Annotated in this window: 200 protein-coding genes, 2 tRNA genes and 3 pseudogenes (2 of these 205 only partly in view); 106 read left to right on the forward strand and 99 right to left on the reverse strand. The window is 66.7% G+C overall.

Going from position 1 to position 230,095, the window contains the following annotated elements; all coding sequences use genetic code 11:
* From ASD67_RS06300 to ASD67_RS22960, 5 genes are all read right to left on the reverse strand, one after another.
* A protein-coding gene (locus ASD67_RS06300; RefSeq protein WP_056344862.1) for a DSD1 family PLP-dependent enzyme crosses the window boundary here: on the reverse strand, nt 1–403 show its 5' portion. 734 nt of this gene lie to the left of the window's left edge; the window shows 403 of its 1,137 coding nt (coding positions 1–403); its start codon is at nt 401–403; its stop codon lies beyond the left edge, outside the window.
* Nucleotides 400–906: a D-arabinono-1,4-lactone oxidase gene (locus ASD67_RS23910; protein WP_327197003.1), complete on the reverse strand. Its 507-nt coding sequence runs from the start codon at nt 904–906 to the stop codon at nt 400–402. The genes ASD67_RS06300 and ASD67_RS23910 overlap by 4 nt, the downstream gene beginning before the upstream one ends.
* Complete coding sequence (locus ASD67_RS23915; RefSeq protein ID WP_327197004.1) at nt 870–1,652, reverse strand: FAD-binding protein; 783 nt, start codon at nt 1,650–1,652, stop codon at nt 870–872. Before ASD67_RS23915 ends, ASD67_RS23910 begins: the two co-directional genes overlap by 37 nt.
* Before the next feature lie 61 nt (nt 1,653–1,713).
* Nucleotides 1,714–2,928 (reverse strand): N-acetylmuramoyl-L-alanine amidase, encoded by a 1,215-nt coding sequence (locus tag ASD67_RS06310; protein WP_235535585.1) that lies wholly within the window; start codon nt 2,926–2,928, stop codon nt 1,714–1,716.
* A 313-nt stretch (nt 2,929–3,241) separates the two neighbouring features.
* Nucleotides 3,242–3,613 (reverse strand): hypothetical protein, encoded by a 372-nt coding sequence (locus ASD67_RS22960; RefSeq protein WP_156377594.1) that lies wholly within the window; start codon nt 3,611–3,613, stop codon nt 3,242–3,244.
* On the opposite strand from ASD67_RS22960, the gene ASD67_RS06315 reads away from it, so the two are divergent.
* The 7 genes from ASD67_RS06315 (at nt 3,606) to ASD67_RS06345 (ending at nt 17,313) form a co-directional block, all read left to right on the forward strand.
* The gene (locus tag ASD67_RS06315) at nt 3,606–6,263 is read left to right on the forward strand and encodes an Rne/Rng family ribonuclease (protein WP_200937988.1); all 2,658 of its coding nucleotides are present in this window, start codon (nt 3,606–3,608) and stop codon (nt 6,261–6,263) included. The two genes, ASD67_RS22960 and ASD67_RS06315, sit on opposite strands and share 8 nt — an antisense overlap.
* A gap of 130 nt (nt 6,264–6,393) precedes the next feature.
* Nucleotides 6,394–7,797: a M48 family metalloprotease gene (locus ASD67_RS06320; RefSeq protein ID WP_056344868.1), complete on the forward strand. Its 1,404-nt coding sequence runs from the start codon at nt 6,394–6,396 to the stop codon at nt 7,795–7,797.
* A gap of 55 nt (nt 7,798–7,852) precedes the next feature.
* Nucleotides 7,853–9,463 carry a DsbA family protein gene (locus tag ASD67_RS06325; RefSeq protein WP_056344870.1) on the forward strand — a complete coding sequence of 537 codons (1,611 nt, stop codon included), beginning with the start codon at nt 7,853–7,855 and terminating at the stop codon, nt 9,461–9,463.
* A 4-nt stretch (nt 9,464–9,467) separates the two neighbouring features.
* Nucleotides 9,468–11,063 (forward strand): tetratricopeptide repeat-containing sulfotransferase family protein, encoded by a 1,596-nt coding sequence (locus ASD67_RS06330; RefSeq protein ID WP_235535586.1) that lies wholly within the window; start codon nt 9,468–9,470, stop codon nt 11,061–11,063.
* Nucleotides 11,064–11,211: 148 nt separating this feature from the next.
* Entirely contained in the window at nt 11,212–13,749 is a 2,538-nt protein-coding gene (locus tag ASD67_RS06335; protein WP_056344872.1) for a TonB-dependent receptor, read from the forward strand.
* A 58-nt stretch (nt 13,750–13,807) separates the two neighbouring features.
* Nucleotides 13,808–15,082, forward strand: a complete 1,275-nt coding sequence (locus tag ASD67_RS06340; RefSeq protein ID WP_056344875.1) for an APC family permease — start codon at nt 13,808–13,810, stop codon at nt 15,080–15,082.
* 242 nt (nt 15,083–15,324) lie between these two features.
* Nucleotides 15,325–17,313, forward strand: a complete 1,989-nt coding sequence (locus ASD67_RS06345; RefSeq protein WP_056344878.1) for an AAA family ATPase — start codon at nt 15,325–15,327, stop codon at nt 17,311–17,313.
* Here the strand turns inward: ASD67_RS06345 and ASD67_RS06350 are convergent.
* Genes ASD67_RS06350 through ASD67_RS06360 form a run of 3 tightly spaced genes read right to left on the reverse strand, consistent with a single transcriptional unit; the run spans nt 17,272 to nt 21,259 of the window.
* Nucleotides 17,272–18,879 (reverse strand): phytoene desaturase family protein, encoded by a 1,608-nt coding sequence (locus tag ASD67_RS06350; protein ID WP_056344881.1) that lies wholly within the window; start codon nt 18,877–18,879, stop codon nt 17,272–17,274. The genes ASD67_RS06345 and ASD67_RS06350 overlap by 42 nt on opposite strands.
* The gene (locus ASD67_RS06355) at nt 18,876–20,096 is read right to left on the reverse strand and encodes an FAD-dependent oxidoreductase (RefSeq protein ID WP_235535587.1); all 1,221 of its coding nucleotides are present in this window, start codon (nt 20,094–20,096) and stop codon (nt 18,876–18,878) included. Before ASD67_RS06355 ends, ASD67_RS06350 begins: the two co-directional genes overlap by 4 nt.
* Before the next feature lie 2 nt (nt 20,097–20,098).
* Entirely contained in the window at nt 20,099–21,259 is a 1,161-nt protein-coding gene (locus tag ASD67_RS06360; protein WP_056344884.1) for an aromatic ring-hydroxylating oxygenase subunit alpha, read from the reverse strand.
* Between the two features lie 33 nt (nt 21,260–21,292).
* On the opposite strand from ASD67_RS06360, the gene ASD67_RS06365 reads away from it, so the two are divergent.
* Nucleotides 21,293–21,889, forward strand: coding sequence for a TetR/AcrR family transcriptional regulator (locus tag ASD67_RS06365; protein WP_235535588.1), 597 nt, complete (start codon nt 21,293–21,295; stop codon nt 21,887–21,889).
* Between the two features lie 3 nt (nt 21,890–21,892).
* Here ASD67_RS06365 and ASD67_RS06370 read toward each other — a convergent pair whose 3' ends face one another.
* The 6 genes from ASD67_RS06370 to dapB form a co-directional block, all read right to left on the reverse strand.
* Entirely contained in the window at nt 21,893–23,266 is a 1,374-nt protein-coding gene (locus tag ASD67_RS06370) for a M20/M25/M40 family metallo-hydrolase (protein ID WP_056344890.1), read from the reverse strand.
* Nucleotides 23,267–23,413: 147 nt separating this feature from the next.
* Nucleotides 23,414–24,073: an endonuclease III gene (gene nth, locus ASD67_RS06375; protein WP_056344893.1), complete on the reverse strand. Its 660-nt coding sequence runs from the start codon at nt 24,071–24,073 to the stop codon at nt 23,414–23,416.
* Nucleotides 24,070–25,236: a M48 family metalloprotease gene (locus ASD67_RS06380; protein ID WP_056344895.1), complete on the reverse strand. Its 1,167-nt coding sequence runs from the start codon at nt 25,234–25,236 to the stop codon at nt 24,070–24,072. The genes nth and ASD67_RS06380 overlap by 4 nt, the downstream gene beginning before the upstream one ends.
* 23 nt (nt 25,237–25,259) lie before the next feature.
* The gene (locus ASD67_RS06385; protein WP_156377596.1) at nt 25,260–25,784 is read right to left on the reverse strand and encodes a hypothetical protein; all 525 of its coding nucleotides are present in this window, start codon (nt 25,782–25,784) and stop codon (nt 25,260–25,262) included.
* 10 nt (nt 25,785–25,794) lie between these two features.
* Nucleotides 25,795–26,733 carry a YwqG family protein gene (locus ASD67_RS06390; protein ID WP_056344897.1) on the reverse strand — a complete coding sequence of 313 codons (939 nt, stop codon included), beginning with the start codon at nt 26,731–26,733 and terminating at the stop codon, nt 25,795–25,797.
* Complete coding sequence (gene dapB, locus ASD67_RS06395) at nt 26,730–27,458, reverse strand: 4-hydroxy-tetrahydrodipicolinate reductase (protein WP_056344900.1); 729 nt, start codon at nt 27,456–27,458, stop codon at nt 26,730–26,732. Before dapB ends, ASD67_RS06390 begins: the two co-directional genes overlap by 4 nt.
* Nucleotides 27,459–27,626: 168 nt before the next feature.
* Between dapB and ASD67_RS06400 the strand changes: the two genes are divergently transcribed.
* Nucleotides 27,627–28,331, forward strand: coding sequence for an NAD-dependent deacylase (locus ASD67_RS06400; RefSeq protein ID WP_056344903.1), 705 nt, complete (start codon nt 27,627–27,629; stop codon nt 28,329–28,331).
* On the opposite strand, the gene tadA is transcribed toward ASD67_RS06400, so the two are convergent.
* Entirely contained in the window at nt 28,328–28,783 is a 456-nt protein-coding gene (gene tadA, locus ASD67_RS06405) for a tRNA adenosine(34) deaminase TadA (protein WP_056344905.1), read from the reverse strand. The two genes, ASD67_RS06400 and tadA, sit on opposite strands and share 4 nt — an antisense overlap.
* A gap of 143 nt (nt 28,784–28,926) precedes the next feature.
* Here tadA and rpmB point away from each other — a divergent pair, with 143 nt between their 5' ends.
* A complete protein-coding gene (gene rpmB, locus ASD67_RS06410) occupies nt 28,927–29,220 on the forward strand; it encodes a 50S ribosomal protein L28 (RefSeq protein WP_056344908.1) in 294 nt (97 codons plus the stop codon).
* Between the two features lie 37 nt (nt 29,221–29,257).
* Here rpmB and ASD67_RS06415 read toward each other — a convergent pair whose 3' ends face one another.
* Nucleotides 29,258–30,244: an esterase-like activity of phytase family protein gene (locus tag ASD67_RS06415; protein WP_056344911.1), complete on the reverse strand. Its 987-nt coding sequence runs from the start codon at nt 30,242–30,244 to the stop codon at nt 29,258–29,260.
* Nucleotides 30,245–30,433: 189 nt separating this feature from the next.
* On the opposite strand from ASD67_RS06415, the gene ASD67_RS06420 reads away from it, so the two are divergent.
* The 8 genes from ASD67_RS06420 to paoC all read left to right on the forward strand — a co-directional run bounded on the left by ASD67_RS06420 (nt 30,434) and on the right by paoC (nt 39,425).
* On the forward strand, nt 30,434–30,844 hold the full coding sequence (locus tag ASD67_RS06420) for a glycine zipper 2TM domain-containing protein (protein WP_056344913.1): 411 nt from the start codon (nt 30,434–30,436) through the stop codon (nt 30,842–30,844).
* 364 nt (nt 30,845–31,208) lie between these two features.
* Nucleotides 31,209–32,318 carry a Ppx/GppA phosphatase family protein gene (locus ASD67_RS06425; RefSeq protein ID WP_056344916.1) on the forward strand — a complete coding sequence of 370 codons (1,110 nt, stop codon included), beginning with the start codon at nt 31,209–31,211 and terminating at the stop codon, nt 32,316–32,318.
* Nucleotides 32,315–33,034 carry an RlmE family RNA methyltransferase gene (locus tag ASD67_RS06430; protein ID WP_056344919.1) on the forward strand — a complete coding sequence of 240 codons (720 nt, stop codon included), beginning with the start codon at nt 32,315–32,317 and terminating at the stop codon, nt 33,032–33,034. The genes ASD67_RS06425 and ASD67_RS06430 overlap by 4 nt, the downstream gene beginning before the upstream one ends.
* Before the next feature lie 132 nt (nt 33,035–33,166).
* Entirely contained in the window at nt 33,167–33,751 is a 585-nt protein-coding gene (locus ASD67_RS22585) for a histidine phosphatase family protein (protein ID WP_082544881.1), read from the forward strand.
* Between the two features lie 237 nt (nt 33,752–33,988).
* The gene (locus ASD67_RS06435; protein ID WP_235535651.1) at nt 33,989–35,416 is read left to right on the forward strand and encodes a S41 family peptidase; all 1,428 of its coding nucleotides are present in this window, start codon (nt 33,989–33,991) and stop codon (nt 35,414–35,416) included.
* Nucleotides 35,417–35,622: 206 nt separating this feature from the next.
* A complete protein-coding gene (gene paoA, locus ASD67_RS06440; RefSeq protein WP_056344925.1) occupies nt 35,623–36,267 on the forward strand; it encodes an aldehyde dehydrogenase iron-sulfur subunit PaoA in 645 nt (214 codons plus the stop codon).
* Nucleotides 36,264–37,214 (forward strand): FAD binding domain-containing protein, encoded by a 951-nt coding sequence (locus ASD67_RS06445; RefSeq protein WP_056344928.1) that lies wholly within the window; start codon nt 36,264–36,266, stop codon nt 37,212–37,214. The genes paoA and ASD67_RS06445 overlap by 4 nt, the downstream gene beginning before the upstream one ends.
* A 3-nt stretch (nt 37,215–37,217) precedes the next feature.
* Entirely contained in the window at nt 37,218–39,425 is a 2,208-nt protein-coding gene (paoC, locus tag ASD67_RS06450; RefSeq protein ID WP_056344931.1) for an aldehyde oxidoreductase molybdenum-binding subunit PaoC, read from the forward strand.
* Between the two features lie 16 nt (nt 39,426–39,441).
* Here paoC and ASD67_RS06455 read toward each other — a convergent pair whose 3' ends face one another.
* A complete protein-coding gene (locus ASD67_RS06455) occupies nt 39,442–40,020 on the reverse strand; it encodes a nucleotidyltransferase family protein (RefSeq protein ID WP_056344934.1) in 579 nt (192 codons plus the stop codon).
* Nucleotides 40,021–40,062: 42 nt separating this feature from the next.
* Between ASD67_RS06455 and ASD67_RS06460 the strand changes: the two genes are divergently transcribed.
* The 3 genes from ASD67_RS06460 to ASD67_RS06470 all read left to right on the forward strand — a co-directional run bounded on the left by ASD67_RS06460 (nt 40,063) and on the right by ASD67_RS06470 (nt 43,300).
* Nucleotides 40,063–41,016, forward strand: coding sequence for an XdhC family protein (locus ASD67_RS06460; RefSeq protein ID WP_056344938.1), 954 nt, complete (start codon nt 40,063–40,065; stop codon nt 41,014–41,016).
* A gap of 160 nt (nt 41,017–41,176) precedes the next feature.
* Nucleotides 41,177–42,406 carry an FAD-dependent oxidoreductase gene (locus ASD67_RS06465; RefSeq protein ID WP_056344941.1) on the forward strand — a complete coding sequence of 410 codons (1,230 nt, stop codon included), beginning with the start codon at nt 41,177–41,179 and terminating at the stop codon, nt 42,404–42,406.
* Between the two features lie 15 nt (nt 42,407–42,421).
* Nucleotides 42,422–43,300 (forward strand): alpha/beta hydrolase, encoded by an 879-nt coding sequence (locus ASD67_RS06470; RefSeq protein ID WP_056344945.1) that lies wholly within the window; start codon nt 42,422–42,424, stop codon nt 43,298–43,300.
* Between the two features lie 12 nt (nt 43,301–43,312).
* Here the strand turns inward: ASD67_RS06470 and ASD67_RS06475 are convergent, their stop codons facing one another.
* Together ASD67_RS06475 and ASD67_RS06480 are read right to left on the reverse strand one after the other, a co-directional pair.
* Entirely contained in the window at nt 43,313–44,653 is a 1,341-nt protein-coding gene (locus ASD67_RS06475; RefSeq protein WP_082544883.1) for a metal-dependent hydrolase family protein, read from the reverse strand.
* Nucleotides 44,654–44,732: 79 nt separating this feature from the next.
* Nucleotides 44,733–45,200: a hypothetical protein gene (locus ASD67_RS06480; RefSeq protein ID WP_056344948.1), complete on the reverse strand. Its 468-nt coding sequence runs from the start codon at nt 45,198–45,200 to the stop codon at nt 44,733–44,735.
* A 359-nt stretch (nt 45,201–45,559) separates the two neighbouring features.
* Here ASD67_RS06480 and ASD67_RS23985 point away from each other — a divergent pair, with 359 nt between their 5' ends.
* The gene (locus ASD67_RS23985) at nt 45,560–45,814 is read left to right on the forward strand and encodes a cupin domain-containing protein (protein ID WP_443028028.1); all 255 of its coding nucleotides are present in this window, start codon (nt 45,560–45,562) and stop codon (nt 45,812–45,814) included.
* On the opposite strand, the gene ASD67_RS06490 is transcribed toward ASD67_RS23985, so the two are convergent.
* The 6 genes from ASD67_RS06490 to ASD67_RS06515 form a co-directional block, all read right to left on the reverse strand.
* The gene (locus ASD67_RS06490; RefSeq protein ID WP_056344952.1) at nt 45,811–48,009 is read right to left on the reverse strand and encodes a M20/M25/M40 family metallo-hydrolase; all 2,199 of its coding nucleotides are present in this window, start codon (nt 48,007–48,009) and stop codon (nt 45,811–45,813) included. The genes ASD67_RS23985 and ASD67_RS06490 overlap by 4 nt on opposite strands.
* Nucleotides 48,010–48,030: 21 nt before the next feature.
* Nucleotides 48,031–49,344: an MFS transporter gene (locus tag ASD67_RS06495; RefSeq protein ID WP_056347106.1), complete on the reverse strand. Its 1,314-nt coding sequence runs from the start codon at nt 49,342–49,344 to the stop codon at nt 48,031–48,033.
* A 67-nt stretch (nt 49,345–49,411) separates the two neighbouring features.
* Nucleotides 49,412–50,137 (reverse strand): IclR family transcriptional regulator, encoded by a 726-nt coding sequence (locus ASD67_RS06500; protein WP_056347108.1) that lies wholly within the window; start codon nt 50,135–50,137, stop codon nt 49,412–49,414.
* Nucleotides 50,138–50,230: 93 nt separating this feature from the next.
* On the reverse strand, nt 50,231–50,995 hold the full coding sequence (locus tag ASD67_RS06505; RefSeq protein WP_056344955.1) for an SDR family NAD(P)-dependent oxidoreductase: 765 nt from the start codon (nt 50,993–50,995) through the stop codon (nt 50,231–50,233).
* A 10-nt stretch (nt 50,996–51,005) separates the two neighbouring features.
* Nucleotides 51,006–52,484 carry an aldehyde dehydrogenase gene (locus tag ASD67_RS06510; protein ID WP_056344958.1) on the reverse strand — a complete coding sequence of 493 codons (1,479 nt, stop codon included), beginning with the start codon at nt 52,482–52,484 and terminating at the stop codon, nt 51,006–51,008.
* Nucleotides 52,485–52,617: 133 nt separating this feature from the next.
* Complete coding sequence (locus tag ASD67_RS06515; protein ID WP_056344961.1) at nt 52,618–55,299, reverse strand: helix-turn-helix transcriptional regulator; 2,682 nt, start codon at nt 55,297–55,299, stop codon at nt 52,618–52,620.
* A 206-nt stretch (nt 55,300–55,505) separates the two neighbouring features.
* Here ASD67_RS06515 and ASD67_RS06520 point away from each other — a divergent pair, with 206 nt between their 5' ends.
* From ASD67_RS06520 to ASD67_RS06535, 4 genes are read left to right on the forward strand one after another with little or no spacing between them, the layout of a single operon-like run.
* Complete coding sequence (locus tag ASD67_RS06520; RefSeq protein WP_056344963.1) at nt 55,506–57,113, forward strand: hydantoinase/oxoprolinase N-terminal domain-containing protein; 1,608 nt, start codon at nt 55,506–55,508, stop codon at nt 57,111–57,113.
* A complete protein-coding gene (locus tag ASD67_RS06525; protein ID WP_056344966.1) occupies nt 57,103–58,209 on the forward strand; it encodes a DUF917 domain-containing protein in 1,107 nt (368 codons plus the stop codon). The genes ASD67_RS06520 and ASD67_RS06525 overlap by 11 nt, the downstream gene beginning before the upstream one ends.
* The gene (locus tag ASD67_RS06530; protein ID WP_056344970.1) at nt 58,206–59,465 is read left to right on the forward strand and encodes a purine-cytosine permease family protein; all 1,260 of its coding nucleotides are present in this window, start codon (nt 58,206–58,208) and stop codon (nt 59,463–59,465) included. Before ASD67_RS06525 ends, ASD67_RS06530 begins: the two co-directional genes overlap by 4 nt.
* A 29-nt stretch (nt 59,466–59,494) precedes the next feature.
* A complete protein-coding gene (locus ASD67_RS06535; RefSeq protein ID WP_056344973.1) occupies nt 59,495–60,358 on the forward strand; it encodes an alpha/beta hydrolase in 864 nt (287 codons plus the stop codon).
* 17 nt (nt 60,359–60,375) lie between these two features.
* Here the strand turns inward: ASD67_RS06535 and ASD67_RS06540 are convergent, their stop codons facing one another.
* Nucleotides 60,376–62,115, reverse strand: a complete 1,740-nt coding sequence (locus ASD67_RS06540) for an amidohydrolase (protein WP_056344979.1) — start codon at nt 62,113–62,115, stop codon at nt 60,376–60,378.
* A 278-nt stretch (nt 62,116–62,393) separates the two neighbouring features.
* Between ASD67_RS06540 and ASD67_RS06545 the strand changes: the two genes are divergently transcribed.
* The 4 genes from ASD67_RS06545 (at nt 62,394) to ASD67_RS06560 (ending at nt 65,329) form a co-directional block, all read left to right on the forward strand.
* Nucleotides 62,394–62,810 carry a GntR family transcriptional regulator gene (locus ASD67_RS06545; RefSeq protein ID WP_056344981.1) on the forward strand — a complete coding sequence of 139 codons (417 nt, stop codon included), beginning with the start codon at nt 62,394–62,396 and terminating at the stop codon, nt 62,808–62,810.
* Nucleotides 62,807–63,889, forward strand: coding sequence for a PepSY-associated TM helix domain-containing protein (locus ASD67_RS06550; RefSeq protein ID WP_056344984.1), 1,083 nt, complete (start codon nt 62,807–62,809; stop codon nt 63,887–63,889). Before ASD67_RS06545 ends, ASD67_RS06550 begins: the two co-directional genes overlap by 4 nt.
* Before the next feature lie 130 nt (nt 63,890–64,019).
* Nucleotides 64,020–64,646 carry a hypothetical protein gene (locus tag ASD67_RS06555; RefSeq protein ID WP_056344987.1) on the forward strand — a complete coding sequence of 209 codons (627 nt, stop codon included), beginning with the start codon at nt 64,020–64,022 and terminating at the stop codon, nt 64,644–64,646.
* An 11-nt stretch (nt 64,647–64,657) separates the two neighbouring features.
* Nucleotides 64,658–65,329, forward strand: a complete 672-nt coding sequence (locus ASD67_RS06560) for a Fe2+-dependent dioxygenase (protein ID WP_056344990.1) — start codon at nt 64,658–64,660, stop codon at nt 65,327–65,329.
* A gap of 3 nt (nt 65,330–65,332) precedes the next feature.
* On the opposite strand, the gene ASD67_RS06565 is transcribed toward ASD67_RS06560, so the two are convergent.
* Both ASD67_RS06565 and ASD67_RS06570 read right to left on the reverse strand, forming a co-directional pair.
* Nucleotides 65,333–67,270: an NAD(P)-binding protein gene (locus tag ASD67_RS06565; RefSeq protein ID WP_056344993.1), complete on the reverse strand. Its 1,938-nt coding sequence runs from the start codon at nt 67,268–67,270 to the stop codon at nt 65,333–65,335.
* 96 nt (nt 67,271–67,366) lie between these two features.
* Nucleotides 67,367–69,424, reverse strand: coding sequence for a TonB-dependent siderophore receptor (locus ASD67_RS06570; protein ID WP_056344995.1), 2,058 nt, complete (start codon nt 69,422–69,424; stop codon nt 67,367–67,369).
* A gap of 326 nt (nt 69,425–69,750) precedes the next feature.
* Here ASD67_RS06570 and ASD67_RS06575 point away from each other — a divergent pair, with 326 nt between their 5' ends.
* On the forward strand, nt 69,751–70,941 hold the full coding sequence (locus tag ASD67_RS06575; RefSeq protein ID WP_056344998.1) for a CaiB/BaiF CoA transferase family protein: 1,191 nt from the start codon (nt 69,751–69,753) through the stop codon (nt 70,939–70,941).
* Here ASD67_RS06575 and ASD67_RS06580 read toward each other — a convergent pair whose 3' ends face one another.
* From ASD67_RS06580 to ASD67_RS06615, 9 genes and pseudogenes are all read right to left on the reverse strand, one after another.
* On the reverse strand, nt 70,942–71,904 hold the full coding sequence (locus ASD67_RS06580; RefSeq protein ID WP_082544887.1) for an alpha/beta hydrolase fold domain-containing protein: 963 nt from the start codon (nt 71,902–71,904) through the stop codon (nt 70,942–70,944).
* On the reverse strand, nt 71,886–73,112 hold a 1,227-nt coding region (locus tag ASD67_RS23650; RefSeq protein WP_235535589.1), incomplete at its 5' end, for an amidohydrolase family protein. The genes ASD67_RS06580 and ASD67_RS23650, both read right to left, overlap by 19 nt.
* Nucleotides 73,113–73,114: 2 nt before the next feature.
* A pseudogene (locus ASD67_RS23655) lies at nt 73,115–75,033 on the reverse strand (amidohydrolase family protein); the annotation flags it as partial.
* A 13-nt stretch (nt 75,034–75,046) separates the two neighbouring features.
* Entirely contained in the window at nt 75,047–76,096 is a 1,050-nt protein-coding gene (locus ASD67_RS06590; RefSeq protein WP_056345004.1) for a YncE family protein, read from the reverse strand.
* Nucleotides 76,097–76,124: 28 nt separating this feature from the next.
* Nucleotides 76,125–77,462, reverse strand: coding sequence for an MFS transporter (locus tag ASD67_RS06595; protein ID WP_082544990.1), 1,338 nt, complete (start codon nt 77,460–77,462; stop codon nt 76,125–76,127).
* Nucleotides 77,463–77,501: 39 nt separating this feature from the next.
* Nucleotides 77,502–78,278, reverse strand: a complete 777-nt coding sequence (proC, locus tag ASD67_RS06600; RefSeq protein ID WP_056345007.1) for a pyrroline-5-carboxylate reductase — start codon at nt 78,276–78,278, stop codon at nt 77,502–77,504.
* Nucleotides 78,278–79,546: an amidohydrolase family protein gene (locus ASD67_RS06605; protein ID WP_056345010.1), complete on the reverse strand. Its 1,269-nt coding sequence runs from the start codon at nt 79,544–79,546 to the stop codon at nt 78,278–78,280. The genes proC and ASD67_RS06605 overlap by 1 nt, the downstream gene beginning before the upstream one ends.
* Complete coding sequence (locus tag ASD67_RS06610) at nt 79,543–80,931, reverse strand: amidohydrolase family protein (RefSeq protein WP_235535590.1); 1,389 nt, start codon at nt 80,929–80,931, stop codon at nt 79,543–79,545. The genes ASD67_RS06605 and ASD67_RS06610 overlap by 4 nt, the downstream gene beginning before the upstream one ends.
* Nucleotides 80,928–81,527, reverse strand: a complete 600-nt coding sequence (locus ASD67_RS06615; protein WP_235535591.1) for an FMN-binding negative transcriptional regulator — start codon at nt 81,525–81,527, stop codon at nt 80,928–80,930. Before ASD67_RS06615 ends, ASD67_RS06610 begins: the two co-directional genes overlap by 4 nt.
* A 214-nt stretch (nt 81,528–81,741) precedes the next feature.
* Between ASD67_RS06615 and pdxR the strand changes: the two genes are divergently transcribed.
* The 7 genes from pdxR (at nt 81,742) to ASD67_RS06650 (ending at nt 91,608) form a co-directional block, all read left to right on the forward strand.
* Nucleotides 81,742–83,208, forward strand: coding sequence for a MocR-like pyridoxine biosynthesis transcription factor PdxR (gene pdxR / locus ASD67_RS06620; RefSeq protein ID WP_056345019.1), 1,467 nt, complete (start codon nt 81,742–81,744; stop codon nt 83,206–83,208).
* An 87-nt stretch (nt 83,209–83,295) separates the two neighbouring features.
* Nucleotides 83,296–83,793 (forward strand): hypothetical protein, encoded by a 498-nt coding sequence (locus ASD67_RS06625; RefSeq protein ID WP_056345022.1) that lies wholly within the window; start codon nt 83,296–83,298, stop codon nt 83,791–83,793.
* Nucleotides 83,793–85,460, forward strand: coding sequence for an amidohydrolase (locus tag ASD67_RS06630; protein ID WP_235535652.1), 1,668 nt, complete (start codon nt 83,793–83,795; stop codon nt 85,458–85,460). Before ASD67_RS06625 ends, ASD67_RS06630 begins: the two co-directional genes overlap by 1 nt.
* A 220-nt stretch (nt 85,461–85,680) precedes the next feature.
* Nucleotides 85,681–87,807, forward strand: a complete 2,127-nt coding sequence (locus tag ASD67_RS06635) for a TonB-dependent receptor (RefSeq protein WP_235535592.1) — start codon at nt 85,681–85,683, stop codon at nt 87,805–87,807.
* 152 nt (nt 87,808–87,959) lie between these two features.
* Entirely contained in the window at nt 87,960–89,063 is a 1,104-nt protein-coding gene (locus ASD67_RS06640; RefSeq protein ID WP_056345030.1) for a PepSY-associated TM helix domain-containing protein, read from the forward strand.
* 65 nt (nt 89,064–89,128) lie between these two features.
* Nucleotides 89,129–90,403, forward strand: a complete 1,275-nt coding sequence (locus tag ASD67_RS06645; RefSeq protein ID WP_056345033.1) for a putative porin — start codon at nt 89,129–89,131, stop codon at nt 90,401–90,403.
* Nucleotides 90,403–91,608 (forward strand): carbohydrate porin, encoded by a 1,206-nt coding sequence (locus ASD67_RS06650; protein ID WP_056345038.1) that lies wholly within the window; start codon nt 90,403–90,405, stop codon nt 91,606–91,608. Before ASD67_RS06645 ends, ASD67_RS06650 begins: the two co-directional genes overlap by 1 nt.
* Before the next feature lie 93 nt (nt 91,609–91,701).
* Here the strand turns inward: ASD67_RS06650 and ASD67_RS06655 are convergent.
* Nucleotides 91,702–91,775, reverse strand: a tRNA-Gly gene (locus ASD67_RS06655).
* Between the two features lie 147 nt (nt 91,776–91,922).
* Here ASD67_RS06655 and ASD67_RS06660 point away from each other — a divergent pair.
* Together ASD67_RS06660 and ASD67_RS06665 are read left to right on the forward strand one after the other, a co-directional pair.
* Nucleotides 91,923–93,080 (forward strand): acyl-CoA dehydrogenase family protein, encoded by a 1,158-nt coding sequence (locus ASD67_RS06660; protein WP_056345042.1) that lies wholly within the window; start codon nt 91,923–91,925, stop codon nt 93,078–93,080.
* Complete coding sequence (locus ASD67_RS06665; protein WP_056345045.1) at nt 93,080–94,024, forward strand: acyl-CoA dehydrogenase family protein; 945 nt, start codon at nt 93,080–93,082, stop codon at nt 94,022–94,024. Before ASD67_RS06660 ends, ASD67_RS06665 begins: the two co-directional genes overlap by 1 nt.
* On the opposite strand, the gene ASD67_RS06670 is transcribed toward ASD67_RS06665, so the two are convergent.
* Nucleotides 94,021–94,491 (reverse strand): Lrp/AsnC family transcriptional regulator, encoded by a 471-nt coding sequence (locus ASD67_RS06670; RefSeq protein ID WP_056345048.1) that lies wholly within the window; start codon nt 94,489–94,491, stop codon nt 94,021–94,023. The genes ASD67_RS06665 and ASD67_RS06670 overlap by 4 nt on opposite strands.
* 98 nt (nt 94,492–94,589) lie before the next feature.
* On the opposite strand from ASD67_RS06670, the gene putA reads away from it, so the two are divergent.
* Entirely contained in the window at nt 94,590–97,679 is a 3,090-nt protein-coding gene (gene putA / locus ASD67_RS06675; protein WP_056345050.1) for a bifunctional proline dehydrogenase/L-glutamate gamma-semialdehyde dehydrogenase PutA, read from the forward strand.
* On the opposite strand, the gene ASD67_RS06680 is transcribed toward putA, so the two are convergent.
* Complete coding sequence (locus ASD67_RS06680; protein ID WP_235535593.1) at nt 97,676–98,329, reverse strand: hypothetical protein; 654 nt, start codon at nt 98,327–98,329, stop codon at nt 97,676–97,678. The two genes, putA and ASD67_RS06680, sit on opposite strands and share 4 nt — an antisense overlap.
* Before the next feature lie 17 nt (nt 98,330–98,346).
* Nucleotides 98,347–99,285: a tetratricopeptide repeat protein gene (locus tag ASD67_RS06685; protein WP_056345056.1), complete on the reverse strand. Its 939-nt coding sequence runs from the start codon at nt 99,283–99,285 to the stop codon at nt 98,347–98,349.
* Nucleotides 99,286–99,442: 157 nt separating this feature from the next.
* On the opposite strand from ASD67_RS06685, the gene gdhA reads away from it, so the two are divergent.
* From gdhA to ASD67_RS06715, 6 genes are all read left to right on the forward strand, one after another.
* Nucleotides 99,443–100,798 (forward strand): NADP-specific glutamate dehydrogenase, encoded by a 1,356-nt coding sequence (gene gdhA / locus ASD67_RS06690; RefSeq protein WP_056345060.1) that lies wholly within the window; start codon nt 99,443–99,445, stop codon nt 100,796–100,798.
* A gap of 50 nt (nt 100,799–100,848) precedes the next feature.
* Nucleotides 100,849–102,336 carry a multiheme c-type cytochrome gene (locus ASD67_RS06695; RefSeq protein ID WP_056345063.1) on the forward strand — a complete coding sequence of 496 codons (1,488 nt, stop codon included), beginning with the start codon at nt 100,849–100,851 and terminating at the stop codon, nt 102,334–102,336.
* Between the two features lie 50 nt (nt 102,337–102,386).
* The gene (locus ASD67_RS06700) at nt 102,387–104,324 is read left to right on the forward strand and encodes a heme-binding protein (protein WP_235535594.1); all 1,938 of its coding nucleotides are present in this window, start codon (nt 102,387–102,389) and stop codon (nt 104,322–104,324) included.
* A gap of 3 nt (nt 104,325–104,327) precedes the next feature.
* Nucleotides 104,328–106,307, forward strand: coding sequence for a hypothetical protein (locus ASD67_RS06705; protein ID WP_156377598.1), 1,980 nt, complete (start codon nt 104,328–104,330; stop codon nt 106,305–106,307).
* A 3-nt stretch (nt 106,308–106,310) separates the two neighbouring features.
* Nucleotides 106,311–110,666 (forward strand): hypothetical protein, encoded by a 4,356-nt coding sequence (locus ASD67_RS06710; RefSeq protein WP_056345072.1) that lies wholly within the window; start codon nt 106,311–106,313, stop codon nt 110,664–110,666.
* Between the two features lie 88 nt (nt 110,667–110,754).
* Nucleotides 110,755–111,309 (forward strand): putative colanic acid biosynthesis acetyltransferase, encoded by a 555-nt coding sequence (locus ASD67_RS06715; RefSeq protein WP_162248550.1) that lies wholly within the window; start codon nt 110,755–110,757, stop codon nt 111,307–111,309.
* Here ASD67_RS06715 and ASD67_RS06720 read toward each other — a convergent pair.
* Nucleotides 111,306–113,399 (reverse strand): RelA/SpoT family protein, encoded by a 2,094-nt coding sequence (locus ASD67_RS06720; RefSeq protein WP_056345084.1) that lies wholly within the window; start codon nt 113,397–113,399, stop codon nt 111,306–111,308. The two genes, ASD67_RS06715 and ASD67_RS06720, sit on opposite strands and share 4 nt — an antisense overlap.
* A gap of 127 nt (nt 113,400–113,526) precedes the next feature.
* On the opposite strand from ASD67_RS06720, the gene ASD67_RS06725 reads away from it, so the two are divergent.
* A complete protein-coding gene (locus tag ASD67_RS06725; protein ID WP_056345086.1) occupies nt 113,527–114,417 on the forward strand; it encodes a glycosyltransferase family 2 protein in 891 nt (296 codons plus the stop codon).
* Between the two features lie 118 nt (nt 114,418–114,535).
* On the opposite strand, the gene ASD67_RS06730 is transcribed toward ASD67_RS06725, so the two are convergent.
* On the reverse strand, nt 114,536–114,865 hold the full coding sequence (locus tag ASD67_RS06730; RefSeq protein ID WP_056345090.1) for a CC_3452 family protein: 330 nt from the start codon (nt 114,863–114,865) through the stop codon (nt 114,536–114,538).
* Nucleotides 114,866–114,992: 127 nt separating this feature from the next.
* Here ASD67_RS06730 and ASD67_RS06735 point away from each other — a divergent pair, with 127 nt between their 5' ends.
* The 3 genes from ASD67_RS06735 to ASD67_RS06745 are packed head-to-tail and all read left to right on the forward strand — an operon-like array spanning nt 114,993 to nt 117,500.
* A complete protein-coding gene (locus ASD67_RS06735; RefSeq protein WP_056345093.1) occupies nt 114,993–115,514 on the forward strand; it encodes a winged helix-turn-helix transcriptional regulator in 522 nt (173 codons plus the stop codon).
* Between the two features lie 55 nt (nt 115,515–115,569).
* Nucleotides 115,570–116,697, forward strand: coding sequence for a sensor histidine kinase (locus tag ASD67_RS06740; RefSeq protein WP_056347115.1), 1,128 nt, complete (start codon nt 115,570–115,572; stop codon nt 116,695–116,697).
* Nucleotides 116,694–117,500 (forward strand): LytR/AlgR family response regulator transcription factor, encoded by an 807-nt coding sequence (locus ASD67_RS06745; protein ID WP_056345097.1) that lies wholly within the window; start codon nt 116,694–116,696, stop codon nt 117,498–117,500. The genes ASD67_RS06740 and ASD67_RS06745 overlap by 4 nt, the downstream gene beginning before the upstream one ends.
* 109 nt (nt 117,501–117,609) lie before the next feature.
* Here the strand turns inward: ASD67_RS06745 and ribA are convergent, their stop codons facing one another.
* The 4 genes from ribA to ASD67_RS06765 form a co-directional block, all read right to left on the reverse strand.
* Nucleotides 117,610–118,668 carry a GTP cyclohydrolase II gene (ribA, locus tag ASD67_RS06750; RefSeq protein ID WP_056345100.1) on the reverse strand — a complete coding sequence of 353 codons (1,059 nt, stop codon included), beginning with the start codon at nt 118,666–118,668 and terminating at the stop codon, nt 117,610–117,612.
* A 14-nt stretch (nt 118,669–118,682) separates the two neighbouring features.
* On the reverse strand, nt 118,683–119,471 hold the full coding sequence (locus tag ASD67_RS06755; RefSeq protein WP_056345102.1) for an exodeoxyribonuclease III: 789 nt from the start codon (nt 119,469–119,471) through the stop codon (nt 118,683–118,685).
* Nucleotides 119,472–119,849: 378 nt separating this feature from the next.
* A complete protein-coding gene (locus ASD67_RS06760; RefSeq protein ID WP_056345105.1) occupies nt 119,850–120,509 on the reverse strand; it encodes a LolA family protein in 660 nt (219 codons plus the stop codon).
* A gap of 118 nt (nt 120,510–120,627) precedes the next feature.
* Entirely contained in the window at nt 120,628–122,940 is a 2,313-nt protein-coding gene (locus ASD67_RS06765; RefSeq protein ID WP_056345107.1) for a DNA translocase FtsK, read from the reverse strand.
* Here ASD67_RS06765 and ASD67_RS22965 point away from each other — a divergent pair.
* From ASD67_RS22965 to ASD67_RS06775, 3 genes are all read left to right on the forward strand, one after another.
* Nucleotides 122,939–123,250: a hypothetical protein gene (locus tag ASD67_RS22965; RefSeq protein ID WP_156377599.1), complete on the forward strand. Its 312-nt coding sequence runs from the start codon at nt 122,939–122,941 to the stop codon at nt 123,248–123,250. The two genes, ASD67_RS06765 and ASD67_RS22965, sit on opposite strands and share 2 nt — an antisense overlap.
* Before the next feature lie 9 nt (nt 123,251–123,259).
* The gene (locus ASD67_RS06770) at nt 123,260–124,504 is read left to right on the forward strand and encodes an FAD-dependent monooxygenase (protein ID WP_056345110.1); all 1,245 of its coding nucleotides are present in this window, start codon (nt 123,260–123,262) and stop codon (nt 124,502–124,504) included.
* Between the two features lie 209 nt (nt 124,505–124,713).
* Nucleotides 124,714–125,382: an RNA polymerase subunit sigma-70 gene (locus ASD67_RS06775; protein ID WP_056345113.1), complete on the forward strand. Its 669-nt coding sequence runs from the start codon at nt 124,714–124,716 to the stop codon at nt 125,380–125,382.
* 2 nt (nt 125,383–125,384) lie between these two features.
* On the opposite strand, the gene ASD67_RS06780 is transcribed toward ASD67_RS06775, so the two are convergent.
* Both ASD67_RS06780 and ASD67_RS06785 read right to left on the reverse strand, forming a co-directional pair.
* Nucleotides 125,385–126,035 (reverse strand): LON peptidase substrate-binding domain-containing protein, encoded by a 651-nt coding sequence (locus tag ASD67_RS06780; protein WP_056345121.1) that lies wholly within the window; start codon nt 126,033–126,035, stop codon nt 125,385–125,387.
* Nucleotides 126,035–126,946: a tetratricopeptide repeat protein gene (locus ASD67_RS06785; protein WP_056345124.1), complete on the reverse strand. Its 912-nt coding sequence runs from the start codon at nt 126,944–126,946 to the stop codon at nt 126,035–126,037. The genes ASD67_RS06780 and ASD67_RS06785 overlap by 1 nt, the downstream gene beginning before the upstream one ends.
* 172 nt (nt 126,947–127,118) lie before the next feature.
* On the opposite strand from ASD67_RS06785, the gene ASD67_RS06790 reads away from it, so the two are divergent.
* Nucleotides 127,119–127,193 (forward strand) — tRNA-Gly (locus ASD67_RS06790).
* Nucleotides 127,194–127,222: 29 nt separating this feature from the next.
* On the opposite strand, the gene ASD67_RS06795 is transcribed toward ASD67_RS06790, so the two are convergent.
* A complete protein-coding gene (locus ASD67_RS06795) occupies nt 127,223–128,002 on the reverse strand; it encodes a transglutaminase-like domain-containing protein (protein ID WP_056345126.1) in 780 nt (259 codons plus the stop codon).
* A 96-nt stretch (nt 128,003–128,098) separates the two neighbouring features.
* Here ASD67_RS06795 and ASD67_RS06800 point away from each other — a divergent pair, with 96 nt between their 5' ends.
* Nucleotides 128,099–129,352: an MFS transporter gene (locus ASD67_RS06800; protein WP_056345130.1), complete on the forward strand. Its 1,254-nt coding sequence runs from the start codon at nt 128,099–128,101 to the stop codon at nt 129,350–129,352.
* On the opposite strand, the gene ASD67_RS06805 is transcribed toward ASD67_RS06800, so the two are convergent.
* Entirely contained in the window at nt 129,325–130,086 is a 762-nt protein-coding gene (locus ASD67_RS06805; RefSeq protein ID WP_056345133.1) for a competence/damage-inducible protein A, read from the reverse strand. The two genes, ASD67_RS06800 and ASD67_RS06805, sit on opposite strands and share 28 nt — an antisense overlap.
* A gap of 103 nt (nt 130,087–130,189) precedes the next feature.
* Between ASD67_RS06805 and ASD67_RS06810 the strand changes: the two genes are divergently transcribed.
* A complete protein-coding gene (locus tag ASD67_RS06810; protein WP_056345136.1) occupies nt 130,190–130,825 on the forward strand; it encodes a glutathione S-transferase family protein in 636 nt (211 codons plus the stop codon).
* Here ASD67_RS06810 and ASD67_RS06815 read toward each other — a convergent pair.
* Together ASD67_RS06815 and ASD67_RS06820 are read right to left on the reverse strand one after the other, a co-directional pair.
* Nucleotides 130,822–131,718, reverse strand: a complete 897-nt coding sequence (locus ASD67_RS06815; protein ID WP_056345144.1) for a DUF2785 domain-containing protein — start codon at nt 131,716–131,718, stop codon at nt 130,822–130,824. The genes ASD67_RS06810 and ASD67_RS06815 overlap by 4 nt on opposite strands.
* Before the next feature lie 79 nt (nt 131,719–131,797).
* A complete protein-coding gene (locus ASD67_RS06820; protein ID WP_056345147.1) occupies nt 131,798–132,529 on the reverse strand; it encodes a Bax inhibitor-1/YccA family protein in 732 nt (243 codons plus the stop codon).
* 131 nt (nt 132,530–132,660) lie between these two features.
* Between ASD67_RS06820 and thpR the strand changes: the two genes are divergently transcribed.
* Nucleotides 132,661–133,278, forward strand: a complete 618-nt coding sequence (gene thpR / locus ASD67_RS06825; protein ID WP_056345151.1) for an RNA 2',3'-cyclic phosphodiesterase — start codon at nt 132,661–132,663, stop codon at nt 133,276–133,278.
* On the opposite strand, the gene ASD67_RS06830 is transcribed toward thpR, so the two are convergent.
* The gene (locus ASD67_RS06830) at nt 133,185–133,676 is read right to left on the reverse strand and encodes a low molecular weight protein-tyrosine-phosphatase (RefSeq protein ID WP_056345154.1); all 492 of its coding nucleotides are present in this window, start codon (nt 133,674–133,676) and stop codon (nt 133,185–133,187) included. The two genes, thpR and ASD67_RS06830, sit on opposite strands and share 94 nt — an antisense overlap.
* A gap of 107 nt (nt 133,677–133,783) precedes the next feature.
* Here ASD67_RS06830 and ASD67_RS06835 point away from each other — a divergent pair, with 107 nt between their 5' ends.
* The 11 genes and pseudogenes from ASD67_RS06835 to ASD67_RS06885 all read left to right on the forward strand — a co-directional run bounded on the left by ASD67_RS06835 (nt 133,784) and on the right by ASD67_RS06885 (nt 147,205).
* Nucleotides 133,784–135,340 (forward strand): MFS transporter, encoded by a 1,557-nt coding sequence (locus ASD67_RS06835; protein ID WP_056345157.1) that lies wholly within the window; start codon nt 133,784–133,786, stop codon nt 135,338–135,340.
* A gap of 394 nt (nt 135,341–135,734) precedes the next feature.
* Complete coding sequence (locus ASD67_RS06840) at nt 135,735–136,628, forward strand: TauD/TfdA dioxygenase family protein (RefSeq protein WP_056345159.1); 894 nt, start codon at nt 135,735–135,737, stop codon at nt 136,626–136,628.
* The gene (locus tag ASD67_RS06845; protein WP_235535595.1) at nt 136,625–138,028 is read left to right on the forward strand and encodes an FAD/NAD(P)-binding protein; all 1,404 of its coding nucleotides are present in this window, start codon (nt 136,625–136,627) and stop codon (nt 138,026–138,028) included. Before ASD67_RS06840 ends, ASD67_RS06845 begins: the two co-directional genes overlap by 4 nt.
* Nucleotides 138,029–138,074: 46 nt before the next feature.
* Complete coding sequence (locus ASD67_RS06850; RefSeq protein WP_056345161.1) at nt 138,075–138,686, forward strand: TetR/AcrR family transcriptional regulator; 612 nt, start codon at nt 138,075–138,077, stop codon at nt 138,684–138,686.
* A 344-nt stretch (nt 138,687–139,030) separates the two neighbouring features.
* Nucleotides 139,031–139,432, forward strand: a complete 402-nt coding sequence (locus ASD67_RS06855; protein WP_056345165.1) for a hypothetical protein — start codon at nt 139,031–139,033, stop codon at nt 139,430–139,432.
* A gap of 40 nt (nt 139,433–139,472) precedes the next feature.
* Nucleotides 139,473–140,718, forward strand: a pseudogene (locus ASD67_RS06860) (efflux RND transporter periplasmic adaptor subunit); the annotation flags it as partial.
* 91 nt (nt 140,719–140,809) lie between these two features.
* Complete coding sequence (locus ASD67_RS06865) at nt 140,810–143,986, forward strand: efflux RND transporter permease subunit (RefSeq protein ID WP_056345171.1); 3,177 nt, start codon at nt 140,810–140,812, stop codon at nt 143,984–143,986.
* A gap of 11 nt (nt 143,987–143,997) precedes the next feature.
* Nucleotides 143,998–145,401 (forward strand): efflux transporter outer membrane subunit, encoded by a 1,404-nt coding sequence (locus ASD67_RS06870; protein WP_056345173.1) that lies wholly within the window; start codon nt 143,998–144,000, stop codon nt 145,399–145,401.
* 319 nt (nt 145,402–145,720) lie between these two features.
* Nucleotides 145,721–146,341, forward strand: coding sequence for a hypothetical protein (locus ASD67_RS06875; protein ID WP_056345176.1), 621 nt, complete (start codon nt 145,721–145,723; stop codon nt 146,339–146,341).
* Nucleotides 146,271–146,876: an RNA polymerase sigma factor gene (locus tag ASD67_RS06880; protein ID WP_056345178.1), complete on the forward strand. Its 606-nt coding sequence runs from the start codon at nt 146,271–146,273 to the stop codon at nt 146,874–146,876. The genes ASD67_RS06875 and ASD67_RS06880 overlap by 71 nt, the downstream gene beginning before the upstream one ends.
* Entirely contained in the window at nt 146,873–147,205 is a 333-nt protein-coding gene (locus tag ASD67_RS06885) for a hypothetical protein (protein WP_056345181.1), read from the forward strand. The genes ASD67_RS06880 and ASD67_RS06885 overlap by 4 nt, the downstream gene beginning before the upstream one ends.
* Nucleotides 147,206–147,323: 118 nt before the next feature.
* Here ASD67_RS06885 and ASD67_RS06890 read toward each other — a convergent pair whose 3' ends face one another.
* From ASD67_RS06890 to ASD67_RS06915, 6 genes are all read right to left on the reverse strand, one after another.
* Nucleotides 147,324–149,051, reverse strand: coding sequence for a flotillin family protein (locus ASD67_RS06890; RefSeq protein WP_156377600.1), 1,728 nt, complete (start codon nt 149,049–149,051; stop codon nt 147,324–147,326).
* Between the two features lie 69 nt (nt 149,052–149,120).
* Nucleotides 149,121–149,747: an OB-fold-containig protein gene (locus ASD67_RS06895; protein WP_056345183.1), complete on the reverse strand. Its 627-nt coding sequence runs from the start codon at nt 149,745–149,747 to the stop codon at nt 149,121–149,123.
* A 60-nt stretch (nt 149,748–149,807) separates the two neighbouring features.
* Nucleotides 149,808–151,241, reverse strand: coding sequence for a GGDEF domain-containing protein (locus ASD67_RS06900; protein ID WP_056345185.1), 1,434 nt, complete (start codon nt 151,239–151,241; stop codon nt 149,808–149,810).
* A 79-nt stretch (nt 151,242–151,320) separates the two neighbouring features.
* Nucleotides 151,321–152,064 carry a hypothetical protein gene (locus ASD67_RS06905; RefSeq protein ID WP_235535596.1) on the reverse strand — a complete coding sequence of 248 codons (744 nt, stop codon included), beginning with the start codon at nt 152,062–152,064 and terminating at the stop codon, nt 151,321–151,323.
* Nucleotides 152,061–153,272, reverse strand: coding sequence for a toxic anion resistance protein (locus ASD67_RS06910; protein ID WP_056345190.1), 1,212 nt, complete (start codon nt 153,270–153,272; stop codon nt 152,061–152,063). Before ASD67_RS06910 ends, ASD67_RS06905 begins: the two co-directional genes overlap by 4 nt.
* A gap of 65 nt (nt 153,273–153,337) precedes the next feature.
* Nucleotides 153,338–154,297, reverse strand: a complete 960-nt coding sequence (locus tag ASD67_RS06915; RefSeq protein ID WP_056345192.1) for a bile acid:sodium symporter family protein — start codon at nt 154,295–154,297, stop codon at nt 153,338–153,340.
* Between the two features lie 218 nt (nt 154,298–154,515).
* Here ASD67_RS06915 and ASD67_RS06920 point away from each other — a divergent pair, with 218 nt between their 5' ends.
* The 3 genes from ASD67_RS06920 to ASD67_RS06930 all read left to right on the forward strand — a co-directional run bounded on the left by ASD67_RS06920 (nt 154,516) and on the right by ASD67_RS06930 (nt 156,579).
* Entirely contained in the window at nt 154,516–155,169 is a 654-nt protein-coding gene (locus tag ASD67_RS06920; protein ID WP_056345194.1) for a 5'-methylthioadenosine/S-adenosylhomocysteine nucleosidase family protein, read from the forward strand.
* Nucleotides 155,166–155,834 carry a D-Ala-D-Ala carboxypeptidase family metallohydrolase gene (locus tag ASD67_RS06925; RefSeq protein WP_056345197.1) on the forward strand — a complete coding sequence of 223 codons (669 nt, stop codon included), beginning with the start codon at nt 155,166–155,168 and terminating at the stop codon, nt 155,832–155,834. Before ASD67_RS06920 ends, ASD67_RS06925 begins: the two co-directional genes overlap by 4 nt.
* Nucleotides 155,835–155,922: 88 nt before the next feature.
* Entirely contained in the window at nt 155,923–156,579 is a 657-nt protein-coding gene (locus ASD67_RS06930; RefSeq protein ID WP_056345200.1) for a hypothetical protein, read from the forward strand.
* Between the two features lie 62 nt (nt 156,580–156,641).
* Here the strand turns inward: ASD67_RS06930 and ASD67_RS06935 are convergent, their stop codons facing one another.
* From ASD67_RS06935 to ASD67_RS06945, 3 genes are read right to left on the reverse strand one after another with little or no spacing between them, the layout of a single operon-like run.
* Nucleotides 156,642–157,649, reverse strand: a complete 1,008-nt coding sequence (locus ASD67_RS06935; protein ID WP_056345202.1) for a cytochrome d ubiquinol oxidase subunit II — start codon at nt 157,647–157,649, stop codon at nt 156,642–156,644.
* Nucleotides 157,646–159,037, reverse strand: a complete 1,392-nt coding sequence (locus tag ASD67_RS06940) for a cytochrome ubiquinol oxidase subunit I (protein ID WP_056345204.1) — start codon at nt 159,035–159,037, stop codon at nt 157,646–157,648. The genes ASD67_RS06935 and ASD67_RS06940 overlap by 4 nt, the downstream gene beginning before the upstream one ends.
* Before the next feature lie 9 nt (nt 159,038–159,046).
* Nucleotides 159,047–159,580, reverse strand: a complete 534-nt coding sequence (locus ASD67_RS06945; RefSeq protein WP_056345207.1) for a GbsR/MarR family transcriptional regulator — start codon at nt 159,578–159,580, stop codon at nt 159,047–159,049.
* Nucleotides 159,581–159,848: 268 nt separating this feature from the next.
* Here ASD67_RS06945 and typA point away from each other — a divergent pair, with 268 nt between their 5' ends.
* The 7 genes from typA (at nt 159,849) to ASD67_RS06980 (ending at nt 166,018) form a co-directional block, all read left to right on the forward strand.
* A complete protein-coding gene (typA, locus tag ASD67_RS06950; protein ID WP_056345210.1) occupies nt 159,849–161,681 on the forward strand; it encodes a translational GTPase TypA in 1,833 nt (610 codons plus the stop codon).
* A 110-nt stretch (nt 161,682–161,791) separates the two neighbouring features.
* The gene (rutB, locus tag ASD67_RS06955; protein ID WP_056345213.1) at nt 161,792–162,520 is read left to right on the forward strand and encodes a pyrimidine utilization protein B; all 729 of its coding nucleotides are present in this window, start codon (nt 161,792–161,794) and stop codon (nt 162,518–162,520) included.
* Entirely contained in the window at nt 162,520–162,903 is a 384-nt protein-coding gene (locus tag ASD67_RS06960) for a Rid family hydrolase (RefSeq protein WP_056345218.1), read from the forward strand. The genes rutB and ASD67_RS06960 overlap by 1 nt, the downstream gene beginning before the upstream one ends.
* The gene (gene rutD, locus ASD67_RS06965; RefSeq protein WP_056345221.1) at nt 162,896–163,678 is read left to right on the forward strand and encodes a pyrimidine utilization protein D; all 783 of its coding nucleotides are present in this window, start codon (nt 162,896–162,898) and stop codon (nt 163,676–163,678) included. Before ASD67_RS06960 ends, rutD begins: the two co-directional genes overlap by 8 nt.
* Before the next feature lie 3 nt (nt 163,679–163,681).
* Complete coding sequence (rutA, locus tag ASD67_RS06970; protein WP_056345225.1) at nt 163,682–164,743, forward strand: pyrimidine utilization protein A; 1,062 nt, start codon at nt 163,682–163,684, stop codon at nt 164,741–164,743.
* Nucleotides 164,744–164,797: 54 nt separating this feature from the next.
* Nucleotides 164,798–165,298: a hypothetical protein gene (locus ASD67_RS06975; RefSeq protein ID WP_056345227.1), complete on the forward strand. Its 501-nt coding sequence runs from the start codon at nt 164,798–164,800 to the stop codon at nt 165,296–165,298.
* A 288-nt stretch (nt 165,299–165,586) separates the two neighbouring features.
* Nucleotides 165,587–166,018 (forward strand): hemerythrin domain-containing protein, encoded by a 432-nt coding sequence (locus tag ASD67_RS06980; protein ID WP_162248552.1) that lies wholly within the window; start codon nt 165,587–165,589, stop codon nt 166,016–166,018.
* Nucleotides 166,019–166,033: 15 nt separating this feature from the next.
* On the opposite strand, the gene ASD67_RS06985 is transcribed toward ASD67_RS06980, so the two are convergent.
* Entirely contained in the window at nt 166,034–168,967 is a 2,934-nt protein-coding gene (locus ASD67_RS06985; RefSeq protein WP_056345233.1) for a CHAT domain-containing protein, read from the reverse strand.
* A 198-nt stretch (nt 168,968–169,165) separates the two neighbouring features.
* Here ASD67_RS06985 and ASD67_RS06990 point away from each other — a divergent pair, with 198 nt between their 5' ends.
* Nucleotides 169,166–171,505: a TonB-dependent receptor gene (locus tag ASD67_RS06990; protein ID WP_235535597.1), complete on the forward strand. Its 2,340-nt coding sequence runs from the start codon at nt 169,166–169,168 to the stop codon at nt 171,503–171,505.
* Between the two features lie 82 nt (nt 171,506–171,587).
* Entirely contained in the window at nt 171,588–171,863 is a 276-nt protein-coding gene (locus ASD67_RS06995; protein WP_056345235.1) for a DUF3297 family protein, read from the forward strand.
* Between the two features lie 85 nt (nt 171,864–171,948).
* Here the strand turns inward: ASD67_RS06995 and ASD67_RS07000 are convergent, their stop codons facing one another.
* The 3 genes from ASD67_RS07000 to ASD67_RS07010 all read right to left on the reverse strand — a co-directional run bounded on the left by ASD67_RS07000 (nt 171,949) and on the right by ASD67_RS07010 (nt 176,888).
* The gene (locus tag ASD67_RS07000) at nt 171,949–172,485 is read right to left on the reverse strand and encodes a CHAP domain-containing protein (protein WP_082544993.1); all 537 of its coding nucleotides are present in this window, start codon (nt 172,483–172,485) and stop codon (nt 171,949–171,951) included.
* 210 nt (nt 172,486–172,695) lie between these two features.
* Nucleotides 172,696–175,041 (reverse strand): putative bifunctional diguanylate cyclase/phosphodiesterase, encoded by a 2,346-nt coding sequence (locus ASD67_RS07005; protein WP_235535599.1) that lies wholly within the window; start codon nt 175,039–175,041, stop codon nt 172,696–172,698.
* A 95-nt stretch (nt 175,042–175,136) separates the two neighbouring features.
* The gene (locus tag ASD67_RS07010) at nt 175,137–176,888 is read right to left on the reverse strand and encodes a fatty acyl-AMP ligase (protein ID WP_056345243.1); all 1,752 of its coding nucleotides are present in this window, start codon (nt 176,886–176,888) and stop codon (nt 175,137–175,139) included.
* A gap of 179 nt (nt 176,889–177,067) precedes the next feature.
* On the opposite strand from ASD67_RS07010, the gene ASD67_RS07015 reads away from it, so the two are divergent.
* The 4 genes and pseudogenes from ASD67_RS07015 to ASD67_RS23920 all read left to right on the forward strand — a co-directional run.
* Entirely contained in the window at nt 177,068–177,631 is a 564-nt protein-coding gene (locus ASD67_RS07015) for a RecX family transcriptional regulator (protein WP_056345246.1), read from the forward strand.
* Between the two features lie 37 nt (nt 177,632–177,668).
* Nucleotides 177,669–178,124: a DUF192 domain-containing protein gene (locus ASD67_RS07020; protein WP_056345249.1), complete on the forward strand. Its 456-nt coding sequence runs from the start codon at nt 177,669–177,671 to the stop codon at nt 178,122–178,124.
* A 63-nt stretch (nt 178,125–178,187) separates the two neighbouring features.
* Entirely contained in the window at nt 178,188–178,574 is a 387-nt protein-coding gene (locus ASD67_RS07025; protein ID WP_056345252.1) for an NADH:ubiquinone oxidoreductase subunit NDUFA12, read from the forward strand.
* 239 nt (nt 178,575–178,813) lie between these two features.
* Nucleotides 178,814–178,984 (forward strand): annotated as a pseudogene (locus ASD67_RS23920) (DUF2155 domain-containing protein); the annotation flags it as partial.
* A gap of 35 nt (nt 178,985–179,019) precedes the next feature.
* Here the strand turns inward: ASD67_RS23920 and aat are convergent.
* Both aat and ASD67_RS07035 read right to left on the reverse strand, forming a co-directional pair.
* Nucleotides 179,020–179,787, reverse strand: a complete 768-nt coding sequence (aat, locus tag ASD67_RS07030) for a leucyl/phenylalanyl-tRNA--protein transferase (RefSeq protein WP_056347122.1) — start codon at nt 179,785–179,787, stop codon at nt 179,020–179,022.
* Between the two features lie 5 nt (nt 179,788–179,792).
* Nucleotides 179,793–180,623, reverse strand: coding sequence for a class I SAM-dependent methyltransferase (locus tag ASD67_RS07035; protein ID WP_056345256.1), 831 nt, complete (start codon nt 180,621–180,623; stop codon nt 179,793–179,795).
* 80 nt (nt 180,624–180,703) lie between these two features.
* On the opposite strand from ASD67_RS07035, the gene ASD67_RS07040 reads away from it, so the two are divergent.
* Both ASD67_RS07040 and ASD67_RS07045 read left to right on the forward strand, forming a co-directional pair.
* Complete coding sequence (locus ASD67_RS07040; protein WP_056345261.1) at nt 180,704–180,892, forward strand: hypothetical protein; 189 nt, start codon at nt 180,704–180,706, stop codon at nt 180,890–180,892.
* The gene (locus tag ASD67_RS07045) at nt 180,889–181,881 is read left to right on the forward strand and encodes an isopenicillin N synthase family dioxygenase (RefSeq protein ID WP_056345263.1); all 993 of its coding nucleotides are present in this window, start codon (nt 180,889–180,891) and stop codon (nt 181,879–181,881) included. The genes ASD67_RS07040 and ASD67_RS07045 overlap by 4 nt, the downstream gene beginning before the upstream one ends.
* Here the strand turns inward: ASD67_RS07045 and ASD67_RS07050 are convergent.
* The 6 genes from ASD67_RS07050 to ASD67_RS07075 form a co-directional block, all read right to left on the reverse strand.
* Nucleotides 181,878–183,368 carry a CpaF family protein gene (locus tag ASD67_RS07050; protein ID WP_056345267.1) on the reverse strand — a complete coding sequence of 497 codons (1,491 nt, stop codon included), beginning with the start codon at nt 183,366–183,368 and terminating at the stop codon, nt 181,878–181,880. The two genes, ASD67_RS07045 and ASD67_RS07050, sit on opposite strands and share 4 nt — an antisense overlap.
* 196 nt (nt 183,369–183,564) lie before the next feature.
* Nucleotides 183,565–183,825 (reverse strand): ATP synthase F1 subunit epsilon, encoded by a 261-nt coding sequence (locus tag ASD67_RS07055; RefSeq protein ID WP_056345270.1) that lies wholly within the window; start codon nt 183,823–183,825, stop codon nt 183,565–183,567.
* Nucleotides 183,826–183,871: 46 nt separating this feature from the next.
* Nucleotides 183,872–185,407 carry a F0F1 ATP synthase subunit beta gene (gene atpD, locus ASD67_RS07060; protein ID WP_235535600.1) on the reverse strand — a complete coding sequence of 512 codons (1,536 nt, stop codon included), beginning with the start codon at nt 185,405–185,407 and terminating at the stop codon, nt 183,872–183,874.
* A 24-nt stretch (nt 185,408–185,431) separates the two neighbouring features.
* Nucleotides 185,432–186,307, reverse strand: coding sequence for a F0F1 ATP synthase subunit gamma (locus ASD67_RS07065; RefSeq protein WP_056345273.1), 876 nt, complete (start codon nt 186,305–186,307; stop codon nt 185,432–185,434).
* Nucleotides 186,308–186,359: 52 nt separating this feature from the next.
* A complete protein-coding gene (gene atpA, locus ASD67_RS07070) occupies nt 186,360–187,889 on the reverse strand; it encodes a F0F1 ATP synthase subunit alpha (protein ID WP_056345276.1) in 1,530 nt (509 codons plus the stop codon).
* Between the two features lie 3 nt (nt 187,890–187,892).
* Nucleotides 187,893–188,459 carry a F0F1 ATP synthase subunit delta gene (locus tag ASD67_RS07075; RefSeq protein WP_056345278.1) on the reverse strand — a complete coding sequence of 189 codons (567 nt, stop codon included), beginning with the start codon at nt 188,457–188,459 and terminating at the stop codon, nt 187,893–187,895.
* Between the two features lie 260 nt (nt 188,460–188,719).
* Between ASD67_RS07075 and ASD67_RS07080 the strand changes: the two genes are divergently transcribed.
* Genes ASD67_RS07080 through ASD67_RS07095 form a run of 4 tightly spaced genes read left to right on the forward strand, consistent with a single transcriptional unit; the run spans nt 188,720 to nt 191,331 of the window.
* Nucleotides 188,720–189,397 (forward strand): dienelactone hydrolase family protein, encoded by a 678-nt coding sequence (locus tag ASD67_RS07080; protein WP_056345281.1) that lies wholly within the window; start codon nt 188,720–188,722, stop codon nt 189,395–189,397.
* Nucleotides 189,394–189,936, forward strand: a complete 543-nt coding sequence (locus tag ASD67_RS07085; protein ID WP_056347126.1) for a shikimate kinase — start codon at nt 189,394–189,396, stop codon at nt 189,934–189,936. Before ASD67_RS07080 ends, ASD67_RS07085 begins: the two co-directional genes overlap by 4 nt.
* Entirely contained in the window at nt 189,933–190,721 is a 789-nt protein-coding gene (locus ASD67_RS07090; RefSeq protein WP_056345284.1) for an alpha/beta hydrolase, read from the forward strand. Before ASD67_RS07085 ends, ASD67_RS07090 begins: the two co-directional genes overlap by 4 nt.
* Before the next feature lie 58 nt (nt 190,722–190,779).
* Entirely contained in the window at nt 190,780–191,331 is a 552-nt protein-coding gene (locus ASD67_RS07095) for a hypothetical protein (protein WP_156377601.1), read from the forward strand.
* On the opposite strand, the gene ASD67_RS07100 is transcribed toward ASD67_RS07095, so the two are convergent.
* Nucleotides 191,315–192,853, reverse strand: a complete 1,539-nt coding sequence (locus tag ASD67_RS07100) for a S1C family serine protease (protein ID WP_056345290.1) — start codon at nt 192,851–192,853, stop codon at nt 191,315–191,317. The two genes, ASD67_RS07095 and ASD67_RS07100, sit on opposite strands and share 17 nt — an antisense overlap.
* 41 nt (nt 192,854–192,894) lie before the next feature.
* Entirely contained in the window at nt 192,895–193,716 is an 822-nt protein-coding gene (locus tag ASD67_RS07105) for a DUF2306 domain-containing protein (protein ID WP_056345293.1), read from the reverse strand.
* 355 nt (nt 193,717–194,071) lie between these two features.
* Here ASD67_RS07105 and ASD67_RS07110 point away from each other — a divergent pair, with 355 nt between their 5' ends.
* The 3 genes from ASD67_RS07110 to ASD67_RS07120 are packed head-to-tail and all read left to right on the forward strand — an operon-like array spanning nt 194,072 to nt 196,331.
* The gene (locus ASD67_RS07110; protein WP_056345296.1) at nt 194,072–194,536 is read left to right on the forward strand and encodes a DUF1203 domain-containing protein; all 465 of its coding nucleotides are present in this window, start codon (nt 194,072–194,074) and stop codon (nt 194,534–194,536) included.
* 2 nt (nt 194,537–194,538) lie between these two features.
* Complete coding sequence (gene ada / locus ASD67_RS07115; protein ID WP_200937989.1) at nt 194,539–195,573, forward strand: bifunctional DNA-binding transcriptional regulator/O6-methylguanine-DNA methyltransferase Ada; 1,035 nt, start codon at nt 194,539–194,541, stop codon at nt 195,571–195,573.
* On the forward strand, nt 195,573–196,331 hold the full coding sequence (locus ASD67_RS07120) for an isocitrate lyase/PEP mutase family protein (protein ID WP_056345302.1): 759 nt from the start codon (nt 195,573–195,575) through the stop codon (nt 196,329–196,331). Before ada ends, ASD67_RS07120 begins: the two co-directional genes overlap by 1 nt.
* On the opposite strand, the gene ASD67_RS07125 is transcribed toward ASD67_RS07120, so the two are convergent.
* The 4 genes from ASD67_RS07125 to ASD67_RS07140 form a co-directional block, all read right to left on the reverse strand.
* Nucleotides 196,325–197,884 carry a hypothetical protein gene (locus ASD67_RS07125; RefSeq protein ID WP_156377602.1) on the reverse strand — a complete coding sequence of 520 codons (1,560 nt, stop codon included), beginning with the start codon at nt 197,882–197,884 and terminating at the stop codon, nt 196,325–196,327. The genes ASD67_RS07120 and ASD67_RS07125 overlap by 7 nt on opposite strands.
* 73 nt (nt 197,885–197,957) lie before the next feature.
* Complete coding sequence (locus ASD67_RS07130; RefSeq protein WP_056347128.1) at nt 197,958–200,126, reverse strand: primosomal protein N'; 2,169 nt, start codon at nt 200,124–200,126, stop codon at nt 197,958–197,960.
* 136 nt (nt 200,127–200,262) lie between these two features.
* The gene (locus tag ASD67_RS07135; protein ID WP_056347129.1) at nt 200,263–201,348 is read right to left on the reverse strand and encodes a PepSY-associated TM helix domain-containing protein; all 1,086 of its coding nucleotides are present in this window, start codon (nt 201,346–201,348) and stop codon (nt 200,263–200,265) included.
* Nucleotides 201,349–201,352: 4 nt separating this feature from the next.
* Complete coding sequence (locus ASD67_RS07140; RefSeq protein WP_056345308.1) at nt 201,353–203,560, reverse strand: TonB-dependent receptor; 2,208 nt, start codon at nt 203,558–203,560, stop codon at nt 201,353–201,355.
* 143 nt (nt 203,561–203,703) lie between these two features.
* On the opposite strand from ASD67_RS07140, the gene ASD67_RS07145 reads away from it, so the two are divergent.
* Nucleotides 203,704–206,016: a patatin-like protein gene (locus tag ASD67_RS07145; RefSeq protein ID WP_056345310.1), complete on the forward strand. Its 2,313-nt coding sequence runs from the start codon at nt 203,704–203,706 to the stop codon at nt 206,014–206,016.
* A 119-nt stretch (nt 206,017–206,135) separates the two neighbouring features.
* Here ASD67_RS07145 and dnaJ read toward each other — a convergent pair whose 3' ends face one another.
* Both dnaJ and dnaK read right to left on the reverse strand, forming a co-directional pair.
* Nucleotides 206,136–207,248, reverse strand: a complete 1,113-nt coding sequence (gene dnaJ, locus ASD67_RS07150) for a molecular chaperone DnaJ (RefSeq protein WP_056345313.1) — start codon at nt 207,246–207,248, stop codon at nt 206,136–206,138.
* A gap of 59 nt (nt 207,249–207,307) precedes the next feature.
* A complete protein-coding gene (gene dnaK / locus ASD67_RS07155; protein WP_056345316.1) occupies nt 207,308–209,212 on the reverse strand; it encodes a molecular chaperone DnaK in 1,905 nt (634 codons plus the stop codon).
* Between the two features lie 151 nt (nt 209,213–209,363).
* Here dnaK and ASD67_RS07160 point away from each other — a divergent pair, with 151 nt between their 5' ends.
* From ASD67_RS07160 to ASD67_RS07185, 6 genes are read left to right on the forward strand one after another with little or no spacing between them, the layout of a single operon-like run.
* Nucleotides 209,364–209,924 (forward strand): copper chaperone PCu(A)C, encoded by a 561-nt coding sequence (locus ASD67_RS07160; RefSeq protein WP_056345318.1) that lies wholly within the window; start codon nt 209,364–209,366, stop codon nt 209,922–209,924.
* A 6-nt stretch (nt 209,925–209,930) separates the two neighbouring features.
* Nucleotides 209,931–210,419 carry a hypothetical protein gene (locus ASD67_RS07165; protein ID WP_056345321.1) on the forward strand — a complete coding sequence of 163 codons (489 nt, stop codon included), beginning with the start codon at nt 209,931–209,933 and terminating at the stop codon, nt 210,417–210,419.
* Nucleotides 210,416–210,988, forward strand: coding sequence for a hypothetical protein (locus ASD67_RS07170; protein ID WP_056345322.1), 573 nt, complete (start codon nt 210,416–210,418; stop codon nt 210,986–210,988). The genes ASD67_RS07165 and ASD67_RS07170 overlap by 4 nt, the downstream gene beginning before the upstream one ends.
* Nucleotides 210,989–211,004: 16 nt before the next feature.
* Nucleotides 211,005–211,460, forward strand: a complete 456-nt coding sequence (locus ASD67_RS07175; protein ID WP_235535602.1) for a PH domain-containing protein — start codon at nt 211,005–211,007, stop codon at nt 211,458–211,460.
* A 17-nt stretch (nt 211,461–211,477) separates the two neighbouring features.
* Nucleotides 211,478–211,918 carry a hypothetical protein gene (locus ASD67_RS07180; RefSeq protein ID WP_056345325.1) on the forward strand — a complete coding sequence of 147 codons (441 nt, stop codon included), beginning with the start codon at nt 211,478–211,480 and terminating at the stop codon, nt 211,916–211,918.
* A gap of 33 nt (nt 211,919–211,951) precedes the next feature.
* On the forward strand, nt 211,952–213,307 hold the full coding sequence (locus ASD67_RS07185; RefSeq protein WP_056345328.1) for a DNA recombination protein RmuC: 1,356 nt from the start codon (nt 211,952–211,954) through the stop codon (nt 213,305–213,307).
* 25 nt (nt 213,308–213,332) lie between these two features.
* Here the strand turns inward: ASD67_RS07185 and ASD67_RS07190 are convergent, their stop codons facing one another.
* The 9 genes from ASD67_RS07190 to ASD67_RS07230 all read right to left on the reverse strand — a co-directional run bounded on the left by ASD67_RS07190 (nt 213,333) and on the right by ASD67_RS07230 (nt 219,848).
* Nucleotides 213,333–213,701, reverse strand: coding sequence for a hypothetical protein (locus ASD67_RS07190; protein WP_156377603.1), 369 nt, complete (start codon nt 213,699–213,701; stop codon nt 213,333–213,335).
* A 38-nt stretch (nt 213,702–213,739) separates the two neighbouring features.
* Complete coding sequence (locus ASD67_RS07195; protein WP_082544893.1) at nt 213,740–214,453, reverse strand: META domain-containing protein; 714 nt, start codon at nt 214,451–214,453, stop codon at nt 213,740–213,742.
* 52 nt (nt 214,454–214,505) lie between these two features.
* The gene (locus tag ASD67_RS07200) at nt 214,506–215,324 is read right to left on the reverse strand and encodes a TrmH family RNA methyltransferase (RefSeq protein ID WP_056345333.1); all 819 of its coding nucleotides are present in this window, start codon (nt 215,322–215,324) and stop codon (nt 214,506–214,508) included.
* Between the two features lie 4 nt (nt 215,325–215,328).
* Nucleotides 215,329–215,607, reverse strand: a complete 279-nt coding sequence (locus tag ASD67_RS07205; RefSeq protein ID WP_056345338.1) for an HPr family phosphocarrier protein — start codon at nt 215,605–215,607, stop codon at nt 215,329–215,331.
* Nucleotides 215,604–216,008, reverse strand: coding sequence for a PTS sugar transporter subunit IIA (locus ASD67_RS07210; protein ID WP_056347134.1), 405 nt, complete (start codon nt 216,006–216,008; stop codon nt 215,604–215,606). The genes ASD67_RS07205 and ASD67_RS07210 overlap by 4 nt, the downstream gene beginning before the upstream one ends.
* Nucleotides 216,009–216,046: 38 nt before the next feature.
* Nucleotides 216,047–216,988, reverse strand: a complete 942-nt coding sequence (rapZ, locus tag ASD67_RS07215; protein WP_056345340.1) for an RNase adapter RapZ — start codon at nt 216,986–216,988, stop codon at nt 216,047–216,049.
* Complete coding sequence (locus ASD67_RS07220; protein WP_056345343.1) at nt 216,985–217,431, reverse strand: HPr kinase/phosphorylase; 447 nt, start codon at nt 217,429–217,431, stop codon at nt 216,985–216,987. The genes rapZ and ASD67_RS07220 overlap by 4 nt, the downstream gene beginning before the upstream one ends.
* A gap of 124 nt (nt 217,432–217,555) precedes the next feature.
* A complete protein-coding gene (locus tag ASD67_RS07225) occupies nt 217,556–219,154 on the reverse strand; it encodes a sensor histidine kinase (RefSeq protein ID WP_056345348.1) in 1,599 nt (532 codons plus the stop codon).
* Nucleotides 219,138–219,848 (reverse strand): response regulator transcription factor, encoded by a 711-nt coding sequence (locus ASD67_RS07230; protein WP_056345351.1) that lies wholly within the window; start codon nt 219,846–219,848, stop codon nt 219,138–219,140. The genes ASD67_RS07225 and ASD67_RS07230 overlap by 17 nt, the downstream gene beginning before the upstream one ends.
* A gap of 280 nt (nt 219,849–220,128) precedes the next feature.
* Between ASD67_RS07230 and ASD67_RS07235 the strand changes: the two genes are divergently transcribed.
* The 3 genes from ASD67_RS07235 to ASD67_RS07245 are packed head-to-tail and all read left to right on the forward strand — an operon-like array spanning nt 220,129 to nt 222,626.
* A complete protein-coding gene (locus tag ASD67_RS07235) occupies nt 220,129–221,730 on the forward strand; it encodes a phosphoenolpyruvate carboxykinase (RefSeq protein WP_056345355.1) in 1,602 nt (533 codons plus the stop codon).
* Between the two features lie 48 nt (nt 221,731–221,778).
* Nucleotides 221,779–222,231, forward strand: coding sequence for a hypothetical protein (locus ASD67_RS07240; protein ID WP_056345358.1), 453 nt, complete (start codon nt 221,779–221,781; stop codon nt 222,229–222,231).
* Between the two features lie 38 nt (nt 222,232–222,269).
* Nucleotides 222,270–222,626 carry a hypothetical protein gene (locus ASD67_RS07245; RefSeq protein ID WP_056345361.1) on the forward strand — a complete coding sequence of 119 codons (357 nt, stop codon included), beginning with the start codon at nt 222,270–222,272 and terminating at the stop codon, nt 222,624–222,626.
* 15 nt (nt 222,627–222,641) lie between these two features.
* Here the strand turns inward: ASD67_RS07245 and ASD67_RS07250 are convergent, their stop codons facing one another.
* The 3 genes from ASD67_RS07250 to ASD67_RS07260 form a co-directional block, all read right to left on the reverse strand.
* A complete protein-coding gene (locus tag ASD67_RS07250) occupies nt 222,642–223,559 on the reverse strand; it encodes a gliding motility protein GldB-related protein (protein WP_056345365.1) in 918 nt (305 codons plus the stop codon).
* Nucleotides 223,559–225,412: a DUF885 domain-containing protein gene (locus ASD67_RS07255; RefSeq protein WP_056345367.1), complete on the reverse strand. Its 1,854-nt coding sequence runs from the start codon at nt 225,410–225,412 to the stop codon at nt 223,559–223,561. Before ASD67_RS07255 ends, ASD67_RS07250 begins: the two co-directional genes overlap by 1 nt.
* Nucleotides 225,413–225,538: 126 nt before the next feature.
* Nucleotides 225,539–225,934, reverse strand: coding sequence for a DUF3597 domain-containing protein (locus tag ASD67_RS07260; RefSeq protein ID WP_056345370.1), 396 nt, complete (start codon nt 225,932–225,934; stop codon nt 225,539–225,541).
* A 179-nt stretch (nt 225,935–226,113) separates the two neighbouring features.
* On the opposite strand from ASD67_RS07260, the gene ASD67_RS07265 reads away from it, so the two are divergent.
* Nucleotides 226,114–226,716 carry a DUF937 domain-containing protein gene (locus ASD67_RS07265; RefSeq protein WP_056345379.1) on the forward strand — a complete coding sequence of 201 codons (603 nt, stop codon included), beginning with the start codon at nt 226,114–226,116 and terminating at the stop codon, nt 226,714–226,716.
* A 38-nt stretch (nt 226,717–226,754) separates the two neighbouring features.
* Here the strand turns inward: ASD67_RS07265 and ASD67_RS07270 are convergent, their stop codons facing one another.
* The 3 genes from ASD67_RS07270 to rplU form a co-directional block, all read right to left on the reverse strand.
* Nucleotides 226,755–227,351, reverse strand: a complete 597-nt coding sequence (locus ASD67_RS07270) for a GNAT family N-acetyltransferase (protein ID WP_056345382.1) — start codon at nt 227,349–227,351, stop codon at nt 226,755–226,757.
* Between the two features lie 237 nt (nt 227,352–227,588).
* Nucleotides 227,589–227,858, reverse strand: coding sequence for a 50S ribosomal protein L27 (gene rpmA, locus ASD67_RS07275; protein WP_056345384.1), 270 nt, complete (start codon nt 227,856–227,858; stop codon nt 227,589–227,591).
* 48 nt (nt 227,859–227,906) lie between these two features.
* A complete protein-coding gene (gene rplU / locus ASD67_RS07280) occupies nt 227,907–228,368 on the reverse strand; it encodes a 50S ribosomal protein L21 (protein ID WP_056345388.1) in 462 nt (153 codons plus the stop codon).
* 329 nt (nt 228,369–228,697) lie between these two features.
* Between rplU and ASD67_RS07285 the strand changes: the two genes are divergently transcribed.
* Entirely contained in the window at nt 228,698–229,216 is a 519-nt protein-coding gene (locus ASD67_RS07285) for a hypothetical protein (protein WP_056345391.1), read from the forward strand.
* A 149-nt stretch (nt 229,217–229,365) separates the two neighbouring features.
* Here the strand turns inward: ASD67_RS07285 and pspF are convergent, their stop codons facing one another.
* A protein-coding gene (pspF, locus tag ASD67_RS07290) for a phage shock protein operon transcriptional activator (RefSeq protein WP_056345394.1) crosses the window boundary here: on the reverse strand, nt 229,366–230,095 show its 3' portion. 299 nt of this gene lie beyond the right edge of the window; the window shows 730 of its 1,029 coding nt (coding positions 300–1,029); the start codon falls outside the window, past its right edge — the gene reads right to left on this strand; the stop codon is at nt 229,366–229,368.

Consider the following 230,095-nt stretch of genomic DNA (forward strand, 5'->3'; position numbering starts at 1 on the left):
CCGCATCGATCCGGCCTGCGACGGCGGGGTGATCGACGACCGCCATCAGCCCCGCCGCGCTCTTCGCCAGTGCCGCGAGCCGTTCGATCGCGCGCGGTGCCGCGACGGGCGAGGTGATCAACAGGCCCGTAATGCCGCCCGCGGCGAGCACCTCGGCCTCGCCGATCTTGGCGCAGCAGACACCGGCCGCGCCCGCTGCGAGCTGGCGCTTGGCGATATCGACGCTTTTGTGCGTCTTGGCGTGGGGACGGAGGCCGACGCCATGCGACGCAGCCAGGCTGGCCATCGCGGCGATATTGCGGTCGAGCGCGTCGACGTCGAGGACGAGGACCGGAGTGTTGAGGTCGGCTCGGCTGCCCTGCCGGCCGATGAGGTGTGCGTGAAGGGTCAAATCGTCGGTCATGCGAACCGGGTTTCCAGATGCGGGTTGAGGAATTTACCGTGCGGATCGGCTGCACGGCGGACGGCGCGGTAACGTTCAGCCATCGGATAGAGGCTGTCGACGTCGCCGCGCGCCAGAGTGTGGCGCTTGGCCCGGTGCGGACGACCGCCATGGGCACGAAAGATCGCCTCGGCATCGACGAACAGCTTCTGCCAAGGCATCATGGCATATTGGTGCATTAAGATCGCGGCGACTGGTCCAGCGTTCATCGGACTCATCCAGATATCGTCGGCGGCGACGGTGCGATATTCGAAGGGGAAGGTGACTGGCAACCGTTTCTTGCGGATCCAGTCCACGACCTCGACCAGCGCATCGAGCCCGGCGGCCTGCGGCATTTCATATTCCATCTCCTCAAAGCGGAGCGTGCGGTCCGAGGGGAAGATGCTGTGCGCCGGACCGCGACGGCGGCCGTCGAAGCCGGTCTTCATCATCCCGCGCTGGAGCCAGGGGGTGAGGAAAGGCACGCGTTCCGCCACGTCGAGCACGCGGCGGAACGCGGTCTGCTCCATGTCGGTGGTGCTCGGCGGCGGGTCGCAGGGATCGCAGGGGCAAGCGTCTTGAGGATCACATGGTCGGCGTGAGGGAAGAGCCAGAACTCGATATGACGGTGCTGCGCCGCGAGGTCGTCATAGCTTTCGCGCACCTCGTCCCAACGGCGTTTCTCGATGCGTTCGGCGAGATGAAAGGCGGGGACGACGGCGGCCTCGATCTCGGTCGCGATGCCGAACATGCCGAGCGACAGGCGCTGCGCTTGAAACAGGTCGGCGTCGGTGCCGGTATCACACCAACGCGCTTCGCCATCGGCGCCAATCAGGCGGAAACCGCGTGCCATCGTCGACAGATTGCCGAGATCGACCCCCGTGCCGTGGGTGCCGGTCGCCATCGCGCCCGCGAGCGACTGCGGATTGAAGTCGCCCTGGTTGGCGAGCGCGAGACCATCGTCCCACAGCGCGGCGGTCAACCGCTTGATACTCCAGCCCGCCGGGATGCGCGCGGTCTCGCGGTCGGGGGCGATGGCGATCCGGCCCGGAAGCGCATCGAGATTGAGGATCAGTTCGTCGCTTGCGCAGAGCGGCATGAAGCGGTGGCCGGCGCCGGTGGCGCGGACCTTCGTGGCGGTGCGGACAAGACTTGCGAGTTCGTCCTCGCTTTGCGGGCGGGTGGCGGCGACGGGCCCGGCGACGCTGCCCGACCAGTTGCTCCAGCCCATATTTCTCTCCCCTCAGCTTGCGGCGAAGCTGTCGGGGCGGGGGATGATGGTCAAATGAAATTTACGGGAGCAGTGACGCGATCTGCCGCGCGAAGTGGACCTGCACCGCGTCGCGGACGCCGCGCGCGACCTTTTTCTGGCCCGCCGCCGAGCCGAGGAATTCGGCGTCGCCCTCGTTCGAGATGAAGCCGGTTTCGAACAGGACCGACGGCGTGTCGGGCGCCTTCAGCACGACGAACGACGCGAAGCGATGCGCGGTGGTGCGAAACTTGACGTCGTCCGACGCCTCGCGCTGGAGCAGGCGGGCGAAGTCCGACGCGACGTTCATCGTCTCACGCTGCGTCAGGTCCAGCAGGATCGACGACACGTCGCTGCTGTGCGCGCCAAGATCGACGCCGTTGATGATGTTCGCCTTGTTCTCGCGCGCCGCGAGCCGCGCCGCTTCGCGGTCGGAGGCGACTTCGGAGAGGGTGTAGATCGACGCGCCGCTCGCCTGCTGGTTTTCGGCGGCGTCGGCATGGACCGAAATGAACAGGTCGGCCTTCAGTCGACGCGCGATGCCATAACGTTCCTCGAGCACCAGATAGCGGTCGTCCGAACGGGTGAGCGCGACGCGAACGCGGCCCGAGGCGATCAGGTCGTCGCGGATCGCGCGCGCGATGCCGAGAGTGATGTCCTTTTCGCGCTTGCCGCTGTGCGGGCTGATCGCGCCCGGATCGTGCCCGCCATGCCCGGCGTCGATGACGACGAGCGGCAGGCGCGGATTGTTCGGTCCCTCAATCTTCGGCAGCGCAACCGCGGGCTTCGCCTTGCCGATCGGCACGGTCACCGAATAGCGTTTTTCGGGCGGTTTGGCGCGGAACTGCGCCGGCGGCTGAAGCTGAACGCGGGGCGCTCGCGAAGCGCGCTGGAACTCGTCCGCCGAGACAGGACTCAGCTGGAACGAGAGGCTGCGCCCGTCGGCGGCGAAGCGCGCGTTCGAGACGAGGGCCGGCCGGTCGAGGTCGAGCACGACGCGCGCGGTGTCGGGGCCTTGCTGGCCCTGGCGGACGGTGCGCACGAACCCCGCCCCCTGCGGCGAACGCCCCGCCTGCGCACCCGCGATGTCGAGCGCGATGCGGTCGGGACCCGCGAGCAGCAAAGTCGATGCGCTGGCGACAAAATCGTCGAAACGTACCGTCACCTCGCCGCCCGCGATCTCGATCGCGCCGATATTGCCCGCCAGCACCGCGGGCGTGGCCATCAGCGACGAGAGGAAGAGCGACGCGAGAAGCATGGGACGATTATGCCGCCGGGCAGGACGATTGGTCCAGTATTTATCTGAAAGCATCCAAGGCCACCTGCGGGTCATCACGATGAACCGGTCATTAGGGATGGCGCGTCAAGTCAGGGTGAAAGGGCAGGGTTAACCAGCGGTTTAGCATGATCGGGCTGACGGCACGCCTTGCCGCGGGCTTTACCATGCCCATATTTTTCCGGTGCTTGGCTGTTGCCGTTCGATGACGCCGATGCTAGCACCCCGAACGCTGACGGTGTCATTGCCTGACCCGTCGGGCCTTATGCGGGGAACGCGCCCAATCGGTACCGGATCACGGACCGGACGGCGGCTCTCCCCCGGTGCCCGACAATCCAGGCCTGGCAACCTGCCGTCGGCCCACCCGGATGCCCGGGCAGCGAAGGAAGATCAGCCGCTGGTCGATTCGCGCTGGCCGGTCATCCGCAAAACAGGTTGATGCCGCATGAGGCTTGCCATGCCCTCTTTCACCCGCGACGCAGGCGCTTTCGCGCTTGCCGTCGCTCGGGCGGAAGACCGCATGCGCGTCCACGACCGGACGCGGGCCGCACAAGGCAATAACGTCTTTTTTCCATTGAACCCTTTCGACCGCAGTCATCCCGTATGGATGGCCGCGGCCTTTTTTGTTGGCGCGCCGCGGCGCGCCTGGAGTGATGATAATGACCACGCGCATGTTGATCGACGCGCGGCACCGGGAAGAAACCCGTGTCGCCGTCACCAAGGGAAACCGCATCGAGGAGTTTGATTTCGAGTCCGCCGAGCACAAGCAGCTCAAGGGCAATATCTATCTGGCCAAGGTAACCCGTGTCGAACCGTCGCTGCAGGCGGCATTCGTCGAATATGGCGGCAATCGCCACGGCTTCCTCGCGTTCAGCGAAATCCACCCCGACTATTACCAGATTCCGAAGGAAGATCGCGAAGCGCTGCTCCGCGAAGAGGCTGAGCATGCCGCCGAGGCCGCGATGCGCGCCGAGGAAGACCTCGACGAGCTGGAAGGTGATGTCGCCGACGTCGAATATCATGACGACGAAAATGGCGATGCCCCGGCCCCCGAAACCGTCGGCGAAGACCACGACGACGAAAATGGCGACGACGAAAATGGCGACGCCGAGGGAGATGCCGAAGAGGGCACCGAAGAAAACAAGGACGGTCGCGGCGACCGCAAGGGCCGTGGGCGCGGGCGCGACGGTCGCAAGGGCGGCCGGGGCCGCGGACGCCGCCGCGACGAGGACGAGGACGGCGAAAGCCGCATGTCGCTGCGTCGCCGCTACAAGATCCAGGACGTCATCCGTCGCCGCCAGGTGATGCTGGTCCAGGTCGTCAAGGAAGAACGCGGCAACAAGGGCGCTGCCCTCACCACCTATCTGTCGCTCGCCGGCCGCTATTGCGTGCTGATGCCGAACACGATGCACGGCGGCGGCATCAGCCGCAAGATTTCGAACGGCGCCGATCGCCGCAAGCTGAAGGCCATGGTCGACGAGCTTAACCTGCCGCCGACGATGGGCTGCATCGTGCGCACCGCCGGGATGAGCCGCACCAAGGTCGAGATCAAGCGCGACTTCGACTATCTGGCGCGCGTCTGGGACGAGATTCGTGAAAAGACCCTGGGGTCCAGCGCGCCGGCGCTGATCCATTCGGACAGCGACCTGGTGAAGCGCGCGATCCGCGACATCTATCACAAGGATATCGAGGAAGTACTCGTCGAGGGCGAGGACGGGTATCGTGCCGCCAAGCAGTTCATGAAATTGCTGATGCCGAGCCACGCGCGCCGCGTGCAACAATATGCCGACCCGGTATCGCTCTATCAGCGCTATGGCGTCGAGGACCAGCTCGCCGGGATGCTCAATCCCGTCGTCCAGTTGAAATCGGGCGGTTATCTCGTGATCAACCCGACCGAGGCGTTGGTGTCGATCGACATCAACTCGGGCCGGTCGACGCGCGAGCATAATATCGAGCAGACCGCCGTCAGCACCAATTTGGAAGCCGCGCACGAGATCGCGCGCCAGCTGCGTCTGCGCGACATGGCCGGGCTGATCGTGATCGACTTCATCGACATGGATCATGGTTCGAACGTCCGCAAGGTCGAGCGCGCGATGAAGGACGCGCTGAAGAACGACCGCGCGCGCATCCAGATCGGCCGTATCTCAGGCTTTGGGCTGATGGAGATGAGCCGCCAGCGCCTGCGCACCGGCGTGCTCGAGGCCTCGACCCGCCCCTGCCCGCATTGCGAAGGCACCGGCCTCGTCCGCACCGCGTCGTCGGCGGGCCTCAGCGCGCTGCGCATGATCGAAGAGGAAGCCGCACGCGGCAAGGGCAGCAAGATCATCCTGCGCGCGAGCCAGGAAGCGACCTTCTACCTGCTCAACGAAAAGCGCCGCGAACTGCGCGAGATCGAGGATCTGTACGGCGTCAGCGTCGAAATCCTGCCCGACGGCGAGACCGAGGGCGCGCGCATGGCAATCGAGGTAGGCGGCCCGCCGCCAGTCGCGCGCCGTAGCTTCGCCCCGATCGCCCCGATCGAGGACGATGACGACGACGAGGAATATTTCGACGAGGAAGAAGAGACCGAGGCGGAAGCCGAGGCGGAAAAGACCGAGCGCCCCGCCCGCCGCGAACGCGAAGAAGGCGACGCCGACACCGATGGCGAAGGCCGCAAGCGCCGTCGTCGTCGCCGTCGTGGCCGCCGTGGCCGCCGTGACGATGAGGGCAATGAGATCGGTGAAGGCGCCGAAGGCGAAGACCGCGAAGGCGACGCGCCCGAGGATGACGACGCCGGCGACGCGGTGACCGAAGCGGTCGCCGAAGTTCCCGTCGAGGCCGAAGGCGAAACCGCAGCCAAGCCGCGCCGCCGCCGCGGCGGTCGTGGCCGCAAGCCGCGTGATGAGGGAGCCGAAGAGGCCGAGGCCGCAGAAGCCGAAGCCCCGATCGAGGCCGAAGTCGCCGCCGAGCCGGTGATCGAGGAAGCGCCCGTCGCTGAAAAACCGAAGCGCAAGCCGCGCCGGACCAAGGCGCAGATCGCCGCCGAAGAGGCCGAAGCCGCAGCAGCGGCCGAAGCGCCCGCCCCCGTCGAAGCCGTCGCCGAGGAAACGACCGAAACCGTCGCCGCAGCCGAAGCCGAGGTCGAACCCGCCAAGCCCGCGCCCAAGAAGCGCGCGCCGCGCAAGACCAAGGCCGCAGCGGCCGCCGCAGCCGAAGAGGCCGCGACCGCATCGACCGAGGTCGCGGCGCAGGACAGCGAACCCGTCCCCGCCGGCGGCGACGAAGCCCCTGACGGCGAACCCCGCCGTGGCTGGTGGCAGCGCACCTTTGGCAACTGATCGGCGGACCCCGATTGGCGGCAATTGATCGCATCATAGCGATCGCAGCCTTGCCACCGAGCGTCCTGAACCCCACAAGGCCTTCATGGCTTCAGTTGAGGTTCAGGCGCTCGGCGCAAGGACATATGTGATGAGTTTTTCCCCGCCGCAGCGCCTGATACGGGCCGACGCCTGGCGTTCGCTGGTCCGGTTGCTGATGACGGTCGTCGTCCTGCTCGCGGTCGCGGTGCGCCCGGTGGCGGCGCAGTCGATCCTGCGCGACGCCGAAACCGAAGCGCTGCTCCAGGACATGATGGACCCGCTGCTCGTCGCGGCGGGGCTGCAGCCGGGGCAGGTGCGTGTCCATTTGCTCGGCGAGCGCAGCATCAACGCCTTTGTCGCGGGCAGCCAGGACATCTATGTCTTTGCGGGACTGATCGACGCTGCCGACAGCGCCGAAGAGGTGCAGGGTGTGCTCGCGCACGAGCTGGGCCATGTCATGGGCGGCCACGCGATCCGCATCAACGACGGCGCCAAGGCGGCAACGAGCATTTCGCTGCTCAGCCTGTTGCTCGGCGCGGCGGCGATCGCGGCAGGCGGGGGCGAAGCCGGCATGGGGATCATGATGGCGGGACAGCAGGCCGCGCTCGGCAAGTTCCTCGCGTTCAGCCGTATCCAGGAATCGACCGCCGATGCCGCAGGCGCGCAATATCTGTCGAAGGCTGGGATCAGCGGACGCGGCAGCCTGGCCTTTTTCAAGAAGCTCCAGAATCTCGAATTCCGCTATGGCGTCAAGCAGGACGACGACCAGGCCTATGGCCGCACCCACCCGATGTCGGGCGACCGCATCCAGTCGCTGCGCGAAGTCTATGTCGTCGATGCGGCGTGGGCAAAGCCCGCCGACCCGGCGATCGAACAACGGTTCCAGCGGATAAAGGCGAAGCTGCAGGGCTTCATTTCCGAACCCGAACGCACGCTGCGCAAATATCCCGAAAGCAACACCAGCGTGCCGGCCCGCTATGCGCGCGCCTATGCCTGGCACAAGAGTGCCTATCCTCAAAAAGCGCTTGCCGAAGTCGAAGGCCTGCTCGCCACCGCGCCCGAGGACCCCTATTTCCTCGAGCTCGAAGGCCAGGTTCTGCTCGAATCGGGGCGCCCAAAGGAAGCGATCCCGCCGCTGCGCAAGGCGGTCACCAATTCGCGCTCGCAGCCGCTGATCGCCGCCTTGCTCGGCCACGCCCTGATCGCGACCGAGGAGCCGGCCAATTTCCCCGAGGCCGAAGAGGTTCTGAAGACCGCGATCGCGCTCGACAACCAGAACCCCTTTGCCTGGTACCAGCTCGGCATCGTCTATGCGAACAAGGGCGACCAGCCGCGCGCCGCGCTCGCCTCGGCGGAACGCTACCAGCTCGAGGGTAGACAGGCGATGCTCGCGCTGCGTAACGCCGACCTCGCGATGCAGGGCCTGCCCGAGGGGTCGCCCGACTGGATTCGTGCACAGGATATTTCGCTGGTCGCGCGCGCCGAGGTGGAACGCGAACGCAAACGGCGCTAGATTCGAACGCACGAAGCGGGGACGCATCGTCCATATCGATGCGCAAGGGCAACAAGTGACTGATAGAAAAGATGATTATTACCAGCCGTGGCTGCGTGACCCGGCGCCCGCCGACGATGGCGCACGCGCCGCATCGACCGAAGCACGCGACGATGGTGGCCTGGCCAAGCCACGCGAGGTGCCGCCGATCGGACTTGACGTGTCGCGCTATCCGGCCGAGACGCACGCCCCACGCAAACCCGCAGTCGATGGCGAGCGGCTGAAGGCCGGCGCACACGGGCTGTGGCGGGCGATCCGCGACGGCAGCAGCGCCTTTGCCGACTGGACGATCCGCGTCGGCGAAAGGGCCGATGTTCCCGCTCGGGTCGAGGCGATGGAAATTCCGCGCCGCTCGCGTAAACTCGCCGGACGTACAGCCGATGCCACCGCGCGGACTGCCAAGGCTCTCGGCCGTGGAACCGCGCGCGGCAGCGCCGCCGCCGCCGCCGCGAGCGCCAAGGCGTGGGACAAGATAGCGCTCGGCGAAAAGGTCGGCAAATTGTCGAGCGACGCACAACGCGGGCTGGGCGATGTCGCGGGCAAGGCCGGCGAAGCGCTGGGCCAGGCCGCCAAGGCGAGCAAGGAAAGTCTGGGCGAGGCGGCGACAAAACTGCGCCCCGCGCCGCGGATCGAAGCCGGACCGCCGCCATCGGGGCTTGAACAATTGCTCGCACGCGAGGCGCAGGAAGCGGCGGCCGCAACCGCCGCGACCAAGCCGGCCGCGCCCGACCTGCCGCTGTTCGCGAGCGAACCGGGCATCGAACTCGCGGCACCCAAAACGACGCCGGCCAAGCCTGCCAAAGCGGCATCGGCGACGCCGCCGCCATCGGTCTCCACGCCGGCGCCCGATGATCGGACGCCGCAACGCCCGCAGCCGCCGCGCGGCGGAGCGAGCGGCGTCGCCCTGCCCGCGCCCGGCTGGGTAATCGCGCTCGGCGGACTGCTGTTGCTCGGCGCGACCTTTTGGCTCGGCGGCCGTTTCGGCGGTGGCCTGTCCAAGAGCGAGGTCGAGACCGTCGTCGCCGACTATATCAAGGCCAATCCGCAGCTCATTCCCGAGGCGCTGACCGCGCAGCGCGACCGCGAGATGGCGAAGGCGATCGACGCGATCCGCCCGGCGCTCGAAAAACCCTATGCCGGCGCGTGGGCGGGCAATGCCGACGGCGACGTGACGCTCACGGTCTTCACCGATTATGCCTGCGGCTATTGCCGCGCCAGCCTGCCCGACCTCGACCGGTTGATTCGCAGCGATCGTCGGCTGAAAGTGGTGTTCCGCGAATTGCCGATCATCGCGCCGCAGAGCCGTGATGCTGCGCTGATGGCGCTCGCCGCCGCGCGGCAGGGCAAATATGACGCGTTCCACCATGCGATGTTCCAGGCATCGTCGCTCGATCGAGGGGCGATCCTCGCGGCCGCCGAAAAGGCCGGCGTCGTCACCGACGGCACCGCCGATGCGACCGCAAATGAAGCTTTGTTCCAGCGCGAACTCGACTCCAACCTCGCCATCGCAAGCCAGTTGCAGCTGAACGCAACCCCAACCTGGGTCGTCGGCAACCAGTTGCTGCAGGGGCAGATCGGTTACGACGGCCTGCGCGCGGCGGTCACCAAAGCGCGGACCAAGGGTTGAGGCGATGACATCGGGCGACGCGCATAGCTCGATCAGCCGGGCGATCCGCGACCCCGAATTGATGGAGGCCGCGCTCGCGCTGTTCGAGGGGCGGCTGCACGACGCCGAACCGGCGCTCAAGGCGCATCTGAAGCGCGATCCGTTCGACGTCGCGGCGATCCGCATGCTCGCCGAGCTGGCGGCGCGGATCGAACGCTATCGCGATGCCGAGGCGCTGCTGCGCCGCGCGCTCGACCTCGCGCCCGAATTTCTCGCCGCGCGCTCGAACCTCGCCACCGTCCTCCATCGCCAGGGCCGTTCGGGCGAGGCGGTCGAAGAGCTGGACAAGCTGCAAAGGATCGATCCCGACAATCTGACCAACGCCAACCTGAAGGCGGCGGCGCTGGGCCGCGTCGGCGAGTTCGACGAGGCGCTCGAGCTGTACCAACAGGTGCTCAAGGGCTTCGGGAAGCAGCCGAAGATCTGGATGTCCTATGGGCATATGCTCAAGACGGTGGGGCGGCAGGCCGACGCGATTACCGCCTATCGCAAGGCGCTCGCCCTGTCGCCGACGCTCGGAGAGGTGTGGTGGAGCCTCGCTAATCTCAAGACGCTGAAGTTCGACGAGAACGACATCGCGGCGATGCGCGACGCGCTCGACACCGACGCCATCGCCGCCGAGGACCGCTTCCATCTCCATTTCGCGCTGGGCAAGGCTCAGGAGGACCGGGGACAGGCGGCCGAGGCCTTCGATCATTACGCGACGGGCAACGCCCTGCGCAAAAGACTGCTGCCCTATGACGCCGACCAGACGCGCGCCGCGGTCGATCATGCCGTGTCGCTGTATACCCCCGAATTTTTCGAAGCTCAGCGCGACCATGGCGCCGCCGCGCCCGACCCGATCTTCATCGTCGGCATGCCGCGCGCGGGATCGACGCTGATCGAGCAGATATTGTCGAGCCATTCGATGGTCGAGGGCACGATGGAATTGCCAGACATCCCCAAGCTTTACGCCAAGGCGCGGGGTATGGGGGGCATCGCCAAGCTGTCGGCGGCGGACGCACGCGAACTGGGCGAGCAATATCTGCACGACACGCTGGTCCAGCGAAAGAGCGACAAGCCCTTCTATATCGACAAGCTACCGAACAACTGGCTGCATACCGGCTTCATCCGGCTGATCCTTCCTCATGCGAAAATCATCGACGCACGGCGCCACCCGATGGATTGCTGTTTCTCCAATTATAAGCAGCATTTTGCCCGCGGGCAGGCATTCAGTTACGACCTCGCCGACATGGGGCGCTATTATGCCGACTATGTCGAACTGATGGACCATTTCGACCGGGCCATGCCGGGGCGAATCCACCGCGTATTCCACGAAAGGCTGATCGACGACCTCGAGGGCGAAGTGCGCGCGTTGCTGGACTATCTCGGCGTGCCGTTCGAACGGGCGTGCCTCGACTTCCACACCAACGAGCGCGCGGTGCGGACCGCGAGTTCGGAACAGGTGCGACGGCCGATCAATCGCGACGGCGTCGGCCAGTGGCGCGCCATGGAAGAATGGCTGGAACCGCTCGTCGAGGCGCTGGGCCCGGCGCTGACGCAATATCCCGCCACCGCCTGACACGATTGTTGCAATTTTGTCATAGTGCCGACGAAACGGTGGTCGGCACTCCCCGTTTGGCGGCGGCGTGATTGACGACGCCGTGAAACTGTTCAAGCTTCCCTTTCCGCCGCAGCAACGGCGATCGCACATATTAGGGGGGTCTTTTATGCGGGTCCAATTTTCGCGCCGCGCGCTGCTTCTGGCTTCGCTGTCGGGCGCGGTGCTTTCCTCGACGCCTGCGCTGGCGCAGGAAGCCGACACCAAGGGCTATGACGACGAAATCATCGTCACTGCGCAGAAGCGCGAAGAAAATCTCCAGAATGTCCCGATCAGCATCCAGGCACTGGGCACCCGCAAGCTCGACCAGCTGAACGTTGGCAATTTCGAGGATTTCTCGAAACTGCTGCCAAGCGTGTCCTTCCAGTCGAGCCAGCCCGGCGTGACGACCGTCTATATGCGCGGCGTCGCCAGCGGCGGCGACGGCAACCATTCGGGTTCACTGCCCAGCGTCGGCGTCTATCTCGACGAACAACCGGTGACGACGATCGGCGGCACGCTCGACGTCCATGTCTATGACATCGCGCGCATCGAATCGCTCGCGGGACCGCAGGGCACATTGTACGGCGCCTCGTCGCAGGCCGGGACGATCCGCATCATCACCAACAAACCCGACACCAGCGGCTTCGAAGGCCGCGTCGACGGCGAGCTCAACAGCGTCAAGAGCGGCGGCATGGGCGGCAAGATCGAGGGCATGATCAACGCCCCGATCAGCGAGATGGCAGCGATCCGCGTCGTCGGCTGGTACCAGAAAGATGCCGGGTATATCGACAATGTGCCGGGCACGCGCAGCTTCCTTGGCGCGCCAATCCTCGACGAGAACGGAGATTTGGTCGGTAACGCGCCCGGTATAACGGTCAACAATGCCGGGTTCGTCAAAAAGAACTTCAACGATGCCGAAATCTATGGCGGTCGTGCGGCGCTGAAAGTCGATCTCGACGACAATTGGACGGTGACCCCGACGGTCCTGTATCAAAAGCAGACCAGCAGTGGCACCTTCGCGCAGGATCCGCGGGTCGGCGATCTGCAAGTCCAGCGCTTCTACCCCGACAGCCGCAGCGACAAGTTCATCCAGGCGGCGCTGACGATCGAGGGCAAGATCGGAAATTTCGACCTGACCTATGCCGGTGCGTATCTCGATCGCAAGGCATATCAGATCAACGACTACACCGATTATGCCGAGGCGTATGACAAACTCTATGCCAATTATACCGATGAGGACGGCAATTTCGTGTGCAGCGGGCTGGCGGGCTGCTTCTATCTTCAGGACAATGCCGGCAACACCATCGACCCGCGCCAGTTCATCATCGGGACCGACCATTTTCGCAAGATGAGCCAGGAACTGCGCGTGTCGTCGCCGCAGGACGAACGCTTCCGCGTCGTCGCCGGGCTGTTCTACCAGCGCCAGAGCAACCAGATCCATCAGGATTACAAGGTCCCCGGCCTCGCCGACCTGCTTTCGGTCAACGGCCTGCCAGGCACGCTGTGGCTCACCGAGCAGAAGCGCGTCGACAAGGATTATGCGGCGTTCGGCGAGGCGAGCTTCGACATCACCCCGACAATCACGCTGACGGGCGGTGGGCGCTATTATAAATATGACAACAGCCTGATCGGCTTTTTCGGCTTTGGCCGCAATCCGAACGGCCCTCCCTTCAACGGCGCGGCCAGTTCACGCACCGGCGTCGCGGGCTGCTACACGACGACGGGCGCAACCCTGCGCGACAATCCGGGCGGCACCTTATTGCCCGCCGCGGTACCGGGTGGTCCCTGCACCAACCTCGCCGATTTCGTCGGCGGCGAACTGGTACCGAAACGCACCAAGGACACGGGGTTCACGCACCGCGTGAACCTGACCTGGAAGCCCAGCGAGGATGTGATGACCTATGCGACTTGGTCGCGCGGTTTCCGCCCCGGCGGCATCAACCGGCGCGGCACGATTCCACCCTATGCCGCCGACTTCCTCACCAACTATGAGCTGGGAATCAAGACGACATTGGCGGACGGCATGGTCCGACTCAACGCGGCGGTGTATATGCAGGACTGGAAGCGCTTCCAGTTCTCATTCCTGGGAGAGAACAGCTTTACCGAGATTCACAATGGTCCGAACGCGCGGATCAAGGGGATCGAGGCAGATATCAACATCCGACCGACTCAGGGCCTCACCATCACGGCGGCGGCATCCTATACCGACGCCAAGACGCGCAACAATCTGTGCACATTCGACGATCCGACCTATGTCTGCGCCACCGACGACCCGACCGATCCGGATAAGTTCATCGCCGCGAAGAAAGGCACGCGCCTGCCCGTGACGCCGAAGTTCAACGGCAATGCGACGGTGCGGTACCAGTTCCCGGTCGGACCCGGCGAGATGCATTTCCAGTCGGTGATCGCCCATCGCGGATCCGCGACCCCGGACATCCGCGTCGACACCGCGACCGCGCTGGGCCGGGTCAAGGGGTCGACGACGGTCGATTTCGCCGCCGGCTTCGAATGGAGTTCGTACAGTTTCGAACTGTTCCTGCAGAATGCATTCGACGAGCGCGCGCAGCTGGCGCGTTATTCGAACTGCGGCCAGTGCGACGGCCGTGTGCAGATTTTGGTGAACCAGCCCCGGACTATCGGGGCGCGGCTGGGCGCCAAGTTCTGATCGGGTGACGGTCACGCAAACCAACGACGAAAGGCCGGGCCAAAAGCTCGGCCTTTTGATGTGCGTCGCGCTCGGCATGGGAAACATGATCGGGTCGGGCGTCTTCCTGCTGCCGCGCGACCTCGCCCCGCTCGGCTGGAACGCGGTCATCGGCTGGGGCGTGTCGATCGCCGGGACCCTGTGCCTTGCGGTCGCTTTCGCGCGGCTGGCGAAGCGGCTCCCGACGGGCTGCGCGACCTACACCTATGCCGCCGCGGCCTTCGGCCCCGGGACCGGCTTCATCGTGGCCTGGAGTTACTGGATCAGCTGCTGGACCGTCGTCGCGACGCTCGCGGTGGCGGCGATCAGCAATTTGTCGATCCTTGTGCCGGCGCTCGCGGATGGCGGCGCGAGTACCGCGCTGATCGCGATCGGCTTCATCTGGTTCTTCACCCTCGTTAATTTGATGGGCGTGCGCCGTGCCGGCGGGGCGCAATTGCTCACTCTCGGGCTCAAGTTGATCCCTGTCGTCGGCGCGGTGCTGGTGGCGCTGTGGCTATGGGGCAATGGCGCCGCCCCGACCCCGACGATGGTCGGCACCCAGCCGGTGAGCCTCGACAATATCGGTGCCGCCGCGACGCTGACCCTGTTCGCGCTGCTCGGCTTCGAAAGCGCCTGCGTCGTCGGCGACCGGGTCCGCGAGCCCGAACGCACGATCCCGCGCGCGACGATTATCGCAGCCGCGACGACCGGGCTGCTTTATCTGCTGTCCTGCACGACAGTCACATTGCTGTTACCGCTCGAAACGCTCGAGGCGTCGAACGCCGCCTATGCGACCTTTTTCGGCACGCTCGTCGGCCCTTCGGCAGGGCAGGCCGTCGCGCTGTTCGCCGCGATCGCGGCGCTCGGCGCGCTCAACGGCTTCGTCCTCTTGCAGGGCGAAATCCCGCGCGACCTGGCGCATCGCGGCCTGCTGCCGCCGATCTTCGCGCGCGATAACCGTTTTGCCGTGCCCTGGTTCACCCAGATCGTGTCGAGCGCGCTCGCCAGTTTCGTCGTCTATGCGAACTATGCCCGCGGGCTGGCCGAATTGTTCAAATTCATGGTGCTGGTGACGACCTCGACCGCGATCATCTTCTACATCGTCGGCGCGCTCGCGGCGCTGAAGCTCGAGCGCAGCGGCGCAATCAAGGCCTCGCCGGGGTTCGTCGCCCTGACGCTGCTCGGTTTTCTCTACAGCTGCTGGGCCTTTTATGGCGCCGGCTGGGAAGCCAGCCTGTGGAGCCTCGGGCTGACCGCCGCCGGGCTGCCGATATATCTCGCGATGCGTCGCGCCCGGTCCGCTGCAGCCTGAAACTTGCCTGCAAGCGGGAAATCGCTTATCGGCGAAATCCCGTTGGCCCGGATTCGGGCTTTTTTGGAGACGTGACGTGTCGGACCGCCGAACAAACCAGGGTTTGAAACCCTGCGGCATCCGCCCGCTGTCGTAGCGCGTTTTTCCTGACGCGGTGCGCCCGGGCGCTGCCGCAATTTCAACCCGCCAACATCAACTCAGCCGTTGGGCGCCGTGCGTCCGCCGGCCGCAGGCAGGTATTTATGTTGCACGACAGCCATTGGGCTCGCGCGCTTGCGCGGGCCGTCGCCACGGATCATCCGGGCAAGACCAAGACCGGCCGGGTCCTGCTCGGCTGGGCCCGCGCGCGCGCCGCCGCGCTCGGGTTCGACGAAAAGACCATCGCGCGCACGGCGTTGCTCGGGCCCATGGCCCCGGCGCCCAATGCGCGTGAGGACGAAAGCCTGATGCAGGCAAACCGGCTGGCCGACGCGCTCGATCTCGCCGCCGAAGAGCGTGCGCTGCTGCTGCTCGTCACCGCGATGGAGCGCGGGCCGCTGACGCGCAGCCTCGCCAAGCTGGTCGAGGTCGAGGGGCTCGACATGGAGGCCTTGGTCGGAACGCTCACTGGGCTTGCCCCGCATGCCATTCGCACCGCCGAAGTGGTGCGGCTCGACCTCGTCGGTCGCTGGACGAGCAAGGAGGGCAAGGTCGAGTTCGGCCTGTGCTGGTCGTTCGAGCGGCTGCTCGACGCCAAGACAGGGCAGCATGACAGTCTGATCGACGGCCTGCTCGGTCGCCGCCAGACCGCGCGCCATGCGATGGCCGACTTTCCCGCGCAGCAGCGCGAAGCCGATCTGGCGCTTGCGCTGCTGCGCGGAGCGATGGCTGGCGGCGCGCGGGGGATCAACATTCTGATCCACGGCCCGCCGGGAACGGGGAAGACCGAGCTGGCGCGGACACTCGCGGCGTCGCTCGGCGAGCCGCTGCATGCGGTGGGCGAAGCCGACAGCGACGGCGACGAACCGAGTCGTTTCGACCGCGTCGCCGCGCTGCGTCTGGCGCTGCGGACGCTTGAGAAGCGCGGGCGTGCGCTGTTGCTGTTCGACGAAATGGAAGACCTGCTCGGCAATGCGCAAATCGAGCAGGATGGCCGCATCCGCAACCGGTCGGGGTCGAAGCTGTTCGTCAACCGGCTGCTCGAGGAGAATGTCGTCCCGGTCATCTGGACATCGAACTGCATCGCCGATGTCGATCCGGCGATCCTGCGCCGGTTCAGCCTGTCGATCCGCATGGACTTTCCGAGCATCGCGCACAGCCCGAGCATGCTCGACCGGGTCAGCAGCGAGGAAAAGGTCGCGGTCGATCCGGCGCTCGTCGCGCTCGCCGCGCGTGCGCCCGAAACCGCATCGCTGTTCCGCGTCGCGGCCCGCGCAGCCGCGCTGGCGGGCGACGCCGACAGCGCGAGCCGCTTCGCAGGCTCCATTCTGGACGCAATGCGCGGCGAGACGATCGAACCGCGCACGCCGCGTGATTTCGACGAGATGCTGCTCGCCGCCGACACCGACCTTCCGGCGCTGTTCGCCAGCCTGGCGTGCGAGGGCGGCCCCGCCGATTTCTCGCTGCTGCTCACCGGGCCTCCCGGAACGGGGAAGACCGAGGCGGTGCAGGCGCTGGCGCGGCGGCTGGGGCGGCCGTTGCATATCAAGCGCGCGTCGGACCTGATGTCCAAATGGGTCGGCGAGACCGAGAAAGCGATCGCGGGGGCCTTCGCCGAGGCCCGGCGGCAGGGGGCGATGCTGTTCTTCGATGAGGTCGATTCGCTGCTCGCCGACCGGCAGGGGGCGGCGCACAGCTGGGAGGTGAGCCGGGTCAACGAACTGCTCACCTGGATGGAGGATCGTTCGCTGCCCTTCGCCGCGGCAACGAACCATGCGGCGAAGCTCGACCCCGCGTCAGCACGCCGCTTTGTGTTCAAGGTCGAAATGCGCGCGCTCGACGAGGTGCGGGCGCGGCGGGCGTTCGTCCATTTCTTCGGGCGCGAAGCGCCGGCGACGCTGGGTCAGCTCGGCAGTCTGACGCTCGGCGACTTCGCGGTCGTCGCGCGACAGATGCGTTTTACCGGCGCGATCGACGATGCAGCGCTGGTCGATCGGCTGCGGCGCGAGCGCGCCGCGCGCCCCGCGATGCCGCAGCCGATGGGGTTCGGATCAGACGCGCCACTTGGGCGCGAAGAAACCCCGGTCGCGTAACACCACCTCGGCGGCATTGTGCCCCGGCGCGCCGGTGACGCCGCCGCCGGGGTGGGCGCCCGCGCCGCACATGTAGAGATTCCTGACCGGGCCGCGATAGCCGCCGTTGCCGAGCACCGGGCGCGCGGCCCACAGCTGGTCGAGCGTCATATTGCCGTGCATGATGTCGCCGCCGATCAGCCCGAATTTGCGCTCGAGCCCCTTGGGCGAGAGGCGCGTCTGGCCGACGATGCTGGCGCGGAAGCCCGGCGCATGTGCCTCGACGGTATCGATGATCGCGTCGGCGGCGGCGCCTTCCTCATCGTCCCAGTCGCGACCATCGGGCAACTCGGGCGCGAACTGCTGACAAAAGAGGCTGGCGACATGCTGACCGAGAGGCGCGAGGCTGTCGTCGATGGTCGAGGGGATGAGCATTTCGACGATCGGCTTCTTCGACCAGCCGAACTGTTTCGCGTCGAGGAAGGCGCGGTCCATATAGTCGAGTGTCGGCGCGAGGATGATCCCCGACTGGTGATGTTCGCCGGGTTCGGGCAGGCAGGTGAACTTGGGGAGTTCCGACAGCGCGACATTCATGCGGAAGGTGCCGCTGCCCGCCTTGAAACCGCGGATACGGCGCTGAAAATCGCCCGGCAGGTCGGACGCGTCCATCAGCCGTTCGTAGAGCAGTTTCGGCCCGACATTGGCGATGACGCGCGCGGCGGCGATTTCCTCGCCGCCGGCGAGCTTCACCCCGACCGCCTTGTCGCCGTCGACGAGCACCTTCTCGACCGGGCTTTCGAGGCTGATCTCGACGCCAAGGTCGCGGCAGACCTTCGCCATGATCTCGGTGATCTTGCCCATGCCGCCGACGCTGTGGCCCCAGGCGCCCTTCTTGCCGTTCACTTCGCCGAAGACGTGGTGGAGCAGGACATAGGCGCTGCCCGGCGTGTCGGGGCTGGCGTAATTGCCGACGACGGCGTCGAAGCCGAAGGCGGCCTTGACCGCCTCACTCTCGAACCAGCTGTCGAGCATCGTGCGCGCCGACTTGGTGAAGAGGTCGAGCACGTCGCGCTGCTGTTCGAGGCTGAGCCCCGTGAAACGCCGCCCCTGCCGCGCGCCGTCGATCAGCGTGCGGAAGCCTTCGCCGACATTGGGCGGCACGCGCAGCGCGAGGTCGCGGAGCAGTTCTGCGACATTTTCGAGCGCGTCATAATATTGCGGAAGCACGTCGGCGTCGCGGGCAGAGAATCTGCGGAACTCGGCCTGGGTGCGTTCGAGCCCGCCGCCGAGCTTGAGGTAGCCGCCATCCTCCTGCGGCAGGAAGTTGCTGATCGGCCGCTCGATCACGCGATAGCCATGATCGGCGAGCTTCATGTCGGCGATCACCTTGGGCTGGAGCAGGCTGACGGTGTAGCTCGCGACCGAGTTGCGGAAGCCCGGCGCGAATTCCTCGGTCACCGCGGCGCCGCCGACGACGCCGCGCGCCTCGACGATGCGGACCTTGAGCCCCGCCTTGGCGAGATAGAAGGCGCAGACGAGGCCGTTGTGGCCGGCGCCGATAATCAGGGCGTCATAGGCTTTGGTCATGGGAAGTCTTTCGCAAGCGGGGATTGAACATGCTGGCGGCCGAAACCGAGGCCGAGGACACGGCCGGGGATGCGGCGGAGCAGCGGGATGCGGTCGAGCAGGCGGACGGCGAGTGGAACGCGCGTGATTTCGCCGCGCAGCATCGGTTCGATGACGCGCTGGTGCGCGAAACGCTGGATCGCCTGCATGCGGGTGGTGGGTGTCCAGCGGCGGTCCTGTACCTTGGCGAGCAGCGGATCGGGGTCGGCGCCGGCGGCGAGCGGGGCGGCGAGGATATTGGCCGCTGCGACGGCGTCCTGCACCGCAAGGTTGATGCCGACCCCGCCGACGGGCGACATCGCATGCGCCGCATCCCCGATCGCAAGCAGCCCCGGGCGCGACCAGCGGGTGAGCCGATCGAGCGCGACCGAGAGCAGCTTGACGTCGTCGAAGCTATGGATCGCATCGATCCCGGCGGCGAGGCCCGGGGCGATGGCGACGATGCGCTCGCGGAAGGCCGCGATGCCCTGCGCCTCGATCGGGGCAAAGCCCCCCTTTTCGATGATCTGCGCGCATTGCCAATAATCGCCGCGCGGGATGGCCACAACCATACCGCCTTTGTCGATCGTGCCGAGCGCGACTTCGGACATGTCCATGCCCGCGGGAACGGGAACGCGGAACCACAGCACGTCCATCGGCGCGCCCAGATCTTCGAGCGGCAGTTCGGCCGCATCGCGAAGCACCGAGCGACGCCCGTCAGCGGCGATGACCAGCCGCGCGGGCAGCGCCTCGCCGCTCGCGAGCGTCACGCCGCTGACGCGATTGGCGGCATCGTAGGAGAGTCCGCTCGCCTCGGTCGACATGCGCAAGTCAAAGGTCGGATATTTGCGCCCCTGCCCCGCGATGAAATCGAGCAGGTCCCATTGCGGCATCATCGCGACGAAGCGCGCCGCGACGGGGAGATGCTTCATCGTCGCGATCGTATAACGCTGCCCAAGCAGGTTGAGCGTCATCGTGTCGATCGCAGCGTGGGGTTCTTTCAGCAGTTCCTCGAGCAGGCCGATCTCGTGGAACAGTTCGAGCGTCGAGGGATGCACGGTGTCCCCGCGGAAATCGCGGAGGAAATCGGCGTGCTTCTCAAGGACCGTCACGCGGACCCCGGCGCGCGCGAAGAGCAACCCCGCGACCATGCCGGCGGGGCCACCGCCGACGATTACCACGGGCGCGGTTTCGCTCAACGTCAGCTCCAGCCCGCCGCGGGCGCGTGCTCGAGCCTCGCTTCGGGGATGATGTCGCGCATCCGCGCGCAGAAATGCTTGAGGCAGACTTCCTTGTCGCTGAGCGGACCCATAGTGAAGCTCTTCGACTGCATGCCCGCCTGCACCCGCGTGATCAGTTCGGTGTCCTCGGCATTGACCTGGCGGTTGATGCGCCAGTTCAAATAGCGCGCGGCCTTCATTTCGCGGCGGTCGTCGGGCAGAACGTAGCTGATTTCGCGGATCAGGCAGGTCGTGGGGCCGGTCGGCAGCCATTGCATGAAATCGACCTGGTCGGGATAGATGTCGAAGGCGACATTGGGCCAGAGCTTGAAATAGAGCCAGTGGCGCTGGCTCGCTTGTGGCAGGTGCGGGACCGGCGGCAGCAGGCGCTGGTACATGCGTTCGGACCAGTTGGCCGACGGGCGGTCGATCAGGTCGCCCCACATGCGGTCGACATTATCCTCGGCCTCGACGCCATAGCTTTTGCCGAACAGGCGGGTGAGGCCGGGGTGCGCGACGGGGATGTGGAGGCCGTCCGAATAATTGTCGCCGACATTCTTCCAGTTGACGTCGCGCGGGCGGAGCGTGACGCGGCCGAGCGCGCCGAGCTCCTCGAAACGATAGGGCTCGATCATCGCCTCATAGGGCGCCATCATGCTCGCGACCGACGGGCCGCCGTCGTCGTCGAGCCGCACGAACCAGAAACCGCGCCAGCGTTCGAGGCCGACGGGAACGAGCCCCGCCTTGCCCTTGTCGAGCGTCGGGTAGCTCGCGCTATCGGGGACGCCGGTGAGACGCCCGTCGAGCTCGTAGGTCCAGGCGTGATAGGGGCAGACGAGCTTCTTCGCGCAGCCCGTCGCGCCGTCGACAAGGCGCGAGCCGCGGTGGCGACAGACATTGGTGAAGGCCCGCACGATGCGGTCGGCGCCGCGCACGACGATCACGCTTTCGCCGCAATAGTCGATGCTGTGCCAGTCGCCCGCATTAGGGATGTCGCTGTCGTGGCAGACGACTTGCCAGCTCGGGCGGAAGATGCGCTCCATCTCCGCAGCGTGGAAGTCGGGATCACTGTAGGTCCAGGCGGGCAAAGACCAGCCGTCGAGCGGGTCGATGTTGTCGAAAGTGTCGCGCAGCGTTGCCATGAGTCTATCCTTGTTGTACGAATGTATAACAATATGCAGCCCGCTCGCCAAGCCTTTACGCGCGAAAGCGCCGATGCCCGCCGGGGCGCGCTGATCGAGGCGACCGCGGCGGTGCTGGCCGAGCAGGGGCTGGCGGGAACGAACGTCCGGGCGATCTGCGCGAAAGCGGGGGTGTCACCCGGGCTTTTGCGGCATTATTTCGCAGGAATCGACGATCTGGTTGCCGCCACCTACCGCGCGACGAGCGACCGGATGGACGCGATTTTCGCCGCTGCCGTCGAAGGCGCGAGCGCCGATCCGCGGACGCGATTGAACGCCTATCTGACCGCGAGTTTCCGCCCGCCGGTGACCGATCCCGAACTGCTGGGGGCGTGGACGGCGTTCTGGGCGCTGGCCCGCAGCGACGCACGGATGGTGCAGATCCACGCGGAAAGTTACGCCGGCTATCGCGCACGGCTGGGCGACCTGCTCATAGCGTGCGGCGTGACGCCGGCCGAGGCCGCAAAACTGGCGGTTTTGCTGACCGCGATGGTCGACGGGCTATGGCTCGAACTGTCGCTCGACGCCGAAAGCTTCGGCGCCGAGGCGGCAGTGGCGATGGTCGAGCGCGCGGTCGGGGCGCTCGTCTGACTCTTATTTCGACAGGTCGCGCAGCAGGCTGTCCCAGTGCGCGAGCGCGGGGGCGATCGCGTCGACGGGGACGCGTTCGTTGAGGCCGTGGGCGTAGCTGTCGCTGGCTTTCGAGAAAAGGCCCGCGACGCCGTAGCTCGGCACGCCCTGAATGCGGAAATGATAGGAGTCGGTCGCCCCCGCGCTCATCGAGGGGATGATCGGCAGGCCCGGCGCGCGCGCATGGACCGCCTTGGTCACCGCCGCCACGACGTCGGGGCGCAGCGGCGAGGCGTCGCTGGCGCTGGCGTCGGGATCGGTGTTCACCTTGACCCCGGGGTCGGCGATCACCTTCTCCAGCTCGGCGCGCACCGTCTCGACCGGCACGCCGGGGAAGATGCGGCAGTTGATGTTCGCGGTGGCGCGCTGCGGCAGCGCATTTTCGGCATGGCCGCCCTTGACGAGGGTCGGCACGCAGGTGGTGCCGATCTGGCCGACATATTCGGGGTCAGCGCGGATCGCAGCGATGGCATTGGAGTCGGCGGGGTTCGCCGCAAAGGCCTTGAGCGCCGCGCCGACGTCGCCGCCGACCTGATCGGCGACGATCGGCATGCCGACCTTGGTCAGCTCATTCTGCTGCGGCGTGAAACGGTAGGCGCCGACCTTCGCCAGCGCGTTCGAGAGCTGGACGATGGCGTTGGTGGCCGAGGGGCGCGAGCTGTGACCGCCGGGGTTGGTGACCTCCAGCACGAAATCGGCATAGGTTTTTTCGCCTGCCTGTAGCCCGTAATATTTGGGCTTGCCGTCCTCGCCGATCAGCCCGCCGCCGCCGTCGCCGTTGAGCGCAAATTCGGCGCCCTTGTACTTGGCGGCGAGCGCGCGGGTGGTGAGCATCGAGGTTTCCTCGTCGCCCGAGAGCAGCAGGATGATCGAGCGCTTGGGCTTGAAGCCGTCCTTCTTGAGCTGCGCCATCGTCGCGACCATCATCGAGACGTCGAACTTATTATCCTCCGACCCGCGGCCGAAAATATAGCCCTGCTCCTCGACGGGCACGAAGGGGTCGCGCGTCCAGTCCTTCGCATCGGCCTCGACCACGTCCATATGGCCGAGCAGCACGATCGGCTTGCCCTTGCCCGTGCCCTGGAGCGTCGCGGCGAAGGTCGCGGTTTCGCCGATCGGCGTGATTTCGATATCGGCGTCGGTATAACCCGCCGCCTTGAGCACGCCGGCGTAATAGGCGGCGAGTTCGGGCACCTTGCCGCGGCCCTCGACGGTCGGGATCGCAATGCTGTCGATCAGGATTTTCTTCGCCGTGTCGGTGTCGGCGGGTTTGGCGTGGGCGGGCGCGGCGGCGATCAGGGCGGCGGCGAGGGCGAGCGGTGCGGTGTAGGTGCGCATGGCAACGGGTTATGGCGCGGTCGAGCGGGTTCGCAAGCGATATGGTGACGGAAAGCAATCCGTCATCCCGGGCTTGACCCGGGGCCTGCCTTGTCTTGAAGGCAAAAAAGGCGGGTCCCGGGTCAAGCCCGGGATGACGATAGGAAATCAAGCCGCGATCTTCTTCGCCTTCGGCGCCGCGGTCTTCGGCTTGAACCGGCACAGATCGTCGACCGGGCAGCGCCAGCATTCGGGCGTCCGCGCCTTGCAGATGTAGCGGCCGTGGAGGATAAGCCAGTGGTGCGCACCGACGCGAAACGGGCCGGGCGTGTCCTTCTCCAGCTTTTTTTCGACCGCGAGCACGGTTTTTCCCGGCGCCAGGCCAGTGCGGTTGCCGACGCGAAAGATATGCGTGTCGACCGCGAAGGTTTCGGCGCCGAAAGCGCAGTTCATCACGACATTGGCGGTCTTGCGCCCGACGCCGGGCAGTTCGACGAGGGTGTCGCGGTCGGCGGGCACCTCTCCGCCATGGTCGCGGACGAGGATTTCAGAGAGGGCGATGACGTTCTTCGCCTTCGCATTGAACAGCCCGATCGTCTTGATATGCTGTTTCAGCCCCTCTTCGCCGAGATAGACCATCTGCTGCGGGGTCTTCACCTCCTGAAACAGCAGCCGCGTCGCCTTGTTCACCCCGACGTCGGTCGCCTGCGCTGACAGCACCACCGCGACAAGCAACTGATAGGTGTTGCCGAACTGAAGCTCGGTCTCGGGACTGGGGTTCAGTTCGGCGAGGCGGCGGTAGAATTCGAAGATATAGGCCTTCTTCATTCGGCCTTCGGCGGATGCGCCGCCTTCCACTCCATCGCGGCGCGGACGCGGCGTTCGACCGAGGGGTGCGAATAGAAGAGGAACTCCTCGACCGCGTTCGGGCGCGGGTTGCGATATTCGGCGGTCTTGACCAACGCGCTGGCCATCGCGTCGGGCAGGTTGACCGTCTGCACCGAGTACAGATCGGCCTCGGTCTCGCCCTTGCGCACGACCCAGTTCTGTACCGGCTGCGCGAGCAGGCCGAAGAGCGAGACGATGAACATGAGCACCGGGAAACCGCGCGCGTCGCCAATGGTCGCATCGCTGCCGAAGAGGCGCGCGAAGTGGAGGAAGAGGCGGTCGGCGAGGAAAAAGAGCAGGATCGCGAGCAGCGAAAAGACGGCGATCATCCACCAGATCTGGCCGAGAACATAATGGCCGATTTCGTGCCCCGTCACCGCCCGAACCTCGTCGAGCGAGGCGCCTTTTAGCGCGACGTCCGAAATGGCGATGCGCGCCGAATGGCCGAGGCCAGAGACATTGGCGGTGAAATTGTTCGACTGGCGCGAGCCGTCGAAAACGAAGATGCGGTCGGGTTCGATGCCCGCTTCCTTCGCCTGCACTTCGAGCGCGTCGCGGACTGCGCCGGCGGGAAGCGGCTTGTAATCGTTGAACAGGGGTTCGACGACGATCGGCGAGACGAGCAGGATGGCGAGGATCGCGGTCGCGGCGAGGCCGCCCGACCAGATCCACCAGCGCTTTCCGGCGCGGCGGATCAGCGCATAGATGCCGAGGAAGAAGAGAGCGCCGAACAGCGTACCGATGACGAGCGAGATCGCCGACTGCGCAAGATAGTCGCCGAGCGGCTGGCTGGTGCGGCCATAGGCGCTTTCGCGGAAAAAATTGGTGTAAAGGTCCCACGGCAGGGTGAGCAGCGCCGAGAGCAGCAGGAAGGCGGCGCATATCAGGAAAGTGCGGACGGCCCAGCCGCGCCGTTCGAGTTTCGCCGAAACGCGGTCGAGGATGCGGAACCGCACGAAGAGGAATGTGACGACAGCGGCGACGACGACGTTCCACAGGAGCAGCCATTCGCTGCCGACGGTATAGGCCGCGGCCTTGGCGAGCGCGGCGGGGCCGAGGCCGTCGATATAGGCGGCGGTAGCGATAGCGGGATCGAAGCTCATGGCGTCACTCCAGGATCGAAAGGTCAGCGCAGCCAGCGGCTGAGCACGGGAAAGGCGGGCAGTCCTTCGGCGAGCGCGGTGCGCAGGTCGGCGGTCATGCCGTACAGGCCGAGCATCGGCGCGCCGATATAGCGGCCGGTGGCGTAGCTGGTGATCAGCGCCGCGCTGTCGCCGCGATAGCCGCCGTCGTGGAACAGCTGGCGCAGCGGCAGCTCGCACGGCAGGGACGCGGCATAGGACCAGGCGATCGCGACCATCTCGTCGGTCGGATCGGCGACGAGCGGGCCGAGCGTCGCGCGGTCTTCGGGCGCAACGGCGGCGATATGCCCCGCCTCGTGGAGCAGGTCGCCCGGCCAGACGGGGGTGTCGGGGTCGATCAGCAAACGGCCCTCGACGATCGCGAGGCCTTCGAGCAATTGTTCCTTCTGGTCGCCGATCCAGTCGACCTCGATCCCCACCTCTTCGAGGAAGGGCAGGATACGCGCCGCCGCCGCCTCGCCGCCGCCTTCCTCGCGCCATGTGCAGGCCGATGCGGTTACCTTGTCCATGTCGGTCATCCTAATGGCAGTCCCAGGAGAAAGCGACGCGCGAGAAATCACGCGCGGCAAGATCGGCGTGGCGGATCAGGAACACCGCCTCGCCGACGTCGCCCCAGCCGATATGCGCGTCCGAAGTGAGGCGGAGCAGCGTGCGGTCATAATCGTCATAATGGCCGGCCTCGCGAAAATCGGACTGAGTGAAGGAAGGGTAGCCGCCGACGTGGTGGACGATCGGTTCGCGGCGATCGGGGCCGAAATACCAGTCCTCGACCGTCTTGATATTGGGACGGTTCCACAGTCCGCCGAGCAGGCCGCGCGTGCTGTAGTCCCCGATCGGCGGTTCGTGCCGCGCCGCCGATGCGACGAGCATGACACCGCGCGCTCGGGTCCGATCATGGAGAGGCCCCATCGGCTCGGGCGGGGGCGGTGCATCGACGAGCCGGCCCGCGGGCAGGCCCGCTGGATGCCAGACCAGCCGGATCGCCGAATTGGCGGGCTCGTCGAAATCGGCGCCCATGATGTCCTCACAGGGGAGGAAGAATTGCAGCACGCCGCGGCTCGGAAAACCGTCGAGCGGCGGCAGGTCGACGAAGTCGATCTGTGCGACGAAATCCATCGGCCGGGCTGCGGCGTCGAGCGGCCAGTCGGCTCCGTCGGCGACCCATGCGGGGCCGCCAAGGCGGCAACCGTCGGGGCGGATGGGCTGGTCGGGATCGGGCTTGAGTTCGGCGGCCGGCAGCGCGTGCGCGGGGAACCACGCCCTGATCGCGGCGATCTCCGCATCGGTGATCGGCGGTCCCGGCGGATTGCGCCGCTCGTCTTCGGCCTTCCATGCCCCGAGGTCCTTGCGCCAGGTCTTCAGGTTCGCGCGCTCGGCCAGCCAGCGGCGGGCCGGGCCGACAAGGACCAGGGCGACGACGATCGCGGCACAGAGAAGGCCGAACAGTTCGGCGGTCACGAAAGCCCCAGCACCTGCGGCATCGTATAGCGTCCGGCCTTTTGGTGGATCAGCCATAGCGCGGCGCGCACAGCGCCGCGCGCAAAGATCATGCGGTTTTCGGCGCGGTGCGACAGGGTGATCATTTCCTCGTTCCCCGCGAAGATGACGTCATGATCGCCCGCGACGGTGCCGCCGCGGACGCTGGCGAAACCGATCTTGCCATGGCCGCGCGCGCCGGTGAGGCCGTCGCGGCCGCGTTCGGAGCAGGTGGCGAGGTCGATGTTGCGCCCGTCGGCGGCGGCCTGGCCGAGCAGCAGCGCGGTGCCGCTGGGGGCGTCGACCTTCATCCTGTGGTGCATTTCGACGACCTCGATGTCCCAGTCGGGGCCGAGGCGCGCCGCGGCCTCCTGCACCAGATGCGCGAGCAGGGTGACGCCGAGCGAGGTGTTGCCGGTCTGGAGCACCGCAATGTCCTGTGCCGCGTCGTCGATCAGATAATGATGCCGCTCCTCGAGCCCGGTGGTGCCGATGACGATCGGGGTCTTTGCAGCAACGCAAGCGTCGAGCGTGGCTTCGAGCGCGGCGGGCGAGGAGAAATCGACGAGCACGTCGGCGTCCCCGGCAAGCTTCGCGATATCGCCGCCCTTGTCGATGCCGCAGTGCCGCGCCCCGGCCTCCGCCGCGGCGGCCGCGAGCACGAGGCCCATGCGGCCCTGGCTGCCGACGATGCCGATGCTGGTCATAATGCGTCCCCCGAAATACCGCCTCCCTTTAACCGCTGGTGTCGAGCGAAGTCGAGACACGTTGGCGCCGCGCCTTGCGTGTCTCGACTTCCACCGTTGGTGGAAGTTTATCCTGAGCGCCTGCTAAAGGCAGGCGAAGGGCTCGACACGAACGGATAAGAGGGACGCATGAAAGAGATTCAAAACATCGTGATCCTGACCGGCGCCGGGGTGTCGGCCGAGAGCGGCATCGACACGTTTCGCGACGGCGGCGGATTGTGGGAACAGCACCGCGTCGAGGATGTCGCGACGCCAGAGGCCTTTGTCCGCGACCCCGACCTCGTCCACCGATTCTATGACGCGCGGCGCGAAGCGATCCAGACCAAGGTGCCGAACGCGGCGCATGACGCGCTGGCGCGGCTCGATGCGGCCTGGCCGGGCGAATTGCTGATCGTGACGCAGAATGTCGACGATTTGCACGAGCGCGCGGGAGCGAAGCGGCTGATCCATATGCATGGCGAGCATCTGAACGCCTGGTGCACCGGATGCGACACGCGCAGCCGCTGGACCGGCCCGCTGATCGAGCGGCCTGCCTGTCCCGGGTGCGGTGTCGCGGGGCTGCTGCGTCCCGACGTCGTGTGGTTCGGCGAGATGCCCTATTATATGGACGCGATCTATCATGCGCTGAACCGCGCCGACCTGTTCGTGTCGATCGGGACGTCGGGCGCGGTCTATCCGGCGGCGGGCTTCGTGCGCGAGGCGCGGGCGAGCGGGGCGCGGACGCTCGAGCTCAACATGGAGCCGAGTCAGGGGTCGCACTGGTTCGGCGAAGCGCGGCACGGACCGGCAAGTGTGCTGGTGCCGGCTTGGGTGGAGGAAATGCTGGGCGCCTAGCGCCGCGCCGCGAAGAAATCCCGGAGCAATGCCGCCGCCTCCCCTGCCCCGATCCCGTCGTAGATTTCGGGGCGGTGGTGGATCGTCGGCTGGCTGAACACGCGCGGGCCGTGGACGACGGCACCGCCCTTGGGATCATCGGCGCCATAATAGAGGCGCGCGATGCGGGCGTGGGCGATCGCGCCGGCGCACATCGCGCAGGGTTCGAGCGTGACATAGAGGTCGCAGCCGTCGAGGCGGTCGTTGCCGAGTCTGGCGGCGGCGGCGCGAATCGCGACGATTTCGGCGTGGGCGGTCGGGTCGTGCGATTCGCGAGGGCGGTTGTGGCCTTCGGCGATGATCACCCCGTCCTTGACGATCACCGCGCCGACCGGCACTTCGCCCGCGTCCGCGGCGGCTTTGGCGAGGTTCAGCGCGGCGCGCATCGGTTCGGGCAGGGGAAATTGCGGCATCGCTTTTCCCGCTAGTCCCTTGACGAATCTGCGGCAAGCCGATAAGCGCGCGCCTTTCCCGGCTCACTCCGGTCCTGCAGTCCCCGATTTATCGGGAAGCGCCCGGACGCCGAACCGAAATTTTTTGTACGAGGACAGATATCATGTCGCGCATCTGCGAACTGACCGGCAAGGGTCGTATGGTCGGCAACAATGTCAGCCACGCCAACAACAAGACCAAGCGCACCTTCCTGCCCAACCTGCAGAATGTGACCTTGCTGTCGGACGCCCTCGGCAAGGGTTTCAAGCTGCGCGTGTCGACGCACGGCCTGCGCACCGTCGAGCATAATGGCGGCCTCGACAACTGGCTGATCAAGGCCGGCGACGACCAGCTGTCGGCTTCGGCGCGTAAGCTGAAGAAGGACGTGGTGAAGAAGCTGGCCGAAAAGGCCGCTTAAGCTTCCCAAGCTTTCGAATCGCATGGAGGCCGCCGGTTTACCGCGCGGCCTTTTTGCTGTCCGGCAGGTCGACCAGCTCGAACTTCAGCAGCAGGCTGCGCTGCCAGCTGTTGAAATTGTCGTCGGCGACGAGCCAGACGAAGGTGCGGCCGTCCTCGACCGCCACCGCGGCGCCCTCGTAATTTTCGCGCAGCGGTTCGGGGACCTGCCCGATCGCCACCGAGCGCACCACCCGGCCCTTGCCGATGTCGGCGGGGTCGACGATCGCCAGCGTCGTCGTGAACAGCGGACCCAGCCCGAGCCGGCGGTGGACGAGCAGGATGCGCCCGTCGGGAAGCGGCGCAGCGTCGCTGATCTGGCCCTTGCCCTCGGCATCATAGTAGAAAAGCAGCGGCGGCTTGCCCGGCACCGCCGGGTCGTCGGTGTAGACGAGCGCTTCGGTCCCGTAATCATTGCGGTCCTCGCCTTCCGAAAAGAGGATGGTGCGGCCGTCCTTGAGCCGCACCATCGCCTCGGGCCCGCGATTCGCCGGCCAGCGGTAGAGCGCGGGCGAGCGGCGGCGCGATTCGACGCGGGTCAGCCCGGCATCGATGCGCCAGACCTGGTTGATCCCCTCGAGCGCGATCCACAGCTTGCCGGTGACGGGATCGCGCACCATCGCCTCGGCATCGGTGAACGCCTTGCGCTGCGGACTGCGCGGCGGGGTCGGCAGCGCGGCGATCGCCACGTCCGACACCGATCCGTCGGCGCCGAGCGTCAGCCGCGTCGCCTGCCCATTGTCGCCGATCAGCAGGAAGCGCCTGTCGCCGCGCAGCGCCAGCGCCGAAAAGCCACCGAACATGCTGTTCGAACTGGTCAGCCGCCAGCCCTCGACAAAACGCAAGGTGCCGCCGGTCGCGGCGGGATAGAGGAGCGGCCGCGCACTCGCCGTCTGGCTCCGGTCGACCACCGGATAGCGAAAACCGGTCCATGGCACCGGCCCGAGCGTCAGGAAGATCAGGGCAGCGGGGAGAAGGAGGCGCATCGCCGGGGGCCTAGAGCGATCGGCGGACAAAGGAAAGCGCGGCAAAGCGTCGCCGAAGATGAACCGCGGGCAACGCAGCCTGAACGCCAGCCAACAATGATGTTCAGGCTAAGCTCAACGCGAATCACATAGAACCTCTTTCATCGACCACCGCCCCAAAGGGCCGAAGACGAAAGAAGGAGACAGAAAATGAAAAAGATGGTGACCCTCTCGATCGCCGCCCTGATGTCCACCGCGACGCTGGGCCTGGCAGCCACTCCCGCCGCGGCGCAGAACGGTTATTACAACCGCGACGGCTATTCGAGCTATGACGCCCGCTATGGCCGCGACGACCGCCGCTATGACCGCCGCGACAATCGCAATTACGACCGCCGCGATTACCGCAACGACCGCCGTTACGACCAGCGCCGCTACAATAACCGCAACTATCGCCAGTGCGACAACGGCACCGGCGGCACGGTGATCGGCGCGATCGCCGGTGGCCTGGCCGGCCATGAAATCGCCGGCCGCGGTGACCGCACGCTCGGCGTCATCCTCGGCGGTGCCGTCGGCGCCATCGCCGGCCGCGCCATCGACAAGGGGAATGACGGCTGCCGTTAAGGGCTGACCCGACCTCCAATAATCTCTTCCTACCTTGTTCCCCGTCCGGTTTCGTACCGGGCGGGGTTTCCTTTTGGGTTGGGGGTGAAGCGATCGGGTGCGAACTAAGATCCTCCCTGTGGCGAAGCCATGGGGAGGTGGCAGCGCGAAGCGCCGACGGCGGGGCATTGGCGCGACGTTGCGCCCCCCCACCATCCGCTACGCGGATGGTCCCCCTCCCCATCGCTGCGCGACAGGGAGGATTTTGACGTCCAACGTTCCACACCCCAAGCCGCCGGGGTTGCCATCGCGCGCCCCCGCGCCTAATCTTGCCCCCAAGTGCACGTCCGGTCTTCGGGCGCGTGAGAAACAGGTAAGAATAGCCATGCGGCAAATGGCAGCGCCCCAGGGGCGGTCGCCGCGGCCCGGGGCGGCGGCGGCGCAGAACAGGGAAAGCCCGAATCGGCAGGCGCCGAACGGCAATCCCCGCCCGGCGCCCTTCACGCGGCCCAAAAGCTATGCCGCGATCGACCTTGGCACCAACAATTGCCGGCTGCTGATCGCGCGTCCGCAGGACGGCGAGCTTGTCGTCATCGACGCCTTTTCGCGCATCGTCCGGCTCGGCGAAGGATTGCACGGCAGCGGGCGGATCAGCAATGCCGCGATGGACCGCGCGGTCGCCGCGCTCGCCGTCTGTGCCGACAAATTGCGCCGCCGCCACGTCAGCCTGTCGCGCGCGGTCGCGACCGAGGCGTGCCGCCGCGCGAGCAACGGACAGGAACTGGCAGACCGGGTGAAGCGCGAAACCGGCATCGTGCTCGACATCATCGCCCCCGCCGAGGAGGCGCGGCTGGCGGTGCTCGGTTGCCACAATCTGATGGAACCCGGCGACGGCCCGGCGCTGATCTTCGACATCGGCGGCGGATCGACCGAGTTGATGCACGTCGAGGGCGACGGCCATGACGTCGCGATTCGCGACTGGGTCAGCGTGCCGTGGGGCGTCGTGTCGCTGACCGAACATGCGTCCGCCGAGGGTGCGACGATGGCCGACCGTCAGGCCGGCTATGCGCAGATGCGCCAAGTCACCCGTGACGCCTTTGCCGCCTTCGCCGCGCGCGCCGAACGCTATTCGGGCCAGCCGCTGCGCCTGCTCGGCACCAGCGGCACGGTGACGACGCTCGCCAGCGTCTTCCTCGACCTGCCGCGTTACGACCGGCGTGCCGTCGACGGGCTGGTCGTGCCGTGTGATGCGATGCGCGACATCAGCCGCCGCCTGGCGGAGGCGAGCATCGCCGACCGCGCCGAAATCGGCTGCATCGGGCGCGAACGCGCCGATCTGGTCGTCGCGGGCTGCGCGATCCTGGAGAGCATCATCGACCTGTGGCCCGCCGCGCGCGTCGGGGTCGCCGACCGCGGCATCCGCGAAGGCATATTGCGCACGCTGGCAATGCAGGGCCGCGACGTGCCGGTCACCCGCCGCGAGTATCGCAAATGAGTCAGGGCAAGGGCGGCGGCGCTAAGGGTGGACGGGGCGGACTGCACGTCCGCGTCAAGACCGCAAAGAAGCGCAGCACATCGTCGACGCGCTGGCTGTCGCGGCAATTGAACGACCCCTATGTGCGCCGCGCGCAGGCCGAAGGCTATCGCTCGCGCGCCGCGTACAAGCTGATCGAACTCGACGAGAAATTCAGCTTCGTCAAAAAAGCGCGCGCCGTCGTCGACCTGGGGATCGCGCCGGGCGGCTGGTCACAGGTGGTGCGCAAGACCAACCCGCGCGCGAAGATCGCCGGCATCGACCTGCTCGAATGCGAACCGATCGAGGGGGTCGAGATCCTGCAGATGGATTTCATGGACGATGCCGCACCCGACGCGCTGATCAAGGCGCTGGGCTCCGCCCCCGACCTGGTCCTGTCGGACATGGCGGCGAACACCGTTGGCCATCCGCAGACCGACCATCTGCGTACGATCGGGCTCGCCGAAACCGCCGCCGATTTCGCGGTCCGCACGCTGCAGCCCGGCGGCAGCTTTGTCACCAAGGTGTTCGCGGGCGGCGCCGATCATAGCCTGCTGACGCTGCTCAAGCAGAATTTCGCCACGGTGAAGCACGCCAAGCCGCCGTCGAGCCGCAAGGGGTCGCCGGAGATGTTCGTGGTGGCGCAGGGGTTCAAGGGGCGCAAGGCGAACGTGGAAGATCAGGCCAGCGGCGGCTAGCAACCGAAATCAGCCATTCTTGTCAAGACGTTGACGTCCTATGAGCGGACGCTTGCAGGGGGATGGCAGTGGCGGCCGAAGGGTAGCCTTTGTAAGAGTAGCGGAACCAGAAGTTGCAGGTGCTCCGTAGCTATGTCGTCGCAAAAAGAAATCTATCTGGTTCGGCATGGTGAAACCGAATGGAATGCATCTGGCCGTTTCCAAGGAAAACTAGACTCTCACCTGACGGAAAATGGGGTGGCACAGGCGGAAGCATGCGGAAGGCACCTTGCCGCAATCGCGGCCGGGATAGATGCTTTGGTCGCAAGTCCGTTGGGCCGAGTGCGCAAAACCACAGCCATTATCAAAACTTTTGGAAAATTTCCGGAGCCACAGTGGGAGCCTCGAATTGCGGAAGTTTCGGTTGGCTCGTGGGACGGTCTTACACATACGGACATAGACGCGCAGTGGCCTGGAAGGCTGGACGAAACGACCCCATTCGACTGGTTTTTCAGATCACCTGACGGTGAAAGCTACGATGCTGCTATGTCGCGAGTAACTCAATGGCTGGATAGCTTGCAAGGCGTCGTACTTGCCGTGTCGCATGGCTTGACAGGGCGCCTCATTCGGGGAGCCTATCTAAGTCTGGCCAGAGATGATGCCCTCTGCCTGCCCGTTCCACAGGACACAATATGGCGATTAGCCAATGGCCGCGTCGAACCCATTCGCGTCAACTGACGCGCGTCGGGGATGTCTGCTATTCGAAGAGCCCTGCTGCCAAACCGCCCATCTCGTATCCACCCCAAAACCGTCATTCATTTCATCGCACCCTATGATCCATATCATTGCCGAGCGATTCCAACACCGATACACAGCCATGGTCGCAGCCATGCTATCGCTCGCCGCGTCTGCGCCACGATCAACCGGGGAATGACAATGCGCCGAATCGCTGGAAAATCCATCGCCTTGCTGACGATGTCGGCCTTTGTCCTCGCGAGTTGCGGGGGCGGTGGTGGAGGCGGGGCGCCGCCGGTGACGGTCACCCCGACGCCGACCCCTACCCCGACGCCCACCGCGAGCTGCGGCCTGTCGGCGCGGCAGGATTTCGCCAAGGCGGTGATCGACGAATGGTATCTGTTCCCCGGCGACGTCGCGGCCGGGGTCAACAAGGCGAGCCACAGCAGCGTCCAATCCTATATCGACGCGCTCGTCGCGCCGGCCCGCGCGGCGAACAAGGACCGTTTTTTCACCTACATCACCTCGATCGCCGAGGAGAATGCCTTTTTCTCGAGCGGCGCCAGCGCGGGTTTCGGCGTCAGGCTGACCTATAATCCGTCGACCCAGCGCGTCGTCATCGCCGAAGCCTATGAAAGCGCGCCGGCGTTCGCCGCGGGGATCGACCGCGGCACCCAGATCACCGCGATCGGGACAAGCGCAGCGAATCTGCGCGGCATCGGCGACATCGTCGCCGCGAGCGGCACGGGGGGCATTACCGACGCCCTGGGTCCAAGCACCGTGGGCACCACGCGGGTGCTGCGGATCCTGGATGCGGGCGGCGGCAACCAGCGCGACGTTACCGTGACCAAGGCCGATTTCGAGATCGACCCGATTTCGGACCGCTATGGCGCCAAGATCATCAGCGAGGGCGGGAAGAATTACGGCTATATAAACCTGCGCACCTTCATCAGTTCGGCGAACCCGCAGCTGCGCGCCGCCTTCCTGAATTTCCGCAACCAGGGGGTGACCGACATCGTCATCGACTTCCGCTACAATGGCGGCGGGCTGGTGAGCACGGCCGAGTTGATGGGCGACCTGCTGGGGCGCAACCGCAATGCGAGCGAGCTGTTTTCACGCACAGATTTCCGTCCGTCGAAAGCGGCCGAGAACGACCGGCATTTCTTCACCAGCCAGCCCGAATCGATCGCGCCGACACGGATCGCCTTCATCGGCACCGGGTCGACGGCATCGGCGAGCGAACTGGTGATCAACGGCATGCTGCCCTATCTGGGTTCCAGCATGACGCTCGTCGGCAGCAACACCTTTGGCAAGCCGGTCGGCCAGATCGCGCTCGACAAGGCCGAATGCGACGATCGGATGCGCGTCATCGCCTTCGCCACCGGCAACGCGTCGGGGGCGAGCGACTATTTTACCGGCCTCGCCCCCAAGATCAGCAACAGCTGTGCGGCGGCGGACAATCTGTCGGTCCAGCTCGGCGATCCCAACGAAGCGTCGCTGCGGTCGGCGATCGATTTCCTGGCCGGGCGGAGTTGCGGGGCGCGGATCACGAGCGCCGACAGCCGGGTCGCATCGAAGAGCCTGACGCCAAGCGCCGTGCCCGCGCTCGAAATGCTGGAAAGCGAAACGCCGAGCGCCGCGCAGCGCGAGATGCCCGGGCTGTTCTGACCCTCTGGGCCGTTCGGACGAAGAAGGCCGCGCACCGTGCCGGGCAAAGCCGAGCGCGCTTGCCCCGGTCCACCGCGTCATGATAGCGTGTCGCCACAACCCAAAATGGTGAAGGGCGGCAACGCATCGCCCCGTCCGGCATAACATCGTCGAGGCTCCGCGGGGACTGCATGTCCGCGAGCGATAGAAATCATCGGGGACATGGCATGGTTACACCGCAAGAGTTTCCCATTTCGCGGCGCGGGCTGATCGCCGGCGGTGCCGCCTCGGTCGCCGCGGTCACCGTGGCGCCGCCCCTTGCAGCCGAAGCGACAGCCGGCAATGCCGCCGCCCCGCCGCCGACGGCGCGCGTCGCGTTCGAGGTCAACGGCACGCCGCACGACCTGGAACTCGACACGCGCACCACCCTGCTCGACGCGCTGCGCGAGCATCTGCGCCTGACCGGGACCAAGAAGGGCTGCGACCACGGGCAATGCGGGGCCTGCACCGTCATCGTCGACGGGCGGCGGATCAACAGCTGCCTTTCGCTCGCCGTCCAGCACGACGGCGACAAGATCACGACGATCGAAGGACTGGGCCTGCCCGGCACGCTGCATCCGATGCAGCAGGCCTTCATCGCCCATGACGGGTATCAATGCGGTTATTGCACCCCCGGCCAGATCTGTTCGGCGGTCGCGGTGCTGGGCGAGATCGCGGCGGGCGTTCCGAGCCATGTCACCGCCGACCTGACGGGCGCGCCTCAAGTGACCGCGCGCGAACTGCGCGAGCGGATGAGCGGCAACATCTGCCGCTGCGGCGCTTATTCGAACATCGTCGACGCGATCGCCGATGTCGCGGGGGTGAAGGCATGAAGAGCTTCACCTATGAGCGGGCCGCAAGCCCCGCCGCCGCCACCGCCGCCTTTGCGAAGACCAAGGGCGCGCGCTTCATCGCGGGGGGCACCAATTTGCTCGACCTGATGAAGCTTGAGATCGAGACCCCGGCGCATCTGATCGACGTCAGCCGGCTGTCGCTCGACACGATCGCGCCGACGCCCGAGGGCGGGCTGCGGATCGGGGCGATGGTGCGCAACACCGACCTGGCCGCCGACGCGCGGGTACGGCGCAACTATGGGCTGGTATCGCGCGCGCTGGTCGCGGGCGCGTCGGGGCAATTGCGCAACAAGGCGACGACCGCGGGCAATTTGCTCCAGCGCACGCGCTGTCCCTATTTCTACGACACCAACCAGCCGTGCAACAAGCGCACGCCGGGCAGCGGTTGCGCCGCGATCGGCGGTTTCAGCCGGCTGCACGCGGTGGTCGGGGCGAGCGACGCGTGCATCGCCACCCATCCGAGCGACATGGCGGTCGCGATGCAGGCCTTGGATGCCGTCGTCGAGACGGTCGACGCGGCGGGCAAGGCCCGCGCGGTTCCGCTCGCCGATTTCTATCGCGCACCGCTCGACACGCCGCATCTCGAAACAATGCTGGCGCCGGGCGAATTGATCACCGCGGTAACCCTGCCCAGGCCCGTCGGCGGCACGCATATCTATCACAAGGTCCGCGACCGCGCGTCTTATGCCTTTGCGCTGATCTCGGTCGGGGTCGTGGTGCAAAAGGACGGCAGCGGCCGCGTCGCGCTCGGCGGGGTCGGGTACAAGCCCTGGCGGGTGAAGGCCGCCGATGCCGAGATGCCGCGCGGCGCCAAGGCGGTGGCCGCTGCGCTGCTGACGGGCGCGAAGACGAGCCACGAAAACGCGTATAAGCTGCCGCTGGTCGAGCGCACGCTCGCCGCGGTGCTGGCGCAAGCGAAGGGTTGAGCCATGAAGTTCGACACACCCGCGACCGAAAACCCGATCGACCGGCTGAAGGTCGTCGGCAAGCCGACCGACCGGATCGAGGGGCCGCTGAAGACCAGCGGCACCGCAGCCTATGCCTATGAACGCCACGACGCGGCGCCGAACCAGGCCTATGGCTATATCGTCGGCGCCGCGATCGCCAAGGGGCGGATATCGTCGATGGACATCGCGGCCGCGAAGGCGGCGCCGGGGGTGCTGACGGTCGTCACCGCCGCGAGCGCCGGGATGCTCGCCAAGGGCGATTTCAACACCGCGAAGCTGCTCGGTGGCCCCGACATCGAGCATTATCACCAGGCGGTCGCGCTCGTTGTCGCCGAGAGCTTCGAACAGGCGCGCGCTGCGGCGGCGCTCGTGCGCGTGCAATATGACCGCGCCAAGGGGCAGTTCGACCTCGCCAAATCGCTCGATGGCGCGATCAAACCGCCCGCCTCGTTCGGCACCGAAGCCGACAGCCGCTTCGGCGATTTCGATGCGGCCTTTGCGAGCGCGCCGGTCAAGCTCGACGCGCGTTACACCACGCCCGACCACAGCCATGCGATGATGGAGCCGCACGCCTCGATCGCGAACTGGGACGGCGACAGGCTGACGCTGTGGACGTCGAACCAGATGATCGACTGGTCGGTCGGCGACGTCGCGAAGACCTTGGGCATCCCCAAGGAGAAGGTCCGGCTCGTCTCGCCCTATATCGGCGGCGGGTTCGGCGGCAAATTGTTCGTCCGCGCCGATGCGATCCTCGCCGCGCTCGGGGCGAAAGCGACGGGACGACCGGTCAAGGTTGCGCTGCAGCGCCCGCTGATCATCAACAACACCACGCATCGCCCCGCGACGATCCAGCGCATCCGGCTGGGCGGGACGACCGACGGCAAGCTGACCGCGATCGGCCATGAAAGCTGGTCGGGCGACCTCAAGGGCGGCGGCCCCGAAACCGCGGTCGGCCAGACGCGCCTGCTCTATGCGGCGGCGCACCGGATGACCGCGATGCGCCTGTCGGTGCTCGACCTGCCCGAGGGCAATGCGATGCGCGCGCCGGGCGAGGCGCCGGGGCTGATGGCGCTGGAAATAGCGATCGACGAGATGGCCGAGAAGCTGGGCATCGATCCGGTGGCGCTGCGCATCCTCAACGACACGCAGGTCGACCCCGAAAAGCCCGAACGGCGCTTTTCGCAGCGCCGGCTGAACGAATGCCTGACGCTGGGCGCCGAAAAATTCGGGTGGAAGGACCGCAATCCCAAGCCGGGGCAGACCCGCGACGGGCGCTGGCTGGTCGGAACCGGGGTCGCCGCGGCGTTCCGCAACAATATCAACGGCAATTCGGCGGCGCGGGTGCGGCTCGAGCGGTCGGGCAAGATCGTCGTCGAGACCGACATGACCGACATCGGCACCGGCAGCTATACGATCATCGCGCAGACCGCGGCCGAAATGATGGGCGTGCCGCTCGACCAGGTCGAGGTGCGGCTGGGCGATTCGCGCTTCCCCGTCTCGGCGGGGTCGGGCGGGCAGTGGGGCGCTAACAGCTCGACGGCGGGGGTCTATGCGGCCTGCGTCAAGCTGCGCACCGCGATCGCGGAGAAGCTGGGCCTCGCCCCCGCCGATGCCGTCTTCGAGAAGGGCGAGGTCCGCGCGGGCGGCAAGAGCGTCGCGCTCACCAAGGCCAGCGTCGATGGCGATCTGGTCGCCGAGGACATGATCGAATTCGGCGACCTCGCCGAGAAGATGCAGCAATCGACCTTCGGCGCGCATTTCGTCGAGGCGGCGGTCGACAGCTATACCGGCGAAATCCGCATCCGGCGCATGCTCGCGGTGTGCGCCGCGGGCCGCATTCTCAACCCCAAGGCGGCACGCAGCCAGGTCATCGGCGCGATGACGATGGGCGCGGGCGCGGCGCTGATGGAGGAGTTGGCGGTCGACAAGAGGTTCGGATTTTTCGTCAATCACGACCTCGCGGGCTATGAGGTGCCGGTCCACGCCGACATCCCGCATCAGGAGGTGATCTTCCTCGACGAGGTCGACCCGACGACGTCGCCGATGAAGGCGAAGGGCGTCGGCGAACTCGGCATCTGCGGCGTCGCGGCGGCGGTCGCCAACGCCGTCTATCACGCGACGGGCATTCGCGTGCGCGACTATCCAGTCACGCTCGACAAGCTCATCGGCCGGTTGCCGGAGATCGCATGACGCCGGAAGGCGGCGATCAGGCGCGAGGCAGGTCGGCCGGTCGGTCGATATCGTTCAGCTGCCCGGCGGGTGCGGCGACAAGCGCGGCCGAAGCCAGCATGAAACGCGCGCCCTGGTCGCCGCTTGCCTCCTCAAGCGCCGCGAACCGCGACCGCGCGAACAGCGCGGGCGGCATCGGCACGCCGTCGCGGCCCGACGCGACGACCGGCGCGGCGTCGGGGTCGAAGCGGGCGAGCAGCGCCGCGAGATGGCCGGCGCGCACGAAGGGCATGTCAGCAAGGCACAGCAGCGCGGCGCGCTCCACCCCCGGCGATACCGCGCCGATGCCCAGCCGCAGCGATTGCGACAGCCCGCGCTCGGGACAGGGATTGGCGACGATGTCGAACCCCTGGTCCGCGAGCAGCGCCGCGACCGGGCCGCTCTGGTCAGGGCAGACCGCGATCCGGCGCGCGGGCGCGAGGTCGACGATCGCCTGCGCGGCGTGGAGCAGCAGCGGCACGCCGCCCAGCGGCGCCAGCAATTTGTCATCGGCGCCGAAGCGGGTCGAGCGCCCTGCGGCGAGGAAGATCGCGACCACCGCATCCCGATCGATCATCGTCTCGCCTCCCGCCGCGCCTGCCCCACCCTGTCCCGCATAATGGCCCCGCTGGCAATCACCCCCGCCGACATCCTACGCTTCGCGCAAGACTGCGCCGCGCAGGGCGTCGTGCTGGTGACCCTCACCGGCATCACCGGATCGTCCCCGCGCGCGATCGGCGCGCAGATGGCGGTCGCGTCGGACGGCAGCTATCGCGGTTCATTCTCCGGCGGCTGCATCGAGGCGGCGATCGTCAGCGAAGCATTGTCGGCGCTCGCGGCGGGCGAAAGCCGCCGCGTCCGCTTCGGCGCGGGGTCGCCCTATATCGACATTCGCCTGCCGTGCGGCGGCGGCATCGACCTGTTGTTCACGCCGCGCCCCGACCCGCACATACTCGACGATATTCTGGCGCGCCTCGACGCCCGCGAACCGGCGGGCTTGTGGATAAAGGGCGACGGCATCGCCATCGCGGAACCCGGAACGGTGCCGGCGGGGTGGTCGGACGACGCCTTTTGCGTGCGCTATGTTCCGCGCCTGCGCATCGCCGTGATCGGCCATGGCGAGGCGCTGGTCGCGACTGCGCGGCTCGCCCGTTTTTTCGGGGCCGAAACCCTCGCCTTTTCTCCGCTGGCGGACGACGTCGCGGCGGCATCGGGGGACGGGATCGCGGTGGCGCTGCTCGAAACCCGGACCAGCCCCCCAGCGCTGGCCACCGATCCATGGACGGCGTTCGCCTTTCTGTTCCACGATCATGAGTGGGAAGATGCGCTGCTGCCATGGGCGCTTCGCGGCCCGCATCTGTTCGTCGGCGCGATCGGCGGATGGCAGAGCCGCGCCAACCGCCGCGACATGCTGCGCCGCGAGGGCTTCGACGACGCCATTCTACGCCGGTTCGAGGACCCCGCCGGGCTGATTCCCGCGACGCGCGACCCGGCGACGCTGGCGCTGTCGCTCGTCGCCGAGATCGTCGCCGCCTATCAGGAACGATATGGCGGCGGCGCCCGCGAGGGCTGAGCCGCCGGACCATCGACATTACCCGAAATGCACCGCCGCTTACCTGCCGCCGGTCTGGCGATACCACCGCCGGGATGTTCTGGTCACCGACAGAGCGAGGACGACAGGGAGGCGGCGCGTGGCGGATGAGGAAGAAGCGGGCCGGTCGACAGCCTCCCCCATGTTGCTGCCCCGGCGCAGCGTCCTGGGTTCGCTGACGGTGGCAGGCGTGGCAAGCGGCCTCGCCAGCGCCGCGCCCGCGATCGCCGCGCAAGGCGCCCGGGCGGATTTCATCGTGGTCGGTGCCGGGGTGTTCGGCGCCTGGACGGCGTGGAACCTGCAACGCCGCGGCAACCGGGTGCTGCTGCTCGATGCGTGGGGCGCCGCGCACAACCGGTCGTCGTCGGGCGGCGAGACGCGGCTGATCCGGACAGAATATGCCGGCAACGAACTTTACACGCGCTGGGCCTGGGCGTCGCTCGCCGAATGGCAGGCGCTGTCGCGCCGGCATGAATCGCCGATATTCCACCCGACCGGCGCGCTCTACATCTATCCCGAGGACGGCGCGAAGATCGACGAAAGCATCGCGCTGCAACGCGGCCTCGGCATCCCGATCGACAAGCTGACGCGCGTCCAGTTGGACCAGCGGTGGCCGCAGATCGATTTCGACGGCATCGCGGTGGGCGTCATGCAGCCAACGATGGGGGCGCTGATGGCGCGCCGGAGCGTCCAGAACCTGGTCGCGGAATTTATCGCGGCGGGAGGGACCTATCGCAAACTCGCGGTCGATCCGCCGCGATCGGACGCATCGACGCTGGCGTTGATCGGCGGCGGCGGGGAGACATTGAGCGCCGACCGCTTCGTCTTCGCCTGCGGCCCCTGGCTTCCCAAGCTGTTCCCCGAGGTCGTCGGCGGCCGCATCGTCCCGACGCGGCAGGATGTCTTTTTCTTCGCACCCGGCGCGGGCGACACCCGTTTCGAGGCGCCGCATTTCCCCGCCTGGGTCGATGTCAGCAGCAAGGACCTGCATTATGGCTTTCCCGACATCGAATCGCGCGGGTTCAAGATCGCGCTCGATGGCCATGGCCCAAAATATGATCCCGACACCGGCGACCGCCGGGTTTCGGACGCGGCACTCGCCGATGTCCGCGCCTATCTGGCGCGGCGCTTTCCCGCGCTTGCCAAGCAGCCGCTCGCCGAAGGGCGGGTTTGCCAGTATGAGAATAGCGACAACGGCCATCTGCTGATCGACCGGCATCCGCAATGGGCGAACTGCTGGATCGTCGGCGGGGGCAGCGGGCATGGGTTCAAGCACGGACCGATGGTCGGCCGGCACGTCGCCGATCTGGTGCTCGGTACCGGCAGGGCGGAACCCGATTTCGCGCTGGCGGCGCACAAGGTCCATGGTTGAAGCGAGGGGATAGGGATGAGCAGAACCGGCAAGGCCTTTGCATCGAGCGTCGCGGCGCTGTTGCTCGTCGCGGGATCGGGGGGTGTTTCGGCACAGACCGCCGCGCCCGCCGGAATGCCCTATGCGATGCCGTCGACGCAGATGTGGGACATGACGTCGGACGTCGGCCGCAAATACCGTATCTTCGTCTCCTACCCCGGTCAGGGCGAACCGCCGGCGGGCGGGTATCCGGTGCTCTATGTCCTCGACGGCAATGCGAGCTTCGCCAGCTTTGCCGAGGCGCGGCGGATTCAGGAATATGACGCGATCGGCAAGGTGATCGTCGTCGGCGTCGGCTATCAGACCGACATGCCCTATGCCGAGGAGCGCAACGAGGATTTCATCGTCATGGACGACCCGCCGCCCGGAAAGCGGCTGGGCCGCAGCAAGGGCAAAAGCGGCCGCGACGAGTTTCTCGATTTCCTGACCGGCAAGCTGCGCACCGAGATCGGCAGCCGGTTCACGATCGATCCCGATCGCCAGGCGCTGTTCGGCCATTCGTTCGGCGGCCTGTTCGCGCTCCATACGCTCTATAGCAAGCCGCAGGCGTTTCATTCGATCGTCGTCGCCAGCCCTTCGCTCGAACTCGACGCGGGGGTGCTGCGCGACGAGCGCGATTTCGTCGACCGACTGGAGGCGGGCAAGGTCGGCAAGACGAGCCGGGTGATGGTCGTCGTCGGCGGACGCGACATCGACGACGATCCCGAACCGGCGCGCGCGCTGGCCGACCGGTTCGATCGCCTGTCGGGCCATGGCCTGCGCGTGCGGTTCAAGCGCTATGAGGAGGAAGGGCATATGACGGTGCCCGCCCGCGCGGTGACCGACGTCCTGCGGTTCGCCTTTGCCATGCGCTGAACCGGGGGCCGGTCAGGCCGGCATCAGATTCTTGTGGATGACCCCGTCCTTGACGATCAGCAGCAGGTTGCGTTCATAATCCTCGAGCAGGCGCAGGTCGTCGAGCGGATTGCCGCGCACCAGCAGCATGTCGGCCCAGGCGCCCTCGCGGATCACCCCGAGCGGCGCCTGCCGATAGGGGTTGCGGCGGCCGCTGCGCGCGAAGAGCTCGCAATTGCCCGACGTCGCGATGCGCAGCACCTCGGCATTCGAATAGATCGCCCCGAAGCGCGGGAGCATGGCGTTTTCGGTGCGCGAGGTGCGGGTGCGTGAAAAGAGGTCGGTGCCGAACGCGACCTTCACCCCATGTTTCTTCGCCAGCCGGACCCCCGCCTGCCAGCCTGCGCCGCCAAGCGATTCGGCCGCCTTCGCCTGTTGTTCGTCGGTGAGGATATTGTCGCCATTCTCGAACGGCTGGATCGAGAGCCACGCTCCTTTTTCGGCGATCAGCGCCGCGGTCGGGTCGTCGATGGCATGGCCGTGCTCGATCGAGATCACGCCGGCATCGAGGCAGCGGCGCACCCCCGCCGGGGTATAGGCATGGGCGCAGGCATAGGTGTCCCAGTCGGTCGCCGCCTGCACGATCGCGCGCATCTCCTCGAGCGTATATTGCACGGTGTCGATCGGGTCATGATCCGACGTCACGCCGCCACCCGCCATGATCTTGATCTGCGAAGCGCCGCGCTTGAGCTGTTCGCGCGTCGCGGCGAGCACCTCTGGAACGCCGTTGGCGACCGCGGTCATGCCCTTTTGCTGGCGCGGCGACGGCTGGCCGCCGAGCGCGGTCGGAAGTTCGCCGACCGGTTCGGGATCGCCATGCCCCGACGTCTGCGAGATCGCGGCGCCGCTGGGATAGCAGCGCGGTCCGGGCATGATGCCGCGATCGATTGCGTTCTTGATCCCGAAGACCGCGCCGGCGGTGTCGCGCACGGTGGTAAAGCCGCGCATCAGCTGAAACTCGGTATCCTTGAAGATCATCGCGATGTGGGTGGCGTCGTCCGACCCCATCCACGGGACGCCGCGGACCGCCGCCATATGCCAATGCGCGTCGGTCAATCCCGGCATCAGCGTCTGCCCGGCGCCGTCGATCAGCGTCGCGCCGGGCGGGACGGGAATATCGCCCGCCGCGACCGCGTCGATGCGATTGCCGGTGATCCGTATGTTGCGCGGCTGGCGGCCGCTGCCCGTGCCGTCGAACAGCTGGACGTTGCGGATCAGGATCGTCGCGGGCGGCGCATCGGCCGCCGAGGCGGCGGCGAGCGGGGCGAGGCCCAGACCGGCGAGCACGGCGCGGCGTGTCGGGTGAAAAGTCATCGGTCTTCCGCCATCAACGCACCGTGCGGCGCGGGCGACCCCGCCGCAACGGCCAGATCGTGCAGCCCTGGGGGACCAGCTATTTGCCGCGTTTCCGGTCGGCGCGTTCGCGGTCGATCTGCGCCACCCACTGCTCGGCGGTCAGCGGCCCGGTGCCTTCGAAATGGACATGGTCGGCCATCTTCTCGCGCACATCGACATAATAGAGCGCGCCGGTCGGCAGGCCCATTTGCTTCGCCTTCGCCGCCATCGCCGCCTCCTGGTCGGGGGTCGGTTTCGGGCGCGCGGGTTTGTAAAGGAGGACGTCCCAGCCTTCGCCGCCGGCATGGAGGAACAGCTGGGTCGGCAGCTGGCCACCGGCGATGCTGACCTGGTCCCATTTCGCCATGTCGCGGATGAACTCCTCGGTCTTGCCGGGCACCAGTCGGAACATCTCGAACACCGGCGCGGTCATCTCGACCGCCGCGGGATCGGCGGCCTTTTCCTTCGCCGCGACCGGCGCGGCGAGGCTGAGCGCGAACAGGGCAAAAGTCAGGCTACGCAGCATCGGGTCCCTCCATCTGTAATGCGCCAGCCTGCCTCGCCCTGTGAGACGCGGCAAGGGCCGAGGCGGGTGGGTCTTTGGACAAACGGGTAAGAGCGATCGCCGTTCTTACCCTTATCGGGCGCGATTNGAACCTTGGCGGAAGGGCAAAGACGATGGACGATATCAGCCGCCGCGCGCTTCTCGCCGCCGCCGCCATCGGCGCGGTCATCGCGCCCGCGGCCGCCGCGGCCGGGTCATCGCGGTTCAAGGTCGAACGCGCTTCGGAGGGCTTCAACCGATTCAAGGCGGTGCACGAGGGACTGGGCGAGCTGGGCGTCCGCCTGTTCGATTTCGGCGGGGCGTCGGCGCCCGCGCACTTCATGATCTATGAAATCCCGCCCGGCGCCAGCGAGGGGGTGCATTTGCACAATCTCAGCGACCCGGCGCTTGGTCCCTATGAGGAATATTACTACATCATATCGGGGCGGGGGACGATGACGATCGACGGCGACGCCTTTCCGGTCACGGCGGGCGACCATGTCTTTGCGCCGCTCGACAGCTGGCGCGGCATCGCCAACAGCGACGCGAAGGACAATCTCAAGGTCTTCCTGACCTATATCGACCGGTCGGCCTAGCCGGCCGGAGCCTTGGGAAGGTGCAGCGGACGGATCCAGACCTGGCGGTTGCCGACATGCACCGGCTGCGCGGTCGCCGGGCGCTTCGCCGCCAGCGTCCGACCGGCCGCGTCCAGTCCATAGCGCGTTCGCCGCCAGCTGATCTCGGGGAGCTTTGCCTTTGCTGCCAGTTCGAACTCGACCTCGAGCCGGCGGCAGGTGCGGCCGGTGCAGCCGATATAGACGGGCTTGCCCCGGATCACCGGGCGGTCGCCGTTGACGCGAATGTTCCGCATCGTATCGCCATCCTCGATCAGCAATTCCTGCCGGTCGGCCGAGGGTGCGACCAGGGCGAGGCGAATCGCGCGGCGGTTGCCGACAACGGTATCGGAGAGGATTTCGATGCTGCCATCGTCGGTGATCGCGGGTGCGGGCGCGCGCCAATAGCCCTTGTCGTCGGGTTTCGCCGCGAACTTCGCCTGCGCGGCGATGGCCGCCGGGACCGGTCCATTGTCGTCGATCAGGAAGGTCGCCTTTCCGGCATCATCCTCGTGCACGATGGTCAGGTGGCGCGGCGCCTCGCGCGTATAGGCCGGGACCATGAGTGCGGCGACGAACGCGCCCAGCAGGATGGCCGCAAAGATCGCCGGTGCCGGGCGCGTCGTCCGGCCCGCGCCGGGGAGGAAGAAGAGGAACAGGAAGACGAGCAGAAGCGTTGCCGGCGCCGCATGTTCGACGAACAGCCCTTCCTCCAGCCCGCCACCGAGCGGCAGGGCGATGAGCAGATAGACGATCGCCGCGCCGACGAGCAGCCACGGCACCGCGCGCCGCGCCGCCGGGATGAATGCCGCAGCCGCCGCCGCGATCACGAAGGGCATCGACCAGGCGGCGAGGATCGTCAGGCCGGGGACAAAGGCGAAGGCGGCGAGGATGAGAATGGCGAGCCAGCCCCAGGCCGCCACCGTGCCGCGCACCGGATTTTCCTCGCGCGACAGGGCGAGGACCGCCGACGCGCCGGTCAGCGCCGCGGCGGCATAAAGCAGGCGGAAGACGACCGGATGGGCGGCGCCGAAGGCGGCTTCGGGCCGCAGCGCCGCGACGAGCATCGCGACACCGATCGCCAAGCCGGTGCCGGCGACGAGCGCCAGCAACGGGATGAAGGCACTGCGGACGCGGCGCGCGGTCCCGCCGCGCCGGTACAGGACAACCGCCGCGATCAGCCCCAGCCCCACGACGACCACCGCGACGATCTGCGGCAGTTCGAGCAGAAATTTCCGCGCCACGTCGGTATACACGCGTTGGCCCTCGGCGCCCTCCCCGCGCTCGGACGCAAAACGCTCGACCGCCGACAGCGTCGTCGCGCCCATATGCCGTACCGAATTGCGGTCGAGATGCGCGAGATTGTCGAGCGGGGTGTGATAGCGCTTGCCGCCGCCGATGATCGAATAATTGCCCGCATCGACCTTGAGCGGCAGCAGCATCGTGAGGTCGGTATCGTTGGGCAGCAGTTCGTAGAAATCGGTCGCGAGCGAATTGGCCGACGGCAACGGACGACCGATCGCGGCGGTATCGCGCGCGTTCGGGCTGCTCGCCTGGAACATGTTGACGCCGCCGGTGGTACCGCGCGCCTCCATATTGACCACCGCGCCGACGCGCTTCGCGAGCGGATCATGCGCGGCAAAGGCGGCGGCGCCGACGAGGCCCGCTTCTTCCGCGTCGGTCAGGACGACGAGCACAGGACGCATCAACTTCTGTCCCTTGAGCTGGGAAGCGATCTCCAGCGCGACCGCGACGCCGATGCCGTCGTCGGCGGCGCCCGGCCCGGCGGGAACCGAGTCATAATGGGCGGCGATCATCACCGCATCGTCACCGGGCGGCGTCACCCAAAAGGCGATGTTGCGCGGGCGTGCGCAGATCGCCGCGCCCTCGCGAATGTCGTTGCAGTGGAAGCGCTCGTCGATCTGCGGAGCGAATCCTTCCTTGCGGATTTCGGCGAGCAGCCGCGCCTCGACCGCGTCGTTGGCGTCGCTGTCGGTCGGATGCGCGCGCTCGTCGCCGAGAATCGTGGTCAGGCGCGCCACCGCGCGGTCGGTGTCGAACCGCGTTTCGACCGAGGCGGGCGCATCGACGCCGAACGGGCGCAGCGTCCACAGCGCGAGCAGGATCAGCCCGACGATGATGCCGCGCCCTATGCCGCTCTTGATCCGCTCCGCCATTCTGCCCCCTAAAGTCACCCGCTAACCGATGTTTGCCGAAGTTTCGCGCGGCAGCAACAGGATCATGGCCGCTGCGAGCAAACCGCCCAGCCCCATCACCAGCGAAACGAGGAGCAAACTGCCCCCGCTGGCGAAGAGCGCGCCGGCGACGACCGGCCCCAGCGCCGACCCGCCGCGACCGATGCCGATCACGAAGCCGGTCCCGCTCGCCCGCAAGGCGGCGGGATAGGCCTGCGCCAGCAAGGGGTACATGCCGACGACACCCGCGTTGATGAAGAAGGCGGCGATCGCGACGGTGATCGACAGCCGCGTCAGGTCGGCGCCCGCCATCCCGAACAGCGCGATCGCCACGAATCCCGCGAGCATCGCCCCCGCCACCAGCGGGCGGAGCGCGAAACGCTGGCTGGCGAGGCCGATCAGGACGGCGCCGGCCAGATTGCCGACATTCGCCGCGACGAGCACGCCGCCGGCCTGCGAGGCGTCGAAGCCCATGTCGACGACGATCTTTGGCACCCATTTCTGGATATAATAGAAGAAGAGAATCTGCGCGAAATAGGCGACCGTCAGCAGGATGGTGATCCGCGCGAAGCCCGATCCGAACAGCGTCGCGATCGAAGGTTTGAGCGCCTGCGCGGGCGGCGGCGGCAGCGCCTCGACCGGGGCATGGCCGATGCGGACGAGGGTGCGGTTCACGCGGTCGAGCGCGCCGGCCGGACGCCGCGCGATCAGCGATTCGATCGATTCGGGCAGGAAGAGAAAGGCGAGCGGAATCATTGCCGCCGACGCGATCGCGCCGAGCATGAAGACCGATCGCCAATCACCCGTTTCCGCCAGCAATCGCGAGGCCAGCAATCCCCCCAATATCGCGCCGGTCGAATAACCCGCGATATTGAGCGCGACATTGAGCCCGCGCCTTTTGTCGTTCGAAAATTCGGCGACCATCGCGCTGGTCGACGAGAGCATGCCGCCGATGCCGATCCCGGTCAGGAAGCGGACCACCGACAGCGCGGTGACGCCATCGGCGCGCGTCGCGGCGAACATGCCGAGCGCCATCACGACGAGGCAGGCGAGAATGGTCGGCCGCCGCCCGATGCGGTCGGCCATATTTCCGATCAGCACCGAGCCCGCGGCCATGCCGAGCAATTCCATCGATAGCACGATGCCGAGCGTCGCCTTGTCGACGCCCCATTCCTGGGCGATGCCCGGCGCCGCGAAGCTGATCGCGAGCACGTCGAACCCGTCGAGCGCGTTGAGCGCGATGCACAGCGCGACGACGACGATCTGGAGCGTGCGCATCGGCGCCGCGGCGATCGTCGCCCTGGGGTCTTCGTTCATGCCATGACTCTCCCGCCGGCGGCGCGCCTTGCGGCGGCCCCGGTCCATCTGCGGTTCTGTTTTTGGGTTATTTCAGTTTGGCGAGGTGCTTGGCGGCGATCGCCGCCATCTCGGGCCGCCGCTCGAGACAGCGCGACACCGGTCCGACCACGACCACCGACAACAGCCGATCGCCGCCGGGCAGCGGCAGCGCGATGCCGGCGAGATCGGGGGTATATTCGGTGTTGCTCTGATGCCAGCCGATCACCGCCGCCTCGTCGAGCCGCGCCTCGACCGCCGTGGCGCTCACGGGCGTGGTCGGCGAATAGCGGACAAAATCGATCTTGCGGTAGAGCCGCTCGCGCTCGTCGCGGGACATTTGCGCCAGCAGCGCACGGCCCGCCGAGGTCGCGTGGATCGGCACCCGGTCGCCGACCTGCGCAAAATAGCGCACCGGCTGCGGCGATTCGGCGACGTCGACGAAGGTCGCGAAGCTTCCGGCCGGCGCGGCGATGGCCACCGTCTCGCCCGTCGCCTGCATCAGGTCGCGCGCCAGCCGCTGGACCCGATCGGGCAGCGGTTCGGCCCGCGTCACCGCCTCCGCCAGCACGAGCCAGCGCGGGCTGGGATAATAGCCGCCGCGCCCGCGCGGTTCGTAGAGATAGCCCTTCGACGCCAGCGTCGCGACGAGCTTGAAGGTGCTCGACCGCGGCCAGCCAAGGTCCTCCGCCATGTCGGCGGCGGTCGCGGGCCGCAGCCGTTTCGCGAAATATTCGAGGATTTCGAGCACATTCGCGGCCTGCCGCACGATCATGATGATATTCGCCTGAAAAGGGTCGTGACATCCCATATGGCCGAAGTCCGGCGCCCCGAAAAGCCGTCAGCATTTCCGGGTGCGCGCCCATCGTCAGCGCGCCGTGAAGCCGCCATCGACGGGCAGCGCGACGCCGGTGACGAAACTCGCCTCGTCCGACACCATCCACAGCACCGCATCGGCGACCTCGCCCGCCTGGACGAGCCGCCCCATCGGCACATTGGCCATCAGCTTCGCCTCGTTCGCCGCCGCTTCCGCCGGGTCGCCGCTGCGCCCGGTGAAGCCGATCTTCATCGGCGTGTCGGCGAGGCCGGGGCAGACGACGTTAACGCGGATATTGTCGCCGGCGAGCGCGAGCGCGAGGCTTTTGGTCAGCCCGACGACGCCCCATTTGGCGGCCGAATAGATCGGGCTCATCATCGAGCCGACGAGCCCCGACACCGAAGCGGTGAAAACGATCGCGCCGCCGCCGCGCCGGCGCATATGCGGCGCAACCTGTCCGGCGCCGAGCGCCGCCGCGGTGACGTTGAGCGCGATCGCCTTGTCATAGGCGGCCATGTCGAGATTTTCGACCGATGCCGGTCCCGGCATGCCGGCGTGGGCCCACAATATGTCCGCGCCGCCGAGCGCCGCGACCGCTTCGTCGATGCTGCCCGTTGCGCCCGCGGGCGTCGACAAGTCGGCGACGATGCCAGTGACCCTGTCGGCGCCGAAATCGGCGACGAGCGCATCGAGCGCGTCGGGGCTGATGTCGATCGCGGCGACGCGCGCGCCTTCGCGCACGAAACGCTCGACCCCGGCGCGGCCCATGCCCGATGCGGCGGCGGTGACGATGGCGAGTTTGCCTTTGAGGCGCATGATGTCTTCCTTACGCGGCGAAGGGATCGGCGAATTTGCCGGTGGTCGAAATGATCGTGGTCTTGGTTTCGAGAAAAGGATCGAGCCCCTCGAGGCCGTTCTCGCGGCCCCAGCCGCTGGCCTTCACCCCGCCATAGGGGGTCGACCAGCGGATGTAGCGATAGGTGTTGACCCACACCATGCCCGCCTCGATCCGCGCCGCGACGCGGTGGGCGCGGCCGGTATCGCCCGACCACAGGCCGGCGGCGAGACCATAGGGCGTCGAATTGGCGATCGCGATTGCTTCCTCTTCGCCGTCGAAGGGGATGAGCGCCGCGACCGGCCCGAAAATCTCTTCCTGCGCGATCCGCATGTCGGCGGCGACCCCGGCGAAAACGGTCGGCTCGACGAAAAAACCCTTCGCGAGGCCGTCACGCTCGATCCGCGCGCCGCCGGTGACGAGCTCGGCGCCCTCGGCCTGTCCGATCGCGACATAGGACAGGGTCTTGTCGAGCTGTTCGCGGTGCGCCTGCGGTCCCATGTGGGTCGCGGGGTCGAGCGGAAAACCGACCCGCACCCGCGCCGCGCGCTCACGAAACGCCTCGACGACGCGGTCATAGACCGGCCGTTCGACCAGCACGCGGCTGCCGAGCGCGCAGCTCTGCCCGCACAGCGCCCATGCCGACCCCGTCGCGGCGTTGAGCGCATTGTCGATGTCGGCGTCGGCGAAGATGATGTGCGGCGCCTTGCCGCCGAGTTCGAAGGTGCAGCGGGTCAGCGTGTCGGCGCCCGCCTTCAATATCGTCTTGGCGGTCGTACCCTCGCCGGTGAAACTGATCTTGGCCACGTCGGGATGTTCGACCAGCGCCGCGCCGGCGACCGGCCCGTCGCCGGGCACGACATTGACGACGCCGGGCGGAAAGCCCGCTTCCTCGAACAGATGTGCGAGCGCGAGCGACGAGGCCGGGGTTTGTTCGGCGGGCTTCAGGACCACGGTGCAGCCCGCCGCCAGCGCCGGGCCGAGCTTCCACGCCGCCGCCATCATCGGCACGTTCCACGGCGTGATCGCGCCGACGATGCCGACCGGGTGGCGCGTGGTAAAGGCATGGACGCTGTCGTCCATCGGGATCGTCCGCCCGCCTAGCTTGTCGGCAAGCGAGGCGAACCAGTGATAATATTGCGCGTGCAGCCCGATGTCGCCGCGCGATTCGCGTATCGCGCGGCCATTGTCGCGTGTCTCGATTTCGGCGAGCGCATCGACCTGCGTCGCGTAGAGATCGGCGAATCTGCGCAGCAGCGCGGCGCGTTCCCACGGCGGCATCTTGCGCCACGGCCCTTCGAACGCCGCCGTCGCCGCCGCCACCGCGCGGTCGATGTCGGCGCGTCCGCCATAGGCGACGTCGCCCCATGGTTCGCCCGTCGACGGATCGATGCTGGGACGCACCCCGCCATCGATCGGCGCGACCCACGCGCCGCCGATGAACAAACGATCAAATCGGAATTCGCCCATCACCCTCTTCCATCATGTTTCTTATGCTGGACATATTTGTCCCTATATAGAGATAAATGTCAACAAGGCGAAACGGGTAAGGCGCCGCGGCGACGCGCCGCGGCTGGACCGGGAACAGAAGGGCGGCTCGCTGTTACATCCCGGCGGGGATGAGGCCTCGCTCGGCGGAAATGCGTACGGCATCGCGGCGTTTGCTGACGCCGATCTTGCGGAACACCGACTTCAGCCGGTATTTCACCGTGTCGGGCGACATGCCGATGATCCGGGCGATCTCCTTGTTCGAATGGCCCTGGCTCAGATAGAGCAGCACCTCTGCCTCGGCTTCGCTGAACACGCCGAGCACCGTAACATTGTTGCGATAGACGGCCAGCGACTTCGCGAGCGACTTCATGAACTGCGCCCGGAACCTGTCGACCTGTCCGTCGGTTTCGAGCGCGTCGTCGAGGCAGGCCTGGACGAACTGCCGCGCCTCGACGAAGGGGCGGACGATATTCTGGAACATCGCGATGCCCACCGCCTCGTCAAAGCAGGCGCGCGCCTGCTCCAGCTCGCCCTTGCCGCGAAGGCCGGCCGCGGCGAGGATGTTCACGTCGATCAGCAGCCGGCCGGCGCCATGCTGTTCGGCCCATTCGCGAAGTTTGCGCAGTTCCTCGAGCGCGGGCTCGACCTCGCCGATCAACAGCCGCAGCCGGGTCCGGCACAGGCTGGCGGCGATCGCGACCGGCCGATAGGGCGGCGATTGTTCGTGCATCATGTCGGCCATCGGATCGAGCCCGACGACCGCCGCCGCCGCGAGCACGGCATGCGTCGGCGCGCCCTGCGAAATCTGCAGTTCGATGCTGCAGATATCGGCGAGCATTTCGAGCTGGCGCAGCCGCCGCCGCGCCGCGACGCGCCGCGCGCGGGCGATGATGTCGCACGCTTCCTCGAACGCGCCTTCGCCGGCGAGCGCCCGCGCCTCGGTCAGATAGGCGGCGGCATAGACATCGACCCAGCCGTCCGACTGTTCCATGTGCGGCAGCGCCCAGACCAGCAGCTCGCGCGCCTCGGCGACCAGATCCTGTTCGAACAGCAGTTCGGCCTTGAAGGCGGCGCAATTGGCGGCGAGGTCGGACCGGTCGCCATAATTGGCGGTGATGTCGGCGCAGGCCGATTGCAGGATCGCCTCGGCCTCGCGCGAGCGCCCCTGCGCGCGTTTGATGCGCGCTTCGAGGAAGCGGGTGAAGAGATCGCTGTAGAGCGACCCGATCGCGAGATAATGGTCGCGCGCCGCGAGCGTCGGCTGCAGCGCGCGCTCGAGCCAGCCGCCCTCGAAATATTTGGCGCCCAGCGTCTCGCTGATATTGGCGAGCACCAGATGGTCGTTCGCGGGAAGCTTGCGCAGCAGCGCTTCGCGCGCGAGCAGGTCGTCGAAGGTCACCGGCTGGTTTTCGTAATCGGTAAGCGTGTCGCCGACGACGCGAACCTCGGTCCGGAGGTCGACCGACAGATCGGCGCCCTCGACCTGCGTCAGAAAGCGGTCGAATTCGGCGCGGGCGGAGCCGAGTTCGCCGAGCTTGATCTGCAGATAGACCTGCGCGAGCGCGAGCCGCGGCCGCGCCCGGATCAGCGCGATCGGCAGCTTGGCGAGGCCGCGCACGACGACGCCCTGCAACCCCTGCGGGATCAGGCGCCAGCCACCGGCGTCCTCGAGGATCGCGGCCATGAGCAGGTCGTCGCCCGACAATATGGCATGGTCGATCGCCTCGGCGACCTGTCCGCGCTCGGCGAGCCAGCTCGCGATCCGCCGCTGTAGCGCGGCGAATTGCGCGCGGTCCGAGCGCTCGAAGCGATCGCGCAGATATTCGGCGAACAGCTGGTGATAGCGATATTCGCGCCGTTCCCAGCTCACCGGCGACAGGAACACGCCCTGCTGCTCCAGCCGTTCGAGCACCATCCAGCCGTCCTGCCGGTCGCACAGCAGGTCGACCATTTCGCCGGTCAGCCGGTCGACCAGCGCGGTGCGCGCTACGATATCGCGCGTTTCCTGCGGCAGCGTCATCAGCACCTGTTCGGACAGATAGCGCGCGAGGTCGCTGCTGGAGCCGCAATATTCGTCGATGACGCGCTCGGCGCCCATCCCGCGCTTGATCGACAGCGACGCGAGCTGGACCGCGATCGGCCACCCCTCGGTGCGGTCGAGCAAGGTGTCGATGTCGAGCGTTTCGAGCGGCCGGTCGGTCCGCGTCAGCAGGCATTCGGTTTCCTGCGCCGAGAAGCGCAGGTCGGCCGGGCCGATTTCGAGCAACTGTTCCTCGGCAGCAAGAATCGACTGGCCGACCCAGGGATAGTCGCGCGAGGAGAAGAGGAAATGGCAGTTGGGCGGCGCGAGGCGGACCAGCGATTCGAGGAACTGGCCGACGGGTTCGCTGAAAGCATGGTGCAGGTCGTCGAGGATCAGCACCACCGGCACCGCTGCATCGCCGAGTTCGTTGACGATCGCCGACAGCGCCGCGCGAGGCGGGATGTCGCTCGGCGCGCCCCTGGCCTCGCCGTCGCCGCGATCCTGCCGAAGCGCGAGAAGCAGATATTTGACGAAACGCTTGAGGTCGCGGTCGTCGCGATCGAGCGTGAGCCAGGCGACATGCGCCGTCCCCGCGTCGATGCTGTCGCGCCACTGCGACAGCAGGCTGGTCTTGCCATAGCCGGCGGGGGCATGCACGAGGGTCAGGCGGTGACGCAGGACGCCCTGCAGCCTGCCGAGGAGCGCGTCTCGGCGGATCTGGTCGCCCATCCACATCGGCGGGTCGAACTTGGCGGCTATCAAGTCCTGCATTCGGTATAACCTCGCACGCATCGTCGTCGGTTTCCGGACCGGCAGGTTACGGATCGATGACAGGCCTGACAACCGCCCGTAAAGCCTTACCCGTCTTCGCCGAAGCGCTTACCCGTTCGCGGCCCCGAAGCACCCGTTTTACGCGTTGCGCGCCCCCATGCCCTCCAGTGTAATCGGCCCGCAAGAGGTTGCGGGAGGATGCGTCAGTGCGAATTGGTGTCGATGTCGGGGGAACCAACACCGACGCGGTCCTGATCGCGGGCCGCCGCGTGGTCGCATCGACCAAGCAGCCGACCAGCGCCGACGTCAGTTCGGGCGTGACCGCCGCGATCCGCGCCATCCTCGCCGACGCGGGCGTTCCCGCCGCCGATGTGAGCGCGGTGATGGTCGGTACCACCCATTTCACCAACGCGCTGGTCGAACGCGAGCGCCTCGACCGCGTCGGCATCATCCGGCTCGCCAGCCCGTCGGGCGAAGCGCTGCCGCCGCTCACCGGCTGGCCCGAGGCGCTTGCGCGCCAGCTCAGCGGGAGCATCTTCCTGCTTCCCGGCGGTTATGAGGTCGACGGACGCGAAATCGCGCCGCTCGACGAAGCCGCCGTCCGCGCCGCTGCGCTCGACTGCCACGACCGGGGCATCGACAGCATCGCGATCAGCTGCGCCTTCGCGCCGATCAACGCCGCGATGGAAGACCGCGCGGGGGCGATCGTCGCCGACACCTGTCCCGACGCGAATATCAGCCTGTCGCACAATATCGGCCGGCTGGGGCTGATCGAGCGCGAAAACGGGACGATCCTGAACGCCGCGCTTGCCAGCCTCGCCCGGCATGTCGTGGCCTCGCTCGAGCGCGCACTCGCGGACCTCGGCATCGCCGCACCGCTCTATATTTCGCAGAACGACGGAACGCTGATTTCGGCCGCCGATGCCGCGCGCTACCCGGTGCTGACCATCGGGTCGGGACCGACGAACAGCATGCGCGGCGCGGCTTTCCTGACCGGCGTCGACAATGGTATCGTGATGGATGTCGGCGGCACGACCTGCGACATCGGGGTGCTTGCGGGCGGCTATCCCCGCGAATCCTCGATCGCGGTCGATATCGGCGGGGTCCGCACCAATTTCCGCATGCCCGACATCCTCGCGATCGGGCTGGGCGGCGGCACGCGGATTCATCTGCCCCCAGAGGGCGCAGCGACGGACGATTTCGCTATCGGCCCGGACTCGGTCGGCTTCCGTCTGACCGAGGATGCTTGGCTGTTCGGGGGATCGACGCTGACCGCCAGCGACATCGCCGTCGCGGCGGGCAAAGCGAGTTTCGGCGACGCGAGCCGGATTCCCACACTCACCCCCGCGCTCCACAGGGCGATCCTTGACAAGATGGCGGCGATGCTCGCCGACGGGATCGACCGGATGAAGACCCAGCCCGGCGACGCGACGATCATCGCGGTCGGCGGCGGCCATTTCCTGATCGACGACGACCTCAAGGGCGCGGCGCGCGTCGTTCGCCCCGACCATGCTGCGGTCGCCAATGCCGTCGGCGCCGCGATCGCGCAGGTCGGCGCGCAGGCCGAACGCATCGTCGATTATGACGCCGAACCCCGCGCCGCCGCGATCGAGGCGATGCGCGCGGACCTGCTCGCGCGCGTTATCGCCGCCGGCGCCACCCCCGAAAGCGTAGAGATTGTCGATATGGACGAGGTGTTTCTATCTTACCTGCCCGGTCGTTCGGCGCAGCTGCGGATGAAGGCGGTCGGCAACCTCGCCGACGAAGCGGGCGCCGCCGCCCTGCCGGTGGCGGAGGCGCGTCATGCGCATTGAGCGCGCGGCGCAGCTCGTCGATCTGGCCGGCGGCGCCGCCTTTCTGGGTTCGGGCGGCGGCGGCGACCCCTATTACAGCCTGTTGCTTGCCGAGGCGGCGCTGACCCGTTGCGGCGGCTTCGACCTCATGCCGCTCGCCGAGGTTGCCGACGACGCGCTGCTCGCGCCCTGCGGATGGATCGGCGCGCCCACCGTGTCGGTCGAAAAGCTGCCCAACGGCGGCGAAGCGGTGGCCGGGCTGCGCCGGCTCGAAGAAATCATGGGGCGGCGCATCGATGCCGTGCTGCCGATCGAGATCGGCGGCGGCAACGGCCTCGCACCCTTCATCGCGGCGGCCGAACTCGGCATTCCGGTGGTCGATTGCGACGGCATGGGGCGCGCCTTTCCCGAATCGCAGATGGCGATCTTCAACATCCGCGGCCTGTCCGCCTGCCCGTCGGTGCTCACCGCCGCCGACGGTTCGCTAAGCGTCATCGAGACCGAGGACAATGTCACCCACGAACGCATCGCGCGCGCGCTGGCGGTCTCGCTCGGCGGGATCGCACATATGGTCGAATATCCGCTCAGCGGCGCCGAGGCCAAGGCGCATGCGATACCCGGCAGCATCAGCGCGGCGATCGCCGTCGGTCGCGCGATCCGCGAGGCGCGGGCGGCCGGCGCCGATCCCTTCGATGCGCTGGCAGAGGCGCTGGAGGCGACCGGACTCTACCCGCATTGCCTGACGCTGTTCGACGGGAAGATCGTCGATGTCGAGCGCGAGACGCGCGGCGGCTTTTCGGTCGGCAAGGTAACGATCGACGGTTTCGCGGCGAGCGGGCGGATGGAAATCGCGTTCCAGAACGAGAATCTCGTCGCGACCAGCGGCGGAAAAATTCTGGCGATGGTCCCCGACATCATTACGGTGATGGACCGCGACACGGCCGACACGATCACCACCGAGAAGCTCAAATATGGACAGCGGGTCAAGGTGATCGCCGCAGCCGCGCCAGACATTTTGCGCGACGACCATGCGCTGTCCTTTGTGGGGCCGCGCGCCTTCGGTATGGGCCATGACTTTGCCCCGGTGGAACAGTTGAACGAGACGGAGAAGGCATGAGCGCAGAGGCAGGCGGCAACTATGCGAGCGGGCGCCTGCCCGAAGAGCTGACGGTCCCCGGCTGGCGCGTTGCGCTGATCATTGCGAGCTTCACCTTTTCGTTGCCGGGATTCCTCAACAACGCCCAGGCCGGCATGGCGCTCGGACTGCGGCAGGCGGTGCTGGCTTCGCTGCTCGCCGGGCTGATCCTGTGCGCCGGCGCGTGTCTGACCTCGGTGGTCAGCGTGCGCACCCGCCTCACCACCTATGTGCTCGTCCAGCGCTCGTTCGGCATCTGGGGCGCCGCGCTCGTCAATATCGTCATCGCGATCGTCCATTTCTGCTGGTTCGGGGTCAATGTGTCGTTCTTCGGCGACGCGATGGTCGCCGCCGCGCGGCAGGGATATGGGATTCCCGGAAATTTCAACCTCTTCGTCGTCGCCGGGAGCATCATCATCACGCTGTCGACGATCTGGGGCTTTCGCACCCTCGACCGGCTGGCGATGATCGCGGTGCCCTTTGTCGGGGTGATCCTGATCGCGGTCTGCGTCTCGGCGCTCGGCAGCAATCCAGCTCCCGATCTCGGCCCGGTCGCACAGCCGCCGGTTCCGATGAGTTTCGGCATCGCGCTGTCCTCGCTCGTCGGCGGCAACCTGCTGACCGTCGCGGCGATGCCCGACCTGTCGCGGTTCATCCGCACCGAGCGCGGCGCGGTGATGGGTATGCTGCTCTCCTTTCCCTTCTGCGCGCCGGTGATCATGCTCGTCTCGGCGCTGATCGCGCTGGCGACCGGGCAGACCGACATCATGCAACTCGTCGTCGCCATGGGCTTCGGCATCCCGGCGCTGGCGATGCTCGTGCTGTCGGTGTGGACGATCAACGCGCTCAACCTCTATTCGGCGGGGCTGTCGATGGCGGCGACCTTTCCCCGCCTCAGGCAAGGAACGATCATCGTCATCGGCGGCGCGATCGGATGTCTTTTCGCGCTCCTCGGCATCATCAACAGCTTCATTCCCTTCCTGATTGCACTCGGCCTGATCATCCCGCCGATCGCGGCGATCTATGTCATCGATGCCTTCCTGACCTTTCGCGACTGCGACGAGGGCGCGGCGGTGACGGTGGCGGTTCGTTGGGAAGCGATCGGCGTGTGGCTCGGCAGCCTCGCGATCACCCTTCCCGCGATGCATTTCGGCTGGTCGCTGACGACGGTGCCGGCGCTCGACGCCACAATCCTCGCCGCGGGGGTCTATCTCGCGGTGCTGCGCCTGCGCCGCTGAACGCCCCGCAGGGCTCGAAGGGGATCGACATGAAAGCCATCGCCGCCGGTCTCGCGCTCGCGCTTACCCCCGCGTCGCTCGCCACCGCGCCGCCGCCCGCCGCACCCTATGCCATGCCCGAAACCGAGACATGGGACATGGTCTCGGCCACCGGCCGGACCTACCGCATCTTCGTCTCGCGCCCTGCGGGTCCGGCGCCCGAGGGCGGCTATCCGGTCCTCTATGTCCTCGACGGCAATGCGATGTTCGCGGGCTTCGCCGAGACGCGGCGCGTCCAGGGCTTCGGCGGCCGCGGCCTCGACAAGATGATCGTCGTCGGGGTCGGCCATCCCGGCGACCAGATTTACGATCCGCGCCGGATGCAGGACTTCACCGCGCCGATCGCAACCCCGGCGCTGAAGCAGCTGTACGCGGCCTATCCGTCGGGCGGTCGCGACGCCTTTCGCGCCTTCCTGCTTGGCGAGCTCAAACCCGCGATCGAACGGCGCTTTGCCGTGCATCCCGGGCGCCAGACGCTGTTCGGCCATTCGCTGGGCGGACTGTTCGCGCTCCACCTCTTTTACACCCACCCCGGCGCCTTCAACACCATCGTCGCCGCGAGCCCGTCGATCTGGTGGGACGATCAGGCGATCCTCGCCGAGGAAGCCGCCTGGCGGGAGCGGGCGGGCAAGGACGGCGCGCTGGCGCGGCGCACGCACCTGCTGCTCATCGCCGGCGTGCTCGAGAGCGACGCCTTGATCGCGCAGGACACATCCGCACTCGCCGCGCGCCTCGCCCCGCTGTCGGGCGAAGGGCTGCGCAGCGAACTGCTGATGCTCGAGGACGAAACGCACATCAGCGTGCCACACCGGTCGATCACCGCGGTGATGCGCGCGGCGATGCGCTGGCCCTGACCGCGCGGTCCCGCGCCCTAGCGGGCGGCGGGACTTGCCGCGTCGGTCCAGTCGCCGAATACCGGCTTGCCCTCGAAAAGGGTGACCAGCACCTTCGTCTTCGAGATTTCATAGGCCGGCAGGTTGAAAATGTCCTTGTCGAGCACGACAAGGTCGGCGCTCTTACCGGTCTTGATCGACCCGGTGACGGCGTCGAAGCCATTGACATAAGCGACGTTGATCGTGTGGCTGGCGATGGCTTCCTTCAGGCTGACGCCTTCGTCGGGCAGAAGCGGTTTGGCGTTCGGGTCGCCCGCGGTGCGGCGGGTCATCGCGACCTCGATGCCTTCGAGCGGGTTGGCGCCGCCGACCGGCCAGTCGGCCCCATAAGCGAGCTTGCCGCCGGCGCGGACGATGCTGCCGGCGGGGTAGATATAGGTCGCGCGCTTCGGCCCGATCGCGGCCACGGTCAGCTCCATATAGTCGTACCAGGACGCCCAGGTCGGCTGGAACTGCGCGAAGGTCGACAGCTTGCCGAAGCGCGGCTGGTCGGCGGGATCGACGACATTCATATGGGTGATCATATGGTGCGTCGGCCTGGCGCCGTTCGCCTTGCGCGCCGCCTCGATCGCGTCGAGCGAGATATGCACCCCGCCGTCGCCGATCGCGTGGAGGAAGGCGTGCATGCCCTTGCCATCGACGGCGGTGACCGCCTGTTTGAGGAGGTCGGGCGCGATCTGCGGCTTGCCGCGTTCGTCGCCGCTATTCTCATAGGGCGCGAGCATGAAGGCGGTCTTTTGCGGGATCACGCCGTCGACGTAGAATTTGACCGTATGCGTTGAAATGCCGAGGCGGTTCGCGCGCTCGGCGGCGCGCAGCAGGCCGGGCAATTGTTCCATGCCCTGTTCATTCTTCCACTTGAGCGACACCGCGACATGGCTGGTCAGTTTCCCCGCGTCGAGCACCGCCTTATAGGCGTCGACCATCGCGCTGCCGCCATCGGCATCATATTCGACCCCGGCGTCGTTCCAGCTGACGATGCCGAGGCTGTTGAAATGGTCGGCGACATAAAGGATCGAATTCTGGATTTCGGCCGCCGACGGCGGCGGGATCATATGTTTGACCAGATCCATCGCCGCTTCCTGGAGGCTGCCGACGGGTTCGCCGGTGGCGGGGTCGCGGTCGATCGTCCCGTTTGCCGGATCCTTGGTATCGCGGGTGATCCCGGCGACCGCGAGCGCTTTCGAATTGAGCCAATAGGTATGGCCGCCCGTCGATTCGAAGATCAGCGGGCGTGTCGTCGACACCGCGTCGAGCAGGGCCTTGTTCGGAATGCCGCTCGGTGGAAACAGCGCGTCGCTCCAGCCGATGCCATAGATCGCCCCGTCGCCCGGCACCGCCGCGACGCATTTGGCGATCAGCGCCTGATAATCGGCGATCGTCTTGCCGTCCTGGAGCGGACAGCGCGAGCGGCTGAGCGCGCCGAACAGCGGATGGACATGCGCGTCGCCGAAGGCGGGCAGGACCAGCTTGCCGCCAAGGTCGACGGTGCGCGTCGCCGCGCCGCGCAGCTTGCCGACCGCGGCGATGCTGCCGACCGCAACGATCTTGCCGTCCCGGATCGCCACGGCCTCCGCCCAGGGCTGCTTGTCCTCGACCGTGTAGACCCGTGCATTGGTCAGGATCAGGTCGGCCGGCGCCTTGTCGCGGGCGGCGGCGGTGCCGGCGGACAGGGCCAGCGCGAGGGCGAGAGCGGCGGAGACGGCAGGTTTCGACATGTTCACTCCCGAGGACGCTGGATGGACCTTGTTGCAGGTCCGGCTTTCGATGGACATCAATTTGCGCGTGCGAAGCGGCGCGGCGCTTCGACGATATGACCAGCAAGCCGTCTGCGGATCGAATCCAAATCCGGGGTAGTCGCGGGCGAAGACGGGTAAGCCTTTGCCGCCCCGCGGCGCCCCTTCCCCAATATTGACCGGCCTTACCCGTCGCGTCGCTTTCGCGGTCCCGCCGCGCACCGGATAGTGGCCGCTCGGCACAGCGGGCGGAGGAAGCAATGCTGCAAAACTGGCACGTCGGACTGCGCGACCGCATCGTCCGTGGGCGGCGCGAGGCGCTCCATTGCCAGATCGCGAGCGCGATCATCCACGACATCGAGGCCGGACGGCTGACGCCGGGCGCCTGGCTGCCGAGCAGCCGCTATTTGGCGGAGACCCTGGGCCTCAACCGGAAAACGGTAGTGTCGGCCTATGCATATCTGATTGCGCAGGGTTGGCTTGCGAGCCTCGGCACCAGCGGCACGGCGGTTGCAGCGGGGCTGCCCCGGGTATCGGCGACGACGCCACCGCCCGATGCGGGCACCTGCGGGGTCGGCTATCGCTTTCGCAAGCCTCGACGAGGCCGGGCAGCGTTCCGGCTTGCGTCCGCTGCGCCCGGCGCTTCTTTAGAGCCTCAAAAGAAAGACCAGGGATGACCGATATTTTGCCGGCCAGCGGAACGACACGCCGGACCCTAGTGAAATTGCACCGCTGGCTGGGGCTTGCCGCCGCCGCGATCTGGCTTGTCCAGGCGGTGACGGGAATCCTGCTGGTCTTTCACTTCGAGGCCGAGGACGCGATGCTGTCGACACGGCACGTGCCCACCGATCCGGCGGCGATCGAGCGGCGGATCGAGACGCTGGCGGAGGCGGGCGGCAAGGCGAGGGTCGACTGGATCTGGACGACCGCCGGGCTGTCCGATCGCTATGTCATCCTGCACGATGATTCGGCGGGCGTCAGCCGCAAGGCCTATATCGACGGCGCCGGAACGATGCTCCGCAACGCCCCCGCCGACGATTACAGCTTTCTCGGGCTGATGCGCGAGGTCCATCTGACGCTCGTCGCCGGGACCGCCGGTCATTGGATTCTCGCGGTCAGCGGGGTGTTGCTGCTGACCAACCTGATCTTCGGGCTGGTCGTCGCCTGGCCGAAACGCGGCCAATGGCGCCATGCGCTGCGCCCGCGCGGGCGGCGCGGCTCGACCGCCGGCTATTATAGCTGGCACAAGGCGCTGGGCCTGTGGGCCGGTATTCCCGCCCTGATCATCATAGCGTCCGGCACGCTGGTGATGTTCGAGGAACAGGTGCGCGACCTCGTCGGTGCCGAGGAGGTCAGCCTGCCCCCCAATCGCGCCACCGGCCAGCCGGTCGGTTTCGCCGCCGCGTCGCGCGCGGCGGTCGCCGCGATCCCGGGCAGCCGCTTCGTCGGCACCACCATGCCCTCGGCCGAGGACGCCAGCTATCATGCCTGGGTGCGGGCGCCGGGCGAGCTGTATCGCGGCGGCTATGGCGGCAGCCCGGTCAGCGTCGACGCGAATGACGGCAGCATCCGCGGCGCCTGGCCGATCACCGACGCGAGCATGAGCCAGATCGTCGTCGCCTCCTTCTATCCGCTGCACACCGGAGAGGGCCTCGGCCTCGCCGGCCGTATCCTGTCGCTCGCGATCGGGCTGTGGCTGGCGGTCACCATCGTCCTCGGCGTGCTGCTCTGGTGGCGCCGGCGCGCGCGCGGCTGACCCATTACCCTTCGAACCCCCCGCTTACCCAAAGACCCTGCTGACCACCCCGTCCCAATGTGCTGAGTTCGCAAAGGGCGGATTCGGCGCATCGGGCGCCGGCTGGGTCGTCGATAGGGAGGTCTTTGACATGCAGAATTTCACGATGAAGCTATGGACGGTGGCGGCGGGCGCCGCGGCCGCGACGACGATGGCGGTGCCGGCGACGGCGGCCGATCCCAACGCGCCGCAGGCACCGCAGCCGAGCGAGCTGGTCTATCCGACCGGTTTCGACAAGGCGCTGTCGCTGATGCTGGCCGGCGAAGGCGGCGAGAATGGCATCGGCTCGCACCGCGTCTGGCCGACTTTGTCCTTTCCGGCGCTGACCACCGAGCAGATCGGCAAGGCGCTGACCGGCAACACCCTCGCCATCCCCTATCATTATGCGCACCAGTACAGCGCCAACGGCAAGGTGGGCGGCTACAACATCCGTTACGATGCGGTCGATGTGAAGAAATGCCCCAAGACGGAAATCCCCGGCGACGGCCTGCTCCTGTACGAGGGCGTGTGCAGTGCGCAGGTCAACGAGCCGGTGACCGGCAGCTGGCAGGCCGAGGACAACAAGCTGTGCGTCGATATCGCCTGGGCCGGCAAGACCCAGATCACGGGCTGCTATACAATGTTCTTCGTGATGGATAGCGTCGCGATGGTGAAGCCCGACGGCACCGTTTCGGGCAAGGCGCATGCGCTGAAGAAGGGCGCCGCGCCCGACATGTAGGGAACGGCATCTTGCTGATTTGCATCCCCGATATCCTGACTGGCGACCAGCTGAACAAGCTGGTCGCCATGATGGACAGGCAGCACTTCATCGACGGGCGCGAGACTGCCGGCTGGGCTGCGGCGGGAGTGAAGGAAAACAAGCAGGTCGCGGGCGATTCGAAGGACTATGCCGCAATGCAGGCGGCGGTCACCGAAGCGCTGGCGGCCAATCGCTTTTTCGCGATGGCGGCGATGCCGCGCATGATGCGGCCGGTGCTGTTCAGCCGCTATACCGAGGGCATGGGTTACGGCCCGCACGTCGACAACGCCCTGATGGGCGAAGCGCCGCAGACGCGCATCGATCTCGCCTATACGCTCTTCCTCTCCGATCCCCACAGTTACGAGGGCGGCGAGCTGGAGATCGACGAGCCCGCCGGTACGCGATCGTTCAAGCTGCCCGCCGGGGCCGCGATCCTCTATCCCGCCAATTCGGTGCACCAGGTCGCCAAGGTGACGTCCGGGCAGCGCGACGTCGCGGTCGGCTGGATCCAGAGCCTGGTGCGCGAGGCTGACAAGCGGCGCGTGCTGTTCGAACTGGAGAATCTGCGCGCCACCATGTTCGCCGAGAGCGGCAAGAGCGCGGCGTTCGACACGCTGACGCGCAACACCAGCGACCTGTGGCGGATGTGGGCCGAAACCTGAGTCCTAGAGCATGTCCATGATCTGCCCCGCCGCGCGATACGCCTCGTGCATCGCGTGCGCCATCGCCATTTCGCCGAGCAGTTCGGAGTGCGCGAAGACGATCCGACCGTGCGGCTTGCGAATCACGTCCGAAGGCGGCGGCGCGCCGTCGCGGCCGAAGTAGAAACCCGGCTGCGGCGCGACATAGGCGTGGCCCCAGCGGTTGAGAATGATCCCCGCGATATCGCGCTTCGCATCGAAACCCGCGGCGGCGAAGCCGGCGGTCAATTGCTCGCGCAGCTGGCGTTCGAAATCGGCATAGCTGGTCGCGAACAGCCGCGCGCGCGCCGCCGGCCCCTGTTGCGGGCCGGGCAGATCGGGATGCAGGAAGGGGATGTAGAAGGTCAGCACCGTCGGGCTGTCGGGGGTGAAGGCCTGCGCCCCGCCCATATCGACATTGCGCCGGATCGATGTCTGCCAACCGAGCGCATCGAACCAGCGCGTGTTGGTGAAGCCGAGCTTGTCGAAAAAGCGCCAGTTGCGGAGCGCGACATTGGCGACCATCACCGGCCCATATTGGAATTCGCCATAGGCCTTGCGGTGGCCCTCGGGCATGTCGGAAACGATATTGCGGTTCACCCAGCCGCCCGACGCCATGACGACCGCCCTGGCACGAACGCGGCGAACCTTGCCATCGCGCACATAGCTGACGATCGCATGATCGGCCTTGGCCGGATCGCCGGGATGGCGCACGTCGATCGCGGTCGAGCCCGACCGGATGCGGATCTTGTTGCCCGCGCGGTCGAGCTTCGCAGGGTCGATCGTGCCGCCGACCGGGGCCAGCGGCCCTTGTTCCTGCGTCCGGATCGCACCGGGAATCATCCGTTGCAGCATGATCCGCATGAAGGCGGTGTTGCCGCCCGGAAAGGAGACGAGGCCGATGTCGGACGAGGAAATCACCTTGTCCTTGATCGTCGTGCCGGGGAGCCGCAACCGGTGCGCCGCGAAGGCCGAAATGCCGCTGCCGCAGACGCCGTAATTGCCGACCGCGATGCCGGGATTGATATAATTGCGGACCTCGGTGCCATAGCCGAGCTTGTCGAGCAGCTGGTAATAGGTGAGCGTATCGAGCCAGGCTTCCGGGTTCGCCACCCCTGACAGGACATCGCGGCGGTCGGCGACGAAATCGTCGAGCTGCTTCTGCGCCGATGCCGGCCAGGGCGTCTTTGCAAAGCCATCGGTCGTCGGATTGGCGACCCAGCCGGTGCCCGGGAAATGATAGCCGGTGGCGTAAGCCTTCTCCCACGCCGGGGCCATCGGACCGAAATGATAGTCGGTCAGTTCATATTTCTCGGCGCCGCCGCCGAGCGGTTCGAGGTCGTATTTTGTCGGCAGGCCGAACTCGCGATAATAGTCGGTGAAGATGTCGTACGTGCCTTCGCCAAAGCTGCCGCGCACATAATTGTCGTGCGGAACGATCGCGCCGTTCGATCCCTGCGGCGCGACCAGGCGGTGGCCATCGACGTCGAATTCATTCTGCTTCGCCTCGCCGCCGACCACCGGATGATTGTCGAGGAGCAGGCAGGTCACGCCCTCGCCGGCGCGCTTTGAAAATTCATAGGCTGCGGTCATGCCGGAGAAGCCGCCGCCGACGATCACCAGATCGAAATCCTCGTCGATCGGCTTCGTCGCGGGATCGGGGTAAAGGCGATCGCGGATGCCGTGCGCGGCATCGACCACCGCCTGCGTATTGCCGTTCGACCAGGCATAGTCGCCGACCCCGCCATAGCCGGTCCAGGACGAACCCGAGGGCGTCCATGGGCCGTCGGCGGCGGCGCCCTGTCCGCCGCCGCAACCCGCAACCAGCGCCGCGCCGCTCGCCACCATCGCGCCGTTGAAGAAATCGCGCCGCGTGATGCGGCTGCCCATGCCCAGCAATTCGTCCGACCTTTGTCCGCTCATCGTCTTGCCTCTCCTCGGCGTCACGTCCGCCCCACGAAAAACGGCGGCCGGGGATGCCCCGGCCGCCGCCCCATGAAGACCTTGGCTATGCTCGGTTCAGAACCGGAAGCTCAGCGTCCCCTGCACCGTGCGCGGTTCGCCATTGGCGCACGACCCGAAGGCCGAGCAGCTCGGATAATAGACGTCGTCGAACAGGTTGATCGCGTTGAACTGCAGCGTCCAGGCCTTGTAGTCGAAGGCGACCAGCGCATCGACCAGCGTGTAGCTGGGCGTTTCGACGACGAAGGCGCCGCCGAAGGGATCCGACGTCTGCTTGCCCTGATAGCGCACACCGCCACCAAGGCGCATGTCGATGTCGCCGGTGAGTTCGACCGTCTTGGTGCCGAAGATGCTGGCGAGATATTTCGGGGTATCGTCGCGTTGACGCCCCTCACCCGAAAGCCGGACCTTGCCATAGGAGAAGGCCGCGGTGAGCGAAAAATCGTCGGCGACATTGTGGTTGGCCTGAAACTCGACGCCCTTCGACTTGACCGAGCCGGTCTGGATCTGATTCAGCGGATTGGCCGGATCGGTGCGGAGCGCATTGTTTTCCTTCAGATCGTATAGCGACACGCGCAGCATCGTTGTGCGGAGCGGCTGCCACTTGATCCCGATTTCCTTCTGCTTACCCGACAGCGGCTGGTAGGTGCTACCGAACTGGTTGAGGCCCGAGATCGGCAGGAAAGATTCCGAATAGCTGATATAGGGCGCCAGCGTCGACGTGGCATTGATGGTCAAGCCGGCTCGCTTGGTCGTCTTTTTGGTGATTTCCACCGGCTGACCAACGTCCACCTTCGAGTAGCGGTCGCGCCGGATGCCGAGGACGAGCGACGCCACTTCACCGAAATCGACCTGGTCCTGCAGATAGAAGCCGGTCTGCTTCAGGATCTGGGTGTTGAAGAAGTTGAAGACCGGCGTGGGGGCGTTGCCATAAACCGGATTATAGACGTCGATCGCGCCGGCGTTCTCGATGAACGCCTGTCCCGATACCTGCTTGAAGTATGAATAGTCGACGCCGGCGAGCAGCTGGTGAGAGACCGGACCGGTGTCGAACTTGAACGCCACGCCATTGTCGGTGTTGAACGTCCGATATTTGATGTTGATCGCGAACAGGTTGCGCGGAACCATCGTGGTGCCGGGAAGGAAGGGGTCCAATGGGCCACCCGGGCTGAGATAGGTGGCCAGATAATATTCGGCCTGCTTGGTATTGGCCCAGGTATAGCGGCTCGAGCTGCGGAAGCTGAACGCATCCGAAAATTCGTGGGTCGCGAGCAGCGAGACCGCGGTATACTCCTTGTCACCGCGGTTGATTCCCGGCTCGCCGAAGAAACTCGAGTTCCGGATGCGCTGTCCCGGAAGCGCGAAAAGCGATCCGACGATCGGCATGACATTATAGTTCGGCGGGTTGTGATCTTCCTGATAGATGCCGATCGCGGTGATGTCGGTGCGGTCGCCCGGCCGCCAGGTCAGCGCGCCCTGCGCGACGATGCGGTCGTTGCGCGTGAAGTCCATGCGCGAGTCCGAATCGCGCACCACGCCGACGAAGCGCGCGGCGAGCGTATCGCTCAGCGGCCCGGTGACGTCGACGGTCGCTTCCTTGCGGTCGAACGTGCCATAGCTGACGCTGGCGCTGCCGCCGAAGTCAAACTGCGGACGCTTGCTCTGCATGTTGGTGAGGCCGCCCGAGCTGCCCGCGCCATAAAGCACCGAGGCCGGGCCGACGAGGACCTCGACGCGTTCGAGCGTCGCGATTTCGGGGCGCGGCATATAGACGAAGCCATAGTTGCGTTTCAGCCCGTCTACATAGAGCACCGATTCAAAGCCGCGGACGATGTTGAAATCGCCGCGCGAATCGTCGCCGCCGTTGTAGACGCCCGCCGTGTACTTCAGCGCTTCGCGAATATTCTGCGCACCGCGGTCCTGCATCTCTTCGACCGTCACGACCTCGATCGCCTGCGGAATGCGCAATATGGGGGTGTCGGTCTTGGTCGCCGTGGACGCGGTCGCGGTCACCACGATATCGGATTCATCGGTCGGTTCGGACTGGGCATAGGCCGGCTGCGCGCAGGCCAGCGCCAGCAATGACACCCCGAACGATCCCCGCATCACAGCCATACGATCTAGACAAACGCGCATCTTACGCCCCCTTTTCTTTCTGTCGGTCTAAGCCAAAAATTCCCCGGTCGTCTTGAATTTGTCACGCCAGTGTAGATCGCCTGAAATTCTGTGGTTGTCCGGATTCGGGTAAAAGCCGACTTTGATGGGTGGATTTTGCTTCCCGATACGCGCTTACCCGCGGCTAACTGCGGATAATGCGGCGGTCATCGCGACCCGAACGCCCCCGGAACCGGGTAGCACATATTGCCAGAAGGCAAGATTTTATCTCTATTTGTGATAATTTTAGTCTCTATATGGGAACAAAATCGCCAAGGGAGAGAGACATGCTGCCGCTGTTGCAAGGGGTCCGGATCATCGAGGTCGGCGCGGTCGTGCTCGGCCCCTATGCCGGCCAGATCCTCGCCGACCTTGGCGCCGAGGTGATCAAGGTCGAAGCTCTCGAGGGCGACATCGCGCGCCACGCCCATCCCGCCGGTCCCGGCGGCGGCGCCCTGTTCCTCAACAACAACCGCAACAAACGGATGCTCGCGATCGACCTCAAGAAACCCGAAGGCAAAGCCGCTCTCGACCGGCTGATCGGCACCGCCGATGTTCTCTTCCACAATATGCGTGTCGATGCCGCCGAGCGGCTGGGACTGGGTTTCGATGCGGTCGCGGCGATCAACCCCGGCATCATCCATTGCGCCGCGATCGGTTTCGGGCAGCGCGGGCTCTATCGCGACCGCCCGGCGTTCGACGACATCATCCAGGCGGCAAGCGGGCTGGCGGGACTCGAAGCGGCGACCGGCGCCGATCCGCGCTTCGTGCCGACGGTGCTCGCCGACAAGGTCGCGGCTTTGCATGCCGTCTATGGCATCATGGCGGCGCTGGTAGCGCGCGCGAACGGGCGGAGGGGCGCGATCAAGGTCGAGGTTCCGATGTTCGAGGCACTCGCCGCCTTCCTGCTCAACGAACATCTCGCGGGCGCGACCTTCGCCGTCGACGGCGAACCCGGCTATCCGCGCATCCTGTCTCCCAATCGCCGGCCATTCCGCACGGCTAACGGTTGGATCGCGGTGCTGCCCTATACCGACCGACAGTGGCGGTCCTTCCTGAGCGAAGTCGGCCGCGACGACGTCATCGCGCAGCCGTGGTTCGCCGACCCGCGCGAACGGCCCGCGCATATCGACACCCTCTATGCGATCGTCGCTGAGAGCCTGCCGGCGCGGACGACCGCCGCATGGCTCGACGCGCTTTCGGCGCGCGACATTCCCTGCTCGCGTGTCCCCGACCTGCCCGGCCTGCTCGACGACCCGCATCTGGCCGAGATCGGCTTTTTCGACGTGCCGTCGGGCTATCCCGACGGCATCCGGCGCACGCTGCCGCAACCGGTGCTGTTCGACGGCGTCGCGCCGCTTCCCGACGTCGCGCCGCGCGCGCTGGGCGCCGACAGCCGTGCGATCCTGCGCGAGGCGGGGCTCGACGAAGGCGAGATCGACACGCTCATCGACAGCGGCGTCGTCGGCGCGGCCTGATCAGCCGAACCGGCGGCGGATGAAGGCGGCACCGTCGCGGATCGCGCGGCGCGCGACCTCGGCGATCGACATCGCCTCCAGAAAGCTGTGCGTCGCCCCGCCATAGATGCGCGCCTCGGTATCGACGCCCGCGGCTTCGAGCCGCGCTTCCATCGCGATCGACTGCTCGGTCAGCAGGTCGCATTCGGGGATCACCAGCAGCACGGGCGGCAGGCCGGCGAGTTCGGCGTGGATCGGACAGGCGAAGGGATCTTGCGCGCCCGCCGCGCTGTCGACGAGATAATTGGCATAATAGCCCTGCGCCTCAGCGCGGTCCATGATCGACCCCGGCCCGCCGAAAAGTGCCTCGGCACGGTCGGAGACCGCGGGCGTGAAATAGCCATAGTTGGAAAGGATCGCACGGACGAGGCCGCCCTCGCCTCGCGCGCGCAGCCGCAGCGCGGTCGCGAAGCAGAGATTGGCGCCCGCCGAATCGCCGCCCATCGCGATCCGCGCCGGATCGATCCCCAGCGTCGCGCCATGCGCCCCGAGCCACAGCATCAGCGCCTCGATGCGGTCGAGCGCGACCGGATATTTATGTTCGGGCGACAGCGGATAATCGACGCCGATCACCACGAAGCCGCCCGCCGCGGCATATTCGCGCATCAGTCGGTCGTGCGTGTCGATCGAGAACAGGGTGAAGCCGCCGCCGTGGAGATAGACGAGCGCCGGCGCGGGCACCGCCGCCCCTTCGGGCCGGTAGACGCGGACGCGCAATTCCCCCGCGCCGGCGTCGAAGCGGCGTTCGAACGTCTCCGCCATGACCGGACCGCCCGCCGTCCAATGCGCGCGCACCGCCTCCGACACCGCGCGCTGTTCGGGGAAGTCCAGCGTGTCGAACGGCGGATGCGCCGCCCAGCGCTGCTTCATGATCGCCAGAAATTCCGCGATTTCGGGGTCGATCGTCATTTCACCGGTAGCCATTGCGCGTCCTTCTCGGCGTCGATGTAGGGCGACGCGGGCATCTTGCGCGCGGTCGGCCACAGTTCGTCGAGCGTCGCGGCGTCGAACAATTGCCCGCCGCGCATCACCAGTTTGATCGACATCGTCTTGCGGATATCGGTCAGCGGGTCTTCGTCGAACACCACGAGGTCGGCATATTTGCCCGGTTCGATGGTGCCCATGTCGGCGAGCCGTCCGATCGTCTCCGCCGCCCCGGCAGTCGCCGCATGCAGCACCGCCATCGGCTTCATCCCACCGAGCGCATGGCCCTCCATTTCGTAGTGAAAGCCGATCCCCGGCTCGTCGCCGTGCGATCCCATGCCGACGAGCGCGCCGCTTTCGGCGAGCTTGGCCGCATCGGCGGCCAGCGCGGGCATGCGCGACGCCGCGAGCGAACCCCAGGGCCGGAAACCGAGCTTGTGCGCGATCGCCGACGGCGACCAGAAATGCCGCACCTTGGGATCGAGCGCGGGATCGTGCATCGACACATAATAATGCCGCCCCGACGGACCGCTGGTGTTGATGAGCAGCGTCGCAACATAGCTGGTGCGCATGCGCTGATAGAGGCCGACGACATCCTCGCCGAACGGCGTGATCGGCAACGCATGTTCGTTGCCGGCATAACCGTCGATGATCTGGGTCAGCATCAGCTTAGGATTATGGCTGCCCTCGGTCGTCGGTACGATGCCCAGCTCGCGCGCCGCCATCGCGATCCATTGCCGCACGGTTCGGCTCTCGCCGCGATATTGCTTGATGTTGCGCAGCCCCCAGGCGTCGCGATAGCGGCGCAGTACGTCGCGCACCTGATCGAGCGAGGTGAAACGCTCCTTGGAGAAGAGCGCCGGGCCGGTCGAGCGCAGCCGCGGCCCGATCACCAGCCCCGCATCGATCAGGTCCTGATAGGCGATCTGGTCGATGCCCAGCGTCGAGGGGTCGAAGGAGGTCGTCACGCCGAAGGCAAGCCGCGCCGGCAGGTCCCATTCGTCGTAACCGATGACGTTGCGGCGCACCCCGCCGATATGGTCATGATCGTCGATGAAGCCCGGGACGACGGTCTTGCCGCCCAGTTCACGCTCGGGCGTGCCGCTCGGCACCGCAAAGCTGCCGCGCGGCCCGATCGCCACGATCCGGTCGCCGGTGATCAAGATGTCGGCATCCTCGACGATCTTGTCGCCGCCCGCCATCGTCAGNNTCGACATGTTTCGCGGGCGGGGTCGCCTTGGCGTCAGGCAGGACCTGCCAATAGTTGCCAACCGTCCAGATCAGGCTGCCGTCGGCGCGCCAGTCGAAGAAGTCGGCACCCATGCGCGTGACCTTCCGCCCCGTCGTGTCGGCGGCAGTCAAGTCGACCATCGCCTTGGGATCGGCGGGCATGGGCAGCACATACAGCTGTTCGCTCGTCTGCGCCGCGATCCATTGGCCGTCGGGACTGATCCGCAAGTCGTCGGCGTCGGCGAGCCGCTCGGTAAAATAATAATCCTGCGCCTTCACCGACGCGACGACACGCTGCGTCCCGCGTGCCAGATCGACGGCGACCAGCCCGTCGCTGCTGAGCAGATAGGTCGTACCCGGTTCGCCGCGTACGAAATGCGGCCGCTGGCCGAGCGCGCCGCTGGTAACGACCCGCGCCGGCCCACCCGCCGCAGGCAATGCCACGAGGTCGGCGGGGCGCACCGTGCCGAATTCGAAGCTGGTCTGTTGCCGCGCCGCCGCCGGCGAGCGGACCGCGAGGATATTCGCGCCATCGGGCGTGAAGGCGGGATGGGTGTAGAAGGCCGAAACATCGCTGACCTTCACCGGCGTGCCGGAGCCGTCGGCAGCGATGCTCCACACCGCGCCGCCCGCGCGCTCGCTCCAGGTGACATAGGCGATGCGCGACCCGTCCGGGCTCCAGCCCGGCAGCGAGGCGGGGTCGCCGCTGATCGGCAGGCGCAGCGCCTTGCCGCCATCGACCGGCTGGACATAGACGCTGCCGAGCGCGGCATAGGCGACGCGCTGGCCGTCAGGCGACGGCGACGTCCCCTGCAACAATTTGGCGCGGACCGGGCCGGTGTCTTCGCGAAAACCGATCCGGGTGCTCGGGCCGACCGCCAGCTTCAGCCGCGCGGTGAAGGGCACCGGCGTCGCCGCCGCCCCGTCGATCGGCCGCCGCTCGATCCGCCCCTGCCAGGCGATCAGGATCGCCTGCCCATCAGGCGTGAAGGCATAGCGCGGGATCAGGTCGAGCGAGGCCGCGCCGTTCATCAGGTCGGCGGGCGCGGGGCCCAGATCGCGGTCGTCGCCGGTCGCGAGGTCGCGCAACCGCAGCCGCGTCTCCGCTAGCCGCCGCGTCGCATAGGCGAGTTTGCTGCCGTCGGGCGAAATCGCAGGTCGGAAGAAAGTCTCCTTCCCCGCCTCGCGCCCGCCCGAATTGCCGACGACGGTCTGTTCGGCGCCGGTGGCCAGATCGCGGCGGACGATCGTCCATGCCACCGGTTCGGCAAAATCATTGTCACCGACGCGGCGAGCGAAATAGAGATATTTGCCGTCGCGCGACGCCGCGGCGCCAAGCGTGCTTTGCCAGGCATCGCGCGGTGCATCGGCGGACGGCTTGGCCGGCGCAACCAGTTCGCCCGACCCGCCATCGACCGGATGGCGCCACAATTCATAGCGATCGATGCGGATACGGTAGCGGCTGACATAGATCGACTTTCCGTCGGCACTCCATTCGGGCGAGGTGCGCACCGCGCCCTCGTCTTCGTCGCTGATCCGCCGCGCGCCGCTGCCATCGGTGCGCGCGATCCAGACATTGTCGCCGCCCGAGCGATCGCTGACATAGGCGATCCATTGCCCGTCGGGCGAAAAGGTCGGCTGGACCTCGAACGCCATGCCCGTCGCGATCGGCACCGCCTTGCCGCCGGCAGCGGGCAACGCATAGATTTCGCCGAGCATGTCGAAGAGGATCGTCTTGCCGTCGGGCGAGATCGCCAGCGACATGAAGGTGCCGCTCGACACCTGATAGTCGAGCGTTCTTGCGGGCTTCATCGGCAGCGCGGTTTCGTCGGCGGCGAAGGTCGCCACCGGCATCGCCAGCGCCCATGCCGATACCATTCCCCATATCGCGCGTTTCATATCGCTGCCCCCTTCAATATGGTTGCCATGTCTCGACCCGGAAGCTGTCGGGATGGTAGCGCGTCACTTCTTCGCCGCCATCCTTGCCGGGAAAATCGGTCGAGTCCGCATTGACCAGATAGAGACGGCCGGTGCGATGATCGATGTCCATCATGCGGGCGCCGAACGCGGTGCGGATCGTGGCGACGACACGCAGGCTGTCGGGCCCGTCGCGCTGGATGACCGTCATCGACCCTTCGTAATTGCTGCTGACGATCCGCTCGCGCTCTTCGTCATAGGCGAGCGCGTCGAGCCCCTTGCCGATCGGCACGCGCGACAGGATGGCGCCGCTTGCCGGATCCATCAGGAACACCGCGGGTTTGTCGCCGCCGCACGCACCGAGCAGGCGGTCGGTCGCGGCGAGATATTTCATCTTCGACACATTGCAGCCGACGTCCCAGCGCGCCTGTTCCTTGAGCGTCGCCGAATCGAGCCGGAGGACGAGGCCGTCGAGCCGGGCGGGCGCATAGAGATGGCCTTTGCCGTCAGCGGCGGGATCGTCCATCTTGCGAAAGGGAAAGCGCGTCGTCCGCAGCAGCTTGCCCGTCGCGGCGTCGAGGCTGAACCAGGTCGCCTCGCTGGGCCGGGTGCCGGTGATGATATGAAGCTGCCCCGTCGCGGGATCGAGCGAGCCGCTGTTGAGCCCGCCGTCGCCGGCGAGCGGCGTCCGCGCGATGAGTTTCAGCGTCTTGAGATCGAAGCTCAGCAGCGAGCCGTCGGCCATCGCAACATAGCCGCGATTATATTTCGGAAGCAGGATCGGGCCGTTGGCGCCGACCGAATTTTCGATCGTCGCGACGGCTTGCCCGCGATCGACGTCATAGACGGTCAGCCCATCCTTCAGCCGCGCCATGAACAACCGCGAGGTGCCGGGTTCGAACTTCACATAATCCCAGCCCGTATCGCCGCTCGGCAGCGTCACGCTGTTCGTCATCGCATAAGGCAGATCGGGCGCCGCGTCCTGCGCGAGGGCCGGGGCGCCGCACAGCAGCGCGGCGGCCCAGAGAAGCGAGATCGGTTTCATCGGGAGAACTCCGGTTTCGAGGAATGGATCAATGAAGATGGCCGTGCGCGCGCGGTTCGCGCATGCGCAGCGCGACGACGAACGCGACCGCGCAGACCGCCGAGACATACCAGGCGAAGACCTGTTCGTGCCCCATCTGCTTGAGCGTCAGCGCCGCATATTCGGCGGTACCGCCGAAAATCGCCGACGCGATCGCATGGCCGAGCCCGACGCCGAGGGCGCGAACATTGGCGGGGAACAGCTCGGCTTTGAACAGCCCCGAGACCGAGGTGTAGAAACTCATGATCGCGAGCGCCGCGAATATCAGCAGCAGCGCGCTGCCCATCGTCTGCGCCTTGCCGATCGCACCGAGCAGCGGCACCGCGAACAGGGCCATCCCGCCGCTGAAGATCAGGAGGTTGGTTCGCCGCCCGATCCGGTCCGACAACAGACCGAGCAGCGGCTGGAGCAGCAGGAAGGCGAAGGTGACGATCAGCATCGTCCGGCTCGCGATCGTCACGTCCATGCCCGCAGTGTTGACCAGATATTTCTGCATATAGGTGGTGAAGGTGTAGAGCGTCACCGCCCCCGCCGCGCTGAGCGCCATCACCGTCAGCATCGCGCGCGGATGCTGCATCAGCGTCCGGAGCGATCCCGCCTCGTCGCCCTTGCCCGCTGGTTCCGCCGTCTCGTGCATCGCATCGCGGAACAGGATGAACACGCCGGCCAGCACCGCGCCGAGGAAGAAGGGAATGCGCCAGCCCCATTCGCGGATCGCCATGTCGCTCATCGCCGTCTGGAGCAGGAAGACCGTAAGCAGCGCGAACAATTGTCCGCCGATCAGCGTCACGAACTGGAACGAGGCGTAAAAGCCGCGCTTGCCCGGCTCGGCGATCTCGCTGAGATAGGTCGCGGCCGCGCCATATTGGCCGCCGGTCGAAAAGCCCTGCATCAATCGCGCCACCAGCAGCAGCGCGGGCGCCGCCGCGCCGATCGTCGCATAGGTCGGCAGGATCGCGACGAGCAGCGAACCCGCGCCCATCAGCAGTACCGAGGCGATCATCGCGGCGCGGCGCCCGTGGCGGTCGGCATAGCGCCCGAAATACCAGCCCCCGAGCGGACGGATCAGGAACCCCGCCGCATAGATGGCGGCGACATTGATCAACTGCGCGGTGCGGTCGCCTTCGGGAAAGAAAGCAGAGGCGAAATAGAGCGCAGTGTAGGCATAGGCGTAAAAATCATACCATTCGATCAGATTGCCCGCCGACCCGGCCACCGCCGCGCGCGCGCGCGTCCGGCGATCGAGCGCGTCCGGCGCCGCCGGGCGCGGGGCGGGCGCGGCGTCGGAATCGGCCGTTACGCCGGCCAGGCCGAACCTATCGGACATCATCGTCTCCCTGCCGGCATCGGCGCCGGTCCGTTCGGGTCAATCGGCAAGCGCGCGCGAACGCGCCGCCGCGGCCCCGACCACCGCCGCGGCGAGCCGGTCGATCGCATCGTCGCGGTCCATCTCGCCAAGCCCCGCCGCCGTGGTGCCGCCGGGGCTCGTCACCTGGCGCCGAAGCTCTGCCAGTTCAGCGGAGTCCTGTTCGGCCAGCGCGGCGGCGCCGGTGAAGGTCGTGCGGGCGAGCTGCATCGCGAGCGGCGGCGACAGGCCCGCCTTTTCGCCCGCCAGCGCCAGCGCCTCGGTAAAGCGGAAAAAATAGGCCGGGCCGCTCCCCGACACCGCGGTCACCGCGTCCATCTGCGCCTCGTCGTCGAGCCAGAGCAGCGCGCCGGTCGGGGCGAGCAGCGTTTCGACGCGGGCGCGGTCGGTGGCGTCGATATCTTCGCCCGCAGCGGCGGCGGTGATACCGCGGCCGATCGCGGCGGGAGTGTTGGGCATCGCGCGAACGATCCGACGCGAGCCGCCGAGCGCCTCGCTCAGCCCGGCGAGGGTGATCCCCGCCATGATCGACACGAAGAGCGCCCCGCCGTCTGCAAGCGGCCCGAGCGACGGCGCCAGCGATGCGAAGACCTGCGGCTTGACCGCGAGCACGACCACCAGATCGTTGGGCGCGAGCGTGTCGAGCCGATCGACACGCGTGGCGTCGTCGGGCTGCGCTTCGGCGAGCGGATCGTGGACGAATATCGCTTCGCTGCCCGCCCAGCCGCGCGCCATCGCGCCGCCCATGCGTCCGCAACCGACGAGGAGCACGGGCATCAGCGCGCGTCCCTGTAGCGTTCGGCGAGCCTGTCCTGCCGCGAGCGGCTCTCGGTCTCGCGGCCTTCGACGATGACGTGCAGCGCGATGGTCGAGGGTTCGAGCGGATCGCCGTCCCAGACGACGAGGTCGGCATCGGCGCCGGGCGCCAGCGTCCCGCCGCCGCGGCCCCAGATCGCGAGCGGATTGACCGTCACCGCGCGCAGCGCATCGATATAGGGCAGGCCGTTGGCGACCGCGAGACCGGCGCCTTCGCGCAGCCCCATGCCCGCATTATAGGTCGCATGGATCGCGCCGCCGGCCTGTCCGACCGCGACGCGCACGCCGGCCTTGGTAAGGATCGCGGCATTGTCCTGCCGCGCGCCGAGCTGGTCGAAACTGAATGGCAGGTTCGCGACCGGATCGAGGATCACGTCGACCTTGGCCGCGGCGAGCAGATCGGCCGCGCGCCATGCCTCGGCCCCGCCGACGACGATCACCCTGATCCCGAAATCCGATGCCAGCGCCGCCGCCTGCCGGATATCGGATTCGCGGTTGGTCTGGATCGCCAGCGGCATCCGGCCCTGCAGCACGCCGCGAATCAATTCCTCGCCGGGCCGGGCGCCGGGCGGGCTGCCCGCCGGGGCGCCACCCTTGCGGTCCTTCTTTTTGTCGGCCGGAGGCGGCGGCGCGAGGCCGCGCTTGCCCTCGTCGAGCGCCTTGCGCAGCGCCGCCCATTGCACGCCGCGCGAACCGAGCCGGTCCCACGCGCCGCCGCCGATGACGGCGTAGACGCCGACATTGGGCTTATCCAAGATGTCGACTCCGTCCCGCAGCCGCGCCAGCGCCGGCTCGCCGCTGAAAGGGGCGTGACGCGATGGTGAAGGGAAGATCAGTGCGCGCGTGATACCGTCGGCGCGCGCGAGGCCGACAACCGTCGAGTTGCCGTTGAGCGCCCGGCTGACGTCATTGCCGGGATTGCGTTCGTCGGCCGAGCCGGTGTCGCTGGTGTCGGGCGATCCCGCTATCTCGACGAGGCCGATCTGGGTCGCGCCGTTGACGAGGCCCGGCGTCACGGGCTTGCCGCGCGCGTCGATGATCGTTGCACCGTCGGGCACGCCGCCGCCCGCGGCGACCGAGGTGATGCGCCCGTTGTCGATGACGATCGTCGCGTCGCGGACCGGCGTGTCGGCGTCCATCGTCCAGGCGTCGGCGTGGATCACCGCGATCGTCTGCGCCGTGGCGGGGGCCGCGAGCGCGAGCGCGAGCAGGCTGACGAGCGTCCTCACTGGCCGATCCCCCCGCGCCCGAGTTCGAAATCGGATATCGGCTCCGTGCGCGGCCTCGAACGATCCCAGGTGATCGCGCCGCCGATGAGGACAAGGTCGGCGCGGCTGTAGATACTGAACGGATCGCCCGACCAGAGGACGATATCGGCCTCGAACCCCGGGGCCAGCGTGCCGATGCGTTTCTCCAGCCCGAGCAGCTTCGCCGGATTGCTCGTCGTCCATTTGATCATCGTCTCGGGCGGCGTGTCGATGCCGATGCGGCGCCCCGCCGCCGCCGCCTTCGCCGCCGCAATATTGAGCCGCTGGCCGTCGTTCGCCGAATCCGAATGCATCATCACGCAGACCCCGGCGCGTTCAAGCAGCGGCGCTTCGGCGCGGATCGCGTCCTGCGCCTCGACCTTGAAGCCCCACCAGTCGGCCCACACCGCGGCGCAGGTCCCCGCCTCGCGCAGCACGCCGGGAATCTTGTAGGCTTCGGTCGCGTGATGGACCGCGCCGATGCGGAAACCGAACTCCTTCGCGACCGCCAGCACCGCCGCGATATCGCCCGCGCGGTAGCAGTGGAGATTGACGCGGACATCGCCCGCGAGGATGCCGGCGACCGCTTCCAGCTTCAGGTCGCGCGGCGGCATGGTGCCGGCCCCGGCGCGCGCCTGTTCGACCGCGCGCTTGTAGCGCTGCGCGTCGAGGAATTCCTGCCGCATATAGCTGATCACGCCCTGCCGGCTCGTCGGGCCTTCATTGTCGTCGTCGGCGCCCCAGCTCTTGGGATTTTCGCCGCACGCCATCTTGAAGCCCTGCACCCCGCCGGTGACCTTCATGTCCCACACGGTCGCGCCGCGAACCGGTTTCACCACCACCGAGCGCCCCGCGAAGATCGGGGTCGAGCCGGGCAATATCTGGGTCGTCGTCACGCCGTTCGCCAGCGCCCGGTCGAACGCCATGTCCTGCGCGTTGACTGCGGTTTCGATCCAGGTGTCGGCCGCATTGGGGGTGCTGACCTCCGACACGTCGGAGGCTTCGCGGTCGATCGCGGTGAGCGGCAGTACGAAGGTGCCGTTGTGCGTGTGGACGTCGATCACCCCGGGGGTGATCCAGCGCCCGCGCGCATCGACCTCGCGGACGCCGGGGTTCGCGAGATTCCGCCCCAGCGCAACGATCTTGCCGCCGCGAAGGAGGATATCGCCGCCGTCGATCCGCCCGCCGACACCGTCGAGGATGGTCGCACCGCGCAGCAGCATGTCGTCCGCCGGCGGCGCGTGATAGTGGCTCGGGAAAGGGTCCTGTTGCCACGGCCATGAAGCCTGGCGCTGCGCCCCCGCCGGGCCGGCCGTGCACAGGATCGCGCCGATCGCGGCAAGCAGCCCTATCCGCTTCATGCTCATGATCGCCCCCCGTTGAACCGCCGCATCCAGTCCGTCATCGCCGCGTCGGGAAGCGTCCCGAGGATCGATGCCAGCGCCTCCTTGCTTTCGTCCTGCCCGAGCTTGAACTTACCCGTCAGCCCGGTGACCGTCGCACGAAATCCGATGATGCGGCCGAGCATGCCATGGTAGCGCTCGCCAAGCTCTTCCTTTGACCAGGGCTGGAGCCGCCCCTTTTCCATCGCGTCGATGAGCAGGTCGAGCGAGGGTTCGGTCAAGGCCTCGTCGAAGCGGACCTCGGCGCGGACCTTGATCTGTGCATAGTTCCAGGTCGGCGCCCAGTCGCGAAGCCCTGCATGTTCGGGACTGACATAGCTGTCCGGACCCTGAAAGAGGATCGTCGCGCGCGGATCGGACAGGAGTGCGGCATGAAGCGGGTTGGTCCGCATGAGGTGGCCGATCAGTTCGACCAGGTCCCCTTGCGCGTCGAAGCGGCCGATCAGCGGCAACAGGCTCGCCTCGATGTCGGCCGCGCCGCCGCCGCAAACCCAGGCGAGCGGATAATCCTCCACCAGCTTGCGTACATCGGCCCCGTCAAATCGTTCGAAAAGCGTCACGCCGCCCCCTGAGAAAAGCCTTTCGTGCTCCGCCCCGCGACTCATCGCCGGCCCGGCACGCACCCCGTCGTACCGTTCTTGTCGAGCAGCCTTGGCTCTCCGACAAGCACCAAAAAAAGAAAGCTGGGGGGACCAGCGGGCACTTGCCGCGCCGCCCTGCCCTCATTACCCTTGGCTCCAGACTCGAAGGATTTCTTCGGAAAGGACTGGTCCAATGCTGCGACCTTGGCAAGTAAGCCTCAGCGAACGGATCGATCCGTCGCGCGAAACGCCGATCTATATGCAGATCATCCAGGCGCTGATCCGCGACATCGAGCGCGGCAAGCTGACGTCGGGCACCTACCTGCCCAGCAGCCGCGAAATGGCGAAGATTTTGGGCGTCAATCGCAAGACCGTGGTCTTCGCCTACGAAGATCTGATCGCACAAGGCTGGCTCGACTCCGCCGGCACGCGCGGGACGATGGTCGCGGCCGCGCTGCCCGACCCGGTCAAGCGTCAGCAGGGCGATGTCGAACTGACGATGAGCAGCGTGCGGGTCGACTATCGCTATTCCGAGCCGCCGGCGCGGCCGATCGCGCTGCCCGGCGGATCGGGGCTGAAGATCGACGAGGGCGCCCCCGACGGGCGGCTTTTTCCCACCGAATTGTTGGCGCGCGCCTATCGCGGCGCGACGAACCGGGCCGCCGAGATCAACGGCTTCCAATATGGCGACCCGCGCGGGTCCCCCGCACTGCGCGAGGGCATCGCGTCGATGCTGCGCGGCCAGCGCGGGCTTTCGGTGACCGCCGAAAATATCTGCATCACGCGGGGCAGCCAGAACGGGATTTTCCTCGCCTCGCAAGTCCTGCTTCGCCCCGGCGATTCGGTCGTCGTCGAGGCGCTGACCTATGAGCCGGCGGTCGCTGCGTTTCGGGCCTTTGGCGCCAATATCGTGCCGGTCGGGCTCGACGAGGACGGGATCGACATCGACGCGGTCGAGCATGCGTGCCGCCGCAACGCTGTGCGCGCGGTGTTCGTGACCCCGCACCACCAGTTTCCGACGACGGTCTCGCTGCGCCCCGAACGCCGGCTCCGCCTGCTCGAACTCGCGCGCCAGTTCGGCTTCGCGATCATCGAGGATGACTATGATCACGAGTTTCATTTCCATTCGCAGCCGCTGCTGCCGCTCGCGAGCTATGGTCCAGGTCAGGTCATCTATGTCGGATCGATGTCGAAGCTGCTGCTGCCGGCGCTGCGCATCGGCTATGTCGCGGCGCCCCCCGCCATCGTCGATGCGATCGCGCACCGCGTCTCGCTGACCGACGGCATGGGCAATGCGCTAACCGAGGATGCCGCGGCGGAGCTGATCGAGAATGGCGAGTTGCGCCGCCACGCGCGCAAAGTGTGGCAGGTCTATTCCGAACGGCGCGAGAATTTCGCCGCCGAACTCGACAAGACGCTCGGCGATATCGTCCAGTACAAGATGCCCGATGGCGGGCTCGCCTTCTGGCTGCGGTTCGGGGATATCGACCTCGACCAGATGGAGGCGCGGGCGTCGGCGATGGGCCTGCGCTTCGCCTCGTCGCGCTCGTTCATGACGCATCCCGATGCCCCGCGCGGGCTGCGGATCGGTTTTGCCAGCCTGAACAGCTATGAAGCGCGCACCGCGCTCGCCGCGCTGCGCAAGGCGGCCGCGGGCTGACACCTTGGTCCCATCGATGGCGCCATTGTTGGATGTTTTACGATCCACGGCGATGGGGAAATCTGCAACGGTCCAGGAGGGAAATTCATGAAATATAATGTCGCGCTAGTCTTCGCCGCAGCCTTGCTGCCGTTCACGCCCGCAGCCGCCCAGCAGGCCCCGGCGCCGGCTCCCGCCGCCGAAAAGGCCGCTTGGCCCGAAGCATGGTTCGAAATCTTCAAGCTTGCCCCCGGCAAGCAGGAAGAGTTCATCCGCCGCATCGCGCAGGCCGACGAGGTCGCCGCCGCTGGTGGTTTCCCCCCAACCCAGCTTTTCTTCCATGAAAATGGCGCCGATTTCGACGTCATCCTGTTCAAGCCGGTGACCGGTATCGAGCCGACCCCCGCGCAGGAAGCGGCGATGGACAAGAAGCGCAAGGAGCTCGGCCTGCCGAGCGGCCCCGCCTATTTCGTCAACATTCGCGAACTGGTCGCCGAACATACTGATTCCAAGACCTATGGCCCGCTCTCCGCAGCGACATGGCTCGGACGCCTCGACACATGGCGTGCCGAGAACCCGCCGCGCAAATCGGCGGCAACCAAGTGATGATCGGCCGCCGCACGCTCCTCGCCGTCGCCGGCGGAACCGCTGCGGCGGCCGTCTCCCGCGCCGCCTTTGCCAAGGGCGGCGACACGCTCGACACCGCCTATATCAACGGCCGCATCTGGACCGGCGCCGGTCCCGCGACCTTCAGCGACGCGATCGGCGTCAAGGGCGATCGCATCGCCGCGATCGGCGCCGACGCGGTTCGCTCGCGCACCGGCAAGGCCACGCAGGTCATCGACCTGAAGGGCGCCTTCGTCACCCCGGGCTTCATCGACCCGCACGTCCATTTCGTGATCGCATCGACGATGCTGTCGCAGCCGTCGCTGCGCGACGCCGAAAACCCCAAGGCATTCGTCGACCGCATCGCCGCCGCGGCGAAAGCGCTGCCCAAGGGCGAATGGCTGCAGGGCGGCAATTGGGACCAGGACCGCTGGGGCGGCGAGATGCCGCACAAGGACTGGATCGACGCGGTGACCCCCGACACGCCGGTCGCGGTCATCCGTTACGACCTTCACATGCTGTTCCTTAACTCACTGGCGCTCAAGCTGGCGGGCATCGACCGCAACACCCCCGACGTGCCCGGCGGGGTGATCGAACGCGACGCGAAGGGCGAACCGACGGGCATCATCAAGGACGCGGCGAAAGAGCTGGTTCAGCGCGCGATCGGCACGCCGACGCCCGCCCAGATAGACGCCACGGTCGAGCGCGGCATCGCGCTCGCGCTGAGCAAGGGCGTGACGCAGGTCCACCCGACCGAACTCGAAACGAGCAGCTTCGATTCCACCCGCCGTCTGCGCGCGAAGGGCGAAACCGGGCTGCGCTTCCGCCACTATCTGCCGCTCAAGGATTGGGAAGCGCAGGTCCAACTGATCAAGCGCGAGGGGCGCGGCGACGACTGGGTGCAGTGGGGGGCATGCAAGGTCGTATTCGACGGCTCGCTCGGGTCACGCACCGCGCGCTTTTATGAACCCTATGCCGACGATCCGGCGACGCGCGGCATCGTCGTTACCGACCCGGCCGACCTCAAGACCTGGATCACCGGCGCCGACAAGGCCGGGCTGCAGGTGACCACCCACGCGATCGGCGACGAAGCGAACGACATCGTCCTCGACACCCTCGCCGCGGTCGCCAAGGCCAATGGTCCGCGCGACCGGCGTTTCCGCGTCGAGCATGTCCAGCATATGAAGCCGCACGCGATCGCCCGATTCAAGGAACAGGGCGTCATCGCCTCGGTGCAACCCTATCATGCGATCGACGACGGCCGCTGGGCGGTGCGCCGGATCGGCGAGGAGCGGCTCAAGACCAGCTTCGCCTTCGGCTCGCTCGTCCGCTCGGGCGCACATGTCTGCATGGGGTCCGACTGGCCGGTCGCGCCGATCGACCCGCTGACGGGACTCGAAGCCGCGGTCGACCGCGAGACACTCGACGGGCTGAACCCGAACGGCTGGTTTCCCGAACAGCGCGTCACGCTGGCGCAGGCGATGCACAGCTATACGCAGGAAGGCGCCTATGCCGGCTTCAACGAGAAGAAGATGGGCGCGATCGTGCCGGGTTTGCTCGCCGACTTCGTGGTGTGGGACAGCGATCTATTTGCTATCGACTCGCATTTGCTTATAGAGGCAAAAGTGCTCCGGACGATCGTCGGAGGAAGGCAACGTTACGGCTGAAAACTTCAGCCGTTTGTAACATAAATGCAAAGTTGGTCCCCAGCCGGCGCAACGAACTGGATGTTTAATGGCCCAATCGACGATCTAAGGTCGCCATACCGATAAGAGGCTTGGCCCCCGTGGCCTGCCGGCTCGGGAGGGGTTTTGGACACCAACAGGGGGATTGAACATGGTTGCCTATCGCAACATCTATCGGGGAAGCGCGCTTGCCGTTCTGAGCGTGGCGCTCCTTTCAACCGCGCCGGCCCTGGCGCAGGACAGCGCCGAAGACAGCGAGAGCATCGTCGTCACCGCACAGCGCAACAACCAGACGCAGGTTTCCCGCGAGGGATCGCTCGGCGCGCTGGGCAACATCGACGCCATGGACGCCCCCTTTGCGGTCAAATCCTATAACGAGACGCTGATCCTCAACCAGCAGTCGCTGTCGCTCGGCGCGGTGCTGGAAAACGATCCTTCGGTCCGGACCTCGCTCGGTTTCGCCAACGCGTCCGAACAGTTCGTGATCCGTGGCTTTCCGCTGTTCGGCGAGGATATCGCGATCGACGGCCTGTACGGCGTCACGCCGCGCCAGCTCGTTTCGCCCGAACTCTATGACCAGGTCCAGATCCTGAACGGCGCCAGTTCCTTCCTGTTCGGCGCCGCGCCGGGCGGCACCGCGCTCGGCGGCACCGTCAACCTCTCGCCCAAGCGCGCGAAGGACAAGGACACCAACCGCGTCACCGCCAATTACCTGTCCGATGCGCATTTTGGCGGCGCTTTCGACTTCGGTCGCCGCTTTGGCGGTGAAGGCGAATTCGGCGTCCGGATCAACGGCGCCGGCCGCTGGGGCGATATCGCCATCGACGACGAATATCGCAGCTCGACCGTGCTCGGCGCGGCATTCGATTATCGTTCGGGGCCGCTGCGCGTGTCGCTCGACCTCGCCTATCAGCGCGCCAAGGTCCAACATATGCGCCCGATGGTTCAGCTCGCCTTCGGCGTCACGACCATTCCCGACGTGCCGAGCGCGAGCGGCAACTATGGCCAAGAGTGGAATTATACGACGCTCCGCGACATCTTCGGCATCGCAAAGCTCGAATATGATATCGCCGACAACTTCACCTTCTACGCCGCCGTCGGCGCACGCGACGCCGCCGAGCGGGGCCGCTACCAGAGCCTGACGATCGACAATCTGGTCAACCCCGGCGACGGTTACGCCACCGGTTCGAACATTCCACGCAACGATAATAACGAGGCCGGACAGGTCGGGCTGCGCGGCCATTTCGCGACCGGGCCGATCACGCACCAGATCAACGTCGGCGGCTCGCACAGCCGCTACGTCAATCGCAACGCCTATCAGTTCGGGATCTTTTCGCGCGGGCCCACCAACGGCACCAACCTTTATGACCCCGTCGATGTGGCGCAGCCGGCGTTCAATTTCTTCTTAGGCGGCAATATCGCCGATCCCTTCCCGATCAGCCGTACTCGCCTGACCAGCTTCTTCGCGTCGGACACGATCGGCGCCTTCGACGACAAGCTGCTCGTGACCGTCGGCCTGCGCCGCCAGAAGATCGAGACCAGCAGCTATTCCTATGCCAATGGCGCAAAGACCGGCGGCTATCAAGAAAGCGCGACCACCCCGGTCGTCGGGATCGTCGTCAAACCGAGCGAGAATTTCTCGATCTATGGCAACCGCATCGAGGGTCTGGCGCAGGGTCCGGCGGCGCCTGCCGGCACCTCGAACGTCGGCGAGATTTTCCCGCCCTTCAAGAGCGTGCAATATGAAATCGGTGGCAAGGTGTCGTTCGGCAACTGGAACGCGTCGGCGGCGCTGTTTACGACCGACCGGCCGCAGTCGTTCGTAAGTCCCGACCCCGACGGCGCGGGTCCGCTGCTGCCGGTCTTCACGGTCGACGGCTTGCAGCGCAACCAGGGCTTCGAGCTGAGCTTCGACGGCGAGCCGACCAAGGGCCTGCGCATCATCGCCGGCGTGTCGATCACCGACGCGACGCAGAAGAAGACGACCGGCGGCGCGACCGACGGCCGCGACGCGATCGGCGTGCCCAAATATACGGCGAACGCGAACGTCGAATGGGACCTCGGCTTCCTGCCCGGTGTCACGCTGACCGGCCGCGTCATCCAGACGGGCAAACAGGCGTTCAACCTGACCAACACGATGGAACTGGGCGAATGGACGCGCTTCGACCTCGGCGCGCGCTATGTCGTCGCGGCGGGCGAGACGCCGATCACCTTCCGCTTCAACGTCGATAACGTGGCGAACAATGCCTATTGGTCCTCTTCGCTTGGCGGCTATCTGGTCCAGGGCCAGCCGCGGACGTTCAAGACCTCGGTGACCGTCGAGTTCTGATCGACAACCGAAATCCTTTGCTCCCAAGGCCCGGCTGGCAACAGCCGGGGCTTTTTCCTGGCGCAATGATTGATCCGAAAATCGCCATTGGCCCCATCCATTATCCCAAAGTGGATGTTTAGGGGACCCAATCCCGAGGCCAGAAGGGCAGGATGAGCGAGGCTGTTTCCAGCGGGCGCAAGCCCTTCCGCCGGTCGATCCTGACCATCCATCGCTGGCTGAGCATCGGCGCCGCGATCTTCTGGCTGCTTCAGGCGCTGACCGGCATCGCGATCGTCTTCCATTGGGAAATCACCGACGCACAGCTTTCGAGCGCGCACCGGACCACCGACCTTGTCGCCATCGAACGCCGCATCGACGCGCTGGTCGCCGAGGATGCCGGCTCCCGCGCCACGACCGTGTGGACGACCGGTAGCGGCACCGACCGGTTCAATATCTATCTGCAGCGCGAGGATGGCGAAAGCACATCGGTCCGTATCCTCGGCGACGGGACGGTCATCGACCGCCCGCGCGCGGAGGAAAGCAGGCTGATGGGCTTCCTGGTCGATTTTCATCATGATCTGCTCGGCAGCTGGGGAAGCTGGATCGTCGCGATCAGCGGCCTCCTCCTCTGCTCGAACCTCCTTCTCGGCCTGGTCGCCGCCTGGCCGAAGCGCGGAACCTGGCGGCGGGCGCTGACGCCCGCGCAAAAGGGGCCGCCCGCGGCGCGCCTGTACGGCTGGCACCGCGCGCTCGGGTTATGGGTCGCGCTTCCCGCTCTCGTCATCGCGGCAACGGGCACGCTGATGAAATTCGAGGATGGCGTCGGCGATCTGATCGGCGCGAAGAGCGTCGCGTTGCCGGCGGTGCCCGCCACGGGATCCTCGATCGGATTTGCGCAAGCGGCGCAAGCGGCGATCGACGCGGTGCCCGGCAGCAGCCTGACGCAGGTCGCCTGGCCCAGGGACGGCGACGCGACCTACTATGTCCGCGTCAACGCCCCGGGCGAAATCCGCCGCGCCTATGGCGACACGCGGGTGCTGATCGACGCCAACACCGGCGCGGTGCGCGGGGTCTTCCCGATCGCCGAGGCCGAACCGGCGCGCGCCTTCATGGGCGCGCTGTTCCCGATCCATACGGGCGAAGCCGGCGGGATCATCGGCCGCATCCTGTCGATCGCCGTCGGCCTATGGCTCGTGACGATGATCGTCGCCGGGCTGTTGCTGTGGCTGAAACGCCGAAAGCCGCAGGGTCGGGCGTCAGCCTCGCGTCAGTGACAGACGCCAACATCGCGAACGCACGCCGCCGCGACGCGGCTCCGTCAATTCCCGGAGAACCCAATATGCAACTGCGCCCCCTTTTTCTTGCCGCAACGGCGCTCAGCCTTGCCATGCCTGCGAAGGCGCAGGACAGCCGTCTCGATGCGCTCGAACGCCGTATCGCCGAACAGGATCGGCGGATCGCGGACCTTGAGGCGCTGGTCACCCGGCAAGCGGATCTGCTGCAGCGGACAAGCGCACCGGCTCCGGTCGCCTCGCCCCCCGCACCTGCTCCGGTCCTTGCGGCACCTGCCACCGCAAACGCGGCGCCCGACGGCCTGTTCCGCATTCCCGGCCTCGACGTCGCGGGCGACATGCGCGTCCGTCAGGAATGGAATTTCGTCGACGGCCGCGACCGGTCGCGAACCGCGGTGCGTGCGCGGGTGCGCGCATCCTATGCCGTGTCGGACCATTTTTCGGTGGGGACGCAGATCGCAACCGGCGATCCCGACGACCCCAATTCGACCGACGTGACGCTCGGCAATTTTGTCGATGATTTCCAGGTGTCGCTCGATCAGGCGTGGATTCGCTATGCGAACGGCGGCTTCACCACCTATGCCGGCAAGTTCCCGCAGCAGTTCCAGCGGACCGACATGCTGTGGGACGGCGACGTTTCGCCGCAGGGCGTCGCCGCCGCCTATGGCGCGAATATCGGCAAGGCACGCGTCGATGCGCGCGGGCTGTGGTTCGTCATCGACGAGGCCTCGGTCGCCCGCGATAGCGACATGCTCGGCGGCCAGCTGGCGCTTTCGGCGCCCCTCGCCAGCGATTTCAAGGCGGGGCTGACCGGCAGCTATTATCATTATCGCCTCGGCTCGATCGCGGGGGCCGACGCCGGCGATTTTCGCGGCAACCTGCTTTCGGGCGGGCGCTATCTGTCGGAATTCCATCTGCTCGAAGGCATCGGCACGCTGGGCTGGGCCGGGCTGTCGCCGCGCTGGCCGCTGAGCTTCACCGCCGACTATGTCCACAATCTGGGCGCGGCCGTGTCGGGCGACACCGCCTTCAACCTCGAACTTGCCGCCGGCCGCACCGCGCAGCCCGGCGACTGGCGCATCGCCTATAATTATTCGGAAGTTGAGGTCGATTCGGTGCTCGCAGCGTTCAGCCACGACAATATCGACCTGTCGACCAACTATAAGCTGCACGGTTTGGGAATCAGCCATGTGCCCGCGCCGCATCTGCAACTCGACCTGCTCTGGTATCATTATCGCCCGCTCGACGCAGCCTATGCGGGCAGCCTGCCGCCGACCGACTGGCTCGACCGCATCCGCCTCGCCTTCATGGTCAGCTTCTGATGCTGGTGTCCGCGATCGCGCTGGCCGCCTCGGCGGGGTCCGCAGTCGAGACCGCACCGCACCCGACCCACCATGGTCACCTGCCGCACAGCCACACCCATGCCCCGGCCGAGATCGACGAGGGCCATGGCCCGATCTTGCTGCAGGTCACCTATACCGGCGAGGTCATGGGCAATGCTTCGGGCGGGCTGCGGCGCGGCACCCGCTATCTCGACAATCTCGACATCGTGTTCGAGGCCGATATGGAAAAGCTCGCCGGCTGGACCGGCGCGCAGGTTCACATCTATGGCCTTTATAACAATGGCCGGTCGATCAGCGACCTGGTCGGCGATACGCAGGCGGTAAGCAATATCGAGGCCGGCACGCGCGCGCTGCGGCTCTATGAAGCCTGGATCGACCAGAAATTAGGCGAAACGCTGTCGCTCAAGGCCGGTCTCTACGACCTCAATTCGGAGTTCGACGCGCTCGACACGGCGGGACTCTTCGTCAGCAGTCCGCACGGCATCGGTACCGACTTCGCGCAGAGCGGCCGCAACGGTCCCTCGATCTTTCCCTCGACTTCGCTGGCGGCGCGACTGCAGTGGGACCCCGCCGACGGCTGGGCGATCCGCGCCGCGGTCCTCGACGGCGTGCCCGGCAATCCCGATCATCCGGGCCGCACCGCGATCCGGCTGGGACATGGCGACGGCGCGCTGCTCGTCGGCGAGGTCCAGGCGCCGCTCGGGAACGGAAAGCTGCTCCTCGGCCACTGGCACTATACGGCGCGCTTCGACCTGAACGACGGCGGCGGAACCGGCAAAGGCAATGCCGGGACCTATGTGCGCGGCGAATTTCCGCTGATCGAAAAGGCCGACCGAAAACTCGATGCCTTTTTCCGGCTCGGCAAGGCGGCCGGCCGCTTCAACATGTTCGATGGTTTTGCCAGTGGCGGATTGAAATTCAGCGGTTGGGTGCCGGGACGCGACAAGGACGAGTTCGGCATCGCTTTCGCGGCCGCCTTTACCTCGGACAGCTATCGCGCGGCAACCGGTGCGACCGCGTCGGAGATGGCGATCGAGGCGACCTATCGCGCGCCAATCGCGCCCTGGCTCACGATCCAGCCCAGCCTCCATTACATCCGCCGACCGTCCGCCGATCGCACGATTGCCGATGCGCTGGTCATCGGGCTTCGCGCCGAGGCGAGTTTTGCGGTCGCGGGTTTCTAGGCCCGGCGGGAAGGCCGATCAGCGCTCGCTCCCGGCAGAGTTGTTCCGACGGACCTCAGGGCCGCCCGCCGCAACTTTTTGTATTTCAAGGAATGGAGCGGGTGAAGGGAATCGAACCCTCGTCACTTGCTTGGGAAGCAAAAGCTCTACCATTGAGCTACACCCGCGTCCGGTCGACGCGTGCCGATGTCCGGCCTTTGCCGTCATCCGCGCCGCCGGTCAATATCGGATGCGAGGACGGTGCTGACGGAAAAACGGGTTGTGGCATCGCGGCGCGGGCAATAGGCGGCATTCCAACGACAAGAAATGGAAGGATGCCGGTGTTCGATACGCTCACCCTCGCCAGTCTGCCCGCCGCGGACGAGGCGTTGCGCCCGGCGATCCGCGCGCTCGCCGATGAGGCGGCGGCGCAGGCCTCCGCCGATGTCCGTGCGCGCTCTTGGTCGGGCTTCGACCCCGCTTTCAGCCGCCGCCTCGGCGCGGCGGGCTTCCTCGGCCTGACCCTGCCCAAGGCCTATGGCGGGCAGGAGCGCGGCCCCTTCGCGCGCTTCGTCGTCGTCGAGGAGCTGTTGTCGGCGGGCGCCCCCGTCGCGGCGCATTGGATCGCCGACCGCCAGAGCGCGCCGCTGATCCTCAACTATGGCAGCGAGGCGCAGCGCAGCTTCTACATCCCGCGCATCTGCCGCGGCGAACTCGTTTTCTGCATCGGGATGAGCGAGCCGGGGTCGGGGTCCGACCTTGCGAGCGTCCGCACCCGCGCCGACCGCACCAAAAGCGGCTGGCGCGTCAACGGGCAGAAGATCTGGACCACCAATGCGATGCACGGCGATTATATGATCGCACTGCTCCGCACCTCGGGCACCAGCGAGGATCGCCACGCCGGCCTGTCGCAGCTGATCATCGACCTCAAGGCACCCGGCGTCACTGTCCGCCCGATCACCGACCTTGCCGGCGACGCCCATTTCGCCGAGGTTTTCTTCGACAATGTCGACTTGCCCGCCGATGCGTTGATCGGCCATGAGGGTGAGGGATGGAAGCAGGTCACCGCCGAACTTGCGTTCGAACGCAGCGGGCCCGAGCGCATCTATTCGAGCGTCGTGCTGCTCGACGCATGGATCGCGCATCTGCGCGGCATGAAGCGCGACGATGCGGCGACGCTGGCGCTCGTCGGCGACTTCACCGCGCGCCTCGCAACCTTGCGCGCGATGTCGATCGCCTGCACCGCGCGGCTGGCGCTGGGCGAAAGCCCGGTGACCGAGGCGTCTTTGGTCAAGGACCTCGGTACCGCATTCGAACAGGAACTGCCGGTGGCGATCGGCGACGATCTCGCCGCGCATCCCGAGGAAGCGGTCGATGCCGAACTCTATCGTACTTTGATGTTTGTCACGCACGTGGCGCCCAGCTTCTCGCTGCGCGGCGGCACGCGCGAGGTGTTGCGCGGGATCATCGCGCGCGGAATGGGGCTACGCTGATGAGCGAATTTCTCGAACCCTTCGAGCGGATGCTCGAGGATATCGCGCCCCCCGCCGCGGTGCGCGCGATCGAACAGGGCAGCAGCATCGACGCGATGTGGAGAGCCTTCGCCGAGTCGGGCTTCCTCGATGCGCTGGTGCCCGAGGAGCGCGGCGGCGCAGGCCTGCCACTTTCCGAGGTGCAGCCGCTGTGGATGGCGCTCGGCCGCCATGCGGTACCATTGCCGGTCGGCGAAACGATGATCGCGCGGGCGCTGCTCGCCGATGCGCCCGAAGCTCCGGTCGCGCTGGCGGTCGCCGAAGGTGCGGCCGTCGTCGTGCCATGCGGACTGGTCGCGGCGCATCTTCTGGTCGAATCGGGTGATGGTCTCCATCTGATCGAAGCGAAGGGCAAAGCAACCGGCGTACCCGCGAGCCTCGCCGCGCGGTTCGATCTCGGCGCGCTGCCCGCGCCGGTCGTGCCCGCGCCCGAAGGCAGCCTTCGTGGCCTCGCTGCGATCCTGCGCGCGGCGCTGATCGCCGGCGCGGCCGAGCGGCTCACCGCGATGACCGCTACCTATGCCAATGAGCGCGTCCAGTTCGGCAAGCCGATCGGCCGCCAGCAAGCGTTGCAGCAGCAGATGGCGGTGATGGCCGAGGAAATGGTCGCCGCGCGCGTCGCGTCGCAGCTCGGCTGCGCAGGCGCCTTCCCGCCGTCGCTCGTGGCCGCCGCCACGGCCAAGTCGGTCGCGAGCCGCGCCGCCGCGTGCGTCGCTGCCACCGCGCATGCGGTGCATGGCGCGATCGGGATCAGCGAGGAGTACGACCTCCAGCTCTTCACCCGCCGCCTCCACGAATGGCGCCTCGCCGACGGGTCGGAGACCTATTGGAACCGCCTGCTCGGTGCCGCGCGGCTGGGCGATGCCGGCCGGTCGGTCGACTATGTGCGCGAGGCGTTCGCCTAGCGCGCCGATTCCAAAATCGTCTCCATCGCGACGAAGGTCGAGGTGCTCGCGACATGCGGCAGGCTCGAAATCTTCTCGCCCAGCACGATGCGATAGCGGCGGATGTCGGGGGTGCGGACCTTGAGCAGATAGTCGAAGCTGCTCGCGATCATGTGGCATTCCTCGACCTCGGGGATCTGCCGCACCGCCTGATTGAACCGGCGCAGCGCATCCTCGCGCGTGTCGGACAATTTGACCTCGGTGAAGGCGACATGGTCGAGGCCGACCTTGGCGGGATCGACGATCGCGCGAAAGCCGGTGATCAGTCCGCTGTCGACCAGCCGTTTGACGCGTAACTGGCACGGCGTCTTCGACAGCCCGACCTGCGCCGCGAGGTCGGTGTAGGTGATCCGCCCGTCGCGGCCGAGAATGGCCAGAATCTTGCGGTCGAACTCGTCCAGATCGACCAAGGATGCGGTGTTTTTCATGTAATCAGACTAAACTTATGCCAATATTTGGTCAAAACATATATACTGTGAGGAAAATCAAGTCGAATCGACTTCATCCAATCTGCTATGAAGTCGCCATGACCCAGCCCACCGACCGCGCCGCCATCCGCGCCCTCGCCCGCCGCCCCGAAACCGATATCGTCGCCGACCTGCGCGCCGACCTCGCGCGATCGCCCGCCACCGTCGATGCGACCACCGCGCGTGGCCTTGCGCTGATCCGCAAGGCGAAGGCCGAGGGCGAGCGCGAGACGCTCGTCGCGCAGCTGATGAACCGCTATCGCCTGTCGACCGAGGAAGGCGTGGTGCTGATGTGCCTCGCGGAGGCGCTGCTGCGCGTTCCCGACAGCGCGACCGCGAATGCGTTGATCCGCGACAAGATCGCCGGGCGCCGCTGGAACGAGGGCGAGGACGAGGACAGCCCGCTGATCGTCGCGTTGTCGGCGCGCGGCCTGTCGCTCGGCTCGGCGACGCTGATGCTGGGGGCGATGGGCAGCAAGGCGAACCCGCTCGCGCTGCTCAAATCGATGATCCGCCGCTCGGGCGAGCCGGTGATCCGCCAGGCGTCGCTCGCCGCGATGAAGATGCTCGGCCAGCAGTTCGTGATGGGCGAGACAATCGATGCCGCGGTCAAGCGTGCCGACAAGGAGAAATCGGAGCTAGCCAGCTTCGACATGCTCGGCGAGGCCGCCCGCACCGCCGAGGATGCGCAACGCTATTACGACAGCTATGCGAATGCCATCACGCGCATCGGCAAGAATGCCAAGGCGGGCGACCCGCACGCCAATCATGGTATTTCGATCAAGCTTTCGGCGCTCCACCCGCGCTATGAATATCTGCAAGGCGCGCGCGTCCGCGAGGAACTCATTCCGCGCGTCACCACCCTCGTCCGCGCCGCGCGCGCGGTGAATATTCCGCTGATGATCGATGCCGAGGAAAGCGACCGGCTCGAACCGCATATGGATGTGTTTGGCGCGCTGATCGACGCGGGATTGGCCGATGACTGGACCGGACTCGGCATCGTGATCCAGGCCTATCAGAAGCGCGCGCCCGAGGTGATCCGCTGGGTCGCGGCAAAGGCGCGTACGCGCGGGGTTAAGCTGTCGATGCGGCTGGTGAAAGGCGCCTATTGGGATACCGAGATCAAGCGCGCACAGACGATGGGCCTCGCCGACTTCCCCGTCTTCACCGCGAAGAACCACACCGACCTCAATTACATGCATTGCGCGCAGATATTGCGCGAGGCGCAGGACGCGATCTTCCCCGCCTTTGCCAGCCATAATGCAATGACGCTCGCCTTCGTTGCCGAGCTGTTCACAGGCGCCGATTACGAACTGCAGCGGCTCCACGGCATGGGCGAGGGCGCGCATGACGCCATCGTCGGCCTCTTCCCGCCGCCGCGCCCGGTGCGCGTCTATGCCCCCGTCGGCACCCACCGCGACCTGCTCGCCTATCTCGTCCGCCGCCTGCTCGAAAATGGCGCGAACTCCAGCTTCGTCCACCAATTCTCGGACCCCGACGTGACCGCCGAACAGCTTGCGGTCGATCCGCGCAGCATCGCGAGCAAGCCCTCGACGATCGCGACCGGCCGCACCCTGCTCGACCCCGAGCGCCGCAATTCGCGCGGCTACGACCTCGGCGAGCCCGGCGTGCCCGAAGCGCTGATGGCGGCGATCGCCCAGGCGCGCCGCGCGAGCCCGGTTGCCGCCCCGATCGTCGCGGGCCGCAGCCTCGACGGCAAGTCCGAGCCCGTCCACAACCCCGCGACCGGCATCGTCATCGGCTCGGTGATCGAGGCCGACGCCGCGGCGGTCGATGCCGCGGTCACGGCGTCGAAGCAGGTTCAGGAACATTGGAGCCTCGCGGGCGGCGCCTTCCGCGCCGAGCGGCTCGAACGCACCGCCGACCTGCTCGAGGAGCGCGACGCGCTGTTCCTTGGCCTCGCGATCGACGAAGCCGGCAAGACGCTCGTCGATGCGGTCGCCGAGGTCCGCGAGGCGGTCGATTTCTTGCGCTATTATGCGGCGCAGGCGCGCGCCCATTTCACCCACCCGCTGCCGCTCCCCGGCCCGACCGGCGAACGCAACGAGCTGATGCTCGAGGGCAAGGGCATTTTCGCGTGCATCAGCCCGTGGAATTTCCCGCTCGCGATCTTCCTCGGCCAGGTGTCGGCGGCGCTCGCCGCGGGCAATGCCGTGCTCGCGAAGCCCGCCGAACAGACCCCGCTGATCGCGCACGCCGCGGTCGAACTGCTCCACGAAGCGGGCATTCCCGCCGAAATTCTCCATTTTCTCCCCGGCCGCGGCGAGACCGTCGGCGCGGCGGTGACGGGACATGAAGACGTCATTGGGGTCGCCTTCACCGGCTCGACCGAGGTGGCGCGGCTGATCAACCGCGGCCTCGCGATGCGCGACGGCCCGATCGCGACGCTGATCGCCGAAACCGGCGGCGCCAATGCGATGATCGTCGATTCGACCGCGCTCCCCGAACAGGTCACGCGCGACGCCGTCGCGTCGGCCTTCCAGTCGGCGGGCCAGCGCTGTTCGGCGCTGCGCCTGCTCTGCGTGCAGGAGGATGTCGCCGATACGATGATCGAGATGGTCGCAGGCGCGATGGCCGAACTCGACGTCGGCGATCCCGCGCTGCTCGCGACCGACACCGGCCCGATCATCGACGAGGAAGCGCAGGCCAATATCGCGACTTATGTGGCCGAGGCGCGAACTGAGGGCCGCGTGATCGCCGAGGCGGGCGGTGACCTGCCCCCCGGCGGCCATTTCGTCCGCCCCGCGTTGATCCGCCTCGACCATGTCACCGACCTGAAGCGCGAAATCTTCGGCCCCGTGCTGCATGTCGCGACATGGAAGGGGGGCGAGCTCGACGCGCTGATCGATGCGATCAACGCCTCGGGCTATGGTCTGACCTTGGGCGTCCATACCCGCATCGACGGCGTCGCGGCGCACGTCGCGGCGCGCGCGGCGGTGGGCAATGTCTATGTGAACCGCAACCAGATCGGCGCGATCGTCGGCTCGCAACCGTTCGGCGGCCGCGGCCTGTCGGGCACCGGGCCCAAGGCCGGCGGCCCCCACTATCTGTTCCGCTTCGCCGAGGAAAAATCGATCTCGACCGACATCACCGCCGCGGGCGGCAATGCGGCGCTGATGGCAGGCTAGGGCGCCGCCTTGATCGACATCGCGACGTTGCGCGCGGCGCGCATCTTGCCCGCGACGCCGCCGCCCCTGCCGGGATCGTCATAGGTATAGACCGCGACGACCTTATTCGCGGCGCTGGTGATGCAGCCGCCAAGGATGATCGGATAGCTGACCCCGCCGCCGTTGACGTTCAACGTGCCGCCCAGATAGGCGCAATCGCCGTCGGTACCGCGCGGTGCGATATTACCCTGGATATCGACCGGCGTGCTGAACGCGTCCGAAAGACCCTTGGCGGCGTCGGCGGTCGCCGCCTTGCCCGTCGCGCCCGATTGCCATTCGGCCTTGCCGAATTCGGCGCCGAGCGCGGTGAGCAGTTCGGCGCGCGGGATGCGCGTCGCCAGCGCGTTTTGGGGCGTCTTGATCAGCATATAGTCATTGCCCGGTCCCTCGGCACGCCCGGCCTTGTTGCAGCGGATCAGCGTCGCGAGCGTGATATTTTCCTTGTCGCCCGTCGCCAGTGTATCGGCGATCAACTTGTCCTTGTTCACCGGCACGCAATAGCCCGCCGGAATCGTCGCGGTCAGCGTGACGTCGTGGACCGTGAAGGTCACGTCGGCCGCCTCTGCGGCACCCGGCACCATCATCGCACCCGCCACCAAAGCCCATTTCATCATCGGTCCCATCCCCCTCAAGCCCCCGGCACGCCAAGCATCTGCGCCTGCGCCTTCAATCGTCCCGCCGCGCCCGGATTGGCTGCGATACCATCCTTCAAGGCCTGCGCCGCTTTCGCCGTCTCGCCCAGCGTCATACGGCTGCGCATCAGCATGATCCAGCGGTCGACGTCGGCGGGATTGGCCTTCAACTTCGTCTCCAGCCCGTCGACCATGCCCTGGATCATCGCGTCCTGCTGGCCCTTGGGCAGTTGCGACGCCGCTTCCATGTCGGACCGACTTGGCCCCGGAATGGCGCGCGCCGCAACCGGAATTTCATTGGGGGTCAACGGCCGCGCCTGCGTTTTCGCGAGCCGGCCGGCGACCTCGATCTTGTGGATCGCGCCGACCTGTTCGATCGTTCGGCGCAGGTCGGCTTCCCACGGCGCGCCCTGCGGCGTGTCCTCGAGCAGGGCGAACCAGTCGGCGATCGCGCCTTGGTGATCGCCGCCTACGTCCTTTTTCACCGCGCGGAAATAGCGCGCGCGCGGGTCCCTGGGGTCGAGCGCGATCGCCTTGTCGAACGCCCGCAAAGCCGCCGGAGGCATAGGGTCGCTCTGGCTCGCCATCACCCGCGCCTCGCCGAGCGCCGACCACAGCCCCGCCGATTCGGGCGAAAGCCCTACCGCCTTTTCATAAGCTGTTGCCGCGCCGCCGAAATTGCCGAGGTCGAATCGCGCCGCGCCGAGTTGCATCCACGCGTCGGCGCTGTTCGGTTCGCTGCGCGTTCGCGCCTCGAGTGCGGCGAGCTGGTCCGACGGCGCCGCGGTCGGCTGTGCCGCCGCATCGTCGCTTCCGGGCGCCGAATCGCGCCAGATCGCGTAGCCGATCGCCCCCGCCAGCAGCAGGAAGGCCGCGATCAGGATTGCGCCGTTAGCCCGCGTCATACCACCCGCCATCTTCTTGCTCTCGCTCATTTTTGCCCCTCTTGTGCGCGTGCGAAAAAATCGGCGCGATGCGCGCTCGCGACTTGCCTTTGCCGGACGATGGTGTAGCCTTTGAAGGGCGAGGTCGGTCAACGACAAAATCGTAAAGGGGTCGCACCGATTTTCCCAGCCAACAGGGGAGGGGTGCATGGCAGTTACAGATCACGTCGATTTCAAGACGTTCATGGAGGGTGTGTCGAAGCGCAACCCGGGCCAGCTGGAGTTCGTCCAGGCGGTTCAGGAAGTCGCCGAGGACATCTTCGACTTCATCAAGGACAAGGAAGAATATCACGCGCAGCAGATATTGCGGCGCATTGCCGAACCCGACCGGGTCGTGTCCTTCCGCGTCTGCTGGGAAGACGATAACGGCAATATCCGCGTCCAGCGTGGCTGGCGGGTCCAGAACAACAACGCCATCGGCCCGTACAAGGGCGGCATCCGTTTCCACCCCTCGGTCACCGAATCGGTGCTCAAATTCCTCGCCTTCGAACAGACGTTCAAGAACGCACTGACCGGGCTGCCGATGGGCGGTGGCAAGGGCGGGTCGAACTTCAACCCCAAGGGCAAGAGCGTGCGTGAGATCATGCGCTTCTGCCAGAGCTTCATGACCGAGCTGTACCGTCACATCGGCGCCGACATCGACGTGCCTGCGGGCGACATCGGCGTTGGCGGGCGCGAGATCGGCTTCATGTTCGGCCAGTATAAGCGCATCACCAACGAATTCACCGGGGTGCTCACCGGCAAGGGCCTCGAATGGGGCGGCTCGCTGATCCGCACCGAAGCGACGGGTTATGGCGCGGTCTATTTCCTCGCCAACATGCTCGCGGCCAAGGGGCAAGACCTTGTCGGCAAGACGGCGGTGATCTCGGGATCGGGCAATGTCGCGACCCACGCCGCCGAAAAGATCGTCCAGCTGGGCGGCAAGGTGCTGACGCTGTCCGATTCGGGCGGCTTCATCCACGATCCCGACGGCATCACGCAGGAAAAGATCGACTGGGTGAAAGCGCACAAGACGCACCGTCGCGGCCGGATCGAGGATTATTGCACCGAGTTCAAGGGCGCGAGCTTCACCGCGGGCAAGACGCCATGGGGTGTCAAGTGCGATGTCGCGCTGCCCTGCGCGACGCAGAACGAGCTGCTCGGCGACGATGCCAAGGAGCTGGTGAAGAATGGCTGCATCGCGGTCAGCGAAGGCGCTAACATGCCGACCAACCTCGAAGGCGTGCATGCGTTCAAACATGCTAAAATCATGTTCGCGCCGGGCAAGGCGGCCAATGCCGGCGGCGTCGCGGTGTCGGGTCTCGAAATGAGCCAGAACAGCGGTCGTCGCAGCTGGAGCGAGGGTGAACTGCAGCAGATGCTCAAGGACATCATGGACGGCATCCACAAAAGCTGCCTGACCCATGGCGACCAGGGCGACGGCTATATCGATTATGTGAAGGGTGCCAATATCGCCGGCTTCAAGAAAGTCGCCGATGCGATGCTGGCGTTCGGAGTGGTTTGAGTTTCGAGCCAGGACGCAAACGTCCGGTTCGGATAACAAGGGGTTCTGCGATGACGACGCACGCTGGACAGGAGCGCCGCGATCGGCCTTCGGCGGCGTTCGCCGTCGTCCGGCCCGGACTCGCGGCCTTCGCCGCGCTTGTGCTTTTGCTGACGGCGCTCGCCGTCGCGGCCGTCATCGCCGCCCCGCCCGCCCGCTCGCAGGGCGAGGCCGGCGGGCGCTATACCGGGGTCGCCTCGTGCGCCGGGTCGACCTGTCACGGACGGATGGAGGGTGACGGCGCCGTCGTCCGTCAGGACGAGCTGATGAAATGGCAGGAACCCTCGACCCCCGGCGGCGCGCACAGCCGCGCTTGGGCAGTGCTGAGCAACAGCCGCAGCCAGTTCATCGCACGCAATCTGGGGCTGAAGGATGCCGCGACCGCGCCGATGTGCCTCGGCTGTCACAGCAGCAAGGGCGCGATCGACGCGGCCGGCGGCGCGCAGCGCGGTACCGTGCCGCTCGAGGACGGCGTCGGCTGCGAATCGTGCCACGGCCCCGCCGGCGGCTGGATCGCCAGCCACTATGCCGGGATCGGTACCAACGCCGACCGCGACCGCGAGAGCCGCGACAAACATCTCGCCAACCTGTCGGCGGGCCTGAAAAAGCTCGAGGATCCGGTGGTGCGCGCGGGCGTGTGCGTCGACTGCCATTTCGGTTCGGCGGGCGAGGGGCAGTTCGTTACCCACCGGATCATGGCGGCCGGTCACCCGCGAATCAGCTTCGAACTCGACCTCTTCTCCTCGCTCCAGGCGCATCACCAGGAAGACGCCGATTATGGCTGGCGCAAGTTCGGCGCCGCGAACGCGCGCACCGACCATGTCCAGATGTGGGCGATCGGACAGGCGACGGCTCTCGAACGCAGCCTTCAGCTCTTCCAGTCGAAGCGCGGGACCGAAGGCTTGTTCCCCGAATTCTACTTCCTCGACTGCCACAGCTGCCACCGCCGCATCTATGACCAGGCCAAGCCAGTGAAGACCAGCATGGACAATGCCGGCCGCAACATCCCCGAGGGCATGCCGCCCTATAATGACGAGAATCTGATCATGCTCGCCGCCGCCGCGCGTATCGCCGCCCCCGCCCTCGCCGACCAGCTCGCGGCGCGCACCGCCGCCTTCCACCGCGCGATGACGATCGACCGCGACAGCGCCAAGGCGGCGGCGGCGCAACTCGGCCAGACCGTCGCGGCGCTCAAATCGGCCTTCGCCTCGCGCAATTTCTCGGGCGCCGACGCCTTCGCGCTCGTCGACGCGATTTCGGCCAAGGCGATCAATGATCGCCTCACCGATTATTCGGGATCGCAACAGGCGGTAATGGGGGTCGATACGCTGCTCAATTCGATGGTCTCGTCGGGGCGGATCACCGTCGGTGCCGCAGCGGGAATCCGCGGAGACATCGATCGCGCCTATGCCGCGGTGAAGGACCCCAATGCCTATAAACCCGCCGAATTCCAGGCCTCGCTCGGTAGCGCGGTGCGCGCCATCCGGGCGCTGCGCTGATCGTCATGCCGAACCATAGTCGCCTTTTCCGCTCGACCGCCTTGGCCGCGATGGCCACCCTGCTCCTGTCCTCGTGCGGGGGGGGCGGTGGTGGTGGCACCCCCACGCCCACCCCGACACCGACCCCCACGCCAACCCCGACCCCGACCGGCAGCGTCTTCACCCAGCCGGGCAGCGAATCGCTGAGCGTCGCCGACGTTCAGGCGGTGATGGCTGGCGCCATCGCCGAGGCGCAGGCGCAGGGCCTGCCGTCGGTGATCGCGGTGACCGACCGCGTCGGCAACGTCCTCGGCATTTTCCGCATGAACGGCGCGCGCGCCAACGCGACGACCGGTGCGGCGCCCAATGGCGTCAACATGGACGCGCAGAATGTCACCGTCCCGGCCGAAGCCGGCGCGATCGCGAAGGCGGTGACCGGCGCCTATCTGTCGAGCGCGGGCAACGCCTTTTCGTCACGCACCGCGAGCCAGATCGTCCAGCAACATTTCCCGCCCGCGCCGACCACCGTCGGTCTCGAAAGCGGGCCTTTGTTCGGCGTGCAGTTCAGCCAGCTGCCGTGCAGCGACCTCAGCGCGCGCTTCGGCGCGCCCGGCGGCGCGGCGCTGATCGGACCCAAACGCTCGCCGCTCGGCCTGTCGGCCGACCCCGGCGGCCTGCCGCTCTACAAGAATGGCAAGCTGGTCGGCGGCATCGGGGTGATGGGCGACGGCGTTTACGGCAGCGACGCCAACACGCTCGACATCGACAATGATGCCGAGGAGTTCATCGCACTCGCCGGAACGCGCGGCTTCGAGGCGCCGACGAGCATCACCGCCGACAAGATCACCGTCGACGGCACCACCCTGCGCTTTTCCGACGCCACCTATGGCGGCCTGAAATCATCGACCGGCGCGAGTTTCGCGAGCTTCAACGGCGTTGCGGGCAATCTGGTCGCGGTGATCGGCTATGCCAATGCCGCGATCATCGCGGGTACCGTCTATGGCACCGAGGCATCGGGCATGCGCCCCTCGACCGCCGCCGAGTTCAGCAACCGTGACGCCTATGTGCTCACCGACGGCAGCGGCACCAACCGCTATCCGGTCCGCGCCGCCACCGACGCCGCCAGCAACAGCGCGCCACTGACCCAAGCCGAAGTGCGCGCGGTAATGGAAGAGGCTTTCACGATCATTAGCCGCGCGCGCGGCCAGATCCGCCGCCCGCTCGACAGCCGCGCGCAGGTGTCGGTCAGCGTCGTCGATACGCATGGCGCGGTGCTCGGCATCGTTCGCTCGCCCGACGCGCCGATTTTCGGCACCGACGTTTCGTTGCAGAAGGCGCGCACCGCGACCTTTTTCTCGAACGCGATCGCCGGCGCCGACTTGAGCGCCAATGCCAGCGCCGACGTGCGCCAGTTCGTCACCGCAACGCGCAGCTTTCTGAACGATCCGGCGGCGCTGACCGGCACCCATGCCTTCTCCGATCGCGCGAACGGCAATCTGTCGCGCCCCTATTTCCCCGATGGCGAGGTCGGGCGCCCGAACGGCCCGCTGTCGCGCCCGATCGCGCAGTTCAATCCCTTCTCGACCGGGCTGCAATCGGCGCTGATCATCGGCAATATCGGGCAGCATCTGGGATTCGTCACCGGCGCCAGCGCGACCGACACGCCGCAGCGCTGCACGACGCTGCCCGACACCGCATCGGGCACCAACCGGCTGCAGAACGGCATCCAGATCTTCCCCGGCTCGGTTCCCATCTATCGTGGCAACCAGCTCGTCGGCGGCATCGGCGTGTCGGGCGACGGCATCGATCAGGATGACATGATCAGCTTCCTTGGCGCGCATAATGGCGGCGCGCGTGTCGGCGGCATCGGCAATGCGCCGCCCGCGATCCGCTCGGACCGCATCATCGTCAATCTCGCCGGCGGCGCCTCGGTGCGGCTGCGCTATATCGGCTGTCCGTTCGCGCCCTTCCTCGACACGGCGCAGCAAAATGTCTGCGATGGGCTATAGGATATGAGCCTCGCGGGAAGCAGCCTTTGGCCGATCATCGCCAGCCTGGCGGCGCAGAGCGCCCCGGGCGACGCGGCCGAACCGGTGCTCGCCGATCCCCCCGCCGTAACGACGGAAAGCCCGACCGCAGAACCGTCGCTCGACGACCTCACCCCGCCGCCACCGCCGGTCGACTGGCAGCAGATGATGAGCGACGATCTGATGACCCAGATCATCGACGGTCGTCGCCGTCCGGGATACCGCCCCGACTTGCCCGACCAGCTTACCCAAGACAATATCGGGGCGCTGCGCCCGCCACCGCCCGAGGCTTTTCCGGGCATGGAAAACCAGCTGCCGGTCCCCGATCGCTGGCGACTGATCGAGAGCCTTGGCGTCGTCAAGGAACGCTGGTTCGATCCCTATCACCAGAACACCTACAAGGGCGACCGGCCGATCTGCATCCCGACCGAAGAGGAGCAGGAACTGCGCGCGCGGGCCGGCGAAGTGCGCTGCAAGACGCCAAAATTCCTGGGACTGAAGGGCGACGACTGGTTTTTCGTCGTCAACGCCATTTCGGACACGGTGTTCGAACCGCGCACCTTTCCGATCCCGGTCGGCGTCCAGACCACGTCGCGCCCCGGCAGCCTCGACGTGTTCGGCAAGAACCGCAGCTTCGTCGCGGCGCAGACCTTCATTGTCGGCGCGGCGTTGATCAAGGGGTCGACCGCGTTCAAGCCGCCCGACATCGAATATCGCGTCACGCTGGCCTATCAGGCGAACTATGTCGACGTGCCCGAACGGCGCGTGCTCGACGTGCGCCCATCGAAGAAAAGCCACCGTTTCGACCATTTCATCGGCGTGCAGGAATTGTTCGTCGACAAGCATCTCGGCAACGACAGCGACCGCTTTGACTTCCACTCGATCCGCGTCGGTATCCAGCCGTTCCAGAGCGATTTTCGCGGCTTCCTGTTCCAGGATTCGCAGCTCGGCGTCCGCTTTTTCGGCAACCGCGACAACAACCGCTTCCAATATAATCTCGCGGCCTTCTGGCGGCTGGAGAAGGACACCAACAGCGGCCTCAACGACATCACCCAGACCCCGCGCGACGATTTCGTCTTCACCGGCAATCTCTATCGCCAGGATTTCCCGTTCGTCGGGCTGACCAGCCAGGTCAGCGTGACCTATAATATGAACCGCGAAAAGAACGACGTTCAGATCGACCATAATGGCTTCCCGGTGCGCCCGGCGCTGCTCGGCGACCTGCGCGGGCGTGAATATGATGTCGTCTATCTGGGGTACAGCGCCGACGGCCGCATCGGGCGGATCAACCTGACCGCGAGCTTCTACGCCGCGCTGGGTGAGGACCGGAACAGCTTCTTCACCAGCAAGCCCGCCAAGATCCGCGCGGGCTTCGGCGCGGTCGAACTCAGCTACGATCACGACTGGATGCGCTTCCGTCTGTCGGGCCTCTACGCGACCGGCGACCGCGACCCGTATAACAACACCGAAGGCGGCTTCGACGCGATCTTCGAAAATCCGATCTTCGGCGGCGCTGACACCAGCTACTGGATCCGCCAGACGATCCCCTTCGCCGGCGGCGGTCGCGTCATCGCGATCTCGGGCCGCAACGGCATCCTGAATTCGCTGCGCTCGTCGAAGGAAGAGGGGCAGTCGAACTTCAACAACCCCGGCACCGTCTTCGTCGGTGTCGGCGGCGATTTCGACCTGTCGCCCGAAGTGCGCGTCAGCACCAATTTCAACCACCTCTGGTTCGCCGACACCTCCAGCCTGCAAGTGCTGCGCAGCGAGGGAACGATCCCCAAGGATATCGGCTTCGACCTCTCGGTCGCCGGGATCTGGCGACCCAAGGCGACGCAGAATATCGTCGGACGCCTCAGCGCCGCGGTGCTGTTGCCAGGCAAGGGGTTCAAAGACCTGTTCGACAACAAAGAGGGTGACGACGCCTATCTCTCGATCCTCGCCAATGTGATTGTGAGTTTCTAGATCATGGCCCGCAAGCTCCTCGCCCTCCTTGCCTTCGTCCTGATGGGCGCGAGCCTCGCAGTCTCGATGGTGCGCGCGGCCGAGGGCGAAAAGCCGGTAAAGGTCGAATATCGCTTCAGCCCGCCGGCGCCCAAGGAACAGCCCGGGGCGACCTTCGCCGAGCGCGAGGCTGCGGTACTCGCAAAATCGAAAGGCTGCTACAGCTGCCACACCCAGACCGACGCCCCATCGATGCACGCGACCCCCGCAGTGCAACTCGGCTGCGTCGATTGCCATGGCGGCGACGCCGAATCGCCCGCGGCTTTCGGCAACGCCAAGCTCGGTTACGACAATCCGTACAATCTCGCGGCAATGAAGGTCGCGCATCCGCAGCCGACGCTGCCGAACAGCTGGGGGCACAGCCCGGCGAACCCGAAGCGCAGCTACACCTTGCTCAACAAGGAAGCGCCCGAGTTCATCCGCTTCATCAATCCCAGCGACTATCGCGTCGCACGCGAGGCGTGCGGGGCGTGCCACCTCGAGGTGATCGAGGCGACCGAACGCTCGATGATGTCGACGGGGGCGATGCTGTGGGGCGGTGCGGCCTATAACAACGGCATCGTCCCCTATAAGAACTACGTCTTCGGCGAGGCCTATACCCGCAAGGGCGAGGCCGCCTGCATATTGTCGCCGACCACCTCGATGACGCCCGAGGAATATAAGAACGCCTGCGACCCCAAGGTCGCGTTCGACAAGATCCTGACCGACAAGGAGCGCGCGCGCGGTGCGCTCGCCAAAATGTACCCGCTGCCGCGCTGGAGCGTGCTCCCGCCGGGCGATGTCTTCCGCGTGTTCGAACGCGGCGGGCGCAACATCAACACGCAATTCCCCGAAATCGGCCTGCCCAACCCGACCGGCAGCATCCAGCGGCTCGAGGAGCCGGGGCGCCCCGACCTCAAGCAATCGAACCGCGGCCCCGGCACCGGACTGCGCGTGTCGATCCCCGTGCTCAACATCCACAAGACGCGGCTCAACGATCCTTTGATGTGGTTCATGGGTACCAACGACCAGCCGGGCGATTATCGCCACTCAGGCTGTTCGGGCTGTCACGTCATCTATGCCAACGACCGCGAACCACGCCACAGCCTGACCTATTCGCAGTTCGGCCGCGACGGGGAGACTGCGACGATCGATCCGACGATCCGTGACCGCAAATACAAGGCCGACGACGGCCATGGCGACAGTCACGGCGGCGGGGGCACCGAGCATGGCGATCCCGCCAAGCACGCGCCCGATCCCGACCAGCACGGTGGGCTGATCAACCCCGCCGACGCCGCAGCCGGTCCGCAGGTGTTCGCGAAAAAGGAGCGCCTCGAAGCGGGGCACCCGATCAAGCACACCTTCACCCGCTCGATCCCGACCTCGCAGTGCATGTCCTGCCACATGCACCAGCCGAACATCTTCCTGAATTCCTATCTCGGCTACACGATGTGGGACTATGAATCCGACGCGCCGCAAATGTGGCCGGGTCCGAACAACACCGCACCGCGCCCGCCGGGGATGAGCGACGCGGACTATCAAAAGAAATACAAGCAGCAGCATTATCCGACCGCTGCCGAGGTGCATAAGACCCTCGAACGCAACCCCGAGGCCGCGGCGACGCGCGGACTGTGGGCCGACGTCGAATTCCTGCGCGACGTCTATGACGTCAACGACACCAACAAGGACACCCAGTTCGCCGACTATCACGGCCATGGCTGGAACTTCCGCGGCATCTTCAAGCGCGACCGCAACGGCAATCTGCTGACAGCCGACGGGAATATGGCGACCTACGGCACCGACCCGAACATCATCGACCCCAAGGACCCGGAGAAATGGCGCAAGAGCTGCAGCCATTATAGCGACCCCAAGGAGCGCGACCTCTGCCTGTCGAGCGCCGATCCCGGCCGCCCCGGGGTCGAGGGCAAGTTTGTGCCGCCCGGCCTCAACCCGGGCAAGGCGGTCCATATGATGGACATCCACGCCGAAAAGGGCATGCAATGTGCCGACTGCCACTTCGCGCAGGACAGCCATGGCAATGGCTATATCCAGGGTGAAGTCGCCAACGCGGTCGAGATCGGATGCAAGGATTGCCACGGCACCGCCGACGCGCTGCCCAATTTGCTCACCTCGAACGTCGCGGCGCGGCCGCAGGGCACCAATCTCGCGCTGCTGCGCAACCCCGACGGGCGCCGCCGCTTCGAATTCCAGTATAATGACAATGGCGACGTCACCGGGCTGATCCAGCGCTCGATCGTCGATCCGAAACTCGAATGGCAGGTCAGCCTGGTCAAGCAGGCGGTGACCCCGGGGCCGCATTTCAACGCCAAGGCGGCGCGCGCCAAGCTGATGGCGCGCAGCGGCGCCGACGACGGCACTTTCGCCTGGGGTCCCGAGGTCGCGAAGGAAGACCGCGCGCACGGCGAAGACAAGATGACCTGCTTCACCTGCCACCTGTCGTGGACGACGAGTTGCGGCGGCTGCCATTTGCCGATCGAGGCGAACTGGAAGACGAGCATGCATCATTTCGAGGGCGAGGAGACGCGCAACTTCGCTACCTACAACCCGCAGGTCGCGCGCGACGAGATGTTCCAGCTCGGCCGGCACCAGCTCACCAAGCCCGGCGAACCCGGCCCGAACGGCGAGGTCCGGGGGATCATCACGCCGGTCCGATCGACCTCGGCGCTCGTGCTGTCGTCGACCAACATCAACCGCGAGCGCATCTATGTGCAACAGCCGCCGATCTCGTCGGCGGGCTATTCGAGCCAGGCCTTCGCACCGCATTTCCCGCACACGGTGCGCCGCCAGGAAACCAAGCAATGCTCGGACTGCCACCTGTCCGAAAATGACGACAACAACGCGGTCATGGCGCAGCTCAACCTGCTGGGTACCAACTTCGTCAACTTCGTCGGCCTCAACGTCTGGTCGGGCCTGGAAGACGGCTTCCAGGCGACGCGCGTCACCGAATGGGACGAGCCGCAGGCGGTGATCGGCAGCTACCTACAGAAATATGCCTATCCCGATTATTGGAAGCTGCACGTCGAGCAGAACGGGCGCGAGCTCAAGAACTGGGTGCGCGGCAAGACCTTCGACAAGAAGGTGTCGGGCGAAAAATATGCGCTCGAGGAATTCGCCAATATCGTCCAGGACACCAGCGGCCGCGTGAACTGCCTCCAACAGCGTGGCGAATATATGTTCGTCGCAGAGGGCAAGGGCGGTTTCCGCGTCTATGACGTCGCGTCGATCGGCAACAAGGGCTTCTCCGAACGCATCATTCGCGCCCCCTTCTCGTCACTGGGTCACGACACCCATGTGAAGACGAAGAACGCCACCTGCATGGCGATCGCGACGACCCAGCCGGTCAGCGTGTCGCGCAACGACCATATCGTGAAGGATTTCCCGCAGAACCACGAACAGGCGATGCACCCCATCTATCGCTATGCGGTGATCACCGACAGCATTGAGGGGCTGATCCTGGTCGATATCGACACGATGGCCGACGGCGAGTTCCGCAACAACAAGCTGACCCGGGCGCTGACCTGGAACGAGGGCAATGTCCTCGCCGGGGCGCGGCACGTCACGCTCGCGGGCAGTATCGCCTATGTCACCACCGACGCCGGACTCGTCGTGCTCGACCTGACGAACCCGCTCGCACCCAAGGTGACGGCACAACTGCCGCTGACCGATGCGCGCGCCAGCGCGGTTCAGTTCCGCTACCTCTGGATCACCGATGCCGAGGGGGTGAAGCTGTTCGACGTCACCAATCTGGCGCAGCCGGTGCCAGTGCCCTCGGGCACGGTGCGCCTGACCAATGCGCGTAAAATCTATGTCGCGCGCACCTATATGTATGTCGCGGCCAAGGCGGACGGCCTCGTCATCGTCGACGTCACCAAGCCCGCGGCGCCGCTGGTCTGGCCGGGGCAGACCTTCGGCGGCGCGCTCGTCGATGCCGAGGATGTGATCGTCGCGTCGACCAACGCTTCGCTCTTCGCCTATGTCGCCGACGGGCGCGCGGGCATCAAGGTGATACAGCTGACCAGCCCCGACAACGCTGGCCTCTACGGCTTTTCGCCCAAACCCACCCCCGAACTGATCGCCTGGGCTAGGACCCCGGCGCCGGCGCTCGCGCTGTCGAAGGGGCTCGACCGCGACCGCGCGGTCGATGAGACCGGCGGCCAGATGGCGGTGTTCGGCCGCCTCGGCTCGCGCCCCTTCACCCGGCCCGAGATGGAGAAATTGTTCCTGAACAGCCGGGGCAATGTCTACAAGGTCCGCGATTCCGATCCGAAGGACGCCGAGCAGGCGGCGGCGTGGCGCGGCCCCGACAAGTTCGGCGGCTAGTCAATCGCGTCCGCCTGTGCGACAGCCCCGCACCGGCGGACCGTCCCGCCGCCTTCCTGTTATGAGACGTTAGCCGATGCGCCCGGTCGTGATCCCCCATCCCAGTTTTGGCGACAAAGCGCGCCGTGCGCTGTGGAACGCCGTCTGGCTCATCCTCTATCGCACCAGCCCGATCCCACTCCACGGTTGGCGTCGCCTCCTGCTCCGCGCGTTCGGTGCAAAAATCGGGTCGCAAACGCGGCCCTATCCCAGCGCGCGAATCTGGGCGCCGTGGAATTTCGAAATGGGGGAGGGCAGCACGCTCGGCCCGCGCAGCGAGATTTATTCGGTGGCACGCGTCACGCTCGGCCCCTGGTCGGTGGTCAGTCAGCGCGCTTATCTCTGCACCGCCAGCCACGACATCCACGCCCCCGGCTTCGCGCTCACCGCGGCGCCGATCGCGATCGGCCGCAATGCGTGGGTCGCCGCCGACGCCTTTGTCGGCCCGGGCGTGACCCTCGCCGACGGCGCCGTGGCGGCGGCGCGCGCGGTGGTGGTCAAGGATGTCGATCGCAATATCATTGTCGGCGGCAATCCGGCGACGCCGATCGGTGAATGCGGCCTCGCTGACTTTGCGGACGGATCGGTAAAACCCGGCGGCTAGAGCCGTTCGGCCTGCACCACCGTGTCGGACGCGCGCAGCGCCGACAATATCCGCATCAGATGATGGATGTCGCGTACCTCGACGACGACGTCATAAGTGTGGAACCCGCCCTCACGGTTCGACAGCCGCAAATTGGTGATGTTCGCCATATTGGCGGCAAGGATGCCCGACATTTCGGCGAGCGTGCCGGGTTCGTTGAGGATGACGATGCACAGCCGCGCATTGCCGCCCTCGCTGTCTTCCTGCCAGCGCAGGTCGATCCAGTCGGCATCGACCCCGTCGGCGAGACTCGGGCAGTCGATGACATGGACCTCGATGCCCTCGCCCGGACGCGCCAGCCCGACGATGCGATCACCCGGCACCGGGTGACAGCAATCGGCGAGTTGATAGGCAACCCCAGGGGTCAGCCCCTCGATCGACACCGCCGCGCCCTGCGTCAGCTTGCCGGGTTTCGATTTCATCTCGGCGGTGATGCCGGGGACCAGCGCCTCGAGTACCGCATTGTCGGACAGGCGCCGCTTGCCGATCGCGACATAGAGCGCGGTGTCGTCTTCGAGCTTGAGCCGGGTCAGCGCCGCGGCGCGCGCCTTGTCGCCGACCCGGCCGGGCAGGCGGGCGACGATCTCGTCGTACAGCTTGCGACCCAGCGACGCGAGTTCGACCTTTTCCTTCGAACGGACATGGCGGCGGATCGCGGCGCGCGCTTTGCCGGTGACCGCGAAGCCGAGCCAGGCGGGCTGCGGCGTCTGTTTGTCCGACGACAATATCTCGACCGTATCGCCATTGGCGAGCTGGGTGCGCAGCGGCACCAGCCGGCCGTTGACCTTGGCGCCGACCGTCCGGTCGCCGAGCCCGGTGTGGACGGCATAGGCGAAATCGACCGGGGTCGCGCCCTTGGGCAACTGGTGCAGGCTGCCTTTGGGGGTGAAGGCGAAGATGCGGTCCTGATACATCGCGATGCGCGTGTTTTCGAGGAACTCTTCGGGATCGTGCGTCTGTTCGAGGATTTCGAGCAGGTCGCGAATCCACCCCGCCTGCCCGTCGGGGGCGGTCCCGCCCTGCTTGTATGCCCAATGCGCGGCGAAGCCGAATTCGGACTGCTGGTGCATGCCGACGCTGCGGAGCTGGATCTCGATTCGCATATTCTGCTGGTGCATGATCGTCGTGTGCAGCGACTTGTAGCCGTTGCGCTTCGGCGTCGAGATATAGTCCTTGAAGCGCCCCGGCACCATTTTCCACTTGCGATGGAGCAGCCCAAGCGCGGCGTAACAATCGGCATCGGTCGGGGTGATGATGCGGAAGGCGATGATGTCGGTCACCTGTTCGAAGCTGACGTGTCGCTCCTGCATCTTGCGCCAGATCGAATAGGGATGCTTCTCGCGCCCCGACACATCGGCCTCGATGCCGTTCTTCGCCAGCAGCTCCTTGAAATCCGACGTGATCTTCGCGACCTTGTCCTTGCCGCCGGCGGCCAGCTTCGCCAGCCGCCCGGTGATCGTCGCATAGGCCTCGGGCTCAAGTTCGCGGAACGCGAGCAGCTGCATCTCGCGCATATATTCATACATGCCGATCCGCTCGGCGAGCGGGGCATAGATGTCCATCGTCTCCTTGGCGATGCGACGCCGCTTGTCGGGATTCTGGATGAAATGCAGCGTGCGCATATTGTGCAGCCGGTCGGCGAGCTTGACCAGCAGCACCCGGATGTCGTCGGACATGGCGAGCAGGAATTTGCGCAGGTTTTCCGCCGCGCGCTCATTCTCGGTCTGCGCCTCGATCTTCGATAGCTTGGTCACCCCGTCGACCAGCCGCCCGACATCGGCCCCGAACAACCGCTCGATTTCTTCAGGGGTGGTCAGCGTGTCCTCGAGCGTGTCATGGAGCAGCGCGGTGACGATCGTTTCGCTGTCGAGGTGCAACTCGGTCAAAATGCCCGCGACCTCGACCGGATGGCTGAAATAGGGGTCGCCCGACGCGCGTTTCTGGCTGCCGTGTTTCTGGACGGTGAATACATAGGCGCGGTTGAGCAACGCCTCGTCGACGTCGGGATCATAAGCGCGCACGCGCTCGACAAGTTCATATTGACGCAGCATCCTGTCCCAATGTCGTTCATGCGCGCCCAAATGCAATGCGAAACTTTGCTGCGCACCGCCGCCGGGAACTCGCAATTTTGGTAAACGGCTTTGGAAGCATCGTGCGTGCGGGCTATGGCGGGAGGCAATGACAGGGACCGAAGCTTTCGATTCGACCACGGCAAGCCCGCGCGTGTCGGTGGTGATGCCCGTGCACAATGGTGCGCGCTGGCTCGACGAGGCGATCGATTCGGTCCTCGCGCAAGGCTTCCTCGACTTCGAACTGATCCTCGTCGACGATGCTTCGCGTGACGAAAGCCCCGCGATCATGGCCGCCGCGGCGGTGCGCGACCCGCGCGTCCGTCATTTTCGCCTCGACACCAATGTCGGCCTGCCTGCGGCGCTCAACCACGGCTTTGCGCAGGCGCGGGGCGAATTGCACAGCTGGACGTCGGACGACAACCTCCTCCGCCCGCAGATGCTCGACCGCCTTGTCGCGACACTCGACGCGCATCCCGATGCGGGGGTCGCCTATGCCGATTTCTCGCTGATCGACGATGCCGGAAACGATCTCGGCCGGTCGCGGGTCGGACCGGTCGAACGCTTGCTCCACGGCAACAATATCGGCGCCGCCTTCCTGTATCGCCGCGACGTGACCGAAGTGCTCGGCGGCTATGACGTCGGATTGTTCGGGGTCGAGGATTATGATTTCTGGTTGCGCGCGGCGCAGCGGTTCACCTTCGTCGAACTGCACGAAGATCTCTATGTCTACCGCAAGCATGGCGGCAGCCTGACCAGTCAGCGTGCCGATCAGATCTACGCGTTGACCGCTGTCATCGTCGAACGCGCGATGCCCGACCAGTTGCCGGCGCGCAGCCGCGGCGAAATCCTGCTTGGCCTCGCGCTCAAGAGCCAGCGCCGCTGGCGCTTCGACCTCGTGAGCCGCGCCTTGCGCGCGCATCCCCCGACGGTCCTCGCGCGGCTGCCCGCGCTCGCGCGCTGGACGCTCGTCGTCGCGCGCAATCGCCTTACGGCCTGATCATCCGGGCATAGAAAAAGCCGCCGTGCCTCCCCGGGGCTATGGGAGGTCGCGGCGGCTCTCTATGCGGCCAGGGTCGAACGGCGGAGCGGGAGGGGAGCGCCGTCCGTCCGGCCGATCAGGCGGCCCCGTTGCAGCGCGCCAGATCTTCGGCTTCGAGCGCCTTGCCGTCGGCGATGAAGCCCTTCACTTCGCCGGCTTCCTTGGCGAGCCCGGCGCACATCATCTGCGGGCGGCTGGTGCCGCGCGCGCCGACGCAATTGGTGCCTTCGCACGACCAGACGATACCGCGCGCGACGAACTTGCCCTTCGGGGCCGGGCTCGCCAGTTCGGCGCGGTAATAGGCGCCGCCTGCGGCCTGGGCGGTCACGGGCAGGGCGGCAGCACCGCCGGCCAACGCGACGGCAAACATCGGCACGACAGGCGCCGCGAAAGAGAATTTGAACATGGGGAGGCCCTTCCTTTTTGAGCACCTATTTAGGTTGCAAAAGGAAATTTAGTACGTGGGTTGCAAAATGCAACCAAGTCTACATATTTTTTTGTGCGGGGGCCGATTTTACGTTAGGGCTGGGCCTATGGGAAAATTACGCGAACCGCTGAACATCCTCTACGGTGACAATTGTGCATTGCCGCTCGCGCTTGAGGCGATGGGCGAGCGCTGGTCGTTCATGATCCTGCGCGCGGCCTTCAACGGCGTCCATCATTTCGAGGAGTTCCAGCAGGAACTCAGTATCGCGCGCAACATCCTGTCGAACCGGCTGTCGCGACTCGTCGACCATGGCATCATGGCGCGCGAAGTGATGGCCGAGGATCGCCGCAAGGTACGCTACGAACTCACCGAAAAGGGCCTCGAGCTGCTGCCCGCAATGATCGCGCTGCGCCAATGGGGCGAAAAATGGGGGGCCGGCGTGCCCTCGACCCCGGTGCTGGTCGATGTTCGCGACGAGCAGCCGATCGGCCCCGTCACCATGACCGCGCACGACGGACGGTCGCTCGGCTATAAGGAACTGGTGTGGAAACATCGGTCGGAACTGCAGCCGCTGGGCCAGGCCCGGACGCGCGCAGATGAGCGGATGGCGCCGGTTGCCGCCGAGTGACGGACGCGGGACCGTCCAGCCGCCCCGCCTGCCGCTGACCGCAACCCAACATCCGATGCCGCTGTTCGGACTATCCTCGCCGGGACCCTTTTTCGGCAATAAGGTGCGCGCCTTCTGGAATCTCCAGATCCTCGGCTGGTTCGCCTGGCTCGGGCTGCGCGGCGTGTCGGGCCTCGCCAATGGGCAGGCGCTCGCCTTCCTGATTCCACAGACGGTGTCGGCGATCACCGGCTTCTCGCTCTCGCTGATCCTGTCGGTCTGCTATCGCACCCTGATCAGCCGCCGCCCGCTATTGATGTGGGGGGTCAGCTTCGGCTTGGCGGGTATCGCCACCGCGCTCTGGGCGTTCATCGACGCCTGGGTCGCGCAGATCCAGAACCCGAACAGCGACGCGGGCTTCACCAGCCTGCTGCTCGGCGCGGTCTATATCGACGCGACCTCACTCGCCGCCTGGTCGGCGCTCTATTTCGCGATCAACTATTTCCTCCAGCTCGAAGAACAGAATGACCGTGTGCTGCGGCTCGAGGCGCAGGCGGCCTCGGCGCAGCTCGCAATGCTGCGCTACCAGCTCAACCCGCATTTCCTGTTCAACACACTCAACAGCATCTCGACGCTGGTGCTGCTCAAGCAATCCGAACCCGCCAATGCGATGCTGTCGCGGCTGTCGGCGTTCCTGCGCTACACGCTCGCCAACGAACCGACCGCGCAAGTGACGCTGGCCCAGGAGATCGAGACGCTGAAGCTGTATCTCGACATCGAAAAAATGCGCTTCGAGGAACGGCTGCGCCCTCATTTTGCGATCGATCCCGCCGTTTCGCGCGCCCGTCTGCCCTCGCTGCTGCTCCAGCCGCTGATCGAAAATGCTATAAAATATGCGGTCACCCCGCAGGAGGATGGCGCCGACATCACGATTTCGGCTCAGCTTGCCGGTCAAAATGTTCGGATTACCGTGTCGGACACCGGGTCGGGATTGTCAGCCGATGGCGCGGACCCCACCACTGGCGTCATTGCAACGGAATCAACCGGTGTGGGTTTAGCCAATATCAGAGACCGGCTGGCGCAGGCTTTCGGCGACCAGCACCGGTTCGATGCCCAATCGGGCGCTGACGGCGGATTCACGGTGGTTGTCGAGTTTCCGTTTCAGCCTGACGGGCAAATGACGATTGGAACCGAGAGAACATGACGATCAGAACCATCCTGGTGGATGACGAAAAACTGGCCACCCAGGGCCTGCAATTGCGGCTCGAACCGCACAGCGACGTCGAAATTGTCGACACCGCCCAAAATGGCCGCGAGGCCATCCGCAAGATCAAGACCCACAAGCCCGACCTCGTTTTCCTCGACATCCAGATGCCCGGCTTCGACGGCTTTTCGGTGATCCAGGGGCTGATGGAGGTCGAACCGCCGCTGGTGGTGTTCGTCACCGCTTATTCGGACCATGCGATCCGCGCCTTCGAGGCGCAGGCGGTCGATTATCTGGTCAAGCCGGTCGAACCCGAACGCCTCGCCGATGCGCTTGACCGCGTGCGCCAGCGTCTGACCGAAAAACGCGGCGCCGCCGAGGTCGAACGCCTCAAGACCGTGCTCGCCGAAGTCGCCCCCGAGGCGGCCGACGATTATGACGCCGAAATCGCCCCCGACGCGCACGCCGCCGATCGCTATGAAAAGATGATCAATATCAAGGATCGCGGTCAGATCTTCCGCGTCGATGTCGACAGTATCGAACGCATCGACGCCGCGGGCGACTATATGTGCATCTACACCGCCGACAACAGCCTGATCCTGCGCGAGACGATGAAGGACCTCGAAAAGCGGCTCGACCCGCGCAACTTCCAGCGCGTCCACCGCTCGACGATCGTCAACCTCAGCCAGGTCAAGCAGGTCAAGCCGCACACCAATGGCGAATGCTTTCTCGTCCTTGGCTCGGGCGCGCAGGTGAAGGTCAGCCGCAGCTATCGGGATGTGGTGGCGCGCTTCGTGCATTGAGGCCCGCGACTCAATAACTCCGTCATTGCGAGCGTAGCGAAGCAATCCAGGGCGGTTTACGCCGCTCTGGATTGCCGCGTCGCCTTAGGCTCCTCGCAATGACGGTTCGTTAAAGCTGGTGCCCGGTCCGGTCGCGCTTCGTCGCCAGATATTGCTCGTTATATTTGTTCGTCGGCAGCGCGAGCGGAATGCGCTCGACGACCTCGACGCCCTCGCGTTCCAGCCGCGCGACCTTCTCCGGATTGTTCGTCATCAACCGGATGCGCGGAATGTTGAGCAATTGGAGCATCCGTCCCGCGATCGCAAAATCGCGCGCCTCGACCGGGAAGCCCAGCCGCAGGTTCGCGTCCACCGTGTCATAGCCCTGATCCTGCAGCGCATAGGCGCGCAGCTTGTTGACCAGCCCGATCCCGCGCCCTTCCTGCCGCAGGTAAAGCAGCACCCCCCAAGGCGCATCGGCCATCGCGTGCAGGGCCGCGTGAAGCTGCGGTCCGCAGTCGCATTTCAGGCTGCCGAGCACGTCGCCGGTCAGACATTCGCTGTGCAGCCGCACCACCGGCGGGCTCGCGTCGCGCTTGCCGATAACGAGCGCGACATGGTCCGACGCCTCTTCGGGAGTCCGAAAGGCGACGATCTCGGCGCCTTCGCTGGCCTCGACCGGGAGGCGGGCGCGGGCGGCGATATGGAGGCGCGTAGGGTCGAGCAACGCGTCGACATCGGCGGCGTTGCAGGCGGTTTCGGCGCCGCCCGCCGCTTCGCGCACGAAAAAGGCGGGGAGCAGGCCGGCGTGGCGTGCCATCAGCATCGCGGCCATCGCGGCGGCCTCGCCGCCGGTCGCCTGGGTACGGAACGGGCCTTTGAGCGGATTGGCAAGGTCGAGTGCCGGGTCGGCGATCGCCAGTCCCGCCGCGACGCTGGTCGCGGCACCGGTCAGCCGCACCGGTCCCGGCGCGGCGGCGGCACGCTGGTTGGTGAGCTTCAGCGTCACCGCGCGCTCGCCCGACAGCAGCACGTCGGCGACACCATCCTCAAAATCCGCCAGCGTGGCATCGCTCGCGCTCTCGATCGCCAGCAAATCCAGAACGCCGTCGTCGCCGGTCACGCGCACCGGCCAGCCGCGGCGCAGCGCATCGACCGCGCGCGCCGCCCGGCGGGCGCCGCCATCCATGCGCGCGGCGTCGCTCAAAAATCGAACTCGGTAATCAACGGGATATGGTCCGACGGCCGTTCCCAGCTGCGCGCCGGCCGGACGATGCGGTGCGACACCGCCTTCGTCAGCAAGTCGGGGGTCACCCACATATGGTCGAGCCGGCGGCCGCGGTTCGACAATTCCCAATCCTTGGCGCGGTAGCTCCACCAGGTGAAGAGCGGTGTCGGCGCCTCGATGAAATGACGGCCAAGGTCGACCCATTGCGACGCCGCCTGCAGCTTCGCCAGCGTCTCGACCTCGATCGGCGTGTGGCTCACGACGTCCAGCAACGCCTTATGATTCCATACGTCGCTTTCGAGTGGCGCGACGTTGAAATCGCCGGTCAGGACCGTGGGCTGGTCGAGCGCCCCCGACCATTCGGTCATCCGCGCGTAGAAATCGAGCTTCTGCCCGAATTTCGGATTGATCTCGCGGTCGGCGACGTCGCCCCCGGCTGGGATATAGACATTGTCGAGCCGCACGCCGCCGGGCAGCGTGACCCCGACGTGGCGCGCCTCGCCATTGGCCTGCCAGTCATATTTGCGGACGTCGGCCAGCGGAACCTTGCTGACGATCGCGACGCCATGGTGCATGCGCTGGCCGTGGGTGACGATATGGGTGTAGCCAAGGCTGCGGAACATGTCGGGCGGGAAGGACACGCATTCGACCTTGGTTTCCTGCAGGCACAGGACGTCGGGCGCTTCCTCGCGCAGGAATTTCTCGACGATGCCGATGCGGGCGCGGACGCTGTTGATGTTCCACGAAGCGATGCTGGTTGTCATGGCGTGGCTCTATCGGCGCGGCGCGCGCGGTGCAATGCGATTGCGGGCAGGGCGGCGACCGGCGCCAAACCCAAAATTAAACCCCCGTTCCAGGGGCGGTGGAACGGGGGTTCAAGGTCAGCGTTCGTCACGCTCTTGAATGAAGGTGCCTGGCACTCGGTTGGGGCAACAGGGGGAAACCCAGAACCGGGGGCCGTGTTGGCGCCTTCGAGAGTGGGAATACCGCCCCTTCCCTGTCGCCAAGCTGAACGAAAATCTGGCGGATATGGGCGGTTTTGCAGTTCGTCGATGCTGGGCGGCGGTTGGTCCGAAAAAACGGCGCCGAATCCGCTTCGTGGGATTCGGCGCCGTTCATATTCGGCTGTGGATAAGTTCGCGTCAGCTTCCGCGGCCGCGCGAGCGCGGGCGGGGGTCGGTCCATTTGAACGCCGAATCGGCGACCGCAACGTTGAACTTCTGGTTCGTCAGGTCGATGCGCGTGCGGTTGTTTTGCGAATCGAGCGCGACCCAGCCGCGCAGGCGCAATCCGGCGGGCGCGGCGCCGTCGCGCACGAACACCATGGTGATCGTGCCATATTCGGGGCGCTTGGGATCCTTGACCTCGACACTCACGACATCGTCGCTGCTTGTCGGCAGGACCTTGGCATATTTGGTGAGGTCGCGGTCGGGATCGAGCAGCGCGCCGAGCGGCGAATTCTTCACCGGCCAGCGCTGGACCTGCTTCACCTCATAATCGATCATCGTCAGCGAACTGCCGTCGCCGACGATCAACAGGGGCACGCCCTTCTGATACTGGAACCGGATCTTGCCGGGGCGTTTCAAGGTCAATTGTCCATTCAGCCGCTGGCCGTTGCGATCGGTCTGGACGAAATCGGCGGTCATCGAACTCGTCGCGCGCAGGTGCGACTGGACCGAGGTCAGCGTATTTGCCGACTGCGCGATCGCCGGCGCGCCGAACGCCAGCGCCGTGGCGGCGGCGGGAACGAGCGCCAGCGCGGCGGCGCGTGTCAGGGTCAGGCGGGGAAAATTCAGGGTCATGATGTTCTCATTCTGCCATAAGGACGGCCGGGATATGCCGACCCGGCGTTGAACCCGCCGTGAACCCGGCGTTGGAGGCTGTTCAAGTCGCGAGCATCTGCTTTGGTTCCCCTGCCGCCTAGCGTTGCTGTCCATATTGATCGGTCAGCACGTCGCGCCGGCCGACATGGTTGGGGGGACTGACGAGGCCCTCCTCCTCCATGCGCTCGATCATCCGCGCCGCACTGTTATACCCGATGCGCAGCTGGCGTTGCAGCCAGCTCGTCGAGGCCTTCTGGCTCTCGACGACGATCTGGCACGCCTTGGCATACATACGATCCTCGGCGCTGTCGCCGCCCGCAGGGGCGCCCTCCATCGCGAAGCCGCCGTCCTCGGGATCCTCGGTGACGCTCTCGACATAGTCGGGCTGGCCCTGGCCGCGCCAATGGTCGGCGACCGCCCGCACCTCGTCGTCCGACACGAACGGGCCGTGGATGCGGGTGATCTGCTTGCCACCGGGGACATAGAGCATGTCGCCCTTGCCGAGCAGCTGCTCGGCGCCCGCCTCGCCCAAAATCGTGCGGCTGTCGATTTTCGACGTGACGTTGAAGCTGATACGTGTCGGCAAATTCGCCTTGATGACGCCGGTGATGACGTCGACCGACGGGCGCTGGGTCGCGAGGATCAGGTGGATGCCTGCGGCGCGCGCTTTCTGCGCGAGCCGCTGGATCAGGAATTCGACCTCCTTGCCCGCGGTCATCATCAAATCGGCCAGCTCGTCGACCACCACCACGATTTGCGGCAGCGGCGCGTAATCGAGTGTCTCTTCCTCATAGAGCGGCTGACCGGTTTCGGGGTCGTAACCGACCTGGACCCGCCGTCCGAGCGACTTGCCCTTCGACAGCGCGGTGCGGACCTTGTCGTTGTAGCTCGCGAGGTTGCGCACCGACAGCGACGACATCATCCGGTAACGGTCCTCCATCTGCTCGACCGCCCATTTGAGGGCGCGGATCGCCTTCTTGGGCTCGGTCACCACCGGAGCGAGCAGGTGCGGGATGCCGTCATAGACGCTGAGTTCGAGCATCTTGGGGTCGATCATGATCAGCTTCACCTGATCGGGGCCGAGCCGGTAGAGCAGCGACAGGATCATCGCGTTCAAACCGACCGACTTGCCCGACCCGGTGGTGCCCGCGATCAGCAGGTGCGGCATCGGCGCGAGATCGGCGATCACCGGGTCGCCGCTGATATTCTTGCCGAGGATGATCGGGAGCGCTCCGGTCTGTTCCTGGAACAGCGCGCTGCCGATCATTTCGGACAGCACCACCGATTCGCGGACCGCGTTGGGCAGCTCGATGCCGATCACCGTGCGCCCCGGGATCGGCGCGATGCGCGCCGACAGCGCCGACATGTTGCGCGCGATGTCGTCGGCAAGGTTCGACACCCGGCTCGCTTTCGTCCCCGGCGCGGGCTCGAGTTCGTACATGGTGACGACGGGGCCGGGGCGCACCGCGGTGATCACGCCCTTGACCTGGAAATCCTCGAGCACCGATTCGAGCAGCCGCGCGTTGCGTTCGAGCCCCGCCTTGTCGATCTGCCCGGTCGGCGCCGGCGGCGGCTCGGCGAGCAGGTCGAGCGACGGCATCTGGTAATTGGTGAACAACTCGGTCTGCGGCTTGGCGCGCGGTTTCGACGGCTGGGTGCGCTGCGCCGGGTCGGCAATCTCGGGCGGTGCCCGCTCGCTCGGCTCGGCGCGGGCGCGCGGGCGGATGACACGGCCCATCAGCGACGGCGCCTTCGCATCGGCGGCAAGCGCGGGGGCCGGCGCGACGACGCGGCCACCCTCGACGGCGGGCAGCCGAAGCCGCGTCCACCAGCCGGGTTCGAGCCGCAGCGCGCGCCACGCGAGCCAAAGGCCGACGCCGATCAACAGCAGGATCGCGGCGAAGCGGACCAGCGCCGCGCCGGGTTCGCCGATGCGGTCGAACCACGGGTCGACCGCGCCGCCGACGATCAACGCGATGATCCCGCCCCAGCCCGCGGGAAGCGGGGCATTGCTGTCGGGGGTCCACAGTTGTGCGCCGAGGCCGACGAGCAAGATCGCGATGAAGACGAAAGCGAGCTGGCGTTTCCAATAGGGCTGCGCCTCGCCAGTCCACAGCCGCCAGGCGATCACGCCGAGCAGGGGTAGCAGCAGGGTGATCGCAACCCCGCCGACGAACAGCAGCAAGTCGGCAAACCACGCCCCCGCGCTGCCCATCCAGTTCGACGGATTGCCCCCCGCCGCGGTGTGGATCGCAGCATCGGTGCCGTCATGGGTGATCAGCGCCAGCGTCAGGAACAGCGTGAAAGCGCCAAGCGTCAACGCCGCGCCGATCACCAAAGATCGCGCGATGCTCGCCCGGAAAACGGTGCGCCAATCGGCCTTTGCGGCGACGGGCTTGCGGCTGGCCATGCTGAAATCGGTCCCCACTGGAATTAACCACGGCGATATGCACATGCGCCGGACTCGTCGTCAAGCGCGGCTCCCAACCGATCTGTGGGTTATGAAGGGGTTTCGCGCAAAGACGCAAAGGCACGAAGAAGAAGGTTCGGGCCGACAGGCCCCTCATCCCATGAACGGTGCGGTGGTCGCGGCGTTCGGATGGCGCGCCGCCTCGCGGATGGCGCGACATCTTCGAGTCTTTGTGTCTTTGCGCGAAACAAATAATTCCGGCCCGTCGGCCCGCGCCACACCGCTTTTCAAGCGCCGCATTGCCGTCTAGGGCGGGGTCATGAGTGACGTACAGCGCAGCGACGTAATCATCTCCGGCGGCGGCCTTGTCGGCCAGGCCCTGGCCCTCGCGCTCGCGCATCATGGCCTCTCCAGCCAGGTCGTCGATCCCGCCGATCCACTGGCGACGATCGCGCCCGGTTTCGACGGCCGCGCCTCGGCGATCGCCAGCGCGACCTGGCAGATGTTCGAAGTGCTCGGCCTCGCCGATCGGCTCGCCGGTCATGGCTGCCCGATCCGTGCGATCAAGGTCAGCGACGGCGTGCCAAAAGAAAACGGGCGTTCGGGCGAACTGGATTTCGAAACCGGGGCCGACGATCCCGCGCTCGGCACGATGGTCGAAAACCGCCAGCTTCGTCTTGCGCTCCGCGACGCGCTCGCCGAAGCCCCGCTCGCACGCCTCATTATGCCCGCGCAGGTGGTGGACCGCGACATCGGCCCACACGGCGTCACGCTGACCCTTGCCGACGGCGCGAGACTGCAGGCGCCGCTCCTGATCGTCGCCGAGGGCCGCCGCTCGCCGACGCGCGACGCCGCGGGGTTCAGCATCGCCAACTGGTCGTACCACCATCATGCGATGATCGGCGCGGTCGTGCACAGCAAACCGCACAATCGCGTCGCGCACGAAATCTTCTTTCCTTCAGGGCCCTTCGCGCTGCTCCCGCTTGTCGACGACGCGCAGGGCCGCCACCGTTCGGCCTTCGTGTGGACCGTCGCCGAAAAGGACGGGCCGGGCTTCGCCAAATTGGGCGAGAGGGGCTTTGTCGCGGAACTCGAAAAGCGCGCGGGCGACCTGCTCGGCAAAATGGAACTGGTCGCGCCGCGCATGACCTATCCGCTCGGCTTCCACCATAGCGCGACGATCGTCGCCGACCGGGTCGTGCTCGTCGGCGATGCCGCGCATGGCATCCATCCGATCGCCGGGCAGGGACTCAACCTCGGCCTGCGCGACGTCGCGGCGCTCACCGAAGTTCTCGTCGAGGGGGCGCGGCTCGGCCTCGACCTCGGCGACGCGGCTTTGCTCGCGCGGTACCAGCGCTGGCGCGGGCTCGACAGCCTGATGGTCAGCCTCGCGACCGATGGCCTCACGCGTCTCTTCGGCATTCCCGGCCGCACCGCCGCGGCGGTGCGCCGCGCCGGCCTCGGTGCGGTGCAGCGATTGCCGATGCTCAAACGCTTCTTCATGGACGAGGCGCGCGGCGAAGCCGGTGACCTGCCCCGCCTGCTCGCGGGGGCGGAGGTTTAAGCCCACCCCATTTTTCCGTTCGTGTCGCGCGACGTCGAGACGCCTCGATGGCGCGTGCGACCGATGGGCATCTCGACGTCGCGCGCTGCAAACGGGTATCTTGCCCATCCCTACGTATTTCCACCTACGTCCCAGGCACGCCCCCGCTAACCATGACCCCATAGCCTGTCCCATGCGGTAACGACCCGCCGCGCAGCAGGAGCCGGACCATGTCGGTGAGCAGCCACGCCCTCGAAGCGGCGGTGACCGATTGGATCGCCGCGCGCGCTGCCCTCGATGCCGAGCCCTCGCCGCGCCGCCGCGTCCAGGCCGACCGCGCCTTCGCGCGCCTCGCCGCCGCAGCTTCTCCACGCGTCCGCTATTTCATCCGCCGCTACGGACTGTCATCGGTCGCCGACGATTCCGAACAGGCGTGTGCGATCGCGCTCCACCGCGCCGCGCAAAGCTACGACCCACGCCGCGCGGCCTTTGCCACCCATATGAACTGGCAGATCCGCGCCGAACTACAGGCGCTGCGACACCGCCTCCACGGCGACCAGCGCCGCGCGCCGCACCGGTTTGCCACCGCAACGCTGTCGCTGGACGATCCGGGCATCGGCGACCTGCTCGTCGATCCCGGTGCCGAAGCCGCCGCGGAAGGACGGGCCGCCGACTATCTCGCAGGCCGCCTTGCCGATTGCCTCGCCGACGACTGGGCGCGGCGCCGCGACGCCGAATGGCAAAGAGGAAAGGCAAAGCTCGCGGCGCATCACAGCCTCGTGCGCCGGCATCTGACCGCAATCCAACCCGCGGGCCGCCTGTCCGAAAGCCATCGTCATATCGTCCGCGCCGCCTTCGCCGATATGGCGCAGCATCTCTTGCCGGCGGGTCGCGCCTGATTTTACTGCAGCGTCGAACGCCCGTCTTCGCCGTCGAAGCGGCCGAAGAACTGCATCAGCTGGACAACCAGTTCGGCGCGTTCGTCGATCGATGTCGTTTCCAGCAGCGCCTGCTTCGCCGCGGCATCAAACGGCGCGACCTGCGCGATACCGTTGACGAGCGTCGCATCGTCGAGCTGGCCGACCGCATTCCAGTCGACGACATAGCCCTGCCGTTCGGCGAACCGCTTCGCCTCGCGTTCGAGGCTGGCACGCTCGATGCTCGCCAGCACCGCATCCTCCTCGACCTCGCTCTCGATTTCCGCCTCGACCTGCCGAAACGGTGTCGTGACGTCGAGTTCGCGGCGGACGCGAAACCGCGCCACGCCCTCGAGCACCAGGTTGAAGCGCCCGTCGTCGAGCGCCTCGACGTCGATGATCTTGCCGACGCAGCCGACGTCGTAGAGCGCCGGCGGCTCGCGATCCTCTTCGCCGGGCAGCACGCGCGGCTGGATCATCCCGATCCGCCGGTCGCGCACCAGCACCTCCTGCACCATCGCGCGATAGCGCGGCTCGAAGATGTGCAGCGGCAGGTGCAGCCCGGGAAACAGCACCGCGCCGGGCAGCGGAAAGATCGCGATCCGCTGGATGGTCAGGGGCGCGGTATCGCCCATCAGCCGAACAGGATCAGCGACAGCCGGCGGCGCTGCGCCGCGACCCACGAATCTTCGAGCCCGACGGCCTCGAACAGCGACAGCAATTTCGCGCGCGCGGCATCTTCCTGCCATTCGCGATCCGCCGCGACGATGTGGAGCAGATTGTCGGCGGCAGCGTCGCGCCTGCCGGCGCCGATCTGCGCGGCGGCAAGGTCGAATCGCGCCTGATGGTCGCCCGGATCGGCCGCGACCGCGGCTTCGAGCGCCGCCAGTTCGCCAGCGTCGGGGGCATCGGCGGCGAGCGCATAGGCGCTCTTCGCCTGCGCGATCGCGGGATCGTCGGCGATCTCGGCGGGGATCATGTCGAGCAGGCCCTGCGCACTCGTCAGGTCGCCCGCGAGGACCAGCGCGCGAATCAGCCCGCCTTGCGCCGCCGCATTGTCGGGTGCCATCTCGAGGATCTGGCCGAAGATCGAGGCCGCGCGTTCGCCGTCACCCTCGGCGAGCACGCCCTCGCCCATTTCGATCAGCGGGGCGATCTCGACGGCGCGGGCGCTTGCGGCGCTTTCGATCGGCAATTGCGCGAGCAACTGGTCGAGCATCGCCTTGATCTGGCTTTCGGTGCGAGCGTTGGTCAGGTTGGCGACCGGCTGGCCCTGGAAGATCGCATAGACGGTCGGGATCGACTGGACCTGGAACTGGCCGGCGATGAAGCGATTCGCATCGACGTCGATCTTGGCGAGCAAAACGCCCTTGTCCGCATAATCGGCAGCGACCTTTTCGAGAATCGGGGTCAGCTGCTTGCACGGCCCGCACCATTCGGCCCAGAAATCGAGGATGACGAGGTTCGACATCGACGGCTCGACGACGTCGCGGCGGAACGCTTCGACGGCGTCCTTTTCTTGCGGGTTCAGACCCAAAGTGGCCACGGGGTTATTGCTCCTGTTGAATGCCTGTCGTTCTTATGTGGGATTTGTGCCCGATATGCCAACCCTTCGGGGCCAATCGTGCAGGAAAAGCATGAAGGGGGGTTGCCGACTCCAAAAGCCGATGCTAAGCGCCCGCCTCACCCGCTGGAACCGACCGGTTTCAGCCGCCAGAGCGGGCGTAGCTCAGGGGTAGAGCACAACCTTGCCAAGGTTGGGGTCGAGGGTTCGAATCCCTTCGCCCGCTCCAGTCTTTCCCGTGGCTTGCGCCGCGGGCCGTCATCGGGCTTCGGTGACCCTCACCGACTGGCTTACCAGCTCGATCTCGCGATATGCGGTCAGAAAAGCGATGTCCGCCGCGTCGCGGCCGACACAGATTCGGGCCATCGCATCGCCGCGCGCCATGCCGGTGGCATCGACCGGGTACCAGTCACCCGCGAGATAGACTTCGGCGACGGCGTGGAAATCCTGCGGCTCAACGCCCAGCGCATAGGCGCTCGCCATGCGCGCGGGAATATGCGCGGCGCGGGCAAGCGCGATCATCACATGGGCATAGTCACGGCAGACCCCGCGCCGTTCGACGAAGCTGTCGAGCGCGCCGGTTTCGGATGTGCTTGTCCCCGCGACATAGGTGAAGCGGCTTTCGATCCAATCGCGCATCCGCGCAATCTTCGCCCCGCCTTCCAGTTCGCCGAAGCGCCGCTCGACGAAGGCGTGAAACTTGTTCGAGGGGCAATAGCGCGATTCGTTGAGATAGGGGACCGCCCCGGCCGGCAAGCGGTGCAGTGGGACCGCGGCGAGGAGGGCGAGATCAGGGGCGGGACGGTCGATCGCGACCCGCGCGCGATAGTCGACACGCAATTGTCCGTGCTCGCGCAGCCAGATCGGCTCGCAAATGCCATTCGGCGTCGGCACGCGCGCCAGATGGTCGGGGTTGCCGAGGTCGAGCGATGCGTCGAGTACGCGCTGGCCATGGCCGTCGGCAGCCTCGATCTGCAACATCAGGTCGACCGGTTCGGGCAGCCGGTAATTTAGGGAAGCGGAAATTTCGAGTTTCATCTATCGCCAACGCATGGGGGAAAGATCGGTGCCGCTAGGCGCAGTCGCACCAAAGGGCAAGCCGCGCTGCCCCCGCCGCCAACCATAGGATCCTTTGTGACCGCTTCGCGTACCATCCCCTTCATCGTCGCGACGATCTTCATCGACGCGATCGGGTTCGGCATCATCATGCCGGTGTTGCCGCAACTGGTGATGGAGATCGGCAGGGTCGACCTTGCCAGCGCGATGGGAATCGCGACGGCGATCGGACTGGTGATGGCGGTCGCGACCTTCCTCGCCTCCCCCGTCCTCGGCAACCTGTCGGATCACTTTGGGCGGCGGCGCGTGCTGCTGCTGTCGCTGGCCGGCCTCGCCGCCGACTATGTGCTGCTGACCATCGTCCATACGCTCCCCTGGCTGTTCGTCGCTCGCGCCCTGTCGGGCATTTTCGGAGGCAGCGTTGCCGCTGCGCAAGCGGCGATTGCCGATGTCACCCAACCCGAAAACCGCGCGCGAAACTTCGGCTTCGTCGGTGCGGCCTTTGGCGTCGGCTTCGTCGTCGGGCCGGTCATCGGCGGTTTTCTGGGCGAAGTCGGGCCACGCGCGCCCTTTGTCGCCGCCGCGCTGCTCGCGGCGGCGAACATGCTCTATGGCTTTTTCATCTTCCCCGAAACGCTTCCGGCCGAGCGCCGGCGTAGCTTCGACTGGCGCCGCGCCAATCCGTTCGGCGCGTGGAAGACGATGCGAGGGCTGCCGGGGATGAGCGGCATCGCGACGGTGCTGACCCTGTGGCAGATTTCCAGCCTCGTCTATCCGATGACGTGGAGCTTCTATTGCATCGCACAGCTCGGCTGGTCGCCAAAGATGATCGGCGCTAGCCTCGCCGCGGTCGGGGTCGCCATCGCGCTCGGCCAGACCTTCGTGGTCGGCCCCACGGTCCGCCGCTTCGGGGAACGCGACGCGGCGACGATCGGCATCCTCGTCGCGGTGACCGTCTATATCGGCTATGCCTTTGTCGACACGACATGGGGGGCGTTCCTGCTCATCGTGCCGATCATGTTCCAGGCGCCGGTGCAGCCATCGCTCAACGCGCTGATGTCGCGGCGCGCGAGCGCGGCGATGCAGGGCGAGGTCCAGGGGATTTCGGCGATGGCGATGGGGCTGGGGCAGATCGTCGCGCCGACGCTGTTGATCGGCACGATGGCCTGGTTCACCGGCGACAAGGCGCCCGTGCATTTTCCCGGCGCGGCGTTCCTCGTCGCGACAATGTTCGGGCTGCTCGCGCTACTGATGCTGCGCCGCCTGCCGCGCGTCACTCGGACGAGCGACGAAGCTGCGCCCGATCAGATGCCGCCGTCGGTCACCGCATAGCCCGCAGCCTCGAGCCCCGCCGTCACCGCAGCGACGCACGCCGCGACCGCCTCGGCCGAGGTCGAGCGAACAACGAAATTGGCGCCGACTTTGCCGTCGCGAAAAAAAGGGTAGCTGCCGATCGCGACGCCCGCATGGTCCTTTTCACCCTGGCGCAGCAGGTCGGCGACCTCGCTTTCGGGCGCCCATGACCCGATCGTATGCGCGACGAGCGGCGCCCCGCCTTCGAGTTCGCCGGTCAAAGCGTCGAGCATCCCAGCCGTGATATGCGGCACCCCCGCCATCACGAACAGATTGCCGATGCGGATGCCTGGCGCGCCCGACATGCGGTTCGGGATCAGCTCGGCGCCGTCGGGGGTGCGCGCCATGCGCAGCCTCGCCTCGGTCAGTTCGCCGCCGCGCGCGGTATAATAACGTTCGAGGATCGCGCGCGCATCGGGATGGACGATAACCCCGACGCCGAGCGCCTTGGCGACCGCGTCGACGGTGATGTCGTCGTGGGTCGGGCCGATGCCGCCGGTGGTGAAGACATAGTCGTAGCGCGCGCGGATCGCGTTCAGCGCCTCGACGATCTCTTCCTCGACATCGGGGACGATGCGCACTTCGCGCAGGCGAATCCCCTGCACGTCGAGCCAGGTCGCGATCTGCGCGACATTCTTGTCCTGCGTGCGGCCCGAGAGGATTTCGTCGCCGATCACCAGTACGGCGGCGGTCCAGATGCGTTCGTCGCTCATCGCTTTGCCTTAGCCCGCTGGCATGACAAAACAAGTCCGGTGGCACAGCAGCAATGTTCCTGTTATGTTCTATCCCGACTCGCCAAACCAAGGGAGATGCACGATGGCCGATGAGCTGATTTTCTATACCAACCCGATGTCGCGCGGGCAGATCGTCCGCTGGATGCTCGAAGAGGTCGGCGCACCCTATGAAACCCATATCCTCGGTTATGGCACCTCGATGAAGGACGAGGCCTATCTGGCGATCAACCCGATGGGCAAGGTTCCGGCGATCGTCCACGACGGCAAGGTCGTTACCGAGTGCGCCGCGATCTGCGCCTATCTGGCCGACGCCTTTCCGGACGCCGGTCTCGCGCCCGCCGCCGATGCCCGCGCCGATTATTATCGCTGGATGTTCTTTACCGCCGGGCCCGTCGAGCAGGCGATCACCGCGAAGCATTTCGGGATCGAACCCGACGCCGATCAGCAGCGCTCGGCGGGCTTCGGAACGCTTGAGCATGCACTCGACGCGCTTGAAAGCGCGGTCGCGGGCAAGACGTATGTCGCGGGTGACAAATTCACCGCCGCCGACGTCTATGTCGGCAGCCAGATCGACTGGGGGCTGCAGTTCGGCACGATCCCGAGCCGCCCGGCATTCGAGGCCTATGCCGCCACCCTGCGCGAGCGCGACGGGTATAAGCGCGCCAAGGTGATCGACAATGGCCTGATCGCCGAGATGCAGGCGGCGAATCCGGCTTAGGGCAGCGCCCTGATCAGCTCGACCGCCAGCGGTGCGAGGCGGCGAATCTGCGGGTCTTTCGATTCGGAGGCGCTGACATAGATGGCCGAAGCAAAGGCGGTGCTGTTGTGGATCGCCGCGAGACCGGCGGCGCCGGCATAGGCGTCCCGCCAGCGCGGGCTGGCGTCGGGGTGCAATGATTGGAACCATGCCGCCCAGGCGGCATCATCGATATCGGAACGCCGCGCGAGATAAAGGATCGGGCCGGCGAGACGCCCCGGTTCGCCATGGACATAATAGGGCGATGCGGCGGGCGCGACCTGCGCCGCGATCGCTGCGAGCAGCCGGTCGGCATCGGCGCGCGACAGGCGCGGGTTGAGCGCCAGCTGAAGCATCAGGTCGGCGCCGTGCGCGACGCCGTGGCGCCAACCCTCGCCCGCCGTGAAGCCGCGATAGTCGGTGACGCCGCGCAGATAGATGGCGCCCGCCTCCGCGAGCGCGTGGAGTTCGGCGTCTGTCAGAAAGGGCTCGATCCGGTCGGCGCGGGCGACCTCTGCCAGCGCCAGCGCAGCGAAGGGACGGCGAAAGCCTGACGCGTCGCCGGGTCCGGCCATCATCGCCTGCAGGCGCGCATTGGCGTGGCGCATCAGCGCCGGCTCGACCTGTTTGCCGCGCAATCCTTCGGACCAGAGGGTGAAGGCAAAGCCGTCACGCACCGCCGGGTCAGGATCGCCAAGGCAGGCAAGCAGCGCGTCGATCGTCGCCGCATCGGCCTTTGGGAAATAGTGGGCGGCATAGACCTTGAGATCGCTGTCCGCCGGGCGTCGGATGACGCACTTGTCCGTTTCACTTGCGGTCGCCGGCGTCGCTGCCGCCATCGTGGTCAAGCCGATGACGGCCCATATCGCCTTCATTCCGCCCGCTCCTCCCCAAATGAAAGAGCCCGGCGAATCGCTCCGCCGGGCTCCTTGCATCAGTTGTTCATCCGTCCGCTCAGTCGCGGCTGCCCAGCAGGTTGAGCAGGAAGGTGAACATGTTGACGAAGTCGAGATAGAGGTTCAGCGCCCCCATGATCACGGTCTTGCCCATCATGTCCGTCCCGCGGACGTAGAAATACATGCTCTTGATCTTCTGCGTGTCATAGGCGGTGAGGCCCGCGAACACGAGCACGCCGACGATGCTGATCGCCAGCATCAGCGCGGGCGACTGGAAGATGAAGGCGTTGAGCAGCATGGCGACGATGATGCCGATGACGCCCATGATCAGGAAGGTGCCGAAGCCCGACAGGTCCTTCTTGGTGGTATAGCCATAGAGGCTGAGACCCGCGAAGGCAGCGGCCGTCGCGAAGAAGGTCTGGGCAATCGAACCCATGCCGAAGCGCAGGAAGATCGTCGACATCGACAGGCCCATGACCACGGCAAAGGCCCAGAAAAGGCCTTGCATCGCAGCGGTCGACAGCTTGTTGATGCCGAAGCTAAGCACCAGCACGAAGGCCAGCGGCGCCAGCGCGACGACGAACCACAGCGGACTGGTCACCATCGAAGCGGTGAAGCCTGACTGGAAAGCGAGCAGGGCGACGATGCCGGTGAGCAGCACGCCCGATGCCATATAGTTGTAAACCGACAGCATGTACGACCGCAGGCCGGCATCGACGGCCTGGTCCGTTGCAGTCGCTGCGGCGCCAAAACCGGAAGCCGCCATATTGGGGTCGTTCCAATTAGCCATTGTTTTCACTCCATCATTGGCCAGCCCATACCGGCCATAGCCGCAATATCGTTATTTTTTCCCGCGCTTTCAAGCGAAACCGGACAAGAGGCTTTCCGCGCGCCACCGCAAGCGCTTATGCTGGGTCCGCCATGTCGACCCACCGCCTGTTCGTCGCGCTGCGCCCGCCGCACGCCGTCCGCACCGCGCTGATCGCCGCGATGCACGGCATTTCGGGCGCGCGTTGGCAGGTCGACGACCAGCTGCACCTGACTTTGCGCTTCATCGGCGAAGTCGACCATCACCGCGCCGAAGATATCGCCGCCGCACTCGGTGCGCTGCACGCCCCCGCCATCCTGGCCCGGATCGCGGGGGTCGATTTGTTCGAGCATCACGGACGCCCGCACATGATCTGGGCCGGGGTCGAACCGCATGCGCCGATCGCGGCACTGCACCGCAAGGTCGACCAGCTGCTCGCGCGCGTCGGCGTCGCGCCCGAGACACGCGCCTTCGTACCGCATATCACGCTGGCGCGGCTCAATCGCGGTTCGGGGCCGGTAGCCCCCTTCCTCGCGCTGCACAGCGATCTCGCGAGCGAGACTTTCGCTTTCGATCATGTCACCTTGTACGAAAGCGAGATGGGGCATGGCGGATCGCGCTATCAACCCGTCGCGCGCTATCCGCTCGATCCAGTGGCATCGACGACGAGTGCCGCCGCGACCGCGCTGACATCGTCCCAGGTTTCGGCAAAGCCGTCGTCCGCGCCATAATAGGGATCGGTGACGCTGTCGCCGGCGCGGCCCCGCACCAGGTCGAGCATCAGCATCAGCCGCGCGGTCGCATCGGCGGGCGCGAGGGCGCGGGCGTCGCGCAGGTTTTCGGCATCAGCGGCGAGGATCAGGTCGAAGCGGGTGAAGTCGCCGGGCGCGAGCTGGCGGGCGCGCAGATCCGAGATGTCGACGCCGCGGCGCCGCGCTTCGGCCAAGGCGCGCGGGTCGGGCGGGCGCCCGACATGCCAGTCGCCGGTGCCCGCCGAATCGAGCGTCGCGGCGATGCCCGCATCGGCGAAGGCGGCGCGCGCCGCACCCTCGGCGAGCGGCGAGCGGCAAATGTTGCCGAGGCAGAGGAAGAGGATCGCGGGGGCCGTAACTTCTCGATCATCGCGCATATCGCCGATCCTTCCTGTAAAGTTGAACCGACTTTCAACTTGCGCCGTCGTTCGGCTCTGCTAGCCATGGGCCATAACAGATAATGGGTGAGGGAGAGGGTTGCCAGATGGCCGAGAACGACACGACCGGCGCGCCGGTTCCCGCCGAGCCGCGCGCCACCGGCTATAGCTGGTATGTGCTGGCGGTGCTCGTCGTCGTCTATATCCTGAACTTCATCGACCGGCAGATCCTGAGCATCCTCGCGGTCGACGTCAAGGCCGACCTGGGCCTCGACGATGGCGACCTCGGCTTCCTTGGCGGCGCCGCCTTCGCGGTCTTTTACGCGCTGTTCGGCATCCCGCTCGGCCGGCTCGCCGACAATTGGAGCCGGGTGAAATTGCTGTCGATCGGCCTGACCCTGTGGTCGGCGATGACCGCGCTGTCGGGCTTCGCCTACAACAAGCTGACGCTGACGCTCGCCCGCATGGGCGTCGGCATCGGCGAAGCGACCGCCAGCCCCACCGCTTACTCGCTGATCTCCGACTATTTCCCGAAGCGGCAGAAGGCGACCGCGCTCGCGATCTATTCGTCGGGGCTGTACATCGGCGGCGGCGTGTCGCTGTTTATCGGCGCGCTGATCGTCGAGACATGGGGCCGGGCCTATCCCGCGGGCGGCCCGCTGGGGCTGGTCGGCTGGCAGGCGGCGTTCCTCGCGGTCGGCATCCCCGGCCTGATCGTCGCGCTGTGGGTCGCGACGCTTCGCGAGCCGGTGCGCGGCGCGATGGACGGGGTGGCGAGCCCGAGTTCGCCCAGCCCTTTCCGCGAGTTCGGCAAGGATTTGTCGATGATCGTTCCGCCGCTGACGCTGTGGGGGGCGTGGAAGCGCGGCCCGGCGGCGCTGGCGATCAACATCGGGGTCGCGATCGCCGTGTCCGCCTTTGCCTGGTGGATGATCGAACTCACGGCGAACGAAGCGCAATGGATGGCGGTCGCGCTCGGCTATTATGCCGTTTTTTCGTGGGCCAGCACGCTGCGCGCGCACGATCCCGCGACCTTCCGCCTGATCTGGGGGACGCCCGCCTTCATCTGCACCACGCTCGGCTATGGCCTCGTCAGTCTCGCCGCCTATGCGCTCGCCTTCTGGTCGGCGCCCTATGCCGAGACGGTGCTGGGTATTCCCAAGAAGGAACTCGCCTTCTGGCTGGGCGCGAACGGGGCGATCAGCGGTTTCGTCGGGGTGATCATCGGCGGACGAATCGCCGACTATCTGCGCGCGCGCAACCCCGCGGGCCGCATCGTGATGATCATGTTCGGCGTCGTCGCGCCGGTGGCCCCGATCTGGATCGGCTATACGACCCCCGACCCGACGCTGTTCTATGTGATGAATTTCCTCGCCGGGGCGTTCGGCGCGACCGCACTCGGCGCGGCGGCGGCGACGACGCAGGACCTGGTGCTGCCGCGGATGCGCGGCACCGCGACCGCCGCCTTCTTCCTCGGCACGACGCTGGTCGGCCTGTCGTTCGGCCCGTATATGGTCGGGCAGATTTCGGTCATCGCCGGCGACCTGCGCATGGGCATATTGTCGCTGATCGGTGTCGCGCCGATCGCACTCGGGCTGTTGATCTATGCTTATCGCGCGGTGCCGCGGGCCGAAGCGACGATCGTCGAGCGCGCGCAGGTTTAAAATCGCCCGACGGGGCCCGTTTTGGGATGTGAGAAGCGGACATAACACTCCTCCCTGTCGCGAAGCGATGGGGAGGTGGCAGCGGCAAAGCCGCTGACGGAGGGGCCGACGCCTTCGGGCGTCGTGCAACCTTTCGGCCCCTCCACCACCGCCTGCGGCGGCGGTCCCCCTCCCCATGGCCTGCGGCCACAGGGAGGATTTGATGGCCACTCCCGCCCGAACCCCCGCCAAGCGCCGTTGCAAAATCCCCGCCGCGCTTTCTGCGGCCAGTCGTGGCTTTCGCGCGGGCTGTCGCGCAACCCTTGTCAATTAATTAAGTTGAATTATGTTGGGCGGACTTCGGGACGTAAGCCGAGTCGACCGATCCCGCCCATTGGACAAGAGAGGATCGTGCATGGCCACGCTGCCGCAGACCCCCGACCTTTTCGAACAGGCCCGCTCGCTGGGCATCGCGATCTCGCCCGCGACGACGACGCTCGGCGCCGAAATCGCCGGGCTCGACCTCGACCGGCCGCTGACCGACGCCGAGGCTGAACTGCTCCACGCCGCCTGGCTGCGCTTCAAGGTCGTGTTTTTCCGCGACCAGGACATCAGCCACGAAAGCCATGTCCGGCTCGGCCAGCTGTTCGGCGAACTCGAAGGCCATCCGGTGATCCCGCATGTTGAGGGCTATCCCGAAATCCTGCGCATCGAGGGCGTCGAGGGGGTACAGCTCACCGCCGAAACGCTTGGCGCTTTCCAGGCCTATAACAAATGGCACACCGACGTGACCTTCCGCCAGCAGCCGTCGATCGCCTCGATCCTGCGCGCGCGGGTGCTGCCGCCGCTTGGCGGCGATACGATGTGGGCCGACACCGCCGCCGCCTATGCGGGGTTGCCGCAGCCGGTGAAGGACCGCATCGAGGGGCTTGAGGCCGAGCATGACATCGTGCGCAGCTTCGGCGGGCGCGTGAGTGAGGAAAAGCGCGCCCAGCTCGCGCGCGACTTCCCGCCGGTGCGCCACCCGGTGGTTCGCACTCACCCCGAAACCGGTGAGAAGATCCTCTACGTCAACTACACCTTTACCAGCCGCATCGTCGATGTGCCCGAGGAGGAGAGCGACACGCTGCTCAAATTGCTGTTCGACCGGATCAAGGTGCCCGAATATCAGGTCCGTTTCCGCTGGACCCCGAACGCGATCGGCATCTGGGACAATCGCTCGACCCAGCATTATGCGGTCGGCGACTATTGGCCCGAATATCGTGCGCTCGAACGGGTGACCGTGTCGGGCGACGTGGTGACGCGGTGAAGTTCGACGGCACGATGCTCCTGGGGCCGCGTCCACGCTTTCGCACCGCGACGCGCGTCGCGATCGTCGGCGCCGGCTTTTCGGGCACCCTGCTCGCGATCAACCTGCTCGAACAGGATGACGTCGAGGTCCTGCTGATCGAGCGCGACCGGCGGCGCATGGGCGCCGGGGTCGCGTACAGCAGCCCCGACGCCGACCATCTGCTCAACGTCCGCGCCGGCAACATGAGCGCCTTTGCCGATCGCCCCGGCCATTTCTGCGACTGGCTCGCCGCGCGCGGGCTCGGCTGCGATAAGGCGTTCGTCAGCCGCGCGACCTACGGCCAATATCTGCGCGAAACGCTCGGGCTGGCGATGGAGAAATATGGCCGCCGGCTCCAGTTGATCGACGACGAGGTGCTCGACATCGCCGAACATGGTGGCAAGGTCACCCTCGGCCTCGTCAACGGCGGGCTGATCGAGGCCGACAAGGTCGCGCTGGCGATCGGCAATTTGCCGCCGCACGACCATCCGGCGATCGCGCGCGGCGGGCTGACGCCGCTGCATTATGTCGGCGACCCGTGGACGGGGCCGCTCGGCGAGGGGCTGAAACCCGACCAGACGGTGCTGGTCGTCGGCACCGGGCTGACCGCGGTCGACGTCGTGCTGCGCCTCGTCTCCAGCGGGTTCGAAGGCCGGATCATCGCGATGTCGCGTCGCGGCCTGCGCCCGCATCGCCATGTCGATGGGCTGGCGCCGGTGCGTCCGGTGCTCGCCAAACCCGCCCCCGAACTGTCCGACCTGGTGCGCTGGGCGCGCACCGCGGCGGGGCAGGGCGACTGGCGCCTGACGGTCGATTCGATCCGCCCGATCACCCAAATGATGTGGGCGTCGGCCGATGCCGACAAGCGCGCGCGCTTCCTGCGCCACCTGCGCCCCTTCTGGGATGTCCATCGCCACCGTCTCGCCCCCGCGGTCGCCGACCGCATCGACGCGCTGATCGCCGAGCGCCGCCTCGTCTTTCGCGCCGGCAAGATCGAGGAGGTCGCCGCCGGGCTCGACGGGGTCGCGGTGCACTGGCGCCCGCGCGGCGAGGATCGCCCCCAGCGGCTCGATGTCGCGCGGATCGTCAACTGCACCGGACCGCAGGGCGACCTGCTCCGCGCCACCGATCCGCTCGTCCGCCGCCTGCTCAAACAGGGCCTCATCCGCCCCGATGCGCTGCGCCTCGGGCTCGACATCGACCGCGACGGCCATGTCATGAGCCGCGACGGGCGCCCCGCCGAGCATATCCTCGCGATCGGCCCGATGACGCGCGGCGATTTGTGGGAGGTCGTCGCGGTGCCCGACATCCGCAACCAGGTCAGCGCGCTCGCGCGGCGACTGGTCAACGCGCATTGGACCGGCGGCGAGGGGCTTTAGGGGCGCCTCTGGACTTTCGCGGGGGGCATATTATATACCGACCGTTATGGAACAGGATGTCATCTCCGCACCCAAGGGCCGCCCGCGCGAATTCTGCGTCGACCAGGCGCTCGCCTCGGCGCTCCACGTCTTCTGGGCCAAGGGCTATGACGGCGCGTCGATGACCGACCTGACCGAGGCGATGGGCATCACCAAGCCCAGCCTCTACGCCGCTTTCGGTAACAAGGAAGCTTTGTTTCACAAGGCGTTGGATCTCTACGAGCAGGAAAAGCTCGAATATGGCCGCACCGCGCTCGAACAGCCGACCGCGCGCAAGGTCGCCGAATATTATCTGCGCGGCGCGATCGAAATCCATGGCGGCGCCAGCGATCCCAAGGGCTGCATGGGGCTGATCTCGTCGCTCGCCTGCAGCCCCGAGGCCGAGTCGATCAAGGCCGACGTCGTCCGCCGCCGCGCCTCGTCGCAGCGGCTGCTCGTCGAGCGCTTCGAACGCGCCAAGGCCGAGGGTGATATCCCCGCGCATGTCGATGCCGAGGGGCTGACCAGTGTCCTTTATGCGCTGCTCCAGGGCATCACCGTCCAGGCCGGTGCCGGCGCGACCCGCGCCGAGCTCGAACGGCTGGTCGATACCAGCATGACGCTCTGGCCCAGTTCCTGACAAGTGCGCGCCCGAACGCCAGATTAAATTATTTCGTACCGGGCGGTATAAAACTCTTGACGCGGTCCCGATTCAGGTTATATACCGGACAGTACAGAAGGTGGCTTGGCGGTTCGGCCGGCTGCGAAGACGCGAAGGGAACGCCGATGCGCACCAGGACATGTAGAACCGCTTAGGGACCACCCGGGCAAAACAAGCAGATATTTCGCGAACAGGCGACGGACCCCGACTTTGACGCGGCGGACGAACCCTTTCGCTCATCCCAAATCTCCCCTCGCCGGGCGCAAGCGTCCCGGGGCCTGAGCCCCCTTGCGCCCGGCACCCCCATCCAAGGAGGAACAGCCATGGCCTATCTTGCCGTCAACGAAGCGCTCGACTTCGCCCTCGCCCCTTCGCGCGTCGCCGCGCTCTCCCCATCGGCACCGAAAGCCAAACCCGCAGGCTTTTCGGCGCTGGAATGGTCGGTCGTGATGCTTGCCCGCCACGACCGGCCATCGTCCCTCCGCGAACCCGGCCGGGTCGGCCGGCTGCTCGGCGCGATTTTCGGCGACAGCTACAACCGCCGCCTCGCCGACCCGAGGCTCGAGGCGCTGCGCCGCATGGCGGTGCTCACCTGGCACCATGGTTATGCGGTGACGACGGTGCAGATCGACGCCTTCCTCGCCGCCGGCTTCACCACCGACCATTATGACCTGCTCGGCCGCCGCGTCGCCGATGTGCTCAGCACCCGCCTCTTCCGAAAGTAACAAAAATGAACATGCTCTCCCCCTTCGACCGCGCGAAAGNGGAGGTCGAACTCGTCCCCGGTACGGTCAAGAAACCGAGCCGCTGGCGTCGCGGAGCGCTGATCGGTCTGCCGATCGCGCTCGTCGTCGCCGGCGGCTACGGCCTCAGCCAGCGGGGCGGTCAGGCGATCGCCGCGCCGCCGGTGCCGATCGTCACCGTCGCCGCGCCTTTGGTCCGCGAAATCACCGAATGGGACGATTATGTCGGTCGCTTCGAGGCGAGCCGCTCGGTCGAGGTGCGCCCGCGCATCTCGGGCCAGGTCACCGCGGTGCACTTCACCGACGGCGCGATCGTCCGCAAGGGCCAGCTGCTCTTCACCATCGACCCGCGGCCCTATGCCGCCGCGCTCGCCGAGGCACGGGCCGACGCGGCCAGCGCGCGCAGCGACCTTGAACTCGCGCGCGTCAACCTCGCCCGCGCCAACCGCCTGATCGCCGACGAGGCGGTGTCGCAGAGCGATCTCGACCAGCTGAATGCCAAGGTGCGCGCGGCTTCGGCGGCGCTCGCGGCGGCCGATGCCCGGGTGCGCTCGCGCTCGCTCGACGTCGAATTCACCCAGGTGCGCGCCCCGATCGGCGGCCGGATTTCGGATCGCCGCGTCGATGCCGGCAATCTCGTCGCCGCGGGCGAAGGCCCCAGCGGCAGCCTGCTGACGACGATCAACGCGCTCGACCCGATCTACTTCAACTTCGACAGTTCGGAGGCGTTGTTCCTGAAAGCGCAACGCGAGCGCCAGGCCGGCGGCGCCGCGGCGCAGCAGGTCGAGATCCGCCTGCAGGATGAAAGCGACTATCGCTGGACGGGCCGCGTCGATTTCGCCGACAATGCGATCAACGCCAATTCGGGCACGCTGCGCGTCCGGGCGGTGATCGACAATCCCGACTATTTCCTGACCCCCGGCATGTTCGGCAATATGCGCCTCGCGCAGGGCGGCACGGTGTCGGCCTTGCTCGTTCCCGACGCCGCGGTGCGCACCGATCAGGCGCGCAAGCAGCTGTTCGTCGTCGGCAAGGACGGGACGGTCGCAGCGCGGCTGGTCGAGACCGGCCCGCTCGTCGCCGGGCTGCGCGTCATCCGCTCGGGCCTGAAAGCCGACGACCGGGTGATCGTGCAGGGCATCCAGTTCGCCCAGCCGGGCGCCAAGGTGACCGCGAAGCCGACGGTGATCCGGCCCAGGGCCGCTCTCGCCGTGCCCGCCGGCGCGGGGCAGTCGCCCGCTGCGTCGCAAGCGACGCTCGCGCCCTAAATCCGCGACCCGCGCCGGCTCCGTTCGGCGCGGCATCGCTCGATCCGATTGCACCATTTTTCCGGCCCCCTTCGGGCCGAGGAGGCTCGCCATGCGTCTCAGCCATTTCTTCATCCGCCGCCCGATCTTCGCGGGCGTGATCGCGATCATCATCACCATCGTCGGCGCCTTCGCCTATTTCGGGCTGCCGGTGTCGCAATTCCCCGCCGTGGTCCCGCCGACGGTCACGGTCAGCGCCAATTATCCGGGCGCCTCGGCCGAGACCGTCGCCGACACCGTCGCGGCGCCGATCGAGCAACAGATTAACGGCGTCGACAACATGCTTTATCAGTCGTCGCAGTCGACCGGCGACGGTCGGCTGACGATCACCGTCACTTTCAAGCTCGGCACCGACCTCGATACCGCGCAGGTGCTCGTTCAGAACCGCGTTGCGCTCGCCGATCCCAGCCTGCCTGAGGAAGTGCGGCGGCAGGGCGTCGTCGTGCGCAAGACCTCGCCGTCGTGGTTGATGGCGGTCAACGTCCTCTCGCCCGACGGTTCGCTCGATCGCAGCTATGTCTCCAATTACGCGCTGACCCAGCTCAAGGACCGGCTGACCCGCGTCGACGGCATCGGCGACGTCCAGGTTTTCGGCGCGCGCGACTATGCGATGCGCGTGTGGATCGACCCCGGCCGCGCCGCTGCGCTGAACCTGACGGCGGGCGATATCGTCACCGCGCTGCGCGAGCAGAATGTCCAGGTCGCCGCCGGCACCGTCGGCCAGCCGCCCTTCGACACCGGCGCCGCGCACCAGCTCAGCGTCGAGACGCAGGGCCGCTTCAAGACCGCCGGCGAATTCGCGAACATCATCGTGCGCACCGCGCCCGACGGCGCGATCACGCGGCTCAGCGACGTCGCGCGTGTCGAGCTGGGGGCCGAGGATTATGGCGTGAACGCCTATCTGTCGGGCCAGGATTCGATCATCATGGGCGTCACCCAGCGGCCGGGCACCAACGCGCTCGCCGCCGCCGAAGGGATCAAGGCCGAGCTCGCCGAAGCGTCGAAGAGCTTCCCGAAGGGGCTCGAGTATAAGATCATCTGGAACCCGACCGAGTTCATCAGCGAATCGATGACCGCGGTGCAAAAGACGCTGCTCGAGGCGATGGTCCTCGTCGTCCTCGTCATCCTCGTCTTCCTGCAAAGCTGGCGCGCCGCGATCATCCCGGTCATCGCCATTCCCGTGTCGCTGATCGGCACCTTCGCGGTGCTCGCCGCGCTCGGCTATTCGCTCAACACTTTGTCGATGTTCGGGCTGGTGCTCGCGATCGGGATCGTCGTCGACGACGCGATCGTCGTCGTCGAAAATGTCGAGCGCAATATGGAGCATGGCCTCAGCCCCCGCGAGGCCGCGCACACCTCGATGGACGAGGTGTCGGGCGCGCTCGTCGCGATTGTGCTCGTGCTCTGCGCGGTGTTCGTGCCGACGACCTTCCTCACCGGCATCACCGGCGAATTCTATCGCCAGTTCGCGGTGACGATCGCCACCGCCACCGTGATCTCGCTGATCCTTTCGCTCACCCTGTCGCCCGCGCTCGCCGCCATGCTGCTCCGCCCGCGCGCCACCGAAGCGCCCGCGTCGGGATGGCGGCGTTACGCCTGGCTCGCGGGAGACCGCTTCAACCGCAGTTTCGACCGGCTGAGCGACTGGTATGCCGCGACCGTGCGCCGCGTCGTCGCCGCCCCGCGCAAGGCGTTCCTCACCTATGGCGCGCTGATCGCCGCGACCGCCGGGATATTCTGGGCGACGCCGGCGGGCTTCGTCCCCGCGCAGGACCAGGGCTATGCGCTCGCCGCGATCCAGCTCCCCCCGGGCAGCTCGATCCAGCAGACCGATGTGGTGCTCAAGAAGGTCGTGAAAAAGCTGCTCGAGGTGCCCGGCACCGAGGCGGCGGTGATGTTCGCCGGCTTCGACGGCGCCTCGGGCACCCAGGCGTCGAATGCCGGCGCCGCCTATGTCACCTTCAAGCCCTTCGCCGAGCGCGCGGGCACTGACCGCACCGAACGCAATATCGAGGATGATATGCGCGCGGCGCTTGCCGACGTGAACGACGCCTTCGTGTTCGTCATCCCGCCGCCGGTGATCCAAGGCATCGGCAATGGCGGCGGCTACCGCATGATCGTGCAGGACCGCAGCGACGCCGGCTATCAGGCGCTCGAACAGGCGGGCGGCCAGCTGATCGGCGAAGCGCATAAGCAAGGCGAACTCGCCAACGTCTTCACCCTCTACAACACCGCGACACCGCGCGTGTACGCCGACATCGACCGCGCCAAGTCCGACATGCTCGGGGTGCCGCCGGCGCGGGTGTTCGAGGCGCTGCAGGTCTATCTCGGCTCGGCGTACGTCAACGACTTCAACCTGCTCGGGCGCACCTTCCGCGTCACCGCGCAGGCCGAGGCCGCGGCGCGCGACGATCCGTCGGACATCGCGCAGCTCAAGACCCGCTCGAACAGCGGCGATATGGTACCGCTCGGCGCGGTCGCGACCTTCAGCGACCGGACCGGCCCCTATCGCGTCACCCGCTACAACCTCTTCCCCGCGGTCGAGGTCGATGGCGAGACCGCGCAGGGTACGTCGACCGGCCAGGCGATTTCGGTGATGGAAAAGGTCGCCGAGAAATTGCCCGCGGGCTTCTCGGCCGAATGGACCGACCTCGCCTTCCAGCAGAAAGCGGCGGGCAATGTCGCCGCGCTGATCTTCGCGCTGTCGGTGGTGTTCGTCTTCCTCGTGCTCGCGGCGCAGTTCGAAAGCCTGACCCTGCCGCTCGCGATCATCCTGATCGTGCCGATGACCCTGCTCGCCGCGATGGCGGGGGTGAACCTGCGCGGTCTCGACAACAATATCCTGACCCAGATCGGACTCATCGTGCTGATCGCGCTCGCGGCGAAGAACGCGATCCTCATCGTCGAATTCGCCAAACAGGCCGAGGAACGCGGGGCGAGCATCGTCGAGGCGGCGGTCGCGGCGGCGCGCGCGCGTCTCCGCCCGATCCTGATGACCAGCTTCGCCTTCATCCTCGGCGTGGCGCCGCTCGTCTGGGCCTCGGGCCCCGGCTACGAGCTCCGCCAGGCGCTCGGCACCGCGGTCTTCTACGGGATGATCGGGGTCACCTTCTTCGGACTGATCTACACGCCCGCCTTCTATGTCGTCTGCCGCACGCTCGGCGACCGCCTCGCCGCCCGCCGGGGTCGCAGCGGTCCTGCCGATCCCGTCCTGCAGCCCGCCGAATAAGGAGAAAGCCCATGCGCACCCTTCTGCTCTCCACCCTCTCCGCGCTGACCCTTGCAGCCTGCGCGGTCGGGCCGGACTTCGCCACGCCCCCGTCCCCCGTGACGGCGTCCGGCCCCTTCCTCTCGACGAAAGCCGGCGTCACCAGCACCGCGCCCGCCGACGCCGACTGGTGGCGGCTCTACAACGACCCGGTGCTCGACAGTCTCGTCGCCGACGCGCTCGCCGCCAACACCGACGTCCGCGTCGCGGTGGCGCGCATCGCCAAGGCGCGCGCCAGCTTGCGCGAAGTGCGCGGCGACCGCCTGCCGAGCACCAACCTCGGCGCCGGCGCCACCTATGGCCGCGCCAGCGCCGGACAGGTTCCGGCGGGCGCCGACCGCGAGGGCTGGCAGGTCGATGCCGGGCTGACCGTCGGTTATGAGGTCGACCTGTTCGGCCGCGTCAGCCGCGGGGTCGAGGCGGCACGCGGCGACGTCGCGGCGGCCGAAGCCGATGCCGATGCGGTGCGCGTCACCGTCGTCGCCGAAACCGCGCGCGCCTATGCCGATGCGGCCTCCTCCGCCGAACGCCTCGGCGTCGCCGAACGCATCGTCGCCTTGCTCGACCAGTCGGTAAAGCTCACCGCGCGCCGCGCCGAGGTCGGGCTGACGACCCGCCTCGACACCGCGCGCGTCGCCGCCTTGCGCGACCAGCGCCGCGCCGACATCCCGGCGATCGCCGCCGAGCGCGACGCCGCGCTGTTCCGCCTCGCGACGCTCACCGGCCGCACCCCCGCCGACCTGCCGCCGATCGCCGCCGCGCGCACCACGACGCTCCGCCTCGACCAGCCGATCCCGGTCGGCGACGGCGCCGCGCTGCTCGCAAGGCGTCCCGACATCGCCGCTGCCGAACGCCGCCTTGCCGCCGCCACTGCGCGCATCGGGGTCGCGACCGCCGATCTGTATCCGAAGGTCACCCTCGGCGGTTCGATCGGCCAGACCAGCGGCGGCCTCGGCGACCTCTTCGGCGGCGGTCCGCTGCGCTGGCTGCTCGGCCCGCTGATCAACTGGAGCTTCGGCAATCAGGAGGCGATCCGCGGCCGCATCGCCGGCGCCGAGGCTGATACCCAGGCCTCGCTCGCACAATTCGACGGCACCGTGCTGCGCGCGCTCGAGGAGACCGAGACCGCCTTGTCGGGTTACGCGCATCTGCTCGACCGCCGCACCGCGTTGCAATCGGCGCGCGACGAAGCCGGGATCGCGGTCAAGATCACCCGCGCGCAGCAACGCGAAGGCGCGATCGACGGGCTCGAAGCGCTCGACGCCGAACGCACCTTCGCCGAGGCCGAAGGCGCGCTGGCGCTGGCGGATGCAAGGATCGCCGACGCGCAGGTCGATCTGTTCCGCGCGCTCGGCGGGCGGTGGACGAAAGGCTGACCTAACGCCCAAAAACGCCGTCATTGCGACCCCGGCGAATGCCGGGGGAAGCAATCCAGAGCGGTTTACGCCTACTCTGGATTGCTTCGTCGCCTCCGGCTCCTCGCAATGACGAGCAATTTTTCTCCAAACCCTGCATCCACGGCGCACGCTCGTGCCGTCTAGCAGTTGACCGGCCCCAACAGCCGGTCCTTGCGGCGACCGCGGCGCGGTTTCTGATCGGCCATCCGCTCTCCCCGGGGCGGTCCGGCTCAGCGGCCTTGCTCGCGGTCGCCGCCTGTGGTTTCACCATGCCTTCGGGCATGCAGGGAGAAAGACGATGTTCCATCTTTTGGCCGCGACCCAGGCCGCTGCTGTCGCAGCCCCGCCGGCCGTTCCGCCCGCCGCCGTTGCCGCACCCGTCACGATGCCCGCGCAATCGATCAGCCCCGCCGAGGTCGCCTCCTATATCGACCCGCGCGACATCGCGTCGTTCATGCCGCCGCCGCCGCCGACCACCGAGTTCGTCGCGGTCAGCGACAGTTTTTTCCGCCTGATGGAAAATATCACGATGGTCGCGCTGTTCGTCATCGGCTTTTTCCTGCTCGCGCGGCTCATCCATGCGTGGATGCTCCATCGCTCGATCCGCCGCGCGCTCGAGGCGAAATCGGACGCGGTCGCGCCGCTGATCGACAAGCTCAACAAGCCCTATGAACATCTCGGCGCGCTGGGCGCCGCTGCATCGTCCAACACCGGCAGCAACGAAGATCGCAATGCGCTTGTCCTGCTCGCGATCGGCCTCGCCATGGCGGGCTTCGGGCTGATCCAGGGGCATGAGGAACTGATCCGCATCTCGGCCGGCGCCGCGCTCTTCCCCGCCTTTGTCGGCATTGCCCTGCTCGTCCGCCGCCGCCTCGCGCGCGCCGCGGCTGCCGAGGAACGGGCCGCTGCGCAGGGATGAGGACGCCCATGCCGATATTGCGCTCAACCAGCGCGTTGCCGGGGGAGACCGCGCCGCTTTCCAGCTCCTCGTGCTGCGGCACGAGGGGCGGCTGCGCGCCTTCCTGTCGCGCGCGGCCGGCAGTGACGCCGACGGCGACGACCTCGCGCAGGAGGCGTTCGTTCGTGCCTGGACCCGGGCGGGCGATTATCGCGGGCAGGGGAGTTATGCGGCGTGGATCATGGGGATCGGCTGGCGCCTCTTTCTCGACCAGCGGCGCACCGCGAAACGGCGCGAAACGCTCGCGAAGCGGGATGAGGACGCTGCGACCAGCAGCAACCCGCACCCCGCGACCGACGCCGCGATCGACGCCGACCGGCTGCTCGCGGGCTTGTCGGCGCAGGAACGCGCCGCGCTCACCCTCTGCTTCGGCCATGGCTGGTCGCACGGCGAGGCCGCCGAGATCATGGGCTTGCCGCTCGGCACGCTCAAATCTTTGGTCTTGCGCGGCCGCGCCAAGGCGCAGAAACTGATCGGCGAAGGAGGCGCGGGATGACCGGGTCGGACGACATGGATGCGATGCCCGATGCGTTTCTGGCCGCGATGCTCGCGCCGCCGACGCGCCCCGGCGACCGCGCCTTCGCGGTGCAGGTCGACCGCGCGATCGACGTACAGGCCGCATACGCCCGCGCCCGCGCCCGCTTCTGGCGTAGCTTCGCCTATGAGGCACTGGCGGTGATGGCGCTGCTCGCGGCCTTCTGGCTCCTCTCGGGAACCGCACTGCTCGCGCCGCTCGCCGGCCCCGCGCAATGGGGCCTCGCACCGCCGCTGCTGCTGATCCTGCTCTTGTGGTTCGGCGGGACGCAAAGGCTGCGCGGGGCTTAGGGAAGGCTTCGGGCTGAAATTCCTCCCCATCGCTGCGCGACGGGGAGGATCTTTCGGTCCGCCAACCATTCCAATCCCTGCGGCCTTCAGCCGGCGGGGATTGGAAAGACCCGAAAACTCAGGCTTCGTCGTCGTCCTCGACCGGTTCGGGCGCGGCGGGGCGCGGCTTGCGGCCGGCGCGCGGTGCGGGGGTCGCGACCGGCAACCCGGCCTCGGCGGTCGCGCCGCCGATCAGCGCGTCGAGCGAGCCGCCGTCGAAGCCGAGTTCCTTCATCAGCCCGTCGATCACCGGCGCCTGCGCGCGATAGGCGAGCGCCGCCGACACCGCATTGCTGGCGAGGTTGCCGCCGCCCCCACCGCCATGGTCGCCGGTGCCGCCGCCCGATCCGCCGCTCCCGCCGCCATTCTGCGTGATCCCGTCGACCTGGACGATCTTGATCGAATCGATCGCCTCCATCGGCTTGGCGGCTTCGCGCACCACCTCGGGCAGCACTTTTAGCAGCGCCATCTTGGTTTGCAGCGAAATCTGGTTCGACGACAAGATGTTCGCCGCCTCGTTGATCGCGCGCTGGCCCGCAGCCTCGACCTCGAAGCGCACGCGCGCCGCCTCGGCGCGCAACTTCTCGGCGTCGGCTTCGCCCTCGGCCTCGAAGCGCAGCGCCGAGGCGCGGTTCGCCGCCGCCTCTTTCTCCGCCTCGGCCTGCACCTTCACCGAAATCGCCTGCCGCTCGGCTTCCTTCGCCGCCTCGATCAGCTCGATCCGCTTCGAACGCTCGGCGATCTCGGTCTCGCGCGCGGTTGCTACCTGTTCCTCGGCGGCAACCGCGACGGCGCGCGCCTCGTCCGCCTCGCCGCGCGCCTGGCTTTCCTCGCGGCTCTTGTTCTGGATCAGGATCTGCTGTTCCTGCCGCGCCAGCTCGACCGCCTGCTCCTGCGCGATGCGCGCTTCCTCGATCGCGCGATCGGCCTCGATCTGCTTGGCGTCGACCAGCTGCTTGGCCTGGATGCGGGCGCCCTCGGCCTCCTGGTTGCGCTGCGCCTGTTCGCGCGCGATCTCGGCGGCCTGGACGGCGCGGCGCATCTCGACCTCGCGCTCCTGTTCCAGCCGCGCGAATTCATTGTCGCGGCTGATCTCGAAGCTGCGCTTGTCGGCCTCGAGGTTCTTGGTCTCGATCTGGACGCGCGTATCCTGTTCGATGTCGTTGCGCGCCTTCTTGCGCAGCTCGATCTGCTCGGTCAGCTTGGTCAGGCCCTCGGCATCGAATGCATTATTGGCGTTGAAATGCTCGATCGACGTCTGGTCGAGTCCGGTCAGCGACACCGATTCGAGTTCGAGTCCGTTCATCGACAAATCGTTCGAGCTGACCTGCTGCACCTTCTGCACAAAATCGGCGCGCTGCTCGTGCAGCTGGTTCATCGTCATGCCCGCCGCGACCGAGCGCAGCGCGTCGACGAACTTGCCCTCGACCAGGTCTTTGAGCGCCTCGGGGTTCATCGTGCGCAGGCCCAAGGTCTGCGCCGCCATCCCGATCGCGCCGGCATCGGGCCGGACGCGGACGTAAAATTCGGCCTTCACGTCGATGCGCAGCCGGTCGAGCGTGATCAGCGCGTCGACATTCTTGCGCTCGACCGCGAGCCGCACGGTGTTCATGTTCACCGGCATCGTTTCGTGGAGCACCGGCAGCACCAGCGCGCCGCCGTTCATGATCACGCGTTCGCCGCGAAATCCGGTGCGGACAAAAGCTATTTCTTTCGTCGCGCGGCGATAAAGCCGGGTGATGATCAGTCCCAGGATCAGCAGGACCGCAAGCCCGACGCCGGCGTAGATCGCAATTTCAATCATCATGGAATTTTACTGCCCCCAAAGCTTGTTTTCGGCCCCCGGAATCGGGGGCGCCATGGGGCAATCTTAAGGTCAGTCGAGGCGGGGTAAATAGAAATCGCCGTTTGAAAAGCCTTTGAATATTTCGCCGTCGCGCTTGACCAGCAAGATCGTCTCGCCGGTCTGGAATCGCTGGTCTGCGCTGTCGGGCTCTACCATGATCTGGTGCGGCTGGCCGTGACGGTCGGTGCATTTGGCGGGCGCCGGATTTCCCGGCGATGCGGTTCCGACGGTGATCGTCGCGCGCGTGCCGATCAATTCGTCGCGATCGATCGCGGTGGTCTCGATGCCCGGGAAGACGCGCGCGATCACCCGCGCCGCGGCGCCCGTCGGCGGGAGCGCGGCGACCGCGGCCACCGGCGCCGCCAACAGGCTGGTCGCGGGGCCGCCGGTCAGCGCCGTCAGCAGTTGCTGGAACCCCAGCCCTAGCGTCCCGAACAGCGCGAGGAAGACGACCAGCCACATCAGAAAGGGAACGCGCCCGATCCCGGCCCAGGCGAGCAGCGCCTCGGCCGCGCCGGCGTCGCCGTCATGGTCGCCGACATGCGCGCCCTCGACATCGCCGACGAGGCCCAGCGCCTGCACCGCGCCGATCAGCAACATCAATAACAGCGCGGCGCTGAAGATCACATTTTCGGAAGCGAAAAACTGGTCGAACATCCGGGACCTTGTGGCGCCGGCACTCGCGCTTGGCAAGCGATGCGCGCGTGCGGGCGCGGGTCAGCCGGCCAGCGCGACGGGGTCGTGCCGCGCGACTTCGACCCGGTCCCGCCCGGCACCTTTCGCCCGGTAAAGGGCCTCATCGGCGGCGGCGAACAACGACTCCGGTGCCGGGGGCGACGATCCGTCGATCAGGGCGATCCCGATGCTGGCGGTCAGGGTGATCGCGCGATCGTCGTCCACCTCGAACGGATCGTCACGCAGCGCGCCGAGGATGCCGGCGGCGATCCGGCTCGCCACGGCCCGGTTCGTCGCGGGCAGGAATATGGCGAACTCCTCGCCCCCCATCCGGCCGAAATGGTCGCCGTCGCGCAGGCAGGACCGAACGCGCCCGGCAAAGGACTGCAGCAACCGGTCGCCGGCGGCATGGCCGTGATTGTCGTTGATCGCCTTGAAATGATCGATGTCGATCATCAGGATCGCGGCGGGTGCGCGCGCATTCGCCAGCGAAGCCTGCACATCGTCCAGAAAGGCGCCGCGGGCACGGGTTCCGGTCAGATGGTCATGCGCGGCGATAGGGCGCAGCCGGCCGAGCAACTCGTTGCGGTTTTCGGCGATGCAGGCGACGGTGACCGGCGCGATTGCGACCAGCGCGGCGCCGAGTCGGATCGAGATCATCATCATTTCCGCATCGACGCCGGTCCGCGAGGCGAGCACGATCAGCGCCCAATTGCCGTACAAGAGGGTCAGGATGGCGACGGTGAAGACGCGATAGGTCAAACCGCACCACAGCAGCGCCGGAACAGGAAAGGCGATCGCGCCGGGGCCGCCGACGATCGCCGCGAGCAAGCAGGACAGCGCCAGCGCGACGATCGGAAGGATGCGCGCCGTCGGCAGCGCGCGCAGTCCCTCGCGCATGGCGCCGGGCAGCGCGCCGAAAGACGGTGCGGCCAGCAGCAGCGGCAGGATCGTCACATAGTTGACGAACTCGGTCGCGAACCAGAAGGACCATCCCGACAACAGCTGCCGCCCGAACAGCCAGGGGTTGGCGACCGCTCCGATCACGCCGGCCACGGCCGCCCCCGCGGCGACCGTCAGGACGAGGAACAGCATCGACGCGGGCTGCCGCAGCCGGATCATGTCGGCGGGTCGGCGCGCATAAATGGCGGCGGCGGTCGCGATGCCCGCCAGGTTCGCGCTGTTGAGCAGCAGCGCCTTGGGCAGGCTGGCCCCGGTCAGCAGGTCTGCCGCAAGATAGGCGACGGCGCCCGCAAGCCAGCCCTGCCATGTCCGGCCCGCCGGGACACGGAGCAGGAAGGCGAGCATGATCGCATTGGCCGGCCACAAATTGGCAAGGAAACCGATCGGGCGCGTGTAGATGCCGAACAGGCTTGCGGCGAAGACCAGCGCGAACAGGATCAGCGCGGCACGGCCCCGGCTGCCCCTTGTCCCCGCATCATCGCGCGTTCGCGGTCCGTCTTTGATTTCGTCCAACTATGCCTCCCGAAACCCGGTTCCGGAAAGCCGATGCTATAGAGTCAGGGCGTTAACCGCCAGTAAGCCGCCTGGAATTTCAGAGGGTCGGGGGTCCGTCCTCGTCGCCGACACCCTGATATTTCAGCTGCAGATAGCGTTCGCGCGTCGCCAGCTTGTCGAGTTCGCCCGCCGCCAGGCTGCGTGCGGCATGGCCGATCTCGCTCTCCAGCGTCTTCAATCCGCCGAGCAGCGTCTCGTCGGGGGTACGCCCGGCATGCGCCTCGGTGCGCAGCCCCGCGGGGATGCGCTGATAGCCGGCGACCAGCTCGGGCAGATCCTCGCCGACGAGCTTGCGGATGTTCGACGCGGCGGGGCTCGACGCATCGAGCGTCTGGAGCTGCGGCGCGAGCAGGTCGAGCTGGACCCCGATGCCGTCGACCAGCGTCCGCGCCGGGGCAGGCAGCGCCGGACGCTGCGCCTCCAGCCAGATTTCGGTACGCCCCGCGAGCTGCTTCAAATCGGTCTTGGGCAGGTCGGCCTGGCGCGGCTCGGGGAAGGGCGATCGCCCGAACAGCACCGCGACCCCGATCAGCAACACGGTGAGCGCGAGCAGGCCGACGAAGCCGAGCGGCTGGATCAGCAACCCGAACACCGCCGCACCGAGCAACACGACGCCGGCGGCGACGAGCATCCGGCCCAGCTTCTTGTACAGATGCTGGCGGCGCAGCGCGACGCTTTTGGTCCCGATCGGCCGCCGCCGTTCGCGCGACCGCTCGATCGCGGCGTTGCCGAGCGCGCTGATCTTGTCGACTTCGCTCATCGCCATCGTTGCCCCGGTCACGCTTCGAGCGAGGCGAGCGGGCTGTCGGCGCCGCCGACGCTCGCCTGCGCCTGGCTCGCACCCTCGGCGCGCGCGATATAGCCCTTCGACTTGGCGACCTCGCCCTCGAGCGACTGGACCGTGGTCTTCATGCTGTCGAGCGCCTTGAGCTTGAAGGTGTCGATCGCATCCATCGTGTCATAGATGTTCTGGAAGGCACGGCTCAGCGTCTCCATCGGGATCGTGCTCGACGCCGCCTGCTCGTGGATGCGCGCGGTGTTGTCCTTCAGCATCTTCGACGTGCCGTCGATGATGTTCGCGGTGGTGGTGTTCAGCGCCGTGATCTGTTCGAGCACCAGCTTCTGGTTGGTCATCGCCTGCGCGACGGTGATCGCGGTCTTGAGCGCGCCGACGGTGGTCGTGCTTGCGCGGTCGACCCCCTTCACCAGCTCGATATTGTTCTTCTTCACGAGGTCGAGCGCGAGGTAACCCTGCACCGTCACCGCCATTTGCGTGAGCAGATCCTGCGTCCGCTGCCGCGCATAGAAGAGCGCATTTTCGCGCAGCACCTTGGCTTTCGCGGGATTGGTGCCGTCGAGTTCCTCGGCCTTGGCCTCCAGCCGCACGTCGAGGGTGCCGGCGATGTGGATCATCTGCTCGAGCTTGCCCATCGCCTCCCACAGCTTGCGGCGCTCGACGTCGATCGCAGCATTGTCCATCAACAGCTCGTCCTTGCCGTTCGACAAGGCGTTCAGCACGCCCGAGATATGCGACTGGGCGCTGCGATATTGCGCGAAATAATTGGTGACGCTGCTCCCGAAAATCTTGTCGAGAAACCCGCGCTTCGACAGCAATTTGCCGTTCGCCGATGGGTCGAGCCGCTCGACGGTGTTGCGCAGCTCGATCAGGTTCATGCCGATGTCGCTGTCGCGGTCCATCGCCTTCACCGGCCGGTCGAGGAAGCGGTTCGACTGGTTCGCCGCCTCCAGCATTTCCTTGCGGCCCATGTTGGTGATCTGGTCGATCCGCTGGCCGAATTCGGGGCTGTTCTCGTCCTGCGCGACGAGGTCGTCTATGAAGCCGTCGACGCGTTCCTCGAGCTTCGATTTCTGCTCGGTCGACAGCGACACCAGCCCCGCGGCCTTTTCGGGCGACACCACGGGCACCGGATCGGGCGGGGTCAGCTTTAGTTCGTCGGTTGCCGTCGCGGTTGCGGTCTGCTCGCTCATTCGTCTTCCTTTCGGGCCCCCGTACCGCTTTCCTATATGGCACGCGGCACTGTGTTATTCAAGCATCACACTTGATTCGCCCTGCCCAGCACCGGCGCCAGCCAGGCCGACAGGATCAGCTGCGCCATATGATAGACAAGGATCGGCACGAGCACCATGCCCGCGACCGCGGGCGGAAACAGCGTCGCGGCGAGCGGCGCGCCGACCGCGATGCTCTTTTGCGCCCCCGAAAACAGCAGGGTGATCCGGTCGGGGCGCGCCAGCTTGAGCAGCGCGCCGAACCCCCACGCCCCGCTGAACGCCAGCGCCAGCAGCACCCCGACGACGCCGAACACGATGGCGATCTCGCGCGCGTCGAGCAGGCTCCAGATGCCCGCGACGACCGCGGCCGAAAAGGCGACATAGACCGCGATCGCGATTGCGGTCCGGTCCATGACCGTCGCCAGCCCCTTGTGCGCGAGAACCCACGGCCGCAGCCAGCGCTGCACCAACTGCCCCACGATGAAGGGCAGCAGCAATATCGCGACGATCCGCAGCACCGCTTCGCCATGAATCTCCCCCGCGCTCCCGGCGAGGCCCGCGAACAGCAAGGGCGAGGCGACGACCCCGATCAGGTTGAGCAGCGCCGCCGCGACGACGCTCGCCGCGACATTGCCCCCCGCCATCGAACTCGCGGCGGTCGCCGACTGGACGGTCGAAGGGAGAATGCCGAGGAACAGGAAACCGAGCGCCAGCGTCGCGGGCAGGAAAGATGCGGTCGCCGCCTGCGCGGTGAGTCCGAACATCGCCATGATCCCGAAACAGAAAGCGAGCGCGCCGCCCTGCAATTTCCAGTTGCGGATGCCGTGCAGCACCTCGTCGCGCGGCAGGCGGACGCCGTTCAAAAAGAATAGAAAGACGATCGCCGCGGTCGAAACGCCCTGCGCCACGGGCACCGCCGCGCCGCGCACCGGCAGCAGGCTGGCAAGCAGGATCGTCGCGAGGAGCAAGGGCACGAAGCGGTCGGGGAAGATGCGGGAAAACATGGGGGCCGCGATGGCGGGAGAGGGCGAGGTTGGCAAGCCACGATCCTCCCTGTCGCGAAGCGATGGGGAGGGGGACCACCGAAGGTGGTGGAGGGGCTGCGGCCTTGCGCCAGCCTTTGAAGGCGTCGGCCCCTCCGTCAGCGCCCCGCGCCGCCACCTCCCCATGGCTTCGCCACAGGGAGGATTGGCTTGGCCGCGAACTTAGCTAAACCCGCCCCATGAACCTCCTCATCCTCGCCGCCCTCCCCGAAGAAGCCGACGCCCTCTTCCCCGGCACCAGCACCCCGATCCATGGCATTTTTCCCGTCCGCCGCCTCACCGCCCACGGCCACAATGTCACCATCGCCACCTGCGGCCTAGGCAAGGTCAACGCCGCGCTCGCCGCCGGCCTCTTCGCGACCGACGCTGACATCCTCCTGATGTCGGGCACCTGCGGCGCGCTCGGCGCCGAACCCGGCCGCGCTTATTGGCTCGCCGAGGCGGTGCAGCATGATTATGGCGCGAACGAACCCGGGCTTTTCCGCCGCTACCGCGCCGGCGACTGGCCGATGGGCGAAGCGGGCGAAGCGCATTTCGCCGCGATGGCCGACCCCGGCCTCGGCCTGCCGCATGCGCGCATCGCCAGCGGCGACAGCTTCGTCGCCTGCCCCGACGCCGCCGCAGATTTGAAGGCCAATCTCGGCGCGACGCTCGTCGACATGGAGGTCGGCGCGGTCGCACAGGTCGCGGCGCGCCTCGCCAAGCCCTGGGCCGCGATCAAGGCGGTCACCGACGATGCCAATGACACAAGCGGCGGCGATTTCCAGGCGAACCTCGTCCGCGCCGCGCGGGCTGCGGGGCAGGAGGTCGAGCGACTGGTCGCGATGCTGTGAGGCGCGCGCTGGTCGCCGCGCTGCTGTTGATCGTCGCCGCGGCCGCCGGCTGGGCGCTGCTCACCCGCTCGGTCGCCCCGATCATCGGCGTCGCGCCGCAAAAGGACGCCGATCTCTTCGCCGCCTGGCGCCTCGGCGCCGCGAAGGATGATGTCGTGGGAATCGAGACCTATCTGAAAAGCCGGGGCGTCGGCGACGTCCTGCCGCTCGCCGACATATTGCGCAGCGACGCGCGCTGGCGCCGCTGCAAGGCGGGCCAGCCCTTCGCCGTCCCGCCGCGCGTGCTTTGGCCCGCGATGGTGCCGACCTTGCGCTATATCCGCGATGAGCTGGTCCCGGTCACCGGGCCGGTGCGTATCGTGTCGGGTTATCGCGACCCCGTCGCCAACAGCTGTTTCAAGGGCGCGAAGGCGAGCCGCCACCTCCGCTTCGCGGCGCTCGACCTCGAACCGGTCGCGCCGCTGTCGCGCGACGATCTGATCGCGCGCCTCTGCCCGCTCCACACCCGCACCGGCGCGCGGTTCGATGTCGGGCTCGGCATCTACGCGGTCACCCGCTTCCACATCGACACCGCCGGCTATCGCCGCTGGGGCGCCGACTATCACGCGGCGTCGTCGCCGTGCCAGACTCTGACCGTTCCACCCCGCCCGTCACCCCGGACTTGATCCGGGATGACGAACGGCGGCAAACGGCCAAATAGCGCGTCGCAAAAATCGGGCTTCGGCAGGCGGCCAAGGCGCGGTAAGTCGGCGCATGCGAATCGAAGGCAATTATAAAGACGATGGCTATGCGACGATCCGGGGCCTGATCCCGCCGGAGGTCGCCGCGAACCTGTTCCGGCAGATTGAGCTCGACCTGTCGGCCGCGGGCAAGAGTTTCGACACCTTTGCCAAGCCGCACCCGCTCTCCAAAAAGCAGACGATCGACATCTCCGGCCATTTCTACCGGCCGCTGACGACCTTTTTGTGGGGCCTCACGCCGATCGTCAGCGAACTGACCGGGGCGGACCTGCTGCCCAGCTACGACTATTTCCGCATCTATGGAAAGGACGACATCTGCCGGGTCCATTCGGATCGCCCCTCGTGCGAGCACAGCGTGTCGCTGACGCTCGTTTACAGCGACGGCGTGCCATGGCCGCTGGAGGTCGGGTCGGTGCCGGTGAAGGGCGAGGGGCCGTGCGTCGACGATTTCGGTGACGAACCCTTTACCGCGGTCGAGATGCAGCCCGGCGACGCCGTACTCTATCGCGGCATCGACCTGCGCCACGGTCGCATGACGCCCAATCCCAACCAATGGTCGGCGCATCTGTTCCTGTTCTGGGTGGAGCGCGGTGGCCCGTTCGAGCAGCATGCCTTCGACGAGCAACGCCTGCGGTCGGAATTGAAGCGCGTCAGCAATCTGGACGTCTGAGCGCGGCGCCGGAACCCCGAACGCAGCCTGTGCCGGATGAAAGCGGACAGCCCGCCCACCCCTCACTCATAACTCAAATGCGTCGCTTTCCCGCGAAAGATCCAGTGCGACAGGATCGAATATCCCAAAATCACCGGCAGCACGAACAGCGCGCCGATCAGGATGATGCTCAGCGATTCGGGCGACGCCGCCGCCTGCCAGATGTCGAGCCGGTCGGCGATCAGATAGGGGTAGAAGCTGTAGGCGATGCCGACGAAGCCGAGCGCGAACAAGATGCCCGCGGTCGCCAGCGGCACCCATGACAATTCGTCCTTTTCGCGCAGTGGCCGGCGCAGGAAGATCGCGAGCCCGGCGAACAGCGTCGCGGCGGCGATCGGGATCGGCAGCAGCGCGATGATCTCGGGCAGGCGGAACCAGCGTTCGAAGATGCGCTCCGACAAGAGCGGCGTTGCGATCGAGATGATCGCCATCGCCAGCGCGGTCAGCCACAAAGTCACCTCGGCCCAGCGCACCGCGCGCTTCTGCAAATCGCCCTCGACCTTGTAGACCAGCCAGCAGGCGCCGACGAACAGGTATCCCGCGACCAGCCCGAGCGCCGCGAGCAGGCAGAACAATACCGACGACAGGCTCTGGTCGAACCCCAGCACATAGGCGCCGAGCATATAGCCCTGGCACAGCGCGGTGAGCAAAGAGCCATAGAAAAAGGCGGCGTCCCAGCGATGCTTCTGCTCGGGCGGCGCCTTGGCGCGGAATTCGAAGCTCACCCCGCGCAGGATCAGCGCAACCAGCATCAGCACGACCGGCAGATAAAGCTGGGTCAGGATCAACCCGTGCGCGACCGGAAAGGCGACGAGCAGCAACCCGATGCCGAGCACCAGCCAGGTCTCGTTCGCATCCCAGAACGGCCCGATCGACGCCACCATCAGGTCGCGGTTCGCGTCCTTCTCCAGCCGCGTCAGCATGCCGACGCCGAGGTCATAACCGTCGAGGATGACATAAAGCAGGATCGACAGGCCCATGAGGCCCGCAAAGATCACCGGCAGCCACCAGGGGTCGATGAACGGCGTCATGGCGTCACTCCCTCTTCTAGCGGTTCGGCGGGGCCGGGGGCGGCACCGGGGATCGGGAACATCGGCTTCGCGTCGGGCGCCGCCTTGCCGAGCCGCGCGAGGCGGTAGAGCACCGCGATATAGGCGGTCAGCAGCACGACATAGACCGCAAGATAGAGTGTCAGCGACCCCGCGACCATCGCGCTGCCGACCGGCCCGACCGCGTCCTTGGTGCGCAGGATGCCGGTGACCAGCCAGGGCTGGCGTCCGATCTCGGTGACATACCAGCCCGCGAGCGTCGCGACCCAGCCGGCAAAGGTCATCGCGACGAGCGCGCGCGCGTACCAGCGCGGCAATCTGTCGACCCCGCGCCGCCAGATATTCCACGCGCCGAACCACGAGATCGCCAGCATCAGCACCCCCAGCCCGACCATGATCCGGAATCCCCAGAACAAGGGCGCGACCGGCGGATGGTTGCCTTCATAATCGTTGAGTCCCGGAACGACGCCTGCGGCCTCATGCTTCAGGATCAGGCTGGCGCCCGACGGCACGGCGACTTCCAGATGGTTGGTGCGCGCTTTCTCGTCGGGGATCGCGAACAGCACGAGCGGGACATGGCTGCGCGTCTCCCAATTGGCCTCCATCGCCGCGATCTTTTGCGGCTGATGTTCGAGCGTGTTGAGCCCGTGCATGTCGCCGACGAAAATCTGCACCGGGATCAGCAGTGCGGCGGCATAGAGGGAGGCTTTCAGCGTGCGCCGCACCCCTTCGCCGCCGCCGTCGCGCAGCCAGCGCCACGCCGACATACCCGCGATCAGGAAGGATACGGTGAGTGCCGAGGCGAGCAGCATGTGCATCAGGCGGTACGGCATCGACGGGTTGAAGACGATCGCCCACCAGTCGGTCGCATGGACGACGCCATCGCGGATCTCATAGCCGACCGGGGTCTGCATCCAGCTGTTGAGCGCGATGATCCAGAAGGCCGACAGCGTCGTGCCGCCCGCGACCAGGCATGTGGCGAGCGTGTGCACCCAGTTCGGCACGCGGCTGAACCCGAACAGCATGATCCCCAGGAACACCGCCTCGAGGAAAAAGGCGGTCAGCACCTCATAAGCGAGCAACGGCCCCGCGACATTGCCGACCTTTTCCATATAGCCCGGCCAGTTGGTGCCGAACTGGAAGCTCATCGTGATGCCCGAGACGACCCCCATCGCGAAACTCAGCGCGAAGACCTTCACCCACAGGCGGTACGCGTCCATCCACGCCGCGTTGCCGGTGCGGTTGTACGCGAGTTTGAAGCCGAGCAGCGCCCAGCCCAATGCGATGGTGATCGTCGGAAACAGGATATGGAAACTGATGTTCGCCGCGAACTGGATGCGCGCGAGGATCAGCGGGTCAAGTGCGTCCATCGTCGTCTGCTACCCCCCGTTTGTGTCGAGCGAAGTCGAGACACCCTTCCCGCGGCCAAGCATGCGGTCCTTGAACTCGAGCGCTTTTACCACACGCTCGCCGAGCCGCAAAAGCTGGAGCAGCCGTTCGGTGTCGAGCCGCTCCATCTCGGCATACCAGTCGGTGAGCAGCTCGATCTGTTCGTGCATCGCCGCGATGCGTTCCTGCGCGAAGCGGTCGGCGGGGTCGGTCGCGGGCTCCATCAGCAGCGCGCGCAGCGTCGTCAGCGTCGGGTCGATCTCGCGTTTCTTGCGCTCCTCGACGAGGGTGCGGAAGATCGCCCACACGTCGCGCGGGGTCGCATAATAGTCGCGCCGGTCGCCGGGCAGGTGCTTCAATTGCACCAGCCGCCAGCTTGCGAGTTCTTTCAGCCCCATCGAGACGCTGCCGCGCGACAGCCCCAGCGCCTCGCTGATCTCCTCGGCGTGGCGCGGACCGTCGGCGAGGAACAGCATCGCATAAATCTGTCCGACGGTGCGGTTGATCCCCCAGCGGCTCCCCATCTCGCCGAAATGCAGGACAAAAGCCTGCGCTAGCGGGGAGAGCCGAAACGGCGGCGATGGAGAGTCGGGGGCGGAGGAGGGATCCACGCGACTCGTATAGCGCGAATTTCTGAAGTTTCAATAATAATTGAAACTTCTTCGGCGCGCCCCACGCTTCGCAACACCTTCGCCAACTTCGGCAATTTCGTTGCGCTGCAACAAGGCTTCTGCTAGGCGCGCGCCGATCGCGGCAGCCACTGCCGCTCCCTCACAATCAAGGCCTTTCCGCATGTCTTTGCGCAATATCGCCATCATCGCGCACGTCGATCACGGCAAAACCACCCTCGTCGACCAGCTCTTCCGTCAGTCGGGCACCTTCCGCGATAACCAGCGCGTCGAAGAGCGCGCGATGGACTCGAACGATCTCGAAAAGGAACGCGGGATCACCATTCTCGCGAAGTGCACCAGCGTCGAATGGGGCGAAGGCGCCGACCTGACGCGCATCAACATCGTCGACACCCCGGGCCACGCCGACTTCGGCGGCGAGGTCGAGCGTATCCTCTCGATGGTCGACGGCGTCATCCTGCTCGTCGATGCCGCCGAAGGCCCGATGCCGCAGACCAAGTTCGTCACCGGCAAGGCGCTCGCGCTCGGCCTCAAGCCGATCGTCGTCGTCAACAAGATCGACCGCAGCGACGCGCGCGCCGCCGAAGTGCTCGACGAGGTGTTCGAACTGTTCCTGACGCTCGAAGCCAATGACGAACAGCTCGACTTCCCGATCCTCTACGCCTCGGGCCGCGGCGGTTTCGCGTCGGACAGCCCCGACGCGCGCGAGGGCACGCTCGAGCCTTTGTTCAAGACGATCGTCAGCCACGTCCCGACCCCGGGCCTGCCCGAAGACGGTCCCTTCACCTTCCTCGCCACGCTGCTCGACCGCGATAACTTCATCGGCCGCATCCTGACCGGCCGCGTCCAGTCGGGCACCGTCAAGGTCAACCAGCCGATCCACGCGATCGACATGGACGGTAAGGTGATCGAAACCGGCCGCGCGTCGAAGCTGCTCGCCTTCCGCGGTCTGGAGCGCGTTCCCGTCGAGGAAGCGCGCGCGGGCGACATCGTCGCGATCGCCGGGCTTTCGCAGGCGACCGTCGCCAACACCATCGCCGACACCAGCGTCAGCGAACCGATCGCCGCGCAGCCGATCGATCCGCCGACGCTGTCGATGCGCTTTGCGGTGAACGATTCGCCGATGGCGGGCCGCGAGGGTAGCAAGGTCACGAGCCGCATGATCCGCGACCGCCTGTTCCGCGAAGCCGAAACCAATGTTGCGATCCGCATCACCGAAAGCGCCGACAAGGACAGCTTCGAAGTCGCGGGCCGCGGCGAACTCCAGCTCGGCGTGCTCATCGAAACGATGCGCCGCGAAGGCTTCGAACTCGGCATCAGCCGCCCGCGCGTCCTCTATGGCGAGGACGAGGCCGGCAAGCGCACCGAACCCTATGAAACCGTCGTCATCGACGTCGACGACGAGCATTCGGGCACGGTCGTCGAGAAGATGCAGGTCCGCAAGGCCGACCTCACCGACATGCGCCCCTCGGGCGGCGGCAAGACGCGCATCACCTTCTCGGGCCCGTCGCGCGGTCTGATCGGCTATCATGGCGAATTCCTGTCCGATACGCGCGGCACCGGGATCATGAACCGGTTGTTCGAGAAATATGGCCCGTACAAGGGCAATATCGCCGGCCGCCAGAACGGCGTGCTGATCTCGAACGGCAATGGCGACGCCGTCGCCTACGCCCTCGGCCCGCTCGAAGAGCGCGGCATCCTCTTCGTCTCGCCCGGCGAGGCGCTCTATGAGGGCATGATCATCGGCGAAAATGCCAAGCCCGACGATCTCGAGGTCAACCCGATGAAGTCGAAGCAGCTCACGAACTTCCGCTCGACGGGCAAGGACGACGCGATCCGCCTGACCCCGCCGAAACGCATGACGCTCGAACAGGCGATCGCCTATATCGACGACGACGAAATGGTCGAAGTGACCCCGAAGAACATCCGCCTGCGCAAAGGCCTGCTCGACCCGCACGAGCGCAAAAAGGCCTCGCGCAAGAAAGAAATGGCGTAAAATTCGAACCGGCGGCCCCTCAAAAGGCCGCCGGTTTTCTTTTGGGCGGCGGCGGCTTGCATCGCCTGCCGCTTTCGGGGAAGCTGCCTCCCTGGCTTGAAGGGGACCCCATGGCGATTGCGGTCGATACGGCACCCGGCGACGGAGCGAAGCTGATCCTGCCCGCGCGGCCCGAGCCGCTGATCGTCGATCCGGCGACCACCGCCGTCGTCGTGATCGACATGCAAAATGCCTATGCGTCGAAGGGCGGCTATGTCGATCTTGCCGGTTTCGACATTTCGGGCGCTGCGGGAGTGATCGGGCGGATCGTGCAGGTGCTGGGCGTCGCGCGCGGCGCGGGCATGCCGGTGATCTATCTGCAAAATGGCTGGGACGCCGACTATGTCGAGGCGGGCGGGCCGGGGTCGCCGAACTGGCACAAGTCGAATGCGCTGAAGACGATGCGCGCGCGGCCCGAATTGCAGGGGCAGCTTCTGGCGCGCGGCGGGTGGGATTATGAGCTGGTGGAGGCGCTTGCGCCGCAGCCGGGCGACATCCGGCTACACAAGACGCGCTATTCGGCCTTCTTCAACTCACAGCTCGACAGCACCCTGCGGTCGCGCGGCATCCGCACGATCGTCTTCGTCGGGATTGCCAGCAATGTCTGCGTCGAATCGACGCTGCGCGATGCGTTCCACCTCGAATATTTTTCGGTGATGCTGGAGGATGCGACGCATCATCTGGGTCCCGATTATGTGCGCGACGCGACCGTCTATAATGTCGAAAAATTCTTTGGCTGGGTGAGCAATGTCGCCGATTTCTGCGGCAGCATCGGCCAGCAACCCCAGGGAGATGAATAGTGCCGTTCGAACCGATCAACCCGCCGCAATTCCCGACCCCGATCGCGCCCTATTCGGCCGGCGCGAAGGCCGGGAACACCGTCTATGTGTCGGGCGTGCTGGCGCTCGGCGAGGGCGGGGTGGTGCTCCATATCGGCGACGCGGCGGCGCAGACGCGGCATATCCTCGATGTCATCCGGATTACCCTCGAGGCCGCGGGCGCGACGCTCGAGGATGTCGCGATGAACCATATCTTCCTCAAGGACTTTGCCGATTATGCGGCGTTCAATGCGGTCTATGCCGACTATTTCCCGGGCGCCAAGCCTGCGCGCTACTGCATCAAGGCCGAGCTGGTGAAGGCCGACTGCCTCGTCGAGATCGCGAGCGTCGCGCACATTGGCTGAGGCGGCGGGCCTCTATTATGAACTCCACGGGCCGGAGGATGCGCCGCCGCTGATCCTGTCGCCGGGGCTGGGCGGATCGGCCAGCTATTGGACGCCCAACCTCGCCGCACTCGCGGCGGATTACCGCGTCCTGCTCTACGATCATCGCGGGACGGGGCGCAGCCGTCGCGATTTGCCGCCCACGACGTCGGTCGACGACATGGCGGCCGATGTGATCGCGTTGATGGACGCGCTGGATATCGGGGAGGCGAGCTTCATCGGCCACGCGCTTGGTGGCATGCTCGGGATCGAACTGGCGATCATGACGACGCGGATCGACCGGCTCGTTGTCGTCAACGGCTGGCGCACGCTCGACCCGCATACCGCGCGCTGCTTCGACGTCCGGCTCAACCTGCTGCGGGGTAGCGGCCCCGCCGCCTTCCTCCATGCCCAGCCGCTGTTCCTCTATCCGCCCGACTGGATTTCGGCGCATGATGCCGAACTGGTCGCCGAGGCCGAACGGCAGCTCGCGCATTTTCCCGGCGCCGCGACGGTCGAAAAACGCATCGCGGCAGTGCGCGCCTATTCGCCCGCTCTGATCGACATGACCGCGACGCCGGCATGGCTCGTTATCGCGACGCGCGACGATATGCTCGTGCCGCTCGCCAGCGCGCTCGATGTCGCGGCGCCGGTCGGCTGGGCCGAAACGCACATCTTCGATTGGGGCGGCCACGCCTGCAACGTCACCGATCCCGAGAGTTTCAACCGCGTCGTCCTCGATTTCCTCAGGAGATAAGCCATGCAAGTCGGCGTCTTTGTTCCCATCAACAACAATGGCTGGCTGATCAGCGAAAACGCGCCGCAATATATGCCGAGCTTCGACCTCAACAAGGCGATCGCGCAGGCCGCCGAGCGGCACGGGCTCGATTTTCTGCTGTCGATGATCAAGCTGCGCGGCTTCGGCGGCAAGACCGAATTCTGGGAATATGGGCTGGAAAGCTTCACGCTGATGGCGGGGCTCGCCGCGGTGACCGAGAAGATCAAGATCTATGCGACCTGCCCGACGCTCGTCATCCCGCCCGCCTTCGCGGCGCGGATGTGCAACACGATCGACAGCATCAGCCATGGCCGCTTCGGGCTCAATCTGATCACCGGCTGGCAGCGCCCCGAATATAGCCAGATGGGGCTGTGGCCGGGCGACGAGCATTTTCGCAACCGCTACCAGATGCTCGACGAATATGCCCGCATCCTGCGCGAATTATGGGAAACGGGGCGGAGCGATTTCAAGGGCGACTATTACCAGATGGACGATTGTCTCGTCCGCCCCACGCCCGAAGGCGACATGAAGATCATCTGCGCCGGCTCGTCGGACGAGGGGCTCGCCTTCTCGGCGCAATGGGCGGATTACGCCTTTTGCCTCGGCAAGGGGGTGAACACCCCGACCGCCTTCGCATCGAACAACGAGCGGCTCGCGGTCGCGACCGCGGAGACCGGGCGCGACGTGTCGGTGTTCGTGCTGGTGATGATTATCGCCGCCGAGACCGATGAGGAAGCGATGGCGAAGTGGAAGTCGTATAACGACGGGGTCGATGTCGATGCGATCTCGTGGCTGATCGATCAGGGCGGCGCCGACAAGCACAACAGCACGACCAACGTCCGCCAGCTCGCGGCGCCCGAAGGGGCGGTGAACATCAATATGGGGACGCTCGTCGGCAGCTATGCCAGCGTCGCGCGCATGCTCGACGAGATGGCCGAAGTGCCGAACACCGGCGGGGTGCTGCTGACCTTCGACGATTTTCTGGAGGGGGTCGAAGCGTTCGGGACGCGAATCCAGCCGCTGATGAAGAGCCGCGGCGGCTGACGGTCCATCTTTCCGCCACAAACGGGCAGCACATTCGGCGCGGGAGGAGTCGCCATGAAAACATCGATATGGATCATCGCGCTCGCGGCAAGCTGCGCCGCTCCGCTGCATGCCCAGACGGTCGGCCCCGCGCCGCACATGAATGGAATCGGCCCGGTTGAAATGGGTGGCTTTGCGGGCGCGCGCATCCGCATCTCGCTGGGCGGAAGTGGACGCGAGAAGCCGATGATCCGCGCCGGCCTGACCATCGCGCCGATGCAGCATAGCGGCGGCAGCGACCTTCGCAGTCCCAACTGGCGGATCGGCGAGGGGCTGGAGTTCGGCTTTCGCGGCGATGATTCCGCACCGCAGCTTTCGCTCGCGGGGCTGCGGCTGACCCCGGCGCGCTACACCCCCGGCGGGCGGCCAGCGGACAAAAACCGCAACAATCTGTCGGGCGGCACGACGACGGCGCTGGTCGTGGTCGGCGTGCTTGTCGTGGTGGGCGGGGCGCTCGCGCTTTCGGCCAGCGGCGACCCCGATAACTGCACCGGCGGCGAGTGCAACAACAACTGATCGTCCGGCAACCGGGAGTGCGCGAAACCCAGCCCTTGCGTTCGAGCTTCGCGAGCGACTTGCCCTCCTGTTTGAGGAGATCGAAGGCGAAGACGAGGCGCCCGGTCTCGCCGTCGATCGGGCAGGCGCTGCCAGTTTGGCAATGATTTTCGACGCAAAACCGGTCGGCAAACACCCATGCCGGCCCTAATGGCAAAGGCCGCTTAACCCTCTTTTCACGGGCAAGACCTAGGACGGGCTGCGAGGGACCACTCGAAACTGGGCGGCCCTATGCATATGGTCCATGAAATGCGGCGACTGCGCGCCGAACATGCGGCCCTCGCCACCCTTTCGCGCTTCCTGATGGATATCGCCGCCGCGCCGCAGCCGCCGCGCCCGACCGAACTCGCCGCGGTGCGCGGCATGTTTCGCGACACGCTGGTGCGTCACCTGAAATGCGAGGACTGGGTCCTCTATCCGCGGCTCCTGGCGAGCGGCGATGCCGCCCTGAAACGGCTGGCGGGCGAATTCGTCCACGAGACGGGGCATCTGGCCGAAGAGTTCATGGCCTATGACGCGCGCTGGACGGCGGAGAATGTCGCCGGCGACTGGCCGGGTTTCTGCCGCGAAACCGAGGCGATACTCGACGCGATCGGAATGCGGATCGAGCGCGAGGAGGCCGATCTTTATCCCGCCGCCGAGCGGCTCGACACAGTGCAGCGTCGCACCGCGCGCGCCTGACGGCCATTCCGCGGCCTAGCGATCGCGGTTGGTCACCAGCGTAAAGGGCGCCCAGCTCGCCGGATGCGCCCAGTGCGGCTGCCATCCCTCGACCACCGACCCGTCGGCGCGCTTGCCGGTGCGCACCGCCTCCATCGCCAGCGCGAGCGCGGTCGCCGGGGTCGCGTCCTTGTTCGCGAGCGCTTCGACGGTCAGTGCCGCGGTGGCGTCGTCCGCGACGCGCCAGTGGCTCGCCAGCAGATTGCCCGCCCCCGCATAGAGGAAGCTGCGCGCAAGGCTCGACAGCGATTCGCCGCTGGCGCCCGCCTCCACCCCGGGGGTCGCGGTGTTGCACGCCGACAGCACGACCCAGCGCGCCGACAGCGACAGCGCCGCCGCCTCGCTGGCGGTGAGCAGGCCGTCGTCGGTCGCGCTCGCCTTGCCCGGCGGGGTGAGGACGAGACCGGGCTCGGACCCGGTGCCCATTTCGCCGGGGAGCAGCCCGTGCGTCGCGAACACGACCGCGATCGCGCGGGGCAGTTCGCGGTCGGCCTTGACCGCCGTCTCGGTCGCGTCGCGGCCGAGGCGGACGCCGCCACCGCGTGCGATCGCCGCCGACAGCCTGGTCAGTTCGGTGACGGTGCCGGGCAGCGGGTCGAGTTTGCGGAGCTTGTCGACCGACGCCATCGTCTTGTCGCCGCTCGCCAGCGTCAGCCCGCCGCCGCGCACCCCGACGCCGCCACGCTTGCGCAGCGTCCCGTCGGCGCCCCGCGCGCCGGCCTTGCCGTTGCCGACGAGGGTCGGCGCGCCATAGGCGACCAGGTCGGGACGGCGCGAAGCGGGCAGCGCGCCGCTTTCGCGCGAGGCGAGCGCGAGCGCGCTGACCGAGGGCAGGGTGACGAAGCGATAATGTTTGGCGAGCCAGTCGGTCGCGGCAAGGTCGGCCTCGGCGCCGCTTTCGGCCTCGCCCTCCGGCTCGCTCGCGACCAGCGCAGCGAGCGGCAGCCCCGCCACCGGCCCGCTCGCGACGGTGTAGATGCGTCCGCCTTCGGGCAGCGCGGCCGCGACCGGAGCGATCAGGCGCTGGTAGAGGCGCCAGGCCGCCGCACGGTCGTAGCGCGGATAGCGTTTGTCGATCGGGCTGGGGCCGCCCTTGTCCTCGGCGGCGACCAGCGCGTCATAGTCGGGCAGCGAGCAGGTATTCTCGTCGATCCGGCATTTGAGCCGCGCGACGTCGGCGGCAACGGGCGCCGCGCCGTCGTCGAAGCGGTGCCACCGCGCGCCCTGCTTCGAAATTGCGAAAGCATAATGATGCCCCTCCGACGGCAGCAGCATCAGCACCGCCTCGTCGGGCTCAAGCAATGCCTGCACCGCCGCAACGTCGATTGCCTTGGGGGTGACCAGCGTCGCATAGTCGGGAAACTCGGCGGCGATGCGCGCGTCGAGCGGCGCGAGCCGCGCTGCCGCCGCATCGAGTTCGGAGCGGAGCGCTCCTGCCTTGGCCTCGTCCTTGCCGAGCGCCATGTCGCGATAGCGCTGGTTCAGCGACACCACCGCCTGCGCGGTGTCCTGTCGCTGGCGAACCAGTTCGCCGAGGGAGCCGGTGCCGGCCAGATTGCGCGCGGCGGCCTGGTTGATCGCGTCGCCGGCATCGGTGAGCGTCAGGTCCTGCGCCGCGAGAAAGGCCTGATCCATGGCGCTATCCTGATTGCGCGCGGCCCAGCCGGCGAACATCACCATGTCGAAGGCGCCCGATTGCGGGTTGCGGCGGGTTCCGCGCGCGACCGCTTTCGCCAGCGCCGCCACGGCAGGATTGGCGTCGTCGGTGGCCAGCCCGGCCTCGCGCCGCTGACGAAGCCGGTCGGCGGCGTCGATCGCCGCCGTCAGCCCGTCGGCCTCGCGCCCCTTCACCTGCGCGCGCGCGCGGGCGAGGGTGGTGAGCAGGATGATCGTATCGGTCTTGGCGTCGTACCAGCCGCCGCCGCGTTCGGCCGCGAGTTGGATCGGCAACGCCTCCTCGAAATAGGGCAGGGATTCTTCGGCCTTGCCCTGCCCGAGCAGTGCGAGCGCGAAATTATAGCGCGATTTCTGGGTGCCGATGTCTTCGCGGCCCTGCAGCCGTTCGCCCTCGGTCGCGGCGATGCGCCCCGGCCCCTCGGCGGCGGCGAAGCGGCCCGCTATATTGCGGTAATAGCTGATCTGGTTGTTCGCGAACTGGCGCTGATAGTCGTTATATTCGGGACCGGCCAGCATGACGAGCAGCGCGTCGAAAGCGCGATCGGACTCCTCGTCGCGGCGCACCAAATTCAGGGCCTCGGCATAGCGCAGTTGCAGTTCCCAATTGTCGACCGTCATCCCCGCCGCCTCGAGCTCGGCATAGGTGTCGTCGAGCGCGCGCGCGACCTCGGCATAGCGGCCCTGTTCGAGCAGTTCGCGACCATAGATTTCGAGGCTGACGCGGGCGCTGCGGGCCGGGGATGTGGTCAGCAGGCCATGTTCGGCGGCACGGCGATGGATCAACCGCGCGTGCGCCAGCCGCTCCTCATAAGACAGGCCGAGGCTCATCCAGTCGAGGAAGAATAGCTCGCTCTCGACGTCCTTGGCGGCGGCTGCCCGGGTGGCATAGCCGCGCATCTTGTTCGTCACCCGCTGGTAATCGGCATCACCGGGGTCGCGGTCGTCGCGAAAATAGATCCACAGCCCCGTGTCGGCGCTGAACGCGTTCCGCTCCGATAAGCGGTTGCGATATTGGGCGACGAGGTCGACGAGCGCGAGCGCGGCCTGAACCTGCTCCTCGCCATTTGCCTTTTCGAACCGGGCGATCACGTCGGCAACCAGCGTGTTCGCCGCCTCGTCGCACGGGCCGCCGTTGTCGGCGGGGCAGGGGGGCAGTTCGACCGCGAAGGCCGGCAGGGTCGATGCCGCGAGCATCGCGGCGCTAAGGGCGAAACCCGCCCGGCGTATCGTCATGGTTCATTCCCCGATACGCGACCCGGACGTGCTCATGCCAAGCTTTGCCGCCGCTCGCAAGCGGAGGTGCGAAGATGACAGTCCTCGTCGTCATCCTGTCATCGCCGGGTCATGCCTGTGCCGCTGCGCCGCAATATCGCCTCCCTAAAGCCGCGGCGCATCCCGGCGCCATTTCGGCGCGGGCAGAGGGGACTATCGATGAACCAGATTATGAGCCGCCGCTTGCGCGCGGGCGCCGCGCTGATCGCCATGCTCGCGGCGACGCCGGCCTATGCCGCCGACGCGGCGGACGGCGCTGCCGTCGATGCCGGTCCGGCCGAAGAGATCGTCGTACTCGGCACCGGCCAGGCGCGCCAGGTGCAGGAACTGGGTGCCGCGGACATCGCGCTCGATGTCGCGGGGATCAGTCCGCTGAAGGCGATCGACAAGCTGCCGGGCGTGAATTTCCAGTCGGCCGATGCCTTCGGCGCCTATGAATGGTCGTCGCGCATCTCGATCCGCGGTTTCAGCCAGAACCAGCTCGGCTTCACGCTCGACGGCATTCCGCTCGGCGACATGAGCTATGGCAACCATAACGGTCTGCATATCAGCCGCGCGCTGATCAGCGAGAATGTCGGCCGGGTCGAGGTCGCGCAGGGCGCGGGCGCGCTCGCCGCCGCTTCTTCGAGCAACCTCGGGGGCACGATCGAATTCTTCTCGCGCGATCCCAAGGCCGACATGGGGGTCGAATTTTCGGGCACCTATGGCAGCGAGGATACGAAGCGCGGCTTCGTCCGCCTCGACAGCGGCGAAATCATGTCCGGCGGCCCGATGCTCGCGGTCAGCTATGCCTGGCAGGATGCCGACAAGTGGAAGGGCGACGGCGTCCAGCGCCAGCATCAGGTCAATGCGCGCCTCGTCCAGCCGGTCGGCGACGGCAAGCTGTTCGGCTTCGTCAATTATTCGGACCGCGCCGAAAACGACTATCAGGACCTCAGCGCCGAAATGATCGGCCGTCTCGGCTATGACTGGGACAATTATGCCAAGGACTGGGACCTCGCGGTCCGCGTCGCGCAAGTCTATCAGAACCAGGTCACGCGCGCAGCGTTCAACGCCGGTGTCGCCAACGGCAGCCTGCCGCTGGGTGCGACCTATACCGCGCCCTATCCGGGCGCTGGCGAGGCCTTCCCGGCGCCGATCCTGACCGTCGACGATGCCTATTATGACGCATCGGGGCTGCGCAAGGACTGGCTCGCGGGGATCGGCGGCGACGTGCCGGTCACCGACAACTGGACGCTGAAGGCGACCGGCTATTATCACAGCAATCGCGGCCGCGGCCTGTGGTTCACCCCCTATGTGACCACGCCGGGCGGCGCGCCGATGACGATCCGTACCACCGAATATGCGATCGAGCGCTATGGTGTCGTCGCGTCGAGCGAGTTCAAGATCGGTGCCAATACGCTCGATCTCGGCCTGTGGTACGAGGACAATGATTTCAACCAGGCGCGGCGCTTCTATGGCCTCGCCAACACCACCGGGGCGCCGAGCCGCGGCAGCCTGAAATTCCCCAAGGATCCGCTCGCGACCCAGTGGGAATTCGATTTCAAGACCGAAACGCTGCAATATCACGTCCAGGACATCCTCGACCTCGGGCAGGTCCAGATCAATGCGGGCTGGAAGGGACTCAAGGTCACCAACGAGGCTAGCCCGGTGGTGAGCGGCGGGCTCGCCTCGGGGCGCACGGTGGCGAAGGACTGGTTCCTGCCGCAGGCGGGTGTGCTGTTCCGCCTGAACGACGATAACGAGCTGTTCGCGAGCTACACGCAGAATATGCGCGCCTTCGAAAGCTCGGCGACGGGCGGGCCTTTCGCGACGACGCAGGCGGGCTTCGACGCGCTCGACCTGAAACCCGAAACCTCGACCACCTATGAACTCGGCTTCCGCACCAAGTCGCCCGTCTTCCAGGGCGTCGTCGCGGGCTATTATGTCGACTTCAAGGATCGCATCATCGCTTTCGCCAATGGTTCGGGCATCCAGGGCAATCCGGCGATCCTGCAGAATGTCGGCGACGTGCGGTCATGGGGCATCGAGGCGGCGGGGACCTTCCGGGTCACCCCCGACCTCTCGCTCTTCGGTTCCTACGCCTATAACGACTCCGAATATCAGGATGATGTCGTCAACGCCGCGAATGTCGTGATCGCGGCGACCGCGGGCAAGACGGTGGTCAATTCGCCCCGCCATCTCGCCAAGGGCGAGATCACGTGGGACAATGGCAATATCTTCGCCCGGGTCGGCGCCAACTACACGTCGAAGCGCTATTATTCGTTCGAGAATGACGCCGCTGTGGGCGGGTTCGTGATCGTCGACGCCAGCATCGGCTATCACTTCACCGATGGAATGCTCGGCGGCCTGACGATCCAGGCCAATGCCACCAACCTGTTCGACAAGGCTTATGTCTCGACGATCGGCACCAACGGCTTCGCCAACCGCGGCGACAGCCAGACCCTGCTCGCGGGAGCGCCGCAGCAGTTCTTCGTGACGCTGAAGGGCGACTTCTGACGCGGCGCCGAAACGCCTTCCCGATTGACGATGATGGCGCGGCCCCGCTAGGGCCGCGCCATCTTTTTATGGGAATTGCTTTATGACCGATACGCCGCCCGACCATATGTCGACCAACCCGCGCTCGCCCCATTTCGACATGGAGGTGCTGCAACGCGGCATCGGCATCCGCTTCAAGGGCAAGGAGCGCACCGACGTCGAGGAATATTCGATCTCCGAAGGCTGGATCCGCGTCGCCGCGGGCAAGTCGAAGGACCGTTTCGGCCAGCCGATGACGATCAAGCTGTTGGGCGAGGTCGAAGCCTGGTTCGAGGATGTCGTCGCCGACAAGGCGGACGACGCCCCGTCCGAGGACTGAGACGCGCCGGCCACCTGGCGTCCGCTACAACCAAAAAAGCCCCGGCGCGAGCCGGGGCTTTTTCGTTTGTAGCGGTGGCGGGGCTTTATTGGCCGAGCGACGCGGCGACCATTGCGAGGCCGTTGCCCGGGGTCCAGTCGTTGCTGGCCCACACCGGAGCGTCGAAGCTCGGCGCCTTGCGCGGCGCGGCGCCCTGGCCGGGATAGATGAAGCCCTGCACCGGGTTGGCGCGCAGGCCGAGGTCGCCGATCGGGGCGTACCACACGCGGACCATGCTCCAGTCGCCGGCGCTGCTCACGTCGACGACGCGCACGTTGCGTTCGATCTGGCCGCGGCGGCCGTTGATCGGCGACCAATTGGCATGGTCGATCAGGATTTCGCGGTCGCCGACGATCTTCTTCACGACGGCGACATGGCCGATCGGCATGCCGCGCGTGCCGGCGAACGCCATGACCGCGCCTTCGCGCGGTTCGTCGCCGCGGTCATACTGGCCCGCAGCCTGCGCCCACCAGGTGCCGGCGTTGCCGCGGATATCGACGCCCGATTCGGCGCGGGCGAACGGAACGCACTGGAGGTAGTTGGCGGCGGCGGCGGGGGTGCTGGTCAGGGCGGCGGCAAGCATCATCAGGCATGCGACAATGGCTGCTGAAAAGCGGCTGGCTGACATGGAAAGCGACCCCCGTTTGGCTTGTGTTCAAGCGTTGGAGCGTCTCTGCCACGGCTTTCGCCGCAAACCACCCGCCGCGCGACGAACTGCATCGGACGCGGGGTGAACCGGGGAACCTTTTGAAAGGCCGTTCGATTCGTCGCCGGACTCGCTCGGCTCGCCGCGTCAGGCGGCGGCGCTGGCCTGGCTGGCGGCCGGACGGAACAGCGTCAGGACATCGGTCGCCGGCATCGGGCGGCCGTAATAATAGCCCTGGATGTTGCGGCAGCCGAGCGCGCGAATCGTTTCAACCTCTAGTTCAGTCTCCGCACCCTCCGCCGTCGTCGACATGCCGAGGCTGTCAGCGAGCGCGACGACGGCGCGGATGATCGCGATCGATTCGGTGATGCCCTTGGCGGCGCCAACGACGAAGCTGCGATCGACTTTGATCGTCGAAAATTGGGTCTTGCGCAGATAGCCGAGCGACGAATAGCCGGTACCGAAATCGTCGAGGCTGAGGCGGATGCCGAGTCCGATCAGCTGGTCGAGCAATTGCGCGGCGCCGCCGCCGTCGCGCAGGAACACGCTTTCGGTGACCTCGATCTCCAGCCGTTGCGGCGGCAGGCCGCTTTGCGCGAGTGCCGAGACGACGACCGAAGCGAAGGCGGGGTCGGTCAGCTGTTCGGCCGACACGTTGACCGCAACCTTGAGGTTCGACGGCCAGCGCATCGCTTCGTGACACGCGGTACGCAGCACCCATTCGCCGATCGGTGAGATCAGGCGGCTGTCCTCGGCGAGCGGAATGAAGCGGCCGGGCGAAACATTGCCGAGCTTCTGGTTGTTCCAGCGAATCAGCGCTTCGAAGCCGTTCAGCATGCCGTCCTCGGCGGTGACGACCGGCTGGTAATAAAGTTCGAACTCGCGCCGTTCGAGCGCGCCGCGCAATTCCTGTTCCATCACGCGCCGTTCCTCGGCCTGGGCGTGGAGCGAGGCGACATAGGCGGCGACGACGTTGCCGCCCTTGTCCTTGGACTTGTAGAGCGCCAGGTCGGCGTTGCGGGTCAGCGTCTCGACCGTAGCGCCGTCCTGCGGCCCGACCGCGAAGCCGATGCTGGCACCGACGAACAACTGGTGATTGTCGACCACATAGGGGCGGCTGAGCGCCGCGATGATGCGCTGGCCCAGTGCTTCGGCATCGCTCGCGGTCGGCACATGGTGGAGGATGATGGCGAATTCGTCGCCGCCCAGCCGGCCGCAGGTCATGCCGCGGTCCATCATGCCCTTCAGCCGCGCTGCGACCTGCGCCAGCAATTTGTCGCCGACGGGGTGGCCGAGCGTATCGTTGACCGCCTTGAAGCGGTCGAGGTCGAGCATCAGCATCGCGCAGCGCGTCTTGGCATCGATCGCATGGTTCAGCGCGCGCTCGAGATCCTCGTTGAGGCTGAGTCGGTTCGGCAAGCCGGTGAGGTTGTCGAAGCGCGCCATCTTGGCGATCTGTTCGGCCGAGGCGCGCTGTTCGGTGACGTCCGATCCGACCCCGCGAAAGCCCAGGAACTTGCCCGCTTCGTCGAGGCGCGGTGACGCCGACAATTCCCACCAGCGCGGCGCGCCGTCGATGGTGACGGGGACGATCAGGTTCGAAAAACTCTCGCGCCGCTTCATCCGCTCGGCCATGTCGTGCAGGCTCTTGGGGAAGTTCCCGGTCTCCCACGCATCGCCCGACAGCGCCTGAAGCAGCGGCAGGCCTTCGAGTTGGTCGGCGGGCGCTCCGATCGCGAAGGCGAGGCGCGGCGAGACATGGACGAGGCGGCGACTGTTGTCGGTCTGCCACAGCCAGTCGGCGGAGGTTTCCTCGAATTCGCGCAGCAGCAGGCTGACCGTCTCGGTCTTTTCGTGCAGTACCGCTTCGGCGCGGCGAAAGCGGATGTGGCTTTGCCCGAATCGAATGCAGAAGCCGGTGAGCATCGCGCCGGCGGCGATCGCGACCCCTGCGTGCGCCGGCGCGCCGGCGAAGACCAGCGCCCCGGCCGCCGACAGGCTGACCGGCATGATGAAGAGCAGGCATGCCATCGGCAGCGTGTGCGCGACGATCGCCAGCGTTAGCATCATCAGCAGCGCTACGGTCCACATCGACAGCAGGTGATCGAGCGAGGGGTGGAGGCCCTGGAGCCAGAAGGGCGCTGCCCAGACGACGGCCGAATAGATGGCGTGCCGGTTGCAAAGGTTGAACTCGGCGGCGCCCGTGTGGTGGATTTCGCCTAGCGGCAGGCGGGAGACGACCTGCCAGGACCAGAGGCTGAACAGGATCGTCGCGATCGCCCAGCCGCCGACGACCGCCATTGGGACCGCGCTTACCATCGTCAATACGGCGACGATCGTCATGCCGAGCCCCATGACGAGGCGCAATTTTCCTTGGCCGCGCAACGGCGCGAGCTGCAGGTGCCGCAAATCGCCGATATCCTCGTCGCGCCGGTTCAGCCCGAGCAGCGCGCGCGCAGGAATATCGTCGGTCGGAATCGGATCATTCGCCACCCTGGTCACAGGACCGTTCTAGCGAAAGCGGGTTACCCGAACGTAACCATGCGCGAACGGCTGATCGCTTTTTTGGTCCCCGTCAGGGACGAAAATCAGGCCGCGATTGCAAAGGGCTGGATTTCCCCGGCCAGATATTGCGCCCGCGCCTTCGACCGGCTGAGTTTGCCCGAACTGGTACGCGGCAGCGTGCGCGGCGGGATCAGCTCGATCAGGCAGTTCATCCCGGTGATCGCGCGGACGCGGTCGCGGATCGTCTCGCGCAGCAGCGCGCGCTCGGCGTCGTCGCTGGTGCGGCACTGGACGAGCACGGCGGGGGTTTCCTCGCCGCCCGGCGCGGTGATCGCGAAAGCGGCGATGTCACCCGATTTGAAGCCGGGCAATTGCTCCACCGCCCATTCGATATCCTGCGGCCAGTGATTCTTGCCGTTGATGATGATCATGTCCTTGGCACGGCCAACGATGTATATGTAACCATGGGATAAATATCCCATATCGCCGGTGTCGAGCCAGCCATCGACAAGGCAGGCGGCGGTCGCTTCGGGGTCGCGATAATAACCGGTCATCAGCGACGGGCCGCTGCACCACACCTTGCCGACGGTCTGGTCGGGCAGGCTGTTGCCCGCCTCGTCACGGACCTCGATCACCATGTCGCGTGCGGCGCGGCCGCAATTGACGATCGCACGGTAACGGGTCGGGCGGCCGGCGTCGTTGGCGGCGCCCGACAGCTCGGTCTCCTCGACCAGTTCGACGACGATGCCCTCGCCCGGCGGCATGATGCTGACCGCGAGCGTCGCTTCTGCGAGACCATAGCTCGGCAGGAAAGCGCTCGCCTTGAATCCGGCGTCGGCAAAGGCATCGACGAAGCTCTGCATCACGTCGGGGCGGATCATGTCGGCACCATTGCCCGCAACGCGCCAGCGCGACAGGTCGAAACGGTCGGCGACATGCGTCTGGCTCGACACGCGGCGTGCGCAGATGTCGTAACCGAAGGTCGGCGAATAGCTCAATGTCGTGCCGCTATTGCGGCTGATCAGGTCGAGCCAGGCGAGCGGCCGGCGTGCGAAATCCTCGGTCTTCAGATAATCGACCGACACCTGGTTGGCGACCGGCGAAAGCAGGCAGCCGACGAGGCCCATGTCGTGATACCAGGGCAGCCACGAGACGCAGCGGTCGCTGTCGCGCACTTCCATGCCGTGCGAATGCGCGGCGAGATTGTTGAGCAAAGCGGCGTGGGTGACCGCGACGCCATGCGGGAAGCGCGTCGAGCCGCTGCTATATTGGAGGTAGCAGGTCTCGTTGCTGTTCTGCGCGGGCAGGGTGGTCTGCGGCGCCGGGCGCGCGGCGAATTCGCTCCAGTCCATCGGTGCGACGCCCTGCTTCTCGGCGGCCTCGACCGCCATCGCGGCGATCTCGGGCGGGAAGAAGAGCATCGTCGGGTCGCAGCTGGTCAACTGAACGACGAGCTGGCCGACATAGCTGTCGCGCCCGCCGAAGCTGGTCGGCAGCGGCAGCGGCACCGGCCAGGCGCCAGCATAGATGGTGCCGAAGAACAGCGCGGCGAATTCGGCACCGGTCTCGGCGATCAGCGCGACGCGATCGCCGGGCTTCACGCCCGCGGCGATCAGGCGATATGCGGTCTGAAGCGAATCATGCTTCAGTTCGCTGTACGGATAGGGGCGCACCAGACGCCCGCGCGGATCGTGGAAATTGAGGCCGCGGGTGCCGGTCGCGGCATAGTCGAGCGCTTCGCCGATCGTGGCGAAGTCCGAAAAACGGCGCGGCTGGAAACATTCGGTCGGCGTCGGCACGAGCGCGTCCGCCGAATCGGTGATGGTGTCGGTCATAGAAGCTCCGGCATCCCGCGAAGCGGGGCGCGCGGCAACAAGCATGTCATCTTTCTGTGTCATACGTGCTGCGCGATCCCTTTATCGTTGGAACAAATCGCCTATTTTCAGGCTTTGATGCCCGATATGGCGGCGCTGGTCGTTCTCAATCAGGCCCGACTGTGGCATAAACATGGCATATGGCCAACCGCCGCGCTTCCTCCGACCGGGCGAAGAGACCCCTCGACGCGGCGCGGCTCGACGAGCTGGCGCTCGCCTATGTCGCGCGATTCGCCACCAGTCGCGCCAAATTGGCGCGCTATCTATCGAGAAAGATACGCGAATCAGACTGGGTCGACGCCATCGACGGACCCGCCGCCTGCGCTGCGGCGGTCGCGAAAATGGACCGGCTCGGATTCGTCGACGACAAGCAATATGCAGGCATGCGCGCGGGCGCGATGACGCGGCGCGGGCTGGGAGTGCGGCGGGTGAAGGCGCAATTGTGGGTCGACGGCATCGATTCCACGGATTCGGTCGCCGCGGTCGCGGCCGCCGAGGGCGCGGCGCTGTCCTCGGCGCTCGGTTTCGCGCGCCGCCGCCGCCTGGGGCCCTATGCCCGGGAGGCGATCGCCGATCCGGCGCAGCGCGAGCGGCACGTCGCGGCCTTTGCCCGCGCCGGTCATTCGCTGGCGCTCGCGCGGCGCATCCTCGCTACCGCGCCGGGCGACGAGGCCGCGCTGGACGACGAAGCGGGGCTCGATTAGGAGCGGACCCTTACCGGGACGGCGAAAGGATAGGCCGATGCGTGCGTGGATGACCGCTGTTGCTCTTGTCATGGCCCTGCCGGTAGCGGGCTGCGGCGGCGAATCGGACAGCGTGCAGGCCGGCTCGATCCCGCTCACGATCAAGGCCCCCGACAAGACGCATGTCTTCACCGTCGAGGTCGCGCGCACCCCGGAGGAACAGGCGAAGGGGCTGATGTTCCGTACCAGCCTGCCCGAAAATGGCGGCATGCTGTTTCCGTTCGAAAAGCCGCGCTTCGCGAGCTTCTGGATGAAGAACACGCTGATTCCGCTCGATATGGTCTTCATCCGCGCCGACGGCAGCATCGATCGCATCGCCGAAAACACGATTCCCGAAAACCTTGAGCCGGTGGTCAGCGGCGGCGAGGTGAGCGCGGTGCTCGAACTCGCGGGCGGCACGGCGGCCAAGCTCGGCATCGACGAGAGTGCCGTTGTTACCTGGAATGACAAATGATCCGGCGCGCTTGTCGCCATTGGCGCTTGCGAAACGGCGCTGCTTGCCTGTAAACGCGCGGCCATGGGCATGTTAGGCAAGATTTTCACCTGGTGGGACGGCGCGACCGTCGGCACGCTGCTGAACAGCTGGAAAACCGGCGAACAGGTCGGCGAGGACGGCCTTGGCAACCGCTATTTCCGCGCGCGCAAGGGCGACCGCCGCTGGGTCCTCTATAATGGTTCGAATGACGCGAGCCGGGTGCCGCCCGAATGGCATGGCTGGCTGCACGGCACGTTCGACGACCTGCCCGCCGACATGCTGCCCGCGCCGCGCGCTTGGGAACAGCAAGCGACGCCGAACCTGACCGGTACCGGCACCGCCTATCGCCCGGCGGGCGCGCTCGAACGCGGCGGCAAGCGCGCTGCCGCGACCGGCGATTATGAGGCCTGGCGCCCCGGCGCCGAGTGACCGACGCGATGGCGCGCCAGCTTCCGACCGCGCTGATCGCGCTTCTGGCCGCGACCGCGCTGACCGCCTGCGACGGCAAGCCGTCCAAGGCCGGGGGCAGCGCCACCGTCCCGACGATCGCCAAGTCCGAACGCGTGCCGGCCGAAGTCGGCGGGATCGAGGGCGCGACCCCGATGGCGAGCCGCGTCGCGGTGGTCGGCCTGCTCAACAAGCGTAACGGCCTCGTCCGCGATCTCGAGATGAAGCCCGGCGAATCGGCGCGCGTCGGCCGCGCGATCGTGCGGCTGCGCGCGTGCGAACAGACCGCACCTTGGGAAGATCCGCCCGAAACCGGGGCTTTCGTCCAGCTGACGGTGCAGGATCAGCGCGACAACAAATGGTATCGCGTCTTTTCGGGCTGGATTTTCCGCGAGCGGCCCGACCGCAACATCATCCAGCACCCGATCTACGACGTGTTCGTCAAAAGCTGTGCGATGACATATCCCGGCGGCGAACCCGTCGCGCGTCCCTCGGCCAAGGCCGCCCCCAAGGCGTCGAGCGCGCCCCAGTCCCCCGCGACGAACGGCGGCGAGGGTACGCCGGAAGCGGCGGCCTCGGCGCCCGCCGCCAAGGCCGCGCCGCCGTCGGTGCCCGCCCCGCCCGCCAACACCGAATAGAGCCGCGCCAGATAGTCGCGCTGCGGGATTTCGATCGCGCCGAGCGATTCGAGATGCGGGGTGATGAACTGGCAGTCGAGCAATTGCCAGCCGCCGGCGCGAAGCCGCGCGACGAGATGCGCGAGCGCGACCTTCGACGCGTCGCGGACGCGGCTGACCATCGATTCGCCGAAAAAGGCGCGGCCCAGCGTGACGCCGTACAGGCCGCCGACCAGTTCGCCCATTTGCCAGCATTCGACGCTGTGCGCATGGCCGAGGCGGAACAGCCGGTCGTAACTCGCCTTGATCACCGGGTTGATCCACGTCGTCGGCCGGTCGTCGGCGGGCTGGGCGCATAGCGCGACTATGTCGGCGAAGGCGCGATCGGTGGTGACGTGGAAACGTTCGCCTGTGATCGTCTTCTTCAGGCTACGCGAGAGGCGGAAGCCGCCGAGCGGCAGGATCGCGCGCAGCCGCGGCTCGACCCAATGGACCGACGGGTCGTCCGCCCCGTCGGCCATCGGAAAGAGTCCCTGCGCATAGGCGCTGAGCAGCAGCGCAGGGTCTATGGTCTCGATCGGCTTCAGCTTGCGGGCTTCACGAATTTCAGCGTCATGCGGTCCGATTCGCCGATCGCCAGATATTTTTCCCGGTCCTTGTCGCCCTCGCGCAGGCTGGGGGGCAGCGTCCACACCCCGCCGGGATAGTCATGCGTATCCTTGGGATTGGCGTTGATGTCGCTTTCGCCGACAAGTTTGAACCCCGCCGCCTCGGCAAAGGCGATGACCGACGAGCGCTTCATATAGCCGCTTTTTTCCTCGAGTGCCGAATCCATCGCTTCGGGCAGACGATGTTCTTCGACGCCGAGCACGCCGCCGGGCTTCAGCATCGCGAAAATCTGCTTGAACGCGTTCGCCGTGTTGTCGGCGCCGTCGAAGCGCCAGTTGTGGACGTTGCGAAAGGTCAGCACGACATCGGCGCTGCCGTCGGCGACCTTAGGATTGGTGCCGCCATTCGGGAATTCGGCGAGCTTGACCGCGCCATAGGTGCCCGCATCGCTTTCCTGCTTCGCCTTGACCCGATTGAGACCCTTTTCCCACGGCGCGGCGACATAGAGGGTGCCGCCACCCGCCTTGGCCAGCGGCGCGAGGATTTCGGTGTACCAGCCGCCGCCGGGCCAAAGTTCGACGACCGTATCGCCGGGCTTCACGCCAAAGAAGGCGAGCGTTTCGGTCGGGTGGCGATAGGGGTCGCGCGCGACATTGGCCGGGGTGCGCGTCGGCGCGGCGACCGCGGTCGCGATCGCATCGCCGGGCCTGGCCGCGGCTTCGCTCGCGGCGGCGTTGTGCGCGGGGGCGCTGCACGCGGCCACGACGATCAGCGCTGCACTTGCAACGGCACGGAAATCACGCATATCGGACACCTCTCTCGGGGACGGGCCGGTTCTGCCGACCCTGTTGGGGGGATGGTCATAGTGCGAAGGGAAGGCGTCAGATGCAAGTGTCCATGCTGTCGGTGAGCATCGGCGCGGCGCTGCTGTTCGGCGTCGCCGAATTCGCCGGGTGGCGGCGCAACAACCGCCGCGACGTCGACAAGGTCGGCTTCATGCCCTGGCGCGGCATCGCGCTCGTATCGGCGTGCGTCGCGCTGTTCGCCTTTGCCTTCTGGCTGATCCAGCGATGACCGCGCTGCCCGCGATCGACATCGCCCCGCTGCTCGCGATGGACGATGCCGCCGCGGTCGAACGCACCGCCGCCGCGATCGGCGCGGCGAGCGCCGACTATGGTTTTTTCTATGCCGAGGGCCATGGCATCTCCGATGCGCTGTTCGACCGGCTGGAGGCCGTAAGCCACCGTTTTTTCGCGCTGTCCGAGGCCGAGAAGGCCGAAATCGCGATGGCGCATGGCGGCACCGCATGGCGCGGCTGGTTCCCGCTCGGCGGCGAACTGACCTCGGGACGGCCCGACCGCAAGGAGGGGCTGTATCTGGGCGAGGAACTCGGCGAAGGCGATCCGCGCGTTGCGGCTGGCTGGCCGCTGCACGGCGCCAATCTGTGGCCGACACGCCTGCCCGAATTGCGCCCTGCGGTGGAGGAGTATCTGGCGGCATCGGTCGCCGCAGCCGAGGCGCTGATGCGCGGCATGGCGCTCGCGCTGGGGCTTTCCGCCGATCATTTCGCAAACGAACTGACGCGCCGGCCAACCTTGCTCTTCCGCATCTTTCACTATCCGCCAGGCGGCGAAGCTGACGATCTGGGCGTCGGCGAACATAGCGATTACGGCTTGCTGACCCTGCTCGGGCAGGACGCGCATGGTGGACTGGAGGTGCGCGCGGCGGACGGGTCGTGGATCGCAGTGCCGCCGCGCGGCCATGCTCTTGTCGTCAATATCGGCGATATGTTCGAACGGCTGACGCGCGGGCGCTTTCGCTCCGCGCCGCATCGGGTGATAAACGCATCGGGGCGGGAACGGCTGTCGTGGCCGCTTTTCTACGACCCCGATTTCGCAGCTTCGGTCGACCCGCTGCCGGTTCCCGCGACAACGCGGCTGTTGCCGCGCTGGGACGGCGCCGATGTCCATGCGGCGGGCGGCAGCTATGGCAACTATCTGATCGGCAAGGTCGGCAAGGTGTTTCCCGCACTCGCCGGGAAGCAGCTCCGCGAACTGCCCTAGAGGCAGGCTTCCAGATAGGGCTGGTCGAAGCCATACTGGCGCGCCTTTTCCAGCGTATAGGGGCGCAGGCCCATCGCGCGATATTCGCCGATGATCTTGCCGTCCTTGTCCTCGTCGAGATATTCGAACTTGAACAATTCCTGGGTGACGATGACGTCGCCTTCCATGCCGATCACCTCGGTGACGTTGGTGACGCGGCGCGACCCGTCGCGCAGGCGCTTGATCTGGATCACCATGTCGACCGAATCGGCGATCTGCTTGGAAATCGCTTCCTTCGGAATCTTCACGTCGCCCATCAGCACCATATTCTCCATACGGCCCAGGCACTCGCGCGGGCTGTTGCTGTGGAGCGTACACATCGACCCGTCGTGACCGGTGTTCATCGCGGCGAGAAGGTCGAAACATTCGGCGCCGCGGACCTCACCCATGATGATGCGGTCGGGGCGCATACGCAGCGCGTTCTTGACGAGGTCGCCCATATGGATCGCGCCATTGCCCTCGAGGTTGGCCGGACGCGTTTCGAGCGGCAGCCAATGCGGCTGTTGCAGGCGAAGTTCTGCGGCATCCTCGATGGTCAGCACGCGCTCGCCGGGGTCGATCATCTTGGACAAGGCGTTGAGCATCGTCGTCTTGCCCGAACCCGTGCCGCCCGAAATGACGATGTTGAAGCGGCTGGCGCCGGCGATCTTCAGCGCGGTGCACATCTTCTGGCTCATCGCGCCCCACTGGCACAGCATGTCGAGCGTGATTGGCTTGGCCGAGAATTTACGAATCGAGATCGCGGTGCCGCGCAGACTGAGCGGGGGGACGATCACGTTGACGCGGCTGCCGTCCTTCAGGCGGGCGTCGGCGAGCGGGGTGGTCTGGTCGACGCGGCGGCCGACCATGTTGCAGATGCGCTGCGCGATCTGGAACAGATGCTGTTCGTCGCGAAACTGGATCGGGGCGATCATCAGTTGCCCCTTTTTTTCGATGTAGGTCTGGTACGGGCCGTTGACCATGATGTCCGAAATGTCGGGGTCGGACAGCAATTCCTCGAGCGGCCCGAAACCGAGCAATTCGTCGACGAGAACCTTTTCAAGCGCGAACTGTTCGCGGCGGTTGAGCGTGATCCGCAGTTCGGCGAGCACCTCGAGGATGATCGGACGGAATTCCTCGGTCAGCTCGTCCTTCGACAACGTCGCCGCGGCCTCGGGATCGACGCGTTCGAGCAGGCGCGGCAGCACCTGTTCCTTGATCTTGTGGACGCTCGCTTCGAAACCCTGCGCTTTTTCCGGTTCCATCGCCTCGGCGCTCGATCGCTGGTTCAGCCGGTCCATCGCCTCCATTTCGGGGCTGAGTGAAGACGGGGCCGATTCGGGCAGGGGAACGGCGTCGAGCGCGGGAAACTGGCCGCCGCCCGAGGAACCGGGCCCGCCCTGCATCGGCTTCGCCACGCCAAAGGCGGGGCGTCCTGCGGTACCGGGTCGGCGTCCGAATGCACTCATTGCTCTGTCCTGCTTCCGAATCATGTCCATGCGGTGTGTCGCGGCCGAAGCATGCGAACCCCCAATCGACACGGTGAATAGATCGGAAACTTTGACATTCTCCTAATGCCGGGAGGGCATGAGCTACCCCTGACGCAACGACGCCCGCATCCGGGGGGATGCGGGCGTCGATGATTCCGAAAATGTCTGCGGCGGGTCAGCCGGCGGTGACGTGCTCGGCGAGGACGGTTAGCCCGGCTTCATTGACCTCGGCAAAGCCGCCTTCGACCTCGATCGTCTCGGGCGCAGCGCCCTGTGTCGTGTAGATGGTCAGCGGGCCGTTGCGCAGCGTCGCCATGAAGGGCGCATGGCCTTCGAGCACCGAGAAGTCGCCTTCGCTGCCCGGTACGGTGACCATATAGACATCGGCGGTCCGCTCGAGGCGGGCGGGGGTTACGAGTTCGAACTTCAGAGCCATTTTACTTCCTTAGACCCCTCCCGCTTGGGGGAGGGGCATAGGTTCCTTACGCGTCTTCGGCGAGCTTCGCGGCCTTGGCGACCGCTTCGTCGATGCCGCCGACCATGTAGAAGGCCGCTTCGGGCAGATGGTCATATTCGCCATCGACCACCGCCTTGAACGACTTCACCGTGTCTTCGATCGCCACGAACTTGCCGGGGATGTTGGTGAAGACTTCGGCGACGTGGAACGGCTGCGACAGGAAGCGCTGGATCTTGCGCGCGCGGGCGACGACCAGCTTATCTTCTTCGCTGAGCTCGTCCATGCCGAGAATCGCGATGATGTCTTGAAGCGACTTATACTTCTGCAGCGTTTCCTGAACGCGGCGAGCGGTTTCGTAATGCTCCTGGCCGACGATCGCGGCGGTCAGCACGCGGCTGGTCGAATCGAGCGGATCGACCGCCGGATAGATGCCGAGTTCCGAAATCGCGCGATTGAGCGTCGTCGTCGCGTCCAAGTGAGCGAACGAGGTTGCCGGGGCAGGGTCGGTCAAGTCATCCGCGGGAACGTAGATGGCCTGCACCGAGGTGATCGAGCCCTTGTTGGTCGAGGTGATGCGTTCCTGCAGCGCGCCCATGTCGGTCGACAGCGTCGGCTGATAACCCACGGCCGACGGAATACGGCCGAGCAGCGCCGACACTTCCGAACCCGCCTGGGTAAAGCGGAAGATGTTGTCGACGAAGAACAGCACGTCCTGGCCTTCCTGGTCGCGGAAATATTCGGCGATCGTCAGGCCCGAGAGCGCGACGCGCGCGCGGGCGCCCGGGGGTTCGTTCATCTGGCCGAACACCAGCGCAACCTTCGATCCTTCGGGGGTCGGGTTGCCGTCGGCGTCCTTGGCGATAACGCCGGCGTCGAGGAATTCGTGGTACAGATCGTTGCCTTCGCGCGTGCGTTCACCGACGCCCGCGAACACCGACGTACCACCATGGCCCTTGGCGATGTTGTTGATCAGTTCCTGGATGAGCACGGTCTTGCCGACGCCCGCGCCGCCGAACAGGCCGATCTTGCCGCCCTTTGCATAAGGCGCGATCAGGTCGATGACCTTGATGCCGGTGACGAGGATGCTGCTTTCGGTCGACTGATCGACGAATTCCGGGGCCTTGGCGTGGATCGGCGCGCGCGTGGCTGCGTTGACCGGGCCGCGTTCGTCGATCGGCTCGCCGATGACGTTGAGGATGCGGCCGAGCGTCTGCGGGCCGACGGGAACGGTGATCTGCGCGCCGGTGTCGGTCACGGGCTGGCCGCGGGTCAGGCCGTCGGTTGCGTCCATCGCGATGGTGCGGACGGTGTTTTCGCCGAGGTGCTGCGCGACTTCGAGGACGAGGCGGTTGCCGTTGTTCTCGGTTTCGAGCGCGTTCAGAATCGCGGGCAGGGTGCCGGTGAACTGGACGTCGACGACGGCGCCGATGACCTGGGCGATGCGGCCCGTCGCGGTTCCGGTGCTCGCGGCCTTGGGAGCGGCCGCCTTCTTCGGCGCAGCAGCCTTGGGCGCGGCGGCCTTTTTGGCGGGAGCCTTCTTTTCAGCGGGTGCGGTAGCCATGGTCTTCTTCCTTGGGTTGATCGATTAGAGCGCTTCGGCGCCCGCGATGATTTCGATAAGTTCGGTGGTGATCGCCGCCTGACGCGTGCGGTTGTAGATGATCGTCAGCTTGTTGATCAGGTCGCCCGCGTTGCGCGTCGCATTGTCCATCGCGGTCATCGACGCGCCCTGTTCGGACGCAGCGTTTTCAAGCAGACCCTTGAAGATCTGGATCGTGATGTTGCGCGGCAGCAGGTCGGCGAGGATCGCTTCCTCGTCGGGTTCATATTCGACCGCCGCGCCGCTCGATGCCGGAACGTCGACCGGGGCGGGAACGGGGATCAGCTGCTGGCCGGTCGCTTCCTGAAGCAGGGCCGAGCGGAACTTCGAATAGAAGACATGCGCGACATCGAACGCGCCGGCTTCATAAAGTTCCATCACCTTCGCCGAAATCTCGTGCGCCTGATCGAAGCCGATGTCGCGTATGCCGGTGGTTTCGTAATTCTCGATGACCTGGCCGGGGAACAGGCGGTTAAGCACCGGACGGCCCTTGCGGCCGATCAGGTAGAAGAGGACCTTCTTGCCCTGTGCCTGCAGGTCTAGCGCCTTGTCGCGCGCCGCCTTGACGATGTTCGAGTTGAACGCGCCGGCGAGGCCGCGGTCGCTGTTGAGTACGACGAGCAGATGGGTGTCGCTCTTGCCCGTGCCGGCGAGAAGTTTGGGCGCGCTGTCCGACACGCCAACCTTCGACGCCAGGCTGGCGACGACGCCTTCGAGGCGCGTCGCATAGGGACGCGCGGCTTCGGCGGCCGCCTGCGCCTTGCGCAGCTTGGCCGCCGCGACCATTTTCTTGGCCTTGGTGATCTTCTGGGTCGATTTGACCGAGTTGATCCGCCCTTTGAGTTCTTTCAGGTTTGCCATGAAGGCCCCTATATTTCGTCACCCCGGCCAAAGCCGGGAGGACGGAAACCTTTTAAGCGAAAATCTTGGCGAACGCTTCGAGCGCGGCAACCAGGCCCTTCTTGGCATCGTCGCCAAGGTCCTTGGTGTCGCGGATCGTCTTGAGCACGCCGGCATGGTCGCTGCGCAGATAGGCGATCATCGCCGCTTCGTAACGCGAGACGTCGGTGGTCGCGACGTTGTCGAGATAGCCGTTGGTGCCGGCGAAGATCGACGCGGTCTGCTCTTCGAACGGCATCGGCTGGAACTGCGGCTGCTTGAGCAGCTGCGTCAGGCGCGCGCCGCGATTGAGCAGCTTCTGCGTCGACGCGTCGAGGTCAGACCCGAACTGCGCGAAGGCTTCCATTTCGCGATACTGCGCCAGCTCGAGCTTGATCGAGCCCGACACCTTCTTCATCGCCTTGGTCTGCGCGGCCGAGCCGACGCGGCTCACCGACAGGCCGACGTTGATCGCCGGGCGGATACCGGCGTTGAACAGGTTGGTTTCGAGGAAGATCTGGCCGTCGGTGATCGAAATCACGTTGGTCGGGATGTACGCCGAAACGTCGCCCGCCTGCGTTTCGATGATCGGCAGCGCGGTGAGCGAACCCGAACCATTGTCGGCGTTCATCTTTGCCGAACGCTCGAGCAGGCGGCTGTGCAGGTAAAACACGTCGCCCGGATAGGCTTCGCGGCCCGGCGGACGGCGCAGCAGCAGCGACATCTGGCGATAGGCGACGGCCTGCTTCGACAGATCGTCATACACGATCACGGCGTGCATGCCGTTGTCGCGGAAATATTCGCCCATCGTGCAGCCGGTGTACGGCGCGAGGAACTGCAGCGGAGCGGGTTCCGACGCGGTCGCGGCGACGACGATCGAATATTCCATCGCGCCATTTTCTTCGAGCTGGCGGACGATCTGCGCGACGGTCGAGCGCTTCTGGCCGATCGCGACATAGATGCAATAGAGCTTCTTGCTCTCGTCATCGCCCGCGTTGGCTTCCTTCTGGTTGATGAAGGTGTCGATCGCGACGGCGGTCTTGCCGGTCTGGCGGTCGCCGATGATCAGTTCGCGCTGGCCGCGGCCGACGGGGACGAGCGCGTCGAGCGCCTTGAGGCCGGTCTGCACGGGTTCGTGAACCGAGGTGCGCGGGATGATGCCCGGCGCCTTGACTTCGACGCGCATGCGCTTCTCGGCCTTGATCGGGCCCTTGCCGTCGATCGGGTTGCCGAGGCCATCGACGACGCGGCCGAGCAGGCCCTTGCCGACGGGAACGTCGACGATCGTGCCGGTGCGCTTGACGGTGTCGCCTTCCTTGATCTCGGCGTCCGAGCCGAAGATCACGATGCCGACATTGTCGGCTTCGAGGTTGAGCGCCATGCCCTGCACGCCGTTGGCGAATTCGACCATTTCACCGGCCTGGACGTTGTCGAGGCCGTGGACGCGGGCGATGCCGTCGCCGACCGACAGAACCTGACCGATTTCGCTGACCGTGGCGTCGGTGCCGAAATTGGCGATCTGGTCCTTGATGACCTTGCTGATTTCAGCGGCGCGGATTTCCATTGTTTAGCCTTTCATCGCCTGTGCGAAGCTATTGAGACGGGTACGGATGCTGCCGTCGATCAGCTGGCTGCCCAGCTGGACGACGAGGCCGCCGAGGATGGCGGGATCGACGGTCGTGACGACGGCGACATCGCGGCCGACACGGGTTTTGAGGTTCGCGGTGAGCTCCTTGAGCTGACCGGCGGAAAGCGGATGCGCGCTGGTGACCTTGGCGGTCACTTCGCCGCGATGGTCGGCGACGATCGCGTCATAGGCGTCGATCATCTTGGGCAGATCGGCGAGACGGCGATTGTCGGCGAGCACGCCGAGGAATTTTGTCGTCAGCGAATCGAGCTTCATCGCCTTGGCGACCGCCGATATCGCATTGGCGGCATCGGTGCGGCCGACGACCGGGCTGGCGATCAGGTCCGACAGGTCGACCGATTCGGCAAGGCCCGCGCGCAGCGTCGCAAGGCTGCCCGCGACCGCGTCGATCGCGTTCGATTCGCGGGCCAGATCGAACAAAGCGACCGCATAACGGCCCGCGAGGCCCGCCGTGATGTTGCCCTGAATGCCGCCGGAATTCTCCACGCGTGAAAGTCCTTTGTTGCTATCCCGTGGGGGGATGGGTCGCGCGGCTTTTGGCGGATATTCGAAGAATACCCCCGCAGCGAAGTCGCGGCGCGCCTAGCAACGATTTTGCTGCAATGCAAGGCGGGGGTTGGACTCATTGCGACCCTCTCGCCGCCCCTCCGGTCGCAAGCTTGTCGAAGAGCCGATCTTTCTTCAAAAGCACCGCCAACAGAGCAGGCTTGTGACAAGCGCGGCACGAACGGAAGAGGAGTGAGTCCATGGGCGAGATGATCCGGATGACGATGGACGATGGTGCCGAGATCGCGGTCTATCACGCCTCGCCCGATGGTGAGCGCCGTGGGGGCCTCGTGCTGATCCAGGAAATCTTCGGGGTTACCGACCATATCCGCGAGCTGTGCGACGAATATGCCGCCGACGGGTACGAGGTGCTCGCCCCAGCGCTGTTCGACCGCGAGCATCCGGGGTTCGAGAGTGACTATTCGGGCGCGCAGTTCGAACGCGCGGTGCAGCTGGCGCGCGAGCTTCACCCCTTCGAGCAGAGCCTGAAGGACGCGCAAACCTGCATCGACGCGCTCAAGGGCAAGGGTCCCGTCTTCATCACCGGTTTTTGCTACGGCGGCTCGGTCGCCTGGCGGATGGCGCAGATCAGCCCCGACCTCGCCGCGGCGTCGGCCTATTATGGCAGCCTCGTCCCGACCCAGTTCGCCGACGATGCCCCGCAATGCGCCACCATCGCGCATTTCGGCCGCTTCGATGCGGGCATCCCGATGGAGGGCGTCGAGGCGCTGATCGCCAAGGACCATCCGACCGCGCAGGTCTTCGTCTATGACGCCAACCACGGCTTCAACAGCGACCGCCGCAAGGATTATCACGAGCCGAGCAGCGAGCAGGCGCGCGAACGCACGCTGATGCTGTTCAAGGCATGCGGCGGGTGAGGCTCGTCTTCCTCCACGGCCCCGCAGCGAGCGGCAAGCTGACCGTGGCGCGCGAGCTTGCCGCTCTGACCGGGCTGCCGCTGTTCCACAACCACCTCGTCGTTGATGCGCTGCTCGCGGTGTTCCCGTTCGGCAGCCCCGGCTTCGTCGAACTGCGCGAGCGGATGTGGCTCGACGTCTTCGCCGCGGCTGCGGCCGAGGATCGCTCGCTGATCTTCACCTTCCACCCCGAGGCGAGCGTCGCGCCCAACTTTCCGCAGCGGGCGGTCGCGCTGGTCGAAGCCGCGGGCGGGCAGGTCGATTTCGTCGCGCTCGACTGTGCGCCCGCGGTGATCGCGGCGCGGGTGGAGGCGCCGGCGCGGCAGGCGTGCGGCAAATTGTCGTCGCTGGCGCTGCTGCGCGAGCTCGAGGCGGCGGGCGCGTTCGATTATCCGCCGCTGCCCGCGCCCGCGATCGCGATCGACACCGGCGCGGTCGCACCGGGCGAGGCTGCGGCGCGAATCCGCACCGCGCTGGCGCTGGACATCGCGTCGGGGTGAAGCTCGCGATCAACCTGCTGCTCTTTTTTCTCGTCTTCGCGCTCGCGGCGACGGCGATCCTTTATACGCAACAGCGTCGGCTGCTCTTTCCCGCGCCCGCCCACTATCCCCTCGATCCGCCGCAGGGCTTTCGCCTCGTCCACACGCGAACCGACGACGGCCTGCGCCTGTCGGCGTTTTATCGCCCCGCCGCGCCGGGGCAGCGCACGATCCTCTTCTTCCACGGCAATGGCGACAGTCTGTCTGGCGCGATTCAGGCGACGCGCGGGCCGGCGGCGAAGGGGGCGGGACTGCTGCTCGCCGAATATCGCGGCTATGGTGGCAATCCGGGGTCGCCGGGCGAGGACGGGCTGTATCGCGACGGCGAGGCGGCGGTGCGCTGGCTCGTCGAAGCGGGCGTGGCGCCGCACGATATTGTCATCGTCGGCAATTCGATCGGGTCGGGGCCGGCGACCGAGATGGCGCTGCGCCACGATGTCGCGGCGCTGATGCTCGTATCGGGATTTTCGGATCTGCCCGCCGTGGTGCGCAGCCAGTTCCCCTTCATCCCCGGCTGGCTGGTGCGCGACCGCTTCGACAATGCCGCGAAGCTGCCGCGCGTAAAGGCGCCGGTCTTTCTGATGCATGGCGACGCCGACACGTTGGTGAAGCCCGACAATCTTGCCCGGCTGCGCGCGGCGCGGCGCGATGCGACCGTCGCACTCGTTGCCGGCGCGGGGCACGAACTTGCCTATGGCGCACCGGCCCAGGCGATCCTGACCGACTGGGTCGATACGCTGCGCTGACCCGCGGCTAACCCGATCGTTACCAGTTCGCGCGATGATCGCCTTTCGGGAGGTGACGATGGCGTTCGCTTTTGCCTTGATGCTGCTCGCGGGTGCCGATTTCGGGCTCGATCCGGCGTGGAAGCCGGTTGCCGATCCGCTCGCCCCGGCGCGCGCCGGAAAGATTCAGTGCCACGATCCCGATCCGGCCGCGCGCACCTGCCGCTTGATGACCTGGTTCGACACGCGCGCCGACGGCGGCGTCGCGGTGCGGCAACTGACCGCGCTCGCCAATGCGCCGACGCTCGCGGCCGAGGCGCGCTTCCGGCTGACCCGCGAGGGCGATGCGCTCTGCGGCGTGGTCGACGACGCTTATATGGCGGGCTTCCGCATCGTCAGCAGCCGGGCGCCGCATGCGCCGGTGAACGACAAACGGCTCATCCTCCTGTATCGCGATGCGCTCGTCGCGACCCTGTGGAAGCGCAAGACCTGCGCTTATGAATATGCTCGCGCCGACGACCCGATGCAGCAGGAGGTCGGCACCGTCGATGGCGAGTTCGCCGGCGAGTTGATGAGCCAATATCTGTGGATCGACCCCGGCGCCGGCTGGCGGCTCAAGGCGCCGGGTTGACCACCGCGCCCTTCGCCAGCTTCTGGCACGAATAGACCAGCCGCTCGTTCGGGCTCGCGGGCAGCACCGAACGGATCGCATCCTGCTGCGTGGCGAGCGCCGCGAGCTGGTCGGGCGCGACGCTGCAGCCCTTGATCTCGACCCCCGCACGCACCTCGCGTGCCTTCGCCATCGTCTCGGCATCAAGAAAATAGCGGTCGACGCGATAGTCGGTCCCGGCGCCGTCGATCGACGCGATCGTTACCGTCGGCTCCTCATTGGGGACCAGGATGCGCTGCCAGCGGCCGTCGCTGCCCTGCGCATATTGGGTGCGGCCGTTGACGCAGCCCGAGGTGCCGATCGCGACGGGAACGTCGGGGGTTTCGGACATGGTGATGCGGCTGCGGTCGGGGCGGATCGTGCAGAGTAGATTGCCCTCGGCGAGCGCGGCGGGGGCAGCCGCGCCGTCGGCCGCCTTCGGATCGGACGGCAGCTCGCCATGCGCGTCGGGGCGCGTCGCGAACAGGATCGCGGCGGCGAGCACCAGCACCCCGCCCGCAGCGCCGGCCATCTTGGCGTTGCGGACATTCTTCTGGCCGTGGAACATTAGCGCCGCCCCCGCCGACAGCGCGCCGATCACGAACAGCACGCCGGCGAGCGCCATGCGATTCTCGCGCGATGCCTGGGCCTCCTCGTCGGCGCGCGTTTCGCGCAGCTGGCGGTCGAGCGCTGCCGCTTCATTCTTCGCCGCATTCGCCTCGGCCTTGGCGCGCGCGTCGGCATCGAGCGCGGCGCGGTCGCGCGCATCGGCCTCGGCGAGCGACAGGCACGGGGTGCCGATGCTGCCGAAGCTCTGGCTCGCGTCGGTCAGGAACCGCGTCAGTTCGCGGTTGGCGATCGCGAAGGAAAAAGGCGAATCGCCGTCGTCAGCGCGCGTCATTGCATTGTTGATGCCGACGATGCGGCCGCACTGGTCGAGCAGCGGCCCGCCCGAATTGCCGCGCGCGATCTTGGCGGTGTGGACGAGCATCGCGACCCCGTCGACGCCCTGGGTGTTCGACAGATTGCCCTCGCTGCGCACCGGGGTGCGCGGGGTGATATAATCGCCGGCGCCCTGCGCCGTCGCCGCGTCGACATTGCCCGGATATCCCAGTGCGACGACATCGGCGCCCGATTCGAACGGTCCCGAATAGATGGCGGCGGCGGGGACGCGCCCCTCGGTGATCTCGATCAGCGCGAGGTCGCGCTTGGTGTCGATCGCGATCAGCTTCGCCGCATAGCTTTTCTGCCCTTCCGACGGGACGACGCCCAGGGCGACATTGTCGGGGTAGCGCGCCGCCGATTCGACGACATGCGCGTTGGTGACGATGCGGGTGGGAGAGATGGCGATGCCGCTGCCATGGCCGAAGCCGACGACCTCGCCGTCGACCATCGCGACGGTGACGACACGCACGACGCTCCGCGACGTGGCGCTGATATCGTCGGCGCGCGCGGGCAGGGTGAGGGACAGAAGGGCGAGCAGCAGCGCAAAGAGGCGGGTCATGCCGCGCAACCTAATCGGGTGGGGCGGGAAGGCAAGCGGGGCTAGATATATGGCCCCCACATCACCATCCACGCGCCGGCGCTGCCGGCAAGGATGATGACGCCGCTCACGGTCAGCAGCGCGGCAACGCCCTTTTTCGCGGCCATTGTGCCATGCGCCCCGGCACGCAGATAGAGTTCGGCGACGGCGAGTGGCAGCAGCGAATTGGCAAAGGCGAGGAAGATGTCGAACGGGCCGTCCATCGCCTTGCCGATCCCCGCGCCGCCGGTCGCGATGCCCCACACCATATAGCCGACGCGCATGAACCACACCGCGCTCGCGACGACGAACAGCCGGATCGCCCAGCGCCGATGTTCGACGAAGCGGCGGGCGCGGGCGCTGCGCCATGCCATCGCGGCAAAGCCGAGGATGAGCAGCGCGTCGAGCGTGATGCCGATGCCGCCGGTCAGCGTCAGCCAGGTGCCGCGTCCCCATGTCATCCACAGCCCGCCGAGCGCGAGCGTCAGCGCGCTCACCAGATAGAGGCGCCCGTTCCAGCGATGAAGGACCGGCCAGCGGCTGCGGATCGCGGGCACCAGCTGGACCAGCCCGCCAAAGGTGATCAGCGCCGCCATCAGCACATGGACCGCGAAGAAGAGGTTGCCCGCGGTGTCGCCCGCGACGAACCCCATGATCAGCGGCTTGCTGTTCCAGGCCGCGAAATCGCCGGACAGCGTCGCCGGATAATAGAAGAGCAGGATGAAGGCAACGAACAGCAGCTGTCCCGCCGCGATCGTCAGGTAGCAGAAGGTCGCGGCGCGGCTGAGCCAGTCGGCGCCGCGTGCCGGTTTGGTGGATGCGAAGGATGCGTCGATGGTCGCCATGCTGCCGACTCCCCTGTTTCGGCAGGGAGAGTGGTGGATCGATGTCGGTGTGTCAATGTTATAATACAGCAATACGGTACATGGGCGAGAATGGTGGGTTTTGTTGGAAAGGCGATGTTCGCCTGTTCCACAACCGTCACCCCGGGCTTGACCCGGGGCCTGCCTGATCTTGAAGAAAAGGCGGGTCCCGGGTCAAGTCCGGGATGACGGAGGAGGGGGCAACGGCGGCAGAAATCCGCCCCAAAACTAACCCCTCCACTCATCCGACGCCCGCTGCGATGTTTGAACGCAAGCATCGGGACGCAGGCTTCGCGGCACGCGGGCATAGGGGTTTTAACGCAGTGAAAGGACCCCCATGACCTATCAGATCACCGGGCTCAGCCCCGATCCCTTCGTGGCCTATTTCGCGATGGACGATGCCGAACTGGCGGTGCACGGCGCCCGCCGCGTCACCGCGGGCGCCGACCGCGGCTTCCCGTGCCGCATCAGCCTGCAGGATGCGCGCGCTGGCGAGGGGCTGATCCTGCTCCACCATGTCAGCCACGATGTCGCGACGCCGTACCGCAGCGCTTATGCCATCTATGTGCGGCCCGGCGTCGAAGCGGCGACTTACGTCGATACCACGCCGCCGGTATTCGAAGGCCGTCCGCTCGCGCTCCGCGCCTTCGACGCGGGCGGCATGCTGCAGGACGCGCGGCTCGCGGGACCGGGCGAGGCCGACGCGGCGATCCGCGACCTGTTGGCGGGCGATGCCATCACCTATATCGACGCGCATAATGCCGCGCACGGCTGCTTCGCCGCGCGGATCGAGAGGAACTGACCATGGCCTTCTCCACCATGACCGATGACGAGCGCTGGGACGCGGTGCAGGCGCGCGACAAGGCCTATGACGGCCGCTTCATCACCGGGGTGCTCACCACCGGCATCTATTGCCGCCCGAGCTGCGCCGCGCGCCATCCCCTGCGCCAGAACGTCCGCTTCTTCGCCGATGGCGCCGCGGCGCGGGCGACCGGCCTGCGCCCGTGCAAGCGCTGCCTGCCCGACGACGTCGCGCGTGACGAGGGTGCGGTGATCAAGGCGATCGCCGCGATCAAGGGCAGCGAGGAGCCGCTCGCACTCGCCGATCTCGCCGCGCGCACCGGCTATTCGCCGACTCATTTCCAGCGCGTCTTCACCCGCCACACCGGCCTGTCGCCCGCCGCTTACGCGCGCGCGCTGCGCGAGGAACGCGCGCGGCAGGCGCTCAGCGAGGGCGCCCGGGTGACCGATGCGATCTACGACGCGGGCTTTTCGGGGCCGTCGCGTTTCTATGGCAATATGGAGGGACGCATGGGCATGACGGCGTCGGCTTGGGTCAACGGCGGCAAGGGCGCGACGATCCACTGGGCGGTGGTGCCGACCAGCCTCGGCGAGATGCTCGTCGCGGCGACGACAAAAGGCGTGTGCCGGCTGAGTTTCGCCGAGGGGCGCGAGGCGCTCGAGAAACGCTTCCCCGCCGCCGAGCTGATCGAAGGCGGCAGCGATTTCGCCGCGCTCCTGAAAGAGGTCGTCGACGCGGTCGAGGCGCCGGTGAACGGCTTCGATCATATCCCGATCGACGTGAAGGGCACCGCGTTCCAGGAAGCGGTGTGGCGCGAACTCAGGACGATTCCGGCGGGCGAGACGCGCAGCTATGCCGACATCGCCGCGGCGGTCGGCAAGCCGAAGGCGGTGCGCGCGGCGGGCAGCGCCAATGGTGCGAACAATGTCGCGGTGCTCATTCCATGCCACCGTGTGCTACGCAGCGACGGAACGCTCGGCGGCTATGCCTATGGCCTGCCGATCAAGGAAGAATTGCTCAAGCGGGAGAGTTTCTGATGTCTGACAAGATTGCGGCTTTCAAGGCGCTCCACATCCCCGGCGACCCGCTGATCCTCGTCAACATCTGGGACGCGGGGAGCGCGAAGGCGCTCGCCGCGGCGGGCGCCAAGGCGATCGCGACGGGCAGTTACGGCGTCGCGGGCGCGCAGGGCCGCGCCGATGGCGAGGATTTCCCGCTCGAAGATGTGTTCGAAAATCTGGCGCGCATCCTGTCGGTCACCGACCTGCCGGTCACGATCGACATGGAATCGGGCTATGGCGCCGACCCCGCGGCAGTCGGCGTCTCGGTCGCGCGCGCGCGCGAAGCCGGCGCGGCGGGGATCAACATGGAGGACCGGTTGCCCGGCGAGACCGCCCTGCTGCCGATTGCGGAGGCCGCCGCGCGCTACCGCGCCGCCGCCGACACCGGCATTTTCGTCAACGCGCGCTGCGACACCTTTCGCGGCGCCGATGTCGCGAAGGATGGCGACACACTCGTCGCCGCGACGCTCGAACGCGCGCGCGCTTATGGCGATGCCGGCGCGGGATCGCTGTTCGTGCCTTTCCTGCTCGATCCGAAATGCATCGGCGCGATCTGCGACGCCTCGCCGCTGCCGGTGAACATCCTGCGCGGCAAGGGCGGCCCGACGCACAAGGACCTCGCCGGCCTCGGCGTCGCGCGGATCAGCCATGGGCACCAGCCATGGGCGGCGGCGATGGCGTGGCTCACCGCGCAGGCGCAGCAGGTATTGGGCGGCGCCGAACCCGATTATTGACGGGGCTGGTCCGTCGCTTCGGGCGACGCTGCCTCCTCCGCCGCCGCGCCGGATCCACCGGCGCGGCGATCGCGCATCGCTTCGAGCTGGTTCAGTAAGTCCTCGCCGCCGCCGCCGTGTGGGTCGAAGGCGACCGACTTTGCCAGCTTGATGGCCGGTTCGAAATCGCCCTTGTTGGCGAGAGAAAAGGCATATTCCATGCGCAGCTGGATATCCTCGGGCGCCAGCGAAAAGGCCTGCGCAAGCCCCTGGATGGCGATGTCGGGCGGCATTACGCCCTGATCGACGAAGCTTCGGAAATAGGCGTAGAGCGGTACCGGGTCGTCGGGATTGGTGCGATTGGCATGCGCGATCGGCTTGCGCACCTCGCGCCAGGCGGCGGCGGTGAAATCATTCTTCTTGTCCATGTCGAGCGCCAGCAGCCGGCCGAGCAGGACATTGGCGCGGACATGATCGGCGTCGAGCGCCAGCGCCTCGTCGGTCGCCGCCCGCACGGCGGCCAGATCGCGCTCTTCCTCATCGATCTCCCATTCGGCCATCGCCAGCTCGAACCAGGCATTGGCATGGCCGGGGTGCAGTGCGGTCAGCCCCCGCAACTGGTCGCGCACCCTGACAAGGCGTTCCTTGTCGCGGCTCGCGCTCATCCGTTCGAGCCGCAGATCGATCAGCGCATCTTCGGCCGCCACCAGCGGCGTGATCGCGATATTGCCGGGGATAGCGATCGGTTCGAGCGAGGTGCGATAGGTGAGCGGGCGCAGGGTGTAGCGATTAAGATCCTTGTCGAGCTGCGCGAGATCGCCGAACGCCTCGACCGCCGCCTTCTTCGCCTCCTCGCCGCGATTGATCGCTTCGATATATTTGGTGAGCTGCCCGGCGCGCGAGGCGTCGTTGTAGAGCATGTGCGTCAGGATCCACGAGCGTCCGTAATAGACGTCGACCTGGCCCGAATTGCGCATCGCGCCGGGCTGGACGAACAGCAGTTTCTCGGCCGGTATCTTCGGCATTTCGAGCAGGCCATAGGCGCGGCCATAGGCTGGCCGGCCGATTTCGGCCTTGCCCTCGCGGTTGAAATCGACGGTCGAATAATATTCGGCGAAGCCCTCGATGAACCATGCAGGGAAGGCCGCATGGACATAGCGTTTCATGAAATGATGGCCATATTCGTGAAACAGGGTCTGCTGCGATTGCGGGGTGCCCAGACCGCCGCCCAGATCCTCGCGATGCGACACGGCAAAGCTGCCTTCGGGGTCGGGGCTGTAAAAACCGGCGATCGACGAACCGCGCTTGCCCGACATCAGTCGCCCGGCATCCTCGGCACGGGGCAGGAGGTAGATGGTCAGCCGGTTCGGCTCCTTGCCCCCCGGCACCTTGAAGCGAAAGCGCAGCGTCGCATCGAAGCGTTGCAGATTCTCCGCGAAATCGCGCAGCGACCGCTCATTGCCCTCGCTGTAGATGATGAAATTGTCGGTGTCGGCGCGCAGCCATTTGGCCTGTGCGCCCGTCGCCGCCAGCGCCGCGATCAGCGCCAGCGCCGCCATTGCCCCCTTATGCATGTCTCATCCCCCGGCACACCCCTCTGCCCGGCCATGCTGCCAAGCAGGCGGCGGGCTGTAAAGCCCTGACCCGTCAAACGAAACTATAGGGGTCGATGTCGATCGCCAGCCGCGCCTTCGACGGCCAGTCGATCTGGCCGACCCACTCGCGGATCGTGCCTTGCAGGTCGAAGCTGCGCGGCGCGTGGAGCAACAGGCGGAAACGGTGGCGCCCGCGCAGCATCGCGAGCGGGGCGGGGGCGGGGCCATAGACGGCAAGACCCTCGGCGACCGGGGCTTTCTGCCCCAGCCGCTGCGCGACGCCGCGCGCGACTTCGATATCCTCCGACGAAATCACCAGCGCGGCGAAGCGGCCATAGGGCGGGGCGCCGGCGTGCTTTCGCGCCGCGGCCTCGGCGGCATAGAAACCATCGCGGTCGTTCGCGACCAGCGCCGCCATCACCGGCGCGTCGGGCACACGCGTCTGGATCAGCACCTCGCCGGGCTTCACGCCGCGCCCGGCGCGCCCCGCGACCTGCGCGATCTGCTGGAAGGTGCGTTCGGACGCGCGCAGGTCGCCGCCGTCGAGCCCGAGGTCGGCGTCGACCACCCCGACGAGGGTGAGGTTCGGGAAATGATAGCCCTTGGTGACGAGCTGGGTGCCGATGATGATATCGACCAGCCCGCCCTCGACATTGTCGACGAATTCTGCGGCTTTGGCGGGCGACCAGAGCGTATCGCTGGTGACGATCGCGACGCGTGCCTCAGGGAAACGCAGGCGCACCTCGTCAGCGACGCGTTCGACGCCGGGTCCGCAGGCGACGAGGCTGTCCTCATCCTCGCATTCGGGGCACAGTCGCGGCGGCGGCATGACATGGCCGCAATGATGGCAGGCAAGGCGGTGGACGAGCCGGTGCTCGACCATCCACGCGGTGCAGTTCGGGCACTGGATGCGGTGGCCGCAGGTGCGGCACAAGGTCAGCGGCGCGAAGCCGCGGCGATTGAGGAACAGCAGGCTCTGCTCGCCCTTGGCAAGCCGGTCCGCAAGCGCGTCGACGAGCGGCGGCGCGAGCCAGGTGCCGCGGTCGGGCGGGTCCTGCCGCATGTCGATCGCCGCGAGATCGGGCAGGGTGGCGCCGCCGAAGCGCGCGGGCAGCTGGATATGGCGGTAGCGCCCCGCCTCAACCATCGCGAGGCTTTCGAGCGCCGGGGTCGCGCTCGCGAGCACCACCGGCAGCCCCTCGAAATGCCCGCGCATCACCGCGACGTCGCGCGCGTGATAATGGACGCCATCCTCCTGCTTGAAGCTTGTTTCATGCGCTTCGTCGACGACGATCACGCCGAGCTTGGCGTAGGGCAGGAACAGCGCCGAGCGCGCGCCGATGACGATGCGCGCGTCACCGTTCGCGATGGCATGCCAGGCGCGGCGGCGCTCGGCCGAGCGGAGGCCTGAATGCCACCCAACCGGCTCGCAGCCGAAGCGCGCCGCAAAGCGCGTCAACATCGGCTCGGTCAGCGCGATTTCGGGGAGTAGCACCAGCGCCTGCTTCCCCGCGTCGATCGCGGCGGCGATCGCCTCCATATAGACTTCGGTCTTGCCCGACCCGGTGACCCCGTCGAGCAGCAGGGTCTCGAATTTTTCGGCTGCCACCGCCGCGATCAGCCGCGCCGCCGCCGCGGTCTGTTCGTCCGACAGGTCGGGCGGCGCGAAGGCCGGATCGGGAGCGGGATAAGGCGCGTCGGCCGAAACCGCGACCGCCTCGAGCGCGCCGGTGTTCACCAGCCCGCGCACCACCGCCTCGCTGACCTCGGCAAGCGCCGCGAGTTCGCGCACCGTTCCTTGTGAGCGTCCGATCATGTCGAGCGCGACCGTCCGCTGCGGCGTCATCCGCTTGGGCAGCTCACCCGTCGCGCGATATTCGATGATCGGGCGCCGTGCATCGGCGAAGGCGACCCCGGGCAGCACCATGCGCAGCACCGACCCCGGCGGCGCGAGGTAATAGTCGCTCGTCCATTCGACGAGACGGCGGAGCGGCGCCTGGATTGGCGGCACCGGCACGACCTCGAACAGGTTACGCAACCGGTTGTCGCCGACGGCTTCCGGCGATCCGAAACTTTGGTCTTCCCACATCACCCCGCCGAGCTTGCGTGGTCCGAGCGGCGCGACTACGACGCTGCCGAGTTCGGCCTCCATGCCATAAGGCACCCGGTAGTCGAGTGGGCCGAGGGCGGCGGTAAGCAGGAGGACGCGGGCGCGGGTCATGGGACTGGGCAGGATATAGGGCGGCGGGTAAAATAGGAAAGCGGCGCGTCGAGAACCGTCGCCCCCGCCAAGGCGGGGGCCGCTATCGGCCTTGCGCAACATTTCCAGCGACCCCCGCCTTCGCGGGGGCGACGAGTTAAGTGGACGCCAGCGCGGCTTTCTTCGTCGTCCGTTTTACAGGCTTGGGGCGCCTGAACCAGAAGCTCCACACCGCGAAGCTGCCGAGCATCGTCATCGCGAGGCCGGAGAGCGTCATCAATATCCGCCAGCTCCAGCCGCCGACCTTCGACGCATGGATCGGGAAGGCCATGTTGAACGCCTGCGCGCCGCCGGGCATCGCCAGCGCGTCGCGCGCGCCGAGCACTTCGCCCGTCGCGGCGTCGAACCACAATGTCGAACGGCCATTGGGCAACCATTCGGCCTGCTGGCGCATCCGCAGCATGATCGCGTCGCCGGGCTTGCGCGGCAGCGACAGGATGCGGAACTCGGCATCGGGAAAGCGCCGCCGCGCTTCGGTCAGCATCATGGCATAATCGGGTTTCGCGGCGAGCGGGCCGCCGCTGTATTTCGGCGGCTCGATCGCCCTGGCGGCCTCGACCGGCGATCCGAAGGGGGCGATCATCACCATCGCGAAGGGACGGAAGATCATCATCGTGCCGGTGACGACCGAGATCAGCAACAGCGGTGCCACGACTACGCCCAGGTCGCGATGCTGCATCACGATCGCGGGGCGGCTCATCCGCTTCGGCCACAGCCGCAGCCTGAAGGTCTTTCGCGTCCGCCACCACAGGATGACGCCTGAAATCACGAAGAACAGGCCGGCGAGGCCGGCGATGCCGATCACCCATTCGCCGCTGTCGCCCGCGAACAGATGATGATGGAAATCAAAGATCCACAGTTCGGGTCGCTCCCACTGGCTCGCCCAGCGTGTGACGACCTCGCCCGACTGGCTGGCATAGGCGCCCGCCTCCTTGCCGAAGCGGAGCTGGTGGAGCCCGAAACGCTCGTCGGCATAGATGATGCCCTGTGCGCCGGGCATCGCCATCAGTCGCTCGGTCGTCGCGGCGACCGTGGGCAGGTCGCCGCGCAGCGCGTCGCCGGTGCCCGGCAGCCCGATCCACAGATGCTCATAGAGCAGGATCGTGCCCGATAGCCCGAGCAGCGCGAGGACGAGGCCGAGCAGGCCCCCGGCCCAGCGATGGAGGGTGTCGAGCAGCGCCATCATGTTAGAAGCGATAGTCCCAGCCAAGCGCGAAGGTTCGCCCGCGTCCCGCAAAGAAGGCGAGATTGTCAGTCGGCAGCCGCGTGTCGCTCGAATAGTCGATGTAGAATTTGTCGAACAGGTTCTGGACGCTCAGGCTGAGTCCGCCAAAGCCGGTCTGGTAACGGATGCTGGCATCGGTGAGGTTGTAGCCGCCGAAATTGTTGCGCTGGTCGGGGTTCGCCTTGCCGTGGAAGCTCTTGGACAGGAAGAATTGCGTCTGCACCAGCGCCGAGAGAGGCCCCTTGTTGTAGCTCGCGTTGAGGTTCAGGCGGTCGGGCGAGATGTTGGTGCCATCGAGGTCGGTGTCGACGATCCCATCGGGGTTCGCGCTGTCGCTGTCATACCGGCCCTGCAGATGCGCATAACCGACGCCAAGCTTCAGCCCGTCGATCGGCATCGCGACGCGCAGGTTGAGTTCGAGCCCCTCGATTTCGACGCGTTGGCGCTGGACGTCGAAGATGCGGTCGGGCCGCGCGATGAGCAGCTGGCCCTTGTCGCTCGACGACCAGAAATAGGTCGCGCTGGCATCGAGCGGGCCGCGCTTCAGCTCGATGCCGATCTCGCGGTTGTTCGACACGATCGGCGAGATGTCGAGGAAGCTGTCGAGATCGATCCCGGCGCGGTTCACCGCGCGGGTGATGCGGCCGATGTCAGGCACGGTGAAGCCTTCGGCATAGCTCGCATAGGCGCGGATGCCCGCCCATGGTTCGACGATCACGCCGCCGTTGATCAGCAGGTCCTGGAACTTGGGCTTGCCGCCCGCGACGTCGACGCCGCCATAGGTTGCGGCGCCGCAGTTGGTGGTGACGGTCGCCGAGCAGGCGACGAAGGTGGTCGAGGCGAGCGTGTGATAATCGTCGATTTTGATCTTCACATTTTCCCAGCGCACCCCGCCCGCGAGGCGGACGAGACCGTCGAACAATTTGAGGTTCGCCTGGCCGAAGGGCGCGAGGCTGCGGAAATCGCTCGGCGGCACCCAGACGCGGCCCGTGGCAATCAGCGCCTGCTCGGTCTTGTCGACGAGCGCGTCGAAACCGACCGTGACGGTCAGGTCCTCGAAGCCGGGGACCGCACGTTCATAGCTGAGCTTGGCGCCCAGTTTGCGGCTGCGGTTCTGCGACTGGTCGAACAGCGTGCCGACGGGAGCGAGCGCGGGATCCTGGAAGGTCGCCTGTGTATTCACCTCGCCGCCAAAGGTGTCGCGGCTGCGGTTGAAGAAGATCTGGCTGACGAAATTGCCGCCGCCCACGTCGGTGTCGGTCAGCGACAGCGCGACGCTTTCGGTACGGTTCTGCGCCGCTTCGCCCGGCGGGGTGCCGCGCACCGCGCTGGTCGGCACGCCGGTCAGGCGGTTGCCGGCGAGCGCGACATAGTCGCCGTCGCCCTTGAGTTCGAAACGGCTCGCGGTCAGGTCGAGACGCGCCGTGGACGAAAGTTCGTAGCCGAGGCGCGCGAACAGCGAGAGCGTTTGCGAATCTTGCGTCTCGCCTTGCGTCAGGTTGATACCGATACGGCGGCCGTCGCCGTCGTAAAAGGCGCCGCGCCTTTCAAATGCGGCGCCGACCGTCGCATCGAAGCGGCCGGCCTTATACTGGACGAGGCCCGCGACCTTGCCGCCCAGCCCGTCCTTGCTGAAGCCATCGTCGGCCGTGCCCTGCAGCAGGAAGCGACCACCGAGACCCTCGGTTCTCGGCGCGCCGACGGTGACCTGGTTGACGATACCGCCGGTGCCGCCGACCCCTTGCAGCGCGTTCGACCCATAGATCAGCTCGACGCGGTCGATGAAGAAGCCGTCGATGGTGAAGCCATCGCGACTGCCGTCGCGCATCGGGGTCGACTGCGGGATGCCGTTGATCGCATAGAGCGGCGAGCGGCCGCGCAGCGTCTCGCCCGCGCCCGAGAGCTTCTGGCGCGTCGGTGAGAAACTGGGGGTCAGGCTCGACACCGCGTCGGTGATCGATCCCGATATCGCGATCTGCTGGTCGAGCGTGTCCTTGCCGATGATGTCGATGGTCAGCGGCAGGGCGTTCGGCGGCAAGATGGTGCGCGCCGCTGTGACGACGATCGTGTCTTCACCGGTCCCCTTGTCGGTCGCGGTGTCGTCCTGTGCGATGGCGGGGGACGACAGCATGGTGCAAGCCAGCATGGCGACGGCAAATTTGCGATTCATTCTCAGCTCCTGTTTGCAGGGGCCGCTAATGCGAATGATTTGCATAGGCAAGAGAAAAGCCCGAAGAATCGCTTGGCAGGCGGCTTTGTCGCCGGGCTGTGGAAAATTGGCCACACCAGGGAAAGCGCGCTATCAGCCTGACCATGCGCGAGAAGGAACTGCGTTTCGCCCTGATTTGCTACGGCGGCATCAGCCTCGCCGTCTATATGCACGGCATCACCAAGGAGGTGTGGCGACTCGCCGCAGCGTCGCGCGCCTTCCACGACGGCGGTTCGCTCAGCGGCGTCGGGACTGTCTATCGCGACCTGCTCGCGTCCATCGCCGAACGCAGCACCATCCGCCTGCGCGTGCTCGCTGACATCGTCGCGGGCGCCAGCGCGGGCGGGATCAACGGCATCTTTCTCGCCCGCGCGCTCGCCACCGGTCAGTCGCTCGACCCGCTCACCGACCTGTGGCTCGACGATGCCGACGTCGATCATCTAATCGACCCCGACGCGCGGCCTTTGTCGGCGGCGACCAAATTCTGGGCGGTGCCGATCGCCGGCTGGATGATGAAAAAGCGCGGCAATGTCATCGACCGCACGGTGGGCGAAGGCGCGCAGGACGAGGTGCGCGCGAAGCTGTCGCGCTTCGTGCGGGCGCGCTGGTTCGAACCGCCCTTCGGCGGCGAGACCTTTTCGAACCTGCTCCTCGATGCCTTCGACGCGATGGACCAAGGGCCGCGCGGACCCGCGCTGGTGCCGGCGGGGCAGCCCGTCGACCTGTTCGTTTCGGTCACCGATTTTGCCGGCCACCGCGTCTCGCTGTCGCTCAACAGCCCGCCGCGCGTGACCGAGGACGAGCATCGCCTGATTCTCCATTTCCGTCAGGACAGCCGTGCCGGCAAGGCGCTCGACGACGTCCCAGGTCTCGCCGCCGCGGCGCGCGCGACCGCGAGCTTTCCGGGCGCCTTCCCGCCCTTCACCCTGCGCGAACTCGACCGCGTCCTCGACAAGCGCGGGATCGCCTGGCCCGGCCGCGACGGCTTCATCCGCGCGCAGCTGCCCGCAGGCGGCGAGGCCGATCCCGCCGACCGCGTGCTGATCGACGGCTCGGTGCTCGCCAACGCGCCTTTCCGTCCCGCGATCGCCGCGCTTAAACAGCGCCCGGCGCGGCGCGAGATCGATCGCCGCTTCATCTATATCGACCCCAAGCCCGATTATCGCTCGATCAGCTTCGGCAAGCCCGGCGAAACCGCGGAGGGCGATGCCCCGCGCCTGCCCGGCTTCCTGCCGACGATCCTCGGCGCGATGTCTGAAATCCCCCGCGAACAGCCGATCCGCGACAATGTCGAGGCGATCGAGGGGATGTCGCGCCGCATCCGCCGGATGCAACATATCCTCGACGCGATGAAGGTCGAGGTCGAAGAGCAAGTGGCCGCGCTTTTCGGCACCACCTTCTTCCTCGACACCCCGACCACCGCCCGGCTCGCCAAATGGCGCGCCAAGGCGCAGGAACAGGCGGCCGAACGCGCGGGCTTCGCCTTCTCGCCTTATGGCCATCTCAAGCTGTCGGCGATGGTCGAGGACCTGGTCGGCATCGTCGATCGCCTCGCCCCGCCCGAAGGCGACATCCATCGCCGCAATCGTCGCCAGCAGCTCTGGGACGAGGTGCGCGCACGCGGGCTCGACCGTATTTCGGGCAGGCGCGGCGCGGGGGCGAGCAATGACGCCGTTACCTTCTTCCGCACACACGATCTCGGTTTCCGCGTGCGCCGCCTGCGCTTCCTCGCGCGCGAGCTCGACCGGGTGGTCGAGGCGCAGCGCGATACGCGCGACCCCGCGTGCGACGCGATGCGCGACACCATCTACGATGCACTCGGCGTCTATCTGGAGCGCGAGGGAGACAGCTGGTTCGCCGATCTCGATATCTCGGCCGACGCCGATGCCGGCCAGTGGATCGACGCCATCGCCGCGCGCCGCGACCTGATCGGCGCCGACGCTGCCGCCGACGCGCTGATCGCCGAGGGCCTCGGCGCCCTGCCCAGGGACGACCGGCGTGCACTGCTGCTCGCCTATCTCGGCTACCCCTTCTACGACATCGCGACGCTGCCGCTGCTACAGGGCGAGGGGTTCGACGAGTTCGACCCGATCAAGATCGACCGCATCTCGCCGTCGGACGCGACCGCGATCCGCAGCGGCGGCGCGGCGGCGATGCTCAAAGGGATCGAGTTCAACAGCTTCGGCGCCTTCTTCAGCCGCGCCTATCGCGAGAACGACTATCTCTGGGGCCGCCTCCACGGCGCCGACCGGCTGATCGACATCGTCGCGTCGAGCGTAACAGGCGATGCAGCGCTGCCCGCCGACGAACTGAAGGCGATCAAGCACCGCGCGTTCCACGCGATTCTCGACGAGGAGGAGGAGCGGTTGCCCAAGGTGGCGGCGCTGATCGCGGAATTGCGGAAAGAAATCGGCTGACCACAAATGTCATCCCCGCGAAAGCGGGGACCCAGTGCGTGATTCGGCTTTCTTCACCCCTAGGTTCCCGCTTTCGCGGGAATGACAATGTTATGACATTCGCGGCGACCGCGGCACGATCAATCCGTCAGATCGTCCCACATTTCCTTGATCCGCCCGAAAAAGCCCTGACTCGCGGGGCATTCGTCGCCGGTCTCGGTTTCGCGGAATTCGGCGAGCAATTCCTTCTGCCGCGCGGTCAGCTTGGTCGGCGTCTCGACGTCGATCTGGACGACCAGGTCGCCGTGGCCGCGCCCGTTGAGCACCGGCATGCCGGCGCCGCGCTGGCGCAATTGCTTGCCCGACTGGATGCCCGCCGGGATGCGGATGTCGTGCTTGGCGCCGTCGAGTCCGGGGATGCTGATCTCGCCGCCGAGCGCCGCGGTGGTGAAGCTGATCGGCGCGCGCGTGAACAGCGTCGTGCCCTCGCGTTCGAAGACCTTGTGCCGCGCCATGTGGAGGAAGATGTAGAGGTCACCCGGCGCCGCGCCGCGCGCGCCGCTCTCGCCTTCGCCCGACAGGCGGATGCGCGTGCCTTCGTCGACCCCGGCGGGGACGTTGACGGTCAGCGTCTTGCGCCGATCGACACGGCCTTCGCCATGGCAGGTGTTGCAGGGATCGGCGATGACTTCGCCCGCGCCCTGGCAATTGGGGCAGGTGCGCTCGACCATGAAAAAGCCTTGCTGCGCGCGGACCTTGCCGTGGCCGGCGCAGGTGGTGCAGCGGTTGGTCTGGGTGCCGGGCTTGGCGCCCGATCCGTCGCAGCTGTCGCAGCGCGCCGCAACATCGACCTGGATCTCGCGGGTGACGCCGGTGAAGGCATCCTCGAGCCGGATTTCCATGTCGTAACGCAGGTCGGCGCCGCGCGCGGGGCCGCGTTGCTGGCGCCCGCCGCCGAAGGCCGAGCCAAAGATCGATTCGAAGATATCGCCGATATCGCCGAAATCGGCATTGCCGCCCGCGCCATGCGGCATGCTCTTGCCGAACCGGTCATAGGCGGCGCGCTTCTGCGGATCGCGCAGGCAGTCATAGGCCTCGCTGATCGCTTTGAAGCGCGCCTCGCTGTCGCCGCACCCCGGATTCTTGTCGGGGTGATATTTCATCGCGAGCTTGCGATAACTCGCCTTCAGCGTCGCGTCGTCGGCGGTGCGCTCGCATTCGAGCAGTTCGTAATAATCGATGTCGAGCGACATAACCCAAATGCCCCCTCAGCCCCGCCGCGCGTCTGGCGCGCGGCGGAGAGAGTTTCTTCTTACTTCTTGTCGTCTTCGACTTCCGAGAATTCGGCGTCGACGACATCTTCGTCGGCTTTCGGAGCGTCGCCATCGGCGCTGGGGGACGCCGCAGCCTGCTGCTCCTGCTCATAGATCGCCTGGCCGAGCTTCATCGCGACCTGCGCAAGTGCCGCCGACTTTTCAGTCATCGCGGTGGCGTCGCCGCCTTCGACCGCGGTCTTGGCTTCGGCAACCGCCGCCTCGATCTCGGCCTTCAGGCTCGCGTCGACCTTGTCACCATGCTCGCGCAGCTGGCTTTCGGTCGAGTGGATCAGGCTTTCGGCGTTGTTCTTCGCCTCGGCGGCCTCGCGGCGTACCTTGTCTTCCTCGGCGAACTGCTCGGCATCCTTGACCATCTGGTCGATGTCGGCGTCCGACAGGCCGCCCGACGCCTGGATCTTGATCTGCTGTTCCTTGCCGGTGCCCTTGTCCTTGGCGTGGACCGACACGATGCCGTTGGCGTCGATGTCGAAGGTCACCTCGATCTGCGGCACGCCGCGCGGCGCCGGCGGGATGCCGACCAGGTCGAACTGACCCAGCGCCTTGTTGTCGGCGGCCATTTCGCGCTCGCCCTGGAACACGCGGATCGTCACCGCCGACTGGTTGTCGTCGGCGGTCGAATAGACCTGCGACTTCTTGGTCGGGATCGTCGTGTTGCGGTCGATCATGCGCGTGAACACGCCGCCCAGCGTCTCGATGCCGAGGCTCAGCGGGGTGACGTCGAGCAGCAGCACATCCTTGACGTCGCCCTGCAGCACGCCCGCCTGGATCGCGGCGCCGATCGCGACGACTTCGTCGGGGTTCACGCCGGTGTGCGGTTCCTTGCCGAAGAAATCCTTCACGACTTCGCGGACGCGCGGCATGCGCGTCATGCCGCCGACAAGGACGATTTCGTCGATCTCCTTGGGATCGACGCCGGCGTCCTTGATCGCCTTCTTGCACGGCTCGAGGGTGCGCTTGACGAGGTCTTCGACCAGTTTCTCAAGGTCGGCGCGGGTGATCGTCTTGACCAGATGCTTCGGGCCGCTCGCGTCGGCGGTGATGAAGGGCAGGTTGACCTCGGTCGTCGCCGCCGACGACAGCTCGATCTTCGCCTTTTCGGCGGCTTCCTTCAGCCGCTGCAGCGCCAGCTTGTCGCCGCGCAGGTCGATGCCTTCGTCCTTCTTGAAGGTGTCGGCGAGGAAGGCGACGACCTTCGAGTCGAAATCTTCGCCGCCGAGGAAGGTGTCGCCGTTGGTCGACTTCACCTCGAACACGCCGTCGCCGACCTCCAGGATCGAGATGTCGAAGGTGCCGCCGCCAAGGTCATAGACCGCGATCGTCTTGTTCTCGGACTTGTCGAGACCATAGGCCAGCGCCGCCGCGGTCGGCTCGTTGATGATGCGCAGCACTTCGAGGCCGGCGATCTTGCCGGCGTCCTTGGTTGCCTGACGCTGGGCGTCGTTGAAGTAAGCGGGAACGGTGATCACCGCCTGCTCGACCTTTTCGCCCAGATAGGCCTCGGCGGTTTCCTTCATCTTCTGCAGGATGAAGGCGCTGATCTGCGACGGCGAATAATCCTCGCCGCCCGCCTTGACCCACGCGTCGCCGGTCGGACCCTTGGCGATCGCATAGGGGACGAGCTCCATGTCCTTCTTGGTCATCGGATCGTCGAAGCGGCGGCCGATCAGGCGCTTCACCGCATAGATGGTGTTTTCGGGATTGGTGACGGCCTGGCGCTTCGCGGGCTGACCGATCAGCCGTTCGCCGTCCTTGGCGAAGGCGACGATCGACGGCGTCGTGCGCGTGCCTTCCACATTTTCGATCACCTTGGGTTTGCCACCCTCCATCACCGCCACGCAGCTGTTGGTGGTGCCGAGGTCGATCCCGATCACTTTGGCCATAGTCTTACACGTCCTTCATTGTCTCATTGGCGCCCTGAACAGGCACGCCTGGATAGGTTTCTGGCCGCGATATAGGTGCGCTAATCCTTGGCACAAGGACTCATTGGCCTTATCGGGGACAGGAAATTGCCCCTGTTTACGGAGACCCCCGATGAAGTTCTTTGCCCGCCGTCTCTTCCTCGGAGCCACCCTTGCCGCCACCGCGCTCACGCTGGCCGCGTGCGAGGAGAATATGGGCAAGGGGCCGGTGCTCCACATTTCGGGCGGTTCTATCGAAATGGGGGCGACCCCTGACCGGCCGGCGGTCGGTTATTTCACGGTGAAGGGCGGCGACGCGCCGGTCGAACTGGTCGCGGTGTCGGCCGACCTCGCGCAGCGCATCGAGATGCACGAGAGTGTCCGCGAAAACGGCATGATGACGATGAAGTCGATCGACCGCGCCCCGGTCCCGGCGCGCGGCACGCTGGAATTCAAGCAGGGCGGCAAGCATCTGATGATCTGGAACGTCAACCCGGCGGCGGTACGCGCGGGCAAATTGTCGCTCGTCTTCATGTTCACCAACAACGACCGCATCGTCGTTGACCTGCCGATCAAGAACGCCGCGACCGCGACCGCAGGCGACGGCGCGGCGATGGACCATGGCGCGATGGATCATGGCGGCGATGATGCCGGCAAGGCCGATAGCGCGGCGGCAGACGCGGCGAAGAAATAAGCGTCCGTGGAGCGCGCGGGGCGCCGGCTGACGGAGGGAGAGGTCGCGCTCGCGCGCAGCGTGTTCGGCGATGCGATCGATTATGACGCGGTGCGCATCCGGCACCGCAAATGGATCTTCTTCCAGCCGCGCCAGATCGTGATGGCGCCGATGGGGCATCTGCATTTCCACCCGCGCGGCGACGTCTACTGCGACGATTTTTCCTGTCCGGTCAGCGATGCGACGCGCGCCAAGGGGCTGTTCATCCACGAAATGACGCATGTCTGGCAGGCGCAGCAGCGCGGGCGCTGGTACCTTGTCTTCATGCGCCATCCCTTCGCGACCTATGACTACAGCCTCAAGCCCGGCTGGCCGCTCCATCGCTACGGGCTCGAACAACAGGCGGAGATCGTGCGCCATTACTGGATGCTGACCCAGGACATGACGATCGGTGGCGCGCCGGGGGTCGAAGCCTATCGCGCGATATTGCCCGCGGCATGGAAGGGGACCGTGTGAGCGATTTCGAGTTCGTCTTTGCGCTCTACAGCCTGCTCCTCGGCCTCTCGATGGTCGAACTGCTCAGCGGCCTCGGCCGCGCGCTCGAAACGCGCTTCGCCGCCGAGGAAAGCCGCGAGAAATTCGCGATCGGCTGGCTCACCCCGTTGCTCGCGATCTTCGTGATGCTCGACTTGCTCTCTTTCTGGCAGGCCGCATGGACGGTGCGCGAGAGTATCGCGGTGTCGGGGCGCACGCTGATGGCGGTCGCCGCCTTCGCCAGCCTCTATTTCCTCGCCGCGCGGCTCGTCTTTCCCTCGCAGCCCGAGGGATTCGCCAATCTCGACACCCATTATTTCCGCGTCCGCCGCATCATCCTCGTGCTGCTGCTCGTGCTGCTCGGCGCGCAGCTTGCCTTCTATCTGTCGCATCCGGTGCTCGTCGCCGCGTTCCGGCATCCACTGGTGTGGGGGCTGACCTTCATCCTCGCCGGGCTGATGATCGCGGCGATGTGGGTCAAAAGCGTGCGCGCCAGCATCGTGATCCTGTCGCTGCTCGTCGCGCGCTATGTCATCGTCTATCTGCTCTGAAGCAAAGGTGCTGCCCATGTCCTCCGCCATGCCCGACGTCATCGACCGCTTCCGCTCCTCGACCTGGGGCTGGCTGCGCGGCACCCTGCTCGGCTGGCTGACGCTCCTGCTGTGCTTCGTCGGCGTCGGGCTGATCATCATTCTCGCGATCTGGGTCCGCAATCTCGACGTCACTTACGAACTGACCGAGGACCGGCTGATCCTGCGCAAGGGCATTTTCGTGAAGAGCATCGACGAGATCGAACTCTACCGCGTCAAGAATGTCCGCATGGATTTCACCCTCGTCAACCAATGGGCCGGGATCGGCACCATCGGCCTCGATTCGAGCGACGAGACGACGCGCGACGGCCCGCTGGTGATCCCGCACGTCGAACGCGCCGCCGAACGGCGCGAGGAACTGCGCCGTCTGGTCGACGCCGCGCGGCAAAAACGCCGGGTGCGCGAACTCGATGTCGCGAGCGACCTGCTCTGACCTGGCCTTCTCTCCCGATGATCCTGCGCATTATCCCGCCGCTGCTCGTCGCCGCTTTGGCGGCCTGCGCCCCGGAGGGATACAGCGAGGAGAAGCGCTATCCGCTTCCGATTGGCGAGCTGCGCGACCATCTGCTCAACCGCAACTATGTCCCCGGCAGTATCGAAGGTATGCCGGGCTGGCAGGTCGAAACGAGCCTCCTCGATGCCCGGATGATCGTCTGGCGCATCCACTTCGATGGAAAATGGGAATATAACTGCTTCACCCAGATGACGCCGGGCGATGCGGGCCGCGACGAGACGCTGGTCCGGACCCATTGCGTGACCCCCGCCAATGATCTGCCCGATACGCCAACGAGGGAGCGGACGATCGCCCTGTCGAAAATGATCGACCGGATCCTGACGTCGGTGACCAATCCTTTCGAAAAGAAACCGGGGCCCGAAGGTAGAAGCCTCTAGCCAAGCGCGCGCTGTTCGTCCTATGTTCCGCATATGGATATCGTTTCGTTGCTCGTTGCCCTTGTCGCCCTCATCCTCGGGGGGCTGATCGGCTGGCTGTTCGCCGGGCGGCAGGCGGGGGCGCTGAAGGCCGAGCGCGACGGACTTTCGGAGCGCTTCAGGATTGCGGTGACCGATCTCGCGGCCGAGGCCGAGGCGCGCAAGGCCGCCGACCTGCAACTCGCCGGGCTGGTCAGCGAACAGCGCGCGCGCGATGTGGCGCATGATGCGCAGATCGCGCAATTGAAGGACGCGCAGGTCGCGCTCACCGCGCAGTTCCGCGAGGTCGGGCAGGCGATGCTCGATGGCGCGCAAAAGACATTCCTCGAACGCGCCGACGCGCGCTTCAAGGAGAGCGAGGCGACCACGGGGCAGCGCCTGCAGGGGCTTCTGAGTCCGGTCCACGAACGGCTCGAAAAATATGAGCAGGCGGTCGCCAAGGTCGAGGCGGAGCGCCAGAACGCCTTCGGCCTGCTCCACGGCCAGATCGAATCGATGCGCGCGGGCACCGAACGCGTGTCGAGCGAGGCCGCAAAACTGGTCAACGCGCTGCGCAACGCCCCCAAGGCGCGCGGCCGCTGGGGCGAACAGCAACTACGCAACGTACTGGAGAGCTGCGGCCTCAGCGAACACGCCGATTTCCAGACCGAGGTCAGCGTCACCGACGGCGACGGGGGAAGGTTGCGCCCCGATGTCGTCGTGCGCGTGCCCGGCGGGCAGAATCTGGTGATCGACGCCAAGGTCTCGCTCAACGCCTATCAGGACGCGTTCGGCGCGGTCGACGAAGCCGAAAAGACGCTGCATCTCGCCGCCCACGCCGCGGCGATGAAGGCGCATGTCAACACCCTCGGCGCCAAATCCTATTGGAACCAGTTCGACGACACGCCCGATTTCGTCGTGATGTTCGTCCCCGGCGAACATTTCCTTGCGGCGGCGCTCGATCAGGATCCGGCGCTGTGGGACTATGCGTTCGAGCGCAAGGTGCTGCTCGCGACACCGACGAACCTGATCGCGATCGCACGCACCGTCGCGGCGGTGTGGCGGCAGGAAAAGCTCGCCAACCAGGCGCGCGAGATCGCTGCGCTCGGCAAGGAGCTTTACGCGCGCATGTCGGTGATGGGGTCGCATATCGCGCGCGTCGGCAAGAATCTCGACCAGGCGACCGGCGCCTACAACAGTTTTGTCGGCAGTTTCGAATCGCAGGTGCTGACACAGGCACGCCGCTTCGAGGCGCTCGATATCGAGACCGGCGACAAGGACATCCCGGTGCTGCCCGTGACCGAACAGACCGCCCGCCCGCTCGCGAAGCTGGCCAGCGCGCCGGCGGCGGTCAACGACGCGGGTGAATAGCGCTGATCCCTGACACTTGGAGGGATCACGCCGTCCAGCGAAGCCGTGCGAGGAAAGCGGTCAGTCGCTCGCACGCCGCACCCGGTGCGACGAGCCTTTGCCACTGACGCTCTGCGATCGGCGTATCGATGTAGCGGAAATCCACCAGCCCGGACCGCAGCGGCGAAATGCGAAGATAGGGCGCTGTTTGAGGATGGGCGTCGGATTGCTGGATGCACAAATCATGCATCGAGGTCCAACCGAACAACATGGTGCCGAGCGGTCCGTCCGATATCAGTGCCGCCACCTGCGCCACGCCGGCGAAAGCGCTCTGGAAGGCCTCGTCGTCAAACCTATGTTGGCGGTAAAACGCTGTGATATCGGCCCAGGATTGTTGCATGCCTTGCGTCTGCAATGCTCTCCGCTTGCTGTCAAATGATCCCGGCTGGTGCGTCAGATCACCCGCTTCAAAACCGCCGTCCGCCCCTCGGCGCCGGTCAAAATCAGCGTGCCGTCGGCGGGAAAGCTCAAACTCACAGGCCCGCGCATCAGGGCGAAGAAGGCGTTCTCCTGCGTCATGCCCGCACCCGGACACGCCATTTCGGTCGCCATCAGCGGCCCGGCGGTCAGCGTCTGTCCGTCGCGTTTATAGCCGCCCGAAAAGCGGTTGCAGCCCGCGCTGCCGCTCAGCCTTGCGCCTTCGAAGGCGAGCGACGTCGGCCGGTCGCTTGCGACCGCGACCCCGCCGATCGAGGCGAAGGTCCAGTTCGTGCCCGCGAGTTCGGCGGGCGGCAACACCCCGCCGCCGCAGCCTTTCACGGTCTTGCCCTCGGCGGTCAGCGTCACCGTGTCGCGATAGCGCCGGTCGCTCATCCCGTCGCTGCATTCGCCATGGGTGATATCGACGGTCAGCCGCGGCGTCACATAGCGCTCGCCGTTGAAGCTCGGCCGCGCGCCGGGGTTGGCGACGACGATCTTGGTGTCGCCATAATCGCCGTCGTAGTTGAGCATCCCCGGCGTAATCTCGAGCGTCCAGCCGGGCTCGGTACCAAGCGCGAAATAGGCGGCGGCCGGCGGAGCGCCGGGTCCCTGCGGTGCATCGGCGGCGGGCACGCAGGCGGTGAGAAGTAAAAGCGGGGCGAGGGCGGGCAGGGTGATCTTGGTCATGCGGACCTCCTGGGCCGATCGGGCTGATCGACCGATGAACGAGAACTGCCCGCTATCGGTTCCGCCGCTGGTTCAATACCTCATAGGCCATGACCGCCGCCGCGACCGCGGCGTTCAAACTATCGGCCTTGCCGAGCATCGGCATTTTCACCCGCACGTCGGCGGCCGCGGCATAGTCCGCCGGCATCCCCTGCGATTCATTGCCGATCAGGATGAAGGTCGGTGCGGAATAACGCACCGCCTGATAATCCTCCGCTCCGTCGAGCCAGGTCGCGACCAGCTGCCCGGGACCACCACGCAGCCAGGGCAGGAAGTCTTCCCACCGCGCCTGCACCAATTGCTGGGTAAAGATCGCCCCCATGCTCGCGCGCACCGCCTCGACCGCATAGGGATCGGTGCTCTCGTCGAGCAGGATCAACCCGCCCGCGCCGACCGCGTCGCCGGTGCGCAGCATGGTGCCGAGATTGCCCGGATCGCGCAGCCGTTCGGCGACGAGCCAGATCGGCGACGCGCCGCGGTCGATGTCGGCAAGTGACGTCCTCGGCTCGGCATAGATCGCGACGATCGCCTGCGGATTGTCCTTGCCCGACAGTTTCGATAGGATGGCTGGCGTGGTGTCGACCACTTCGCCGCCGCCCGCCAGCGTCGCGTCGATCAGCGCCTGCGCCAGCGGATGCGCCGCACCCTCGGGGCCTAAGAACAGCCATAAAGGCAGCACGCCTGTCTCGCGCGCCTCGGTCGCGATGCGCAGCCCTTCGGCCAGGAACAGCCCCTCGGCACGGCGATGGCGCTTCTCGCGCAGCAGACGCATCCGCTTGACCAGCGGATTGGACAGGCTTTCGATGGTGGAACGGCGGCCCGCTTGGGTCATGCCGTCAATCCTCGCCGAAGCTGTCCTTGACCAGCCCGACGAGCTTGAGCAGCGCCGCGTCGGCGCCGTCGCCGCTGGTGTGGATGGTGATCGAATCGCCCTTGGCGGCGCCCAGCATCATCAGCCCCATGATCGAGGTGCCGTTGACGCGGCTGCCGCCCTTTTCGACCTCCACCGACACGGTCTCGGGCAGGCGGCTGACGAAGGTGACGAACTTGGCGCTGGCGCGCGCGTGCAGACCGCGCTGGTTGGTGATTTCGACCGTCTCGCTGTTTTCGTTCATGAACCAACCCCCAGCATTTCGGATGCGACGGAGATATATTTCTGGCCCGCCTCTTTTGCGGCGATCACCGCCGGGCGGATGTCCATGGTCTTGCGCGCGCTTTCCAGTCGGATCAGCATCGGCAGGTTGACCCCGGCGATCACTTCGGTGCGCCCAGGCTCGAGCAGGCTGATCGCGAGGTTCGACGGGGTGCCGCCGAACAGGTCGGTCAGCATGATGACGCCGCGGCCTTCGTCGACCTTGCGGATCGCGTCGGCGATTTCCTTGCGCCGCATCTCCATATTGTCGTTGGGACCGATGCACACGGTGGCGATCGCGCGTTGCGGGCCGACGACATGCTCCATCGCGGTCACCATTTCCTCGGCGAGCCGGCCATGGGTCACGAGGACCATCCCGAGCAGCGGCAATGCTTTGTCAGTGGGCATGAAGTGCGAGACCCTTATGCTTGTTTGCCGCCGGACGCGGGAGATGCGGACGGGGGCTTGCCCTCAAGCCCATCTTGCGGGGCGGAGTCAAGGTTGCGGTGGGTGACCGTCGGCGCATGACCCGCCGACCGTAGCGTCTGGGCAACACGTTCGGCGACATGGACCGATCGGTGGCGCCCTCCGGTGCAACCGAACGCGATGGTGACATAGCTTTTTCCCTCGGCGCGGTAGCGCGGCAGCAGCGCCAGCAACAGTGCCTCGATCTGGCCGACGGTCGCCTCATAGGCGGGATCGGCCATGACATAAGCGGCGACATCGGCGTCGAGTCCGGTACCGGGTTTCAGTTTCGGGTCCCAATGCGGGTTGCGCAGATAGCGCATGTCGAACACCAGGTCGGCGTTGCGCGGCAATCCGCGTGCGAAGCCGAAGCTCAGCACGCTCAGCACCGGCTCATCCTCGCCGCTGTCGCCGAAACGCTGGCGGATTTCCTGTTGCAGGTCGTTGCTGCTGTAATTGGTGGTGTCGACGACATGCTCGGCCCAGCGGCGCAGCGGCTCCATCATCTCGCGTTCGCGCGCGATGCCGTCGGCGGCGGGGCGGTCCTCGGCCATCGGGTGGCGGCGGCGCGTCTCCGAAAAACGGCGTTCGAGTTCCGCGCCGGCGCAGTCGAGGAACAAAGTGTCGATGTCGCGCCCGCCCGCTTCGCGGAGTTGCTTCATCCGTTTGACCAGCGGCGCGGGTTTGAACCCGCGGCTGCGGCTGTCGATGCCGACCGCGAGCGGACGGCCTTCACGGCCTTGCCCGGCAGGGGCGTCGAGCAGCGCGTCGAGCAGCGCGACGGGCAGGTTGTCGACGACCTCCCAGCCGAGGTCCTCGAGCACTTTCAGCACCGTCGACTTGCCCGCCCCCGACAGGCCGGTGACGAGCAACAGGCGCGGGTCGCGCGTCTCCTTCATGCCCCGACCCCCAGCCGGTCGAGCGCCATCAGGATCTTGATCGGTGCCGATGCCTCGAACCCCGAAATCAGCACTGCGGGCAATTCGACCCCCGCGACGACCTCGACCTGGTTCGCGGGCGGCATCCGCTCGGGCCGTTCGGACAGGCGCACCGCGATCGCGAGCGGAACCGGGCCGGTGAAGGGCTGCTCGACGATGCCGATGCCGCGCACCTCCAGCTTGCCGGCGAGGATCGCGGGCGGGCGGCACCACAGGCGGCCGCGGTCGAACCAGATGTCGCAGCGGTCGTCGGCGACCAGCCGCGCGCCGCGATCGATCAGCCGCAGCGCAAGGTCGGACTTGCCCTGTCCCGAATGGCCGAGGATCAAAATGCCGCGACTCCCCGCCGCGACGCAACTCGCGTGAATATTGACGATCTGGGGGGCGGTCCGGCGCGGCAACATGGCGCTCAGGCTTACCGGCGTGTCAGCGGCGGGGCAAGCAGCGCGTCGCCTCCGCGAAGGCGGGGGGCCGCGGGATAGGTTGCGTATGGTCGATAGCGGTCCCCGCCTTCGCGGGGACGACGCCCTATCCCGCGTCGTCATTGCCCTCGGCGGCGGGAAGGGTGATCAGCAGGCTCGCGCCCGGCTGGCCGTCGTCGCGGTCGCGCGCGGCGATATGCCCGCTATGCCCCTCGACGATCGTTCGTGCGATCGCGAGGCCCAGCCCGCTGTGCCGCCCGAACGCCTCGCCGTCGGGGCGCTCGCTGTGGAACCGGCGGAAAATGGCCTCGCGCTGCGACGGTTCGATGCCCGGGCCGTCGTCGTCGACCCCGATATGGACGTCGTTGCCCAGCCGCGTCGCGCGCACGCAGACGAGGCCGCCGGGGGGCGAAAAGCTGATCGCATTGTCGATGACATTGTCGATCACGCGCTCGAGCCGATGGCCGTCGCCCATCACCAGCGTCGCGCCCTTGCGCGGGCGGGCAAAGGCGATCCGCGGATGCGGCAGGTCGGTGCCCTCCGCCCTGGCCGCCCGCGACGCGAGCATCGATTCGATCATCAGCCCCAGGTCGATCGGCTCGAAATTGGTGCGCGACAATTGCGCGTCGATGCGGCTCGCGTCGCTGATGTCGGTGACCAGCCGGTCGAGCCGCCGGACATCCTCGTCGGCGATTGCTAGAAGCTGCGCGCGTTGCTCGTCGGTCTGGACGCGCCGCAGCCCCTCGACCGCCGAGCGTACCGAGGCGATCGGGTTCTTCAGCTCGTGCGTCACATCGGCGGCGAAATGCTCGCCGGCGTCGATGCGTTCGCGCAGCGCCTGCGTCATGTCGCTCAGCGCGCGCGCCAGCGTCCCGATCTCGTCGCGGCGGCTCGGCAGGCGCGGCACCACGACCTCGCGCGCGCGGCCCAGGCGAACGCGGACCGCGGCGCGCGCGAGCTTGCGCAGCGGGCGGACGATCGTGCGCGCGAGGAAGAGCGAGAGCAGGATCGAGGTCATCAGCACCAGCGCGACCACGACCGCGAGCCGGAAACGTTCGGCGCGCACGGTGCGCGTGATGTCACGCGCGTTCAATGTCATCAGCATGACCTGCGGGGTGTCGAGGTCGACGATCCGCGTCGCGCTGAGCAAGGGCGTGCGTTCGGGGGCGTAGCGGAAGCGGGTGGTGGCCTGGCCGCTCCGCATCGTCTCCGTGACCTCGGGCCAGGATGGGCCACGGTCGGTCGCGGGTTCTTCGAAATCGGGATAATTGGGTGCACCGACGATCCAGTCGATGCCGCGGTCCATCGCGCGCGCGGCGTCGCGTTTCCATGGCTGCAGGTCGGGATCGCGCAGCGTATAGGTCGGCGGACCATGATCAAAACTGTCGTCGAGCCGGTCGCCGCCGCGCGCATAGAAGCGCAGCCGCGATTCGGTCGCACGCGTGAATTCGTCGATCAGGTGCCGGCGCTGGTCGGGGCGTGCCGCCTCCAGCGCCTCGTCGAGCATCGCGAGCTGCTCCTTCATCACCTCGATTCGCGTATCGACCAGCCGGCTGCGATAGGTGTCGAGATAGAAGAAGCCGCCCGCGAGCAGCGCGATCGCGACGATATTGACCGCCAGGATGCGCGTCGTCAGCGACCAGCGCGCCGACCAGACGAGCGGCTGGTCCTCGGCGTCGCGCGCGGGATCAGCTTTCGTCGGCAAACCGGTATCCCGCGCCGTAAAGCGTCGCGATCGCGTCGAACTCGGGGTCGACCTCGCGGAACTTGCGCCGCAGCCTTTTGATGTGGCTGTCGATCGTGCGGTCATCGATATAGACATCGTCCTGATAGGCGGCGTCCATCAACTGGTTGCGGCTGCGCACGATGCCGGGGCGGGCCGCCAGCGTTTCGAGGATCAAAAATTCGGTGACGGTCAGCGTCACGTCCTTGCCGTCCCATTCGACCTTGTGGCGCGCCGGGTCCATGCGCAGGCGGCCGCGGGTGATCGGGTCGGCGACGGGCTCGTCCTCGTCGCCCGGCGCGTTCTTGTTGAGCTCGACGCGGCGCAGGATGGCGCGGATGCGCGCAATCACCAGCCGCTGCGAGAAGGGCTTGGCGATATAGTCGTCGGCGCCCATCGCGAGGCCGAGCGCCTCGTCGATCTCGTCGTCCTTGCTGGTCAGGAAGATGACGGGCAGCTGGCTCTTTTCGCGCAGCCGGCGCAGCAGTTCGAGTCCGTCCATGCGCGGCATCTTGACGTCGAAGACGGCGAGGTCGGGTGGATTGTCGATCAGCGGCTTCAGCGCCGCCTCGCCGTCCGAATAGACGCGCGTGACAAAACCCTCGGCCTGCAGCGCGATCGACAGGGATTGCAGGATGTTGCGGTCGTCGTCGACCAGCGCGATGGTTGCCGTCATGCTCTTTCCATATGGGCGGGCGTCCCGGCAACTAGCCGATCCGTGGCCTGGCCACAACCGCGGCGGCGGCGCTCGGGTTCCGTAACGGCACCGGCATGGCGGCGCCGCCGATACCCAGCTTTAATCTTTTGACCTCATCCTTCATCCTCGCTAACGCGGCCGGGAATTTACGGAATCGGCGTCACGTCGGCACCCATGAAAATGCGGGCCTCCCCTTATGCTCGGCAGGCCTTGCATACCTATGCAGTGGGGCTGCGGCGCGGTTGGGAAAGGCAAGAACATGACGAAGATCATCATCGGCAATGGCGCCGTTGAAACGCAGGCCGCGGTTGCCGAAAACTGGGGCACGTCGGCGCTGATCGAGGATGCCATCCGTCATGGCGAAGGCCTGCTCGCCAAGGACGGCCCGCTGGTCGTCGCCACCGGCAAGCACACCGGGCGCAGCGCCAAGGACAAGTTCATCGTCCAGGACGACGAAACGCGCGATACCATCTGGTGGGGCAAGACCAATGTGCCGATGACCCCCGATCATTTCGCGGCGCTCAAGGCCGATTTCTTCGCGCATCTCGCCGATCGTCCCCGCTTGTTCCGCCAGCAGCTGTTCGGCGGTTCGCAGCCCGAACATCGCGTCGCGGTCCAGGTCGTCACCGAATTCGCCTGGCACAGCCAGTTCATCCGCACCCTGCTCGTCCGCCCGACCGCCGACGAACTGGCGGCCTTCGCGAGCGAATATACGATCATCGACCTGCCGAGCTTCCGCGCCGATCCGGCGAAGCATGGCACGCGCACCGAAACCGTCGTCGCGGTCAATTTCTCCGAAAAGCTCGTGCTGATCGGCGGCACGGCGTACGCCGGCGAGATGAAGAAGTCGGTGTTCGGCATCCTCAACTATCTGCTCCCGGTGAAGGGCGTGATGCCGATGCATTGTTCGGCGAACATCGGTCCGAACGGCGACACCGCGGTCTTCTTCGGCCTCAGCGGTACCGGCAAGACGACGCTGTCGGCCGACGCCTCGCGCACGCTGATCGGCGACGACGAGCATGGCTGGTCGGACACGGCGGTCTTCAACTTCGAGGGCGGCTGCTACGCCAAGATGATCCGCCTCTCGCCCGAGGCTGAGCCCGAGATTTTCGCGACCACCAAGCGCTTCGGCACGGTGCTCGAAAATGTCGTGATGGACCCCGCGACGCGTGAACTCGACTTCGACGATGCGACCCTCGCCGAAAACAGCCGCGGCAGCTACCCGATCGATTTCATTCCGAACACCTCGGAAAAGAACATGGGTCCGGTGCCGCAGACGGTCATCATGCTGACCGCCGACGCCTATGGCGTGTTGCCCCCGATCGCCAAGCTGACCCCCGACCAGGCGATGTATCACTTCCTCTCGGGCTATACCGCGCGCGTCGCCGGCACCGAAATCGGCGTGACCGAGCCCGAGGCGACCTTCTCGACCTGCTTCGGCGCGCCCTTCATGCCGCGCCACCCGTCGGTTTACGGCAATCTGCTCAAGGAACGCATCGCCAAGGGCGGCGTTCAGTGCTGGCTCGTCAACACCGGCTGGACCGGTGGCATGGCGACGATGGACGGCATCAAGCGCATGCCGATCAAGGCGACCCGCGCGCTGCTCAACGCTGCGCTCGACGGCAGCCTGAACGATGTCGAATTCCGCAAGGACCCCAATTTCGGCTTCATGGTTCCGGTTGCGGTTCCGGGCGTCGATTCGGGTCTGCTCGATCCGCGCGAGGCGTGGGCCGACAAGGCGGCCTATGACCGCACGGCGCAAACGCTCGTCGGCCAGTTCATCGACAATTTCGCGCAATTTGCCGAGCATGTCGACGAAGGCGTCCGTCAGGCCGCACCGCAGGCGGCTGTCGCAGCATAATTGACCCGGAAACTTCCGGGTGCTCATTCACCCGGAAGGACCGGACCGATGACCACCGACCATAAGCCGCGCCTTTTCGTGCGCGACGAAGACATACACGCGCTCGGCGAGGGGCTGCTCGCCTGCGCGCTGCCGCGCACCGCCTGGACGCACGAGGCGCATCTGGGCGCCTGCCTGTGGCTGCTGACCGAACGCCCCGACATCGACATCGACGCCGAGATCGCCGGCATCATCCGCCGCTTCAACACCAGCGTCGGCGGCGTCAACGACGACACGCAGGGCTATCACGACAGCATCACCCGCGCCTATGTCGCGGGGGCACGGCTGTTCCTGTCGGAGACGGCGGAGACGGGACTGACGGCGCGCGTCAACGCGCTGCTGCTTTCGCCGATGGGCGCGCGCGACTGGCCGCTGCGCTTCTACAGCCGCGACCTGCTCTTTTCGGTGCCTGCGCGGCGGGGATATGTCACACCGGACCTCGCGCCGCTTCCTTCGGCGTGATAGCGTCGCACCGGCTTTGCCAAATAGGAGCGCATGACATGAGCATCTTGGACAATATTCTCGGCCAGATTTCAGGCAACGACACGGTGACCAACCTTGCGGCGAAGGTCGGCCTGTCCCCCGAGCATGTCGAATCGGCGATCGCGGCGCTCGCCAAGCAGCACCCGATGCAGGGCGACACCGCCGAAGGTGCCGCTGCAGCAACCGGCTTGCCGCTCGAAAAACTGCAGGAAATCGTCGGCCATATCGGCGGTGAAGGTTCGCTCGGCCGTTTCGCGACGATGCTCCAGCAGGACGGCGGCTCGGGCATCCTCGGCGCGCTCGACCGCGACGGCGACGGCAACCCGCTCAACGACCTCGGCGGCATCGCGGGATCGCTGTTCGGGAAGAAATAAGGGTGCGCGCCGGGGTTAGAGGGCTATCCCCGGCGTCCAGCCGCTCGCCGCGAGAAAGGCGGCCGGGTCCTTCATCTCGATGATCTCGCGCAGCGCCGCCGCTTTGTCGGGCGCGCGGTTGTAATAGCTTTTGACGATTCGATAACCGACCCAATAGCCAAGGTCGCCGGGCCAGCCATCGCTGCCTTGCTTGTTATAGAGCCAGCGCGACCCGATGGCTTTCTCGTCCTTCTCGGCAAGGAAGGCGGTCTCCAACGCCTTCTCGCGCCCCTTGGCCCATTGGTGAAGCTGCGGATAGCCGACCGAACCGGACATCAGCTCGCCGACGAATTCGGCGACCCCTTCGCCCAGCGCTGCCCGCAACACCTTTTCTTCGGGGTCCTCGACTTGCGCAAGAGGTTGCTGCGCATGGACATATTCATGCGCAATGACGTGGACAAAGCGGTCTTCGTCGTCGGCTTCGATGAATGTTGCGGCACACAGGGCTTCCAGCCCGATGTAGAGGCCGTTGGCGTTCGCGGTCCCGGCGGTCGATGCGCGGCCGATCGCGATGGTGATCGGCGGAAACTTCGCTTGCGGATAAAGCGCGGCGAGCCTGTCGGTTGCGGCGATGAGGCGCGGGCGGACGCCGCCGAGCTTCGCCGCGCAGCCGCGCGCGTCGTCAAAGACCTGTCGCTTGTCGCGCAACGCCGTCGCCAGCCGCTCGGGGGTGATCCGGCGCAGCGTCATAAACTCGGCGAACCCCGGCGTCGGCTCGGCAAGGTAGCGGGCCGCAAGCAGATCGGGCTGCCCGGCGATCGCGGGATCGTCGTAAAGCGCGAAAAAGCGCTCGACGTCCGATGTGATAATCGCGACCCGCGGCGGCGGGGCATCGGCGGCCTGCGCCGCGCCCGCCAGCAGTAGCGCCGCCAGGGCGGCGGCCGTCCGGCGCATCAGCCTTTCGCCCCCGCCACATATTCCGCGACATTCTGCGCCAGCACGTCGAGCGGCACATTGCCGCCTTTGACCACGACATCGTCGAAATCGCGCAGGTCGTATTTCGCACCGAGCGCCTTTTGCGCCAGCCCGCGCTGGCGCACGATCTCGCTATGCCCGACCTTGTAGCCGCAAGCCTGCCCGGCCCAGCTGCAATAGCGATCGACCTCGCTCGATACTTCGAGCGGGTTCGAGCCATTCTCCTTGACGAAAAACTCGACCCCCTGCTCGCGTGTCCAGCGCTTGGCGTGCAGCCCGGTATCGACGACGAGGCGGCAGGCGCGGAAGGCGAGCGACTGGAGATAGCCGAGCCGCCCGACCTCGAAATCGTCGTAGAGGCCGAGTTCGTCGGCGAGCTGTTCGGCGTAGAGCGCCCAGCCTTCGCTATAGGCGTTGAACGCCAGCATCGTGCGGATCAGCGGCATCTGGTTGGCATATTCGCCCTGCCAGGCGTGGCCGGGGATCGCTTCGTGCATCGCGAGGTCGGGCAGCGAATATTTGCTGTGCAACTCGGTCGTGCGCAGGTTGATCCAGAATTTCCCCGGGATCGTGCCATCGATCGACCCCGCGCCGCCATAGGCCGCGGGCGCGCCGGGTTCCTCGGCGAGCGGCAGCCGCTTCACCTCGACATTGCCCTTCACCAAAGTGCGGAAGGCGCGCGGCAACTCGGCGCGGATCTTGCCGAGCCAGGTCTGGATATAGGCGACGATCTCGGCGCGGCCCGCGTCATTGTCGGGGAACTTATATTTGGGGTCCTTGGCGAGCGCGTTCATGCGGTCGCCGACCGACCCTTGCGTATAGCCGATCTTGCGCAGGATCGGGTCCATCTGGCCGTGCAGCGCCGCAAGCTCCTCGCGCCCCATCGCATGAACCTCGTCGGGGGTCATCCGCGTCGTGGTGCTGGCGCGCAGGCCCCAGGCATACCATTCGTCGCCGCCCGGCCGCGCCCACATTCCCGCATCCATCGTCGCCTTGGGCCGCTGCGCCTTCATCTCGGCCAGCTGGCGTTCGAGCGCCGCGGCGACTGGCCCCGTGACGATCGCCCCCGCGCGCTGGCCCCAGTCGCCGGCGATCCCCGCCGCCTTCGTCCGCGTGGCGAGGCTGTCGACCATGCCGCCGCCCGCCTTGGCATCGGCAAGGCTCGCTTCCATCTGCTTGACTGCCTTGTCGATCAGGAAGGCGGGGGCAATCATGCCCTGGCCGCCAGCCGATTTCAGCCGCTCGGTCTCGCCATCGAGCACGCCGGGAAAAGCATTGAGCCGTGACAGATAGGCTTCGGCGTCGCCAGCGCTCTTCACCGGATGATCGCTGTCGAGGAATTTGGGAACGTCGAGATAGGCACCGACATTCTGGATCACGACATAGGGGGTGTTGCGCCAGCCGCCGACCGCGACGTCGCCATAGGGCAGGGCAAAGCCGTCGAGCGCGACGCTGTACGCGCTGTCGACCACCGCCAGGCTGGTGCGTGTCTTATGGTCGAGGCCCGCTTTGTCGAAAGCGCGGACACGCGCGAGGTCGGCCTTCAGCGTCTCGGTGAGCGCCTTTACCCCCGTCGGCGAGCGGTCGCCGAGCTTGCCGCGTTCGGCGGCGCGCGCGCCGGTGTCGATGCCGAGCGAGGTCGCGCCCTCGGGCGACTGCGCGAGCAGATTATCCGCGATCGAGGTCAGCAGCGCGTCCGCCGCGCTCGGGCGCGGGCCGGTGATGATCGTTTCGGCGACGGCGGAACCGGCAACGGCGAAGCTCGCGGTACCGGCACCGAGCGCGGCGAGCGTGTGGCGGCGGCTGACGGGGGTGGAAAGACTGTCGTGCACTTGGCGGCTCCCTGCGACTTTGTTTCTTCTGAAACCTGTCTAGGCGGCGCCGCGCGGGGGTCAACGAAAAGGGGCCGGGAAAGCCGTTGGCTCGCCCGACCCCCGTCGAAAACTATGGTGCGTTTGTCAGTCGGTGAGGTCGGCGGGCACGGTGCCGCCGTTCGCGGCGAGTTCGCGCATGACCGCCTTGATCAGCCAGATGTTCATTTCGGCGCTGCCGTCGAGCGCGCCGGTATAGCCAAGCTCGGTCGCCAGTTCCTTGCGGTTGGCAAGGCTCGGATCGAGGTCGAGCAGCTTCATCAAATCGACGATCGAGGTGCGCCAGTTGAGATCCTGTCCGGCGTTGGCGGCCTGTGCGGTCAGGATCGCGACGACATCGACGTCGCTGATCGCCACGGGGGCGGCAGGGACGGGCTGCGGCGCCGCGGGGGCGCTGGTGGTTGCGGCGACGGGGGGAGCAGGCACGGCGGCCTCCGCCTTCTTGCCGAAAATCGCGTCTTTGATCGAACTGAAAATACCCATGATGATGCTCCCACTTGTGGCGGCGATGCGGACCCCGGGGGCGGAGTCGCACGGCCGCAGGTTAAGCTTGGCCACAGCGAAATGACAGCCGAATGAACGGCTCGTCCTCCGCCCGCGCGCTGCTATGATAATGCGCGGGCGGGCAGTTCGATCCCGCGCCGCTATGGGAGCATAAAACCATGAATCTGACCGATATCCTCGCCCAGGCCGGCGGCATCGAATCGATGGCGAAGGAATTGGGCGTCCCGCCCGGACTCGCGAAACAGGGCGCGGAGGCGCTGCTCCCGGCGATCCTCGGCGGTTTCAAGAAACAGGCGCAGGGCGGCGGCGGGATCGAAGGCCTCGGTGGGCTGCTGGCCGGTCTCGGCGGTGGAGGCCTGCTCGACGCGGTACTCGCGCCACAGGCGACCCCGGTCGAACAGGGCAATGACGTGCTCGGCCAGATCTTCGGGTCGAAGGATGTCAGCCGCTCGGTCGCGGGCGACGCGGCGGCGAAGACCGGAATCGATGCCGGCACGCTCAAAAAGATGCTGCCGATCCTCGCGATGCTCGTTGCGGGTTATATGGCGAAGCAGGGCGGCAACGAAGGCGGCGGCGGGCTGACGGGCGGTTTGGGCGGCATGCTCGGCAATGTGCTGGGTGGCGCATTGGGTGGTGGCGCGGCGCCTGCCTCGGGTAGCAGCGGCGGCGCGTTGGGCGGGCTTGGCAGCCTGCTCGACCTCAATGGCGACGGCAACCCGCTCGACGACATCATCGGCATGGCCGGCAAGCTCAGGGGGTAAAGATCAGGCCCCTCCCTTTCAGGGGAGGGGCTCAAGGCTCACGCAGCCAGCAACCGCAGTTCCTGACGAAAATCCTCGTCCACCCCGATGCGGCTTCGCATCGGGGTGACGGCGCCATCGCTGTCGCCGTCCCCTTCCTCGAACAGCGCACATGCGGCTTCGCCGCCGCGCGCGAGGCTATAGCGCTGGGCGATCTGCCCGGTCGGCCGGAAGCCGAGCTTGCGCAGCACCGCGCCCGACGCCGGATTGTCGAGGAAATGCCCGGCGGTCAGCGGCGGCAGGTTCATCGCGCGCGCGATGCGGATCAGCTGGCGCCCGGCCTCGGTCGCGAACCCCAGCCCCCAATAGGGGCGGGCGATCCAATAGCCCATCTCCAGCGTGCCGTCAGGCGCCGGCGAGATGCCGCAGCCGCCGACGAGGCGCGGCGCACCGCCGGTGCGACTGAAGATCAGGAAGCGCGGCTCGGCGGGGTCGATCGGTTTGGCGAGGAATTCCATCGCCTGTTCCTCGCGGTACGGCCAGGGCGCGGTGGCGAGGTTGCGAACCACGCCTTCCTCGCCGATCGCCTTCGCGAGCGCCGGGGCATCTTCCTGCCAGCCGGGCCGCAGCAATAATCTTTCGGTTCGTGCGAACATTTACGTCACTCCCATTTGCCTGTCGCCGTGGCGCCAGATGGTGACGCTTTGACGACAGTCGATGATGAGGGAGATGATCGGCCCGATTTTCGCGCCCGTTTGCCAAGTGATGGATAACGGGCAAGAAAAAAGGGAGACCGGGGGTGACCCGTCTCCCTCTTTTCGAACTTTGTTTCCGCTCTCGCGGAAAGGACCGTTCCGGGTCATCCCTTGATGGACGACCCTGGAAGAGCGTCCTTATTCGGCGGCTTCCGCCATGGCGTCGACCGACACATATTTGCGGCCAAGCTTGCCATCGTGGAATCGGACATGGCCTTCGGCGGTCGCGAACAGGGTGTGATCCTTGCCCATGCCGACGTTGACGCCCGGATAGACGCGGGTACCGCGCTGACGCACGATGATGTTGCCGCCGATCACTTCCTGACCGCCGAACTTCTTCACGCCAAGGCGGCGGCCGGCTGAGTCGCGACCGTTGCGCGATGAACCGCCTGCTTTTTTATGTGCCATGACTGATGCTCCTTAGTTCGTTCGAGAGGCCGAGCCGCGTTGCCGCGCTCAGGCGTCCTTCTTGGGGGCTGCCTTCTTGGCAGCGGGCTTCTTGGCGGGCGCTTCGGCAGCGGCTTCGGCCTTCGGGGCAGCAGCCTTCTTGGGCGCGGCGTCCTTCGCGGGAGCAGCCTCTTCCTTCGGAGCGGCTTCCTTCTTCGGCGCGGCCTTCTTGGCTTCGCCGACGGCGAGGATGCGCAGCAGCGTCAGCGACTGACGGTGGCCGTTGCGGCGACGGTAGTTGTGCCGGCGGCGCTTCTTGAAGACGATGACCTTTTCGCCGCGCGTCTGGGCGATGATCTCAGCCGAAACGACGAGGCCGTCGGCGCTCTTCACTTCGCCGCCGTCACCGGCCAGCAGGATGTCGCCGAGCGACACGGTGTCGCCAGCTTCACCGGCGATCTTCTCGACGGCGATTTTGTCTCCGGCGGCGACGCGATACTGCTTGCCGCCCGTGCGCACGATTGCGAACATGGTCTTCCATCCAATCAAAAAACTAAATCACCCGCGCACCAGTCCCCTGCCAAGGCAGGCGATTTTTCCGGCATGCGGGAAAGTCAGGCCCACTAACGAGCCAAGCCCGAGCTGTCAACCGCATATTACCGTGCTTTTTGCGCGTTTTTCTCGCTATCGCGAGAATCGGCGCCGGCCCGCTCCCCCACCCGGCCTCCCATAGGCTACTATCGTCGGGGAGGCCGGGTGGGGGAGCGGGCCGGCGCTGCCCCCCGGCGTCAGCCGGGGAGAATATGACTCGCCGATTCGCCCCTTGCCGCCCGGCGCCCGCCCCCATATCAGGGGCGGCGATGAAGCGCTTCCTTCTTTTGCTCTCGATCGCCGCGGCGCCGCTGGCCTTGTCGGCCTGCGCCGCGGCGCAGGCGCCCGCCGCCCCGTCGCTCGCCAAGCGCGCGGTCGAGGGACGGCTCAACGTCGCGCCGACCCCTGTCGTGGTGCCGCCGCCGGGTCCCTTGCCCGCCGATCTCGCCGGCCGCCTCGCGCGCTGGGAATCGGATGGGGCCGCCGGACAGCAGGCCTTCGCCGCCGAACGCGATGCCACGGCTCGGCTGGTCAATGCCGCCGCGGGGGCCGCGGTGGCGAGCGAGCGCTGGGTCGTTGCCGAACAGGCGATCTCGCGCCTCACCGCCGCCCGCGCGCCGATCACCGGCGCGCTCGCCGACATCGAACGCCTTTATATCGAACGCAGCGTCGACGAGGCGATCGACGGCCTGCCCGACATCTATGCCCTGCGCGACCGGTTGTCGGAGCAGGTGTCGGCGCAGGATGCGGTGATCGAGGCGCTGAACGCACAGCTGCCGGGGGAATAGGCGAACAATCCTCCCCGTCGCGAAGCGATGGGGAGGGGGACCGTCCGCGAAGCGGATGGTGGAGGGGCCAGCAACGTCGTGCCATCGCCCCTCCGTCAGCGCTTCGCGCTGCCACCTCCCCATGGCTGCGCGACAGAGAGGATCGGTCCTCAATTCAGCCCGTGCTTCTTCAGCGCATGGCGGATCTGGTCGTAGCTCAGCCCCAGCGCCTCGGCGGCGATCTTCTGGTTGAAGCGGCAACGCGCCATCGTGTCGGACAATATCTGCTTTTCATAGGCGTCGACCGCCGCGCGCAAATCGCTGACCGTGCCCGACGGCGGCGCGGACGGGGCGGCGACCGCTTCGGTTCCCGACGTTGGCGCGGCCGATTCGGCTTTCGCCGCGACCTTGCGCACCGCCGGCTGCCAGGGGCTCGCGAAGGGATCGAAGCTCAAGGCGTCGACCGGCTTTTCGGGGTCCGCCCAGCGATAGATGGCGCGCTCGATCACGTTGCGCAGTTCGCGGACATTGCCCGGCCAGTCGTGTCCCTCCATCGCGGCAAGCGCGCGCGGACCAAAGCCCGGCCATTCGTCCCAGCCGAGCACCGCCGCCATGCGCTGCCCAAAGTAAGTGGCGAGCACCTCGATATCGCCTTCGCGCGCGCGCAGCGGGGGCAGGGTGATGACCTCGAACGACAGCCGGTCGAGCAAATCGGCGCGGAACCGATTGTCGTCGACCAGTGCCGGCAGATGTTCGTTGGTCGCCGCGACGATGCGCACGTCGACACGCAGCGGGCGCGACGATCCGACACGCGTCACCTCGCCATATTCGACCGCGCGCAGCAACCGTTCCTGCGCGCCCATCGACAAGGTGGCGAGTTCGTCGAGAAATAGCGTGCCG

The organism is Sphingopyxis sp. Root1497 (assembly GCF_001427085.1).
Lineage (GTDB): Bacteria > Pseudomonadota > Alphaproteobacteria > Sphingomonadales > Sphingomonadaceae > Sphingopyxis.

Bases quoted from the DNA above. Each gene is read 5' to 3' on its own strand.
- ASD67_RS06740 (WP_056347115.1), top strand. From the start codon at position 115,570: ATGCCGCTGTTCGGACTATCCTCGCCGGGACCCTTTTTCGGCAATAAG.
- ASD67_RS06515 (WP_056344961.1), bottom strand. From the start codon at position 55,299: ATGCAGGACTTGATAGCCGCCAAGTTCGACCCGCCGATGTGGATGGGC.
- ASD67_RS06535 (WP_056344973.1), top strand. From the start codon at position 59,495: ATGAAAGCCATCGCCGCCGGTCTCGCGCTCGCGCTTACCCCCGCGTCG.
- ASD67_RS07180 (WP_056345325.1), top strand. From the start codon at position 211,478: ATGATCCTGCGCATTATCCCGCCGCTGCTCGTCGCCGCTTTGGCGGCC.
- nth (WP_056344893.1), bottom strand. From the start codon at position 24,073: ATGAAGAAGGCCTATATCTTCGAATTCTACCGCCGCCTCGCCGAACTG.
- ASD67_RS06595 (WP_082544990.1), bottom strand. From the start codon at position 77,462: ATGTCCGATAGGTTCGGCCTGGCCGGCGTAACGGCCGATTCCGACGCC.
- ASD67_RS06610 (WP_235535590.1), bottom strand. From the start codon at position 80,931: ATGAGCATGAAGCGGATAGGGCTGCTTGCCGCGATCGGCGCGATCCTG.
- ASD67_RS06500 (WP_056347108.1), bottom strand. From the start codon at position 50,137: ATGATCGTGCGGCAGGCCGCGAATGTGCTCGAAATCCTCGAATATTTC.
- ASD67_RS06320 (WP_056344868.1), top strand. From the start codon at position 6,394: ATGAGTTTTTCCCCGCCGCAGCGCCTGATACGGGCCGACGCCTGGCGT.
- ASD67_RS06565 (WP_056344993.1), bottom strand. From the start codon at position 67,270: ATGAGCGGACAAAGGTCGGACGAATTGCTGGGCATGGGCAGCCGCATC.
- ASD67_RS06895 (WP_056345183.1), bottom strand. From the start codon at position 149,747: ATGTTCGACCAGTTTTTCGCTTCCGAAAATGTGATCTTCAGCGCCGCG.
- ASD67_RS07175 (WP_235535602.1), top strand. From the start codon at position 211,005: ATGTCCTCCGCCATGCCCGACGTCATCGACCGCTTCCGCTCCTCGACC.
- ASD67_RS06985 (WP_056345233.1), bottom strand. From the start codon at position 168,967: ATGACGATACGCCGGGCGGGTTTCGCCCTTAGCGCCGCGATGCTCGCG.
- dnaK (WP_056345316.1), bottom strand. From the start codon at position 209,212: ATGGCCAAAGTGATCGGGATCGACCTCGGCACCACCAACAGCTGCGTG.
- ASD67_RS06475 (WP_082544883.1), bottom strand. From the start codon at position 44,653: ATGACTTTTCACCCGACACGCCGCGCCGTGCTCGCCGGTCTGGGCCTC.
- ASD67_RS06630 (WP_235535652.1), top strand. From the start codon at position 83,793: ATGATCGGCCGCCGCACGCTCCTCGCCGTCGCCGGCGGAACCGCTGCG.
- ASD67_RS06335 (WP_056344872.1), top strand. From the start codon at position 11,212: ATGCGGGTCCAATTTTCGCGCCGCGCGCTGCTTCTGGCTTCGCTGTCG.
- ASD67_RS06505 (WP_056344955.1), bottom strand. From the start codon at position 50,995: ATGCGCCTCAAAGGCAAACTCGCCATCGTCACCGCCGCCGCATCGGGC.
- ASD67_RS06650 (WP_056345038.1), top strand. From the start codon at position 90,403: ATGCTGGTGTCCGCGATCGCGCTGGCCGCCTCGGCGGGGTCCGCAGTC.
- ASD67_RS23985 (WP_443028028.1), top strand. From the start codon at position 45,560: ATGATCTATGAAATCCCGCCCGGCGCCAGCGAGGGGGTGCATTTGCAC.
- ASD67_RS06435 (WP_235535651.1), top strand. From the start codon at position 33,989: ATGTCGGCCTTTGTCCTCGCGAGTTGCGGGGGCGGTGGTGGAGGCGGG.
- ASD67_RS06935 (WP_056345202.1), bottom strand. From the start codon at position 157,649: ATGACGCCGTTCATCGACCCCTGGTGGCTGCCGGTGATCTTTGCGGGC.
- ASD67_RS23915 (WP_327197004.1), bottom strand. From the start codon at position 1,652: ATGGGCTGGAGCAACTGGTCGGGCAGCGTCGCCGGGCCCGTCGCCGCC.
- ada (WP_200937989.1), top strand. From the start codon at position 194,539: ATGGCCTTCTCCACCATGACCGATGACGAGCGCTGGGACGCGGTGCAG.
- ASD67_RS07015 (WP_056345246.1), top strand. From the start codon at position 177,068: ATGGCCAACCGCCGCGCTTCCTCCGACCGGGCGAAGAGACCCCTCGAC.
- ASD67_RS07110 (WP_056345296.1), top strand. From the start codon at position 194,072: ATGACCTATCAGATCACCGGGCTCAGCCCCGATCCCTTCGTGGCCTAT.
- ASD67_RS07240 (WP_056345358.1), top strand. From the start codon at position 221,779: ATGACCACCGACCATAAGCCGCGCCTTTTCGTGCGCGACGAAGACATA.
- ASD67_RS06480 (WP_056344948.1), bottom strand. From the start codon at position 45,200: ATGCTGCGTAGCCTGACTTTTGCCCTGTTCGCGCTCAGCCTCGCCGCG.
- ASD67_RS07130 (WP_056347128.1), bottom strand. From the start codon at position 200,126: ATGACCCGCGCCCGCGTCCTCCTGCTTACCGCCGCCCTCGGCCCACTC.
- ASD67_RS06380 (WP_056344895.1), bottom strand. From the start codon at position 25,236: ATGAGCTTCGATCCCGCTATCGCTACCGCCGCCTATATCGACGGCCTC.
- ASD67_RS06770 (WP_056345110.1), top strand. From the start codon at position 123,260: ATGAGTGACGTACAGCGCAGCGACGTAATCATCTCCGGCGGCGGCCTT.
- ASD67_RS06510 (WP_056344958.1), bottom strand. From the start codon at position 52,484: ATGGGCGAATTCCGATTTGATCGTTTGTTCATCGGCGGCGCGTGGGTC.
- ASD67_RS06415 (WP_056344911.1), bottom strand. From the start codon at position 30,244: ATGCGCCTCCTTCTCCCCGCTGCCCTGATCTTCCTGACGCTCGGGCCG.
- ASD67_RS06920 (WP_056345194.1), top strand. From the start codon at position 154,516: ATGAACCTCCTCATCCTCGCCGCCCTCCCCGAAGAAGCCGACGCCCTC.
- ASD67_RS06995 (WP_056345235.1), top strand. From the start codon at position 171,588: ATGACCGATACGCCGCCCGACCATATGTCGACCAACCCGCGCTCGCCC.
- paoA (WP_056344925.1), top strand. From the start codon at position 35,623: ATGGTTACACCGCAAGAGTTTCCCATTTCGCGGCGCGGGCTGATCGCC.
- ASD67_RS06425 (WP_056344916.1), top strand. From the start codon at position 31,209: ATGCGGCAAATGGCAGCGCCCCAGGGGCGGTCGCCGCGGCCCGGGGCG.
- pdxR (WP_056345019.1), top strand. From the start codon at position 81,742: ATGCTGCGACCTTGGCAAGTAAGCCTCAGCGAACGGATCGATCCGTCG.
- ASD67_RS06625 (WP_056345022.1), top strand. From the start codon at position 83,296: ATGAAATATAATGTCGCGCTAGTCTTCGCCGCAGCCTTGCTGCCGTTC.
- ASD67_RS06720 (WP_056345084.1), bottom strand. From the start codon at position 113,399: ATGCTGCGTCAATATGAACTTGTCGAGCGCGTGCGCGCTTATGATCCC.
- ASD67_RS06385 (WP_156377596.1), bottom strand. From the start codon at position 25,784: ATGGACAAGGTAACCGCATCGGCCTGCACATGGCGCGAGGAAGGCGGC.
- ASD67_RS06930 (WP_056345200.1), top strand. From the start codon at position 155,923: ATGCGAATCGAAGGCAATTATAAAGACGATGGCTATGCGACGATCCGG.
- ASD67_RS06840 (WP_056345159.1), top strand. From the start codon at position 135,735: ATGGCCACGCTGCCGCAGACCCCCGACCTTTTCGAACAGGCCCGCTCG.
- ASD67_RS07105 (WP_056345293.1), bottom strand. From the start codon at position 193,716: ATGGCGACCATCGACGCATCCTTCGCATCCACCAAACCGGCACGCGGC.
- ASD67_RS06705 (WP_156377598.1), top strand. From the start codon at position 104,328: ATGAGCCTCGCGGGAAGCAGCCTTTGGCCGATCATCGCCAGCCTGGCG.
- paoC (WP_056344931.1), top strand. From the start codon at position 37,218: ATGAAGTTCGACACACCCGCGACCGAAAACCCGATCGACCGGCTGAAG.
- ASD67_RS07205 (WP_056345338.1), bottom strand. From the start codon at position 215,607: ATGAACGAAAACAGCGAGACGGTCGAAATCACCAACCAGCGCGGTCTG.
- ASD67_RS06570 (WP_056344995.1), bottom strand. From the start codon at position 69,424: ATGGCTGTGATGCGGGGATCGTTCGGGGTGTCATTGCTGGCGCTGGCC.
- ASD67_RS06360 (WP_056344884.1), bottom strand. From the start codon at position 21,259: ATGGCAACGCTGCGCGACACTTTCGACAACATCGACCCGCTCGACGGC.
- ASD67_RS06890 (WP_156377600.1), bottom strand. From the start codon at position 149,051: ATGATGATTGAAATTGCGATCTACGCCGGCGTCGGGCTTGCGGTCCTG.
- ASD67_RS06490 (WP_056344952.1), bottom strand. From the start codon at position 48,009: ATGGCGGAGCGGATCAAGAGCGGCATAGGGCGCGGCATCATCGTCGGG.
- ASD67_RS06780 (WP_056345121.1), bottom strand. From the start codon at position 126,035: ATGGGCGATACCGCGCCCCTGACCATCCAGCGGATCGCGATCTTTCCG.
- ASD67_RS07100 (WP_056345290.1), bottom strand. From the start codon at position 192,853: ATGACCCGCCTCTTTGCGCTGCTGCTCGCCCTTCTGTCCCTCACCCTG.
- rutA (WP_056345225.1), top strand. From the start codon at position 163,682: ATGCAAGTCGGCGTCTTTGTTCCCATCAACAACAATGGCTGGCTGATC.
- dapB (WP_056344900.1), bottom strand. From the start codon at position 27,458: ATGACCAGCATCGGCATCGTCGGCAGCCAGGGCCGCATGGGCCTCGTG.
- dnaJ (WP_056345313.1), bottom strand. From the start codon at position 207,248: ATGTCGCTCGACATCGATTATTACGAACTGCTCGAATGCGAGCGCACC.
- ASD67_RS22585 (WP_082544881.1), top strand. From the start codon at position 33,167: ATGTCGTCGCAAAAAGAAATCTATCTGGTTCGGCATGGTGAAACCGAA.
- ASD67_RS07040 (WP_056345261.1), top strand. From the start codon at position 180,704: ATGCAAGTGTCCATGCTGTCGGTGAGCATCGGCGCGGCGCTGCTGTTC.
- ASD67_RS06420 (WP_056344913.1), top strand. From the start codon at position 30,434: ATGAAAAAGATGGTGACCCTCTCGATCGCCGCCCTGATGTCCACCGCG.
- ASD67_RS07195 (WP_082544893.1), bottom strand. From the start codon at position 214,453: ATGACCAAGATCACCCTGCCCGCCCTCGCCCCGCTTTTACTTCTCACC.
- ASD67_RS06910 (WP_056345190.1), bottom strand. From the start codon at position 153,272: ATGAGCGAGCAGACCGCAACCGCGACGGCAACCGACGAACTAAAGCTG.
- atpA (WP_056345276.1), bottom strand. From the start codon at position 187,889: ATGGAAATCCGCGCCGCTGAAATCAGCAAGGTCATCAAGGACCAGATC.
- ASD67_RS07200 (WP_056345333.1), bottom strand. From the start codon at position 215,324: ATGACCCAAGCGGGCCGCCGTTCCACCATCGAAAGCCTGTCCAATCCG.
- ASD67_RS06710 (WP_056345072.1), top strand. From the start codon at position 106,311: ATGGCCCGCAAGCTCCTCGCCCTCCTTGCCTTCGTCCTGATGGGCGCG.
- ASD67_RS06640 (WP_056345030.1), top strand. From the start codon at position 87,960: ATGAGCGAGGCTGTTTCCAGCGGGCGCAAGCCCTTCCGCCGGTCGATC.
- ASD67_RS06695 (WP_056345063.1), top strand. From the start codon at position 100,849: ATGACGACGCACGCTGGACAGGAGCGCCGCGATCGGCCTTCGGCGGCG.
- ASD67_RS06575 (WP_056344998.1), top strand. From the start codon at position 69,751: ATGCTGCCGCTGTTGCAAGGGGTCCGGATCATCGAGGTCGGCGCGGTC.
- ASD67_RS06980 (WP_162248552.1), top strand. From the start codon at position 165,587: ATGCGGCGACTGCGCGCCGAACATGCGGCCCTCGCCACCCTTTCGCGC.
- ASD67_RS06735 (WP_056345093.1), top strand. From the start codon at position 114,993: ATGGGAAAATTACGCGAACCGCTGAACATCCTCTACGGTGACAATTGT.
- ASD67_RS07065 (WP_056345273.1), bottom strand. From the start codon at position 186,307: ATGGCAAACCTGAAAGAACTCAAAGGGCGGATCAACTCGGTCAAATCG.
- ASD67_RS06990 (WP_235535597.1), top strand. From the start codon at position 169,166: ATGAACCAGATTATGAGCCGCCGCTTGCGCGCGGGCGCCGCGCTGATC.
- ASD67_RS07140 (WP_056345308.1), bottom strand. From the start codon at position 203,560: ATGAATCGCAAATTTGCCGTCGCCATGCTGGCTTGCACCATGCTGTCG.
- ASD67_RS07260 (WP_056345370.1), bottom strand. From the start codon at position 225,934: ATGGGTATTTTCAGTTCGATCAAAGACGCGATTTTCGGCAAGAAGGCG.
- rutB (WP_056345213.1), top strand. From the start codon at position 161,792: ATGGCGATTGCGGTCGATACGGCACCCGGCGACGGAGCGAAGCTGATC.
- ASD67_RS07020 (WP_056345249.1), top strand. From the start codon at position 177,669: ATGCGTGCGTGGATGACCGCTGTTGCTCTTGTCATGGCCCTGCCGGTA.
- ASD67_RS06795 (WP_056345126.1), bottom strand. From the start codon at position 128,002: ATGAAACTCGAAATTTCCGCTTCCCTAAATTACCGGCTGCCCGAACCG.
- ASD67_RS07055 (WP_056345270.1), bottom strand. From the start codon at position 183,825: ATGGCTCTGAAGTTCGAACTCGTAACCCCCGCCCGCCTCGAGCGGACC.
- ASD67_RS06680 (WP_235535593.1), bottom strand. From the start codon at position 98,329: ATGAAATGGGCTTTGGTGGCGGGTGCGATGATGGTGCCGGGTGCCGCA.
- ASD67_RS06460 (WP_056344938.1), top strand. From the start codon at position 40,063: ATGGCCCCGCTGGCAATCACCCCCGCCGACATCCTACGCTTCGCGCAA.
- ASD67_RS06545 (WP_056344981.1), top strand. From the start codon at position 62,394: ATGCTGCAAAACTGGCACGTCGGACTGCGCGACCGCATCGTCCGTGGG.
- ASD67_RS06590 (WP_056345004.1), bottom strand. From the start codon at position 76,096: ATGAAACCGATCTCGCTTCTCTGGGCCGCCGCGCTGCTGTGCGGCGCC.
- ASD67_RS06345 (WP_056344878.1), top strand. From the start codon at position 15,325: ATGTTGCACGACAGCCATTGGGCTCGCGCGCTTGCGCGGGCCGTCGCC.
- ASD67_RS06310 (WP_235535585.1), bottom strand. From the start codon at position 2,928: ATGCTTCTCGCGTCGCTCTTCCTCTCGTCGCTGATGGCCACGCCCGCG.
- ASD67_RS06550 (WP_056344984.1), top strand. From the start codon at position 62,807: ATGACCGATATTTTGCCGGCCAGCGGAACGACACGCCGGACCCTAGTG.
- ASD67_RS06915 (WP_056345192.1), bottom strand. From the start codon at position 154,297: ATGTTTTCCCGCATCTTCCCCGACCGCTTCGTGCCCTTGCTCCTCGCG.
- rpmB (WP_056344908.1), top strand. From the start codon at position 28,927: ATGTCGCGCATCTGCGAACTGACCGGCAAGGGTCGTATGGTCGGCAAC.
- ASD67_RS06870 (WP_056345173.1), top strand. From the start codon at position 143,998: ATGCGCACCCTTCTGCTCTCCACCCTCTCCGCGCTGACCCTTGCAGCC.
- ASD67_RS06555 (WP_056344987.1), top strand. From the start codon at position 64,020: ATGCAGAATTTCACGATGAAGCTATGGACGGTGGCGGCGGGCGCCGCG.
- ASD67_RS06765 (WP_056345107.1), bottom strand. From the start codon at position 122,940: ATGGCCAGCCGCAAGCCCGTCGCCGCAAAGGCCGATTGGCGCACCGTT.
- atpD (WP_235535600.1), bottom strand. From the start codon at position 185,407: ATGGCTACCGCACCCGCTGAAAAGAAGGCTCCCGCCAAAAAGGCCGCC.
- ASD67_RS22965 (WP_156377599.1), top strand. From the start codon at position 122,939: ATGCTGAAATCGGTCCCCACTGGAATTAACCACGGCGATATGCACATG.
- ASD67_RS07125 (WP_156377602.1), bottom strand. From the start codon at position 197,884: ATGCATAAGGGGGCAATGGCGGCGCTGGCGCTGATCGCGGCGCTGGCG.
- gdhA (WP_056345060.1), top strand. From the start codon at position 99,443: ATGGCAGTTACAGATCACGTCGATTTCAAGACGTTCATGGAGGGTGTG.
- ASD67_RS07230 (WP_056345351.1), bottom strand. From the start codon at position 219,848: ATGACGGCAACCATCGCGCTGGTCGACGACGACCGCAACATCCTGCAA.
- ASD67_RS06495 (WP_056347106.1), bottom strand. From the start codon at position 49,344: ATGAACGAAGACCCCAGGGCGACGATCGCCGCGGCGCCGATGCGCACG.
- ASD67_RS06365 (WP_235535588.1), top strand. From the start codon at position 21,293: ATGCAGCCCGCTCGCCAAGCCTTTACGCGCGAAAGCGCCGATGCCCGC.
- rpmA (WP_056345384.1), bottom strand. From the start codon at position 227,858: ATGGCACATAAAAAAGCAGGCGGTTCATCGCGCAACGGTCGCGACTCA.
- ASD67_RS07220 (WP_056345343.1), bottom strand. From the start codon at position 217,431: ATGTTGCCGCGCCGGACCGCCCCCCAGATCGTCAATATTCACGCGAGT.
- ASD67_RS06660 (WP_056345042.1), top strand. From the start codon at position 91,923: ATGCCGGTGTTCGATACGCTCACCCTCGCCAGTCTGCCCGCCGCGGAC.
- ASD67_RS06810 (WP_056345136.1), top strand. From the start codon at position 130,190: ATGGCCGATGAGCTGATTTTCTATACCAACCCGATGTCGCGCGGGCAG.
- ASD67_RS06525 (WP_056344966.1), top strand. From the start codon at position 57,103: ATGCGCATTGAGCGCGCGGCGCAGCTCGTCGATCTGGCCGGCGGCGCC.
- ASD67_RS06830 (WP_056345154.1), bottom strand. From the start codon at position 133,676: ATGCGCGATGATCGAGAAGTTACGGCCCCCGCGATCCTCTTCCTCTGC.
- ASD67_RS06540 (WP_056344979.1), bottom strand. From the start codon at position 62,115: ATGTCGAAACCTGCCGTCTCCGCCGCTCTCGCCCTCGCGCTGGCCCTG.
- ASD67_RS07045 (WP_056345263.1), top strand. From the start codon at position 180,889: ATGACCGCGCTGCCCGCGATCGACATCGCCCCGCTGCTCGCGATGGAC.
- ASD67_RS06730 (WP_056345090.1), bottom strand. From the start codon at position 114,865: ATGTTCAAATTCTCTTTCGCGGCGCCTGTCGTGCCGATGTTTGCCGTC.
- ASD67_RS06855 (WP_056345165.1), top strand. From the start codon at position 139,031: ATGGCCTATCTTGCCGTCAACGAAGCGCTCGACTTCGCCCTCGCCCCT.
- ASD67_RS06350 (WP_056344881.1), bottom strand. From the start codon at position 18,879: ATGACCAAAGCCTATGACGCCCTGATTATCGGCGCCGGCCACAACGGC.
- ASD67_RS06340 (WP_056344875.1), top strand. From the start codon at position 13,808: ATGTGCGTCGCGCTCGGCATGGGAAACATGATCGGGTCGGGCGTCTTC.
- ASD67_RS06875 (WP_056345176.1), top strand. From the start codon at position 145,721: ATGTTCCATCTTTTGGCCGCGACCCAGGCCGCTGCTGTCGCAGCCCCG.
- ASD67_RS07050 (WP_056345267.1), bottom strand. From the start codon at position 183,368: ATGAGTGCATTCGGACGCCGACCCGGTACCGCAGGACGCCCCGCCTTT.
- ASD67_RS06805 (WP_056345133.1), bottom strand. From the start codon at position 130,086: ATGAGCGACGAACGCATCTGGACCGCCGCCGTACTGGTGATCGGCGAC.
- ASD67_RS06725 (WP_056345086.1), top strand. From the start codon at position 113,527: ATGACAGGGACCGAAGCTTTCGATTCGACCACGGCAAGCCCGCGCGTG.
- ASD67_RS06885 (WP_056345181.1), top strand. From the start codon at position 146,873: ATGACCGGGTCGGACGACATGGATGCGATGCCCGATGCGTTTCTGGCC.
- ASD67_RS06940 (WP_056345204.1), bottom strand. From the start codon at position 159,037: ATGGACGCACTTGACCCGCTGATCCTCGCGCGCATCCAGTTCGCGGCG.
- ASD67_RS06430 (WP_056344919.1), top strand. From the start codon at position 32,315: ATGAGTCAGGGCAAGGGCGGCGGCGCTAAGGGTGGACGGGGCGGACTG.
- ASD67_RS06685 (WP_056345056.1), bottom strand. From the start codon at position 99,285: ATGAGCGAGAGCAAGAAGATGGCGGGTGGTATGACGCGGGCTAACGGC.
- tadA (WP_056344905.1), bottom strand. From the start codon at position 28,783: ATGCCGCAATTTCCCCTGCCCGAACCGATGCGCGCCGCGCTGAACCTC.
- ASD67_RS07270 (WP_056345382.1), bottom strand. From the start codon at position 227,351: ATGTTCGCACGAACCGAAAGATTATTGCTGCGGCCCGGCTGGCAGGAA.
- ASD67_RS06850 (WP_056345161.1), top strand. From the start codon at position 138,075: ATGGAACAGGATGTCATCTCCGCACCCAAGGGCCGCCCGCGCGAATTC.
- ASD67_RS06975 (WP_056345227.1), top strand. From the start codon at position 164,798: ATGAAAACATCGATATGGATCATCGCGCTCGCGGCAAGCTGCGCCGCT.
- ASD67_RS07245 (WP_056345361.1), top strand. From the start codon at position 222,270: ATGAGCATCTTGGACAATATTCTCGGCCAGATTTCAGGCAACGACACG.
- ASD67_RS07285 (WP_056345391.1), top strand. From the start codon at position 228,698: ATGAAGCGCTTCCTTCTTTTGCTCTCGATCGCCGCGGCGCCGCTGGCC.
- ASD67_RS07025 (WP_056345252.1), top strand. From the start codon at position 178,188: ATGGGCATGTTAGGCAAGATTTTCACCTGGTGGGACGGCGCGACCGTC.
- ASD67_RS06745 (WP_056345097.1), top strand. From the start codon at position 116,694: ATGACGATCAGAACCATCCTGGTGGATGACGAAAAACTGGCCACCCAG.
- ASD67_RS06670 (WP_056345048.1), bottom strand. From the start codon at position 94,491: ATGAAAAACACCGCATCCTTGGTCGATCTGGACGAGTTCGACCGCAAG.
- ASD67_RS06330 (WP_235535586.1), top strand. From the start codon at position 9,468: ATGACATCGGGCGACGCGCATAGCTCGATCAGCCGGGCGATCCGCGAC.
- ASD67_RS06665 (WP_056345045.1), top strand. From the start codon at position 93,080: ATGAGCGAATTTCTCGAACCCTTCGAGCGGATGCTCGAGGATATCGCG.
- ASD67_RS06945 (WP_056345207.1), bottom strand. From the start codon at position 159,580: ATGGGGAGCCGCTGGGGGATCAACCGCACCGTCGGACAGATTTATGCG.
- ASD67_RS06865 (WP_056345171.1), top strand. From the start codon at position 140,810: ATGCGTCTCAGCCATTTCTTCATCCGCCGCCCGATCTTCGCGGGCGTG.
- ASD67_RS07235 (WP_056345355.1), top strand. From the start codon at position 220,129: ATGACGAAGATCATCATCGGCAATGGCGCCGTTGAAACGCAGGCCGCG.
- thpR (WP_056345151.1), top strand. From the start codon at position 132,661: ATGTCGACCCACCGCCTGTTCGTCGCGCTGCGCCCGCCGCACGCCGTC.
- ASD67_RS07035 (WP_056345256.1), bottom strand. From the start codon at position 180,623: ATGCGTGATTTCCGTGCCGTTGCAAGTGCAGCGCTGATCGTCGTGGCC.
- ASD67_RS06815 (WP_056345144.1), bottom strand. From the start codon at position 131,718: ATGAAGGCGATATGGGCCGTCATCGGCTTGACCACGATGGCGGCAGCG.
- proC (WP_056345007.1), bottom strand. From the start codon at position 78,278: ATGCCCGTGCTCCTCGTCGGTTGCGGACGCATGGGCGGCGCGATGGCG.
- rplU (WP_056345388.1), bottom strand. From the start codon at position 228,368: ATGTTCGCAATCGTGCGCACGGGCGGCAAGCAGTATCGCGTCGCCGCC.
- ASD67_RS07185 (WP_056345328.1), top strand. From the start codon at position 211,952: ATGGATATCGTTTCGTTGCTCGTTGCCCTTGTCGCCCTCATCCTCGGG.
- ASD67_RS07145 (WP_056345310.1), top strand. From the start codon at position 203,704: ATGCGCGAGAAGGAACTGCGTTTCGCCCTGATTTGCTACGGCGGCATC.
- ASD67_RS06775 (WP_056345113.1), top strand. From the start codon at position 124,714: ATGTCGGTGAGCAGCCACGCCCTCGAAGCGGCGGTGACCGATTGGATC.
- ASD67_RS06755 (WP_056345102.1), bottom strand. From the start codon at position 119,471: ATGACAACCAGCATCGCTTCGTGGAACATCAACAGCGTCCGCGCCCGC.
- ASD67_RS06315 (WP_200937988.1), top strand. From the start codon at position 3,606: ATGACCACGCGCATGTTGATCGACGCGCGGCACCGGGAAGAAACCCGT.
- ASD67_RS06470 (WP_056344945.1), top strand. From the start codon at position 42,422: ATGAGCAGAACCGGCAAGGCCTTTGCATCGAGCGTCGCGGCGCTGTTG.
- ASD67_RS06580 (WP_082544887.1), bottom strand. From the start codon at position 71,904: ATGGCTACCGGTGAAATGACGATCGACCCCGAAATCGCGGAATTTCTG.
- ASD67_RS06465 (WP_056344941.1), top strand. From the start codon at position 41,177: ATGTTGCTGCCCCGGCGCAGCGTCCTGGGTTCGCTGACGGTGGCAGGC.
- putA (WP_056345050.1), top strand. From the start codon at position 94,590: ATGACCCAGCCCACCGACCGCGCCGCCATCCGCGCCCTCGCCCGCCGC.
- typA (WP_056345210.1), top strand. From the start codon at position 159,849: ATGTCTTTGCGCAATATCGCCATCATCGCGCACGTCGATCACGGCAAA.
- ASD67_RS06400 (WP_056344903.1), top strand. From the start codon at position 27,627: ATGAAAGAGATTCAAAACATCGTGATCCTGACCGGCGCCGGGGTGTCG.
- ASD67_RS06760 (WP_056345105.1), bottom strand. From the start codon at position 120,509: ATGACCCTGAATTTTCCCCGCCTGACCCTGACACGCGCCGCCGCGCTG.
- ASD67_RS06700 (WP_235535594.1), top strand. From the start codon at position 102,387: ATGGCCACCCTGCTCCTGTCCTCGTGCGGGGGGGGCGGTGGTGGTGGC.
- ASD67_RS06455 (WP_056344934.1), bottom strand. From the start codon at position 40,020: ATGATCGATCGGGATGCGGTGGTCGCGATCTTCCTCGCCGCAGGGCGC.
- ASD67_RS06835 (WP_056345157.1), top strand. From the start codon at position 133,784: ATGGCCGAGAACGACACGACCGGCGCGCCGGTTCCCGCCGAGCCGCGC.
- ASD67_RS07080 (WP_056345281.1), top strand. From the start codon at position 188,720: ATGGGCGAGATGATCCGGATGACGATGGACGATGGTGCCGAGATCGCG.
- ribA (WP_056345100.1), bottom strand. From the start codon at position 118,668: ATGGATGGCGGCGCCCGCCGGGCGGCGCGCGCGGTCGATGCGCTGCGC.
- ASD67_RS07250 (WP_056345365.1), bottom strand. From the start codon at position 223,559: ATGCGCCGGACGGCCGCCGCCCTGGCGGCGCTACTGCTGGCGGGCGCG.
- ASD67_RS06370 (WP_056344890.1), bottom strand. From the start codon at position 23,266: ATGCGCACCTACACCGCACCGCTCGCCCTCGCCGCCGCCCTGATCGCC.
- ASD67_RS07135 (WP_056347129.1), bottom strand. From the start codon at position 201,348: ATGGCGCTGCTCGACACCCTCCATCGCTGGGCCGGGGGCCTGCTCGGC.
- ASD67_RS06530 (WP_056344970.1), top strand. From the start codon at position 58,206: ATGAGCGCAGAGGCAGGCGGCAACTATGCGAGCGGGCGCCTGCCCGAA.
- ASD67_RS07120 (WP_056345302.1), top strand. From the start codon at position 195,573: ATGTCTGACAAGATTGCGGCTTTCAAGGCGCTCCACATCCCCGGCGAC.
- ASD67_RS07000 (WP_082544993.1), bottom strand. From the start codon at position 172,485: ATGCTTGCCGCCGCCCTGACCAGCACCCCCGCCGCCGCCGCCAACTAC.
- ASD67_RS07160 (WP_056345318.1), top strand. From the start codon at position 209,364: ATGAAGTTCTTTGCCCGCCGTCTCTTCCTCGGAGCCACCCTTGCCGCC.
- ASD67_RS06820 (WP_056345147.1), bottom strand. From the start codon at position 132,529: ATGGCTAATTGGAACGACCCCAATATGGCGGCTTCCGGTTTTGGCGCC.
- ASD67_RS06445 (WP_056344928.1), top strand. From the start codon at position 36,264: ATGAAGAGCTTCACCTATGAGCGGGCCGCAAGCCCCGCCGCCGCCACC.
- rapZ (WP_056345340.1), bottom strand. From the start codon at position 216,988: ATGAAGGAGACGCGCGACCCGCGCCTGTTGCTCGTCACCGGCCTGTCG.
- ASD67_RS07095 (WP_156377601.1), top strand. From the start codon at position 190,780: ATGGCGTTCGCTTTTGCCTTGATGCTGCTCGCGGGTGCCGATTTCGGG.
- ASD67_RS07265 (WP_056345379.1), top strand. From the start codon at position 226,114: ATGAATCTGACCGATATCCTCGCCCAGGCCGGCGGCATCGAATCGATG.
- ASD67_RS07010 (WP_056345243.1), bottom strand. From the start codon at position 176,888: ATGACCGACACCATCACCGATTCGGCGGACGCGCTCGTGCCGACGCCG.
- ASD67_RS06645 (WP_056345033.1), top strand. From the start codon at position 89,129: ATGCAACTGCGCCCCCTTTTTCTTGCCGCAACGGCGCTCAGCCTTGCC.